Annotated in this window: 205 protein-coding genes, 1 tRNA gene and 1 riboswitch (2 of these 207 only partly in view); of the genes, 118 read left to right on the top strand and 88 right to left on the bottom strand. The window is 72.2% G+C overall.

Features of this window, described 5'->3' with window-relative positions; genetic code table 11:
* A protein-coding gene (locus OG570_RS33895; protein WP_326953068.1) for an MMPL family transporter crosses the window boundary here: on the top strand, positions 1-1,171 show its 3' portion. Its footprint begins 896 nt before the window's first position; only the last 1,171 of its 2,067 coding nucleotides appear in the window; its start codon lies off the left edge, out of view; its stop codon occupies positions 1,169-1,171.
* A 3-nt stretch (positions 1,172-1,174) separates the two neighbouring features.
* Here the strand turns inward: OG570_RS33895 and OG570_RS33900 are convergent, their stop codons facing one another.
* The 7 genes from OG570_RS33900 to OG570_RS33930 form a co-directional block, all read right to left on the bottom strand.
* Positions 1,175-1,528: an STAS domain-containing protein gene (locus OG570_RS33900; RefSeq protein ID WP_326953069.1), complete on the bottom strand. Its 354-nt coding sequence runs from the start codon at positions 1,526-1,528 to the stop codon at positions 1,175-1,177.
* The gene (locus OG570_RS33905; RefSeq protein WP_326953070.1) at positions 1,525-2,601 is read right to left on the bottom strand and encodes a cobalamin B12-binding domain-containing protein; all 1,077 of its coding nucleotides are present in this window, start codon (positions 2,599-2,601) and stop codon (positions 1,525-1,527) included. The genes OG570_RS33900 and OG570_RS33905 overlap by 4 nt, the downstream gene beginning before the upstream one ends.
* A complete protein-coding gene (locus OG570_RS33910) occupies positions 2,598-4,220 on the bottom strand; it encodes a PP2C family protein-serine/threonine phosphatase (RefSeq protein ID WP_326953071.1) in 1,623 nt (540 codons plus the stop codon). The genes OG570_RS33905 and OG570_RS33910 overlap by 4 nt, the downstream gene beginning before the upstream one ends.
* On the bottom strand, positions 4,213-4,602 hold the full coding sequence (locus tag OG570_RS33915; protein ID WP_326949898.1) for an ATP-binding protein: 390 nt from the start codon (positions 4,600-4,602) through the stop codon (positions 4,213-4,215). The genes OG570_RS33910 and OG570_RS33915 overlap by 8 nt, the downstream gene beginning before the upstream one ends.
* 92 nt (positions 4,603-4,694) lie before the next feature.
* Complete coding sequence (locus OG570_RS33920; protein WP_326953072.1) at positions 4,695-5,081, bottom strand: STAS domain-containing protein; 387 nt, start codon at positions 5,079-5,081, stop codon at positions 4,695-4,697.
* A gap of 115 nt (positions 5,082-5,196) precedes the next feature.
* A complete protein-coding gene (locus OG570_RS33925) occupies positions 5,197-6,363 on the bottom strand; it encodes a VanZ family protein (protein WP_326953073.1) in 1,167 nt (388 codons plus the stop codon).
* A gap of 75 nt (positions 6,364-6,438) precedes the next feature.
* The gene (locus OG570_RS33930) at positions 6,439-6,633 is read right to left on the bottom strand and encodes an antitoxin (RefSeq protein ID WP_326949895.1); all 195 of its coding nucleotides are present in this window, start codon (positions 6,631-6,633) and stop codon (positions 6,439-6,441) included.
* Positions 6,634-7,075: 442 nt separating this feature from the next.
* Here OG570_RS33930 and OG570_RS33935 point away from each other — a divergent pair, with 442 nt between their 5' ends.
* Both OG570_RS33935 and OG570_RS33940 read left to right on the top strand, forming a co-directional pair.
* Complete coding sequence (locus tag OG570_RS33935) at positions 7,076-8,803, top strand: sulfatase (protein WP_326953074.1); 1,728 nt, start codon at positions 7,076-7,078, stop codon at positions 8,801-8,803.
* 353 nt (positions 8,804-9,156) lie between these two features.
* Entirely contained in the window at positions 9,157-9,486 is a 330-nt protein-coding gene (locus OG570_RS33940; RefSeq protein WP_326953075.1) for a hypothetical protein, read from the top strand.
* Positions 9,487-9,541: 55 nt separating this feature from the next.
* Here the strand turns inward: OG570_RS33940 and OG570_RS33945 are convergent, their stop codons facing one another.
* Positions 9,542-10,630, bottom strand: a complete 1,089-nt coding sequence (locus OG570_RS33945) for a mandelate racemase/muconate lactonizing enzyme family protein (RefSeq protein ID WP_326953076.1) — start codon at positions 10,628-10,630, stop codon at positions 9,542-9,544.
* A 449-nt stretch (positions 10,631-11,079) separates the two neighbouring features.
* Between OG570_RS33945 and OG570_RS33950 the strand changes: the two genes are divergently transcribed.
* Both OG570_RS33950 and tsaA read left to right on the top strand, forming a co-directional pair.
* Entirely contained in the window at positions 11,080-12,207 is a 1,128-nt protein-coding gene (locus OG570_RS33950) for a S1 family peptidase (protein WP_326953077.1), read from the top strand.
* Between the two features lie 42 nt (positions 12,208-12,249).
* Positions 12,250-12,753, top strand: coding sequence for a tRNA (N6-threonylcarbamoyladenosine(37)-N6)-methyltransferase TrmO (tsaA, locus tag OG570_RS33955; RefSeq protein WP_326953078.1), 504 nt, complete (start codon positions 12,250-12,252; stop codon positions 12,751-12,753).
* Here tsaA and OG570_RS33960 read toward each other — a convergent pair.
* Both OG570_RS33960 and OG570_RS33965 read right to left on the bottom strand, forming a co-directional pair.
* On the bottom strand, positions 12,750-13,340 hold the full coding sequence (locus OG570_RS33960; protein ID WP_326953079.1) for a TetR/AcrR family transcriptional regulator: 591 nt from the start codon (positions 13,338-13,340) through the stop codon (positions 12,750-12,752). The genes tsaA and OG570_RS33960 overlap by 4 nt on opposite strands.
* Before the next feature lie 4 nt (positions 13,341-13,344).
* A complete protein-coding gene (locus OG570_RS33965; protein WP_326953080.1) occupies positions 13,345-14,211 on the bottom strand; it encodes an alpha/beta fold hydrolase in 867 nt (288 codons plus the stop codon).
* A 208-nt stretch (positions 14,212-14,419) separates the two neighbouring features.
* Here OG570_RS33965 and OG570_RS33970 point away from each other — a divergent pair, with 208 nt between their 5' ends.
* Together OG570_RS33970 and OG570_RS33975 are read left to right on the top strand one after the other, a co-directional pair.
* Complete coding sequence (locus OG570_RS33970) at positions 14,420-15,202, top strand: D-Ala-D-Ala carboxypeptidase family metallohydrolase (RefSeq protein ID WP_326953081.1); 783 nt, start codon at positions 14,420-14,422, stop codon at positions 15,200-15,202.
* Between the two features lie 323 nt (positions 15,203-15,525).
* Positions 15,526-16,041 carry a VOC family protein gene (locus tag OG570_RS33975; RefSeq protein WP_247052102.1) on the top strand — a complete coding sequence of 172 codons (516 nt, stop codon included), beginning with the start codon at positions 15,526-15,528 and terminating at the stop codon, positions 16,039-16,041.
* On the opposite strand, the gene OG570_RS33980 is transcribed toward OG570_RS33975, so the two are convergent.
* A complete protein-coding gene (locus OG570_RS33980; protein WP_326949886.1) occupies positions 16,038-16,472 on the bottom strand; it encodes a DoxX family protein in 435 nt (144 codons plus the stop codon). The genes OG570_RS33975 and OG570_RS33980 overlap by 4 nt on opposite strands.
* 249 nt (positions 16,473-16,721) lie before the next feature.
* Positions 16,722-17,318, bottom strand: a complete 597-nt coding sequence (locus OG570_RS33985) for a hypothetical protein (protein WP_326953082.1) — start codon at positions 17,316-17,318, stop codon at positions 16,722-16,724.
* Between the two features lie 117 nt (positions 17,319-17,435).
* Between OG570_RS33985 and OG570_RS33990 the strand changes: the two genes are divergently transcribed.
* The 17 genes from OG570_RS33990 to OG570_RS34070 all read left to right on the top strand — a co-directional run bounded on the left by OG570_RS33990 (position 17,436) and on the right by OG570_RS34070 (position 49,460).
* Positions 17,436-18,200 carry an ATP-binding protein gene (locus OG570_RS33990; protein WP_326949884.1) on the top strand — a complete coding sequence of 255 codons (765 nt, stop codon included), beginning with the start codon at positions 17,436-17,438 and terminating at the stop codon, positions 18,198-18,200.
* 95 nt (positions 18,201-18,295) lie between these two features.
* Positions 18,296-18,991: a TetR/AcrR family transcriptional regulator gene (locus tag OG570_RS33995; protein WP_326953083.1), complete on the top strand. Its 696-nt coding sequence runs from the start codon at positions 18,296-18,298 to the stop codon at positions 18,989-18,991.
* Positions 18,988-20,103 (top strand): FAD-dependent oxidoreductase, encoded by a 1,116-nt coding sequence (locus tag OG570_RS34000; protein ID WP_326953084.1) that lies wholly within the window; start codon positions 18,988-18,990, stop codon positions 20,101-20,103. Before OG570_RS33995 ends, OG570_RS34000 begins: the two co-directional genes overlap by 4 nt.
* Positions 20,104-20,128: 25 nt before the next feature.
* A complete protein-coding gene (locus OG570_RS34005) occupies positions 20,129-20,842 on the top strand; it encodes an alpha/beta fold hydrolase (RefSeq protein ID WP_326949880.1) in 714 nt (237 codons plus the stop codon).
* Between the two features lie 23 nt (positions 20,843-20,865).
* Positions 20,866-22,131: a PucR family transcriptional regulator gene (locus tag OG570_RS34010; RefSeq protein ID WP_326953085.1), complete on the top strand. Its 1,266-nt coding sequence runs from the start codon at positions 20,866-20,868 to the stop codon at positions 22,129-22,131.
* An 86-nt stretch (positions 22,132-22,217) separates the two neighbouring features.
* Positions 22,218-22,469: a hypothetical protein gene (locus OG570_RS34015; protein WP_326953086.1), complete on the top strand. Its 252-nt coding sequence runs from the start codon at positions 22,218-22,220 to the stop codon at positions 22,467-22,469.
* 394 nt (positions 22,470-22,863) lie between these two features.
* Positions 22,864-26,295, top strand: a complete 3,432-nt coding sequence (locus tag OG570_RS34020; RefSeq protein WP_326953087.1) for a beta-ketoacyl synthase N-terminal-like domain-containing protein — start codon at positions 22,864-22,866, stop codon at positions 26,293-26,295.
* A gap of 60 nt (positions 26,296-26,355) precedes the next feature.
* A complete protein-coding gene (locus tag OG570_RS34025) occupies positions 26,356-29,910 on the top strand; it encodes an amino acid adenylation domain-containing protein (RefSeq protein WP_326953088.1) in 3,555 nt (1,184 codons plus the stop codon).
* Positions 29,907-35,204 (top strand): type I polyketide synthase, encoded by a 5,298-nt coding sequence (locus OG570_RS34030; RefSeq protein ID WP_326953089.1) that lies wholly within the window; start codon positions 29,907-29,909, stop codon positions 35,202-35,204. Before OG570_RS34025 ends, OG570_RS34030 begins: the two co-directional genes overlap by 4 nt.
* Before the next feature lie 10 nt (positions 35,205-35,214).
* Complete coding sequence (locus OG570_RS34035; protein ID WP_326953090.1) at positions 35,215-38,193, top strand: non-ribosomal peptide synthetase; 2,979 nt, start codon at positions 35,215-35,217, stop codon at positions 38,191-38,193.
* Positions 38,190-43,589, top strand: coding sequence for a non-ribosomal peptide synthetase/MFS transporter (locus tag OG570_RS34040; protein WP_326953091.1), 5,400 nt, complete (start codon positions 38,190-38,192; stop codon positions 43,587-43,589). The genes OG570_RS34035 and OG570_RS34040 overlap by 4 nt, the downstream gene beginning before the upstream one ends.
* Positions 43,586-44,848: an ATP-grasp domain-containing protein gene (locus tag OG570_RS34045; protein WP_326953092.1), complete on the top strand. Its 1,263-nt coding sequence runs from the start codon at positions 43,586-43,588 to the stop codon at positions 44,846-44,848. The genes OG570_RS34040 and OG570_RS34045 overlap by 4 nt, the downstream gene beginning before the upstream one ends.
* Positions 44,845-46,113 carry an ATP-grasp domain-containing protein gene (locus tag OG570_RS34050; RefSeq protein ID WP_326953093.1) on the top strand — a complete coding sequence of 423 codons (1,269 nt, stop codon included), beginning with the start codon at positions 44,845-44,847 and terminating at the stop codon, positions 46,111-46,113. The genes OG570_RS34045 and OG570_RS34050 overlap by 4 nt, the downstream gene beginning before the upstream one ends.
* A complete protein-coding gene (locus OG570_RS34055) occupies positions 46,110-47,048 on the top strand; it encodes a TauD/TfdA family dioxygenase (RefSeq protein ID WP_326953094.1) in 939 nt (312 codons plus the stop codon). The genes OG570_RS34050 and OG570_RS34055 overlap by 4 nt, the downstream gene beginning before the upstream one ends.
* Positions 47,045-47,677, top strand: a complete 633-nt coding sequence (locus tag OG570_RS34060; RefSeq protein ID WP_326953095.1) for an NAD(P)H-dependent oxidoreductase — start codon at positions 47,045-47,047, stop codon at positions 47,675-47,677. The genes OG570_RS34055 and OG570_RS34060 overlap by 4 nt, the downstream gene beginning before the upstream one ends.
* Positions 47,678-47,790: 113 nt before the next feature.
* A complete protein-coding gene (locus OG570_RS34065; RefSeq protein WP_326949868.1) occupies positions 47,791-48,087 on the top strand; it encodes a hypothetical protein in 297 nt (98 codons plus the stop codon).
* 26 nt (positions 48,088-48,113) lie between these two features.
* Positions 48,114-49,460 carry a MiaB/RimO family radical SAM methylthiotransferase gene (locus tag OG570_RS34070; RefSeq protein WP_326960236.1) on the top strand — a complete coding sequence of 449 codons (1,347 nt, stop codon included), beginning with the start codon at positions 48,114-48,116 and terminating at the stop codon, positions 49,458-49,460.
* A gap of 5 nt (positions 49,461-49,465) precedes the next feature.
* On the opposite strand, the gene OG570_RS34075 is transcribed toward OG570_RS34070, so the two are convergent.
* The 3 genes from OG570_RS34075 to bla all read right to left on the bottom strand — a co-directional run bounded on the left by OG570_RS34075 (position 49,466) and on the right by bla (position 52,007).
* Entirely contained in the window at positions 49,466-50,224 is a 759-nt protein-coding gene (locus OG570_RS34075; RefSeq protein WP_326953096.1) for an ATP-binding protein, read from the bottom strand.
* A 203-nt stretch (positions 50,225-50,427) separates the two neighbouring features.
* Entirely contained in the window at positions 50,428-51,012 is a 585-nt protein-coding gene (locus OG570_RS34080) for a sigma-70 family RNA polymerase sigma factor (protein ID WP_326953097.1), read from the bottom strand.
* A gap of 125 nt (positions 51,013-51,137) precedes the next feature.
* Entirely contained in the window at positions 51,138-52,007 is an 870-nt protein-coding gene (gene bla / locus OG570_RS34085) for a class A beta-lactamase (protein ID WP_442788341.1), read from the bottom strand.
* A gap of 140 nt (positions 52,008-52,147) precedes the next feature.
* On the opposite strand from bla, the gene OG570_RS34090 reads away from it, so the two are divergent.
* The 3 genes from OG570_RS34090 to OG570_RS34100 are packed head-to-tail and all read left to right on the top strand — an operon-like array spanning position 52,148 to position 54,314.
* Positions 52,148-53,026, top strand: a complete 879-nt coding sequence (locus OG570_RS34090) for a LysR family transcriptional regulator (protein WP_326953099.1) — start codon at positions 52,148-52,150, stop codon at positions 53,024-53,026.
* A gap of 10 nt (positions 53,027-53,036) precedes the next feature.
* Positions 53,037-53,972, top strand: coding sequence for a serine hydrolase (locus OG570_RS34095; protein ID WP_326953100.1), 936 nt, complete (start codon positions 53,037-53,039; stop codon positions 53,970-53,972).
* A gap of 9 nt (positions 53,973-53,981) precedes the next feature.
* Positions 53,982-54,314 carry an antibiotic biosynthesis monooxygenase family protein gene (locus OG570_RS34100; RefSeq protein ID WP_326949862.1) on the top strand — a complete coding sequence of 111 codons (333 nt, stop codon included), beginning with the start codon at positions 53,982-53,984 and terminating at the stop codon, positions 54,312-54,314.
* A 19-nt stretch (positions 54,315-54,333) separates the two neighbouring features.
* Here the strand turns inward: OG570_RS34100 and OG570_RS34105 are convergent, their stop codons facing one another.
* Positions 54,334-54,900 carry a cysteine hydrolase family protein gene (locus OG570_RS34105; RefSeq protein ID WP_326953101.1) on the bottom strand — a complete coding sequence of 189 codons (567 nt, stop codon included), beginning with the start codon at positions 54,898-54,900 and terminating at the stop codon, positions 54,334-54,336.
* Between the two features lie 30 nt (positions 54,901-54,930).
* Complete coding sequence (locus OG570_RS34110; RefSeq protein WP_326953102.1) at positions 54,931-55,602, bottom strand: TetR/AcrR family transcriptional regulator; 672 nt, start codon at positions 55,600-55,602, stop codon at positions 54,931-54,933.
* Between the two features lie 79 nt (positions 55,603-55,681).
* Between OG570_RS34110 and OG570_RS34115 the strand changes: the two genes are divergently transcribed.
* Both OG570_RS34115 and OG570_RS34120 read left to right on the top strand, forming a co-directional pair.
* Positions 55,682-56,578: an MBL fold metallo-hydrolase gene (locus OG570_RS34115; RefSeq protein WP_326953103.1), complete on the top strand. Its 897-nt coding sequence runs from the start codon at positions 55,682-55,684 to the stop codon at positions 56,576-56,578.
* 41 nt (positions 56,579-56,619) lie between these two features.
* Positions 56,620-56,922 (top strand): ribosomal protein L7/L12, encoded by a 303-nt coding sequence (locus tag OG570_RS34120; RefSeq protein ID WP_326953104.1) that lies wholly within the window; start codon positions 56,620-56,622, stop codon positions 56,920-56,922.
* A 160-nt stretch (positions 56,923-57,082) separates the two neighbouring features.
* On the opposite strand, the gene OG570_RS34125 is transcribed toward OG570_RS34120, so the two are convergent.
* Positions 57,083-58,912 carry an FUSC family protein gene (locus tag OG570_RS34125; RefSeq protein WP_326953105.1) on the bottom strand — a complete coding sequence of 610 codons (1,830 nt, stop codon included), beginning with the start codon at positions 58,910-58,912 and terminating at the stop codon, positions 57,083-57,085.
* A 123-nt stretch (positions 58,913-59,035) separates the two neighbouring features.
* Positions 59,036-59,212 (bottom strand): CsbD family protein, encoded by a 177-nt coding sequence (locus OG570_RS34130; protein WP_247052075.1) that lies wholly within the window; start codon positions 59,210-59,212, stop codon positions 59,036-59,038.
* Between the two features lie 214 nt (positions 59,213-59,426).
* Between OG570_RS34130 and OG570_RS34135 the strand changes: the two genes are divergently transcribed.
* Positions 59,427-59,786, top strand: coding sequence for a hypothetical protein (locus tag OG570_RS34135; RefSeq protein ID WP_247052074.1), 360 nt, complete (start codon positions 59,427-59,429; stop codon positions 59,784-59,786).
* A 5-nt stretch (positions 59,787-59,791) separates the two neighbouring features.
* On the opposite strand, the gene OG570_RS34140 is transcribed toward OG570_RS34135, so the two are convergent.
* From OG570_RS34140 to OG570_RS34165, 6 genes are all read right to left on the bottom strand, one after another.
* Positions 59,792-60,451 carry a hypothetical protein gene (locus OG570_RS34140; RefSeq protein WP_326953106.1) on the bottom strand — a complete coding sequence of 220 codons (660 nt, stop codon included), beginning with the start codon at positions 60,449-60,451 and terminating at the stop codon, positions 59,792-59,794.
* 58 nt (positions 60,452-60,509) lie between these two features.
* The gene (locus OG570_RS34145) at positions 60,510-64,169 is read right to left on the bottom strand and encodes a family 78 glycoside hydrolase catalytic domain (protein ID WP_326953107.1); all 3,660 of its coding nucleotides are present in this window, start codon (positions 64,167-64,169) and stop codon (positions 60,510-60,512) included.
* 162 nt (positions 64,170-64,331) lie between these two features.
* Complete coding sequence (locus OG570_RS34150; protein ID WP_326953108.1) at positions 64,332-65,639, bottom strand: DJ-1/PfpI family protein; 1,308 nt, start codon at positions 65,637-65,639, stop codon at positions 64,332-64,334.
* 1 nt (position 65,640) lies between these two features.
* A complete protein-coding gene (locus OG570_RS34155) occupies positions 65,641-66,030 on the bottom strand; it encodes a hypothetical protein (RefSeq protein ID WP_326953109.1) in 390 nt (129 codons plus the stop codon).
* Positions 66,031-66,120: 90 nt separating this feature from the next.
* Complete coding sequence (locus OG570_RS34160) at positions 66,121-66,774, bottom strand: response regulator transcription factor (RefSeq protein WP_326953110.1); 654 nt, start codon at positions 66,772-66,774, stop codon at positions 66,121-66,123.
* A complete protein-coding gene (locus OG570_RS34165; RefSeq protein ID WP_326953111.1) occupies positions 66,771-67,865 on the bottom strand; it encodes a sensor histidine kinase in 1,095 nt (364 codons plus the stop codon). Before OG570_RS34165 ends, OG570_RS34160 begins: the two co-directional genes overlap by 4 nt.
* Before the next feature lie 139 nt (positions 67,866-68,004).
* On the opposite strand from OG570_RS34165, the gene OG570_RS34170 reads away from it, so the two are divergent.
* From OG570_RS34170 to OG570_RS34180, 3 genes are all read left to right on the top strand, one after another.
* Positions 68,005-70,581 (top strand): glycosyltransferase, encoded by a 2,577-nt coding sequence (locus OG570_RS34170; RefSeq protein WP_326953112.1) that lies wholly within the window; start codon positions 68,005-68,007, stop codon positions 70,579-70,581.
* The gene (locus OG570_RS34175) at positions 70,581-72,032 is read left to right on the top strand and encodes a radical SAM protein (protein WP_326949851.1); all 1,452 of its coding nucleotides are present in this window, start codon (positions 70,581-70,583) and stop codon (positions 72,030-72,032) included. Before OG570_RS34170 ends, OG570_RS34175 begins: the two co-directional genes overlap by 1 nt.
* Positions 72,033-72,134: 102 nt before the next feature.
* Entirely contained in the window at positions 72,135-72,968 is an 834-nt protein-coding gene (locus OG570_RS34180) for a GH25 family lysozyme (protein ID WP_326953113.1), read from the top strand.
* On the opposite strand, the gene OG570_RS34185 is transcribed toward OG570_RS34180, so the two are convergent.
* The gene (locus OG570_RS34185; RefSeq protein ID WP_326953114.1) at positions 72,965-73,249 is read right to left on the bottom strand and encodes a hypothetical protein; all 285 of its coding nucleotides are present in this window, start codon (positions 73,247-73,249) and stop codon (positions 72,965-72,967) included. The genes OG570_RS34180 and OG570_RS34185 overlap by 4 nt on opposite strands.
* A complete protein-coding gene (locus tag OG570_RS34190) occupies positions 73,246-74,139 on the bottom strand; it encodes an AraC family transcriptional regulator (protein ID WP_326953115.1) in 894 nt (297 codons plus the stop codon). The genes OG570_RS34185 and OG570_RS34190 overlap by 4 nt, the downstream gene beginning before the upstream one ends.
* 99 nt (positions 74,140-74,238) lie before the next feature.
* On the opposite strand from OG570_RS34190, the gene OG570_RS34195 reads away from it, so the two are divergent.
* The 3 genes from OG570_RS34195 (at position 74,239) to OG570_RS34205 (ending at position 76,712) form a co-directional block, all read left to right on the top strand.
* Entirely contained in the window at positions 74,239-74,922 is a 684-nt protein-coding gene (locus tag OG570_RS34195) for an alpha/beta hydrolase (RefSeq protein ID WP_326953116.1), read from the top strand.
* 108 nt (positions 74,923-75,030) lie between these two features.
* Positions 75,031-76,266, top strand: a complete 1,236-nt coding sequence (locus OG570_RS34200) for a GDSL-type esterase/lipase family protein (protein ID WP_326953117.1) — start codon at positions 75,031-75,033, stop codon at positions 76,264-76,266.
* 56 nt (positions 76,267-76,322) lie between these two features.
* Positions 76,323-76,712 (top strand): hypothetical protein, encoded by a 390-nt coding sequence (locus OG570_RS34205; RefSeq protein ID WP_326951548.1) that lies wholly within the window; start codon positions 76,323-76,325, stop codon positions 76,710-76,712.
* Positions 76,713-76,857: 145 nt separating this feature from the next.
* Here OG570_RS34205 and OG570_RS34210 read toward each other — a convergent pair whose 3' ends face one another.
* The 4 genes from OG570_RS34210 to OG570_RS34225 form a co-directional block, all read right to left on the bottom strand.
* The gene (locus OG570_RS34210) at positions 76,858-77,457 is read right to left on the bottom strand and encodes a hypothetical protein (RefSeq protein ID WP_326953118.1); all 600 of its coding nucleotides are present in this window, start codon (positions 77,455-77,457) and stop codon (positions 76,858-76,860) included.
* Positions 77,458-77,618: 161 nt separating this feature from the next.
* A complete protein-coding gene (locus tag OG570_RS34215) occupies positions 77,619-78,305 on the bottom strand; it encodes a hypothetical protein (protein ID WP_326953119.1) in 687 nt (228 codons plus the stop codon).
* A 324-nt stretch (positions 78,306-78,629) separates the two neighbouring features.
* Positions 78,630-79,613, bottom strand: a complete 984-nt coding sequence (locus OG570_RS34220) for a hypothetical protein (RefSeq protein WP_326953120.1) — start codon at positions 79,611-79,613, stop codon at positions 78,630-78,632.
* 433 nt (positions 79,614-80,046) lie between these two features.
* Complete coding sequence (locus tag OG570_RS34225) at positions 80,047-80,223, bottom strand: sigma factor-like helix-turn-helix DNA-binding protein (protein WP_326953121.1); 177 nt, start codon at positions 80,221-80,223, stop codon at positions 80,047-80,049.
* Here OG570_RS34225 and OG570_RS34230 point away from each other — a divergent pair.
* From OG570_RS34230 to OG570_RS34240, 3 genes are read left to right on the top strand one after another with little or no spacing between them, the layout of a single operon-like run.
* The gene (locus OG570_RS34230; RefSeq protein ID WP_326953122.1) at positions 80,216-80,347 is read left to right on the top strand and encodes a hypothetical protein; all 132 of its coding nucleotides are present in this window, start codon (positions 80,216-80,218) and stop codon (positions 80,345-80,347) included. The genes OG570_RS34225 and OG570_RS34230 overlap by 8 nt on opposite strands.
* 13 nt (positions 80,348-80,360) lie before the next feature.
* Entirely contained in the window at positions 80,361-80,516 is a 156-nt protein-coding gene (locus tag OG570_RS34235) for a helix-turn-helix transcriptional regulator (RefSeq protein WP_326960238.1), read from the top strand.
* The gene (locus OG570_RS34240; RefSeq protein WP_326953123.1) at positions 80,516-81,721 is read left to right on the top strand and encodes a tyrosine-type recombinase/integrase; all 1,206 of its coding nucleotides are present in this window, start codon (positions 80,516-80,518) and stop codon (positions 81,719-81,721) included. Before OG570_RS34235 ends, OG570_RS34240 begins: the two co-directional genes overlap by 1 nt.
* 116 nt (positions 81,722-81,837) lie before the next feature.
* On the opposite strand, the gene OG570_RS34245 is transcribed toward OG570_RS34240, so the two are convergent.
* The 5 genes from OG570_RS34245 to OG570_RS34265 all read right to left on the bottom strand — a co-directional run bounded on the left by OG570_RS34245 (position 81,838) and on the right by OG570_RS34265 (position 87,483).
* Positions 81,838-81,911, bottom strand: a tRNA-Pro gene (locus tag OG570_RS34245).
* Positions 81,912-82,046: 135 nt separating this feature from the next.
* The gene (locus tag OG570_RS34250; protein WP_326953124.1) at positions 82,047-83,225 is read right to left on the bottom strand and encodes an alginate lyase family protein; all 1,179 of its coding nucleotides are present in this window, start codon (positions 83,223-83,225) and stop codon (positions 82,047-82,049) included.
* A gap of 187 nt (positions 83,226-83,412) precedes the next feature.
* A complete protein-coding gene (locus OG570_RS34255; protein WP_326953125.1) occupies positions 83,413-85,668 on the bottom strand; it encodes a glycosyl hydrolase family 18 protein in 2,256 nt (751 codons plus the stop codon).
* Between the two features lie 121 nt (positions 85,669-85,789).
* Positions 85,790-86,569 (bottom strand): enoyl-CoA hydratase/isomerase family protein, encoded by a 780-nt coding sequence (locus OG570_RS34260; RefSeq protein WP_326953126.1) that lies wholly within the window; start codon positions 86,567-86,569, stop codon positions 85,790-85,792.
* Between the two features lie 2 nt (positions 86,570-86,571).
* On the bottom strand, positions 86,572-87,483 hold the full coding sequence (locus tag OG570_RS34265; protein ID WP_256474818.1) for a PaaX family transcriptional regulator: 912 nt from the start codon (positions 87,481-87,483) through the stop codon (positions 86,572-86,574).
* A gap of 148 nt (positions 87,484-87,631) precedes the next feature.
* Between OG570_RS34265 and OG570_RS34270 the strand changes: the two genes are divergently transcribed.
* The 4 genes from OG570_RS34270 to OG570_RS34285 all read left to right on the top strand — a co-directional run bounded on the left by OG570_RS34270 (position 87,632) and on the right by OG570_RS34285 (position 92,275).
* Complete coding sequence (locus tag OG570_RS34270; RefSeq protein ID WP_326953127.1) at positions 87,632-89,269, top strand: ABC-F family ATP-binding cassette domain-containing protein; 1,638 nt, start codon at positions 87,632-87,634, stop codon at positions 89,267-89,269.
* The gene (locus OG570_RS34275; protein WP_326953128.1) at positions 89,266-89,751 is read left to right on the top strand and encodes a GNAT family N-acetyltransferase; all 486 of its coding nucleotides are present in this window, start codon (positions 89,266-89,268) and stop codon (positions 89,749-89,751) included. Before OG570_RS34270 ends, OG570_RS34275 begins: the two co-directional genes overlap by 4 nt.
* 164 nt (positions 89,752-89,915) lie before the next feature.
* Positions 89,916-90,899: a hypothetical protein gene (locus OG570_RS34280; RefSeq protein ID WP_326953129.1), complete on the top strand. Its 984-nt coding sequence runs from the start codon at positions 89,916-89,918 to the stop codon at positions 90,897-90,899.
* On the top strand, positions 90,896-92,275 hold the full coding sequence (locus OG570_RS34285; protein ID WP_326953130.1) for a GNAT family N-acetyltransferase: 1,380 nt from the start codon (positions 90,896-90,898) through the stop codon (positions 92,273-92,275). Before OG570_RS34280 ends, OG570_RS34285 begins: the two co-directional genes overlap by 4 nt.
* Before the next feature lie 88 nt (positions 92,276-92,363).
* On the opposite strand, the gene OG570_RS34290 is transcribed toward OG570_RS34285, so the two are convergent.
* Positions 92,364-93,308 (bottom strand): methionyl-tRNA formyltransferase, encoded by a 945-nt coding sequence (locus tag OG570_RS34290; RefSeq protein ID WP_326953131.1) that lies wholly within the window; start codon positions 93,306-93,308, stop codon positions 92,364-92,366.
* A gap of 115 nt (positions 93,309-93,423) precedes the next feature.
* On the opposite strand from OG570_RS34290, the gene OG570_RS34295 reads away from it, so the two are divergent.
* Complete coding sequence (locus tag OG570_RS34295; RefSeq protein ID WP_326953132.1) at positions 93,424-94,743, top strand: lysine N(6)-hydroxylase/L-ornithine N(5)-oxygenase family protein; 1,320 nt, start codon at positions 93,424-93,426, stop codon at positions 94,741-94,743.
* Here OG570_RS34295 and OG570_RS34300 read toward each other — a convergent pair.
* The 4 genes from OG570_RS34300 to OG570_RS34315 all read right to left on the bottom strand — a co-directional run bounded on the left by OG570_RS34300 (position 94,730) and on the right by OG570_RS34315 (position 98,301).
* Entirely contained in the window at positions 94,730-95,215 is a 486-nt protein-coding gene (locus OG570_RS34300; protein WP_326953133.1) for a DinB family protein, read from the bottom strand. The genes OG570_RS34295 and OG570_RS34300 overlap by 14 nt on opposite strands.
* Before the next feature lie 181 nt (positions 95,216-95,396).
* Positions 95,397-96,209 (bottom strand): ABC transporter ATP-binding protein, encoded by an 813-nt coding sequence (locus tag OG570_RS34305; protein ID WP_326953134.1) that lies wholly within the window; start codon positions 96,207-96,209, stop codon positions 95,397-95,399.
* A gap of 3 nt (positions 96,210-96,212) precedes the next feature.
* The gene (locus OG570_RS34310; protein ID WP_326953135.1) at positions 96,213-97,262 is read right to left on the bottom strand and encodes a FecCD family ABC transporter permease; all 1,050 of its coding nucleotides are present in this window, start codon (positions 97,260-97,262) and stop codon (positions 96,213-96,215) included.
* A 1-nt stretch (position 97,263) separates the two neighbouring features.
* Positions 97,264-98,301, bottom strand: a complete 1,038-nt coding sequence (locus tag OG570_RS34315; protein WP_326953136.1) for a FecCD family ABC transporter permease — start codon at positions 98,299-98,301, stop codon at positions 97,264-97,266.
* Between the two features lie 136 nt (positions 98,302-98,437).
* Between OG570_RS34315 and OG570_RS34320 the strand changes: the two genes are divergently transcribed.
* The 4 genes from OG570_RS34320 to OG570_RS34335 all read left to right on the top strand — a co-directional run bounded on the left by OG570_RS34320 (position 98,438) and on the right by OG570_RS34335 (position 118,336).
* Positions 98,438-116,581 carry an amino acid adenylation domain-containing protein gene (locus OG570_RS34320; protein WP_442788209.1) on the top strand — a complete coding sequence of 6,048 codons (18,144 nt, stop codon included), beginning with the start codon at positions 98,438-98,440 and terminating at the stop codon, positions 116,579-116,581.
* On the top strand, positions 116,581-116,991 hold the full coding sequence (gene panD, locus OG570_RS34325) for an aspartate 1-decarboxylase (RefSeq protein ID WP_326949814.1): 411 nt from the start codon (positions 116,581-116,583) through the stop codon (positions 116,989-116,991). The genes OG570_RS34320 and panD overlap by 1 nt, the downstream gene beginning before the upstream one ends.
* A 98-nt stretch (positions 116,992-117,089) precedes the next feature.
* Positions 117,090-118,115: an ABC transporter substrate-binding protein gene (locus OG570_RS34330; protein ID WP_326953138.1), complete on the top strand. Its 1,026-nt coding sequence runs from the start codon at positions 117,090-117,092 to the stop codon at positions 118,113-118,115.
* Between the two features lie 11 nt (positions 118,116-118,126).
* Complete coding sequence (locus OG570_RS34335; RefSeq protein WP_326949812.1) at positions 118,127-118,336, top strand: MbtH family protein; 210 nt, start codon at positions 118,127-118,129, stop codon at positions 118,334-118,336.
* Positions 118,337-118,693: 357 nt separating this feature from the next.
* Here the strand turns inward: OG570_RS34335 and OG570_RS34340 are convergent, their stop codons facing one another.
* From OG570_RS34340 to OG570_RS34350, 3 genes are all read right to left on the bottom strand, one after another.
* On the bottom strand, positions 118,694-120,445 hold the full coding sequence (locus OG570_RS34340; RefSeq protein WP_326953139.1) for an ABC transporter ATP-binding protein: 1,752 nt from the start codon (positions 120,443-120,445) through the stop codon (positions 118,694-118,696).
* On the bottom strand, positions 120,442-122,112 hold the full coding sequence (locus OG570_RS34345) for an ABC transporter ATP-binding protein (protein WP_326953140.1): 1,671 nt from the start codon (positions 122,110-122,112) through the stop codon (positions 120,442-120,444). Before OG570_RS34345 ends, OG570_RS34340 begins: the two co-directional genes overlap by 4 nt.
* Positions 122,113-122,195: 83 nt before the next feature.
* On the bottom strand, positions 122,196-123,041 hold the full coding sequence (locus OG570_RS34350; RefSeq protein WP_326953141.1) for a hypothetical protein: 846 nt from the start codon (positions 123,039-123,041) through the stop codon (positions 122,196-122,198).
* A gap of 119 nt (positions 123,042-123,160) precedes the next feature.
* Here OG570_RS34350 and OG570_RS34355 point away from each other — a divergent pair, with 119 nt between their 5' ends.
* The 7 genes from OG570_RS34355 to OG570_RS34380 all read left to right on the top strand — a co-directional run bounded on the left by OG570_RS34355 (position 123,161) and on the right by OG570_RS34380 (position 128,464).
* Positions 123,161-123,673 (top strand): DinB family protein, encoded by a 513-nt coding sequence (locus tag OG570_RS34355; protein ID WP_326953142.1) that lies wholly within the window; start codon positions 123,161-123,163, stop codon positions 123,671-123,673.
* 167 nt (positions 123,674-123,840) lie between these two features.
* The gene (locus tag OG570_RS34360) at positions 123,841-124,551 is read left to right on the top strand and encodes an MBL fold metallo-hydrolase (RefSeq protein ID WP_326949806.1); all 711 of its coding nucleotides are present in this window, start codon (positions 123,841-123,843) and stop codon (positions 124,549-124,551) included.
* Positions 124,552-124,648: 97 nt separating this feature from the next.
* Positions 124,649-124,729 (top strand): putative leader peptide, encoded by an 81-nt coding sequence (locus tag OG570_RS48435; RefSeq protein ID WP_410625167.1) that lies wholly within the window; start codon positions 124,649-124,651, stop codon positions 124,727-124,729.
* A gap of 43 nt (positions 124,730-124,772) precedes the next feature.
* Positions 124,773-125,597, top strand: coding sequence for an ABC transporter permease (locus OG570_RS34365; protein ID WP_247052010.1), 825 nt, complete (start codon positions 124,773-124,775; stop codon positions 125,595-125,597).
* The gene (locus OG570_RS34370; protein WP_326953143.1) at positions 125,582-126,301 is read left to right on the top strand and encodes an ABC transporter ATP-binding protein; all 720 of its coding nucleotides are present in this window, start codon (positions 125,582-125,584) and stop codon (positions 126,299-126,301) included. Before OG570_RS34365 ends, OG570_RS34370 begins: the two co-directional genes overlap by 16 nt.
* Positions 126,288-127,316 carry an ABC transporter substrate-binding protein gene (locus tag OG570_RS34375; protein WP_326953144.1) on the top strand — a complete coding sequence of 343 codons (1,029 nt, stop codon included), beginning with the start codon at positions 126,288-126,290 and terminating at the stop codon, positions 127,314-127,316. Before OG570_RS34370 ends, OG570_RS34375 begins: the two co-directional genes overlap by 14 nt.
* Positions 127,313-128,464: an LLM class flavin-dependent oxidoreductase gene (locus OG570_RS34380; protein WP_326953145.1), complete on the top strand. Its 1,152-nt coding sequence runs from the start codon at positions 127,313-127,315 to the stop codon at positions 128,462-128,464. The genes OG570_RS34375 and OG570_RS34380 overlap by 4 nt, the downstream gene beginning before the upstream one ends.
* A 161-nt stretch (positions 128,465-128,625) precedes the next feature.
* Here the strand turns inward: OG570_RS34380 and OG570_RS34385 are convergent, their stop codons facing one another.
* From OG570_RS34385 to OG570_RS34405, 5 genes are all read right to left on the bottom strand, one after another.
* Positions 128,626-129,222: a class F sortase gene (locus OG570_RS34385; protein WP_247052006.1), complete on the bottom strand. Its 597-nt coding sequence runs from the start codon at positions 129,220-129,222 to the stop codon at positions 128,626-128,628.
* Positions 129,212-130,075 carry a DUF4397 domain-containing protein gene (locus OG570_RS34390; protein ID WP_326949801.1) on the bottom strand — a complete coding sequence of 288 codons (864 nt, stop codon included), beginning with the start codon at positions 130,073-130,075 and terminating at the stop codon, positions 129,212-129,214. The genes OG570_RS34385 and OG570_RS34390 overlap by 11 nt, the downstream gene beginning before the upstream one ends.
* Positions 130,076-130,096: 21 nt before the next feature.
* Positions 130,097-131,920: a glycosyl transferase gene (locus tag OG570_RS34395; protein ID WP_326953146.1), complete on the bottom strand. Its 1,824-nt coding sequence runs from the start codon at positions 131,918-131,920 to the stop codon at positions 130,097-130,099.
* 106 nt (positions 131,921-132,026) lie between these two features.
* A complete protein-coding gene (locus tag OG570_RS34400) occupies positions 132,027-132,812 on the bottom strand; it encodes an IclR family transcriptional regulator (protein WP_326953147.1) in 786 nt (261 codons plus the stop codon).
* A 59-nt stretch (positions 132,813-132,871) separates the two neighbouring features.
* Positions 132,872-133,468, bottom strand: coding sequence for a TetR/AcrR family transcriptional regulator (locus OG570_RS34405; RefSeq protein ID WP_326953148.1), 597 nt, complete (start codon positions 133,466-133,468; stop codon positions 132,872-132,874).
* Between the two features lie 85 nt (positions 133,469-133,553).
* Between OG570_RS34405 and OG570_RS34410 the strand changes: the two genes are divergently transcribed.
* The 6 genes from OG570_RS34410 (at position 133,554) to OG570_RS34435 (ending at position 141,420) form a co-directional block, all read left to right on the top strand.
* Positions 133,554-134,471, top strand: coding sequence for an oxygenase MpaB family protein (locus OG570_RS34410; RefSeq protein WP_326953149.1), 918 nt, complete (start codon positions 133,554-133,556; stop codon positions 134,469-134,471).
* Between the two features lie 9 nt (positions 134,472-134,480).
* Entirely contained in the window at positions 134,481-135,506 is a 1,026-nt protein-coding gene (locus tag OG570_RS34415) for an LLM class F420-dependent oxidoreductase (protein WP_247052000.1), read from the top strand.
* Positions 135,507-135,658: 152 nt separating this feature from the next.
* Entirely contained in the window at positions 135,659-137,674 is a 2,016-nt protein-coding gene (locus OG570_RS34420) for a neutral/alkaline ceramidase (RefSeq protein WP_326953150.1), read from the top strand.
* A 27-nt stretch (positions 137,675-137,701) separates the two neighbouring features.
* Complete coding sequence (locus tag OG570_RS34425) at positions 137,702-138,652, top strand: sphingomyelin phosphodiesterase (RefSeq protein ID WP_326953151.1); 951 nt, start codon at positions 137,702-137,704, stop codon at positions 138,650-138,652.
* 34 nt (positions 138,653-138,686) lie between these two features.
* The gene (locus tag OG570_RS34430) at positions 138,687-140,018 is read left to right on the top strand and encodes an MFS transporter (RefSeq protein ID WP_326949795.1); all 1,332 of its coding nucleotides are present in this window, start codon (positions 138,687-138,689) and stop codon (positions 140,016-140,018) included.
* Positions 140,005-141,420, top strand: coding sequence for a pyridoxal phosphate-dependent decarboxylase family protein (locus OG570_RS34435; protein WP_326953152.1), 1,416 nt, complete (start codon positions 140,005-140,007; stop codon positions 141,418-141,420). The genes OG570_RS34430 and OG570_RS34435 overlap by 14 nt, the downstream gene beginning before the upstream one ends.
* 62 nt (positions 141,421-141,482) lie before the next feature.
* Here the strand turns inward: OG570_RS34435 and OG570_RS34440 are convergent, their stop codons facing one another.
* Genes OG570_RS34440 through OG570_RS34455 form a run of 4 tightly spaced genes read right to left on the bottom strand, consistent with a single transcriptional unit; the run spans position 141,483 to position 144,647 of the window.
* Positions 141,483-141,755, bottom strand: a complete 273-nt coding sequence (locus tag OG570_RS34440; protein WP_326949793.1) for a DUF6295 family protein — start codon at positions 141,753-141,755, stop codon at positions 141,483-141,485.
* Positions 141,756-141,766: 11 nt separating this feature from the next.
* Positions 141,767-142,507: a dienelactone hydrolase family protein gene (locus tag OG570_RS34445; RefSeq protein WP_247051994.1), complete on the bottom strand. Its 741-nt coding sequence runs from the start codon at positions 142,505-142,507 to the stop codon at positions 141,767-141,769.
* Positions 142,504-144,216, bottom strand: a complete 1,713-nt coding sequence (locus OG570_RS34450; protein ID WP_326953153.1) for an MFS transporter — start codon at positions 144,214-144,216, stop codon at positions 142,504-142,506. The genes OG570_RS34445 and OG570_RS34450 overlap by 4 nt, the downstream gene beginning before the upstream one ends.
* Complete coding sequence (locus tag OG570_RS34455) at positions 144,213-144,647, bottom strand: MarR family winged helix-turn-helix transcriptional regulator (protein ID WP_326949791.1); 435 nt, start codon at positions 144,645-144,647, stop codon at positions 144,213-144,215. Before OG570_RS34455 ends, OG570_RS34450 begins: the two co-directional genes overlap by 4 nt.
* 147 nt (positions 144,648-144,794) lie before the next feature.
* On the opposite strand from OG570_RS34455, the gene OG570_RS34460 reads away from it, so the two are divergent.
* Positions 144,795-145,091, top strand: a complete 297-nt coding sequence (locus OG570_RS34460) for a hypothetical protein (protein ID WP_247051992.1) — start codon at positions 144,795-144,797, stop codon at positions 145,089-145,091.
* 78 nt (positions 145,092-145,169) lie between these two features.
* Here OG570_RS34460 and OG570_RS34465 read toward each other — a convergent pair whose 3' ends face one another.
* The 4 genes from OG570_RS34465 to mrf are packed head-to-tail and all read right to left on the bottom strand — an operon-like array spanning position 145,170 to position 147,875.
* Positions 145,170-146,228 (bottom strand): GTP-binding protein, encoded by a 1,059-nt coding sequence (locus tag OG570_RS34465; protein ID WP_326953154.1) that lies wholly within the window; start codon positions 146,226-146,228, stop codon positions 145,170-145,172.
* Positions 146,225-146,374: a 50S ribosomal protein L32 gene (gene rpmF / locus OG570_RS34470; RefSeq protein WP_326949788.1), complete on the bottom strand. Its 150-nt coding sequence runs from the start codon at positions 146,372-146,374 to the stop codon at positions 146,225-146,227. The genes OG570_RS34465 and rpmF overlap by 4 nt, the downstream gene beginning before the upstream one ends.
* Positions 146,374-146,628, bottom strand: a complete 255-nt coding sequence (locus OG570_RS34475; RefSeq protein WP_326953155.1) for a type B 50S ribosomal protein L31 — start codon at positions 146,626-146,628, stop codon at positions 146,374-146,376. Before OG570_RS34475 ends, rpmF begins: the two co-directional genes overlap by 1 nt.
* Positions 146,625-147,875 carry a ribosome hibernation factor-recruiting GTPase MRF gene (gene mrf / locus OG570_RS34480; protein WP_326953156.1) on the bottom strand — a complete coding sequence of 417 codons (1,251 nt, stop codon included), beginning with the start codon at positions 147,873-147,875 and terminating at the stop codon, positions 146,625-146,627. Before mrf ends, OG570_RS34475 begins: the two co-directional genes overlap by 4 nt.
* 78 nt (positions 147,876-147,953) lie before the next feature.
* On the opposite strand from mrf, the gene rpmB reads away from it, so the two are divergent.
* From rpmB to cobA, 8 genes are all read left to right on the top strand, one after another.
* A complete protein-coding gene (rpmB, locus tag OG570_RS34485; protein ID WP_326949786.1) occupies positions 147,954-148,190 on the top strand; it encodes a 50S ribosomal protein L28 in 237 nt (78 codons plus the stop codon).
* Positions 148,190-148,357 carry a 50S ribosomal protein L33 gene (rpmG, locus tag OG570_RS34490; protein WP_326949785.1) on the top strand — a complete coding sequence of 56 codons (168 nt, stop codon included), beginning with the start codon at positions 148,190-148,192 and terminating at the stop codon, positions 148,355-148,357. Before rpmB ends, rpmG begins: the two co-directional genes overlap by 1 nt.
* Positions 148,357-148,662, top strand: coding sequence for a 30S ribosomal protein S14 (gene rpsN / locus OG570_RS34495; RefSeq protein WP_326953157.1), 306 nt, complete (start codon positions 148,357-148,359; stop codon positions 148,660-148,662). The genes rpmG and rpsN overlap by 1 nt, the downstream gene beginning before the upstream one ends.
* Positions 148,659-148,913 carry a 30S ribosomal protein S18 gene (rpsR, locus tag OG570_RS34500; protein ID WP_326953158.1) on the top strand — a complete coding sequence of 85 codons (255 nt, stop codon included), beginning with the start codon at positions 148,659-148,661 and terminating at the stop codon, positions 148,911-148,913. Before rpsN ends, rpsR begins: the two co-directional genes overlap by 4 nt.
* A gap of 92 nt (positions 148,914-149,005) precedes the next feature.
* Positions 149,006-150,067 (top strand): ATP-binding protein, encoded by a 1,062-nt coding sequence (locus OG570_RS34505; RefSeq protein ID WP_326953159.1) that lies wholly within the window; start codon positions 149,006-149,008, stop codon positions 150,065-150,067.
* The gene (locus tag OG570_RS34510; protein ID WP_326953160.1) at positions 150,064-151,950 is read left to right on the top strand and encodes a vWA domain-containing protein; all 1,887 of its coding nucleotides are present in this window, start codon (positions 150,064-150,066) and stop codon (positions 151,948-151,950) included. Before OG570_RS34505 ends, OG570_RS34510 begins: the two co-directional genes overlap by 4 nt.
* A gap of 12 nt (positions 151,951-151,962) precedes the next feature.
* A complete protein-coding gene (locus OG570_RS34515) occupies positions 151,963-152,355 on the top strand; it encodes an ankyrin repeat domain-containing protein (protein WP_326953161.1) in 393 nt (130 codons plus the stop codon).
* Positions 152,356-152,407: 52 nt separating this feature from the next.
* A complete protein-coding gene (gene cobA, locus OG570_RS34520; RefSeq protein ID WP_326953162.1) occupies positions 152,408-153,628 on the top strand; it encodes a uroporphyrinogen-III C-methyltransferase in 1,221 nt (406 codons plus the stop codon).
* A 46-nt stretch (positions 153,629-153,674) separates the two neighbouring features.
* On the opposite strand, the gene OG570_RS34525 is transcribed toward cobA, so the two are convergent.
* Positions 153,675-154,553: an alpha/beta fold hydrolase gene (locus tag OG570_RS34525; protein WP_326949778.1), complete on the bottom strand. Its 879-nt coding sequence runs from the start codon at positions 154,551-154,553 to the stop codon at positions 153,675-153,677.
* 148 nt (positions 154,554-154,701) lie between these two features.
* Here OG570_RS34525 and OG570_RS34530 point away from each other — a divergent pair, with 148 nt between their 5' ends.
* Both OG570_RS34530 and OG570_RS34535 read left to right on the top strand, forming a co-directional pair.
* Positions 154,702-155,544, top strand: a complete 843-nt coding sequence (locus tag OG570_RS34530) for a crotonase/enoyl-CoA hydratase family protein (protein ID WP_326953163.1) — start codon at positions 154,702-154,704, stop codon at positions 155,542-155,544.
* An 18-nt stretch (positions 155,545-155,562) separates the two neighbouring features.
* Positions 155,563-157,272 (top strand): AMP-binding protein, encoded by a 1,710-nt coding sequence (locus tag OG570_RS34535; protein WP_326953164.1) that lies wholly within the window; start codon positions 155,563-155,565, stop codon positions 157,270-157,272.
* An 18-nt stretch (positions 157,273-157,290) separates the two neighbouring features.
* On the opposite strand, the gene OG570_RS34540 is transcribed toward OG570_RS34535, so the two are convergent.
* Positions 157,291-157,689, bottom strand: a complete 399-nt coding sequence (locus OG570_RS34540) for a hypothetical protein (protein ID WP_326949775.1) — start codon at positions 157,687-157,689, stop codon at positions 157,291-157,293.
* Between the two features lie 30 nt (positions 157,690-157,719).
* Positions 157,720-158,229, bottom strand: a complete 510-nt coding sequence (locus OG570_RS34545) for a hypothetical protein (protein ID WP_326953165.1) — start codon at positions 158,227-158,229, stop codon at positions 157,720-157,722.
* A gap of 317 nt (positions 158,230-158,546) precedes the next feature.
* Between OG570_RS34545 and OG570_RS34550 the strand changes: the two genes are divergently transcribed.
* The 8 genes from OG570_RS34550 to trxA all read left to right on the top strand — a co-directional run bounded on the left by OG570_RS34550 (position 158,547) and on the right by trxA (position 162,795).
* Entirely contained in the window at positions 158,547-158,750 is a 204-nt protein-coding gene (locus OG570_RS34550) for a hypothetical protein (RefSeq protein ID WP_247051975.1), read from the top strand.
* 23 nt (positions 158,751-158,773) lie between these two features.
* On the top strand, positions 158,774-159,397 hold the full coding sequence (locus OG570_RS34555) for a CDP-alcohol phosphatidyltransferase family protein (RefSeq protein ID WP_247051974.1): 624 nt from the start codon (positions 158,774-158,776) through the stop codon (positions 159,395-159,397).
* Positions 159,398-159,497: 100 nt separating this feature from the next.
* Positions 159,498-159,884, top strand: coding sequence for a glycine cleavage system protein GcvH (gcvH, locus tag OG570_RS34560; RefSeq protein WP_247051973.1), 387 nt, complete (start codon positions 159,498-159,500; stop codon positions 159,882-159,884).
* 150 nt (positions 159,885-160,034) lie between these two features.
* On the top strand, positions 160,035-160,505 hold the full coding sequence (gene garA, locus OG570_RS34565) for a glycogen accumulation regulator GarA (RefSeq protein ID WP_247051972.1): 471 nt from the start codon (positions 160,035-160,037) through the stop codon (positions 160,503-160,505).
* Positions 160,502-161,248 (top strand): transcriptional regulator FtsR, encoded by a 747-nt coding sequence (gene ftsR, locus OG570_RS34570; protein ID WP_326949773.1) that lies wholly within the window; start codon positions 160,502-160,504, stop codon positions 161,246-161,248. The genes garA and ftsR overlap by 4 nt, the downstream gene beginning before the upstream one ends.
* A gap of 216 nt (positions 161,249-161,464) precedes the next feature.
* Positions 161,465-161,938, top strand: coding sequence for a bifunctional nuclease family protein (locus OG570_RS34575; protein WP_009078856.1), 474 nt, complete (start codon positions 161,465-161,467; stop codon positions 161,936-161,938).
* 50 nt (positions 161,939-161,988) lie between these two features.
* Positions 161,989-162,390, top strand: a complete 402-nt coding sequence (locus OG570_RS34580; RefSeq protein ID WP_247051970.1) for a MerR family transcriptional regulator — start codon at positions 161,989-161,991, stop codon at positions 162,388-162,390.
* Positions 162,391-162,402: 12 nt separating this feature from the next.
* Complete coding sequence (trxA, locus tag OG570_RS34585; protein ID WP_326953166.1) at positions 162,403-162,795, top strand: thioredoxin; 393 nt, start codon at positions 162,403-162,405, stop codon at positions 162,793-162,795.
* On the opposite strand, the gene OG570_RS34590 is transcribed toward trxA, so the two are convergent.
* Positions 162,747-163,379, bottom strand: coding sequence for a TetR/AcrR family transcriptional regulator (locus tag OG570_RS34590; RefSeq protein ID WP_326953167.1), 633 nt, complete (start codon positions 163,377-163,379; stop codon positions 162,747-162,749). The two genes, trxA and OG570_RS34590, sit on opposite strands and share 49 nt — an antisense overlap.
* A 278-nt stretch (positions 163,380-163,657) precedes the next feature.
* Here OG570_RS34590 and OG570_RS34595 point away from each other — a divergent pair, with 278 nt between their 5' ends.
* The 4 genes from OG570_RS34595 to OG570_RS34610 all read left to right on the top strand — a co-directional run bounded on the left by OG570_RS34595 (position 163,658) and on the right by OG570_RS34610 (position 170,698).
* Positions 163,658-164,236 carry a MerR family transcriptional regulator gene (locus tag OG570_RS34595; RefSeq protein ID WP_305879333.1) on the top strand — a complete coding sequence of 193 codons (579 nt, stop codon included), beginning with the start codon at positions 163,658-163,660 and terminating at the stop codon, positions 164,234-164,236.
* A 42-nt stretch (positions 164,237-164,278) separates the two neighbouring features.
* Positions 164,279-164,378, top strand: a riboswitch (glycine riboswitch).
* A 250-nt stretch (positions 164,379-164,628) separates the two neighbouring features.
* The gene (gene gcvP, locus OG570_RS34600; RefSeq protein WP_326953168.1) at positions 164,629-167,505 is read left to right on the top strand and encodes an aminomethyl-transferring glycine dehydrogenase; all 2,877 of its coding nucleotides are present in this window, start codon (positions 164,629-164,631) and stop codon (positions 167,503-167,505) included.
* Between the two features lie 47 nt (positions 167,506-167,552).
* Positions 167,553-168,500 carry an NAD-dependent epimerase/dehydratase family protein gene (locus OG570_RS34605; RefSeq protein ID WP_326953169.1) on the top strand — a complete coding sequence of 316 codons (948 nt, stop codon included), beginning with the start codon at positions 167,553-167,555 and terminating at the stop codon, positions 168,498-168,500.
* A gap of 8 nt (positions 168,501-168,508) precedes the next feature.
* The gene (locus OG570_RS34610) at positions 168,509-170,698 is read left to right on the top strand and encodes a glycosyltransferase family 2 protein (RefSeq protein ID WP_326953170.1); all 2,190 of its coding nucleotides are present in this window, start codon (positions 168,509-168,511) and stop codon (positions 170,696-170,698) included.
* Positions 170,699-170,914: 216 nt separating this feature from the next.
* Here the strand turns inward: OG570_RS34610 and OG570_RS34615 are convergent, their stop codons facing one another.
* The gene (locus OG570_RS34615) at positions 170,915-171,415 is read right to left on the bottom strand and encodes a GtrA family protein (protein ID WP_326953171.1); all 501 of its coding nucleotides are present in this window, start codon (positions 171,413-171,415) and stop codon (positions 170,915-170,917) included.
* A gap of 179 nt (positions 171,416-171,594) precedes the next feature.
* On the opposite strand from OG570_RS34615, the gene OG570_RS34620 reads away from it, so the two are divergent.
* A complete protein-coding gene (locus OG570_RS34620) occupies positions 171,595-172,749 on the top strand; it encodes an NAD-dependent epimerase/dehydratase family protein (RefSeq protein ID WP_326949767.1) in 1,155 nt (384 codons plus the stop codon).
* 51 nt (positions 172,750-172,800) lie between these two features.
* Here the strand turns inward: OG570_RS34620 and OG570_RS34625 are convergent, their stop codons facing one another.
* Positions 172,801-173,160 carry a nuclear transport factor 2 family protein gene (locus OG570_RS34625; RefSeq protein ID WP_326953172.1) on the bottom strand — a complete coding sequence of 120 codons (360 nt, stop codon included), beginning with the start codon at positions 173,158-173,160 and terminating at the stop codon, positions 172,801-172,803.
* Between the two features lie 160 nt (positions 173,161-173,320).
* Here OG570_RS34625 and OG570_RS34630 point away from each other — a divergent pair, with 160 nt between their 5' ends.
* The 3 genes from OG570_RS34630 to OG570_RS34640 are packed head-to-tail and all read left to right on the top strand — an operon-like array spanning position 173,321 to position 175,279.
* The gene (locus OG570_RS34630) at positions 173,321-173,602 is read left to right on the top strand and encodes a hypothetical protein (RefSeq protein WP_326953173.1); all 282 of its coding nucleotides are present in this window, start codon (positions 173,321-173,323) and stop codon (positions 173,600-173,602) included.
* Between the two features lie 36 nt (positions 173,603-173,638).
* Positions 173,639-174,448 carry a helix-turn-helix domain-containing protein gene (locus OG570_RS34635; RefSeq protein WP_326949764.1) on the top strand — a complete coding sequence of 270 codons (810 nt, stop codon included), beginning with the start codon at positions 173,639-173,641 and terminating at the stop codon, positions 174,446-174,448.
* A gap of 42 nt (positions 174,449-174,490) precedes the next feature.
* Positions 174,491-175,279, top strand: a complete 789-nt coding sequence (locus tag OG570_RS34640) for an aldo/keto reductase (RefSeq protein ID WP_326949763.1) — start codon at positions 174,491-174,493, stop codon at positions 175,277-175,279.
* Positions 175,280-175,282: 3 nt separating this feature from the next.
* Here OG570_RS34640 and OG570_RS34645 read toward each other — a convergent pair whose 3' ends face one another.
* From OG570_RS34645 to OG570_RS34670, 6 genes are all read right to left on the bottom strand, one after another.
* Positions 175,283-176,296, bottom strand: coding sequence for a hypothetical protein (locus OG570_RS34645; protein ID WP_326953174.1), 1,014 nt, complete (start codon positions 176,294-176,296; stop codon positions 175,283-175,285).
* 660 nt (positions 176,297-176,956) lie between these two features.
* A complete protein-coding gene (locus OG570_RS34650; RefSeq protein WP_326953175.1) occupies positions 176,957-177,853 on the bottom strand; it encodes a 3-methyladenine DNA glycosylase in 897 nt (298 codons plus the stop codon).
* Complete coding sequence (locus OG570_RS34655) at positions 177,850-178,893, bottom strand: hemolysin family protein (protein ID WP_247051958.1); 1,044 nt, start codon at positions 178,891-178,893, stop codon at positions 177,850-177,852. The genes OG570_RS34650 and OG570_RS34655 overlap by 4 nt, the downstream gene beginning before the upstream one ends.
* The gene (locus OG570_RS34660) at positions 178,890-180,245 is read right to left on the bottom strand and encodes a hemolysin family protein (RefSeq protein ID WP_326953176.1); all 1,356 of its coding nucleotides are present in this window, start codon (positions 180,243-180,245) and stop codon (positions 178,890-178,892) included. Before OG570_RS34660 ends, OG570_RS34655 begins: the two co-directional genes overlap by 4 nt.
* Positions 180,246-180,443: 198 nt before the next feature.
* On the bottom strand, positions 180,444-181,019 hold the full coding sequence (locus OG570_RS34665; protein ID WP_442788210.1) for a TIGR03086 family metal-binding protein: 576 nt from the start codon (positions 181,017-181,019) through the stop codon (positions 180,444-180,446).
* 14 nt (positions 181,020-181,033) lie between these two features.
* Entirely contained in the window at positions 181,034-181,618 is a 585-nt protein-coding gene (locus OG570_RS34670) for a TetR/AcrR family transcriptional regulator (protein ID WP_247051955.1), read from the bottom strand.
* 186 nt (positions 181,619-181,804) lie between these two features.
* Between OG570_RS34670 and OG570_RS34675 the strand changes: the two genes are divergently transcribed.
* The 5 genes from OG570_RS34675 (at position 181,805) to pip (ending at position 186,143) form a co-directional block, all read left to right on the top strand.
* Positions 181,805-182,209: a hypothetical protein gene (locus OG570_RS34675; RefSeq protein ID WP_326953178.1), complete on the top strand. Its 405-nt coding sequence runs from the start codon at positions 181,805-181,807 to the stop codon at positions 182,207-182,209.
* Positions 182,206-182,862, top strand: coding sequence for a DUF3558 domain-containing protein (locus tag OG570_RS34680; RefSeq protein ID WP_326953179.1), 657 nt, complete (start codon positions 182,206-182,208; stop codon positions 182,860-182,862). The genes OG570_RS34675 and OG570_RS34680 overlap by 4 nt, the downstream gene beginning before the upstream one ends.
* Positions 182,863-182,865: 3 nt before the next feature.
* Positions 182,866-184,260, top strand: coding sequence for a WXG100 family type VII secretion target (locus OG570_RS34685; RefSeq protein ID WP_442788211.1), 1,395 nt, complete (start codon positions 182,866-182,868; stop codon positions 184,258-184,260).
* Between the two features lie 115 nt (positions 184,261-184,375).
* Positions 184,376-185,104 carry an ESX secretion-associated protein EspG gene (locus OG570_RS34690; protein ID WP_247064315.1) on the top strand — a complete coding sequence of 243 codons (729 nt, stop codon included), beginning with the start codon at positions 184,376-184,378 and terminating at the stop codon, positions 185,102-185,104.
* A gap of 91 nt (positions 185,105-185,195) precedes the next feature.
* Positions 185,196-186,143, top strand: coding sequence for a prolyl aminopeptidase (pip, locus tag OG570_RS34695; RefSeq protein ID WP_326953181.1), 948 nt, complete (start codon positions 185,196-185,198; stop codon positions 186,141-186,143).
* Between the two features lie 45 nt (positions 186,144-186,188).
* Here pip and OG570_RS34700 read toward each other — a convergent pair whose 3' ends face one another.
* Positions 186,189-187,388 carry a Glu/Leu/Phe/Val dehydrogenase dimerization domain-containing protein gene (locus tag OG570_RS34700; RefSeq protein WP_326953182.1) on the bottom strand — a complete coding sequence of 400 codons (1,200 nt, stop codon included), beginning with the start codon at positions 187,386-187,388 and terminating at the stop codon, positions 186,189-186,191.
* Positions 187,389-187,506: 118 nt separating this feature from the next.
* Between OG570_RS34700 and OG570_RS34705 the strand changes: the two genes are divergently transcribed.
* From OG570_RS34705 to OG570_RS34750, 10 genes are all read left to right on the top strand, one after another.
* On the top strand, positions 187,507-188,433 hold the full coding sequence (locus OG570_RS34705; RefSeq protein WP_247051949.1) for a LysR family transcriptional regulator: 927 nt from the start codon (positions 187,507-187,509) through the stop codon (positions 188,431-188,433).
* 120 nt (positions 188,434-188,553) lie between these two features.
* Positions 188,554-189,822: a glutamate-cysteine ligase family protein gene (locus OG570_RS34710; RefSeq protein ID WP_326953183.1), complete on the top strand. Its 1,269-nt coding sequence runs from the start codon at positions 188,554-188,556 to the stop codon at positions 189,820-189,822.
* A complete protein-coding gene (egtB, locus tag OG570_RS34715) occupies positions 189,819-191,153 on the top strand; it encodes an ergothioneine biosynthesis protein EgtB (protein ID WP_326953184.1) in 1,335 nt (444 codons plus the stop codon). Before OG570_RS34710 ends, egtB begins: the two co-directional genes overlap by 4 nt.
* A 5-nt stretch (positions 191,154-191,158) precedes the next feature.
* Positions 191,159-191,935 (top strand): ergothioneine biosynthesis protein EgtC, encoded by a 777-nt coding sequence (gene egtC, locus OG570_RS34720; RefSeq protein ID WP_326953185.1) that lies wholly within the window; start codon positions 191,159-191,161, stop codon positions 191,933-191,935.
* The gene (egtD, locus tag OG570_RS34725; protein ID WP_326953186.1) at positions 191,932-192,909 is read left to right on the top strand and encodes an L-histidine N(alpha)-methyltransferase; all 978 of its coding nucleotides are present in this window, start codon (positions 191,932-191,934) and stop codon (positions 192,907-192,909) included. Before egtC ends, egtD begins: the two co-directional genes overlap by 4 nt.
* Before the next feature lie 46 nt (positions 192,910-192,955).
* Entirely contained in the window at positions 192,956-193,378 is a 423-nt protein-coding gene (locus OG570_RS34730; protein ID WP_326951546.1) for a nitroreductase family deazaflavin-dependent oxidoreductase, read from the top strand.
* A 141-nt stretch (positions 193,379-193,519) separates the two neighbouring features.
* Positions 193,520-195,115, top strand: coding sequence for an alpha/beta hydrolase (locus tag OG570_RS34735; protein ID WP_326960240.1), 1,596 nt, complete (start codon positions 193,520-193,522; stop codon positions 195,113-195,115).
* 212 nt (positions 195,116-195,327) lie between these two features.
* Entirely contained in the window at positions 195,328-196,035 is a 708-nt protein-coding gene (locus OG570_RS34740) for an MgtC/SapB family protein (protein WP_326953187.1), read from the top strand.
* A 56-nt stretch (positions 196,036-196,091) separates the two neighbouring features.
* Positions 196,092-196,307, top strand: a complete 216-nt coding sequence (locus tag OG570_RS34745) for a hypothetical protein (RefSeq protein WP_326953188.1) — start codon at positions 196,092-196,094, stop codon at positions 196,305-196,307.
* Between the two features lie 89 nt (positions 196,308-196,396).
* Positions 196,397-196,579: a hypothetical protein gene (locus OG570_RS34750; RefSeq protein ID WP_442788212.1), complete on the top strand. Its 183-nt coding sequence runs from the start codon at positions 196,397-196,399 to the stop codon at positions 196,577-196,579.
* On the opposite strand, the gene OG570_RS34755 is transcribed toward OG570_RS34750, so the two are convergent.
* Complete coding sequence (locus OG570_RS34755; protein WP_326953190.1) at positions 196,576-197,367, bottom strand: alpha/beta fold hydrolase; 792 nt, start codon at positions 197,365-197,367, stop codon at positions 196,576-196,578. The genes OG570_RS34750 and OG570_RS34755 overlap by 4 nt on opposite strands.
* A gap of 71 nt (positions 197,368-197,438) precedes the next feature.
* Entirely contained in the window at positions 197,439-200,252 is a 2,814-nt protein-coding gene (locus OG570_RS34760; protein ID WP_326953191.1) for an aconitate hydratase, read from the bottom strand.
* Positions 200,253-200,635: 383 nt separating this feature from the next.
* On the opposite strand from OG570_RS34760, the gene OG570_RS34765 reads away from it, so the two are divergent.
* Complete coding sequence (locus OG570_RS34765; RefSeq protein WP_326960242.1) at positions 200,636-201,955, top strand: NlpC/P60 family protein; 1,320 nt, start codon at positions 200,636-200,638, stop codon at positions 201,953-201,955.
* Between the two features lies 1 nt (position 201,956).
* Here OG570_RS34765 and OG570_RS34770 read toward each other — a convergent pair whose 3' ends face one another.
* Entirely contained in the window at positions 201,957-202,352 is a 396-nt protein-coding gene (locus OG570_RS34770) for a DUF1801 domain-containing protein (RefSeq protein WP_247051941.1), read from the bottom strand.
* A gap of 59 nt (positions 202,353-202,411) precedes the next feature.
* Here OG570_RS34770 and OG570_RS34775 point away from each other — a divergent pair, with 59 nt between their 5' ends.
* The 5 genes from OG570_RS34775 (at position 202,412) to OG570_RS34795 (ending at position 206,845) form a co-directional block, all read left to right on the top strand.
* Positions 202,412-203,116, top strand: coding sequence for an SAM-dependent methyltransferase (locus OG570_RS34775; protein WP_326953192.1), 705 nt, complete (start codon positions 202,412-202,414; stop codon positions 203,114-203,116).
* 9 nt (positions 203,117-203,125) lie between these two features.
* Positions 203,126-203,680 (top strand): molybdenum cofactor guanylyltransferase, encoded by a 555-nt coding sequence (mobA, locus tag OG570_RS34780; RefSeq protein WP_326953193.1) that lies wholly within the window; start codon positions 203,126-203,128, stop codon positions 203,678-203,680.
* 162 nt (positions 203,681-203,842) lie between these two features.
* On the top strand, positions 203,843-204,916 hold the full coding sequence (locus tag OG570_RS34785; RefSeq protein ID WP_247051938.1) for an AAA family ATPase: 1,074 nt from the start codon (positions 203,843-203,845) through the stop codon (positions 204,914-204,916).
* A gap of 7 nt (positions 204,917-204,923) precedes the next feature.
* On the top strand, positions 204,924-205,868 hold the full coding sequence (locus OG570_RS34790; protein WP_326949744.1) for a DUF58 domain-containing protein: 945 nt from the start codon (positions 204,924-204,926) through the stop codon (positions 205,866-205,868).
* The gene (locus tag OG570_RS34795) at positions 205,865-206,845 is read left to right on the top strand and encodes a VWA domain-containing protein (RefSeq protein ID WP_247051936.1); all 981 of its coding nucleotides are present in this window, start codon (positions 205,865-205,867) and stop codon (positions 206,843-206,845) included. The genes OG570_RS34790 and OG570_RS34795 overlap by 4 nt, the downstream gene beginning before the upstream one ends.
* A gap of 36 nt (positions 206,846-206,881) precedes the next feature.
* On the opposite strand, the gene OG570_RS34800 is transcribed toward OG570_RS34795, so the two are convergent.
* The 8 genes from OG570_RS34800 to OG570_RS34835 form a co-directional block, all read right to left on the bottom strand.
* Positions 206,882-207,394 (bottom strand): hypothetical protein, encoded by a 513-nt coding sequence (locus tag OG570_RS34800; RefSeq protein WP_326953194.1) that lies wholly within the window; start codon positions 207,392-207,394, stop codon positions 206,882-206,884.
* A 23-nt stretch (positions 207,395-207,417) separates the two neighbouring features.
* Positions 207,418-207,885, bottom strand: a complete 468-nt coding sequence (locus OG570_RS34805) for a tRNA (cytidine(34)-2'-O)-methyltransferase (protein ID WP_326949742.1) — start codon at positions 207,883-207,885, stop codon at positions 207,418-207,420.
* A gap of 4 nt (positions 207,886-207,889) precedes the next feature.
* On the bottom strand, positions 207,890-208,315 hold the full coding sequence (locus OG570_RS34810) for an acyl-CoA thioesterase (RefSeq protein ID WP_326953195.1): 426 nt from the start codon (positions 208,313-208,315) through the stop codon (positions 207,890-207,892).
* 22 nt (positions 208,316-208,337) lie between these two features.
* The gene (locus tag OG570_RS34815; protein WP_326953196.1) at positions 208,338-209,282 is read right to left on the bottom strand and encodes a TAXI family TRAP transporter solute-binding subunit; all 945 of its coding nucleotides are present in this window, start codon (positions 209,280-209,282) and stop codon (positions 208,338-208,340) included.
* On the bottom strand, positions 209,279-210,667 hold the full coding sequence (locus OG570_RS34820; RefSeq protein ID WP_326953197.1) for a sensor histidine kinase: 1,389 nt from the start codon (positions 210,665-210,667) through the stop codon (positions 209,279-209,281). Before OG570_RS34820 ends, OG570_RS34815 begins: the two co-directional genes overlap by 4 nt.
* 3 nt (positions 210,668-210,670) lie before the next feature.
* Complete coding sequence (locus OG570_RS34825) at positions 210,671-211,339, bottom strand: response regulator transcription factor (protein WP_247051930.1); 669 nt, start codon at positions 211,337-211,339, stop codon at positions 210,671-210,673.
* 7 nt (positions 211,340-211,346) lie between these two features.
* Positions 211,347-212,684: an MFS transporter gene (locus OG570_RS34830; RefSeq protein WP_326949737.1), complete on the bottom strand. Its 1,338-nt coding sequence runs from the start codon at positions 212,682-212,684 to the stop codon at positions 211,347-211,349.
* Positions 212,685-212,796: 112 nt separating this feature from the next.
* Entirely contained in the window at positions 212,797-213,498 is a 702-nt protein-coding gene (locus OG570_RS34835) for a helix-turn-helix domain-containing protein (protein WP_326953198.1), read from the bottom strand.
* A gap of 78 nt (positions 213,499-213,576) precedes the next feature.
* Here OG570_RS34835 and OG570_RS34840 point away from each other — a divergent pair, with 78 nt between their 5' ends.
* The 3 genes from OG570_RS34840 (at position 213,577) to fabI (ending at position 215,616) form a co-directional block, all read left to right on the top strand.
* Positions 213,577-213,831 (top strand): hypothetical protein, encoded by a 255-nt coding sequence (locus OG570_RS34840; RefSeq protein ID WP_326953199.1) that lies wholly within the window; start codon positions 213,577-213,579, stop codon positions 213,829-213,831.
* A gap of 277 nt (positions 213,832-214,108) precedes the next feature.
* Positions 214,109-214,813, top strand: coding sequence for a beta-ketoacyl-ACP reductase (locus OG570_RS34845; protein ID WP_326953200.1), 705 nt, complete (start codon positions 214,109-214,111; stop codon positions 214,811-214,813).
* Positions 214,814-214,848: 35 nt separating this feature from the next.
* Positions 214,849-215,616: an enoyl-ACP reductase FabI gene (gene fabI, locus OG570_RS34850; RefSeq protein WP_247051927.1), complete on the top strand. Its 768-nt coding sequence runs from the start codon at positions 214,849-214,851 to the stop codon at positions 215,614-215,616.
* 62 nt (positions 215,617-215,678) lie between these two features.
* Here fabI and OG570_RS34855 read toward each other — a convergent pair whose 3' ends face one another.
* Together OG570_RS34855 and OG570_RS34860 are read right to left on the bottom strand one after the other, a co-directional pair.
* Positions 215,679-216,845 carry a Cmx/CmrA family chloramphenicol efflux MFS transporter gene (locus OG570_RS34855; RefSeq protein WP_326953201.1) on the bottom strand — a complete coding sequence of 389 codons (1,167 nt, stop codon included), beginning with the start codon at positions 216,843-216,845 and terminating at the stop codon, positions 215,679-215,681.
* Positions 216,846-216,913: 68 nt separating this feature from the next.
* Positions 216,914-217,495 carry a TetR/AcrR family transcriptional regulator gene (locus tag OG570_RS34860; RefSeq protein WP_326953202.1) on the bottom strand — a complete coding sequence of 194 codons (582 nt, stop codon included), beginning with the start codon at positions 217,493-217,495 and terminating at the stop codon, positions 216,914-216,916.
* Positions 217,496-217,582: 87 nt separating this feature from the next.
* On the opposite strand from OG570_RS34860, the gene OG570_RS34865 reads away from it, so the two are divergent.
* Complete coding sequence (locus OG570_RS34865; protein ID WP_326951543.1) at positions 217,583-218,626, top strand: ferrochelatase; 1,044 nt, start codon at positions 217,583-217,585, stop codon at positions 218,624-218,626.
* Here OG570_RS34865 and OG570_RS34870 read toward each other — a convergent pair.
* Entirely contained in the window at positions 218,623-219,381 is a 759-nt protein-coding gene (locus tag OG570_RS34870) for a class I SAM-dependent methyltransferase (RefSeq protein WP_326953203.1), read from the bottom strand. The two genes, OG570_RS34865 and OG570_RS34870, sit on opposite strands and share 4 nt — an antisense overlap.
* Before the next feature lie 48 nt (positions 219,382-219,429).
* Between OG570_RS34870 and OG570_RS34875 the strand changes: the two genes are divergently transcribed.
* Positions 219,430-220,002, top strand: a complete 573-nt coding sequence (locus OG570_RS34875; protein WP_326953204.1) for a TetR/AcrR family transcriptional regulator — start codon at positions 219,430-219,432, stop codon at positions 220,000-220,002.
* A gap of 4 nt (positions 220,003-220,006) precedes the next feature.
* On the opposite strand, the gene OG570_RS34880 is transcribed toward OG570_RS34875, so the two are convergent.
* Positions 220,007-220,807: a hypothetical protein gene (locus tag OG570_RS34880; protein WP_326953205.1), complete on the bottom strand. Its 801-nt coding sequence runs from the start codon at positions 220,805-220,807 to the stop codon at positions 220,007-220,009.
* Positions 220,808-220,907: 100 nt separating this feature from the next.
* On the opposite strand from OG570_RS34880, the gene OG570_RS34885 reads away from it, so the two are divergent.
* Together OG570_RS34885 and OG570_RS34890 are read left to right on the top strand one after the other, a co-directional pair.
* Positions 220,908-222,305, top strand: coding sequence for an ATP-binding protein (locus tag OG570_RS34885; RefSeq protein WP_326953206.1), 1,398 nt, complete (start codon positions 220,908-220,910; stop codon positions 222,303-222,305).
* Positions 222,302-224,266: a VWA domain-containing protein gene (locus OG570_RS34890; protein WP_326949728.1), complete on the top strand. Its 1,965-nt coding sequence runs from the start codon at positions 222,302-222,304 to the stop codon at positions 224,264-224,266. Before OG570_RS34885 ends, OG570_RS34890 begins: the two co-directional genes overlap by 4 nt.
* A gap of 3 nt (positions 224,267-224,269) precedes the next feature.
* Here OG570_RS34890 and OG570_RS34895 read toward each other — a convergent pair whose 3' ends face one another.
* The gene (locus tag OG570_RS34895) at positions 224,270-226,567 is read right to left on the bottom strand and encodes a tetratricopeptide repeat protein (RefSeq protein WP_326953207.1); all 2,298 of its coding nucleotides are present in this window, start codon (positions 226,565-226,567) and stop codon (positions 224,270-224,272) included.
* A gap of 127 nt (positions 226,568-226,694) precedes the next feature.
* On the opposite strand from OG570_RS34895, the gene OG570_RS34900 reads away from it, so the two are divergent.
* Both OG570_RS34900 and mshC read left to right on the top strand, forming a co-directional pair.
* On the top strand, positions 226,695-227,453 hold the full coding sequence (locus tag OG570_RS34900) for a MerR family transcriptional regulator (protein ID WP_326953208.1): 759 nt from the start codon (positions 226,695-226,697) through the stop codon (positions 227,451-227,453).
* Positions 227,454-227,523: 70 nt separating this feature from the next.
* Positions 227,524-228,762, top strand: a complete 1,239-nt coding sequence (mshC, locus tag OG570_RS34905) for a cysteine--1-D-myo-inosityl 2-amino-2-deoxy-alpha-D-glucopyranoside ligase (RefSeq protein WP_326953209.1) — start codon at positions 227,524-227,526, stop codon at positions 228,760-228,762.
* A gap of 69 nt (positions 228,763-228,831) precedes the next feature.
* Here the strand turns inward: mshC and OG570_RS34910 are convergent, their stop codons facing one another.
* Both OG570_RS34910 and OG570_RS34915 read right to left on the bottom strand, forming a co-directional pair.
* Positions 228,832-230,466 (bottom strand): ABC-F family ATP-binding cassette domain-containing protein, encoded by a 1,635-nt coding sequence (locus OG570_RS34910; protein WP_326953210.1) that lies wholly within the window; start codon positions 230,464-230,466, stop codon positions 228,832-228,834.
* A gap of 156 nt (positions 230,467-230,622) precedes the next feature.
* Positions 230,623-230,686, bottom strand: the 3' end of a protein-coding gene (locus OG570_RS34915) for a MarR family winged helix-turn-helix transcriptional regulator (protein ID WP_326960245.1). Its footprint extends 413 nt past the window's final position; 64 of the gene's 477 nt are visible here — the last part of the coding sequence; its start codon lies off the right edge, out of view; the stop codon is at positions 230,623-230,625.

The raw sequence follows: 230,686 nt of genomic DNA on the forward strand, positions 1-230,686 counted from the left end.
CAAGGGCCTCGGCCCGGTCGCCGCGATCGGCATCGGCGCCGCGCTGCTGGCGTCGACGACGTTCCTGCCCGCCGTGCTCGCGCTGTGCGGCCGCGGCGCGTTCTGGCCGTTCAAGCCCGCGCTCGGCTCGCCGCACCCGGAGACCGCCGGGATCTGGGGCCGGGTGGCCGGCCTGGTCGGCAAGCGGCCGCGCACGGTCTGGGTGGTGACGGCGCTCGTGCTCGGCATCGGCGTCGCGTTCCTGCCGCAGCTCAAGGCGTCCGGCACCGCGCAGTCGGACGTCTTCCTCACCCAGGTCGAGTCCGGGACCGGCCAGGACATCCTCGGCCGGCACTTCCCGGGCGGCCTCGGCGCGCCCGCGATCACGATCGCCGACGCCGGCGCACTGCCCGCCGTGCTCGCGGCGTCCAAAGTGGACGGTGTGGCCCAGTCGCTCCCGCTGCCCGGCCCCGACGGGCAGCCGAAGGTGGTCGGCGGCCGGGTGCAGATCCTGTCCGTGCTGAACGACGCGGCGGACTCCGAAGCCGCCGTCGCGACCGTCGGCCGGCTGCGCGACGCCGTGCACGCGGTGCCTGGCGCAGCGGCCAAGGTCGGTGGCCCGACGGCGATCCAGCTCGACACGCAGCAGACGTCCGTGCACGACCGGGAGCTGATCATCCCGATCGTGCTGCTGGTGATCTTCCTCGTGCTGGCCCTGCTGCTGCGGTCCCTGCTCGCGCCGCTGCTGCTGATCGCGACGGTGGTGCTGTCGTTCGCCGCGACGATGGGCGTGTCGGCGCTGGTGTTCAACCACATCTTCGGTTTCCCGGGCGCGGACCCGGTGGTGCCGTTGTTCGGGTTCGTGTTCCTGGTGGCGCTGGGGATCGACTACAACATCTTCCTGATGACGCGCGTCCGCGAGGAAGCACTGACCAGGGGCACCCGCGCCGGCACGCTACGCGGGTTGTCGCTGACCGGCGGCGTGATCACGTCGGCCGGCGTCGTGCTGGCCGCGACGTTCTCCGCGCTGTCGGTGATCCCGATCCTGTTCCTGGCCCAGATCGCGTTCATCGTCGCGTTCGGCGTCCTGCTGGACACGTTCCTGGTGCGGTCGCTGCTGGTCCCGGCGCTGACCGTGGACGTCGGCCGCCGCATCTGGTGGCCGTCGAAACTGGCCCGGGCGGACGACTAGGGGTCAGGAGTCGGCGCGGGCGCGGGAGATCGGGGCCTCGCCGGTCAGGTGGGCGAAGGTGCCGGTCAGTGCGAGCAGCCGGTCGAGGGCCGGCCGGCGGTTGTCCAGGTGCAGCCGGCGGCCCGCGTCGGTGACGACGGTGTGGACGCGCAGCAGCGCCGAGAGCCCGGAGGAGTCGCAGAAGCCGATGCCCTCGCAGTCGAGCCGCACGTCCCGGACGCCGGACGCGGCCGCCAGCCGGTCGCCGATCAGCTTCGGCAGCAGCGCGGCCGTCGTGTACTCCAGGTCGCCGGTGACGACGACGCGGGCCGTGTCCGGCCGCGGCGAGGTCCAGGTGCAGGTCAGCGCGCTGCTCATGCGGACGGCCCCGATCCGGCGGCTCGGGCCGCCAAGTGCGTGTGCGCGGTGCCGAGCAGCTCGGTGGCCCGGGGGAAGTCGCGGAGCTGCGCCTCGAGCAGGTCGAGGGCGGGCACCAGCGAGACGGCCGGGACGCCGCGCGCGGTGAGGATGTCCGCCGTCCAGGTCAGGAACCCGGTGAGCAGCTCGCTGTCGCCGACGTAGAGGGCGGTCGCGAGGAAGTCGACGATGTGCGCGATGTCCTCGGCGGTGTGCTGGCGCTGCAGGTCCGTGTAGGACCGCATGGCCGGGATCCGCTCCTCCAGCCCGGCGAGCACCGCCTTCACCAGGTTGCCCGAGCTGCGCGTGACCAGCGTGTACTCCTGGTCGGCCAGGTGCGGCAGGTCGTCGAGCGGCTGGTGGCCGATCTGCGGCCGGGGGAGCGGCTCGGCCAGCTTGTCGGCGGCCGTGCGCGCGTCCGGGGCCCACGCTTCGGCGCCGAGCAGCCGCGCGTACCGGCCGTCCGGCCCGAACGCGGCGCCCCCGGCGATGACCGGGGTCGCCGCCGCCTGGCACGCCGTGATCGTCGCGTGCGCCGTCGGCAGCCGGGTGGCGATGGAGCTGGACAGGGCGACCGCGTCCGGCCCGGTGCGGTGCAGGTGGGCGACCAGGTGCGGCGCCGGGACCTGCGCGCCCAGGTAGTCGACGTGGAACCCGCGCAGCCGCAGGACCTCGGCGAGCAGCCGGGCGGGCATCGCGTGCCACTCGCCGTCCACGCAGGCGACGGTGACGCGGCCGAGGTGCGGCTCGGGGCGTTGCAGGACGTAGCCGAAGGTCGCGATGACGCGGTCGTTGATCGCCGTCGCCGCGTGCTCCTGGGCGACGGTCAGCCGGTTGGCCGCCCACTCCCGGCCGACCTTGCGCTGCACCGCGCCGATCACGTCGAGCAGCACGCTCTCCGGGTCCAGGCCCTGGCCCAGCGCCTGGACGACGACGTCGCCCGCGGTGTACTCGTCGCCGGTGGTGACGGCGGCCCAGAGCAGCTCGGCGTGCTCGGCGATCCCGGCCGGGCCGGTCCGGGTCGAGGCGCTCACGCGGTGTACCTCCCGCGGCCGTGCCCGCCGACCGCGGCGAGGTGCTGCCCGCGCGGGGCGGTGATCGCGAGGACCGCCATGTCGTCGTGGTTGCCGCGGCCGATCCACTGCGCCGCGAGCATGTGCACCCGCTCGACGACCGCGTCGGCCGGCATGTTCGCGCACTCGGTCAGCGCCTGCCGGAGCCGGTCCTCGCCGAACATCGCGTCCCCGAGCGGGCCGCCCTTGGCCTCGACGATGCCGTCGGTGAACATCAGGCAGGTCTCGCCGGGGTCGAGCGTGATGTCCGCGCTCGTCGACTCGATCTCGGGCAGGACGCCGATCAGGCTGCCGTGGGTCTCGGCCTCCTCGACCCGCCCGTCCGCCCGGACGATCAGGGGCGGCGGGTGGCCGGCGCAGGTGACGCGCAGCCGGACCGTGTTGCCTTCGCGCCGCGCGGACGCCAGCACCAGCGTGACGAAGCGGGCGTCGCGGCGGTCGGCGAGCGTGGCGTTCAGCTGCCCGAGCAGCCGCTGGTGGTCGCCCGCCATCGGCAGCAGTGCCCGCAGCGTCGTACGGATCTTGCCGGTCAGCACGGCGGCGTCGAGGCCCTTGCCGCAGACGTCGCCGAGCACGGCCAGCGACTCGTCGCCGTCGATCGCGGAGTGCACGTCGTAGAAGTCGCCGCCGATCCGCTCGCCGTCGAGCGCCGGGCGGTACCGGCCGGCGAACTCGACCCCGCCGGCCTGCTCGAGGGTCGGCGGGAGCAGCTCCCGCATCAGCGTGTCGGTGATGGACGCCTGCAGCGCGAACACCCGCGCCGCCGACATCGCCGCCCCCGCGCGCGCCGCGAAGAGGCGGGCGAAGAGCTCTTCCTGCTCGCTGAACGACGCCCGGTCGCCGCTGCGCAGCAGGACCAGCGCGCCGGCGGGCACGCCGTGGCCGGGCAGCGGCGTCACGACGATCGAGCCGACCGGCCCGAAGCCGGCCGGCAGCAGCCAGCGGGGCGCGGCGTCCGGGTCGAGCCAGCGCGAAGGCACCGGCGGGAAGCCTTGGAGGGCCTCGCCGAGCCCGGGCAGCTCGTCCGGGTCGACCTCCAGCCGGCCACGCGACGGCTCGCCGCCGCGCACGCAGGTGACAGCGGGGAACGCGCCGGTCGTCGCGGGCGCCAGCACGAGCGCGGCGTCGGCCAGGTGCTCCGCGGCGAGCCGGGCGGCGACCTCCATGCAGCGTTCGAGGTTCAGCGAGCCCAGCAGCGCGGCGGAGGCCTCGCTGAGGAACGCCGTGCGCTCCTGCTCGTGGGCCAGCGCGTCCTGGGCGGTGCGGATGTCGGTCTCGTCGACCAGCCACCACGTCACGGCGTCGCCGTGCGGGACCGGGTGCGCGGCCAGGAACCGGGCACCGGCTTCGCCGCGGGTGATCTCACTCGTGCGCAGGTCGTGGGCCTCGGCCAGCCAGCCGGCGACCGTGCCGGTCAGGGGACGGCCGGGGGCGACGCCGGGGAAGAACAGGCGGGCGGCCTCGTTCAGCGCCCGGACCACGCCGGCGCCGTCCGCGACGATGGCCGCGGCGGGAGCGGCGTCCCAGCCCCGGTCGCCGGTGATCAGGGTGACGGGGGCCGTGTCGACGCGTTCAGCCATGGGTCCCCGGGTCCGTCGCCAGCTCGGCCCACAGGGTCTTGCCGGTGGGCCGGCCGAGCTGGCCCCACGCGGCCGCGCAGCGTTCGACCAGCAGCAGCCCGCGGCCGCCCTGGTCGGACGGCGTCCGGCGCCGGGCGCTCTCGCCGCTGCCGTCGTCGACCTCGATGCGGACCTTGGCCGCGCTGGGCAGCAGACGCACGTGGTAGGGCGCGTGGCCGTGGCGCAGGGCGTTGGAGGTCAGCTCGTCCACCACCATGACCGCGGTGGTGACCACGCTCGCCGGGAAGCCGCCGAGCACGGTCCGGACCCAGCTGCGGACCTTCGCCAGCTCGGAGAGGTCGGCCGTGATGCCGATTTCGTGCCTGTCGAAGCGCAGGTTCACGTCCGCCTCCTTCACCGTGCCGGGCCCCGAAGGGATGTCGTCCCCTTCTTCATGCCCCGAACCGGGCTCGCCCACACGGGTGCCGGACGTCGTCATGCGCCCTCACCCCAGGAAGCGCGCGCCGCGTCGACGGTCGGGTGCAGCGGCATGACCGCGGCGAGGCCCAGCAGCTCGACCGGCCGGACGACGGCGGGGACGGTGGTCGCGATGGCGAAGCGGCCGCCCGCGTCGTGCAGCCGGTTGCCCAGCCGCAGCAGCACCTGCAGGCAGCTGGAGTCGCAGTAGGTGACCTCGGTCATGTCCAGCACGATCCGGCCGGTGCCGGGGTCGGCGGGCAGGAGGTTCTCGAGTTTCACCGAGACGGCCAGGTCGAACTCGCCGCGCAGGACGTAGACGGTCGCGTCTCCGGCTTCGTGCTTGGCCAGCGACCAGCCCTCACCGGAGGAGCGCTGCCGAGGCCGCGTTGCGTCGGTGCTCATGGGTTGTCGCTCCTGGAGGGGACGGACTTCGTCTGACAGCGGGCTGGCGGTTCAACCCGTGCACGCAAATTTACCAGCGGCGCCTGACACGGGCAGCGCAGTGGTTGTGCCGTCCTCAAAGGACTTCCTTGGCGCGGGCGGGCGCGGGTGCCGGTTCGACGGGGGTGATCGCAGGTGGGGGCACGATCGCGACGTTCACGGTCCGGGTCAGCCGTTCGTAGGGTGCGCGGTGCTCGTCGTCGAGCAGGACGGCCAGCGGTGTCCACACCAGCACGACGAAGGCCGACGCCGCCAGGGCGAGGGGCAGCAGCAGCTGTTCGGGGTGTTCGCCGAGGTCCCAGTGGTCCAGGTCCAGCAGCAGCCAGGTCAGCCAGAGCGGGGACAGCAGGACGCCGTTGCGGACCAGCAGCGAGATCGGTCCGGCCCGGCGGCCGCTGCGCCGCGCGACCTTCAGCAGCATCGCCCGCTTGCCCGGCGTCGACCCGGTGACCGCCGGCAGCACCACGAACCACACGAGCGCGAGGATGACGACCGGCGTGTCGCGGTGGCGCATGTCCTCGCCGAACAGGGTCAGCAGGCCGAACAGGAACCCGAGCAGCACGGCGAACCCGAGCAGGTCGGTGGCCAGCGCGAACAGCCGCCGGGTGAAGGTGACCTTCGTGGCGTAGCGGCGGCGGTCGTGGTCCGGCTGCAGCGCGGGCAGCACCCGGCCGAGCGGGCCGGCGATCAGCCAGCCGAGCGCGGCGCCGGCGGTGTTGAGGATGAGGTCGTCGACGCTGAACAGGCGGTACGGGCACGGGTAGACGAACCACAGCCCGGTGAGCTGCGTCAGCTCGAACAGGAGGGAGAGGCCGAACCCGGCCAGGATCGTCGGCACCGCGCGCATCCGCTGGGCGTAGCGCAGGAAGAGGCCGAACGGGACCAGCATCGCGACGTTGAGCGCGGTGGTCCAGACAGCGGGGTTGTGCAGGATCGCGCTCGGGCTCCAGTGGCCGCGGGCGCGTTGCGACACGACGTCGACGAAGTAGAACGGCCGCAACTGGGGTGAGCTGGCGTAGCTGCTGCCGGCGCAGAAGTTCGCGTTGTCGGGCAGCGGCAGGATCGTCTGCGTCGCGATCGCCAGGAGGTAGAAGACGAAGGTGTAGAACACGACCGTCGTCCACCCGCCCGCGCGGCCTCGGCGGCGGTAGCTGACGAACGCCGCCGGCAGCATGACGACCAGCGCGATGAGCGGGAACAGGTAGAGGGCGGTCCGGACGGGGACGAGGTAGGTGGCGACCACGGAGCCGGTGGTACCCAGCCGGGGCCCGGTCGAAGCGTGCTTCGCCCGGACGGCTGGGCAGTCACCGGCGTCGCGTCACTGCGGGGGCGCGTCCTGCTGGCCGCCGCCCTGCTTGTGCAGGAAGTCCTTCACCTTGTCCGAGCCCTGGTCGATCTTGTCGGAGTGCTCGCCGAACCGGCCCTTGGCGGCTTCGGCGGCCTTGTCGACACCCTGGTCGGCCTTGTCGGGGTTGTTGCCCAGGGCCTCTTTCGCCTTGTCGAAAAGACTCATCGGTAGGGCTCCATTCGGAATAGCGGGGCTTCGGTCTTCCCGAGCAAAACACCCGGCCGACCGGGCCGCAACCGAACGGCCGCATTCCTTCCCCGGTAGGGGGTATCGCGGCTCTTTCGTGGGTGAAAGACGGAGTACGGGGGTTTGAGACCCCGGGCATCGGGTAACGGCGATTTCCTTTCGGATCCGCCCGATCGCCGGGAATCCGGAAAGGTGCCGCTGTGCGAAATGTACGACCGGGACCCCGGGTGGGCGGACGCCGCCCCGGAACCGGGCGCCGGGCGGCCGATCGTCCGGATCGTCCCGGGACGGGGGACCTCCGGGCGCCGGCGTCGCGGTGCGTGAACCGCGCGCCGTCGTTATCCGTATATGCGGTGAGGATCGCCGTCCCCGCCGCACGGGCCCGGCGATCGCCCCGTGAACTGTGATGTGAGGCCGCGCCATGATGGGAACCACCGGTCTGCCGCTGTCGCGGCGAGCCCGCCGCCGCACTCCGGACGGAGGGACGGCAGGGACGGCAGGGGCGGCGCTGCCCGACTTCGGGCTGCCCCGGGCCGCCCGGCGGCACGCCGTCGCGGGCGTGGTGCTCACCGTCCTGGCCGCGCTGCTGGTGCTGTTCGCGCTGCTCGCGCCGGACGACCTCAACTCGTTCGCACCGGAAGCGCTGGTCCGGGTGCCGGTGGAAGGCCTGATCGTGGCCGCGTTCGTGCTGGTCCTGCCGCCGCGGGCGCGCCGGGTCGTGGCGGTGCTGGTCGGGTTGGTGCTGGGCCTGCTCGTCGTGATGAAGGCGCTCGACACCGGCTTCTACGCGACGCTCGAGAAGCCGTTCGACCCGGTTTACGACTGGAGCTTCTTCAACGCCGGTCTCGAGTTTCTCGCCGGGGAGATCGGTGACGCCGCCGCGTACGCCGTGCTGGCCGGCGCCGTGGTGCTCGCGATCGCCGTCGTCGTGTTCATGGTGCTCGCGATGCTGCGGCTCACCCGGATCGCGGCCGGCAGGCGGACCGGCGCGACACGCGTGGTGGCCGTGCTCGGCGTGATCTGGATCGTCTGCTCGGTGTTCGGCGTCGAGATCGCGCCGGGCCAGCCGGTCGCGGCCCAGAACGCCGCCGCCCTGGCCTACGACGACCTGCGCCAGGTCGGCACGGACCTGCGGGAACAGCAGCCGTTCAGCGAGCTGGCCGCCGACGACGCGTACCGGAACACCCCCGGTGACCAGCTGCTGGCCGGGCTGCGCGGCAAGAACGTGGTGCTCACGTTCGTGGAGAGCTACGGCCGCGTCGCGCTCGACGACCCGGAGTTCGCGCCGAAGATCGGCGCGACGCTCGACGCCGGCACGGCGCAGCTGCGGGCGGCCGGCATCGGCGCGAAGAGCGCGTTCCTGTCGTCCTCGACGTTCGGCGGCGGCAGCTGGCTCGCGCACTCGACCGTCGAGTCCGGCATGTGGATCGACAACCAGCAGCGTTACAACAACCTCCTCGACAGCGACCGGCTGACCCTCGGCGGCGCGTTCCAGAAGGCGGGCTGGAAGACCGTCTGGGACGTGCCCGCGCACACGAAGGACTGGCCGGAGGGCCAGCGGTTCTACCACCCGGACGCCTACTACGACTTCCGCAACATCGGCTACCAGGGGCCGGGGTTCGCCTACGCCACGATGCCGGACCAGTACACGTTCTCGATGCTGCAGCGCAACGAGCTGGCGAAGTCGGCCCAGAAGCCGGTGATGGCGGAGGTGGACCTCGTCTCCAGCCACGCGCCCTGGTCGCCGCGGCCCTGGCTGGTCGACTGGAACCAGGTCGGCGACGGCTCGGTCTTCGCGCCGCAGCCGGGCGCGGGGGAGGCGCCGGAGTCGGTCTGGAAGGACCCGGCGAAGATCCGCGACGCCTACCGCGACGCCACCGACTACTCGCTGAAGACGCTGATCTCGTTCGTGCAGCACTACGGCGACGACAACCTGGTGCTGGTGTTCCTCGGTGACCACCAGCCGCCCGTCGTCACCCCGCAGGGCGCGGTCCACGACGTGCCGATCACGATCGTGGCCAAGGACCCGAAGGTGCTGGACCGGATCTCCGGCTGGGGCTGGACCGACGGCCTGCACCCGGCCGCGCAGGCACCGGTGTGGAAGATGGACTCCTTCCGCGACCGCTTCCTGACCGCGTTCGCCCACTGACCCGGCCCCTCAACGTCCACTGAGGACGCTCTCGTCGCACCGGGTTCCGGCCATCTCGGAGTGGCACGCGCGGGCGACGGGCGAGCTGAGCCGGGCGGACCGCGTCGATCGGGGTCGCGGACAAGGCCGTCTCCGCGGTGAAGAGGGCAGATAGCGACCGGGTTTGTCTCGGTGGTCGGAGAAACGCCCGCGGGCGTCACCCCTCCGCGAGCCGCCCGGGGGCCCGCGCTCGCCCGGATGGAGCAGTGTCGTGACTTTCCGCTGCGCGGAATTCACTTGCCCGATGAATTGCCGGTAATTCTCCCGCACTTCTACGCTTCGTCAGGTCGGGTTCTCCGCGCTGAGGAGTGGTCATGCGAAGGAAATTGGCGGTTCTCGCCGTCGCGCTTTTTTCCCTGTTCGGTCTGACGGTCGGTACCGCGGCCGCGGCCGGCAGTGATTTCGCGCCACCCGGTTGCTTCGGGGAGCGGTACGGCGTGTTTTTCGGCCAAGGTGTCTCGGTCACCTGTTTCCCTGGTGAGGGTTACGGTTACCGGGTGATCGCGCACTGCGCGAGCGGCAACGCCTTCTGGTACGTGGTCGGCGACTTCGTGCCGTACGGCTTCGGCCCGGCCGTCGCGGAATGCACCGGCGCGTTGCTGGTGCCGGCCAGGGTGGTCACCTACCAGGTCGACGAAATCTGATTCCGGCGCCTTTCCGCCCGGCCGCCCTTTCGGGTGGCCGGGCGGAAGTGCGCGCTCAGGAAACGCGGCGGTCGTCCATCGCGTCGCGGTCCCAGTCGATTCCGATGCCGGCGGTTTCCGGTGGCACCGCGCGGCCGTTTTCCACGGTCATTTCCGTGCGTGTGATCGCCCGCAGCTGCGGGATGTGCTCGACGTACCGGCCGTTCGGGACGGCCGCCACGAGACTCACGTGCAGTTCCATCAGGAAGTGCGGGCAGACGTCGACGTTGTAGGCCTCGGCCAGGTGGGCGACCTTGAGCCAGGGCGTGATGCCGCCGATCCGGGCGACGTCGGGCTGCACGATCGAGGCCGCGCCGCGGTGCAGGTAGTCGCGGAACTGCGCGATCGAGTACAGCGACTCGCCGACGGCGATCGGCACCGGCGTCGAGGCGGCGAGCCGGGCGTGCCCGGACACGTCGTCGGCGGGCAGCGGCTCTTCCAGCCAGCACAGGTCCAGTGCGGCGAACGCGGCCGCGCGCCGGATCGCCTCCGCGGCCGTCATCGACTGGTTGGCGTCCACCATCAGGTCGAACCGCGGGCCGACGGCCGCGCGGACCGCGGCGAGCCGCTCGACGTCTTCGGCGGCGGTGGGCTTGCCGATCTTGACCTTGACGCCGCCCCAGCCGGCGGCCTCGGCGGCCTTCGCCCCCGCGACGAGCTCCTCGGTGCCGAGGTGCAGCCAGCCGCCTTCGGTGTCGTAGAGCGGAACCCGCACGCCGAACCCGCCGGCGACGCGCCACAGCGGCTCGCCGGCCCGGCGGCACTTGAGGTCCCACAGTGCGGTGTCGACGGCGGCGAGCGCGAGCGAGGTGATCGCGCCGACGCTCGTCGCCCGGGTGGCGGCGAACAGGTCCCGCCAGATCGCCTCGACCAGCCGGGAGTCCTGCCCGACGAGCCGGGGGAGCAGGTGGTCCCGCAGCAGGGCGACGACGGAGCTGCCGCCGGTGCCGATCGTGTAGGAGTAGCCGAGCCCGCTCCCGCCGTCGTCGGTGGTCAGCTCGACGAAGACGGTCTCCTGGGACAGGAACGCCTGCACGGCGTCGGTGCGGGCCTGCTCGACCGCGACGTCGACGAGAAAAGCGCCGGCCCGTGTGACGACAGCCATCGATCCCCCTGACGCAGAATCCTATAGGAAATAGGATTCTGTCGCGGTGGTGGCCGGTCTGTCAACGAGCCGGGGTGAGGGCCCGCCAGGGCGGCCGGGTTCCGGATTCGCGCCGGGCCAGGGGGACGGTCATGCACGTCTGGTGCCCTGCCGTCCCTGGTTCCTGGTCCTGGATGCGGGGGCGTGTTGTACTTGGTTCAGACCTTTTACAACGTTGTAATGGAGGTTGGCGAGCGCGCGCCGCGAACGGCCGGGAGCCGGGTCGCGCTTCTTTGGTGCGTGCGGAATATGTTGCGGCACAACATATCGAAGCGTTTAGTCTGTTGTGGACAGTCGTTCGCTCTCGCTAATTCCAGACAGAAAACCGGACAATTCTGGACCTGCCGCGGACTCGCCCGCACACTCGGCCCACAGTGTGTTTCTTTCCCCCGGCCTCGGAGGAGTTCCTCATGCGTCGAAGAATCGCCCTGGCTCTCGGCGGCGCCGCCGTCCTCACCGCCAGTCTCGCCGGCAGTGCCCTCGCCCCCGCCGTCGCGCAGGCCTCACCCGGCCTGATCGCCGCCATGCAACGGGATTTCGGGCTGACCGCCGCCCAGGCCGAAACCCGGCTCGGGCAGGAGATGACCGCCTCGCGGGTGCTGCCGGACGCGCAGCGCGCCGCCGGCGCCGCGTTCGGCGGGGCCTGGTTCGACCCCGCGCTCGGCAAGCTCGTCGTCGGCGTGACCGACCCCGCCGCGGCCGCCGCCGTCCGCCAAGCGGGGGCCGAGCCGACGACCGCCGCCGTCAGCGCGGCGAAGCTGGACGCCGCGAAGGCCGCCATCGACACGGCGGCCAAAGCGCACCCCGCCCCGGCCGGCGTCAGCGGCTGGCGGACCGACGCGCGCTCCGGCAGCGTCGTGGTCACCCTCCGGCCCGGCGCGCAGGGCGCCGACGTCGAAGCTTTCGTCGCGCAGGCCCGGAAAGCCGGCCCCGTCACCGTGACGTCGACGCCGAAGGCCGAGACGCTCTCGGCCGGCACCGTCGGCGGCGACCCGTACTACATCAACGGCAACACCCGCTGCTCGATCGGCTTCTCCGTGAACGGCGGGTTCGTCAGCGCCGGGCACTGCGGCGGCGCCGGCAGCTCGGTCGTCGGCTGGGACGGCTCGGCGATGGGCACGTTCGCCGGGTCTTCCTTCCCCGGTAACGACTATTCGTTCATCCGCATCGGCAACGGCTGGTGGACCGCGCCGGTCGTGCTCGGCTGGGGCACGGTCAGCGACGCGATCGTGCGCGGCTCCTGGGTTGCGCCGGTCGGCACCTCGGTGTGCCGCTCGGGCTCGACGACGCACTGGCACTGCGGTGTCGTGGAAGGGCTGAACGAAACCGTCAACTACTCCCAGGGCGCCGTCTACCAGGTGACCCGCACCAACGTCTGCGCCGAACCCGGCGACTCCGGCGGCTCCTTCATCACCGGTGACCAGGCGCAGGGCGTCACCTCCGGTGGCTGGGGCAACTGCAGCTCCGGCGGCGAGACGTGGTTCCAGCCGGTGAACGAGATCCTGCAGACCTTCGGCGTCGGGCTCGTCACGGGCTGACGACCGGACGCGACGCCGGTCGCGGGCACCTAGGCTGGGCCGATGACCCCGCCACCGCTGCCCGCGATCGGCGTCGTGCGCACCGCCCGGACGGAGCTCGAGCACACCCCCGTCCAGGCGGCCGCGAACCGCGCCGAAGAAGGCACCATCGAACTCGACGACCGCTTCGCCGAAGGGCTGGCCGGGCTCGCCGGGTTCGACTACGCGTGGCTGCTGAGCTGGCTGGACCGGCCCGACCGGCCGGGTGGGCTCACGCAGGTGCCGTACCTGCTGCGCCGCGAAGGCCGCCGGATGGGCATCTTCGCCACCCGCGGCCCGCGCCGGCCGAACCCGATCGGGCTGAGTCTCATCCGGCTGCTCGACGTCTCCGGCACCACGATCCGGTTCGCCGGCGTCGACCTGCTGGACGGCACGCCGGTGCTCGACGTGAAGCCGTACGTCACCCGGTTCGACCGGCCGCCCGGCGACCCCGCCTGCGGGTGGTTCGACGCCGTGGACGTGCCCGAAGGCGTCACCCCGGCCCGGCTCGCGGAGGACCCCGGCTAGGTCTTCAGGAGGCTGGCCAGCCACGCGCCGAGCACCTGCTGGACGTCGGCGCGGGTGCGCGCGGGATCGTCCGCCGCGGCGATCATCCGGGCCGCCTCCATCACCGCGCTCAGCACGAGCTGCGCCAGTGCGGGCACCGGCAGTTCGACGATCAGGCCGTCCACTTTGGCCTGCTCCAGCACGCTGACGATCAGCCCGAGCCCGTACTCCGCCTCGATCTCGCGCCAGACCTCCCAGCCGAGCACGGCGGGTGCGTCGGTGAGGGAGATCCGGCGGACGTCCTCGCGCAGGCACGCGTCGAGGAACACGCCGAGGCCGAGCGTCATGCCGGTCAGCGGGTCCGCGCCCTGGGTGAACGCGGCCGCGACCTCTTCGGTCAGCTCGCGTTCCAGTTCCTCGACGACCGCCCGGAACAGGCCCTGCTTGTCGGCGTAGTGGTGGTACAGCGCGCCGCGGGTGACGCCCGCCGCGCGGGTGATCTCGTCCGCCGGCACGGCCTGGTAGCCGCGGGTGGCGAACAGCTCGCGCGCGGCGGCGACCAGGGCGGCCTTCGTGCCGGCGGAACGGTCCTGCTGGGTACGTCGCACCCGCCTAATCTGCCATGACGCCCGCGAACTCGACGACGTGGCGGGCCAGCACGGCGGGCTGGTCCTCGGAGACGAACGTGTAGGAGTCCGCGATCTCGACGAGCTTCGCGTCCGGCAGCAGCGCGGCGAGCCGGTGGGCGAGGGCGATCGGGAACAGCTTGTCCTCGCTCGCCCAGGCGAGCAGCACCGGCCGGTCGAAGGTCCGCAGCGCCGCCGCGGCGGCCAGGGTGTGCCGCGGGTGCACGTCCCGCAGCAGCTTGCGCAGGTCGCGCCGCACCCCGGCGGACTTGCGCAGCGGCGCGAGGTAGGCCTGCGCGACGGCATCGGGCAGCGGCCGCTTGACCACCCAGCCGAACAGCACCGGCAGCGGGTAGAGCGCGCGGATGCGCAGGAGCTGGCCGAGCACGGCCATCGACCCCGGGATCCGCGCGATCGCCGGCAGCGGCTTGAAGATCGGCGGGAAGAAGTACTCGAAGCAGTCGGACGGCGTGAGCACGACCCGCCCGACCCGCTCCGGACGGCGGCTGAGCAGGATCTGCGTCAGGGCACCGCCGGTGTCGTTCGCGACCAGCGTGACGTCGCGCAGGTCCAGCGCGTCCAGGAAGTCCGCGAGCACATCGGCGGCGCCCGTGGGGGAGAGGTCGGCGTCGGCCCGCATCGGGAGGTCGTGCGAGCCCAGCGGCAGATCCGGCGCCACACAACGGAATCCGGCCGCCGCGACGTCCGGCACCACCTTCCGCCACAGCTCGGCGTTCGTCAGCACGCCGTGGACGAACACCACCGGCGCGCCGCTGCCCCGCTCGAAGTACCGCACCTCGCCGGCCGGCAACCGGACCCGGCGTTCCCGGCCCAGGGATTCGCTTCTCGTCATGCGGCTCATGGTTACATACATACGCCATGTATGTAAATGGATCGGCTCAGTACATCGTGACCGAGCGTGAGACCGGGTGATCGTCAAGGATTCACGGGCTACGTGCCGGTCGAGGCGGATTCCGGCGCCGGGTCGTCGGGGTGTTGGCCGATGTTTGGCCACCCGGTGTCTCCTGCGGGCCCGTTCGCCGAGCACTCCGGAGGCCTCGATGAGCCCGTTCCGCCCGTCCGCCGGTTTCGACCGCCGCACCCTGCTCAAGGCCGCGGCCGGGACCGGGGTCGCCCTGGCCGGCGGCCTCGCCGCGATGACGGCGTTCCCCGGGGTCGCGGCGGCCTACACGTGGCCGTCGTCGCTGCGGTCCGGCTCGACCGGTGCCGCGGTGACGGAGCTGCAGATCCGCGTCGCGGGCTGGGCCGCCGACGGCCCGAAGCAGACCTACGTCGCCGTCGACGGCGACTTCGGTCCCGGCACCGAGGCGGCGCTGAAGCGGTTCCAGGCCGCGAACCACCTGGCGGCCGACGGCGTTGCCGACGCGGACGACTTCGCGGCCCTCAACGCACTGGAATCCGCCGACGGCTCGACCGCGCACTTCGAATTCAGCGAGTTCACGTCCAACGACGGTACGGGTTTCGGGGGCGGCAAGGTCGGCTCGGCGACGGTCAAGGAGAACGTCCGGCGGCTGATGTACAAGCTCGAAGCCCTGCGGACGAAGGCGGGCAACCGGGCGATCACGATCTCGTCGGGCTTCCGCAGTGTCGCGCACAACCAGGCCATCGGCGGCGCGTCGAACAGCATGCACGTGTACGGCACGGCGGCCGACTGCTACGTCAGCGGCCTGAGCACGCGCCAGGTCTACGTCCTCGCCGAGGCCTGCGGGTTCTCCGGGCTGGAGCGCTACACGCTCTCGGACGCCCACCAGCACGTCGACAGCCGCGTCGAGTACGCCTACGGCTCGCAGAGCTGGTGGTGGGAGAGCGGCACGGTCAGCTGAGCTCGAGGGTGATCGAGTGTGAGGGTGATGCCCCCGGGCGAGGCTTCGGGGAAAGGTCGGATCCAGGGGCATCACCGCCCGCGGGACAGCTGACACGATGTCCCGCGGTGCAACCACCCTACGAACTCCCGGGCCGTCCGACCAGGGCCTCGATACGGTGTCGAAGGTTTGTCGCCCGGTCGGTCTTAAGACCCACGGAGAGTGGGTCTTCCGGGGTGATCGAGGGGTGCTTGTGCTCGCTTGACCGTTTGCTCGTTCGCGCCTAGCCTCAAGTTGAAACTTCAACCTATTCGCGCGCGCAGCAGCACGGGCCAGGAGAGCCGATGTCGATCTTTCGCCTGAACCACGCCGTGCTGTACGTCCGGAACGTGGCCGAGAGCGTCGCGTTCTACCGGGACCTGCTGGGCTTCGACTACATCGAGGGCGGCGACGCGCACCGCGGCGCGGCCTTCCTGCGGGCGCCCGGCTCGACCAACGACCACGACCTCGGCCTGTTCGAGCTCGGCGCGCACGCCGAGGACTCGGGCGCCGGGAAGACGTCGGTCGGTCTCTACCACCTCGCGTGGGAGGTCGACACCCTCGGCGACCTGGACCGCCTCGCCGGCCGCCTCGAAGCGGCCGGCGCGCTCGTCGGCTCGTCCGACCACGGCACCACGAAGTCGTTGTACGCCAAGGATCCCAGCGGGATCGAGTTCGAGGTCGTCTGGATCATCCCGCGCGAGCTGCTAACCGACGCCGACCGTGACCCGAGCAAGGCCACGGGCCGGCTGGACCTGGCGCGCGAGCTGGCGAAGTACGGCGCCGACGCCCGTAGCGGCGTCGGCATCTCGCGCCCCTAGGACGCGAGCTCGGTCGCCCGGAGGTGATCCGGCGCCGAAACCGCTTGCCGGGCAAGGAGGTTGCTCAGCGCGAAGCGGCCGGGGCCGATGAACGCGACGGCCAGCAACGTCCAGCAGAACAGGGCCGCGTCCTCGCCGCCGTTCTGGATCGGGAGCAGCGCGACCGGCAGGTGCACGGTGAAGTAGGCGAACGCCATCGAGCCGGAGCCGAGCACGGCGGCGACCCGGGTGCCGATCCCGACGCAGACCAGTGCGCCGCAGCCGAGCTGGATGATCGCGGCCCACCACTGCGGCCAGACGCCGACGGCGACGGCGGACTTCGCGCCGAAGAGGCCGAACAGCGCCTTGACGCCGTGGCAGGCGAAGAGGAAGCCGATGACGATGCGGAAGAGCCCGATGACGTGTTCGCGGGCCGGGGCCAGGCGGTGCATGGTTCCTCCGGGAGGCGGGGTGCGGGCGGCATCCGGCCGGCCGGCGCGCGGGGCCCGGCCATTGCGGATTCGGTAGCACCAGATATACCGGCCTGCCGGGATGTGGCACACCGCCGAAAGTCGCATGCGGAAATCTTCCAGGGAAAACACCGAACCTGGTTCGGTTGAGTCCGCGTTACCGCAGGTCGCTTTGTCAGGCAAGAGAAAGCCCGGAAGTCTGGGGTATTTCTCCCGTCTGGTCCAGACCAGTTAGCGCACTGGTCCGCGCTGGGTTTCGGGAATGTTTCCGGTTCTTTTCGGAAACGGCGCGGACTGGGCCCGCCGGATCAACGCGGCGACCCGTTCGGCGTCCGGGATCGCCCACAGCTCCGGCACGAACGGCGCCCAGGCGCCCTCGTGGTTCTGATTGGCCACGCGCCGGCGGGCCGCGAAGCTCGTCCCGAAGGTGACCGTGTCGGCGCCGGTCTTCGCCTGCGCCGGGCCCAGCCGGTTCAGCCACGCCCAGTGGAACTCCGCGCCGGTCGGCCACTGCGCGACGAAAACGACGCGCCGGTCGGTGACGAAGTAGGTCTCGACGTCGAGGCGGGCCCGGCGGTTGGCCAGCCGCCGGGCCCAGAAATGCCGACCCCGAACAGGAGGGTGGTGAACAGTCCGAGGTACTGCGCGTTCCGCCGGTCGACGACGATGGCGGTGGCGACGGCCGCGACCAGCAGCAAGGCGCCGAACAACAGCACGTGGTGCTCGCGAAGCCAACGTCGGCGTCGCGTCGGTGCTCCCGACCAGAGCACTCGCTCGCCGTCCTGCGGTGGGTACGGTGACATGGCGTCCTCCCCGGGCGTCGAGCACTACACGCCCGAGGGTCGCGTCCGGTTGCACCGCCGCGCGATGGGCCCTTTGCGCGGTCCCGGCCGAGGACTAGCGTGATGGCCATGAATCCGAGGGCGCGGTCGCGCCGTCCAGCCGGTGCCCGTGCCTGAGGGCATCGGGCTCGAGCTGCGGAACCGGGAGGCGAGCGCCCTGGTCCGCGTGACCGGGCGGCTCGACATCACCGGCTACCCCTTCCTGCGCGACGGTCTCCTCAAGATCGCCGCGGACAGCCCGCCGGGGGTGATCGCCGACATCGACGGGCTCGTCCTCGAGCGGCACTCGCCCAGTCTGTTCCCGTTCGTCGCCACCCGGCTCGAGCGCTGGCCGGGCATCCCGTTCTCGCTGGTGACGCGGCAGTCCACGCACATCGAAGCGTTCGACGCGTTCGGTCTGGACCGGTTCGTGCCGGTGCACGCCGACGTCGAAGCCGCCGAGAAAGCGCTACCCCACCCGATCCGCCGCCGTGCCGAGCGGACGCTCGCGCGCGGGGACGACGGCATCGCCCAGGCTCGCGCGTTCGTTCGTGCGCGGACCGGTGAATGGGGGGTGCCCGCCCTGGAGTACGACGGCACGCTCATCGCGGCGGAGCTGGCCGACAACGCGTCCCGGCACACGACGTCGCTCCCGCGGCTGCGGCTGGAGCTGCGGCGGGAGCTGCTGACGATCGCCGTGAGCGACGACGATCCGCGGCCCGCGGTGCTGCTGGAGCGGCCCGACCTGCTCGAGCCCGGCCTGGGCCTGCGGATCGTGGCGCAGACCGCCCGGGCCTGGGGGAGCAGCAAGCGCTGGACGGGTGGCAAGGTGGTCTGGGCCGTCCTGGCCACGCCGGAACGCCGCCGGCCGCGGACCCTCGGCCCCTGATTCCCGTATCGCCGCCTCCGTGGCTGTGACCGGCGCCATACGAACATGTTCGTTCCGAACGTGCTCGTAACGAACATGTTCGCTACAGTGGACGCATGGACCGGAACAGCACCCCCAGCCGCCGCGAACGCCCGGCGAAGCCGGCGCTGACCCGCGCGGGCATCGTGGCGACGGCCGTCGACGTCATGCGCGCCGAAGGCGTCGAGCGCGTCACCATGCGCCGGCTGGCCAAGGAGCTCGACACCGGCCCCGCTTCGCTCTACGTGTACGTCAAGGACACCGAGGAACTGCACGCCGCGATGCTCGACGAGCTGCTCGCCGAGGTCGACCTCGGCGACGGCGGCACGGGGGAGTGGCGCGACCGGCTCTGGGCGGTGCTGGGCTCCTACCGCTCGGTGCTGTTCGCCCAGCCGAGCCTGGCCCGGGTCGCGCTGGTGACCCGGCTGAGCGGGCCGCACTACCTGGCCGTCGTCGAAGCGGTGCTCGCGCTGCTCGACGAGGGCGGGATGCCGCCGGGCCAGGCCGCGTGGGCCGTCGACGTCCTGCTGCTGATCGCCACCGCGACCGCCGTCGAAACCGGCGGCCGCCAGGAGAAACCCGGCGCCGAGCGCGAGCACGACGTGCTGGTGGAGTCGCTCGCCGGCCTCTCCGCCGAAACCCACCCGTACATCGCCGCGCTGGGGCCGGACCTCGTGTCCGGCCCGGGCCCCTCCCGCGTGCGGTGGGCGTTCGACGTCCTGCTGAACGGCGCGCTGAGCACCGCGCGCCCCCCGACCGAGGAGCAACGATGACCACTACCCCCGTCACGATCGTCGGCGGCGGCCTGGGCGGCCTCACGCTGGCCCGCGTCCTGCACACCCGCGGGATCGCCGCGACCGTCTACGAACTCGACGCGTCCGCCGCCGCCCGCGACCAGGGCGGCACCCTGGACCTGCACGAGGAGTCCGGTCAGCACGCGCTGGCCGAAGCCGGCTTGACCGGCGAATTCCGCGCGATCGCCCGTGAAGAGGGTGAGGCGCTGCGCATCCTGGACCAGTACGGCGTCGTCCGGTTCGAAGAGACCGCCGACGCGAGCGGCGGCACCCGGCCGGAGGTCGACCGCGGCGCGCTCAAGCGGATCCTCGTCGGCTCCCTGCCGGACGGCGTCGTCCGCTGGGGGACGAAGGTGACCGCCGTGGCGCCCGGCCGGATCACCCTGGACACCGGTGAGGTCGTCGAGTCCGGCCTGGTCGTCGGCGCGGACGGCGCCTGGTCGAAGGTCCGGCCGCTGTTGTCGGATGCCGTCCCGGTCTACTCGGGACTGTCCTTCGTGGAGGCTCACCTGTCCGATGTGGACACCGCGCACCCGGCGGTGGCCGCGCTGGTCGGCACCGGCTCGATGTTCGCGCTGGCCGACGGGAAAGGCCTGATCGCCCAGCGCAACGGCGGCGGCCGGGTCCGCGTCTACGCCGCGGTGCAGGCACCGGCCGAGACGGTGACCGGTCTCGTCGACCCGGCCGACCCGGCCGGGACCCGCGCGCGGCTGCTCGACGTGTTCGCCGGCTTCGACGCCGGGCTGCGCGCGCTCATCGCCGAGAGCGACGACACCCTGATCGCGCGGCCGATCCACGCCCTGCCGGTCGGGCACCGGTGGGCGCGGGTCCCCGGCGTGACGCTGCTCGGCGACGCCGCGCACGTGATGTCGCCCTTCGCCGGCGAGGGCGCCAACCTCGCGATGCTCGACGCCGCCGAGCTGGCCGTCGCGCTGGCGGAGCACGACGACGTCGAAAGCGCTCTCTCAGCCTACGAAACCGCGTTGTTCCCGCGTGCGGAAGAAGCCGCGCGCGGGTCGGCGGACAACCTCGTCGAGAGCTTCCGGCCGGACGCGCCCGCCGCGATGGTCGACCTGATGCTCTCGCACTGAAACCCTTCACCCGAAAGGCACTGCCATGACCGAAAAGATCCTCCGGCCCGACCCGGAACTGGAACTGCACCTCACCGACACCGGCGGCGCGGGCCGGCCCGTGCTCGCCCTGCACGGCGGCGCCGGACCCCGGGGCGTCGCGCCGGTCGTCGAGCACTTCGCGCCGGAGAACCGCGTGCTCGCGCCGACCCACCCGGGCTGGGGCGGCACGCCGCGCCCGGAGTGGTTCACCGGCGTCGACAGCCTCGCCGTCACCTACCTCGACCTGCTGGAGGACGAAGACCTCTCCGACGTCGTCGTCGTGGCCAGCTCCTTCGGCGGGTGGGTCGCGGCCGAGATGGCCGTGCGCGACCGCGGCCACCGGATCGGCGCGCTGGTCGTGCTCGACGGCATCGGCCCGCAGATCGCGGGGCTGCCGGTGTCGCTGCCGCAGCCGCCGCCCGGCGCGCCCGGGCCCGGGCGTGGGCCCGCGCCCGCCGACCTGGCGGCGATGCAGGTCTACACCGGCACGACGATGGGCGACCCGAAGCTGCTGCGCCGGCTGGCCCGGGTCCGGATCCCGGCCCTGCTGATCTGGGGCGAGGACGACACGGTCGTCACGCCGGCGTTCGGCGCGGCCTACGCGGCGGGGTTCGCGGACGCCCGGTTCGAGGTCGTCGCCGGCGCGGGACACATGCCCGCGGTGCAGAACCCGGCCGCGACGTTCGAACTCATCGACGAGTTCCTGGTGAAAGCATGATCGTTTCCCTCTAGAGTGGCTCCATGGTGGACGAAGAAGTCGTCTCGGAGCGGATCCGGCAGGTCGCCGCCTCGCTGGCCGACCGGGCCGGTGATCTCACCGGTGAGCTGGTGCAGCTCTACGCCGCCGAACTGCCGCAGCTGGTCCACGACGACGAGCGCATGGTCAGCCTGCTGACCGCGAGCGTCTACCAGAACATCGAGACCGGCCTGCAGATCCTCCAGCACAGCATCGACCCGGCCCACGTCGAGGCGCCGGCCGCCGCGCTGGAGTACGCGCGGCGGCTGGCCCAGCGCGGCACTCCGGTGTTCGACCTGATCCGGGCCTACGACGTCGGGCAGGCCGCGATGCTCGACTTCGGGTTCCAGGAGTGCACCCGCCAGGTCGGCGACGCCGAGCTGCTGGGGGAGATGATGCGGCGGCTGCTGAAGGTCGTGTTCGGGTTCGTCACCCGGGTGACCCGGCAGCTGATCGCCGTCTACCAGGACGAACGCGACCGCTGGCTGCTCAACCGGAGCGCCGCGCGGGCGGCCAAGGTGCAGGACCTGCTGGCGGAGACCCGCGGCCCGCTCGACGCCGCGTCCGTCGACGCGGCCGAGGCCGTGATCGGCTACCGGCTGCGCGGCACGCACGCCGGGATGATCCTCTGGCACACGGCCGAGGCCTCCGTGGGCGACGTGCTGTCGGTGCTGGAGTCGGTCGCGGCCGCGGTGCTCGGCCGCGTCCAGAACCACGGCCGGCCGCTGTTCGTGCCGCGCGACGAGGCCAGCGCGTGGGTGTGGCTGCCGCTCGGCCCGGACGTCACGATCGCCCGCGCCCTGCTCGACGACGTCCTCGCGACGGCCGGACCCGGCGTCCGGGTGACCGTCGGCGACCCCGCGACCGGCGTCGACGGCTTCCGCGACACCCACCACCAGGCCCTGCGGGTGCACGCGCTGGCCCTCGCGGCCGGCGAGCACTGCGACCGCGTCCTGACCTTCCGCGAGGTCGGCACGATGGCGCTGATGACGTCCGACCTCAACGCGGCCCGCCTGTGGGTCACGAGCACCCTCGGGCCGCTGGCCGCCGACGAGGAGAACTGCGGGCGCCTGCGCGAGACCCTGCACGTCTTCCTCGCCTCCGGCGGCAGCTACACCGCTGCGGCGGCCGAGCTGACGATGCACAAGAACTCCGTGCAGTACCGCGTCCGCAAGGCCCAGGAGCTGCTGCCGCGCGAGCTCGGGACGAACCGGCTGGACGTCGAGCTCGCGCTGAGCCTCTGCCACCGGCTCGGCCGGGCGGTCCTCTGAGCTTTGGTGTCGTGGACCACACCCGGCGAAGATCGTTGGGTCCCCGACACGAAGTCTTCCTGCGGTTTCGGGCCTACCTTTCGATCATGGGTGAAAACGGTGGGATGCTCGCACTGGTGCGGCTACGCCGAGGCGTCGTCGGCGAGAGCAGACGCGTCTGTCACCTGATCCCCGTCCCCGAAGCCGGCGCGGTCCCCGAGTACCTGACGGCCCTGTGCGGCGAGTCGATCTTCCCCGGCGAGGCCGAGGTGCTGGACGGCCTGCGCGGGATGCCGTGCCACGCGTGCCTGATGGCGAACACGCCCGCGGGCGGCGGGCTCCTGGCGAACGCGGGTTAGCGGGTTCTGGATCGATTTCGTGAAATTGCCACTCCGCGCCGTGCGGGAACTCGTTTTCCGCGGCCGGAGTCGGTGAATATCCGACCGCGTGAATGACTTTCCGGCATTGTTGCAGTGAGTAGTCGATCAGATGTCCACTGTGGTCGGCAGCGCGACATAAGCCGACGTTCCGGACGCGCCGCGCTGACGATCACGTGGGAAAACCCCATGTCGGAACCCGGATCGATAGTCCATTCGGACCAACTCTGCGGATTACGTATCCCCAGGCGACGTCCTGAGCTTTAACCTTGCGTGATTCTTCGCCATGAATCGCACTGGGGAGTGAGATGAAGTCGACGTCACCGCTGTGGTTGCCGCGCGCCCATTCACGGCCGGAACGAGCCCACCTACAGCGATGACGCAAGCCGGCTGCATCAGACGCTTCGAAGGAGTCGTCCGGCGCTCGCCCGAGCGGATCGCCGTCGTCGAGCACGACGCGGTGGTGAGCTACGCCCGGCTGGCCGGGCTCGCCGGCGGCCACGCCGCGCGGCTGCTCGACGCGGGCGTCCGGCCGGGTGAGCGGGTCGGCCTCGTCACCGGGCACGGCACCCGGGCGATCGCCGCGATCCTGGGCACGCTCGCCGCCGGGTGCGCCTACGTCCCGCTGGACCCGACGTTCCCGCGCGAGCGGCTCGCGCACCAGGTCGACGCCGCGCGCGTGTCGGCCGTGCTGGCCGACGCCGAGCACGTCGACCTCGCGGAAGCCTTGTGCCACAACGGGTCCGCCCGGGTCGTCCCGGTCGGGTCGGAGACCGCGCCGCTGCCGGTGCCCGATCCGGACCCGGACAGCCCGGCCTACGTGCTGTTCACGTCGGGCTCCACCGGCACGCCCAAGGCGTTCGCGCAGACCCACCGCAACCTGCTGCACGTGGTGGACAACCAGATCGCGAGCCTCGGCATCACCGCGGCCGACCGGCTGAGCCTGCTGGCCTCCTTCGGCTTCGACGCCGCGATCCCGGACCTGTACCCGGCGCTGCTCACCGGCGCCGCCGTGGTGCCGGTCGACCTGCGCGTCCACGGCGTCGCGCACGCCGCGCGGGAGCTGGCGCGGCACGAGGCGACCGTCTACCACTCGACGCCGACGGTCTACCGCTACCTGCTGGACAGCTTCGACGGCGACCTGCCGTCGGTGCGGACCGTGCTCCTGGGCGGCGAGCCGGCGACCTACGCCGACGTCCGCCGCGGCCGGTTCGCGCCGGACACCGTGTTCGTCAACGGCTACGGCGCGACCGAGGTGACGTTCGCCGCGCACCACCGGCTGACCAGCGCCGACGTCGACCCCGGCGCCACCGGCCCGCTGCCGATCGGCACCGCGCTCCCGGGTTACGAGCTGACCGTGCTGGACGGCGGCGAGCTGCAGGTCCGGAGCGAGTTCCTGGCCGCGGGCTACCTCGACCGGCCGAGCCCGGCCTTCGGCACCACCGAGGAGGGGCTCCGCACCTACCGCACCGGCGACCTCGGCGAGGTGCTGCCGGACGGCACGCTCGTCTGCCTCGGCCGGCTGGACCGCCAGGTCAAGGTGCGCGGTTTCCGCGTCGAGCTGACCGAGATCGAGGCGAAGCTCGCGAAGCACGCCGAGGTGGCGGAAGCGCGAGCCGTCGTCCGGGACGGCGAGCTGCTGGCCTACGTGGTCCCGGCGCTCGACCCCGGGCCGGACCCGGCCGCGCTGCGGGCCGTCTTGGCCAACGTCTTGCCCGATTACGCGGTGCCGTCGGCGGTGCTCGTCGTGGCGGCGTTCCCGCTGACCGTTACCGGCAAGCTCGACGAGGCAGCGCTTCCAGGCCCGCGGCCCGTCGCACCGGCCGAGATCCCGCCGATGACCGAGGCCGAACAGCGGGTTCACACGATCTGGTGCGACGTCCTGGGTCACGCGAGCTTCGGCGTCACCGACGCGTTCTTCGACGTCGGCGGGCACTCCCTGCTGCTGGGGCGCGTCCAGCAGCGGCTCGCCGCTGAGTTCGACACGGACGTTCCGCTGCTCGGCCTGCTGGAACACCCCACCGTCGCGGCCCAGGCGGCGTACCTCGGCGAGTCCGTTTCGGACCGTCCGCGGACCGTCGAGCCGCTGCCGGACGAGGGTGGCAGTGACCTGATCGCCGTCGTCGGGCTCGCCTGCCGCTTCCCGGGCGCGCCCGACGCGCCGGCGTTCTGGTGGAACTTGTGCGCCGGCGTCGACTCGATCCACGACCACACCGACGACGAGCTGGCCGCGCTCGGCATCGGCCCCGGCCTGCGCGGCGACCCGGCGCACGTCCGCGCCGGCGGGCGCCTCGACGGCGTCGAGGACTTCGACGCGGAGTTCTTCGGCTTCACCGCCGACGAGGCCGCCCGCACCGACCCGCAGCACCGGCTCTTCCTGGAGACGGCGTGGCGGGCCCTGGAGGACGCGGGCCGCGACCCGGCGCGGGAGACCGGCCCGGTCGGTGTCTTCACCTCCGCCGGGGTGAACCGCTACTTCCTGTTCCACCTGTTCGGGAACCCGGCCGTGACCGGCGACGTCGACCCGGACGACTGGGAGGGCCGGCTGCTCGGCCGCCAGCTCACCGACCACCTGCCCGGCCAGGTCGCCTACCGGCTCGGCCTGACCGGGCCCGCGATCGCCGTCCAGAGCGCCTGTTCCAGCTCCCTCGCCGCAGTGGGACTCGCGGCGCAGAGCCTCGCCGAATACCGCTGTGACCTGGCGCTCGCCGGGGGCGTGAGCGTCACGTGGCCGCGGTACCGCAGCGACGGTCTCGCCTCGCCGGACGGCCGCTGCCGCGCGTTCGACGTCGCGGCCGAGGGCGCCGGGTTCGGCTCCGGCGCCGGGGTCGTCGTGCTGCGGCGGCTGGCCGACGCGCTCGCCGACCACGACCACATCCACGCCGTGCTGCCCGGCTGGGCGATGACCAACGACGGCCCCGACCGCGCCGGCTACGCGGTGCCGGGGCCGGCCGGACAGGCCGCCGCCGTCGCCGAGGCGCTGGCCGTCGCCGAGGTCCACCCGGCCGAGGTCCGGCTGGTCGAGGCGCACGGCAGCGGCACGCCCCTGGGCGACGCGATCGAGGTGGCGGCGCTCAACCGGGTGTACGGCGACCTGCCGCCGGGGACCTGCGCGCTCGGTTCGGTCAAGACGAACATCGGGCACCTCGACGCCGCCGCCGGGGTGGCCGGGCTGATCAAGACGGTGCTTTCGGTGCGCCACGGCGTCATCCCGCCCAACCTGCACTTCACCGCGCCGCACCCGGAGGCCGATCTGGCCGGCGGCCCCTGGTACGTCCCGGTGAAAGCCGCCGACTGGCCGGACCCGGAACGCCGGGTGGCCGGGGTCAGCTCGTTCGGCATGGGCGGCACCAACGTCCACGTCGTCGTCGAGGAGGCACCGGCCGCCGGGCCGCGGGTCACCGCCGACGGTCCGTACGTGCTCCCGGTCTCCGCGCGGGACGCGAAAGCGTTGCGCGAAGCGCTTTGCCGGCTGCGTGACCGGCTCGCCGACGACCCGCCGCCGCTGGCCGACGTCGCCTACACCCTCGCCGTCGGACGCCGGGAGTTCGCGGCCCGCGCCGCCGTGGTCGCGTCGACCGCGGCGGAGGCCGTCGAAGCCCTCGACGTCCTGCTCGCCGACGGCGCCGACGTCGCCGGGCCACCCGGCGCGGCCCACGAACTGGCCGCCCGCTGGGTCAGCGGCGGCGACGTCGACTGGGCCGCCCGGCACGACGGCGCGGACCCGGGCCGGGTGCCGTTGCCCGGGTATCCCTTCCAGCGCAGCAGGTACTGGATCGACCCGCCGGTCACGGGTGACCACCCGTGACCCGCACCAGCCCGGCCGCCACCGCGGCCCCGGGCAGCAAACCGAACTGGGGAGTTCACCGTGACCGACACGCTGCCCGTCGCGGGCACGCACGGCCCGCCACTGTCCTATCCGGACACCACGGTCGCCGGACTGGTCCTGGAGCAAGCACGGCGGACGCCGGACGCGCTCGCCGTGCGGCAGGGCGGCACCCGGCTCACCTACGCTGAGCTGGTCGCCGCCGCCTGGGGCGTCGCGGCGCTGCTGCGCGAACGCGGCGCGGGCGTCGAAACCCGGGTCGGCGTGTGCGCCCACCGGCGTCCCGCGCTGGTGGCGACGGTCCTCGGCGTCCTGCTGTCGGGTGGCTGTTACGTGCCGCTGGAGCCGGGCGGGCCGCGAGCGCGGCTGACCGGGATCGCCGCCGACGCCGGTGTCACGCTCGTCATCGGCGACGCCGCCGTCGCGGAATTCGGCGCGGTGGCAGGGATCGAGGCTCTCGACGTCCCGCCGCCCGGCGAACCCGGCGGCTGCCCGGCCACCCCGGACAGCACCGCCCACGTGCTCTACACGTCCGGCTCGACCGGCCGGCCGAAAGGCGTGCTCACCAGCCACCGCAACGTCGTCGCGTTCGTCACCGGCTTCGCCGCCCGCCTCGGCGTCGGCCCGAGTACACGCGCGCTCGGCATCTCCTCGCCCGGCTTCGACGCGTTCACCATGGACGTCTTCGTGCCGCTGGCCCACGGCGGCTCGGTGCAGCTGGCCGGCTCGGCCGACCGGGCCGACCCCGAACGGCTGCGCCGGTTCGTGGTCGAGCACGACGTCGACTGGGGTTTCATCACGCCGACGCTGCTCGCCACGCTGGACCCGGCGGACGTACCGGGCTGGCGGACCGTGGCCTGCGGCGGGGAGCCGGTGCCCGCCGGACTGGCCGCCCGCTGGCTGCCCGGCCGCCGGTTCTTCACCGTCTACGGCCCGACCGAGACGACCGTCGTCGTGGTCACCGACGAGGTGACCGGCCGGCCCGCCGACCCGCTGCCGCTGGGCACGCCGACGCCGAACCACCGCGCGTACGTCGTGGACGCCGACCTCCGCCCGGTCCCGCCGGGCGAGGTCGGCGAGCTGCTGATCGGCGGCCCGGGGGTGGCCGCCGGGTACCTCGGCCGCCCGGAGCTGACCGAGCGGACGTTCGTCGCCGACCCGTTCACGCCGGGGGAGCGCGCCTACCGCACCGGCGACCTGGCGCGCGTGCGGCCCGACGGCAGGCTGGAGTTCGCCGGCCGCGCCGACCGGCAGGTCAAGGTCCGCGGCCAGCGCATCGAGCTGGGCGAGGTCGAGGCCGCACTGGCCACGCACCCGCAGGTGGGCGCGGTCGCGGTGGAAGCAGTCCCGGGCCCGGGTGGCACCCGGCTGGTCGCGTTCCTCACCCCGGCTTCGGTGCCGCCGGATGGAGTGGTCGCCGGTTCGAGCGGCGCCTGGGCGCCGTCCGGCGAGGTCGCGACCGGTCCTGCGGCCTCGCTGCCGTCCGACGAGGATGTTCAGGCCTACGCGGGCGACCGGCTCACCGAGGCGATGCGGCCGGCCGCCATCCGGCGGCTCGACGCGCTGCCGGTGAACCCGGTGACCGGCAAGATCGACCGGCCCGCCTTGCGTGCGCTGGCCGAAAGCGTGGCGCCGGCCGACCTCGGGGAGCCGGACACGCCCGTGGCCCGGGCGGTCGCGCAGGTGTGGCGGAAGGTGCTCGGCGCCGGCGCGGGCTCCGACTTCTTCGCCGCCGGCGGTGACTCGATCACGGCGATGCGGCTGGTCGCGGCCCTGCGTGCGGACCTGGCCGCCGACGTCGCCACCGAGGACGTCCTGGCCGGGCGGACCCTCGACGGCGTCGCCCGGCGGGTGGCCGCTGCCGCCCCGCTGACCGGGCCGGGCCTGACCACCGGGCACGCACCCACGCTGTCGCCGCCGCAGCGGCGGCTGTGGTTCCTGGACCAGCTCGCCCCGGCCGCGGCGCCGTACAACATCGCGATGGCCTTCCGGCTGTCCGGCCCGCTGGACGTGGAAAAGCTGCGTGCCGCCCTGCGCGCGGTGGCCGAACGGCACGACATCCTGCGTTGGCGGATCCGCCCGGTCGACGGCGTCCCGCAGGCCGAATGCCTTGCGGTGGACGACATTCCGGTGCCGATGACCAGCCTGACCGAGCCGTTCCTCGCCGACCGGCTCGCCGTCGACGCGGCGACCCCGGTGCACCTGGACCGCGAGCCGCCGTGGCGGGTCCGGCTCTACGAACTCGGTCCGGACGAGCACGTGCTCGGCTTCACCCTGCACCACGCCGTGTTCGACGGCTGGTCCCAGGACCTGCTGTGCGCCGACCTCTCCGCGGCCTACGCCGGGGCGTCGCTGCTGCCGCTCGCCGCGTCCTACGCGGACTACGCGGCGTGGCGCGCGGATCGCGACCGCCGTCGCGAAGCCGTCGACCTCGCCTGGTGGACCGAGCACCTGGCCGGGGCTCCGTCCACAGTGGACTTACCCCGCGATCGACCACGCCCCGCCGTGCAGACCTACCACGGCGCGAGCGTGCACCAGGTGTTCCCGGACGGCGCCCCCGACGCCGTCCGGGAGCTGGCCGCGCGGACCGGCACCACCCAGGCCGGGGTGCTGCTGGCCGCGTTCGGGCAGCTGCTGCACCGGCTCACCGGCGCGGACGACCACCTGGTCGCCACCGTCGTCGCCGACCGGCAGCTGCCCGAGACCCAGGACGTCGCCGGGTTCTTCGTGGACATCGTGCCGGTGCGGCTGCGCGCCGGCGACGACGCGGACTTCGCGACGCACGCCCGCCGCGGCGGGGCCGAGCTGCTGGCCGCGACCGCGCACCCGGCGGCGTCGATCGAGCAGCTCGTGACCGCCCTCGGCGTCGACCGCGATCCCGCGCGGGCGCCGCTGGTGCAGGTGATGGTGAACGTCCTGAACTTCACCGAGCCGCGCCTCGAGCTGCCCGGGGTGCGGGCCGGCTGGCTGCCGGTCGCCAAGCCGGGGTCGCCGTTCGACCTGACCGTCTACGTCCTCGGCCACGGCGTCGAGCTGCTCTACAACCCGGACCTGTTCGACGCCGCCCGGATGACCGCGCTCGCCGCGGACTACGCGGACCTGCTCGCCGGGCTGGCCGCCACACCCGACCGGCCGGTCGGGACGTGCCTGCCCGAGACCCCGCGGCCTTCGGTGCGCACCGCCGCGCCGGGCGCGATGACCCGCGCCCGGCCGGCACCCGCTCCGGTCGTCACCGACGTCGCCGCGCTCGCCGCGACCGAGGCGGTGATCGCGCAGGCCTGGCGGGACGTGCTCGGCGTCGAAAGCGTGGGCGTCACCGACAACTTCTTCGACGTCGGCGGCCACTCGCTCGCCCTGATGCAGGTGCACGCCCAGGTCACCGCCCGGCTCGGCCGCCGCATCCCGGTCGTCGAGCTGTTCAGCCACCCCACCGTCCGCGCCCTCGCCGCCCACCTGCACGCGGCCGCCGGTGCCAAGCCCGACACCGCGCTGGCCCGCGCCGCCGAGCGGGTCGCCGCCCGCCGCGGGCGCACCCCGTCCGGAAGACCCCGCCGCCCGGCCGCCACGACCGGCCACGAACAGGAGCGCCACCAGTGACCCACTTCGAGACCGGCGAACCCGGCACCGAACCGATCGCGATCGTCGGGATGGCCGCCCGCGTCCCCGGCGCCGGCGACCTCCGGCAGTTCTGGCGCAACCTCGTCGACGGCGTCGAGTCGATCAAACCCGCCACTCCCGAAGAACTGCTGGCCCGCGGCGCCGACCCGGAAACCCTCGAAGATCCCAGCTGGGTCAACGCCACCACGGTCGTCGACGGCTTCGACGAGTTCGACGCCGAGCTGTTCGGCATGACCAGCCGCGAAGCGGAGATCACCGACCCGCAGCACCGCGTGTTCCTCGAGGCCTGCCACTCCGCGCTGACCGACGGCGGCTACGACCCGGCCCGCTACCGCGGCGCGATCGGCGTCTACGGCGGGTCCGGCCGGACCGGCTACCTCATCGAGAACCTGCTGCGCAACGAGCGGATCATGGCCTCGCAGCACGGCGGCATCGGGATGTCGACCGGCAACCAGCCGAGCTACCTGACGACGTCGGTGTCCTACAAGCTGAACCTGCGCGGTCCGAGCCTGGCGCTGCACACGGCGTGCTCGACCTCCCTGGTCGCCGTGCACCTCGCCTGCGAGGCGCTGCGCAACGGCGAGTGCGAGATGGCGCTGGCCGGCGGCGCGAACCTGGAGATGCCGCACGGCATCGGCTACATGGGCGTCGAGGGCTTCACCTCGCCCGACGGGCACGTCCGCGCGTTCGACGCCGAGGCCAACGGCACGGTGTGGAGCAGCGGCGTCGGCGTGGTCCTGGTCAAGCGGCTGGCCCAGGCCATCGAAGACGGCGACCACATCCGCGCGGTGGTGCTCGGCAACGCGATCAACAACGACGGCGCCACCAAGGTCGGCTTCTCGGCGCCCAGCGTCGCCGGCCAGACCGAGGCGATCGCTCAGGCCGTCGGCATGGCCGGGGTCGACCCGCGCACGATCGGCTACGTCGAGGCGCACGGCACCGGCACCGCGCTGGGCGACCCGATCGAGGTCACCTCACTGTCCACTGTGTACGGCCACGGCGTGCCGGACACCGCCTGGTGCGCCATCGGCTCGGTCAAGTCGAACATCGGTCACCTGTCCCAGGCCGCCGGGGTGGTGGCGCTGATCAAGACCGTCCTGGCCATGGAACACGGCCTCATCCCGCCGACCATCAACTACGACGAGCCCAACCCGGGCATCGACTTCCCGGCGAGCCCGTTTTACCCGGCTCGCACGGTGACGAAGTGGGAGGCGGGTGACGCCCCGCGCCGGGCGGGCGTCAGCTCGTTCGGCGTCGGCGGCACCAACGCCCACGTCGTGCTGGAGGAGGCGCCGGTACCGCAGCGCCGCCGTCTGCCGCACCCGGCGCACCTGCTGCGGGTCTCGGCGAACACGCCGGACGCGCTCGCCGTCGCCGTCGACCGGCTGGCCGACCGGCTGGCGGGGGACATCGACCTCGACCTCGCCGACGTCGCGCACACCCTCGCGGCCGGGCGCACCGAGTACGCCCACCGCGCGGCCGTCGTCGCCCGGGACAGCGAGGACGCCGTCGACGGCCTCCGTGACCCGCGTCGCCTGGTCACGGCGAAGGCCGACGAGCTGAAGGTCGCGTTCCTGTTCTCCGGCCAGGGTTCCCAGTACGCGGGGATGGGCGCCGAGCTGTACCGCAGTGAGCCGGTGTTCGCCGCGGCCGTCGACGAGTGCTGCGAGCTGGCCGGTATCGCGGGCCTGAAGGAGCTGATCCTCGACCGCGGCGGCGACGCGAAACTGCGCGAGACGCGGTACACGCAGCCCGCGCTGTTCGTCGTCGAGTACGCGCTGACCACGCTGTGGCGCAGCTGGGGCGTCCGGCCCGGCGCGATGATCGGCCACTCGATCGGCGAGTACGTCGCCGCGACCGTGGCCGGGGTCTTCACCCTCGCCGACGCGCTGAAGCTGGTCGTCCGGCGCGGTGAGCTGATGCAGTCGATGCCGTCCGGCGCGATGCTCGCGATCCAGCTCGACGAAGACGCGGTGACGCAGCGGCTGCCCGAAGGCGTCGCGATCGCCGGGGTCAACGGGCCGGGGACGTGCGTCGTCGCGGGCCCGGCCGACGTCGTGGCCGACTTCGCCGCGCGGCTCAAGTCCAGCGACGTGCAGTGCCGCGAGCTGGTGACGTCGCACGCGTTCCACTCGCCGATGATGGACCCGATCCTGGCGGAGTTCACCGAAGCCGTCGCCGCGGTGCCGCGCTCGGCGCCGTCGCTGCCGTTCCTGTCGAACCTGACCGGTGGCTGGATCACCGACGCCCAGGCCACCGATCCCGGCTACTGGGCCGCGCACCTGCGCCAAGCCGTGCGCTTCGGCGACTGCGTGCGGACGCTGTTCGCCGGCGGCGAGCGGTGGGCCCTGGTCGAGTGCGGCCCCGGCCACCAGCTCGCCGGGCTCGCCCGCGGCCAGGTGCCGAAGGGCCTGCCCGCGCCGCAGCCGAGCCTGCCGGGCCGCACCGACCGCGAGGGCGACGTCGAAACGCTCTACGCGGCCGCCGGTCTCCTGTGGACACACGGCCTGACGCTGGAAGCGGTGACGTCCGGACTCCGCGTGCCGCTGCCCGGCTATCCCTACGCGCGCAAGCGGTACTGGGTCGACCCCGACCCGGCGGGCACAGTAGCCGAGCCGGTGAAGCCGAGCGGGCCGTTGCCGCTCGAAGAGTGGTTCGCCGTGCCGTCGTGGCGGCAGGCCGGGCCGGAGGTGCGGCGCGAGCCGTTCGCCTCCTGCCTGGCGTTCGTCGACGACGACGTCCTGCCCGGGCTGCTGCGCGACGCCGGTGTCGCGGTCACCGAGGTCCGGCCGGGTGCGCGGTTCACCGCCGTCGACGGCGGGTTCACCGTCCGGCCGGGGGAGCGCGCCGACTACGACGACCTGGTCGCCACGCTCGGCACCCGGCCCGAGCGGGTCGTGCACGCGTGGGCGCTGAGCGGCACCGAGACCGGGATGGCGGCCCAGGACCGCGGGTTCTTCAGCGTGCTCAGCCTCGTCCAGGCGTGGGCCGAGCCGCTGCGGATCGACGTCCTGAGCACCGGCACCGCCGACGTCACCGGCACCGACCTGACCCGCCCCGAGCACGCGACGCTCGCCGGGATCGCCAGGGTCCTGCCCCTGGAACAGCCCGGCACGGTCGTGCGCCGGATCGACGTCGAGACGCTCTCCGCCGACGTCGTCGCCGAGCTGTCCGCGCCGGCGGACGCCCACGCGGAGGTCGCGCTGCGCCGCGGCCGCCGCTGGGTGCTCGACCACACGCAGCTCACGCTGCCCGAAGCCGCGACGCCGGTCCTGCGCGACGGCGGCCGCTACCTGATCACCGGCGGCACGGGCGGGATCGGCATCACCCTCGCCGAGGACTTCGCCCTGCGCGTCCGCGCGAAGCTCATCCTGCTGTCCCGCAACGGCTTGCCGCCCCGAGAGGAGTGGGACGCGCACCTGGCCACCCAGGGCGGCACCGACCGGCTGGGGCGCGCGATGCTCGCCGTGCGGCGGATGGAAGCGGCCGGCGCGGTGGTGCACGTGCTCGCCGCCGACGTCACCGACCCGGCGCGGCTGCGGGAGGTCCGGGAGCTGGCCGAGCGCGAGTTCGGCGGCCTCGACGGCATCGTCCACGCGGCCGGACTGCCTGGCGGCGGCGTCGCCGAGGTGAAGGAGCGTTCGGCCGCCGAAGCCGTGCTCGCCCCGAAGATCGGCGGCGTCGTCGCGCTGGCCGAGGCGTTCTCGGACCTGCCGATGGACTTCGTCGCCCTGTGCTCGTCGGTCACCTCGGTGTCGGGGGACTTCGGGCAGGTCGACTACTGCGCGGCCAACAACTTCCTCGACGCCTACGCCCGCGGCGACCACGGCTGGCAAGCCCGGGTCGTCGCGCACGACTGGGGTGGCTGGGACGAGGTCGGCATGGCCGCCGAAGTAGAAGCACCGTCCTTGATCCGGTCGACGCGCGAGCGTGCGGACGGCCCGGTCGCGCACCCGGTCCTGACCACGCGCTCCGCGGGCGGCGTCCACGGGCTCGTCTCGGCGGCCGGGCACTGGCTGCTCGACGAGCACCGGATCGCCGGTGTGCCGGTGGTGCCCGGGACCGGGCACCTGGAGACCGTCCGGGCGGCCGTCGAAGCGGCCCTGCCGAAGCCCGGCGACGGCCACGTCGTCGAACTGCGCGACGTCGCGTTCCTGGAACCGTTCTCGGTGCCGGAAGGGTCGGTCGCCGAGTACCGCGTCGGCTTCGACGGTGACGGGTTCACCGTGACCAGTCGCCTGGCCGGCGTGACCAAGACGCACGTCCGCGGCTCCGCGGGCTGGGTCCCGGCGCCGACCGTGTCCACTGTGGACCTGGGCGCGATCCGCGGCCGGACCGCGGTGCTCGACGACGGCAAGGGCTTCGGCGCCGGCCGGACCAGCATGGTCACCTTCGGCCCGCGCTGGGCCGCGCTGCGGACCCACCACCTCGGCGAGCACGAGGAACTGGCGTCGATCGTCGCGCCGGACGCGGCGGCGGGCGACACCGGCTGGGGCCTGCACCCGGCGCTGCTCGACATCGCGACGGCGTTCGGCCGTGGCCGGGGCAGCGGCACCTACCTGCCGATGAGCTACGGCCGCGTGGTCGTGCACGACGTCCTCCCGGCGAGCTTCCACAGCCACCTGCGCTACCGCGACGCCGGTGGTGACCAGGTGATCGCCGCCGACCTGACGCTGTGCGCCGACGACGGCCGCGTGGTGGCCGAGATCGAGGACTTCGTGCTGCGCCAAGTCGACGAGAACGCCGTCAGCGGCGGGCTCGCCAAGAAACCGCCCGCGGCAGCGGGGACGTCAGCCGGGATCCGGCCGGTCGACGGCGCCGAGGCGTTCTTGCGGGCCCTGACGCCGGGTCTCGGCGGCCAGGTCGTCATCAGCACCCGCCCGGTGCGGGACCTGTTCGACCGCCGGGTGACGGCCGAGGCGTTGGTGGAGACCGAAGAAGTCGCCGAACCTGCGGCCACCCCGCTGGCCCAGGACGACTACGTCGCCCCGCGCACCGACCTCGAAGCGGAGATCGCCCGGCAGTGGGCCGAAGTCCTCGGCGTCGAACGCATCGGCGTCCACGACGACTTCTTCGCCCTCGGCGGCAACTCCCTGGTCGCCATCCAGCTCATCGCCCAGGTCCGCAAGACCACCGGCGCCCGGCTGGCCATGAAGACGTTGTTCGAATCCTCCACGGTGGCCACCCTCGTCGAGCGGATCGAGGAACTGCGTGCCGACGCGGCTCCCGCCGAAGAACCCGCCGCCACCACCATCCCCAAGCTCGAGCGCTGAAGCAGGAGACATGACCGACACGAAGGAATGGACGTTCCCGGCCTCGTTCGGGCAGGAGCGGATCTGGCTGTCGAACCAGCTCGACCCCGCCTCGCCGGTATACAACCTGCCGTGCCAGGTGCGGCAGGACCTGCCGCTCACCGAGTCGCAGTGGCGGGCCGCGATCGGCGTGATCGTCGGCCGGCACGAGGCACTGCGCACCGCGTTCCGGATGGCAGATGGCGCGCTCGTCCAGGTCGTGCACGAGCACGTCCCGATCGAGCCGGAGGTGCACGACCTGCGTGACCTCCCGGCCGACGAGCGTGAACCGCGCGCCGCCGAGCTGGCCCAGGCGATCGCCCGCCGCCCGATCCCCCTCGACACCGCGCCGCCGTGGCGGGCCCAGCTGTGCCGCCTGGCCGACACCGACTGGCTGCTCACCTTCGTCGTGCACCACACGGTGTTCGACGCCGGGTCCGTGCCGGTGCTGTCGAGCGAGCTGAACGAGGCCTGTGACGCCGTCGCCGAAGGGCGGCTGCCGAAGCTGCCCGACCTCGCCATCCAGTACCCGGACTACTCGGCCTGGCAGCGCGGCCAGCTGCCGCTGGTGCGCGCCCAGCTGGCGTACTGGCGCGAGCGGCTGGCCGGGCTCCCGCCCGTGCACAGCCTGCCCACCGACCGGCCGCGGCCCGCCGAGTTCGGGTTCGTCGGCGACCAGGTCGACTTCGACCTGCCCGCCGGCCTGCTCGCGCAGGCCGGCGCGGTCGGCCGGGAGCTGTCGGCGTCGCCGTTCATGGTGCTGCTGGCCGGGTACACCGCGCTGCTGTCGCGGCTGTCCGGGCAGGACGACGTCGTGGTCGGGGTGCCGGTCGCCGGGCGCGACCTGCCGGAGCTGGCGCCGCTGATCGGGATGTTCGTCAACCAGCTGGCCATCCGCGTCGACTGCGGTGGCGACCCGTCGTTCGCCGACCTGGTCGGCCGGGTCCGCACGGCGGTGCTGGACGCGATCGAGCACGGCCGGGTGCCGTTCCAGTTGGTCGCCGACGCGGTCCGCCCGGAGCGTGACCCGGCGGTGCAGGCGCTCTACCAGATCGGCTTCAACTTCATCCCCGACTCGGGCCTCGAGCCGGTCCGCTACGCCACCGCCAAGGACGACGTCGCGATCGACCTCACCGCGGTCGACGGCCGCCTGCTCTACCGCACCGACCTGTTCGACCGGGCCACGGCCGAGTCCATGGTGGCCCGGTTCCTGGGCCTGCTCTCGGCGGCGGTCGCTGATCCCGCGACACCGGTGGCGGACCTGCCGCTGCTCTCGGACGCCGAGCGCGTCCAGGTGCTGGAGTGGAGCGGAACGTCCACTTCGGACGCTCCGCCGGTCGTCGCGCGCTTCGAGGAGCAGGTGACGCAGACCCCGGACGCGGTGGCGGTCGACCTGGGCGGCGTGCGCCTGACGTACGCCGAGCTGAACGCGCGGGCCAACCGCGTCGCGCACCGCCTCGGCACCGGTGGTGTGGTCGGCGTGTGCGCGCCGAACTCGGCCGACCTGGTCGTGGGCATCCTGGGCGCGCTGAAGAGCGGCGCCGCCTACGTTCCGTTCGACCCGGCCAACCCGGCGCAGCGGCAGGCCCTGGTCCTGGCCGACGCCGGGGCTCGCGTCGTGCTCACCAGCGGCGTCACCCTCGACGCCGAGACCCTGGACCTGAGCGACCCGGCGGTGTGGGCGGACTCGTCCGCGGAGAACCCGCCCGCGCCGGACGGCATCGCCTACGTCATCTACACGTCCGGCTCGACCGGGCGCCCCAAGGGCGTCCAGGTCGGGCACCGCGCCCTCGCCACTTACCTGGCCTGGGCGCGCGAGGCGTACCCGAGCCTGAGCGGCCGGGCGCTGCTGCACACGTCGGCGTCGTTCGACCTGACCGTGACGACGCTGCTCGGCCCGCTCACCGCCGGCGGGTCCATTGTGGACTCCGGTCGGCCGGACTTCGTCAAGGCGACGCCGACGCACCTCGCCGTGCTGCCGGAGGAGTCCTATCCCACCGGTGACCTGGTGCTCGGCGGCGAGGCACTGATGGGCGAGGTCGTGCACCAGTTCGCCGCGACCGTCACCAACGAGTACGGGCCGACCGAGGCCACTGTCGGCTGCGTCGCCCACCGGCTCGACGGTCCGGTCGACGGCCCGGTGCCGATCGGCCGCCCGGTCCCCGGCACCCGCGTCTACGTGCTCGACGACCGGCTGCGGCCGGTCCCGCCGGGCGTCGCGGGCCGGCTCCACCTGGCCGGCGCGCAGCTCGCCGACGGCTACCTCGGCCTGCCCGAGCTGACCGCGGAACGCTTCCCGGACGGCCCGTTCGGCCGGATGTACAACACCGGCGACCTCGCCCGCTGGCGCCGTGACGGCACCCTCGAGTACCTCGGCCGCACCGACGACCAGGTCAAGCTGCGCGGTTACCGCATCGAGCCCGGCGAGGTCGAAGCCGCGCTCCGGCAACTGCCGGACGTTCGGGACGCGGCCGTCGCCGTCCGCGAAGGCACCCTGGTCGGGTACGTCGTCGGCACGGCCGAAGGTGCGGCGGAGGCGTTGCGGGCGAGCCTGCCGGAGTACCTGGTGCCCACGCTGTTCGTCACCCTGGACGCCCTGCCGGTCGCGGCCAGCGGCAAGCTCGACCGCGCCGCGCTGCCGGATCCGCAGCTCGGCGCGGAGACGGAGTACGTCGCCCCGAGCACCGCGGCCGAAGAGCTGGTCGCCGAGGTGCTCGGCGAACTCCTGGGCGTCGAGAAGCTCGGGGTGCACGACGACTTCTTCGCCCACGGTGGCAACTCGCTGCTGGCCATCCGCGCGATGGCCCGGATCCGCAAGCAGGTCGGCGTCGAACTGCCGGTGCGCGGGCTCTTCTCGTTCACCACGGTGGCGGGCCTCGCCGCCGAGGTCGAACGGCGCCTGGAAGAAGACCTCGACCAGCTCAGCGACGAAGAGGTCCGGGCCCAGCTGGCCGAAAGCGAGCAGGCGTGACGACGATCGACGAGACCAGCAGCGCCGCCGCCCGCCGGGCCCTGCTGGAACGACGGCTGCGCCGGCGCGCCGGACCGGCCGCGACCATCACCCCGCGTCCGGACGGCGACCCGGTCCCGCTGTCCTACCAGCAGGAACGCGTCTGGTTCATGGAGCAGTTCGCGCCCGGGACCACGTCGTACAACATCCCGATCCCGATCCGCCTCACCGGCCGCGTCGATCAGCGGCAGCTGCAGGCCGCCCTCGACGCCCTCCCGGTCCGGCACGAGGCGTTGCGGATGCGGTTCCCGGCGGGGGAGGACGGGCAGCCGTCCGTGCGCCTCGAACCGGTCGCCACCGTGCCGCTGTCCCTTGTGGACGCCGGTGACGAGGAAGTCGCGCGGGCCGCGGTCGACGCCGCCGCGGCCGAGCCGTTCGACCTGGTCGACGGCCCGCTGCTGCGCGCCACCTTGGTCCGGATCAGCGACGACGAGCACCTCCTCGCGGTCTGCACGTACCACATCGTCGGCGACGGCTGGTCGGTCGACCTGCTGCTGCGCGACCTCGCCGCGCACTACCACGGCACCGCCGCCGGCCTGCCCGCGCTGACCATCGGCTACGGCGACTTCGCGCACTGGCAACGCCGGACGCTCACCGGCACCGAACTCGACCGGCAGCTGGACCACTGGCAGGAGACCCTCCGCGGCGTCGAGCCCCTGGAGCTGCCGACGGACCGGCCGCGCCCGGCGACCCAGACGTTCGACGGCGCCATCCACGAGTTCTTCGTCGAGAAGGACCTGGCCCGGGCACTCGGCGAGCTGAGCCGCGAACACGGCGTCACGCTCTTCATGACGCTCCTCGCGGCTTACCAGCTGCTGCTCTCGCGGTACTCCGGGCAGGAAGACTTCGCGGTCGGGTCGTCGTCGGCCGGGCGCGGGCTGCCCGAGCTGGAAGGCGTCATCGGCATGTTTATCAACATGCTGCCGCTGCGCGCCCAGCTGGCCGGCGACCCGAGCTTCGCCGAGCTGCTGGACCGGACCCGGCGGCACGTGCTCGACGCGTTCGACCACGCCGACGTCCCCTTCGAACGCCTGGTCAACGCCCTGGGCGTGCCGCGGGACGTCAGCCGCTCGCCGGTGTTCCAGGCGATGTTCGCGCTGCAGAACTACGAGATGGGCCGGATGGCCGCGGCGGGTGAGTCCGCAGTGGACTTCCGCTGGCTGCCGATGGACCTGCCCGCCACCCGGTTCGACTTCGAGTTCCACGCGATCGAGATCGAGTCCGGCCTGATCGGCAAGTTCGTCCACAACACCGCGCTGTTCGCCGCGGAGACCGTCGCCGGGATGGCCGACCGCCTGGTGACGCTGCTGCGCTCGATCGTCGCCGACCCGACGCGGGCGGTGTCCGAACTGGATCTCCTGGGTGACCAGCGGGACCTGGTGCTGAACCGGTGGAACGACACGGCGGGGGAGATCCCGACGGGCACGCTCCACGGCCTGGTCGAGGCGCAGGTCGCCCGGACGCCGGACGCGCCCGCGCTGACCTTCCGCGACGAGTCCCTGTCCTACCGGGAACTGGACGCGCGCGCCAACCGCGTCGCGCACCGCCTGCGTGAGCTGGGCGTCGGCCCGGGCGCGCTGGTCGGCGTCTTCGCGAACCGGTCGTTCGAGCTGGTCGCGGGCCTGCTGGGGGTGCTGAAGGCGGGCGGTGCGTACGTTCCCCTCGACCCGGAGTACCCGGCCGACCGGCTCGCGTTCATGCTCGACGACGCGGCCGCGCCGGTGGTCCTGACCCAGGCCGCGCTGCGCGACACCCTGCCGCCCGGCGACGCGACCGTCGTCGTCCTCGACGATCTGACCGGCCCCGAGTCCACACTGGACGCGCTAGCCGGGCCGGATGATCCGGCGTACGTCATCTACACCTCGGGCTCCACCGGACGGCCGAAGGGCGTGCCGAACGGCCACCGCGGCATCGTCAACCGCCTCGACTGGATGCAACGCGCCTACGGCCTCGACGGCACGGACGCGGTCCTGCAGAAGACCCCGGCGAGCTTCGACGTCTCGGTCTGGGAGTTCTTCTGGCCGCTCACCGCCGGCGCCCGGCTGGTGCTGGCCGAGCCGGGCGGCCACAAGGACGCGGCGTACCTGCGTGACCTGCTGGTTTCCGAGCGCATCACGACCGCCCACTTCGTGCCGTCGATGCTGACGCTGTTCCTCGCGGAGCCGGAGATCGACGCGGTGACGTCGTTGCGTCGCGTGGTCTGCAGCGGTGAGGAACTGCCCTTGGTCACGGCCCGGGAGTTCACCACCCGGCTGCCGCACTGCGAACTCCACAACCTCTACGGTCCGACCGAAGCCGCGATCGACGTCACGGCGTGGCACTGCACGCCCGAGGCGCTGGCCGACGTCGCGTCGGTGCCCATCGGCGCGCCGATCCGGAACCTGCGGATCTACGTCCTCGACCAGCGCGGAAACCCGTGCCCGGTCGGCGTCCCCGGCGAACTGCACATCGCCGGTGTCGGCCTGGCGCTCGGTTACCACAACCGGCCCGAGCTGACGGCCGAGAAGTTCGTCCCGGATCCGTTCCACAGTGGACGGATGTACCGCACCGGCGACCTCGCCTGCTGGCGCCCGGACGGCACGGTCGCCTTCCTCGGCCGCATCGACCACCAGGTCAAGCTCCGCGGCCTGCGCATCGAACTGGGCGAGATCGAGACGGCCCTGCGCGAGCAGGACGGCGTCCGCGACGCGGTGGTGCTCGTCCGCGAGGACACGCCGGGGGACAAGCGCCTGGTCGGGTACGTCGTCGGTGACGTGGACGCCGGGGCGCTGCGGACGGCGTTGAAACTCACCCTGCCGGACTACATGGTCCCGCCGTCGTTCGTCACCCTCGACGAGCTTCCGTTGACGCCCAACGGAAAACTCGACCGCAAGGCCCTGCCCGCGCCGGTCACGAGCTGCGACGCGAGCACGGAACTCGTCGCCCCTTCGACACCCCTGGAGATCCTCCTCGCGGACATCTGGCGGGACGTCCTCAAGGTCGACGAACTGGGCGTCGACGACGACTTCTTCGACCTCGGCGGCCACTCGATGCTGGCCACCCAGGTCGTCGCGCGGATCGCGAAGGCCGGGCACCAAGCAGGCGTGATGGACCTGTTCCAGCACCGGACCATCCGGGAGCTGGCGGCGTTCCTCGACGGGGACCGCGACGACTCCGGGCACCTGCTGTACGAGCTGACCAAGCCCGTCAAACAGCGGACGCTCACCTACGTCTGCTTCCCCTACGGCGGCGGCAGCGCGATCGTCTACCAGCCCCTCGCCGACGCGCTGCCCGACGGGTATTCGCTGTACTCGGTGGCGATCCCGGGCCACGACGTCGGCCTGACCGAGGAGGCCGTGCCGTTCGACGACCTGGTCGAGCGGCTGGCCGACGAGGTCCTCGAGCGGATCGACGGTCCGCTGGCCATCTACGGCCATTGCGGCGTCGGCAACGCGCTCGCCGTCGGCGTCGCCCGCCGGCTGGAGGAACGCGGCCGCGAGCTGGAGGTCGTCCACATCGGCGCGATCTTCCCGTTCGCGCGGATCAAGGGCGCGGTCGGCACCCTGCGCACGAAGCTGGAGAAGCTGCGCAGCAACCGGTACTACGCGGACTGGCTCAAGGGCATGGGCGTCGACACCGAGGAGCTCGACCCCGACCAGGCCGACCGGATCATCAGCAACATGCGCGCCGACAGCCGCGCGGCCGAGGAGTACTTCAGCGGCCTGCTCGACGCCCGCGTCGCCAAGCTGCGCGCGCCGATCATCTCGGTCGTCGGCTCGGAGGACCCGGTCACCGACTACTACGCCGAGCGCTACCGCGAGTGGGAGTTCCTCACCGACCGCACCGCCCTGGTCGTGCTGGACCAGGCCGGGCACTTCTTCCTCCGCTACCGCGCGGACGAGCTGGCCGAGATCATCACCCGCGTCCACCCCGCGCTGGACGACCCCGGCGACCTGCACGTCGCGAAGCGGGGCGAGGACGCGGGCTGGGCGGTGCACGACACGCATACGGCCGACGTGGACGAGAAGCCCCTGGTGCCGCCGAGCATGGCCCGGTTCGTCACGGTCACCATCGGCCAGCTCGTCTCCTCGACGGGTTCGGCGCTGACGTCGTTCGCGGTGCCGATCTGGCTCTACACCCGCACCGGCTCGGTCACCGACCTCGGCCTCCTCTGGGCCCTCGCGCTGATGTGCGGAGTCCTGATCCTGCCGGTGGCCGGCGCCCTGGTCGACCGGGGCGACCGCCGGAAGATCATGATCGCGGCCAGCGCGATCGCCGGGCTCATCCAGCTCGCGCTCGCGTTGCTGCTCGTCGCGGACAACCTGCAGCTCTGGTTCATCTACGTGCTGATCCCGCTCGGGTCGGTCGCGGGGTCGCTGCAGCGCATCGCCTACCAGTCGTCGGTCGCCCAGCTCGTGCCCAAGCAGTACCTCGGCCACGCGATGGGCCTCGCCCAGCTGTCCAACGGCTTCGCGCAGCTGCTCATGCCGGTGATCGCCGCCGGCCTGCTGGCCGCGATCCAGCTGTCCGGGATCTTGGTCCTCGACATGGTGAGCTACGCCTTCGCCGTCGTCAGCCTGCTGTTCGTCCGGTTCCCCGACCTGCTCGGCTGGCGCCCGCGCGAACCGCTGCTGACGGCGATCGCGGGCGGGCTGAAGTACTCGTGGAACCACCGCGGCTTCCGCACCATGCTGCTGTACTTCGCGCTGGCCAACGTCTTCCTGGCGCCCGCGCTGGTCCTCGTCTCGCCGCTGGTGCTCTCGTTCGGCACGGTCACCGATGTCGCGCAGGTCGCGCTGGCCGAGGCCGTCGGAGCCGTGGTCGGCGGCATCGGGATGGCGTTGTGGGGCGGGCCGCGCAAGCGGCGGATGGTCGGGGTGCTCGCGGGCAACGTCGGCATCGCGCTCGGCTGCCTGGTGATGGGCCTGCGTCCGTCGCTGATCGTGGTCGCCGCCGGGGTGTTCCTGCTGGCCGCCGCGATGGCCGTGTCCCAGGGCATCTACGCGACGCTCGTGCAGGTCAAGGTGCCGCAGCGCTACCACGGCCGGGTGTTCGCGATCAACCAGACGATCACCTGGTCCACCCTGCCGATCGGCTTCGCGGTGCTGGCGCCGCTGGCCGTCGGCTGGTTCTCGCCGCTGCTGGCTCCCGGCGGTGCGCTCGCCGGGTCGGTCGGCTCGGTGCTCGGCACCGGCGAAGGCCGTGGGGTCGGGCTCGTGTACGTCGTCTACGCGCTGATCCTGCTGCTGATCAACATCGGCGGGTTCGCCGTCAAGCTGCTGCGCCGGTTCGACACCGAGGTGCCGGACTCGCTGCCGGACGACCTGGTCGGCGCGCAGGTGCGGGAGCGGAAGCTCGCGGGGAAGGAGGCGGCGTGAGTGTCGTGGTGCTGATCAGGGAGGCGCGCGGGCACTGGGTCGGCGAGGTCGCCGCCGCGGTGCACGCGGCCGGCCACCGCGCGGTCCTGCTCGCCCCGCCGGTGGACGCGGCGGAGCGGACGTCGCTCGCCGCGCTGGTGGACGACGTGGTGGCTGTCGACGACGTCTACGACGCCGAAGCCGTCGCCGCGAAGATCCGGGAGATCACGTCCGCGCCCGCGGCGGTGCTCACCGGCTCCGACGGAGCGATCGAGAGCACCGCCCGGGTCGCCGAGCTGCTCGGCGTGGCGCGTGGCCCGGCGTCGGCGTTCACCCGGTGCGCCAGCAAGTACGCCGTCCGGGAAGCCCTCGCGGCGGCCGGGCTGCCCGGACCGGGGTTCGCGCTGATCTCGTCGGCCACGGAGGCCGCTGACGTGGCCTCGCAGGTGGGCCTTCCGGCGATCGTCAAGCCGGTCAACGGCGCGGGCAGCAACCTCGTGCGCACGGTGTCCACAGTGGACGATCTGGCCGCGGCGTACGAGCTGCTGGCGTTACGGCTGCCCGAGTCCGCCGACCCGCGCTACCACCGCGCGCTGGGCGCGCTGGACCCGGCGAAGACGTTCCTCGTGGAAGGGTTCCTGCGCGGCCCGGAGTACGCCGTCGACGTGCTGATCCGCGACGGCGTCCCCGAGCCGGTCGAGATCCTCGACAAGCCGTTGATCGACGAGCGCAAGTTCGAGCTGGTCCTGTCCTGCCCGCCCGCCGGGCTCACCGACGAGCGGGCCGCGCTGGTCAGCGAGGCGGCGTCCGCCGCCGTGACAGCGCTGGGCCTGGACAACACGGTCGCGCACGTCGAGATCATCGACGACGAGCGGCGCGGCCCGACGATCGTCGAGGTCAACGCGGGCCGCCCGGCGGGCTCGATCATGCCGCTGCTGGCCAAGCTGCGGACCGGCGTCGACGTCTTCGCGGAGCTGACGGCCTTGGCCCTCGGCGCGCCGCCGCCCGCGCGGGAACCGGCGAAACTGCCGATCCCGCTGGGCATGCTGATCCTCTACGCCACCGGCTCCGGCACGCTGACCGGCATCGGCGGGCTCGACGAGGTCGCCGCGCTGCCCGAGGTCGTCGACGTCGTCACCACGGTCTCGCCCGGCCAGGTGCTGACCGACGAGCAGGAGACGTACGCGGTGAACCTGGTCGTCGCCGGGTTCGCCGGCCACGACGACCTCGTGGCGCTGCACGCCGAGGCGAGCAAGCTGATCCGGCTGGAGGTCTCGTGAAGACCGCGTTCGTCGTCCGCGAGACCCGCGGGCACTGGATCCAGGACGTCGTCGCGGCCGTGCGCCGGGAGGGCTTCCGGGCCGAACTGGTCACCGAGGCCCTGGACGACGCCGAGCGCGCCGAGCTGACGTCGATCGTCGACGGTTTTGTCATCGTCGACGACGTCCGGGACGCGCCGGCGGTCGCCGAGGCTATCCGGGCACTCGACCCGGAACCCGGGGGCGTGCTCACCGCAGCCGAAGGGATCATCGCGAGCACCGCCCGGGTGGCCGAGCTACTTAGCGTCGCTCGCTGCCCGGCCGACGTCTTCGTCGTGGCGCACAACAAGTTCGCCGTCCGGAAGGCCCTGGCCGAGGCGGGGTTGCCCGGCCCGCCGTGCGCGCTGTTCGCCGACCCGGCCGACACCGCGAAGATCGCCGAAACGGTCGGGCTCCCGGCGATCGTCAAGCCGGTCAACGGCGCGGCCAGCACCCTGGTCCGCACGGTGTCCACAGTGGACGAACTGGCCGCGGCCCACGACCTGCTCGCGACCCGGCTGCCGCGGTCGCCGGACGCGCGTTACCACCGGACCCTGCCCGGAGCGATCGATCCGCTGCGGGTCTTCCTGGTCGAGGGCCTGCTGGAAGGTCCCGAATACGCGGTGGACGTGCTGATCCGCGACGGCGTCGCGGAGGCCGTCGGGATCGTGGACAAAACGCTGATCGACGAGCGCAAGTTCGAGCTGGGCATGGTCTGCCCGCCGCTCGACCTGCCCGAGGACCGTGCGGCGGCGATCAAGGCAGCCGTGCTCGACGCCGTCCGCGCGCTGGGCCTCGACAACACCTGCGCGCACGTCGAGATCATCGACGACGCGCTGCGCGGCCCGACCGTCGTCGAGGTGAACGCCGGCCGCCCGGCCGGCGGCGCGCAGCCCGCCCTGCTGAAGCTGGCCACCGGCATCGACGTCACCGCCGAGGCCGTCTCGCTCGCCCTCGGCACCCCGCCGCCCGCGCGCGGCCGCGGCCTGCCGGTGCCGGTGGGCTACCTGGTCGTCTACGCCGACGGCGCCGGCCGGCTGGTGCGCGTCACCGGCACCGACGATGTCGCCGACCTGCCCGAAGTCCTCGAAGTCGTCACCATCGTCACGCCCGGCCAGGTGCTCAGCGGCGATCAGGAGGTCTACGCCGTCAACATCTTCGCCGCCGGGTTCGCCGACGCCGACGACCTGGCCGCACTGCACGCCGAGGCCACCAAGCTGATCCGCATCGAACTGGAGGAGTCATGACCGCCGATCTCGCGGCGCCGCTGGGGCAGCTCGAAGGCAACGAGCACACCCGCATCGCCGTCCACCAGGTGCCCGACCTCGCCTGGGTCGAGGCGCACCTGCCGCAGCTGCAGACGCACCTGCGGGACCACGGCGCGATCCTGCTGCGCGGCCTGCCCGTCGACCTCGACCTGTTCAACCAGGTCACCGAGACGATCGGCGGCGCGCTGCTCACCTACACCGAGCGCTCGACGCCGCGCTCGGCGGTGGCCGGGAACATCTACACCTCGACGGAGTACCCGCCCGCCGAGTCGATCCCGATGCACAACGAGAACTCCTACTCGGCACACTGGCCGGCGCGGCTGTTCTTCCTGTGCGACACCCCGGCCGCGACCGGCGGGGCCACGCCGATCGCGGACAGCCGGGCGATGTTCCGGTTGCTGCCCCAGGACCTCCGCGACCGGTTCTCCGGCGGCGTCGTCTACACCCGGGCGTTCCGCGAGGGCCTCGGGCTCACCTGGCAGGAGGCGTTCCAGACCGACGATCGCGCGGTCGTCGAGGAGTACTGCGCCCGCAACGGCCAGACCCTGGAGTGGACCGACGAAGGCCTGCGCACCCGGCACGTCCGGCCGTCCTTTGTGGACGAGCCGCACACGGGCGAGACCGTGTGGTTCAACCAGGCCAATCTCTTCCACGTCTCCAGCCTCGGCGAGGAGGTCAGCGAGGCGCTGCTGGAGCTGTACCCGGAGGCCGACCTGCCGCGCAACGCCTACTTCGCCGACGGCAGCCCGATCCCGGTCGCCGACCTGGAAAAGATCCGTGAAATCTACGACGAGGTGAGCTACGCCTTCCCGTGGCAAGCCGGCGACGTGATGGTGGTCAACAACATGCTGGCGGCCCACGGCCGCGAGCCGTTCACCGGCAAGCGCCGCATCCTCGTCGCGATGACCGGATGACCGCGGCTTCCGCCCGGCCGGTGGTGGTCCTGCTGGCCCACCCCCGGCCGGGCAGCTTCAACCACGCGCTCGCCGACCGGGTGCGGGCCGCGCTGGCCGCGGCCGGACGGCCGGTGCGGTTCCACGACCTGTACGCCGAAGGCTTCAACCCCGTGCTCACCGCGGAAGAGGCCTACACCAGCGGGACCCGCGCCGAAGACTTCCTCGCCGCCGAACCGGATCCGCTGGTCCGCCGCCACCGCGAGGAACTGCGCGACGCCGCCGGGCTCATCGCGATCCACCCGAACTGGTGGGGCAAACCGCCGGCGATCCTGAGCGGCTGGCTCGACCGGATCCTGGTCCCCGGCGTGGCCTACCGGCTCGACGACGCGGGCGGCGCCCCCGAGTCGTTGCTCGCCTTGGAGCACCTGTTCGTCGTCAACACCTCCGACACCCCCGAGGACCGCGAGCGGACCCTGTTCGGCGACCCGCTCGACGCGATCTGGCGCCGCTGCCTCGCGCCCTACCTCGGCGAGCCGGCGGTCACCCGGCTGGTGCTGCGGGTGGTCGCGGACGCCGGCGCGGACCGTCGCGCGGGGTGGCTGGACGACGTCGAAGGCGAGGTCACGCGGCTGTTCGGTGGTCGCTGACCGGTTCCGGCCAATTCCGGTGAAGACCTTGAGCGGCTTTCGCGCGGCGTGCGACTCTCGGGCCGTCCGGCAACCGGATTCACCGAGGGGGAACCGTGGGCAAACTCGAGCGTATGGCCGAAGAACGTCGTCGTCGGCAGGGGAGCACGCCGGAAGCGCCGGCCGGCCGGCAGTGGGGCACTTGCGTCAGCGTCCGGGAAACCGGTGACCGGCGCCGCCGGGTCGCCCGCGTGCTGCTGGCGAGCGGGCTGGTGATCACCGCCTACCTGCCGCTGAGCGTGGTCACGCCCGCGGTCGACGCACCGGTGCTGGTCCAGACCAACGCGATCGGTGACGGGCCCAAGGGCGACTCGGTCGTCGTGTCGGCCGGCGGCGACCAGTCGGGCCACGGCACCATCGTCGTGTCCTGACGGTGGCCGACGTGCGCACCGTTTCGATGGTCACCTTGGGCTGCGCGCGCAACGAGGTCGACTCCGACGAGCTGGCCGCGCGCCTGGACGCGTCGGGGTGGCGCCTCGCCGAACCGGGCGCCGAAGCCGACGTCGTCGTCGTGAACACCTGCGGCTTCATCGAAGCCGCGAAGAAGGAGTCCATCGACACGGTCCTGGCCGCCTCCGGCAAGGGCGCGAAGGTGGTCGCCGTCGGGTGCATGGCCGAGCGCTACGGCCGTGAACTCGCCGACGCGCTGCCCGAGGCCGACGCCGTGCTCTCCTTCGACGACTACCCGGAGATCGGCGCCCGCCTCGAGGACGTCGTCAACGGGCGCGCGCACCCCGCGCACACCCCGCAGGACCGCCGGCTGCTGCTGCCGATCACGCCGGTGCAGCGGCCCGCCGCGGTGACCGCGGCGGTTCCCGGCCACGGTCCGGCCAGCGGGCCGAGGCCGTTGCGGTACCGGCTCGGCGGTGGTCCGGTCGCCCCGCTCAAGCTGGCGTCGGGCTGCGACCGGCGCTGCACGTTCTGCGCGATCCCGAGCTTCCGCGGCGCGTTCGTGTCCCGGCCGCCGGCCGAGATCCTCGCCGAGGCCGAATGGCTCGCCGGCCACGGCGTCCGCGAACTGGTGCTGGTCAGCGAGAACTCGACGTCGTACGGGAAGGACCTCGGCGACCTGCAGGCCCTGGAGAAGCTGCTGCCGCGGCTCACCGCCGTCGTCGACCGGGTGCGGGTGAACTACCTGCAGCCCGCCGAACTGCGCCCGAGCCTGCTCGAAACGATCGCCGGGACACCCGGCGTCGCGCCGTACTTCGACCTGTCGTTCCAGCACGCCAGCGGGTCGGTGCTGCGCCGGATGCGCCGCTTCGGTGACCGGGAACGGTTCCTGCAGCTGCTGGAGAAGATCCGCGCGGTGGCGCCGGAGGCCGGCGTGCGGTCCAACTTCATCGCGGGCTTCCCCGGCGAGACCGACGCCGAGTTCGCCGAGGCCAAGCGCTTCCTCGAGGAGGCCAGGCTGGACGTCGCCGGCGTGTTCGGCTACTCGGACGAGGACGGCACCGAAGCCGTCGACCTGCCGGGCAAGGTGCCCGCCGACGTGCTCGCGGCGCGCGTCGAGGAACTGTCGCTCCTGGCGGAGGAAACCGGGAGCCGGCGCGCGGCAGAGCGGGTCGGCTCGGTCGTCGAGGTGCTGGTCGGGCCCGCCGGGCACGGCTGGGCCGCGCACCAGGGACCCGAGGTCGACGGGACCGTCACGTTCGCCGGGACGGCACCGGCGGCGGGCGAGCTGGTCCGGGCCGAGGTCGTCGGCGCCGACGGCCCCGACCTCGAAGCGCGGCTCCTGTCGGCGTAGGGGCCTCAGACGGGCTCGCCGCGCTCGCGGTGCCGGGCCGAGGTCAGGACCGCCCAGACGACCTTGCCGCCGGACCACCGGCGGCTGCTGCCCCAGACCGTCGCCGCGTGCGCGACGATGGCGAGGCCGACACCCGGGCTGCGCACGTCCGGCCGCTCCAGCAGCACCGCGGGCCGCGGGTCGTCGTCGGCGACCGCCACGGTCAGCAGCCCCCGGCGCAGGTCCAGCCGCACCTCCGGGATCGACGACGTGTGCCGCACGGCGTTGTCGGCCAGCTCGCCGGCGATCAGGGTGCCGTCGTAGACCAGTTCGGGCACGTTCCACCGCCCGGCCAGCTCGCGGACGAACGAGCGGGCGAGCGGGGCGGCACCTGCTGTGCGGGGCAGGGTCCGGGCCACCCGGCGCCGGATCGGCGTGCTCTGGTGGTGCTCGGCGGTCTCCACGTCCGGGTGCACCGCGACGAACCGGTCGATCCCCGAGGCGCGCAACAACCGCGCGTGCGCCCGCCGGTTCGTGACCAGGGACAGCGGGATGCCCGGCCAGCCGTCGATGCGCCGGGCGACCAGCGGGAAGACGCTGGCCGGCGCGAGCTCGTCCATGGTCAGCGCGCTGACGTCGGCGACGATGCCCGGCGGCGTGTCGGCCGCGACCTTGAGCAGGCCGTCCCGCAGGGACGCGTAGCCGGGCAGGTCCAGCTCCCCGCTGACGGTCACCAGGGCACTGCCGGGCCGCGACGTCAGGCGCAGCGTCAGTCCGGAGGGCACGAAGTCCGTCAGGCCCGCCCGGCGTGTCGTCGCACTGCGCTCGCCCCAGGGGACCTCACGGATGACTCCATGAAGCCACGCTAGTCGTGATCGCGGTGCCCGGTTTACTCCGTAACGACGAACTCGGGTTGCCCCTCACCGCGATCGGCTGCTGCACAAGGGAACTATCCCCGCCGGATTGGGTGTCCTCACCGCGGATTTCGTCAGACCGCGGCGTACCGGATCACCCGGCGCAGCCGGCGGATCGCGCGGAACTGGGTCACCCGCACCGCTTCGGGGCTCGGCATGCCGAGCAGCTCCGCCGTTTCCCCGGCGGAATAACCCAGCAGCACCCGCAACGTCACCACTTGGCGGTAGTGCCGCGGCAGCCGGTTCAGTACGCGCCGCACCTGGAGGTGCTCTTCGATCGCCGCGAAGTCGTCGGCCGCGGCCGGGAGGCGCCAGGCCGGGTCGGTCGCCGCTTCGGGGTCGGGGAGCGGGGTGAAGCGTTCGTGGCTGCGGTTGCGGTCGCGGTGCACGTCGGCGGTCTTGTGCGCCGCGATGCCGAACACCCACGACAGGAACTTGTCGGACCGGTAGGAGTAGCGCGGCAGGGCCACGAGCACGGCGAAGAGCACCTCCTGGGTGCAGTCCTCGGCCGTCGTCGTGGCGTTCTCGCGGCCGAGCCGCTTGCGGCAGTAGGCGAGCACGATCGGCCGCAGCAGCCGGAAGAGCTGCTGCACCGCCTCGTGGTCGCCGCCGAGCGCGTCCCGGACCAGCACGATGTCCGGCGGCGGAGCTGGTCCCACGGTGGTCTCCCGGGTCGGCGCCGGGACGGGAAACCCCGGCGCGCTCGGCCATCGGGGTCCGGGACGGCTCGCGTGGTCCCGTTCAGCGTAACGGAAGATCGACCTTCAAGTCCTTTGTGGACCATTCAGCGCAGGCTGTCGAGGGCGAGCTTGGCGGCGGCCGCGATCAGCCGGTCGTCGGCCTTCGCGTCCGGCGTCTTCCGGTCCGACAGGACCACGAGCACGATCGGCGCCCGCCCGGGCGGCCAGACGACGGCGATGTCGTTGCGCGTCGCGTAGGAGCCGGTGCCGGTCTTGTCGGCGACGGCCCAGCCCGCCGGCGCGCCCGCCCGGATCAGCGCCCCACCGGTGGTGTTGGCCCGCATCATGCCGGTCAGCACGGTCCGCTTCTCCGGCGGTAGCGCCGAGCCGAGGGTGAACGCGCGCAGGCTGGCGGCCATGGCACGCGGGGTGCTGGTGTCGCGGATGTCGCCGGGCGCGAGGTCGTTGAGCCCGGGCTCGGTCCGGTCGACGTGGGTGGTCGTGTCGCCGATCCCGCGCAGCGCGGCGCCGAGCCCGGCGGGCCCGCCGAGCTCGCGGAACAGCAGGTTGGCGGCGGTGTTGTCGCTGTAGCGCAGGGCGGCGTCCATCGCGTCGCGCAGGGAGATGCCGGTGTCGACGTGCTTCTCGGTGACCGGCGAGTTCTCCTGCAGGTCGGCCCGGGTGTACTTGAGCACCTTTTCGAGCCCCGGCAGGCTGGTGCGCTGCAGGACCGCGCCCGCGGAGAACGCCTTGTGCGTCGAGGCGTACCCGAAGCGGTCGTCGGCGTGGCGCGTGACTTCGCGGCCGGTGCCGGTGTCCACCGCGTAGACGCCGAGCCGGGCGTCGAACTGGGCTTCGAGCGGCGCGAAGTCCGGTTGCGGCACGACCTGCGGTGAAGCCGGCCGGGACGACGGCGTGGGCGCCGCGGGTGCGGCTTCCGGAGCGGCGCAGGCGGTCAGCGCGACGAGCGCCATCGCGGCGAGCGCGGCCCTCCTGACGTGGGGGAACGACACGGCACATCCTTTCGGTCTTGATCGGCTACCGCAGTCTCGCCGCGTCCGTCCATGCTGTCCAAGACGGAAATGAAGGGTTCGATGCCACAATCGCATAGAGTGTGGTCGTGGACCTGGTCGGCGGCTGCAGAGCGTTCGTGAGCGTGAGCGAAGCGGGGAGCTTCACCGCGGGCGCGGCGCTCGCGCGCATCCCGCAGCCGGTCGCCAGCCGCCGCATCGCCGCGCTCGAACGCCACCTCGGCGAGCGGCTCTTCGACCGGTCGACCCGCCGGGCCACGCTCACCCCGTTCGGCCGCGACATGCTGCCCCCGGCGAAACGCCTGGTCCGGCTGGCCGAGGCGATGGAACACGACGCACGGCGCGCCCGGCTGCGGCCGATGCGGGTGGCCGTCCCGGACACGTGCGGTGTCCGGGACCTCGCCGAACTCGCCGCCGAAGCCCGCGCGCTGGAGGTCCACCTGGAGTTCCGCGCGGCGGCGCCGGGGGAGCGGGCCGAGCTCGTCCGCACCCAGGAGGTGCGCGCCGCGCTCGTCGCGGTCCCCGCCGAGGAGGGCGCGTGGGCCGTCCCGCTGGGCCTGGCCGGCGTGGCGACGCCGCCGGCGACGGTTGTGCACCTGGAGACCCTGCGTGCCGGCCGCTCGGGCGGCGCGCGGCGGCGCGTCTGGCTGCAGCCCGAGGACGACGTCCCGCACGTGCGGGATCGCGTGCTGCGGACCCGCGACGCCGTGGGCCTGCAACCCGCCCAGGTCGCCGTGGCCGCGTCGCTGACCTCGGCGGCGGCCGACGTCTTCGGCTCGGCGGACCTGCTGCTGTGCTCGGCCGCGCAGGCCGCCGACCTCGGGCTACAGTGGCGGCCGATCGGGGAGATCGACCTCGCGCGCGGCTTCGACGTCACCGCCGCGCTGGGGGAGGACGCCGACCGGCTGCGCACCGGGCTGTGGGCGGCGGTCGGGCGATGTCTCGGCGCCGCCGGGACCTGAGGGGGCGGGGTTGAGCACCGAAACGCTGGTCCGGGAGCTGCGGGCCGACCTGGCCGACGGTGGGCTCCGCGGCTCGTTCCTGGTCCGCGACCTGGCGTCCGGGCAGGAGCTGGGGATCGACCCGGACCGGGTGTTCCCGATCGCGTCGCTGGTCAAGGTCCCGCTCGCGGCGGTGACCCTGGAGCGGATCCGCCGGGGCGAGCTCGACGGCTCGACCCAGGTGGAGGTCGAGCCCGGCGGCGTCACCACCCCCGGCCCGATCGGCCTGACGCGGTTCCGCCACCCGGCCCGCGTCGCCGTCGACGACCTGGTCTACCTGAGCACCTCCCTGAGCGACGGCTCCGCGGCCGACGTCCTGTTCGAGCTGACCCCGCCGGCCGAGGTCACCCGGGTGCTGGACGACTGGGGTGTGCCCGGCATCGCCGTGCGCCACCTGATGCGCGACCTCATCGACACCCCGGCCGAGCGCTTCGAGTCGGGCGACGTCGACCTGGCCCACGCACTGGCCATCGGCGCGGCCACGGCGGGCCAGGGCCACCGGCTCGCGCAGCTCGACGTCACCCGCGCGAACTCCGCGTCCGCGCGGGCGCTGCTCGACCTGCTGCAGGCCCTGTGGACGCCGTCGAAGATCGACCCCGCGGTGGCGGCCGGCGTCCGGGAGCTGATGGGCCTCAACGTCCTGCGGCACCGCCTGACCCCCGACTTCGCCACGGACGCGTCGAAGTGGTCGTCGAAGACCGGCACCCTGCTGAACCTGCGGCACGAAGCGGGCGTCGTCGAGCACGCCGACGGCCGCGCGTTCGGCGTCGTCGCCCTCACCGAGTCCCTGGTCCCGGCCGTGCTCCAGCCCGAGGCGGAGGTCCTGATGTCCCGGGTGGCGCGGGCGCTGCGGGACCACCTGCGCGCGGCCGGAAAACCGGTTGGGCGCGGGATTTCCGGCGCCTAGGCTCCGCGGGTGTCCTCCTTCACCAGACCCGAACCGCCGTACTACGCCGTGATCGTCAGCAGCAAGCTGGACGCCGACCACCTCGACGGTTACGCGGCGATGGACGACCGCATGACCGAGCTGGGCCGCGCCCAGCCGGGCTACCTGGGCCGCGAGTCCACGACCGACGCCGACGGCCGCGAGCTGACGGTGCTGTACTACCGCGACGCGGAGTCGATCGCGGCGTGGAAACAGCACCCGGAGCACCTCGAAGCCCAGCGGCGGGGCCGGGAGCAGTGGTACGCGGACTACCGCATCGAGGTCGCCAAGGTGGAGCGCGCCTACGGCTTCGAGCGCGAGTGAGGGCAAGCCGCCGCGCGCGTCAGACCGTGGCCTTCACCCCGAAGTCCACCTCCTCGGTCTTCAGCGTGCCCGCGGTCCGGCCCGGCGCTGTCTGGTACTGCCAGTACAGGTTCGTGTGCGCGATGACCTGCCCGGGCACCGGCGCGCCGTAGGCCGACAGGTCTTCGGTGGTGTGCGCGTCGGCGACCAACGTCGCGTCGTAGCCGCGGACGATCGCGCCGTGCAGCGTCGAGCGGATGCACGCGTCGGTCTGCGCGCCCGCGACCACCAGCCTGCCGACACCGCGTGAGGCCAGCACGGCCTCGAGGTCGGTGGCCTCGAACGAATCGCCGTACGTCTTGTGCACCAGCGGTTCCGCGTCGCGGCGGACGAGTTCCGGGATGTACTGCCACGTCTCGCTGTCGCGTGGCAGCTCGTCGCTGGTGTGCTGCACCCATACGACGTCGACGCCGGCCGAGCGCGCTTTGTCCACCAGCGCCGCGATGTTGGCGACGACGGCCTCCCGGTCGTGGGCCTCCCGCAGCACGCCGTTCTGCACGTCGACGACGAGCAGCGCGGTGTTCGGACGGTCGGTGAGTGTGGTCATGATCCCTCCCGGAGCTTGGTCGCGACCACTCTAAGCGGGACCACCGACATTTTCGCGCGCTTTCCGCTCGGTGTGCGAAGTCCGGGGGAGCGGCCACGGAGACGACGGTTCGGGCTCCTGCTCCAGTCCGGTCAGCACGGCCCCGATCAGCCGCTCGGCCTGGCGGTCGATCGCCCGCGGGCCGTCGGACCGGACGAGGCCGTCGACCAGGAGCGTGGCCAGGCCGTGCATCGCCGACCAGACGACGATCTCCGCCCCGGGCCGCGCCGACGCGGGCAAACCGCCTTCTTCGGCCAGCCGGTCGAGTTCGGCCGCGAAGACGTCGTGCGGATGCGGTGAAACCGGCTCTCCGGGTTCGGCGCGATGCGCCGCGAAGATCAGCCCGGCGACCGCGGGATCCTCGATCGCCCAGCGAACGTAGTCGCGCGCGGCCGCGACGAGCCGGTGCCGCGGGCCGCCCCGCGCGCGGGCGGCGGCCCGGCCCATGCGTTCACCCAGCCGGGCGACCAGCCGGTCCGACAACGCGCGGACCAGCGCGTCCCGCGACGCGAAGTGGTGGTAGGCGGCGCTCGGGCTGACCCCGATCCGCACCGTCGCCTCCCGCAGGCTCCAGCCGTCGGCCCCGCGCTCGCGGACCAGCGCCTCGGCGCCGTCGAGCAGCGCGCCGCGCAGGTCTCCGTGGTGGTACCGCTCCCGGATCATGACGCCGATCTTAACACCGCTCAGAATCTGTACTATGTTCAGATCAGGAACTGAACACCGATCAGATGGGAGCCCGGACATGACCGCAAACCTGCCCGACGTGACGGAGGCGGCGCCGCCGATCGTGGGCGGTGAGCCGGTCGAGGTGGCCGACGGCGTCTTCGTCCTGCGCGACAACCGGGTGCCGCTCGTGCCCAACATCGGCTTCGTCGTCGGCGACCGGGCGACGCTGGTCGTCGACACCGGCCTCGGCCGGCGCAACGGCGAATACGTGCTGGCGCAAGCGAAGCGGCTCGCCGGCGGACGGCCGCTGTACCTGACGACCACGCACTTCCACCCGGAGCACGGCTTCGGCGCGGAGGTGTTCGCGGGCGCGGCGACGATCGTCGCCAACCGCGCCCAGCGTGACGAGCTGGCCCGCAAGGGCGCCGGGTACGTCCGGATGTTCAGCGGCCTCGGCCCCGCCATCGCCGCCGAGCTGGACGGCGTCACCTTCGTCGACCCGGACGTCGTCTACGAGGGCCGGGCGGAGCTCGACCTCGGCGGGCACCGGGTGGTGCTGCGGGAGTGGGGCCCGGCGCACAGCGCGGGCGACCAGACGGTCCTCGTCGACGGCCGCGTGCTGTTCACCGGCGACCTCGCGGAGACGCGGATGTTCCCGATCGCGCCGTACTTCCCGCCGCACGACACCGATTTCGACGGCGCCCGCTGGATCGCCGCGTTGAGCGGCATGGCGGACCTGGCCCCGGAAGTGGTGGTGCCCGGGCACGGTGAAATCGCCGACGTCACGCTGCTGCACGAGATCCGCGGTTACCTGGCGCACGTCCAAGCCGAGGTGACGCGGCTGAAGACCGCCGGCGCGTCCGCGGCGGAGACGGCGGCGAAGGTCGACGCGGACGCACGGGCCCGCTGGCCGGAGTGGGACAATCCCGAGTGGATCGCCCTGGCGGCCACGGCGTTCCACTCGGCGGGCTGAAAGTCCCACGCGGCCCGGCGCGGCTCCGTACGATGTCCACCATGGACTACACGCTGCTGGCCGTCGTCGTGCTCGTCGCGGCCGTCGCCCTGGGCGCCTCGGCCAACGACCGCCGGATCAACCGCCTCGAGCGCCGCCTCGCCCGGATGGAACTGAAGCTGGACGCCATCGCCGGGCACCTCGGCGTCGCCGTCGCGGAGCCGGCTCAGCCGCAGCTGGCCGACCTGCCCGACGTGCGGCAGTTCCTGCTGGAGGGCAAGAAGATCCAGGCGATCAAGGCCTACCGCGAGCACACGGGCGTGAGGCTCAAGGACGCGAAGGACGCCGTGGAACGGATGGCCTAGGCGGTGTCCTGCGAGTCTGCTCGATGGGCTTCGTGATCCAGGTGGTTCCTGGCGGCGCGGGCGGGTCACCCTCGTACTGGGCCGTACTCGGGTGATCCCGCCCGTGCCGTCAGGGGCCGTCTGGGCGCGAAGACCGCGAGCTTGACTTGTAGGACACCGCCTAGCCGCCGAGGGCCGGGGCGGCGTGGCGGACGCGCAGGACGTCCGCGATCACGGTGTCGGCCACCAGGCGCTGCTCCTCGTCGAGCGGCGCGTCGGGGGCCGTGATCGGCGAGCCGCCCAGCGCGAGCGCGGCCGTCGAGGTGAACTCGGCCATCGGCGTCGGGCCACCGCGCAGCAGCAACGCGCCCGCCGACGCCGCGAGCCCGCGCAGTCCTTCGGCGGCCGCGTCCAGCGCGGCCTGCTGACCGGGCTCGGGCGGCTTGCTCCCCGGTTCCGGCGCCCGCAGGTCCTGCTGGGCGCGGGCCGCGGCCCGGAACCTCGGAGCAAGCCGCGCTCGCGGTGCGCCGTCCAGCGCCCCCGCGACCTCGGCGAGCAACGCCCGGGTCGTGTCCACGGCCTCGGCGAACCGCTCGGCCAGGGACGGCTTCCGCACCCCCGGCACGGCCGCGAAGCCGAACAGCAGCGCGATCACGACGGCCAGCACCATCAGCAGCACGTACTCCACCAGCAACGTCCGCGCGTCGAGGTGCTTCGTCGCCGAGTTCATCCCGACGCTCATGAGCACCATGCACCCGTTGAACACCGTCGGCCGGCTCCGCATCAGCGGGAACCCGGCCAGCAGCGCCACCAGCGCGAGCGGCAGCAACGCGCCGGGCGGCAGCAGCCACAGCACCAGCGCCAGCACGACCGCGCCGCCCAGGGCGCCACCGACGCGCTGCCACGCCTTGCTCAGCGTGTCCCGCCACTCCGGCTGCAGCACGGCGAACGTCGTCATCAGGAACGACACCGTGAGCGGGTCGCCCGGCCGGAACCGCGCGACGACCAGGGCGAGCAGCATCCCGATCGCGCAGCGGACGGCGTGCCGCAGCTGCGCGGAACGCCAGGAGAGCGCGCCTTCGGCCTCGTGGCGCAGCGCCGCCCGCACGGCCGCGCGCGGGATGTCCACAACGGACTCGTCGCGGGTGAGCACGGCGTCGCGGACCGCGTCGACGCCGGACCACAGCTCGTCGACGAGCCGCCGCGTTTCGCCGGGCAGCCCGGCACCGGGGTCCGGCCGCTCGGCCGCGGGCAGGTCGTCCGGGGCATCCTTGGCGCGGACGGCGTCGGCGAGGACGGCCAGCTCCGCGTCCGCCGCGTCGAGAATCGTGCGCAGCGCGTCCGCCTGGTCTTCGCCGAGGGCCCGTCGCCGGTCGTCGAGGATCGCTGCCGTGGCGCGGGCCCGCACACCGGCGCCCAGCACGCGGGTCTGCCACTTCCGCGGCCGGTCGGCCAGCCACAGCCGCACGGCACGTTCGGCGGTGTCCTGACCACCGCCCGCGAGCGCGTCGGCGAGTGCCTCCCGGGTGGGCTTGCCGGGGTCGCCGACGCCGAGCAGGAGCCGCAGCACGATCGCCACGCCGACGGCGAGCGCGGGCGCGCCGATGATCTGCCCGGCGCTCGCGGTGCCGGTCAGCTGGAAGCCGTAGCCGAACACCGACGCCATCCCCAGGCCGAGCCCGACCGTGACGAACCGCGACCCGAGCGCCGGCAGCAGGGCGGCGACGAACACGACGACGGTGAGCAGCGCGATCGCGGCGACGTCCGACACCGCGCCCAGCAACCGCGGACCGGCCACGCCGGCGACCACGAGGGGCGCGTAGCAGGCGAGCAGCACGAGGTCGGACCGCAGCGGTCCGCCCGTGGCGGCGATGAAGCAGAACAACGCCGTGAGCCCGGCCAGGACCACGGTGTTGCCGAGGCCGACCGCCACTCCGATGCCCGCCGTCGCGCCGACGACGACCACGACGAACCCGAGCATCCCGACGCTCTTGATCAGGCCTTTCACCACACCAACCCCTCGCCGCGCGCACTGCCCTGATCATCCTGGCGCACGGCGGACAGCACTGTGGGTCCGGACAGCAAAACCGCCGCACCCCGGAAGCCGGGGTGCGGCGGTCGCGAAAACCTCAGGTCAGTCCTTGACGCCCTTGATGGCGTCCTTGATCTTCTCGCCGGCCTGCTTGAGGGAGCCCTTGGCCTGGTCGGCCTTGCCTTCGGCCTGCCACTGCTCGTTGCCGGTGGCGTCGCCGACGGCCTCCTTGGCCCGGCCCTTCAGCTCTTCACCCTTGTTCTCGATCTTGTCGTTCACGGGCTGCACCTTTCGTCAGGCGACATTTCCGGATCGGCCTGTCGCCACGAGGGCCTTGCTATATGGCTACCCGCTCAGCGCCGACGTACACCTTTTCTGAGCCATCCGGGTGACGTGAGGGCCGTCACGCCACCCGGACGTGTGCCGGGTCCGAACAGGACGGCCGGCTCCGGAAGCCGGGTAGCGTGGGCCGGGCAACCGCCGAGGAGGCTGTGTGACGACGAACGGGGCCGGACGGCTGACCGCACCCTGCCGGTTCTGCGGGCGACCCCCGCGACCGCGGGACACCCGCGTGCCCGGCCCGTCGGGCCCGATCTGCGTGGATTGTGTGCAGGCCGGCTTGTGGGTGATCCGCGACCGCGAGGAACGCCCGAACGAGGCCGGTGAGACCTTCGAAGCGGTCAGTTCACCGCAGGCGCCGGTCTGCGAGTTCTGCAGCCGCCGTGAGCGCCGCACGTTCCTCGGCTTCCGCCGACCGCTGGTCCGCGTGCGCTGCGTGCCCCGTGACGCGGTGATCTGCGGGGACTGCCTCGACCACGCCGGCGACGCCCTGAACCTGGCGCTGCGGCAGTAGCCCGGTCACGACGCCGGGACGTGCCACGGGAAGCCGTCCGGATCGGCCTTCGCCCGCGCGGTCAGTTCCGCGTCGTCGTGGCCGTGGACGTCGTCCCGGAACGGGAAGTCGGCCGGCTCGACCGTGAGCTTGGCGAGCGGCCGCACGGGCACCGGGCTGGCGGCCTGCATCGAGCGGGCTTCGCCGGTCGGCGGCTCCAGATCGAAGGTGGCGGCCGGCAAGAGGTACACCGTGCCGCTCCGCCACGGCTGCCGCGCCAGCGCGGGCGCGCTGATCGAGAAGTGGTACCGCGCTTCGCCGCCCACGCGCGCACAGCCGTTGCACATCGACACCGGCCCGCTGTCGCGGTCGAGGACGGCGTAGAACATCGGCCAGATACCGTCCGCGGCCGCGAAGACCGCGAGCCGGCTGCCGAACTCGGTCATGTCGGGCGGCCGGCGTGGGGTGAACTCCGTGATGCCGGGCCGGCCCGAGCCGTGCAGCACGTGGTCGCCGCGGTCGGCGGCGTGGCACAGGAACTGCCACTTCGGCGCGTCGAGCCGGTAGTCGATCGGGTGTTCCGGGCCGGCCGCGAGCGCTTCGTCCAGCAGGGCGTCGAACCGGGCGCGCAGCGAGTCCGACGTCGGCGCGGCCGGTCGGCGTAGCCAGTAGCCGGGCAGGTCCACGCGCCCGACCCTAACGGGCCGGTGCCGCCGCGGACAGCGACGGCACCGGCCCGCGGGCTCACGCGGGCGCGGTGAACACGTACGACCCGGCGGGCACGAAGTACGTCCCTGCCGCCGAGGGCACCGCCTCGGCCGGCGCGTTCACGGCGCCGGTCTGCGACGTCGGGACCCGGACGGTCGCCGAAGCGCCCGCCGGGACCGTCACCCGCAGGGTGAGCGTGCCGCCGCTGATCGACCAGTCGCTGACCGCGCCGCCGAACGGCGTCTCGTACGTGGCCTTCGCCGACGTCAGGCCACCGCCCGGGCGAGGCGCGATGTCCAGCGCCGCGTACCCCGGCGCCGACGGCGACAGGCCGCCGACCGAGCGGTACAGGAAGTCGCCGACCGAGCCGAGACCGTAGTGGTTGAACGAGTTCATCCCGGGATCGTTGAACGAACCGTCGGTCTTGATGCCGTCCCAGCGTTCCCAGATCGTCGTCGCCCCGCGGCCGATCATGTAGCCCCAGCCGGGGAACCCGGGCTGCAGCAGCACCTGGTACGCGACGTCGGCGTGCCCGTGGGCGGCCAGCACCGGCAGCAGGTTCTCGACGCCGAGGAAGCCGACGCTGAGGTGGCCACCACTGGCGGCGACCTTCGCGGCCAGCTTGTCCGCCGCGGGCTGCACCCGTGCCGCCGGCAGCAGCCCGAACGCCAGCGCCAGGACGTACCCGGTCTGCGTGTTCGCGCCGACCGTGCCGTCCGCCGCCGAGAACTTGTTCGCGAACGCCGCGGCGATCTGGTCGGCGAGCGTCCCGTACTTCGTCGCCTCCGCGGTGTGCCCGGTGGCCGCCGCCATCCGCGAGACCAGCCGCGACGAGTACGCGAAGAACGCCGTCGAGATCAGGTCCTGCGCGGTGTTGTCGTTGACGTTGAGCCAGTCCCCGAACGTCTGGTGGTCGCGGATCAGGTCCGCGCCGGACGTCGAGCGCAGGTACTCGACCCACTTGACCATGGCGGCGAAGTGCTCGTTGATCACGCCGGTGTCGCCGTAGCGCTGCCACAGGGTGTAGGGCACGATGACGCCCGCGTCGCCCCAGCCCGCCGTGCCCGAACCGTCCAGCACGCCCGGCGCGACGTCGGTGAACGAGCCGTCGGCGTGCTGGGCGTCGGTCAGGTCGTCGCTGAACTTGCCGAGGAAGTTCGCGACGTCCAGGTTGAACGTCGACGTCCCGGCGAAGATCCCGATGTCGCCGGTCCAGCCCAGCCGCTCGTCGCGCTGCGGGCAGTCGCTCGGCACCGACAGCATGTTGGAGCGCTCACCCCAGAGGATGTTGTGCTGCAACTGGTTCACCATCGTGTTCGACGAGGTGAAGGTGCCGGTCTGCGCGCCGGTCGTCCACATCGCCCGGCCGGTGACCGTGGTCGCGGTCGGTGCGGACGGCAGCCCGGTCAGCTCGACGTACCGGTAGCCGTGCACGGTGAAGCGCGGTTCGTACGTCTCGACACCGCCCGTGCCCGCGAGGGTGAACCGGTCGGTCGCCTGCGCGGCCCGGAGGTTGTCGGTGTAGATCGTGCCGTCGGGGTTGAGCACCTCGGCGTGCCGCAGCGTCACCGTGGTCCCCGCCGGTCCGGTCACCGAAAGCCGGTCCACGCCGCCGAAGTTCTGGCCCATGTCGGCGACCCACACGCCCGGCTTGGGCTGCGTGATGGCGACCGGGTGGAACTCCTGCTGCACGGTGACGCCGTTGTCCACCTGGGCCACCAGGTTCGGCTTGGCGTCGGTGCGCACGCCGGGCGCCTGCCACGCGCTGTCGTTGAAGCCGGGCTGGTCCCAGGCGGTGACGGCGAGCCGCGCGTCGTAGTTTTCGCCCTGGTAGAGGTCGTCGGCGCGGATCGGGCCGTCGCCGGTCTTCCAGGTGCCGTCGGTGGCGACGGTCGAGCTGGTGCCGTCGGTGTAGGTCAGCCGCAGCTGCGCCGAGTACCACGGCTTGGTGCCGTAGCGCTGGCTGCCGGCGATGCCGATGCTGCCGGAGTACCAGCCGTTGCCCAGCAGCGCGCCGATCGCGTTGTCACCCTGGCGGATCTGGCCGGTGACGTCGGAAACCCGGTACTGCAGCCGTTTCGTGTAGTCGGTCCAGCCGGGTTCGAGGACCTCGCCGCCGACCTTGGTCCCGTTGAGCCGGGTCTCCTGCAGGCCGAGCGCGGTGGTGAGCAGCCGGGCGCTGGCGACCGGCTTGCTGACGGTGAAGCTCTTGCGCAGCAGGGGAGCGGGCGACGCGACGACGACGTTCGACGCCCACGGCCCGGTGCCGTACGCGGTCAGCGCCCGCGCCGCGGTCCAGGCGCTGTCGTCGAACGTGCGCTGCTGCCAGCCGGACGGCCCGGTCTGGTTCGCCTTCCAGGACGCGTCGGTGACGACCGTCGGCCCACCGGTGACGGTCAGCTTGGCGATCATCCCGGCCGGGCTCTGCGTGGTGTTCTCGCTGCTGATCGCGATGACGTTCGCGCCGGTCGTGAGCAGCGGACCGACGTCGACGACGGCGGCCTGCTTCCACGAGTCGGTGGAGCGCGGCGACGAACTGACCTGGGTGCCGTTGACCCACACGGTCGCGGTGTCGTCACCGGTCACGACGAGCGTGGCCTTCGACGGCGCCGCGCTCAGCTGCACGGTCTTGCGGAAGTACCGGGTCGCCGGCGGGATCCCGCCGGCCGGGTCGCCCTCCGGGTACCAGACCCAGCTCGCGCCGGCGAGGTCCGGACCGGCCGCCGAACGGCCGATGAACGCGCCGGTCCACTCGGTCGCCGGGGCGCGCAACGCCGTTTCGAACCGCTGCACCGGGCTCCAGCCACTCGCGCGGCCCTGGGCGTCCCAGACCCGGACGCGCCAGGTGTAGGCCGTCAGCGAGCCGAACGCGGGCCCGCCGTACGCGACGTCGGCCTGCTGCCCGGACGCGACCTGCCCGCTGTCCCAGACGTCGGATCCGTTGGCGGACACCACGATCTGGTAGGCCGACTGCCGCTGCTGCGACGTCGACGACGTCAGCTTCCAGCCGAACCGCGCCTGCGCCGGGTCGACGCCGATCGGGTTCACCCGGGTGCCGACCGTCGCGCTCGCCACGGAAAGGGGGGCCGCGGCGGTGGAGTCCGGTGTGGTGACGCCGGCGCCCCAGGGTGCGGCGCCGTAAGCGCCGAGATCCGCGGCCGCGGGCCAGGACCCGTCGGCGAAGCCGGGCTGCTCCCAGCCTTCCGGCGCGGTCTGCGCGCTCTTCCAGCCCGCTCCGGTGGTCAGGTCGGTGGTGCCCGACGCGGTCGCGACGTGCAGCCGGCCGAGCAGCCCGGCCGGGCCGCCGGCGTTGCGGACGGCGACGGCGAGGGTGTTGACGCCGGGGACGAGCGCGGGCCGCAGGTCGACCGGCAGCCCCGTCTTCCAGGAGTCGGTGACGCGGGCCGAGGACGCGAGGGGCTTGCCGTTGAGCCAGACGTCGGCGGTGTCGTCGCCGGTCACGGTGAACCGGGCGTCGCTGACCGCGCCGGTGGCGACGGTGAACGTGGTGCGGAAGTACCGGGTCGCGGCCGGGGCGGACACCCGCGCGTCACCCTCGGGGTACCAGATCCAGTGCGCCCCGGAGATGTCCGGTGGGGGCGCGGCGCCCGCCGGGGGAGCGGCGGCGCCGGAGAGCACCAGGGTCGCGGCGAGGGCGGTGGTGGTGGTCGCGCGCCAGAGCTGGGATCGCGGCATTGCGGCTCCTGGATGACGGGGACGGGGCTGCGGAACGTTAAAACGTTTCAATCCAGTGTGATATGTGACTGTAATCAGAGGATCACGCAACCGCAATACTCCACCGGGTGCAGCGACGATCGTCCGTGCTTGTCCGGTGGCCAATGTGTAAATCGTTTTAGGTCACTCCACCCGACGCCTTCGCCGCACCACGAGCACGACCCCGGCCACCCCGAGGAGAACGAGCCCGGCGGGGACGGCCGTGGGCCACCACGGCCACGCCGGGCCGTCGAAGACGACGTCGTCGACGGGCAGCTCCAAGGCTTTCGCCGTCCACCGCGCGGTCGCGACGTCGGTGTCGCGCGCGAGCCCGCTCACGGCGACGTCGTAGGCGAAGCCGGGCCGGTCGTGCACGTACTCAGGAGCCGGCCCGCCCGGCGGCGTCGGCACTCCACGCGTCGCGCCGGGCACGAGCAGGCGGTCGAGATCGGCGTCGGCGAGTTTCGCCCGGGGCAGGAAGGTCAGCCCGTGCCGGGACCGGACGGCGCCGCCGTCGGCGCTCACCGCGAGGGTCCGCGACGACAGCGACTGGCCCTGGGTGTCGAACACCGACGCCAGCTCGATCTCGCCGACGCCGTCGGGTACCAGCACCCCGATCTCGGCCGGGTTCCAGCGGAAGCCCGCGTTGACGATCGCGACCGCGTCCGGCATCGCGGCCGGGGTCGTCACCGGCACGGGTGTGCCGTAGTGCCGCCAGCCGATCGCCTTCGCGGCGTCGGCGGCCACTCCCGCGCCTGCCATGCGCTCGACGAGGTGCAGCGTGCCGTCGATGCCGGAGAGGATCCCGGCGGTGGTGACGACGTTCCCGTCGTCGACGTAGCGCTTCCCGCGTTGCCACTGCACCGCTGGGTAGTCATCGGCGTAGGACTCGAGCTTCAGCCAGTGCGCGGTGGCGGGCCGGCCGTCGAGCAGGCCGGCCGAAGCGAGCACACCCGCGCCGTTGCAGACGCTCAGCAGCCGCGTGCCGCGGGCGGCCTGCGCACGCAGCCACGTGGTCACCGGTTCGTTCGTGGCCTCACCGGTGTCCGGCATCGCCGGGACGACGACGAGGTCCGGCGCGGCCCCGCCCAGCCGGGCGCCAAGATCGGCGAAACTCAGATCGGGCACCAGGTCGAGGCCGCCGGTCAACGGCTTCGGCGCCCGGTCCGGGGCGACGGTGTAGACGTTGAACCGGCCGGTCGCGGCGAGGATCTCATACGGCGCGAGCGTGTCCGAGACGACGGCGCCGGCGTTCCCGACGACGACCACCGCGGTCGGCTTGGCCGGGTCGTGGGGGAGCGGCGGGGCGGCGGGCCCGGCCCGCTGCGGGCCGGGCGCGTTGAGGGCGCGGAAGGTCGCCAGCGCGGAGACGGTCGCGCCGACGCCGGGGACCAGCAGCACGGCGAGCACGGCGGCGAGGACGAAAGCGCTGCGGCGCAAGAAGGTTCGCATGTCAGTGCCAGTACTCGGCGCGGCGCCACACCATGACGGCCAGCATCAGCGGGAACATGATCACGTGCCCGGCGATCATCAGCCCGTCGGCGGACAGCGCGCCCAGCCAGTACGGCGCGAGCAGGACGACGAACGGCAGGTACATCGCCGCGGTCATCTCGGCGATCCGCGGCCAGGAGTGCCGCCGCAGCAGCATCGCGGCGGCCATCGCGACGCTCATGTTCGTCGCCATCACGAACGCGCCGGCGTCCGGGCGGGCCGTCCAGGCGTCCGGCCAGAGCGGGCCGAGCGCGACCATGCCGATGATCATCGCGGCGACCATCTCGACGTAGTGCCCGGTGAACCGGGCGAGTTTGCGGCCGGTGGCCCGGCCGGTTTCGGTGGTGGTCATGGGGTTCCCTCCAGGTTTCTCCTGGACGAGAATCCCGGCCGGCGCGCGTGCTGCCAGGTGCCGGAAGTCATGACCGGGGGTCATGACCCCTCAGAGCAGGCCGAGGTCCCGCGCGCGCAGCGCGGCCTGGGTGCGGTCGCGGGCGCCGAGCTTGCCCAGCACGTTCGTGACGTGGTTCTTCACGGTGCCTTCGGCGAGGAACACCGCGGCGGCGATCTCGCGGTTGCTGCGGCCGTCGGCGACGAGCCGCAGCACTTCCAGCTCCCGCTCCGACAGCGGCACGACCAGCGGCTGCGGCCGGGGAGCGGTCGTCTCGGGCAGCTGCGCGAACCGCGCGACGACCTTCGCCGCGACGGACGGCTGGAGCACCGACTCGCCCCGCGCGGCGGCCAGCACGGCTTCGACCAGCCGCGCCGACGAGACGTCCTTGAGCAGATACCCGACCGCGCCCGCACGCAAGGCCGCGAAGACGTCTTCGTCGTCGTCGAACGTCGTCAGCGCGATGACCTGGACGCCGGGCCGGCCGGCACGCAGCCGCCGGGTGGCGGCGACCCCGTCGAGGACCGGCATCCGCAGGTCCATCAGGACGACGTCGGGGGCCAGCTCGGCGGCCCGCGTCAGCGCTTCGTCGCCGTTGCCCGCTTCGCCGACGACGTCGATGTCGTCGTGGGTGGCCAGCAGCGTCGCCAGGGCTTCGCGGAAGAGCGCCTGGTCGTCGACCAGCAGGACCCGGACGCGGCTCACGCCGGTACCTCCATGCTCAGCGTGCACCCCTGTCCCGGTGCCGATTCGAGCGCCAGCTTCCCACCCAGGTGCGCGGCCCGTTCCCGCAGCCCCAGCAGGCCGAAGCCGGTCGCGGGCGCGCTGCCAGCGCCGGTGCCGTCGTCGCGGACCTCGACGCGGACGCCCGCGTCGCCGTAGTCCAGGAGCACCTCGACGCGGCTCGCCCGGGCGTGCTTGCGGACGTTGGTCAGGCCTTCCTGCGCGGCCCGGTAGAGCGCTTCGCCGGCCTCGTCCGGCAACGGCCGTTCGACGCCGGAGACGGTCAGCGTCGCCGGGACACCCGTCGCCGACGTCTCCTCGGCGAGCGCCTTCAGGGCTTCCGGCAACGGCGGCACCGCGCGGGGCTCCCGCAGGGTCCGCACGGACCGGCGGACGTCCGCCAGCGCCGTCTCGGCCTGGTCCTGCGCCTTCGCGAGGACGTCGTCGGCCTTGCCCGGATCGGTCGGCAGGACCGCCCGCGCGGCCTTGACCTGCATCTGGACGACGGTGAGCGCGTGCCCGAGCCCGTCGTGGATGTCCCGGGCGACCCGGTTGCGCTCCTGTGCCGTCGCGAGCCGTTCCGCCTGCGCGGCGTAGTCCTGCAGCTTCGCGTGCGCTTCGGCGAGTTCACCGCGGGACCGCTTCTCCCGCTGGAGCAGCTCCGTGACGACGGCCGCGAAGACCACGGACACGAGCGTGCCGAGACCTTCCTGCAGGCCGGCGCCCAGCGACATCCCGAGGTGCACGAGCGGCACCACGGCGATGACGACGGCGAGAGCGGGCAGCGGCAGCTTCAGCAGCACGCACTGGCTGACCAGCACCACGAGGAAGAGCGTCGCGCCGACCCCGGCGTTGATCGTGAAGATCACGAAGGCCAGCGGCAGCTGGACGACGACGTACGCGGCGGCCCAGCCGAGGTGCTCGCGCCGGCGCACCCAGCCGAAGCCGGCGGTGCCGAGCGCGGCGAAGACCGCACCCAGCACGAGCGAGGCCACGGGCTCCCCGGACGCGAGGACCCCGAGCACCACGGAGAGGAAGGCGCCGCCGGTCAGCACCGCCAGAGCCCGGTTCACGGTGCCACTCTGCGGGGTCCGGCGGGCCCGGTCAACCGCCTCGCCGCCGGGAAAGCGCTGTCTGTTCGCGCGGCGTTTCGGTGACCGGGCCACGTAGGGTGGAGCGGACACCGCAGTCGAGAACGGGAGCCCGTCATCGATGTCAGTGCTCTGGGGCGTGTCCTTCGACGGAACTCCGCTGTCCGGGGTGGTGGTCGAGTTCCTCAAGACGGCGGCCCGGCTCTCCGCCCGGGGCCACCGCGTCCACCTCGATCTCGGCTACGACATCAAGGCCGACAAGGGCGCGTTCTTCCGGCCCTACCGTGACGAGGCCGGGCTGCTGCCGGAGTGGGTCGTCCTCGACCGGATCGACGGCGTCGAGCAGGTCCGCGGCTACGACCGGCCGTTCGTCGAACGGGTGCTCACCGAGGTCGTCCAGCGGGAGGCCGGCGCGGCGCTGCGGCCGGCGATCGACCGGATCGCCGGCGAGCTGGCCGACCGGATCACCGCCACCTGGGAACACCTCGGCGTCACGATGGTGATGGTCGAGAACGGCACACTGCCGGAGAACCCGACCTACACCGAGGCCCTCTACCGCGCGATCGACCGCTACGGCGCGCGGCACCGGCTCGGCCGGTTCGTGTTCTGGCGCGACCACGACCTGATGTGGCAGAGCGAACCGGGGATCGCCAAGTACGGCCGGTTCCCGTACCGCGAGACCCCGGCGCCGCGGAACTCGCCGTACATCCACTACTTCGCGCTGCACGAACAAGCACGGGCGCGGACCCTCGAGTGGGTGCCGGGCCTGCGTAACCTCGACGTCCTGCCCAACACGTTCCCCATCGCCACGGCGGAGATCGACGCGCGCAACGCGGGCTTCAAGCGCGACCACGGGATCCCCGAGGACGCTCCGCTATTGGCCCGGATCACGCGGATCATCCCGCAGAAGCGCGTCGACCGGGACCTGCACCTGCTCGCGCTGCTGCCGGACGCGTGGCTGTTCGTGGCCGGCGACGTCGAAGAAGCACCCGCGGAGTACGTCCACCTCACCCGGCTGGCCGACCGGCTCGGGGTGCGCGACCGCGTCGTCTTCGGCGGCTGGCTGACGCCGTACGACACCACCGCGCCCGGCCGCTACTCCGTGCGGGACCTCCTGGCGCACGCGAGCGTCGTGTCCTTCCTGACCTCCTACGACTACGAGAGCTACGGCAACCCGGTCAGCGAGGCGATCGCCTCCGGGACGCCGTACGTGACCAGCGGCTACGAGCTGTATAACGCCGTTTACGGCAGCGCCGGGTTCCGGGCGCCGGTGCTGGACATCCAGGCCAACGACCTGCCGGACGCGGCGTTCGCGCGCGAAGTGGCCGAACTGATCACCGACGAGAGGAAACGAGCGGAAGTGGTGCGGGTGAACCAGGATCTCGGGCGGGCGCGCTTCGGCACCCAGGTCGTCGACGACCTGGTCGATCGGCTGTACCCGCCGCCGATGGGCGCCGGGACGCGGCTGAGCGTCGTGCTGCCGGTGTACAACGAGGCCGCGAACCTGCGGTCGGTCCTGCGGACGCTGTACGACCAGCAGGCGCTGGACAAGGACAGCTACGAAGTCGTCCTGGTCGACAACAACTCGACCGACGACACCGTCGCGCTGGCCCGCGAGTTCGCGGCCGCGCATCCGGACCTGGCGGTCCACGTGATCCACGAGCCCGAGCAGGGCGTCTCGTGCGCGCGCCGCGCGGGTATGGACTTCGCCGCCGCGCGCAGCCGGAACCGGCCCGACACCGATCCGGCGCAGCGGTTCTACCTGGTCTCCGCCGACGCCGACTGCCAGGTCGACGCCCACTGGCTGAGCGAGCTCCTGGACGCGATGGAGACGACCAAGGCCTCGATCGGCGTCTGCGACTACTACTACAACGCGGACCACTTCACCGGCCGGCCGCGGCTCTGGGACGCGATCCAGCGGACGCTGCGCTGCCGCGCCGTCACGTTCTCGCTGTTCGGCGGGTTCCCCGACGGCAAGGGCTTCGCCGTCGAACGCGACGCCTACGAGCGCGCCGGCGGCATCGAGATCTTCTACCAGCTGCAGGACGGCAAGTTCGTCAGCCACCTCTCCGACGACTGGGACTTCGGGATCAAGGTCGCCGGCGGGGGCGACGCGATCACGTACGCGCCGCGTTCGCGCGTCGAGATCAACCCGCGGCGCGTCGACCACGCCATCGACGAGGTCATCGCCGGCCGCGCCTACGGCTCCGGCGGCACCATCGTCATGCGTGACATCCGCCCCTCCGCGCCGGCCGTGGAGACCGACCTGACCGAGGCGGAAGCCTTGCAAGCGTGGGAGTTCTCCATCAAGGACTTCACGCCGAAGAACACCATCCTGCCGGTGCTGCTGACCCCGGCCCTGCTGGAGGACGACGCCGTCATCGGGTTCTTCGGCGCGGACCTGGCCGCGCGGCTGGGCGAGCGGATCGCCGAGATCCGCGCCGGGATGCGCGTCGTCGACTTCACGCCGATCCACGCGTACAAGACGCCGTCGTACCGGCTGTACCTCGAGTTCGCCGACGAGCTGTTCGCGTGCCTGCGCAAGCACGTCGGCGAGGACATCGGCGTCCCGCCGCCGCTGCCACCGTGTTTCGCGGACGTTCCGCCGGAGCGGTTCGCGGAGTTCGTCCACTACTACTGCGAAGACCGAGAATCCGGAGAGGCCCACAACTACTTCGGCAACGGAGGGGTGTTCTGATGACACTCGCCTACGAAGAGGCGATCGGCTCACTGCACGGTCTCGACCCCGCGTGGCCGCGCCCCGCGGTGCTCGACGTCCTGGAGGCGCCCGAAAACCGGCACCTGCTCGACTACGTGCAGGAGGATCCGTTCGGGGCGCACGTGTTCCCGGGCAACGTCCCCGGCTACGCGCCCGCGGACTTCCTGCGTGACCTCGACGCGCAACTGGCGTCCAGTGCCCCGATCCACCTGTGGTCCTACATCCCGACCTGCGCCTACCGCTGCCGGTTCTGCCAGTACCCGGTGGTGCTGGTGAAGGGCAAACCCGAGGTCACGTACGAGAAAGCGAAGCACTGGGTCGACCTCAACATCCGCGAAGCGCGCATGTGGCTGGACGCCGTCCCGAACCTGGCGGGCGCGGAGGTCGGCGAGTTCAACGTCTTCGGCGGGACGCCGTCGCTGCTGCCCGAGCCGGAGATCCGGCGGCTGCTGGACTTCTACCGGGAAGAGTTCGGGTTCACCGCGGACACGACCATCCGCTTCGAGGGCGACCCCAGTACGTTCACGCCGGCGAAGCTCGAGCTGCTGCGGGACCTGGGCTGCACCAAGCTGTCCAGCGGCGTCCAGTCGTTCGACGACCACGTCCTCGAGCTGTGCGGGCGCGAGCACTCGGCGCGGATGTGCGTCGACTTCGTCCGCAACGCGCAGCGCCTCGGCTTCGAATGGGTCAGCATCGACCTGATGTACGGCCTGCTCGACCAGACCCTCGACAGCGTCCGCCGGGACCTGGACGTCGTGCTGGAGAACGAGATCACCGCCGTCGTGTGCACGAAGCTGCACCTGGCCTCCTACAGCGACACCCGCACCGGCGTCACGGGGGAGAAGCCCGCCGCGTGGCAGCTGCCGTCCTACCGGGACAAGCTGGTGCGCGACGGCCACCGCTGGCCGACGCTCGGTGAGCAGTACCAGATGCGCGAACTGCTCACCGACGGCCTGCGTGCCGCGAACTACACCGAGCACCCGACGATGTACTTCGCGCGCGACGGCCTCGGGCCGGAGAAGTGGAAGTCCATCATGGTCGACCAGGAGAAGCAGGAGGCCGAGGTCGCGATCGGGCTCGGCGGCAGTTCGAGCTGCCGCGCGTCGGAGGCGATCACCGACGTGAACTCCAAGCGCTACATCGAAACCGTCGAGGCCGGCCGGATCCCGCTGGGCTCGGCGACGCGGTTCACGCCCGACGGGCAGGAGGCGCGGGCGGTGAAGATGGCGCTGACGACGTTGCAGCCGTTGCGCGATTCCGTGCACGCTTCGCGGTTCCCCGGGCGGTCGCTCTTCGCGGAACCGTGGCTCGGCAAGTTCCGCTCCCTGGCCGATCGCGGCCTCGTCCGGCTGGATTCCGGGGCGGGGAAAGTGGAATTGACCCGGACCGGAGAAGTCCTGGTGGAGGCCATCATCACGACCGAGCTCTGAGGACCGAGATCACTCCGACGGGTGACAGAAGTCTCGCGGGGACCGGTACGGGCGTGCAGCATGGGTCCAGCACCGTACGGCCGTACCGAGATCGGAGCCCAGATGAGCCGAACCGTTCCCGGACCCCTGGCGAAGCTGGCCGGGGCGGGCGCGCTCGCGGCGTTCGCGTCGGTGGTCGTCGTGCCACCGGCGCACGCCGCTCCCGACTACTCGCACGCGGACACGAACTTCGCGGGTACGCAGATCGAAGCGCACGAAGGCGTCCACGGGAGCCCGCTCACCTCCCGCGCCGACGTCGCCGACCAGACGCTCGGGCACGACGTGAGCGGGCACACGGGTCCGGTCGACTGGGGCGCCGCGGCCGCCGGCGGGGCGAAGTTCACCTACGTCAAGGCGACCGAGGGCACCGGGTTCGTCAACCCGCAGTACACCCAGCAGTACGACGGCGCGCACGCGGCGGGCCTGATCCGCGGCGCGTACCACTTCGCCCGCCCCGACGTCTCCAGCGGCGCCCAGCAGGCGGAGTACTTCATCGCGAACGGCGGCGGCTGGCGCGGCGACGGCACGACGCTGCCGGGCGCGCTCGACATCGAGTACAACCCGTACGGCGACGTCTGTTACGGCAAGAACCCGGCCGACATGACGGCCTGGATCGCCGACTTCACCCGCACCTACCTCGCGAAAGCGCACCGCAGCGCGCTGATCTACACCAGCACGGCGTGGTGGAAGACCTGCACCGGCAACGCGAACGGGTTCGGGAACACGAACCCGCTCTGGCTGGCCCGGTACGGCGCGGACGTCGGCGAGCTGCCGGCCGGCTGGGACAAGCAGAGCATCTGGCAGTTCGCCCGCGGCGGCGGCCTGCCGGGCGACCAGAACTACTACAACGGCCCGATCGGCCGCGTCGAAGCGCTGGCGAAGGGCCAGGCGGCCTAGCGCGTCCTCCGGATGACGACGTCCGGCCACGGCGGCTTGCGCAGCACGGCGAGGGTGCCGAGCGTCGCGGCCATCAGGCCGGTCATGGCCCCGATCAGGAGGACGCGGGTGGTGTCGACCGCGGCTTCCCACTTGACGTGGCCGTCGTGGATCACGAACACGCCGACCGGGTTGCTCACCGGGATGACCGTCGTCCCGTCGGGCGTCTCGTAGGGTTCGCCGAAGAGGGCGCCGTCCGGCTTCACGGTGTCACGCACGGCCCGCAGTTTCACCTTGCTCATCGGTCCATCGAACCGGAACCGGCGGCGACGCGCCAGGCCCGGGGCGAACTCCCGTACGCGCGGGAGAAGGCCCGGCTGAACGCGGCCTCCGAGGCGTAGCCGACGCGGGCCGCGATCCGCCCTGCCGGCTCGCCCGTCGAGCGCAGCAGGCGGGCCGCGTGGTCCAGCCGTCGCCGCTGGACGTACGCCCCGGGCGGTTCCCCGACCGACTCGGCGAACCGGGCCGCGAAGGCCGAGCGCGACAGCGACGTCAGCCGGGCCAGCTCGTCGACCGGCCAGTCACGCCCGGGGTCGCGGTGGATCGCCGTGAGCGCGGGCCCGAGCGCCGGGTCCATCGCCGCGGTCAGCCAGCCGGGGTGCGCCGCGTCGCCGGAGGCCGCCCACGTCCGCAGCGAGCGGATGAAGAGCAGGTCGAGCAGCCGCGACACCATCACGCGGGCGCCGGGCTCGGGCCGGGTGACCTCGGACAGGAGCAGGTCCCGGCTCAGCGGGAGCCACGCCGCCGTCCCGGCGTCGCCGCGGATCACGATCGCCGCGGGGAGAACACCGAGCAGCGGCGCGGCGACCACGGTTTCGACGAGGAACTCGCCGGTCACCCAGTCCGCGGCCGGCGCCGGGCGGACGACGTGCGCGTCACCGCGGGCGAGCAGCGCCATATCGCCGTGGTTCAGCTCGACAGGCGCCTCGCCCTCGACATCGAGGCGGACCCGCCCCGCCCCCACGAGGTGCAGTGACCGCGTCCCGGCGGGATAGCGCTCGACGACGTCGGTGTGCCGGCGCACGTCGCCGCCCTGCAGGTGGATGGCCTGCAGGACGTCGGAGAGCGCATCCTGCTCGCCGTACGCGGGCAGCGGCGGTGAATCGGCAAAGTTTTCCGGTCTCTGGGCCATGGTTCTTGCTCGAACCTCCTCATAGGCTGCGAAGGCAGTATGCGCGAGCGAGTCCGCACGAGCGGACCCGGCGCGCCTGATCGAGGAGGAAACCCCATCATGTCTGCCAAGCCGACGGTGGTGCTGGTCCACGGCTTCTGGGGTGGCGCCGCGCACTGGGCGAAGGTCATCGGAGAGCTGGACAAGCGCGGTTTCGGGGCGCTCCACGCGGTCGAGAACCCGCTGACGTCGCTGGCCGCCGACGCGGCCCGCACCCGGCAGATGGTCGCGCAGGTCGACGGGCCGGTGCTGCTGGTCGGCCACTCGTACGGCGGCGCCGTCATCACCGAGGCCGGGACGCTGCCGAACGTGACGGGCCTGGTGTACGTCGCGGCGTTCGCGCCCGACGCGGGGGAGAGCCTGGCGACGGTCAGCGAGGGCCACGACGCCCCGGGCGGCGCGAACATCGCGCCGGACTCCGACGGCTACCTGTGGATCGCGCAGGACAAGTTCCACGAGAGCTTCTGCCAGGACCTGCCCGAGGACGAGGCCCGGGTCATGGCCGTCACGCAGAAGGCGCCGGTCGGCTCGACGTTCGGCGACCCGGTGACCGATCCGGCGTGGAAGCGGAAGCCGTCCTGGTACCAGGTTTCGGCCCAGGACCGGATGATCGCCCCGGACAACCAGCGCCGCATGGCCGCCCGCATCGGCGCCCGCGAAACGATCGAGCTCGAGTCCGGGCACGCGTCGCTGGCGTCCCAGCCCGTCGCGATCGCCGACCTGATCGAGCGCGCCGCCGGCTGACAAGATCGGACAGGACCGCCCCCGCGCTGTTGTCCGCGCGGGGGCGGCTCCCTATTCTCGGTACTGTCACGGTTTTCGTTTCGTCCTTTGTGGACTACGGAGGTGCCTGTGCGCGGCAAGGTGGCGGTTCTGGCGGCGGTTTCGGCCCTGGCGTTCGCGGCGGCGCCGGTCGCCGCGGGAGCCGGACAGGCGTGGTTCACCTCGTGGGCCCAGTCGCAGGACGGCCGCGCGGACACCCCGTTGAACGCGCAGTCCCTGCGGATGATCACCCACCTGAGCCAGGGCGGAGACGCGATCCGGGTCCGCCTGCAGAACACGTTCGGCACGGGCCCGCTGTCGGTGGGCCACGCCACGGCGGGCGTGAGCGCGGGTGGAGCGGCGGTGACCGCGCCCCGCGACCTCACCTTCGCGGGCGCCCGCGCGGTCACCATCCCGGCCGGGGGAGAGGCGTGGAGCGACGAGCTGCGCCTGACCACCAAGCCGGACACGAACCTGGCCGTGAGCATGTCGGTGCCGGGCACGGCGGTGGTCGGCCGCCACGGCGCGGCCCTGCGCGACAACTACCTGACGGCTGCCGGCGCGGGGGACCACACTGGTGACGCCGGCGGTTCGGCATTCGCGCAGACGGTGGGCTCCACTTACGTCGTCAGCGCGGTGGACGTGCACAACACGGCGCTGAAGGGCACGGTGGTCCCGTTCGGCAGCTCGGTGGTCGACGGAATAGGCAGCACGAACTGCGGCCCCGGCTGCACCCAGCTGGGCGCGGACCGCCGCTGGACGGACGACCTGGCGCGTCGAGCCGCCAGTTCGGGCCTGGCCGTCGCCAACGCGGGAGTCTCGGGCACGACGAGCGCTGTTTTTTGTCCGGCGATGCCGCCAGGTGTCGTCGGCCTGGACGCCGCGAGCCGCCTGGACCGAGACGTCCTGGCCCTGCACGGCGTCAAGTCGGTGATCTACTACTACGGGACGAACGACCTGGCGTACGGCTGCGACGCGACGGCGGTCCTGGACAGCTACCGAGCGGTCTTCGCCCGCCTCCGCGCGGCAGGCATCGCCATTTACGTCACCCCGAGCACCCCACGACCGGGCTACAGCGACAAGAACAACCTGGATCGCCACGAGATAGCGCTGTTCGTAGAGCGCTGGAACAATTGTGGCGGCCTGTGCACGGGCATCGTCGACTTCGACGAGGTCCTGAAGGACCCCCTGAAGCCGAACAGCATCAACCCGGCGTACGACAACGGCGACGGAATCCACGCGAACGCGGCAGGCCAGCAAGCACTGGCGGACTTCATCTCGATCCCGATGCTCACGGCCGGGTCAACTTCCCACACGATGGGGTGAAAGCGCGAGTCGCAACGCCTTGCGTGTGCGGGTCGCTGAGCAAAGTACGTCGCGTGATGAACAACTCGATGGACGACGCGGGGTGCTGCCTGCTGTCGGTGGCCTGGAACATAGCCCCGCTGCTGGAACCATCGCCGACATCCCGCCGCTCCACCCTGCGCGCGACGATCGAGGAGACCTGCCGCCTCACCGGCCACGCCGCCCGCTCGTGGGCGTCCTGCCACGGCACGGGGACAGAGCCGGAATACCGCCCGTTCCTGCAGCTGGCGGACGTAGCGTACGAGATAGCCACGCTACTGCTGTTGGTAGGCGACTCCCTGGTCCCGGACCTGGAGCGCGAACACCGCCGCTGGGCGGAAATCGAGGGCTTGATGTCCCGCCTGGAGGAACTGTCGGGCTGGACGTCATCGTTCCTGGGTTCACTGACTTTGTCAGGCCACGCCTGACGCGTTTCGCAATGCGCGGCGGCAAGCACCCTGGACGCAAAGAGATTCTGCTCTGGGAATGACCCCGTCAGTCGGCATGGGAACGTTTCTCGGCGAGTGAGCCGCAAGCCGCCCGACGGCGGCCTGCGGCACACAACGAGCCGGATCAGCCGGCGGCCACCGTGAAGTGCAGCGTGCCGATGATCGGCGTGCCGGCGCACTGCAGGGTCGCGGTGTAGGTCCCGGGAGTAGCGCCGGCGGTGGTCTTCCCGCTGAATCGCCCGAAGTTCCCACCCGTGGTGAATTGCAGCGGAGCGGCGAAGCCGGGCGAAGTAACGGGCCCGACCGGCCCGCCGGGGCACCCGCTGATGATGTCCGACCCACCCCAGATCTCCCCGCCGGGCTGCACGTCGATCGGGGAGAGCCACCAGGACGGCGGCTGGTGGGGAAGGACCGTGAAGGTGGTGGTCAAGACCTCGGAATCACAGGTCGCGGTCACGGTGTAGGTCCCCGGCGTGCGAACGGCGTCGCCGGTCGCCCACAACTCGTCGGAATCCCCGACCAGCTGAACGGGCGCGGCGAACCCATCCGAGGTGACGTCCGAGTAGGTCTCGCACACGCCACGGATACCGGTCCCGAAGACGGCCCCGGGTCGCACCTCGGTCGGATAGACCTCGAGACTCGCGCCTTCCTGAGCGGTAGCAGCAGGAGCAAGTCCCAGCCCCAGAGCGATGACGGCCAGCAACGTCGCGGCGATCTTGGTCATTTCGTGTCCTCCCCATCCACCGCGCGTCTTCAGCCGCGCGGTTCCCTGCACCCCACACGCCCGACCCCCGCTCCCGGTTGAGTCGTCGCGACAGTTGGACGCGGTCGCACGGATCCCGCGTGCTGTTTTGACGCCCGGCAGCGTCGATGGCGCGCCAGGCGTCAGTATTTCGCCCAGGGATGGGTTGTCTTCCAAGCCTCGTCACCGACGGCGAATCCGTCGAAGACGGCCATGACCTCGTCGAGGGTGCCGACGAGGACGCGGTAGTGCAGATCGGGTTCGCCCTCCCGGTACTCCACCGCGAACTTCCCCGGGGGCACGTTCCCGGCGTACTGGCCGATGCCGACCTGCACGAACCAGCCAGGCCGGCGTTCCAGAGTGGCGTGCCAGTTCTCCGCGGAGAGCCGGCGAAGGTGCAGGTGGAGATCGTCCCGGCTGGGATCGTCGATCCGGCTGCCGTCACAGCACTGCAGCCGCAGACCGCCGGCTGCGGCGGTCCTGGGGTTGTGGACCCGCTTGCTCTGCGGGTCGAAGCAGACCAGACCGTGCCGGCCGGCGAGCTCGAGGACGAACGACACGGCCCCATCGAGACTGGACCAGCTCATGCAGAGAACCACCCGACGCGGCGTCGCATCCGGGCTCATGGCCCAGGGCGAGGACTCGAGCTCGTCGACACTGAGGCTTTCCAGGTCGGGAAAGTGGCCGGCCAAATCGTCGCGGAAAGCCAAGACCCGTGCGTCGGGATCGACCACGTCATCGCGGCCGTCCCCAAGCTGCCGACAAACCTCGGCGGCGCGCTCATCGGTGATCGGGTGCGGTTCCCGCCGGATGTAGAGATCGAAACTCATGGGGCGGCGGCCTCCCTCGGGCCGGTCGCGCGGAGCACGGCGACGACGGCTGAAACGAGCGTGGACATGAAAAAGGCCACCTCTACCTGCGTAAAGGTGGCCGATCCGGTCGGGCTGACAGGATTCTAACCTGCGACCCCTTGCACTTACTCGACGGACCAACGACCTGCGCGCTCGCCAGGTAGTGCCCGTTGTGCAGGGAAGATCTGAGTCCTTGATCATGGTCATTCACCATCGTTCGCGGGTGCCATGTGGGCAGAATGTGGGCTGGCGACGGCGGTGCTTGACGTGAGCTGCGACATGGCACGGTCGCGGGAGCGACGTCTAATCCTCGGGCTGCTCTTCTTCGACTGGCGGGTAGGTTGCAACGGTCTGAGCCTCGTTCCACCACTTGTCGACATGGGTTCGCATCACGTCTGCCGCCACGACGGGAAGAGGCGTAAGGATTGTGGGATGCTGTTTACCAATGGTGTTGATTGAGGTCCCGATGGTGAACGCAGAATTTGTCCCAATGACCATGCGATCGTGAAGTACCCCGTGATCCGCCATGCGTAATTCGATGGGTCGACCGGTGCCAGATTCAATTAGTACGGCCATTGCTGCGCGATCTTCTCGTCGAAGCTGGGACGATACGAGTACGCGTGATATCGAAGTGTAGGCGCGGATTGCAAGTAGCTGTTCGATCCGTAAATAGGGGTCAATCAGGATGGCTTCACCGGCTTCCGCAAGGCGTTGAATAAAAACAGGGTAAGACAGTTCATTCTGGGCATCAAGTATGACCACGTCATACGCGTCGGACTCGCCTTCCGAGGCGTCTTCGCTGCGCAGAAGGGCGCGACCAAGTGGCGTAAGGCCGAGTCCGCCTTGGTCGTCCTGGTCTATCCATCCCAGCCTGATCAAGTGTTGAACGAACGATTCGGCTGGCACGTCGGGCCCGTACTCGTCCGGAATCTCCGGCTCGATCAACCGGCGGGTTCCGAGTATGCTGTACACGTTCGCGGAAAGGATACCGGCGGACGCTCTTTGCCAGTCTTCGCCGATTTTACGAATTCCTGCCAGTGTGGAATTATCGATAATATTCGAGGCCGCTCTGGCTAGGTTTCGAAAAGACTCGGTGTCGTAGATACCGCCGACCGTTTCGTACTTCGCGGGTCGACCTCGCTTTACTAGTCGACCTCTTCTTCCGGGCTTCGGACCCGGGTTCAGTATCCACTCTCGAAGTTCGATCTCTTTCGGGCGATTACCGCCGCGATTCGCGAATGATACAAAGCTCAGAGCCTTGTATTGGTTGTCGTCGATGATCTGCATCATCACTCCCCTCGGTCGTCGCCAGCGTGGGTTTGATCTTACCCCCACGAGTGGGTGGCCTTTCGGCATCTCGTCGACCTGGCGCAGCCCGATCACGCTGTGTCAAGGGGGTACTTCCTGCATGACCGCTGCTTGCCTGCTCGGCTGCCCCCTTGACGCGGCGTGATAGCCCTTCGGGAGGTCGACGAGATGCCGTTTGGCCGCACACGGACGCAACCGCAGTGCCCGACCCGGCCATCTCGGAGACCTGCCCGTCCGGCGAGGACATTCTCTTCTTCTTGAGCTGTGGCCTCCGGTGCAGCCGCCGGCCGGTCGCGTGGGTGCCGGAGGCGGGCCCCGCGCGTGTCGGCCGATAGCGGCGCGGCCCCGGAGGGGCCGCCTTGAACAAGAAAAGAAACTCTGAACACACCGATGTTGGAGGCCTGGGGAGTGGTCACGAAGACGGCGGTGGCTGAGAACGGATCTGAGTGACACGTCCCTTGGTGATCCCCAGAGCGGCAGCGATCTCGGTGTAGCTCATCCCGGTGTCGTGAGCCTGCTCGATCGCGTCCTTGCGGAGGTGCGAGAGCTCGGCCATGCGACCCATGTAGACCTCGATCGCGGTGGTCAACGACTGGGCCTTCGACGGCTCCGGCTACCGCGACGACGCGGAACGCGAACTCGCCGCGGGCATCGCCGAACGCATCCGAGACGACCGAAAACTCAAGTACAGCAAGGAAAACGACCACGAATGACCGGCTGCTCAGCATTGAAGACCTGTCCTCTTACCTCCAGGTTCCGGTGAACACGCTCTACCAGTGGCGCAAGACCGGCAAAGGCCCGGCCGGGTTCCGCGTCGGCAAGTACGTCCGCTACCGGCCGTCCGACGTCGACACCTGGATCGACGGACAGGCGGCCTGCTGATGGCTCGTGCGTGGGTCTACGACCGGCTGAAGAAGACAGCGCATCGCGAGGCCGTCACGAAGGCGAAGGCGGCTGGGCGGCGACCACCGGCCCGCTGGGAAGTTCGCTACTACGACGTGACCGGCAAGCTCAGGTCGGAGACGGCGCCGAACAAGGATAAGGCAGAGGCGCGCCGGACGGAGCTCGAAGACAGCCTTCGTGGCGGGTCCTATGTGGATCCCAAGTCGTCGAAGGTGACTTTCGCCGAGATGGGGGAGAAGTGGCTCGACAGCCGCCACGACCTGCGCCAGTCGACGTGGTGGAAGTACCGAGGTCTCCTCGACAACCACGTCAACGTCAAGTGGGGTGGCCGGCCGCTCAACGCGATCCACCGCGAAGACGTGGCGCTGTGGGTAGCGGACCTGCTGAAGTCGAAAGACAAGGGCGGAAGTGGGCTCGGGCCCTCGCAGGCCCGGCATGCGTACCGGGTGTTCTCGATGGTGCTCGACTGGTGCGTGCCGCGTCGCATCCTGGTGAACCCGGCGCGCGGGGTCAAGCTGCCGGTGCGTCCGGACGCGGAGCACATCTACCTCGGCTACGAACAGGTGGAGACGCTCGCTGACGCTGCGGCCGTCCTCCGGACGAAGTATGACCGACCAACGGCGGGCTCCGAGATCAACCGCGCACTTATCCTGCTGCTGGCCTACACCGGCCTTCGGTGGGGTGAAGCAGCCTCGCTACGGGTCGGGCGCGTGGACCTCGCCAAGCGGCGCATCCGGGTCGCCGTGACGTTCTTCGAGGTCGGTGGGGTGCAGCACGAGGGACCGCCGAAGACCGGGAAGAAGAGGACTGTCACTTTCCCGGCGTCGCTTGTGTCGGTGCTGCGTCCGCTGGTGACCGGCCGGCAGTCCGACGACCTGCTTTTCACGACAGGACGGGGCCAGTCGCTGCGGGCGAACAACTGGCGTGTCCGGGAGTTCAACGCGGCGCTCAAGACCGCCGACCTGGGCGTCGCCGGGCTCACTCCGCACAAGCTGCGGCACACGGCTGCCTCCCTCGCCATCGCGGCCGGCGCGGACGTGAAGGTCGTTCAGCAGATGCTCGGGCACGCCGACGCGGCCATGACCCTCAACGTGTACGGGCACCTGTTCCCGGATCGCCTCGATGAGGTGGCGGACGTGCTCGACGCCCGACGTACTCAGGCGCTGGCGAGTATGGCGGCGTGATGATCAGCCCCGGGGCATGTGGGCGAAATGTGGGCAGCCCCGGGGCTGAGTCGCGTCCGGAGCTATCTCGAGCATGAAAAAGGCCACCTCTACCTGCGTAAAGGTGGCCGATCCGGTCGGGCTGACAGGATTCGAACCTGCGACCCCTTGACCCCCAGTCAAGTGCGCTACCAAACTGCGCCACAGCCCGGACCCGCACTTCTCAGTGCGTGTGAGTACTCTAGCGCGCCCTCGAAACGGCTCTGTAACCAGGGTGCCTTGCCCGCCTGACCTGCGGAAACCCAAAGATCCAGGGCAAAGCAGAGGCAGGCGGGCAAGGGTCAGGTCACGCTGGGTTGTTCGCGTGGGTCAGGGTCTGCCACGCGACGAACAACGCGTTCGTGCCCGCCGGGCGCTTGCTCTCCGTCAGCGTCTGCGTGTTGGCCATTGCGATGCCCAGGCGGCCGTGGAGTGCGTTGAAGCCCACCTCCGTCACCGGGCCCAGGCCTCGCTTCACGCTGCCGCCGCAGAGCCAGGATGGGACCGCCGTGCCCAGTTCGTACTTCGACTGGAAGCCCAACGCCTGGCGCAGGCGCTCGCCGACGTCCGTTCCGTAGACGTCCTGGCCCTGGATGCGCAGCGTCTCCGCCACGTCCGCGATCGCCGCTATGCCGTAGCCCGTGTGGACGAAGTCGCGGCATGTCTCCTGTGTCAGGCCGTCCACGAACGTGCCCTGGCCCTGCCAGTAGCCGACGATCTGGTCGCGTGTGGACAGACCGCTGCCCGGGACCGTCTTCGGGAGCGAGCCGTCCGAAGTGAGGTAGACGTACGCCGCGACGCGGTTGCGGTAGCGGGTTACCGCCTTGTCGTAGTTCGTCTTGTCCTCCAGGAAGACCGAGATGCCCACCGCGGCCTCCATCATGGACAGTTCCCAGTTGCCGTTGCTGTTGCTGCCGTTGATGATTTTGTTCAGGTAGACGTTGCGCAGCATCGTGCCGAAACGACCCGAGTTCGGCCAGCTCGTGTACGTGTACTTGATGATCTCCGCCGCGCGGGGCCACGACGAGCCCGCCCAGCCCGTCTGCAGGGGCGCGTTGCTGTTGGTGTGGTTGGTGATCGTCGCCGACCACGCGTCCATCAGGGCGATCGCCTTCTGCGCGTAGCGGGCGTCGCCCGAGATGTACCAGATCAGCGCGTCCGTGTACGCCGCGATCGCGTCTTCCCGCTCATCGGTGCAGCCGAGGTTCGGGTCCGAGTACGGGCCGCATTCGACGACCGAACGCGGTTTCGGCGTGCGCGAAAGCGATGCGTACGTGCTCGCTTTGGCTTGGTCGTAAGCGGCTTTCCACGGCTGGGCGCCGGCGTTCACCTGCGCCTTCACGAAGTCCAGCTGCGGACGGCTGACCAGCACACCCGGGTGGGTGAACGTGGCCGGCGCCGCGGGTGCCGGGGTGGCGACCAGGCCCAGTGCGAGCGGGACGGCGGCGGCGAGCGTGACGACTTTCCTCCAGCGGGATGCGGACATGGCTCTCCTCGGGACGACGATGTGAGGTGGATCACCAGCGCGCTGTCCCGACAGTTTTATGGTCCAGACCACCGTCAGTCAAGAGCGGGCAATGCCTTTCTTCGTGTCGTGAAGGAAAGAAAGAGCGAAATGTTCAGCCCGCTGAACGGAAGACGATTTCCGTTCAGCGGGCTGAATAGCCGTTCCGTTAACCGAGACCCGCGCTGACCGCGTTCATCAGCGCCCCGGTGTCACCCGACATCTCCCACGCCATCACGCCGAGCAGGCCGCGCGACTTGAGCCAGGTGGTCTTCAGCCCGATCGACCACGCGTCGTCGAACGTCCACCACTGGCCGCCGTTGCCCGTGTAGCAGGACGTCGCGACGGCCGCTGTGTCGTGGTAGACCGTGCACCCGGGGACACTCGCGAGGAGGTTCGAGTACCCGCGCGTGCCGGCCTCCTCGGGGAACTGCCCCGGCGCCGCGCCGGTCGCCGACTGCCACTCGCCGTTCTTCCCGCCCGCGGCGACGCCCTGCCAGCCGCGGCCGTAGAAGGCCAGGCCGAGCGTCAGCCGCCGTGGATCGACGCCCGCGTTGGTGTACGCGTTGATCGCCGCCTCGGCGCTGAAGTGGAAGTTGTACGGGTCGTCCGCGTCGGCGTACAGGTTGCCCTGGTGGCCGGTTCGGTTCGGCTCCCACGAGTTGTCGCTGCCCGACCCGTGGAAGTCGTACCCCTGCACGTTCGCGACGTCGAGGTAGCCGAAGATCTTCGACAGGTCCCACCCGGCCGCGACCTTGGCCGGGTCCGCCGGGGTGAAGGCCTGCAGCTGGTACCGCTTGCCGGTGGTCGCGCCGTACGCGTCGAGCTGCGTGCGGAACTCGGCCATCAGCGCGGTCAGGTTGTTCTTGTCGTTCGGGCTCCAGTGGTTGCCGGGGTGGCCGTCGGCGCTGGCGGGCCACTCCCAGTCGATGTCGATGCCGTCGAAGAGCCCGGCCGCGGTGCCCGGGCCGCCGGCGCCGCCGTAGGACGCCAGGTTGCCCTTGATCCAGGTGTCGACGCACGACGAGACGAACTTCTTGCGCGACGCGTCGGTGGCCGCGACGTCGGAGAAGTACTTCGAGTACGTCCAGCCGCCCAGGGAGACCAGCACCTTCAGGTTCGGGTGCTTCGCCTTGAGCTTCTTGAGCTGGTTGAAGTTGCCGCGCAACGCTTCCCAGCCCGTGTCGGCCACGCCGTCGACCGACTGGGCCGCCGCGAACGGCCGTGAGTAGTCGGCCTCGGCGTCACCGGCGCCGTCGCCCTGGCTCGGGTCCTGCGGGTTCGCCGTGGTGCCCTTCGTGACGCCGGAGAGGCAGGTCAGGTTCACCGGGTCGATGTTCTCGAACGCGTACAGCAGGTGCGTCAGCTTCGCGGCCGCGCCGGTCGTCTCGAGGTTCTTGACGAAGTACTGGCGGCCGTAGATGCCCCACTGCACGAAGTAGCCGACCTTCGCGTAGCCCGAGACGATGTCGCCGGTCTTCGCGGTGACGGCGGCACTCGGCGCCGACACGTTGTCGTAGCCGTCCCGGGCGCGCACGGTGAACGTGTACGAAGTGGACGGTGACAGGCCGGTGACGACGGCGGCGGTCGTGGTGACCGTCGTCGCCAGGGTGCTCCCGCGGTAGACGTCGTAGCTGACGACGCCGGTGTTGTCGGTGGACGCGGTCCACGCGAGCGACACCGAAGCCGCGTCGGCCGACGTCGACCGCAGACCGCCGGGCACCGTCGGTGCCTGCGTGTCGTTGGCCGGGTTGTTGGTCGTGACGGCCAGCGCCGCACTCGCCGGCGACGCCGTGCCCTTGGCGTCCTTGGCCTTCACGGTGAACGAGTACGCCGTGTTCGGCGTCAGTCCGCTGATCGTGGCGCTGGTGCCCGTGACGGACGTGGCGAGCGTCCCGTCCCGGTAGACGTCGTAGCCGGTGACCGGCAGCGAGCCGGCCGTCGACGCGTTCCAGGCCAGCGCGGCCGTGGTCGTCGTCTTCGCGACCAGCCGCAGGTTCGCGGGCGCGCCGGGTGGCGTGTCCGGTGACCCGTCGCAGTTGGCGTTGTCGACGCGGCACTGCGCCGGCGTCGCGGCCGCGCTGAGCCGGAACGTCGGGTTGTACGGGTAGGTGCTGCGGCCCGGCGCCAGCGTCGCGATGTAGTACGCCGGGGTCAGCGTGACCTGGGTGCCGTTCTGCGTCACCGTCGCGTTGTCGCCGGTGCTGGCGGTGACGCCGGCGGGCAGCGTGAAGGTGATCGCCCAGTTGCTGACCGAGGCGGTTCCGGCGTTGGTGACGGTGTAGGTACCGGTCGCGCCGCTCAGGGCGAGTGAGGCGGTCAGCGAACCGGCCGCGGCGGCGGGCGGGGCCAGCGCCGCGACGCCGCCTGCTGCTATCAGCAGTGCGGCGAGCGCGGAGCGTAGTCGTGCGGGCGTGCGTCTCATGGCGGTTCTCCAAGCGACACGAAGCAGACGAATGTGGTGGTCTAGACCAAATTCGAATGTAGCCCGGAGCGGGACGATCCGCGCACGCCCGAACGGCGGAAACCGTTGTCCGAACGGACTGTTAACGTCCGGAGAACGTCGCCTTGCCCGGGCCGTCCGCGAGGAACGACTTCACGGCGCCCCGGAGGTCCTCGGTCTCGAACAGCGCCGCCGCGATCGTCGTGATGTGCGCGTTGGCCTCCGGGACGCCGCCCGCGGCGAAGTGGTCCAGCACGCGCTTGGTCGCCGCGTGGGCGCGGGTCGGGCCGTCGGCCAGCCGCTGGGCGAACGCGCGGGCCGCGGCGTCGAAGCCCTCGTCCGGCAGGACGCGGTTGACGACGTTCCAGCGCTCCATCGTCGCCGCGTCGTAGGTGTCGCCGGTCATCACGAACTCCTTGGCACGCCCGACGCCCGCCCGCGCGGCGAGCCGCTGGGTGCCGCCCATGGTCGGGGTCAGCCCGACGACCTTCTCGACCAGGCCGAATTTCGCGCGTGGGGCGGCCAGGATGAGGTCGCAGGCCACCGCGACCTCGAACGCCCAGGTCAGGCACAGGCCGTGGGCGGCGAACACGGTGGGGAACGGCAGCGCGGCGATCCGGTCCGGCACCGCGAGCATCTCGTCGAACAGCACCTTCGCCTCGGCGGGCGAGCCCTGGGCGTCGAACAGCGAGACGTCCACGCCGCCGCTGACGATCTTGCCCTCGGCGCGGATCAGCAGCGCCCGGGCGGGGGTGTCCTCCAGCGAGCCGATGGCGGCGGCGAGGTCGGCCTGCAGGGAAGCCGTGTAGAGGTTCAACGGCGGCGCGTCGACGGTCAGGACGGCGAGCCCGCCGTCACGGTCGAGGCGGACCTGGTCAGTCATGCTCACCCTGCTTCTTCGGCTTCGACGATGTCGTCCCAATACTGCTGGGCGTCGGGGCGCCAGTCGACGTGTATGTGATGGAACAGCTCCCCGGCTTTCGTCCCGCTCCACTTCGCCGGCAGGAGCTCGGCGGGCAGCTGCGGGTCGAGGAACGGGAACCGCCGCCACTCGTGCACGAGCTCGGTCTGCGCCCGCAGCACCGCGCGCCCACCGGTCGGGTTCAGGCCGGTGAAGCGGTCGATGAAGTCCTCGTAGCGGTCCTTCAGCTCGGTGAGGTCCCACGATCGGGCGACCATCGTCTCCTGCTCGCCGACCTCGCCGTAGGTCGACGTGAACGACATGGCCTGCGCTTCGAGACCCAGGTCGGTGACGATCTGCTGGGCCTCGCGCTGGCGGCTCAGGTCCGGGCTGACCCAGACGCCGGCGACCGGCGAGCCGAAGCCCGCCCAGGTCAGGCGCGTGCGCAGCCGGTGGCGCAGGTCGCGCTTGGCCTCCGGCACGGACACGATCAGCATCAGCCACTGCCCGTTCCACGGGCGGGCCTCGCGGCCGAACGCGTAGATCCGGTCGGCGCCCTCGGTCAGCAGCCGGCGCCCCGGTGGCGTCAGCGACCACCGCACCCGGCGGCCGACGCGCTCGGAGACGACCCAGCCCTCGGCGGCGGAGCGGGCCAGCGCCTGCCGCGCCGACTTCTCCTCGATGTCGAGGATCCCGAGGACCTCGACCAGCATCGACGTCCAGACCGGCTTGTCGCGGGGGAGCGCGTACTCGCCGAGCACGGTCATCAGGAGCGAACGCGCGCTCGCGTGGCTCACCTCGCGACGGCGGCTGACCGTCGGCCGTGGCGCCGACGCGCGGCCTTCCCTCGCCTTCGGCCTTCGGCCGAGGGTGACCGGGGAAGCGGGCTCGCCCATTCTGTGTTCACCGACCTCACTGCTGCGGGGTATCGACAACCGAACAGGTTACCCACACTGAGTGATCAAAGCGCCACCGGACACACACAGGCGGTGTCATTGACCTTGATCTGACAGTTCACCACGTGCCCGTAGACTCGGCTACCTCATGAGCGCAACTCTCGTCGCGAAGGACCTGGCCGCGGGCCACGGCGATCGCCTCCTCTTCTCCGGTCTGGACCTGGTCGTCGCGCCCGGCGACGTCGTCGGCCTGGTCGGCGTCAACGGCGCCGGCAAGTCGACGCTGCTGCGGACCCTGGCCGGCCTGGCCCGCCCGGACGACGGCGAGGTGCGGCTGAACCCGCCGACCGCCACCGTCGGGCACCTGCCGCAGGAGCCCGAACGCCGCGAAGGCGAGTCGGTGCGGGCGTTCCTGGCGCGCCGCACCGGCGTCTCGGCGGCACAGGCGGACCTCGACGTGGCCACCGAGGCGCTCACCGCGGGCGAGGACGGCTCGGACGACCTGTACGCGACCGCGCTCGACCGGTGGCTCGCCCTCGGCGGCGCCGACCTCGACGACCGTGCCGCGGAGGTGGCCGCCGACCTCGGGCTGGCCATCGACCTGGACCAGCTGATGACGTCGCTCTCGGGCGGCCAGGCCGCGCGCGCCGGGCTGGCGTCGCTGCTGCTGAGCCGCTACGACGTCTTCCTGCTCGACGAGCCGACCAACGACCTCGACCTGGACGGCCTCGCCCGGCTGGAGCGGTTCGTCACCGGCCTGCGCTCGGCCACGGTGCTGGTCAGCCACGACCGCGAGTTCCTGGCCCGCACGGTCGACCGCGTCGTCGAGCTGGACCTGGCGCAGCAGCAGGTCAACACCTACGGCGGCGGGTACGACGCCTACCTGGAGGAGCGCGAGGTCGCGCGGCGGCACGCCCGCGAGGACTACGACGAGTTCGCCGGGACGAAGGCGGCGCTCGAGGCCCGCGGGCGGATGCAGCGGGGCTGGATGGAGAAGGGCGTCAAGAACGCCCGCCGGAAGGCGCCCGACAACGACAAGATCGGCCGCAAGTTCCGCAGCGAGGCCACCGAGAAGCAGGCGTCGAAGGCGCGGCAGACCGAGCGGATGATCGAGCGCTTGGACGTCGTCGACGAGCCGCGCAAGGAGTGGGAGCTGCGGATGGAGATCGCCGCGGCCCCGCGGGCGGGCGCGGTGGTCGCGACCCTGCGCGGCGCGGTCGTCCGCCGGGGCGGGTTCACGCTCGGACCGGTCGACCTGCAGGTGGACTGGGCGGACAAGGTCGCCATCACCGGCGCGAACGGCGCCGGGAAGTCGACGCTGCTGGCTGTGATGCTCGGCCGGCTGTCCCCGGACGAAGGCGATGCGGCGCTCGGTTCGGGCGTCGTGGTCGGCGAGGTCGACCAGGCGCGCAAGCTGTTCCTCGGCGACGGCCCGCTCGCGGACGCCTTCGCGCGTGAAGTGCCGGAGCTGCCCGACGCCGACGTCCGGACGTTGCTGGCGAAGTTCGGGCTCAAGGCCGCGCACGTGCTGCGGTCCGCCGCGACGCTGTCGCCGGGGGAGCGCACCCGCGCGGCGCTCGCGCTGCTGCAGGCGCGCGGCGTCAACCTGCTGGTGCTCGACGAGCCGACCAACCACCTCGACCTGCCCGCGATCGAGCAGCTCGAGGCGGCGCTGGACCGCTACCCGGGCACGCTGCTGCTGGTGACGCACGACCGCCGGATGCTCGACGCCGTGCACGTCACCCGCCGCTTCGAGGTGACCGGCGGCAAGGTCCGCGAGCTGTGAACCTCCGCGAGGCGACTCGCGACGACGGCGACTTCCTGGCCGACATGCTCGTGGCGGCGGTCAACTGGTCGCCGGAGGGGAAGAAGAAGAGCCGCCGCCGGGTGTTGCTGGCCCCCGACACCGCGCACTACGTCGCCGGGTGGCCGCGGCCGGACGACCTGGGCGTGGTCGCCGAGGCGGACGGCGAGCGCGTCGGCGCGGCGTGGCTGCGGTTCTTCACGGCCGACGACCCGGGGTACGGGTTCGTCGCCGCCGACGTCCCGGAGTTGTCGATCGGCGTGGTGGCCGCCTGGCGCGGCCGGGGTGTCGGCCGTGCGCTCCTGCGGGCCGCCGAGGACCGGGCCCGCGCGGCGGGTGTCGAGCGGATCAGCCTCAGCGTCGAGCGGAAGAACTTCGCCCGGCGGCTGTACCTCGCGGAGGGCTACGAGGTCGTGGGAACGGGTTCCGCGGACGCCGACACCATGGTCAAGATCCTCGGCTGATCCAGTACTGACAGCCGATGTAACGGTGCCCAGTACGACGCCGACCTACCACCCGTTCGGCGAGCGAGCGGATGGGCGGAGACATGGCGGTCAATCGGGGCGGCGTTTCGGACACCGAGTCCCTGTGGCATATATCGGGCAAGCTCGGCCCCCTTTCGATCGGCGTGGGGATCCCTTACCGGCCAGGGCTGATCGCCGACATCATCCGGGCCGAGATCGCGGACCCGCTGACCTTGCTGCTGCAGAAGGTGCTCCACACGACCGACTTCGTCGGCGGTACACCGTCGTCGGTGCCTCGCCGGGACCGGCTGCCCAAAGTGCTGGACGTCGACCAGCTCCGGGCCCGGCTCGGTCCGTCGTCCCGGCCGCCGCGGCACCCCGAACCGGTGCGCGTCACCGGCGTGTTCTCGCCCGCCGTGCTGCTCAACGCCGGCTGGTGGGAACGCGCCAGGGGCGGCTCGGATCCGGTGCACGGCAACGGTATCCAGCAGTGGACCTACGCGGGGTTCGAGGAGTGGGCGCCGTCGTGGGACTTCACGAGCGAGGACGGGCCGGACCGGTCCCGGTTCTTCCTGGGCCAGCTCGGCCGGGGCGACGAGGCGAACTCGATCCTCGTGGCCGCGGTCGGCGAGAAGGGCCGGGCCATCCGCAGCGGGATCATGCCGATGTTCCGGGAACGCGGGGTCGGCGCGCTCAAGGCCGAGGTCACCGCGCTGCTCTGCCACCGGTCCCACCTGATGACGCGCAACCCGGCGCTGGGCGCCGCGGCCGAGCGGTGGCAGGGCGAGTTCGACTACTGCCTGCTGCTGGATTCCGAGCAGCACCGGCTCGACCCGCTGCTCGAGATCCCGGACTACTACTCCGCCTACGTCTGGCAGTGCTGGTGGGCCACCGACGACGCCCCGGCGGACCAGCCGCCACGGCTGGGCGACTGCTACCTGCTGTGGGAGCACACGGACCTGACCAACGTCGACGCGATCGGGTACAACCTCGACAGCCTGGCGCACAAGGCCGCATACGTCAGCGAGCGCCACGGCAAGCTCGAACTGCTGCAGAAGTCCGGCTTCCTCGTTCCCGGGGAACCGGCGCTCGGCTCGCGGGACTTCCAGCGGCTGCTCGGCACGATCAGCGGAGACAGCCGGCAGTGATCACCTTCCGCGAGCTCACCGGCGCCCCGGACGACCTCTCCGTGCTGGGCGGGTTCCACGGGACCCTTTACGTCAGCCTGTTCCCCGATCCGGACGAACGCGAGTCGCTGGAGAACATGGCCGGCTACCTGCGGCTGAAGGGACACGGCTGGTACGGCGAGAACAACTACCACATCGTCCTCGCCTTCGACGGCGAGCTGCTGGCCGGCGCGGTGATCGCGGACTACCTGGCCGAACCCGCCACGGGGGTGATCGAGTACCTGCTCGTTTCGGCCGACGTGCGCGGCCGGGGCGTCGGCCGGGCCCTGATGGACCACATCGAAGCGGTCCTGGCCGCCGACGCCGCCGCCGGCGGGCGCGAACTCGCCGGTGTGGTGGCCGAAATGAACGATCCCCGGGCGGTGTCGGCACTCGCCGACAACCTCGACCCGGTCGCGCGGGCGCTGATCTGGCACCGGTACGGCTACGCCGGCCTCGACTTCCCTTACCGGCAGCCCGCTCTGTCGCCGGGGCAAGCTCCGGTGACCGGGCTGATCCTGATCTGCAAACCGCTGTCGGCGGCCTGGCGGGATCGCGTCCCGGCCGCCGCGATCACCCTCGTCGTCCGGGAATACCTGCGGCTGGCCATGCGGATCGACCGTCCCGAGGACTCGCCCGAGTACCGGCGCATGGCCGCGCACCTGAGCGCGCGGGACGACGTCGGCCGGCTGCCCCTGGACCGCTACACCGGTCGCGAGGCCGCCCGGCCGCTCGACGTCCACGCGGTGACCGGCCCGGACGACCGGGACTTCGCCGGCACCCTGGCGGTCTACCGGGGTGCGTTCCCGCCCGGCCCCACCGCCGTCGGCGAGGACGAGTTCCGGCACGCGGTCGCCGAGCCGGGCTACCACCTGTGGGCGTTGCGCGCGGCCCCGGCCGACCCGGAGCCGTCGGGGATGGCGTCGTTCCACACGCTGACCGCGGTCGCGCTGCTGGGCTACGTCACGTTCGCGGCCCCCCTCCGCGGTTCGGGCCGGTTCCCGGCGCTCGTCGCCCGGCTCGAACAGCGGCTGCTCGCCGACCGGCCCGAGATCCGCGGCTGGTACGCCGAACTCGGCCCCGGCACCGACTGCGCCCCGTTCCTCCGCGTCGGCTGCCGCGAACTGGCCGTCGACTACCGGCAGCCCGCCCTCGGCCCGGGCGAGGACGTGCCGTGCCGCCTGTTCTTCAAGCCCCCCGGCCGGATCTACGGGCCACCGGAGCTGTCCGGGCCCGACCTGCTGACCGACCTCGCCGAGGTGCTGTCGACCGTGTACGGCGTGGCCGCGCCGCGGGAACACCCTGTTCACCGCCGGATCGCCGGGACGCTGACCGACGGCGTTGTGCCGCTGCGCTAGTCCTTTGCCGCGCCGCCGGTCGCTGTCGGCGAATCCAGCCGCTCACCGGCGCCTCGCCACGAATTCGCCAACAGCACCACTCGGCGTCTCAGGGGCGGTCGGTCAGGTAGCCGCCCATGGTCGTGAAGTAGTCGGCCGCCGGGAGTTCCGTGCCGTCCGCCGTGCGGACTCGTTCCACCAGCAGGCCGGGGGACCGGCCGCGGCGGGCTTCCGGGCCCGCCACGATCACCACGCCGTCGGCCTCCTTGATGAAGATGCGGCCCGGCGTGCCGCCGTAGTGGCCCTGCGAGATCGACGCCTTCGTGATGCGCACCTCCTGGCCGCGGTGGTAGGCGAACGCGTTCGGGTACGGGTCGGACTGCGCGCGCACCAGGCGTTCGATGTCCTCGACCGGCCACGTCCAGTCGATGAGGCTGTCGCGCGCGGCGCGCTTGTGGAAGAAGCTCGCCTTCGACCGGTCCTGCGGCACCGGCGTGTAGCCGGTCTCGATGAGCTGGATCGCCTCGGCCGTGATCGGCGCGATGAGGTCGACCGTGCGGTGGAACAGGTCCGTCGTCGTGTCGGCCGGGCCGACCGGGATCGCGCGCTGCAGGACGATGTCGCCCGCGTCCAGCTCGCCGTCCATCATGTGGGCGGTGACGCCGACCTCGGGCTCGCCGTTGACCAGCGCCCAGATCAGCGGGGAGAACCCGGCGTAGGACGGCAGCAGCGAGTCGTGGATGTTGAGGGTCCCGTGGCGCGGCAGGTCGAAGATCTCCGGCGGCAGCCACGTGCGCCAGTTGTTCGCCACGATCAGGTCGAGCTCGGCCGTCTTCAGCTCGGCCAGCAGCTCGTCGTCGTCCGGGCGGTTGCGCAGCAGGACGCGGATGCCGTTGGCCTCGGCGAGATCGGCGACGGAGTCGGCCCAGATCCGCTCGTACGCGTGGTCGCTCTTCGGGTGGGTGACCACCAGCGCGACCTCGTGGCCCGCGTCGATGAGCGCTTGGAGGGTCCGGTGCCCCCAGGTCTGGTAGCCGAACATCGCCACGCGCATTCGAGAATGCCTTTCCGTAGTCGGGGGACGAACATCACCACGAACGTACTAGGCGAGGCTCGCCTAAGTTAGGTTAGGGTTCCCTGAACGTTACCGGAGTGTGCGAGGGAGCGACATGACTGCAGAGGCCGGCGAACAGGTCCCGATCTACGACGTCGTCGGGGTGGGTTTCGGACCTTCGAACCTGGCCCTCGCGATCGCGCTGGCCGAGCACAACGCCGGCGCGGGGAAGCCGGTGACCGCGCACTTCCTGGAGCGGCAACCCCGCTTCGGCTGGCACCGCGGGATGCTGATCGACACCGCGACGATGCAGGTCTCCTTCCTCAAGGACCTGGTCACCATGCGGAACCCGACCAGCGAGTTCACCTTCCTCAACTACCTGCACGCCGCCGGGCGGCTGGTGGACTTCATCAACCACAAGAACCTCTTCCCGCTGCGGGTCGAGTTCCACGACTACTTCGAGTGGGCGGCCGCGAAGGTCGACGACGTCGTCTCGTACGGCACCGAAGTCGTGTCCGTGAAGCCGGTCTACGACGGTGAAGAGGTCGAGTTCTTCGACGTCCAGATCTCCGACGGCACCTCGCTGCGGGCCCGGAACCTGGTCATGGGCACCGGGTTGCGGGCGCAGCTGCCCGACGGCGTCACCGCAGGCGAGCGGATCTGGCACAACAGCGAGCTGCTCTTCCGCGTCGAACGCCTGCGCGGCACCGAGCCGAAGCGGTTCGTCGTGGTCGGCGCCGGGCAGAGCGCCGCCGAAGTCGCGGCCCTGCTGCACGACGAGTTCCCGCACACCGAGATCTGCGCGGTGTTCGCGCGCTACGGCTACAGCCCGGCCGACGACAGCTCGTTCGCCAACCGGATCTTCGACCCGGAGGCCGTCGACCAGTTCTACGGCGCGGGTGAGCCGGTCAAGGACCGCCTGATGCGCTACCACGGCGCGACGAACTACTCCGCCGTCGACGTCGAGCTGATCGACGAGCTCTACCGCCGCGTCTACCGCGAGAAGGTGCTGGGCGTGGAGCGGCTGCGGCTGTTCAACGTCTCCCGTCCGGTCGAGGTGACCGACACCGGCGCGGCCGTCTCGACGACGGTCGAGTCGCTCACGACGGGCGAGCGCACGGTGCTGGCGGCCGACGCCGTCGTCTACGCGACCGGCTACCGCCCCGCCGACCCGACGCCGCTGCTCGGCGAGCTGGGTCCGCAGTGCGCGCGGGACGACGAGGGCCGGCTGCGCGTCGAGCGCGACTACCGGATCACCACGGAACCCGCCCTGCGCGGCGGCATCTACCTGCAGGGCGGGACCGAGCACACGCACGGCATCACGTCGTCGCTGCTGTCCAACACCGCGGTGCGGGTGGGCGAGATCCTGCAGTCCATTGTGGACCGCCGGGTGGTCGCGGCGCCGGAGGGGGAGTACGCGGTCAGCGCGCGGTGAGCTGCTCCCGGAGGATGTCGCCGTGCCCGGCGTGGCGGGCGAAGTCCTCGATCAGCAGCAGGTAGACGAACCGGAGGTTGACCTCGCCGAGGACGTCGTGGGTCCAGGTGTCGTCGAGGTCGAAGCGGGCCGCGATCTCGCGTGAGCGTGCGGCGGCCCGCTCGAACTCGGCGATCACGTCGTCGAGGGTTTCGCTGTCGGCGACGACGAAACTGGCGTCGCCCGGGGTCGTGGGCCCGTCGCAGCCGGCCTCGTCGAGGCCCAGCAGCAGGAGCTGGAACCAGCGGCGTTCGGCCATCGCGGCGTGCTTGACGAGGCCGATCGGCGTGGTCGACGACGCGACGAGCCGCGTCCGGACGTCGGTGTCGGACAGGCCGCGCGCGGTGTCGGCGACCGCGCGACGGTTGCGGTCCATCGTCGCCTCCAGCAGGAGACGCTCGGATCCGGTGGTGATTTCGGGCAGCACGAACATGGCTCTGCTTCCTGGAGGGGAGTGGCCGGACGTTCCTCGGGGACCGAGTCCAGAACCGAGGAGGGGCCAGAACACGCCGAGGCTAGCGCGCCGGCCGCCGTCCTGTCACCCGGGAATCCCCGAAAGCCGTGAAGGCCTCCTTACCGGCCATAAGAGCCGGGAAGGAGGCCTTCACGGCTTTTCAGGAGAGCGGTGCCGGGTGGTGGCGGCTGATCGGGATCACCATCGGCGTGCCGCTGATCGGGTCCGGGGTCACCTGGCAGCGGACGTCGAAGACCTCCTCGACCAGCTCCTCGGTGATCACCTCGACGGGCTTGCCCGCCGCCACGATCCGGCCGGCCTTCATCGCGATGACGTGGTCGGCGTAGCGGCACGCCTGGGGGAGGTCGTGCAGCACCATCACCACCGTGCGGCCCTCGTCGCGGTTGAGGTCGACGACCAGGTCGAGCACGTCGATCTGGTGCGCCAGGTCGAGGTAGGTCGTCGGCTCGTCCAGCAGCAGCACCGGCGTGCCCTGCGCGACGGCCATCGCGATCCACGCGCGCTGGCGCTGCCCGCCGGACAGCTCGTCGACCGGCCGGTCGGCCAGGTCGGTCAGCTCGGTGGCCGCCAGAGCGGCCCGCACCGCGCCTTCGTCCGAAGTGGACCACTGGCGCCACCAGCTCTGGTGCGGGGCGCGGCCGCGGCCGACGAGGTCGGCCACCGTCATGCCCTCCGGCGCCACCGGCGACTGCGGGAGGATGCCGAGGCGCTGGGCGACCTCGCGGGTCGGCAGGTCGTGGATCGACCGGCCGTCGAGGTAGACCCCGCCCGCTTTCGGCGTCAGCAGCCGGGCCAGGGTGCGCAGCAGCGTCGACTTCCCGCAGGCGTTGGCGCCGATGATCGCCGTGATCTCACCCGGCGGGATGTCGAGGTCGAGGCCGTCGATGACCACCCGGTCGTCGTAGGCGACCCGGAGCTGCTCCACCCGCAGCGAGGGGGCGTCGGATGTCATGTGTCAGCCTCCGGAACCGGATCGGTTGGCCCTGGCCAGCAGCCAGAGCAGGAGCGGGGCGCCGAGGATGCCGGTGACGATGCCGACCGGCAGCGCGGACGCGGTGATCTCGCGCGCGATGATGTCGCTGCCCAGCACCACGACCGCGCCGGTGAGCGCGGACGCCGTGATCGGTGGCGACGAGAGCCGCGCGAGCCGTTGCGCGATCTGCGGTGCCGTCAGGGCGACGAACGAGATCGGGCCCGCGGACGCCGTCGCGAACGCGACCAGGCCGGCGCCGGACAGCAGCAGGCCCAGCCGCACCGGCTGCACCGGTGTGCCGAGCCCGGCCGCGACCTCGTCGCCGAGCAGCAGCGTGCTCATCCACCGCGACAGCGCCAGCACCACCGGCAGCAGCACGCACAGCGCGCCCAGCAACGGGATGACGTGCTCCCAGCCGCGGTTGGCGAGGTTGCCGACCATCCAGCCGATCGCGGCCTGCGCCTCGGTGATCTGCGCGCGGCTGAGCAGGTAGTCGGTCAGGCTGGTGCACATCGCGAAGATCCCGATGCCCACCAGCAGGATCCGGTAGCCGGTGGTGCCGCGCCGCCAGGCGAGCGCGTACACCAGCACCGCCGTGAACAGCCCGCCGAACAGGCCCAGCGTCGTCGTGCCGAGGCCGCCGCCGAAGCCGAACGCGATCCCGGCGACGACGGCGGTGGCCGCGCCCGCGTTGATGCCGATCATGTCCGGGCTGGCCAGCGGGTTGCGCGTGATGGTCTGGAACACGGCGCCGGACGCGCCGAACGCGATCCCGGCCAGCAGCCCGGTGAGTGCCCGGGGCAGGCGCAGTTCCTGGACGATGTAGCCGTTTCCGCTGTCGCTGCCGCCGAAGAGGCCGGACAGGACGTCGGACACGCTCATCGGGACGTCGCCGATCGTCATGCCGACGCAGAACAGCACGAACGTCAGCACGGCGAGCACGAGGCAGACGATCAGCAGCCGCGGCCGGAACCGGCCCGACACCGGCGGTGTCGTGAGCCGGAAGGTGCGTCGCGCTTGGAGCAAGGCCATGTCAGGTCTCCACGAGCTTGCGCCGGCGAACCAGGTAGATGAAGAACGGCGCGCCGAGGAACGCGACGATCACGCCGGCCCGGATCTCGCTGGGCCGCGCCAGGATCCGGCCGAGGATGTCGGCGGCCAGCAGCAGGCACGGCGCGAGCACCGCGGTGTAGGGCAGCAGCCAGCGGTGGTCCGGGCCGATGACGAACCGCACCGCGTGCGGGACGATCAGGCCGAGGAAGACGATCGGCCCGGCGACGGCGACGGCCGCACCGGTCAGCAGGGTGATCGCGAGCGCGCCACGCAGCCGCAGCGGGCCGAGCTTGCGGCCCAGCGCGATCGCGACGTCGTCCCCGAGGGCGAGGCTGTTCAGCGCCGGGCCGCTCGCGATCGCCAGCACCACGCCGATCACGAGGAACGGCAGGACCTGCAGCAGCGCGCTGCTGTCGACGCCGGCGAGCGAGCCCGCCGACCAGAAGCGGTAGCGGTTGAGCGCCACCGGGTCCGACAGCACCATCGCGCTGGTGAACGAGGCGAGCAACGCCGTGACGGCGGCGCCGGCGAGCGCGAGCTTGACCGGGCTCGACCCGGCGCGGCCGCGGGTGCCGAGGAAGTAGACGACGGTCGTCGCGGCCAGCGCACCGGCGAAGGCGAACCAGATGTAGCCGTAGGCCGAGCTGACGCCGAGCACGGTGATCGAGAACACGATGGCGAACGCGGCCCCGGCGCTGACGCCGAGCAGGCCCGGGTCGGCCAGCGGGTTGCGGGTCAGCGCCTGCATCACGCAGCCCGCGAGCCCGAGACCGGCGCCCACCAGCACCGCGAGGAGCGTCCGCGGCATCCGGACACTGTGGATGATCACGGCGTCGGCGGAGCCGTCGTTGTGCCACAGCACCTGCCAGACGGCGCCGAATGAGATCTCCTTCGACCCCAGCCAGATGCTCAGCAGGCACAGCAGAACGAGGACCGCGAGGGCGGCGAGGAACCCGATCGCGCGGCCCGTGTGTGGCGGGCGTCGCGTGAGAGCGATACCTCCGGGGTCTGTTCGCACCGCACCTCCGACTGGTACCAATTTTAGGTAAGGCTAACCGATGGTACAGGAGTGCATCCTCACCCTCGGTTTGTTAGGTTCACCTAAGTTCGCGCCCCGTTCGGGGCGCCGCAAGCAGCGGGAGGCTGGTCTACCGGTGAGCAACGGTGACGCTGTGCAGCAGGTCGCGGACCTCGGGTTCTGGCGTGATCGCCTCGCGTCGGCGCCGAAGGAACTGCCGCTGCCGGTCGACCGGCCCTACCCCGCGGAGCCGGCGGCGCCGCGCGATCGGCTGACCCGGGAGCTGCCGCTGTCACTGGGTGAGGACGCGGACCTGCTCGTGCTGTCGGCCTTCGTCGTCCTGCTGCACCGGTACACCGGCACGGCCGACGTCGTGCTCGGCGTCGGCTCGCTGGTTCCGCTGCGCGTCGACCTGGCCGGCTCGCCCGGCTTCGACGACGTCGTCGCGCGCGTGCGGGCGGCTCGCGAGGAGGCCGTGGCGCACGAGGTGCCGTTCGACGACCTGGTCGGCGAGCTGCAGCCAGAACGCGGTCGTGGCGGCTCGGTGCTGGTCAACGTCGGCTTCGCCGCCGAGACGACCTTGCCGCTCGACCTGGTGGTCGACCTCGGTGACGGCGTCCTCGAGGCGCGCTACCGCGGCGACGTCCTCGAAGAGTCCACTGTGGACCGCATGCTCGGCCACCTCGAACACCTCCTCGTCGCCGCGCTGGAACGTCCACAGTGGCCGGTCGCGCGGCTCGACCTGGTGCCGGAGCCGGAACTGCGCCGGATGCTCGACGACTGGAACGCCACCGACCTCGACACGCCGCTGTCGACGCTGCCGGAGCTGTTCGCCGCCCGCGTACGTGAGGCGCCAGGCTCCGTCGCGCTGGTCTTCGAGGACGTCGAGATCACCTACGCCGAGCTGGACGCGCGGGCGAACCGGCTCGCGCACGTCCTCATCGGCCGCGGCGCCGGGCCCGAGCGCGTGGTCGCGCTGGCCGTGCCGCGGTCGGTCGAGATGATCGTGGCGGAGCTGGCCGTCCTCAAGGCCGGCGCCGCCTACCTGCCGCTCGACCAGGACTACCCGGCCGACCGGATCACGTTCATGGTCGCCGACGCCGGTCCGGTGTGCGTGGTGACCACGAGCGAACTGGCCGACCGCTTCGACGGCGACGTCCTCCTGCTCGACGAGACGTCCCTGGCCGACGCGCCGGCGACGGACCCGGGCGCGGCGATCGTCCCGGCCAACGCGGCCTACGTCATCTACACCTCGGGCTCGACCGGTCGTCCCAAGGGTGTTGTCGTGTCCCACGCGGGTGTCGCGAAGCTGGTCGCGACCCAGACCCAGCGGTTCGGGATCGGTCCGCGGAGCCGGGTGCTGCAGTTCGCGTCGCCGAGTTTCGACGTCGCATTCTGGGACCTCTGCCTCGGGCTGCTGTCGGGCGGACGGCTCGTGGTCGTCCCGGCCGAGCGGCGCGTCCCCGGCCCGGAGCTGGCCGACTACGCGAACGCGCACGGCGTCGACTTCATGATCCTGCCGCCCGCGCTGCTCGCCGAGTTCCCCGAAGACTGCGACCTGCCCCGCGACAGCGTCCTGCTCGCCGGCACCGAGCGCGTCTCACCCGAACTGGTCCGGCGGTGGGCGCCGGGCCGGCGGATGTTCAACGCCTACGGCCCGACCGAGGCCACGACCAACTCGACGCTCGGGCTCTGCGACCCGGAGATCACGCCGGGCTCGGCCGTCCCGATCGGCGTCCCGGACCCCGGCACCCGCGCGTACGTGCTCGATGCGTTCCTCGCGCCGGTCCCGGTCGGCGTGGTGGGGGAGCTGTACCTCGCCGGCTCCGGCTTGGCGCGTGGCTACCTCGGGCGCGCCGGGCTGACGTCGGAGCGGTTCGTGGCCGACCCGTTCGGCTCTGGTGGACGGCTCTACCGGACCGGAGACCTGGTGAAATGGCTGCCGGACGGCCGTCTCGTGTTCCTGGGCCGCGCCGACGACCAGGTCAAGATCCGCGGCTACCGCATCGAACTCGGCGAGATCGAGTCCGTGCTGGCCGAGCACCCGCGCGTCGGCCAGTCCGTCGTCGTCGCGCAGGACGGGCAGCTCGTCGCCTACGCCGTGCCGGTCCCGGACCGCGCGGCCGAGCAGGGCCACGTCGCCGAGTGGCACGACGTCCACGAGGAGATGCTCGCCGGCTCCACCGGCATCGAGGAGAACTTCGCCGGCTGGAACTCCAGCTACGACGGCTCCGACATCCCCCTCGACGAAATGCGCGAGTGGCACGCGGCGACCGTCGAGCGCATCCGCGCGCTGCGGCCGAAGCGGGTCCTCGAGATCGGCGTCGGCAGCGGGCTCATCCTCTCCCGGATCGCGCCGGACGCCGAAACCTACTGGGGTGTCGACCTTTCCGAGAGCGCCGTCGAGAACGTGCGGCGCGAGGTCGCCGCGATGCCGGAGCTGGCGGGCAAGGTCCACCTCGCCGCGCGGCCCGCGCACGACCTCGGCGAGCTGCCGGACGAGCCGTTCGACACCGTGATCGTCAACTCGGTCGCCCAGTACTTCCCGAGCGCGGACTACCTCGCCGAAGTCGTCCGGACCGCCGCCGGGCTCCTCGCCCCGGGCGGCACGATCTTCCTCGGCGACATCCGCAACCTCCGCTCGCTGCGCGCGTTCCGCACCGCCGTCGAGCTGCGGCACGACCGCGCTGACGTCGCCGCCGTGGACCAGGCGATCGCCCGCGAAGGCGAACTCGTCCTCGATCCCGACTTCTTCCCGGCCCTCGCCCGGAGCCTCGACGGCTTCGACGTCGACCTGTGGGTCAAGCGGGGCGACGCGCACAACGAGCTGACGCGGCACCGCTACGACGTCGTCCTGCGCAAGGCGCCACGACCGTCGCCGGCCGAAGAGCAGGTCATCGCGTTCGGCGATCTCGCCGCGGTGGCCGGGTTCCTGACCGCCGAGACGCCGGAGCGGCTGCGCGTCACCGGCGTGCCGGACGCACGGCTTTCCGGCGAACTCGCTGCGGTTCGCGCGCTCGACGAAGGTGACCCGGCGGCGGTGCGGGCCTTGAACGTGCGTGACGGCGTCGACCCGGAGGACCTGCACCGGCTGGCCGAGCGGGCCGGCTACCGCGTCGCGGTCACGCCCGCGTCGGCCGGCGAGCTGGAGGCCGTCTTCAGCCGGTCGGCACCGGACGCGGCCTACCGGCCGGTGCGGAGCACGGGCGCCCCGGCGTCGTACGCCAACAACCCGGCCGCCCGGCGCGAGACCGGCGCACTGGTCGCGTCGCTGCGGTCGCACGTGCGGGACCGGCTGCCGCAGTACATGGTGCCCACGGCGTTCGTCGTGCTCGACAAGCTGCCGGTCTTGGCCTCCGGCAAGCTCGACCGCAAGGCCCTCCCGGCGCCGGAGCGGTTCACCGCCGGGCCGGGCCGCGCGCCCCGCAACCCCGTCGAGCAGCTGCTGTGCGAGCTGTTCGCCGACGTCCTCGGCGTGCCGCGAGTCGGGCCGGACGACGACTTCTTCGCCCTCGGCGGGCATTCCCTGATGGCGACGCGGTTGATCCAGCGGATCCGCGCGGCCGTCGGCGCCGACATCCCGGTGCGCGCGGTCTTCGACGCGTCGACCGTGGCCGCCCTCGCGAACCTCCTGGCCGGTGCCGCGTCGGGCACCGAACGACGTCCGCTCGAACGCTTCGAGGAACGGCCGGAGCGGTTCCCGCTGTCGTTCGCGCAGCAGCGGCTGTGGTTCCTGCACGGTCTCGAAGGCGGGTCGGCGACCTACAACGTCCCGCTCGTCATGCGGCTGTCCGGCGAACTGGACGTCGAGGCGCTGCGGACCGCGTTGCACGACGTCCTCGGCCGCCACGAAGCACTGCGGACGGTGTTCCCCGTCGCGGACGGCGTGGCCTACCAGCACGTTCTGCCCGACGGCGAGGTCGACCTGACGGTGCGGACGGTCGCCGAGTCCGCGGTGGACTCCACTGTGGACGCCCTCGTGCGCGAGGTCTTCGACCTCGGCGCCGGGGTGCCCGTCCGTGCCGAGCTGCTGACGATCGACCCGCGCCGCCACGTCCTCGTGCTGGTCGTGCACCACATCGCCGCCGACGGCTGGTCCCTGTCGCCGCTCTGGCGGGACATCGCCACGGCGTACGGCGCCCGCCGGCAGGGCGAAGATCCACAGTGGCCGCCGTTGCCGGTGCAGTACGCCGACTACACCCTCTGGCAACGCGAACTCCTCGCCACCGAAGAGACCGCCCAGCTCGACTACTGGCGCGCGACCCTGCGCGACCTGCCCGAGCGGATCAGCCTCCCGCTCGACCGGCCGCACCCGGCGGTGTCCGCCTACCGCGGCGGGTTCTTCACCTTCGCTTGGGACGCCGGCCTCCAGGCCGGGCTCGGCGACCTCGCGCGGGCGTGCGGCGCCAGCCCGTTCATGGTCGTCCACGCGGGCCTGACCGCGCTGCTGTCGCGGCTCGGCGGCGGCACCGACATCCCGATCGGCACACCCATCGCCGGCCGGTCCGACCAGGCCCTCGACGACCTCGTCGGCTTCTTCGTCAACACGCTGGTCCTGCGCGTCGACACCGGCGGCGACCCGACGTTCCGCGACCTCGTCGCGCGCGTCCGGGAGCGCAGCCTCGACGCCTACGCCCACCAGGACGTCCCGTTCGAGCGGCTCGTCGAGGCCCTGAACCCGGCGCGGTCGCTGGCGCACCACCCGCTGTTCCAGACCATGCTGGCCTGGCAGAACACCCCCGGCTCCGGCGTCGAGCTGCCCGGCCTGACGGTGACCGAGCAGCCCGTCGGCACCGGCACCGCGAAGTTCGACCTCTGGTTCTCACTCACGGAGCACGCCGACGGCATCACCGGCCAGGCCGAGTTCAACGCCGAGGTCTTCGACCGCTCCACTGTGGACGCGCTCCTGGCGCGTCTGGAAGTCCTGCTGCGCCAGGTGGTCTCAGCCCCGGACCGCCGTCTCGGGTCCCTGGACGTGCTCACCGAGGCCGAGCGCGACGGACTGGACGCCGTCTGGTCCGGCGCCGTCGAGGACGTCCCCGCGGTCACCGTGCCCGAGCTGTTCGCCGCGCAGGTCGCGCGGACGCCGGACCACCCGGCCCTGGTCTTTGAGAACGACCGGCTCACCTACGCCGAGCTGGACGCCGCGTCGAACCGCCTGGCCCAGGCCCTCGTCGCGCGCGGCGCGGGACCCGAGAAGGTGGTCGCGCTCGCACTGCCGCGCTCGACACACCTGGTCACGGCCATCCTCGCCGTGCTCAAGGCGGGCGCCGCCTACCTGCCGCTCGACCCCGGCTACCCGGCCGAGCGGATCGCCTTCATGCTCGAAGACGCCCAGCCGACCCTGGTGCTGGCCACGACGGAGACCGCCGTCCCCGGCGCGCTGCTGCTGGACGAGCCCGTGACGGCGGCCGGGTTCCCGGCCAAGGCGCCGGACGTCGTGCTCCGGCCGGAAAACCCGGCCTACGTCATCTACACCTCCGGCTCGACGGGCCGGCCCAAGGGCGTCGTCGTGCCGCACGCGGGCATCGTCAACCGCCTGCTGTGGATGCAGCACGAATACGGCCTGACCGGCGACGACCGGGTGCTGCAGAAGACGCCGTCCAGCTTCGACGTATCGGTCTGGGAATTCCTCTGGCCGCTGCTCACCGGCGCCACCGAGGTCGTGGCCCGGCCCGACGGCCACAAGGACCCGGCCTACCTCGCGCGGCTGATCCGCGAGCACGACGTCACGACCGTCCACTTCGTCCCGTCGATGCTCCAGGTCTTCCTGCAGGAGCCCGCCGCGGGGGAGTGCACGAGCCTGCGCCGGGTCCTGTGCAGTGGTGAGGCGCTGCCGCCCGAGGCCGTCGCGCGGTTCGGGCAGGTCCTGGCCGCCGAGCTGCACAACCTCTACGGCCCCACCGAAGCCTCGGTCGACGTCACGTCCTGGCGCACCTCGCCCGACGAGACGACCGTCCCGATCGGACGTCCGGTGTGGAACACCCGAACGTACGTCCTCGACGCGGCACTGCGACCGGTCCCGCCGGGCACACCCGGTGAGCTGTACCTCGCCGGGGTCCAGCTCGCCCGCGGCTACCTGGGACGTCCCGGGTTGAGCGCCGAGCGGTTCATCGCCTCGCCGTTCGAGCCGGGGGAGCGGATGTACCGCACCGGCGACGTCGCCCGGTTCCGCGCCGACGGCGTGTGCGAGTTCCTCGGCCGCGGCGACGAGCAGATCAAGATCCGCGGCTTCCGCGTCGAGCCCGGTGAGATCGCCGCGACGCTCGCCGCGCACGACGACGTCGCCCACGCCGTCGTCGTCGCCCGCGAGGACCGGCCGGGCGACGTCCGGCTGGTCGGCTACGTCGTGCCCGCCGAAACCCCCGCGTCGGCCACGGACGAGACCGAGCAGGTCGGCGAGTGGCGCGAGCTGTACGACTCGATGTACTCCGGCGCCACCGACGACTTCGAAGGCTGGAACTCCAGCTACACCGGCGAGCCGATTCCCCGCGACGAGATGCGCGAGTGGCGCGACGCCATCGTCACGCGGATCCGCGAGACGCGGCCGCGGCGTGTGCTGGAACTCGGCGTCGGCACCGGCCTGCTGCTGACCGAGCTGGCCCCGCACTGCGAGTCGTACTGGGGCACGGACTTCTCCGTCGAGGTCATCGCGTCCCTCGGTGACCGGGTCGCGGCCGACCCCGCGCTCGCGGACTACGTCGAGCTGCGCACCGGCGACGCCGCCGACGTCTCCGGCCTGCCTTCCGGATACTTCGACACGATCGTGCTCAACTCGGTCGTCCAGTACTTCCCCAGCGGGACGTACCTCCTGGACGTCCTGAAGAAGGCCGTCAGCCTCCTCGCTCCGGGCGGGACCGTGTTCGTCGGCGACATCCGCGACCTGCGTCAGGTCCGCGCGTTCCACACCGAGGTCGCCCGGCAGCGCGGGGGAGACGTCGAGCAGGCCCTGTTGCGGGAGAAGGAACTCCTGGTCGCTCCGGAGTTCTTCGCCGGGCTTGAGGGCGTCACCGCGGACATCCGCGTCAAGCGCGGGCGTGGCGTCAACGAACTCACCCAGTTCCGCTACGACGTCGTCCTCCACACTTCGCCCATCGAAGCGCCGACGGTTGAGGTCCTGACCTGGGGCAACGAAGTGTCCTCAGTGGACGACGTCGTGCTCGACGGTGGTGTCCGGATCAACGGCGTGCCGAACGGCCGCACCACCGACGGCGTCAATCCGCAGGACTGGTACGACCTGGGCGACGCCCACGGCTACACCACGGCCGTCACCTGGTCGGCCGAAGATGACGGCTCGGTCGACGTCGTGTTCACGACCGGCTCGGTCGCCGGTGCCTTCCGGCCCGGAAGCGAGCCGCTGCTGTCCTACACCGGCAACCCCGGCCGCTTCCGCCGGATCAGCACCCTGTCCGCCGACCTGCGCGCGCTGGCCGCCGAGAGCTTGCCGGAGCACATGGTCCCGTCGGCGATCGTCGTGCTCGACGCGCTCCCGGTGACGGCCAACGGCAAGCTCGACCGCCGCGCCCTGCCCTCGCCGGACCCCGTGGCGCCGACGTCCGACCGCGAGCCGCGCACGCCCGTCGAGCGGCAGTTGTGTGAGCTGTTCGCCGACGTCCTCGGCCTGCCGCGGGTCGGCCCGGACGACAGCTTCTTCACCCTCGGCGGCCACTCCCTGCTGGCCACCCGGCTGATCGCCCGCATCCGCACGACCCTGAACGCCGAACTGGAAGTCCGGTCGGTGTTCGAAACGCCGACCGCCGCGGGCTTGGCCGAGCTGATCTCCGCCGGCAGCGGACCCGCCCGGCCACCGCTGGTCCCGGTGCAGCGACCGGCCCTGGTCCCGCTGTCGGGCGCCCAGCAGCGGCTGTGGTTCCTGCACCACCTCGAAGGCCCGTCGGCCACCTACAACGTGCCGCTGATCATGCGCCTCGACGGCGACCTGGACGTCGACGCTCTGCGGGCCGCGCTATCCGACGTGGTCGAGCGCCACGAGGCGCTGCGGACCCGGTTCCCGCAGCACGACGGCGTGCCCTACCAGGACATCCTCCCGCCGTCCGCTGTCGACCTGCCGGTCCGTGAGGTCACCGACCTCGACAGCGCCCTGACCGGTCTCGTCCGGGGCTCGTTCGACCTCGAACAGCACGCGCCGATGCGCGCGGAACTGCTGCGACTCGACGACGGCGAGCACGTGCTGGCCCTCGTGTTCCACCACATCGCCTCCGACGGCTGGTCGATGGCGCCCCTGTGGCGTGACATCGCGACGGCCTACACCGCCCGCCGCGCCGGCGAGCGTCCCCAGTGGACGCCGTTGCCGGTGCAGTACGCGGACTACACGCTGTGGCAGCAGAACCTGCTCGGCCGCGAGGACGACCCGGACAGCGTCCTGTCCGCCCAGCTCGACTACTGGCGCGACACCCTCGACGGCTTGCCCGACCGCATCGAGCTGCCCCTCGACCGGCCGCACCCGTCCACCGCGACCTTCCGCGGCGAACTGCACACCTTCACCTGGGACGCCGACCTCCACAGCGGACTGTCCACTGTGGCCCGCGAGTGCGGTGCCAGTGTGTTCATGGTCGTGCACGCGGCCCTCGCCGCGCTGCTGACGCGGCTGGGCGCGGGCCCGGACGTCCCGATCGGCTCACCCATCGCCGGGCGCACCGACCAGGCCCTCGACGACCTCGTCGGGTTCTTCGTCAACACCCTGGTGCTGCGCGTCGACACCGCGGGCGAGCCGACGTTCCGCGACCTGGTCGGCCGCGTCCGCGAGCGCAACCTCGACGCGTACGCCCACCAGGACGTCCCGTTCGAGCGCCTGGTCGAGATCCTCAACCCGGCGCGGTCGCTGTCGTACCACCCGCTGTTCCAGGTGATGATCGCCGGGCAGAACAACACGCGCGCCGAGGTCACCCTGCCCGGTCTGACCGTCACCGAGATCCCGGTGACCACCGGGACGTCGAAGTTCGACCTCTCGATTTCGCTCACCGAGCGGGACGCCGGAATCGACGGCGTCCTGGAGTTCAACGCGGACGTCTTCGACCACCCGGGTGCCGACGCCATCCTGCGCCGTCTCGAGGTCCTGCTGCGCGCGGCCCTGGCCGAGCCCGACCGCGCGGTCGGCGCCCTGGACCTCCTCGAAGGCGACGAACGTGATCTGGTGCTGACCCAGTGGGCGGGCCGCCTCGAACCCGCGGGCACGGAGACGTTCCCCGGGATGTTCGCCCAGCGGGTCCGGGAGGCCCCGGACGCGGTGGCGCTGGTATTCGAGGACGTCGAGCTGACCTACGCCGACCTCGACGTGCGGGCCAACCAGCTCGCGCACCTGCTGGTCGAGCGCGGGGCCGGGCTCGAGAAGGTCGTCGCGCTGGCCGTGCCGCGGTCGGTCGAGATGATCGTCGCGGAGCTGGCCGTGCTCAAGGCGGGTGCCGCCTACCTGCCGGTCGACGTCGACTACCCGGGCGACCGGATCGCGTTCATGGTCTCCGACGCCAAGCCGGTGTGCGTGGTGACCACGCGGGAGATCGACGGCAAGCTGCCCGCCGACGTGCCGCGCGTCTTCCAGGACGACCCCGCGCTCACTTCGATGTCCACTGTGGACCCGGCCGTGGCGGTGATACCCGAGAACGCGGCGTACGTGATCTACACGTCCGGCTCGTCCGGCCGCCCCAAGGGCGTCGTGCTGCAGCACTCCGGCGTCGCGAAGCTCGTCGCGACGCAGGTCGAGCGGTTCGGGATCGGCCCGCACAGCCGGGTGCTGCAGTTCGCGTCGCCGAGCTTCGACGTCGCGTTCTGGGACCTCTGTCTCGGCCTGCTCTCCGGCGGCCGCCTGATCGTCGTCCCGGCCGAGCGCCGGGTCGCCGGGCCCGCGCTGACCGAGTACGCGCACGAGCACGGCGCGGACTTCATGATCCTCCCGCCCGCGCTGCTCGACGCGATGCCGGCGGACTGCGACCTGCCGCGCGACAGCGTCCTGCTCGCGGGCACCGAGCGCGTGTCGCCGGAGCTGATCCGACGCTGGGCGCCGGGCCGGCGGATGTTCAACGCTTACGGCCCGACCGAGGCGACCACGAACTCGACGCTCGGCGAGAGCGACCCGGTCGAGCTCGCCGACGCGACCGTCGTGCCCATCGGCATCCCTGACCCGGGGACGCGGGCGTACGTCCTCGACGCCGGACTGCGGCCGGTCCCGCCGGGCGTGGTGGGGGAGCTGTACCTCGCCGGATCCGGCCTGGCCCGCGGGTACCTGGGCCGTGCCGGGCTGACGTCGGAGCGGTTCGTCGCGGACCCGTTCGGTTCGGGCGGACGGCTCTACCGCACCGGTGACCTGGTGAAATGGCTACCGGACGGTCGTCTCGTCTTCCTGGGCCGCGCCGACGACCAGGTCAAGATCCGCGGTTATCGCATCGAACCGGGCGAGATCGAGGCCGTCATCACCGAGCACCCGGCCATCGCGCAGTCCGTCGTGCTGGCCCAGGACGGGCGGCTCATCGCCTACGCCGTCCCGGCCGCGAGCCGCGACGAAGAAGCCGAGCTGGACCACGTCGGCGAGTGGCGCGAACTGCACGAGAACGTCTTCGACGACGCCGCGTCCGGTGGCCTGGAGGAGAACTTCACCGGGTGGAACTCCAGTTACGACGGCTCGGAGATCCCCCTCGGCGAGATGCGCGAGTGGCACGCGGCGACGATCGAGCGCATCCAGGCACTGCGGCCCAAGCGCGTGCTCGAAATCGGCGTCGGCTCTGGGCTCATTCTCTCCCGGATCGCGCCGGACGCCGAGGCGTACTGGGGCGTCGACCTGTCCGAGAAGGCGATCGCCAACCTGCGCCGCGAGCTGGCCGGACGCCCCGACCTGGCGGGCAAGGTGCACGTCGCGGCCCGGCCGGCGCACGACCTCGGCGAGCTGCCGGACGAGCCGTTCGACACCGTGATCGTCAACTCCGTCGCGCAGTACTTCCCGAGCGTCGACTACCTCGCCGAGGTCATCCGAACCGCCGCCGCGCGCGTCCGGCCCGGTGGCGTGCTCTTCCTCGGCGACATCCGGAACCTGCGCTCGCTGCGGGCGTTCCGCACGGCGACCGAGCTGCGGCACGGCCGCCGGACCGTCGCCGCGGTCGACCAGGCCGTCGCCCGTGACGGCGAGCTCGTCCTCGACCCGGACTTCTTCACCGCGGTGGCCCGCGAGCTGGACGGCTTCGACGACGTCGACCTGTGGTTCAAGCGCGGCCACGCGCACAACGAGCTGACCCGGCACCGCTACGACGTCGTCCTGCGGAAGGCGCCCAAGCCGGCCCCGGTCGACGAGCAGGTCGTCACGTTCGAGTCCGTCGCCGAGCTGGAGCGGCTGCTGGCCGAGGGGCCGGCCCGGCTGCGCGTCACCGGCGTGCCGAACGCACGCCTGTCCGGTGAGCTGGCCGCCGTCGCCGCGCTGGCCGCGGGCGACGCGGACGCGGCGTTGTCCGCTTTGGACGGTGAGCCGTCCGGTGTGGACCCCGAGACGCTGCAGGAACTGGGCTCGCGTCTGGGTTATCGGGTGTACCCGACCGTCACGGCGCAGGAGGGCGCGCTGGAGGTCGTGTTCACCACCGGTGACCCGGTGGGGATCCACCGCGCCCGCCCAGTGCGAGCCGTGCTGGGCACCCTGGGCAATCACCCGGCGGGCCGGCGCGACACGAGCGCGCTGGTGGCGGCGCTGCGGGCGCACGTCCGCGACCGGCTGCCGCAGTACATGGTGCCCTCGGCGTTCGTCGTGCTGGACCGGCTGCCGCTGCTCGCCTCCGGCAAGCTCGACCGCCGCGCCCTGCCGAGCCCGGACAAGCAGGAAGCCACCGCCGGACGCGCCCCGCGCACCCCGGTCGAGGAAGTCCTGTGCGGCCTGTTCGCCGAGGTAGTCAACACTGTCGCCATCGGCGTCGACGACGACTTCTTCGCCCTCGGCGGCCACTCGCTGATGGCGACGCGGCTGGTCGCGCGGCTGCGCGCGGTGTTCGGCGTCGAGCTGCAGGTGCGGTCGGTGTTCGAGACGCCGACCGTCGCCGGGCTCGCCGCCCTGCTGTCCACACTGGACTCGTCGGTCGCCCGGCCCGCCCTCGTGCGCGCCGACCCGCGGCCCGACCTCTTGCCGCTGTCGTTCGCCCAGCAGCGGCTGTGGTTCCTGCACCGGCTGGAAGGTCCGTCGGCGACGTACAACATGCCAACCGCGGTCCGCCTCACCGGCGACCTTGACGTCACCGCCCTGCAGGCCGCACTGTCCGACGTCGTCGAGCGGCACGAAGCCCTGCGGACCGTGTTCCCGGAGATCGACGGCGAAGCCCGCCAGCTGATCCTCGACGACGTCGAGATCCCGCTGCACACCCGCGACGTCACCGAGGCGACGCTCGCCGACGCGGTGTCCGACGTGGCCCGCACGGTGTTCGAGCTGGAGTCGGAAGTCCCGTTGCGCGCGGAGCTGCTGCGGCTGGGCGCCCGTGAACACGTCCTGGCGCTGGTCTTCCACCACATCGCCTCGGACGGCTGGTCGACCGCGCCGCTGTGGCGCGACCTCGCCACCGCCTACACCGCCCTGCGCGCCGGTGAGCGTCCCGAGTGGACGCCGTTGCCGGTGCAGTACGCGGACTACACGCTGTGGCAACGCGACGTCCTCGGCGAGCAGGTCATCGAACCGCAGCTGGCCTACTGGCGCGAGACCCTCGCGGACCTGCCGGAACGCATCGAGCTGCCGACCGACCGGCCGCACCCGGCGGAGACGTCCTACCAGGGCGAACAGTTCTCCTTCGGCTGGGACGCCGACCTCCACAGTGGACTCGTCGACCTGGCCCGCGCGTGTGGCGCCAGCGTGTTCATGGTCGTGCACGCCGGCCTCACCGCCGCGCTGACGCGGCTCGGCGCGGGCACCGACGTCCCGATCGGCACGTCCATCGCCGGCCGCACCGACCAGGCCCTCGACGACCTCGTCGGGTTCTTCGTCAACACCCTGGTCCTGCGCGTCGGCACCGACGGCGACCCGTCGTTCCGCGACCTCGTCGCCCGGGTGCGCGACCGGAGTCTCGACGCCTACGCGCACCAGGACGTCCCCTTCGAACGCCTGGTGGAGGCGCTCAATCCGGTCCGCTCGCTGGCGTACGCGCCGCTGTTCCAGACGATGCTGGCCTGGCAGAACAACGCCGTCGCCGACCTCGGCCTGCCGGGTCTGACCGTGGAGGAGGAGCCGGTCCGCACCGGCACCGCCCGCGCCGACCTGACGCTCTTCGTCGGCGAGCGGCCCGGCAACCAGACCGGGATCCGCGGCACCGCCGAGTACAACAGCGACGTCTTCGACCGCTCCGGCGTCGAGGCGATCCTGGGGCGGCTCCGCGCGTTGCTGCGCGCGGCCGTCGCCGACCCGGACACCCGGATCGGCGCGATCGACCTGCTCACCGACGCCGAGCACGAGCAGCTCGGCCACGCCGAGATCGCCACGCCACTCCCGGCCGAGACGACGGCCGGGCTGTTCGCCGCCCAGGTGGCCCGCACCCCGGACGCCACGGCGCTGATCTTCGGCACGCAGCACCTGACCTACGCCGACCTGGACACCCGGGCGACGGCGTTTGCCCGTGCGCTGCTCTCGCGGGGCGCCGGGCCGGAGCGGGTCGTGGCCGTCGCGCTCCCGCGGTCGGTCGAGCTGGTGACCGCGCTCCTGGCGGTCCTGAAGACCGGCGCCGCCTACCTCCCGCTGGACCTGAATCACCCGGCCGAGCGCGTCGAGCTGATGCTCACCGACGCGGCACCGCACCTGGTCGTCGCGCACGACGGGTTCGGCGACCGGCTGGTGCGGCCCGACGAGACCGCGGCGGAACCGGCCGAGTGGCCGGAGATCAGGCCGGAGAACCCGGCGTACGTGATCTTCACGTCGGGCTCGACCGGACGGCCGAAGGCGGTCGCGGGCACCCAGCTGGCGCTGGCCAACCGGCTGCACTGGGGCCGGGACCTCGCCCCGGGCGTGCGCGTGGCGAAGAGCGCATTGACGTTCATCGACGGCTCGACCGAGCTGCTCGGCGGGCTCGTCGCGGGCGAGCCGGTGGTCCTCGCCGACGACGTGACGGCCACCGACCCGCACGCCCTCGCCGGACTGGTGCGCCGCAGCGGCGCCCAGGTGCTGACCGTGGTGCCCAGCCTGCTCGACACCTTCGTGGAAGACGTGGAAGACACCGCCGTCGATTCGGTCACGACCTGGATCACCAGTGGTGAGCCGCTTTCCGCGGCGCTGGCCGAGAAGGTGGCCCGGCGCTGGCCGTCGGCGAAGCTGGTGAACCTGTACGGCTGCTCGGAAGTCGCGGGCGACAGCCTGGCGCAGGTCTGCGGGCCCGTGGCCATCGGGCGGCCCGTCGCGAACACCCGCGCGTACGTCCTCGACACTGCGTTGCGGCCGGTGCCGCCGGGCGTGCGCGGTGAGCTGTACCTGGCCGGGGCCGGGCTCGCCCGGGGCTACCTCGGCCGTCCCGCGTTGAGCGCGGAACGGTTCGTGGCCTCGCCATTCGCGCCGGGGGAGCGGATGTACCGCACCGGCGACCTGGTCCGGCGACGTCCGGACGGTGCGCTGGAGTTCCTCGGCCGCGCCGACCAGCAGATCAAGATCCGCGGCTTCCGCGTCGAGCCGGGTGAGGTCGAGGCCGTGCTGACGGCCGACCCGTCGGTGGCCCGCGCGGTCGTGATCGCCCGCGAGAACCGCCTCGTGGCCTACGTCGTGGGCGATCGCCCCGACCCGGTGGCGCTGCGAACGCTGGCCGCCGCGCGGCTGCCGGAGTACCTCGTGCCGTCGGCGATCGTCGTGCTGCCGGAACTGCCGGTGAACGCCAACGGCAAGCTCGACCGCCGCGCCCTTCCGGCCCCGGAGGCCCGCACCACCGGACGCGCAGCGCGGACCCCGGCCGAGCAGGCGCTGTGCGCACTCTTCGCCGACGTCCTCGGCGTCGGATCGGTCGGTCCCGACGACGGCTTCTTCACCCTCGGCGGCCACTCGCTGCTGGCGACGCGCCTGGTCAGCCGTATCCGCGCGCTGCTCGGCGTCGAGGTGCCGATCCGCGCGGTGTTCGACGCGCCGACCCCGGCCCGCCTCGCCGAGCTGCTCGATCCCGGCCGCAGCAGCCGTCCGGCGCTGGTGCCGGTGCCGCGGCCGGAGGTCCTGCCGCTGTCGTTCGCCCAGCAGCGCCTGTGGTTCCTCGATCGCCTGGACGGGCTGTCCGCGACCTACAACATCCCGTGGGCGTGGGAGCTGACCGGCCCGGTCGACGCCGACGCGCTGCGGGCGGCCCTCGGGGACGTCGTGGTCCGCCACGAGATCCTCCGGACGGTCCTCGCCGAGGACCACGGCACGCCGCGGCAGATCGTGCTGGACGCCGGCGACGAACGCGCCCGCCCGGTGCTGGTCACCGAGACGGTGGCCGAAGCGGACCTCGCGGACAGCGTCGTCGCGGCGGCGTCGTACTGCTTCACCCTCGACGCCGAGATCCCGGTACGGGCCACGCTCGTCTCCGCCGGGCCGGAGCGGCACGTGTTCGTGCTGCTGGTGCACCACATCGCGGGCGACGGCTGGTCGCTCCCGCCGCTGAAGCGCGACCTGGACACCGCGTACGCCGCCCGCCGGCGCGGTGAGCGTCCACAGTGGACGCCGTTGCCGGTGCAGTACGCCGACTACACGCTGTGGCAGCGGGAGATGTTCGGCCGTGCCGACGACCCGGACAGCCTGCTCGGCCGGCAAGCGGCGTTCTGGCGCGACACCCTCGCCGGCATCCCGGACGAGCTGGCCCTCCCGGCGGACCGGCCCCGCCCGGCGCGCTCGACCAACCGCGGCGCGGCGGTGCCGTTCACCGTGTCCGGCGAGGTGCACCGCGGCCTGCGCGACCTCGCCCACGGCAGCGACACCAGCACGTTCATGGTCCTGCAGGCGGCGCTGGCCGCGTTGCTGACCCGGCTCGGCGCGGGCACCGACATCCCGCTCGGCACCCCGGTGGCCGGCCGGATGGACCACGCCCTGGAGGACCTGGCCGGGTTCTTCGTCAACACGCTCGTGCTGCGCACGGACACCGAGGGCGACCCGACGTTCCGCGAACTGCTCGCCCGGATCCGCGAGGCCGACCTGGCCGCGTACGCCCACCAGGACCTGCCGTTCGAGCACCTCGTCGAGCTGCTCAACCCGGCCCGGTCCCTGGCTCGGCACCCGCTGTTCCAGGTCATGCTCGCGGTCTACCACTCGGGTTCCGAGCCGGAAGAGCTGCTCGGGCTCGACGCGGCCTACCGCGACACCGGGCTGCGGCAGGCGAAGTTCGACCTGTCGTTCGACCTGGTCGAAACGCCCGACGGCATCGAGGGCGACCTCGAGTTCAGCCTCGACCTGTTCGACGAGCCGACCGCCCGGACGCTCACCGAGCGCCTGGTCCGGCTGATGAGCGCCGTCGTCGCCGACCCGGACCGGCCGCTGAGCCGCATCGACGTCCTGGAACCCCTTGAGCGGCAACGGATCCTCGGCGAGTGGGGCACCGGCGCGCCGGTGACCACGGCGGCGCCGACGGTCGTCGACCGGCTGGCCGCGCAGGTGGCGGCGACCCCGGACGCGACGGCGCTGAGCGACACGCACGAGAGCGTCACCTTCCGGGAGTTCGCCGCGCGGACCGACCGGCTGGCTCGCCGGCTGACGGCGCACGGCGCCGGGCCCGAGCAGGTGGTGGCCCTGGTGCTGCCGCGCTCGGCGGCGGTCGTCGAGGCGATCTTCGGCGTGTTCAAGTCGGGTGCGGCGTACCTGCCGGTGGACCCGGACCAGCCGGAAGACCGGATCGCGGCGGTCCTCGCCGACTCCGGTGCGGCGCTGGTCCTGACCAGCCGGGCGCTGGCCGCGCCGGTGCCGGGGGCGTTGTTCGTCGAGGACTTGCTTGAGGACACTGTGGACAGTGCGGCTCAGCTGATCCCGCCGGCACCGGCGAACCCGGCTTACGTGCTCTACACGTCCGGTTCGACGGGCAAGCCCAAGGGCGTCGTCATCCCGCACTCCGGGCTGGTGAACCTGTTCCACAGCCACCGCGAGACGCTCTACCGCCCGGCCGTCGCCGCGGCGGGCGGACGGGCGCTGCGGATCGGGCACGCGTGGGCGTTCTTCTTCGACGCGTCATGGCAGCCCCAGCTGTGGATGCTGGACGGCCACGAGGTGCACGTCGTCGACGACGACACCCGCCGCGACCCGGACCGCCTCGCCGCGGTGGTGCGCGAGCGCGGCCTCGACTTCCTCGAGCTGACGCCGTCACACTTCGCGCAGCTGGCGGCGGCCGGGGTGGTCGAGGACGGTTCGTGCGCCCTGGGCGTGGTCGGTGTGGGTGGTGAGGCGGTTTCCCAGTCGCTGTGGGAAGAGCTGCGGTCGTTTCCGGGCACCGAGGCGTACAACCTGTACGGCCCGACGGAGGCCACCGTGGACGCACTGGTCGGCCGGGTCGCGGACAGCGAGCGGCCGGTGGTCGGCCGTCCGGTGCACAACGCCCGGGCCTACGTCCTCGACGGCGGGCTCACCCCGGTCCCGGCCGGCGTGCCCGGCGAGCTGTACCTGGCCGGCGCCGGGCTCGCCCGCGGCTACCACGACCGGCCCGCGCTCACCGCGGACCGGTTCGTCGCGGACCCGTTCGGGCCGCCGGGGGAGCGGATGTACCGCACCGGCGACCTGGTGCGCTGGCGCCCGGACGGGCAGCTCGAGTACCTCGGCCGCACCGACGACCAGGTGAAGGTCCGCGGCTTCCGGATCGAGCCGGGTGAGATCGAGACGGCGCTGACCCGGCACGACGACGTCGGCCAGGCGCTCGTGATCGTCCGCGAGGACCGGCCGGGGGACAAGCGGCTGGTCGCGTACACGACACCGGCGTCAGCGGATCCCCGGCGGCTGCGGGAGTTCGTGGCCCGCACGCTGCCGGAGTACATGGTGCCCGCGGCGATCGTCCCGCTGGACGCGTTCCCCGTGACGCGCAACGGGAAGCTCGACAAAGCGGCCCTGCCGGTGCCGGAGCTGGAGGCCCGCGGCCGGGCCCCGGAAACGCCACTGGAGAAGACCCTCTGCGAGGTGTTCGCGGAGGTCCTGGACGTCGGCACGGTCGGTGCCGACGACGACCTGTTCACCCTCGGCGGCCATTCGATGCTGCTGGTGGTCCTGCGCAACCGGATCACCGAACGGACCGGGACCGAGCTCCCGATCGCCGAGTTCTTCCGCACCCCCACCGCGGCCGGGCTGGCCGCCCTGCTGACCGACACCCGTACCGACACCCGAGGAAACTGATGCACCGCACCCTGATGAACGCCAAGATCCACCGCGCCACGGTGACCCAGGCCGACCTGCACTACGTCGGCTCCCTGACCATCGACGCGGACCTGATGGCCGCCGCGGACATCGTCGAAGGCGAGCAGGTCCAGATCGTCGACATCACCAACGGCGCCCGTCTGGAGACCTACGCGATCACCGGCGAACCCGGCACCGGCGTGATCGGGATCAACGGCGCGGCCGCGCACCTGGTGCACCCCGGCGACCTGGTCATCATCATCACCTACGCCCAGGTCCACGAGACCGAGCGCGCCGGGCACCGGCCGCGGGTGGTGCACGTCGACGCCGACAACCGCCAGGTCCACCTGGGACACGACCCCGCCGAGCCGGTTCCTGGCGCGGAAGCCCAGTTGTCCGGTCGGAAGTGACGCAGGTGGGCGTGGACACAGGTAGGCCACGGCGGTTGCGTTAGACAGGCTCGCCTAAATAAGGTGTGCCTACCCTAAAGGTTTGGCGAGAGGTTCTCATGTCGGTGTTTCAAGGCGGTGCCGGTCTCACCCGGCGTGGATTCCTGATCGGGACCGGCGGTCTCGCCGCGGCCGCGGCGCTCACCGCCTGCGGCAGCGGTGACGACAAGCCGGCGGCCGCCGCCTCCGGGCCGTGGGAGTTCACCGACGACCGCAACCAGAAGGCGGCGCGCGACCAGCGTCCGTCGCGCGTCGTGGCCTACGCCAGCTCGGCCGCCGCGCTCTGGGACTACGGCGTCCGCCCGATCGGCGTCTTCGGCCCGCAGAAGACGGCCGACGGCGCCAAGGAGATCCAGGCCGGCAACATCGACCTGAACGCCGTCACCTCGATCGGCAACGCGTGGGACGACTTCAGCATGGAGAAGTTCGCCGCGCTGAAGCCGGACCTGGTCGTCACCGGCCTCACCGGCACCAAGCCGACCGACCTGTGGGTGCTGAAGGACGACCTCGGCCCCAAGGTCCAGGCGATCGCGCCGATCGTCGCGCTGTCGGAGTACAAGGTCACGCTGCCGAAGGTGATCGAACGCTACGAGCAGCTTGCCGTGGCCCTCGGTGGCGACGCGAACTCCGACGCGATCAAGAAGGGCAAGGACGACTTCCAGAAGGCGTCCGACGACCTGAAGGCCGCGATCAAGTCGAAGCCCGGCCTGAAGGTGCTCGTGGTGTCCAGCGACAAGGACAACCTCTACGTCTGCAAGCCGGAGTTCTTCGCCGACCTCGCGTACTACCGCGACCTGGGCCTGGACATCATCAACGGCGCCGGCACGGACGACTACTTCGAGACGCTCAGCTGGGAGCAGGCCGGCAAGTACCCGGCCGACCTGATCCTCAGCGACAGCCGCACCTTCGCCCTGTCCCGCCAGCAGCTGGCGGCCATCCCGACGTGGGCGCAGCTGCCCGCGGTCAAGGCGAGCCAGCTCGCCGACTGGTCGACCGAGCCGCGGTTCAACCCGGTGCTCGCGGCCCCGGTCATCCAGAAGCTGGCCGACGTCGTGAAGGGCGCCCGCACCGACATCACCGCCTGAGGAGGCGCACCGTGACCAACCCGTTCGAAGACCCCGAAGGCACGTACCTGGTCCTGGTCAACGCCGAGAACCAGCACAGCCTGTGGCCCGAGTCCGTCGACGTCCCGGCCGGCTGGAGCGTCACTTTCGGTCCTGCTGCTCGCCAGGAATGCCTGGACCACGTGGAAGCGAACTGGACGGACATGCGCCCCAAGTCCCTGGCCGACGCCATGGACAACTGACCCTTCCCCGCAACGACACGCCGGGAGCCGCCATGGCTCCCGGCGTGTCGTCTTCCCGGCCCGTGTCGACCCCGCAATCACCCGAGTCGACCCTCCAGTCACGCGAGTTGACCCTCCAGTCACGCGAGTCGACCCTCCAATCACGCGAACCGACTCCCTGGGTACGTGAACCGACCCTCGGGGTACGCGAGCCGACCGTCCAGGTACGTGGGCGGGCGGGCCGGGTGCCGTGACCAGAGTCGCCGGCGCTCGTGATTCGGAGGTCGACTCGCGTGATTGAGAGGTCGACACACGTGATTGGAGAGACGACACGCCGGGAGCCCGCGTGGCTCTCGGCGTGTCGTCGTTCGGGGCGGGTCAGGCGCGCTGGCCGGACCAGGCCGCCCAGAGCTTGGCGTACTGGCCGTCCGCGGCCACCAGTTCGTCGTGGGTGCCCGACTCGACGACCGCGCCCGCGTCCAGGACCACGATGCGGTCGGACGCCGCCGCCTGGGTGAGGCGGTGCGCGACCACCAGCGCCGTGCGGCCTTCCAGGGCCGCCGCGGCTGCCGACTCCAGGACGCGGGAGCCCGCGCTGCCCGCTTCCGCCGTGGCCTCGTCGAGGATCGCGATCGGCGGGTCCGCCAGCACCAGCCGGACCAGGGCCAGCTGCTGCGCCTGCGTCACCGTCAGCTGGTGGCCGCCTTCGCCGACGACCGTCGCGAGGCCCTCCGGCAGCGCCTCCGCCCAGGTCAGCGCCCCCACCTTCGCCAGTGCCGTCCGCAGGCCGTCGTCGGACGCCGACGGCCGCGCCAGGCGCAGGTCCTCGGCCAGCGGGCCGGCGAAGACGTGGACCTCCTGGCTGATCAAGGCCACCGTGCGGCGCGTGGCCTCCGGGCCCAATTCGTCCAGGGGGACGCCGCCGAGCGTGACCGAACCCGAGCCCGGCCGGTGGATCCCGGCGATCAGCTTGGCCAGCGTCGTCTTCCCGGCGCCGCTCGCGCCGACCAGCGCCACCCGCTCGCCGGGGGCGACGCCGAGGTCGATCTCGCGCAGGACCGGGTGACCGTCCACATAGGAGTAACCCGCGCCCGCGGTCTTCACCGACGCGTCGAGCGGCCGCCCCGGCTGCGCGGGCTGGGCCTCGGCGGGCAGGTCGGCGACGCCGATCAGGCGCGCGAGGCTGGCCGCGGCCGCCTGGGCGTCGTCGACCAGCGCCAGCGCCGTCGTGATCGGGCCGAACAGGCTGTGGAAGTACAGGGCCGCCGCCGTCGCCACGCCGACCGTGACCGCGTCCGCGCCGACCAGCAGGAAGCCCATCGCCAGGATCGCGGACAGCCCGACGAACTCGGCGAGGTTGAGCCGCGCGTAGAACCGCGTCACCAGGCGGATCCCGCGCAGCGCCAGCTCGACGGCGCTGTCGGAGCGCTTGCGCACCCGCTCGATGTGCGCGTCGCCCATGCTGAACGCGCGGACGGTCTTCGCGCCGCCGATGGTGTCCAGCAGCTGCTGCTGTTGCGCGCCGACGGCCTCGCGTTGGCTGGCGTACAACGGCTTCGCGCGCGGGACGTACCAGCGCACCGTCCAGAGCTGGATCGGCACGGCGATCAGCGCGGCCAGGAAGAACCGCCAGTCGAGCACGGCCAGCGCGCCGAGAGTGAGGACCACCGTCAGCGCCGAGCGGCCCAGCTCGGGCAGCGCCTCCCGGACGCCTTCCGCGACCACGGAGACGTCGTTCGTCACGCGCGCGGTGAGATCGCCGGAGCCGGCGCGTTCCAGCTGTTCGAGCGGCAGGCCGAGGGCCCGCTCGACGAAGCGTTCGCGCAGCTCGGCCAGGATGGTCTCGCCGAGACGCGACACCATCGACACACCGAGCGCGGTGGCGACCGCCTGCGCCAGCGCGACGAGCACCAGCGCGACCACCGGCGTGACGAGCTCGGTCGCCGGCTGCTTCGACGCGACCAGGTCGACGACCCGGCCGAGCAGGGGAGCGGTGAGCAGGCCGATCGCGGTGGCCGCGACCAGCATGGTGAACGCGGCCGCGGCGCGGCCCTTGGAACGGCCGATCAGCTCGCCGACGACGGCGCGGATGCGCCTGCCGTCGGCCACGGGGAGGAGTTCTCGGGTCATGACAGCACCGCCGCCCGGTAGTCGGCCCGGCCGGCCAGCTCGGCATGACTGCCCTGGCAGGCGATGCGCCCGTCGTCGAGCAGCACGACCCGGTCGGTCGCGGCGAGCAGGGCCGGGCTGGTGGTCACGAGGATGGTCGTGCGGCCGCGTCGCAGCTGCGCCAGGCCCGCGGCGATGCGGGCCTCGGTGACGGTGTCGACGGCGGTCGTCGGGTCGTGCAGCACGAGCACCGGCGCGTCGACGGCCAGCGCCCGCGCGAGGGCGACGCGCTGGCGTTGCCCGCCGGAAAGCGATCTCCCGCGTTCGCTGACGGCGGTCGCGACGCCGTCGGGCAGCGCGCTGGCCACCTCGTCGACGGCGGCCGCGGTCATCGCTTCGGCGACGCGGGGGCCGGGCTCGACGTTCTCGGCCACGGTGCCCGCGAACAGGTCCGCGTCGTGCGCGGCGACCAGCACGACCTCCCGGATCCGCCGCGGGTCCACAGTGGACAGGTCGACGGAGTCGACCGACACCGACCCGGTGGCCGGGTCCGCGGCGCGGCCGAGGCAGTCGAGCAGGTCGGTGGCGGCGGCCGGGTCGGTGGCGACCACGCCGAGCAGTTCCCCCGGCCGGGCTTCGAAATCGACGTCGCGCAGGGCGCCGCGGCTGAGCGCGGACAGCCGCACGTGCCCGGCCGCCGGCTCCGGCAGTGTCGCGGTGCCTTCGCCGACCGCGGGCGGCGCGTTGAGCACGTCGGCGATCCGCCCGGCCGACGCCCGGCCCTGGGCGAGCTCGCCGTTGACCCACGCGAAGATCGAGAACGGCGTGATCAGGTACTGGGCGAGCCCGACCGCGGCGACCAGGTCGCCGATGGTGATGTCGCCCGCCGCGGCGAGGTTGCCGCCGACGAGCGCGACCAGCGCGATGAAGATGCCGGCGAGCGCGAGCAGCGCGCCGTTGTGCCAGGCCTGGGCGCGGGCCGCGCGAAGCGTCGCCTTCAGCGAGTCCTGGCTGGTCCGGCGGTAGCGGTCGACGGCCGCGCGCTCGGCGCCGACGCCCTTGAGCACGCGCAGGCCGGCGACGAGGTCCGTCGCGATCCCGGAGGCGAAGGCGGAGCGTTCCTGCTCGGCCTCGCTGCGGCGTTCGAGCGGCTTTCCGATGAGGTGCGCGAGGTACAGCATCGGCGGCGTGCCGAGCAGCACCAGCAGCCCGAGCGGGATCGACATGGTGAGCAGCACGACGGCGCTGACCAGCAGCCCGGCCAGCCCGGCGACACCGAAGGGCAGCACGCCGTTGAGCTGGCCGACGCGCTTCGCGTCCGACGTCCCGATGCTCACCAGCTCGCCCGCGAGGTTGCCGGCTTCGGCACCGCCGCCGGGGTGCAGCACGCGGCGGCCGAGGTCGAGGCGCAGGTCGTGGGCGGCGCGTTCCGCGGCGCGCTCGCCGGAGCGGGCGCCGAGCCGGTAGCTGGTCGACAGGCCGGCGAAGAGCACGCCCAGCACCGCCAGCCACAGCAGCAGGGTCCAGACCGAGCCGCCCGCCACGGCCTGGTCGATCACGACGCCGATCACCACCGGGACCAGCGCCTCACCGCCCTGGTGGCACGCGGTCAGCGCCGACGCGAGCGCCACCGACCTGCGTTGCCCGGCGATCGAACGGCGGAGGACTTCCCGTCCGGTCGTGCTCACCCGCGCCTCCCTGTCCTGTCGTGGGATAGGTAAGGCTAGTCTAAGTAAAGAACGTGCGGGGAAACGGTCGGCTTCGTCTCAGTTCAGTTCGAGGCTGCTACGGGATCGGTCGCCGGTTCCCCGAACCGGGCCAGCGCGAGCGCGGCGGCGACGGCCAGGACGAACCCGGCGAGCGCGACCACCACGAACCCGGGCCGAGTGCGGTCGCCGAGCACCAGCACGCCGACCAGCGACGGGAACACCGTCTCGCCCAGCACCATCATCGCGGTCGACGTCGTGACGCTGCCGCGCTGCAACGCCGTCGCGTAGAACAGCATCGCCATCCCGCCCGCGACCGCGACCGTGTAGGTCGCCGGGTCCTTGAGCAGGTCGAGCGGCGCGAGGCTCGGGATGATCCGCCCGGCGATCGCGACGACGCCGAAGCACAGCCCGGCGACCAGCCCGAGCGCCGGCGTCCGCACCCGGCGGTTCGCCTTCCCGGCGACGATCCCGGCGCCGGCCAGCACGACGACCGCGCCGATCAGCACCAGCCGGAACCCGAGCCCGACCGGGTCAGAGCCCTCGCTTTCGGCGGCGGCGCCGAGCAGGCCCAGGCCGGCGCACACGACGACGATCGCGCCCCACTCCCGCTTGCCCAGCCGGACGCCGAGGAACCGCGCGGCGACGGCGGTCACGGCGAGGCTGGCCGCGAGCGCGGCCTGCACGACGAACAGCGGCAGGACGTGCAGGGCGACGATCTGCGCGACGAACCCCAGTACGTCCAGCGAGAGGCCGAGCACGAACTTCCACTGGCCGAGCACGCGCACGAGCAGTTTCGGGTCGAGGCCGTCGGCCCCGGTGTCGGTCGCGCGCGCGGCGACCGACTGCATCACCGAAGCGACGCCGTACGCGCACGCCGCGCCCAAGGCGCACAGGAGTCCCCACCACATGTCGCCCACCCTATGACCGCCGCGGGCGGGAGCGCTGTGCGTGCGGTGCGTCGGGGCTCATGATCACGAGTCTGGCACGGTCCCCGGAAAATGTCGGACCCTCGCGCTAGGTTGCGTTCATGTCGAACACGAGTTCGAAGACCCGCCGGTCCTGGCCCGCTCGCCTGGCGTGGGAGGAGCTGCGCCTGCAGCTGGACTTCCTGCAGTTCCTGCGCGCCACGGCGGTGAACAAGGTCGCCGGGCTGAGCCGCGCGACCGCCGCGGCGACCCCGCTGCCGACGTCACCCCGGCTGAGCGTGCTGGGGGTGGTGAAGCACCTGACCGCGGTCGAACGCTGGTGGCTGGCCATCGAGGCGGGCGGCGCGGACCTGCCGTCGTTGTGGGCGGGCTCCCCGGACCCGAGCTGGGACCTGACCGAGGACGACACCCCGGCGACGGTGGTCGCGGCGTACAAGGCGGAGTGGGCACGGGTGGAGAAGGCGTTGAGCGGCCTCGGCCCGGACGACCGCACCCGGCGGCGGTCGGAGTTCACGGTGCGGTGGGTGGTGGCGCACGTGGTCCAGGAGACGGCGCGGCACGTCGGGCACCTGGACGTCCTGCGCGAGTTGGCCGACGGGGAGGTGGGCGAGTGAGAGCAGGGTGACACGCGGGTAGGCGTCGGCGTGTTGCCGTTTGTCGCGGAATGCCGTGGCCTTTCGCTGGTGCCAGTGGGTTCCGGCGCCTCGGTCGGTTGAGCTGCGCTTGATGTTCGCTTGATCGGCTTCGGAAGGGCCGCGGACCGACCCCGTAGGGTGGGCCCATGACGGATCGGCTCTACTTCCGGCAGCTCCTGGCCGGCCGCGACTTCGCGGTCGGGGACCCGGTGGCCACGCAGATGGTGAACTTCGCCTACCTGATCGGCGACCGCGAGACCGGTGACGCGGTGATCGTCGACCCGGCCTACGCCGTGCGGGATCTGCTGGACGTGCTCGCCGCCGACGGGATGCGGCTCACCGGCGTGCTCGCGACGCACCACCATCCGGACCACGTCGGTGGCGAGATGATGGGGTTCTCACTGCCCGGGATCGCCGAGCTGCTCGCCGTCGAGCAGGTGCCGATCCACGTCAACGGCGCCGAGACCGAGTGGGTGCGGCGGGTCACCGGCGTGTCGGCGACCGACCTGCGCGCGCACGACCACGACGACGTCCTCGAGGTCGGGTCCATCCCGATCCGGTTGCTGCACACCCCCGGGCACACACCGGGCAGCCAGTGCTTCCTCGTCGAGGACAAGCTGGTCTCCGGGGACACGCTGTTCCTCGAAGGCTGCGGCCGCACCGACTTCCCCGGCGGGGACGCCGAGGAGATCTACCGCAGCCTGCAGGCCCTCGCCGGGCTGGCGGGCGACCCCGTCGTCTACCCGGGCCACCAGTATTCGGCCGAAGCGTCGGCCGCGCTGTCGGAAGTGAAGCGCACCAACTTCGTCTACCGGCCGCGCTCGCTCGACGAGTGGAAGGTCATGTTCGGCGGCTGACGTCGTCGTTCCACGCACTGGAACGCCCGGATTTCACTCACTGAGACCGGGCGTCCACGGATTGACTTCACCCGTTCGTGGCTCGAAGCTCGGGACCATGCAACAGGACGCGCTTCTCGTGCGCCGCCGGCACGTCGATCTCCGGCGGCAGGCGAGCGCGGTGTGTCCGTTCGCCTAGCCCTGCGCGAAAGCCCGAATACCGAAGTTCCCGGGAGAAATCCGTGTCGATTTCCACCACGGGCGTGCTGGCGCGCGCCGAACCGGCCGCCGAAGGGCCGCCCCGCAAGACGCCCACCCGGCGCCGCCCCGACCTGCGGCGCTGGATCAGCCCGGTGGTGCTGGTCGCCGTCTGGCAGATCGCCAGCGGCACCGGCCTGCTGCCGCCCGACAAGCTCAGTTCACCGTGGACGGTCCTGCAGGCCGGTGTGGAAGTGGCGCGCAGCGGCGAACTCGGCGACGCGTTCGTCGTGTCGCTCGGCCGCGTCGGCGCCGGGTTCGCGATCGGCGCGATCGTCGGGGTCGTCCTCGGCATCGTCTCCGGGCTGTCGCGCTGGGGCGAAGCGCTCGTCGACCCGCCGGTGCAGATGCTGCGCACGCTGCCGTTCCTCGGCCTGATCCCGCTGTTCATCCTGTGGTTCGGGATCGGCGAGGAGACGAAGATCGTGCTGGTCGCGCTCGGCGTGGCCTTCCCGCTCTACCTGAACGTCCACTCGGGAATCCGCGGCGCCGACCCGAACCTCGTCGAAGCCTCCCGCGCGCTCGGGTTCAGCCGCGCGGAACGGCTCTGGCACGTCGTGCTGCCCGGCGCGCTGCCGCAGGCGCTCGTCGGGCTGCGGCAGTCGCTCGGCCTGGCGTGGCTCGCGCTGATCGTCGGCGAGACGGTCAACGCCGACGCCGGCGTCGGCTACCTCATCAACAACGCGCGGGAGTTCCTGCGCACCGACGTCGTGGTCGTCGGCCTGATCCTCTACGCCCTGCTCGGCCTGGTCACCGACGCGCTGGTCCGGCTGCTGGAACGGAAGGTGCTGCGGTGGCGAACCCGGTAGCGGACGTCGCGAACCTGACCAAGCGGTTCGGCGACCGGACCGTCCTCAGCGGACTCGACCTGACCATCGGCCGCGGCGAGTTCGTCGCCCTGCTGGGCCGCAGCGGCTCCGGCAAGTCGACGCTCCTGCGGGTGCTGGCCGGCCTCGACGGCGCCGTCGAAGGGCAGGCCGACGTCCACGGCACCGTCTCGGTCGCCTTCCAGCAACCGCGGCTGCTGCCGTGGCGGAAGGTCTGGCGCAACGTCGTCCTCGGCCTGCGCCAGGACGGCGTCTCGAAGTCCCGCAACCGGGCGCTGGCCGACAAAGCGCTGGCCGAGGTCCACCTCGCCGAGCACGCCGACGACTGGCCGCTGACGCTCTCCGGCGGCGAGGCCCAGCGCGTGTCGCTGGCCCGCGCGCTGGTGCGCGAGCCGGACCTGCTGCTGCTCGACGAGCCGTTCGGCGCCCTCGACGCGCTCACCCGGATCGCCATGCACCGGCTGGTCGAAGACCTCTGGCGCCGGCACCTGCCGGGTGTGCTGCTGGTGACCCACGACGTCGACGAGGCACTGCTGCTCGCCGACCGCGTGCTCGTCCTCGACGGCGGCCGCATCATCGCCGAACACCGGCCGGGCGGCTCCCGGCCGCGTAACCCCGCCGACCACATCGACATCCGCCGCCGCGTGCTGGCGGACCTGGGAGTGACCGAAGATGCGCCTGTATAAGGGAATTGCCGTCGTCGCGGCGGCACTGGTCCTGGCCGGGTGCGGCTCGGCCACCGGCGCTAACCCCGGGCCGGCCGCGGTGCCGCAGGCGGTGAGCGCGGCCGACCTGGCGAAGGTGACGCTCAAGGTGGGCGACCAGAAGGGCGGCGTGAAGTCGCTACTCACCGCGGCGAAGGGGCTCGACAACCTGCCGTACAAGATCGAGTGGTCGACGTTCACCTCCGGGCCGCCGCTGCTCGAGGCGGCGTCGGCGGGCGCGATCGACATCGGCCGCGTCGGCAACACGCCGCCGATCTTCGCCGCCGCCGCGAAGGCGAAGATCGCCGTCGTGAGCGTCTCGAAGAGCAACGTCGAACGCGAGGCGATCCTCGTCCCGGACGACTCGCCGCTGAAGGACGTCGCATCGCTGAAGGGCAAGACGGTCGGCGTCGCCAAGGGCAGTTCCGCCCACGGCCAGCTGCTGAACACGCTGCACAACGCCGGACTGTCGACCAAGGACATCAAGGTGACGTTCCTACAGCCGGCCGAGGCCTACGCCGCGTTCACCCAGCACACGATCGACGCGTGGGCGATCTGGGACCCCTACACCGCGCAGGCCCAGATCGAGGCCAAGGCGCGGGTGCTCGCCGACGGCCGGGGTGCGTCCAACGGCCTGAGCTTCCAGACCGCGAGCACCGCGGCGCTGGCCGACCCCGGCAAGAACTCGGCCATCCGCGACTTCGTGGTCCGCGTGGTCAAGGCGCAGAAGTGGGCCGACGCGCACCGTCCGGAATGGGCGGCGGCGTGGGCGAAAGAGACCGGGCTGAAGCTCGAGGTGGCGCAGAAGGCCGTCGACGCCGGCCGGGACCTGCCGGCTCCGCTGGACGACTCGATCGTGAAATCGGAGCAACAGCTCGCGGACGCGTTCACCGACGACAAGACTCTGCCGGGGAAGGTGGACTTCGCCGCGTACGCCGATCGGCGGTTCGGCCCTGACCTGGAGACGGCCCAGAAGACGCCGAGGAGCAACGGATGAGCATCAGGCTGCACTGGTTCCTGCCCACCAGCGGCGACGGTCGCACGATCGTGGAACGCTTCCACGCCAACCGGTCCGCCGGTCCGGCGGCGCAGCGCGACCCCGATCTCGACTACCTCGCCCAGGTGGCCCGCGCGGCCGAGCGGCAGGGTTTCGAGGGAGTGCTGACGCCGACCGGCACGTGGTGCGAGGACGCCTGGCTGACCACGGCCGCGCTGATCCGCGAGACGACCAAGCTGAAGTTCCTGGTCGCCTTCCGGCCCGGCGTCATCTCGCCGACGCTGGCCGCGCAGATGGCCGGGACGTTCCAGCGGCTGTCGGAAGGCCGCGTGCTGCTGAACATCGTCACCGGCGGCGACGCGGTCGAGCAGCGCCGGTTCGGCGACTGGCACGACCACGACGCCCGGTACGCGCGCACCGACGAGTTCCTGACGATCGTCCGCGGCGTGTGGTCGGGGAAGCCGTTCACCTTCGAAGGCGAGCACCTGAAGGTCGAAGGCGCGACGACGCTGGCCGCGCCGGACCCGGCACCGCCGATCTACTTCGGCGGCTCGTCCCCGGCCGCGCTGCCGGTCGCCGCGAAGCACGCCGACGTCTACCTGACCTGGGGCGAGCCGCCCGCGCAGGTGGCCGAGAAGATCGCCAAGGTCAAGGCGCTGGCGGGGGACCGGGACATCCGGTTCGGCGTCCGGCTGCACACGATCTCGCGCGACACGTCGGCCGAGGCGTGGGCGGAGGCGCAGAAGCTGCTGGACGCGCTGAGCCCGGAGCAGGTCGCGAAGGCGCAGGCGCAGCTGGCCGCCAGCGAGTCCGTCGGGCAGCAGCGGATGGTCGCGCTGCACGGCGGCCGCACCGACGGCGGCGTCCGCGGCCTGGAGATCCACCCGAACCTGTGGGCCGGCGTCGGCCTGGTCCGCGGCGGCGCGGGTACGGCGCTGGTGGGCAGCCACAGCGAGGTCGCCGACCTGATCGAGGAGTACCACTCGGTCGGCGTCAGCGAGTTCGTGCTGTCGGGCTACCCGCACCTGGAGGAGGCGTACTGGTTCGGCGACGGCGTCCGGCCGGAGCTGGCCCGCCGCGGCCTGCTGGCCGGCGTCCCGGCGTTGCACCGCCCGTCCCACCCCGAGCGCAACGTCGCCGCGCTTTAGGCGCTACCGGAGCAAGCCTGCCCGCGGTCTTCGCGCCCAGGCGGCCCCTGACGGCACGGGCGGCCCGCCCGAGTACAACCCCGGTACGAGGGCGACCCGCCCGCACCGCCAGGAACCACCTGGATCACGAAGCCCATCGAGCGGGCTTGCTCCGGCAGCGCCTAGCTCCAGCTGGTCGAGGCGTAGACGACGATGTTGTCGCGGTAGGAGCGTTTGGCCGCGTCGAAGCTGCCGCCGCAGGTGATGAGCCGCAGGGCGCTGCCCGGTGCGGGGCCGTAGACCGCGTCGGTGGGGAAGGCGTTCTTCGGGTAGCGCTGGACGCGGTCCACGACGAACCGCGTCTCCTGGCCGTCGGAGCGGGTGACGAACACTTCGTCGCCGCCCTTGAGGTCGCGCAGCCGGAAGAACGGTGCCGGGCCGGCTCGCGAGTCGACGTGCGCGGCGATCACCGCGGGGCCGGGGTCACCCGGCACCGGGCCGGCGGCGTACCAGCCGACGTCCTCGAACTTCGCGGGCGCCTCGAGCTGGTGGTCGGGGCCGAGCCCGAGCGGGACGAGCGCGGGCGCGTCGACGGCGATCGCCGGGATCCGCAGGTGCACCGGGCGGACTTCCGGGGCCGTCGGCAGCGGCTGCGGGCCGGCCGCGGCCGCCGGGGTGGCGGACGAGGTCACCGTCGGCGGTGGGGTGGCCGGGGCCGCCGTGGAGCAGCCCGCGACCACCAGCGCCGCGACGAGCAGCGCGCCGAGCTCAGCGCGCACGAGCCGCCCGGCGCCGTCGCAGCACCGGCCACGCCGCGAGCGCGGCCAGGAGCGCGACGACCGACGCCGCCGGCCAGATAGGCGAGCCGGTGGACATCGGCGCCGTGCCGCCACCGCCGGTCTCGACGCCGAACTTCGGCGGGTCGGGCAGCGACGCGCCGTCGGAGATCGGGTTCGCCTTGAGCGCTCCGGCGTCCTCGGTGACCAGCAGCGTCGTGGACGTCCCGGCCTTGACGTCGACGTCGGCGGTCGACTTCACCGAGCCGCCGCTCAGCTGCAGCGGCCAGCGCCCCTGCGGGACGTCGACGTAGTTGGACGTCATGCCGTACGCCGCGTCCTTGGCGATCGCCATGCCCTGCGGGCCGTCGACGGTGACCGGCGCGATGGCCGCCGACCCCTCGACGACGCGGACCCGGCCCTGGCCCGGCCCGGGCGGGGTCAGGTCGTCGGTGACGAGCTGGCCGTGCAGCGTGCCGTCCGGGCCGTTCGCGAAGACCAGCAGGGAGTAGGCGTTGCGCTCGGCGACGTCGATGGTGGCCGTCAGCGCGGGCGGGGTGGTCGAGGCGGCGTCGGCCGCGCGCATCGAGAGGGTGTACTTGCCGGGGGCGAGCGAGGAGTACGGGGTGACCGCGCCGTAGCCGGCCTTGCGGATGACGACCTTCTCGGCCTGCCCGAACGGCGCGAAGTAGATGTCGACGGGCGGCACCTTCGGGGACAGGTGCCCGACCCGGATCCAGCCGACGCCCGGACCGGGTGTGGTGGCGGCGGCCGACGCGGGCAGGGGCGTCAGCGCGCCGATCAGCAGGGCCGCGGCGATCAGCCCGGCGGGTCTGAGCAGGAGCCTGGTGCGCATGACAGGACCTTTCGAGGGGATTCAGGGAGAGGAGAACGGGACGAGCAGTCCCGAGGGTGCGAACAACGGGTAGGTGACGAGCACGCCGTCGCGGGTCCGGGCGACGGACGAGGGGCGGAACAGGTCGCGCTGGCCGGTGTAGAAGGCGGCCACGCCGTCCTCGCCGCCGGCGAACTGCACGCGGCGGCGGGGCTGTCCGGCGGATTCTTCGCCGGGGACTTCGGGGAACGCCGTGATCCGCACCGGCTGCAGGGCGGCCAGCGCGGCGATCGTGGCGATGAGCCGGGGGTCGACGCGGCCCGCGCGCAGCTCGGCGGCGGCGTCCGGGCTGACGGCGAGCCGGGTGGACGCGGCCAGCGCGGCCCCGGCGTGGGCCCGGGCCGAGTCCTCCGACGACGCGCCGGGGTCGGCCGGGGGCAGGTCGAGGCGGGACACCGTGACGCGCTGGTCGCCGGAGCCGAACACGGCCACCGTCCCGGCGTCGGTCAGGGCGCCGTCGAGGGCGGGGTAGCGCTGCCGGAGCTCGGCGCCGTCCCCGGCGAAGACCGCCCACTCGGCGGTCGGGCAGACGGCCGCGCACGCGGCGGGCGCGGCCATCATCCCGGTGGGCCAGCCCGCGTTCGCGAGCTCGGCCCAGGCCGCGTCGTCGACGAGCAGCCGGGCGCCGGAAGCGTTGTCCCGCAACCATCCCTGCGCGTCGGTCAGTGGTCCGCTGCGGTCGGGGGCCGGCTTCAGCTCGGTGAACCCGTACGCCCAGCCGACGCCCACGACCAGGACGAAGGCGGTCGCGGCCACCACGAGCCCGGTCCGGCTGCCGCCCGACGCGTGGTGCGCGGCCCGGCGCTGCCGGGTGACGGCCTGGGCGATCCCGGCCACCAGCAGCGGGGTCACCGGCAGCAGCAACGCGAGCACCGCCGTGTCGGGCACGCCCGGGACGAGCAGCATCGCGACGAGCAGCAGGCCCGACACAGCGAACGGCCGCAGCGCGGCGACGGCCAGCGCGGCGACGAGCGCGAAGGCCGACAGCACCGCCCACGCCGGGTCCAGGGCGACCCAGTCGGCGACGGACGGGCGGCTCGCGGCGGCGAGGTGGGGCCGCAGCACGGCGGCGGCCGGGCCGAACGCGACACCCAGCCCGAGGTTGAGCAGCACGCCCACCAGCGCCGCCCGGACCGGCGACCGGCGGATGAGCAGCCAGCCGGCGGCGGGCAGCAGGAACAGGGCCAGCGGTGAGGTGAGCACGGCCGCGAGCAGGCACACCGCGGCCATGACGTCGTGGCGGACCTTGGCCTCGGGGGTGGTGATCAGCACCAGCGCGCCCAGCGCCCACACCGCCGCCAGGTGCTCGACGACGACCAGCCGTTGCAGGCCCAGGGCCAGTGGTGACACGGCGACCAGCAGCACCGCGGCCGTGGCCGCCCAGCGCGTCAGGCCGAGGCGGCGGGCCAGGAACCAGAGCAGGACCGTGCCGATGACGGCCGCCACGAGCATCGTCTCGCGGACCGCCGCCAGCGCCGTGGCCGAGCGGCCGAACGCGTCGGAGACCATCGTGTAGGCGGACAGCTGCAGCCAGCCGAACCGGCTGAGCCCGGCGCCGCCCGCGTCGGTGAACGGCGTGAGGTGGCCGAGCGCGTACGCGTGGGCGACGGTCGCCGCCTCGGACGGCAGGGCCGGTGCGGTGGCGGCCAGGTAGAGCACGCGGAGGCCGCCGGCCAGGGCCAGCAGCGCCAGCACGATGTCGAGGGACAGCAGGCGGTGCGCGGCCGAGGCACGCGTGCCGGGCTGCTCGGAAAGGGTCGCGGGGGAGCGGCCCGAGAACGTCGTCCCCCAGCTGTGCTGGGCCATTGGACGGATCGTAGTCGCCGCGGATGGCCCGTACAGCTCGGGGAGGTCACGTCATCCGGACGGCCTAGAGATCTTCGCGGAGATCAAAAAGCCTTGTCCTGCAAGATTATTTCCGACTGTCCGCTGTGGAGGCCGACAGCGTCCGGGTCAACGCCAGTGCGACCGTGCGGACGGCGGGAGCAACCCGTTCGGTCCGCATCCGGTTGGCCCAGCCCGAAATCGACACGGCCGCCACCGCGACGCCGCGCGCGTCGAGCAGCGGGCTGGCCGCGCACACCACGCCGACGCCCGATTCCTCACGTTCCAACGCGATCCCGTCTTCGCGGATCCGGGTGAGCTGACGGCGCAGCAGCCCGGGCGCGGTGATCGTCTTCGGGCTCATCCGGGGCAATCCGGCGTCGATGACCTTGTTCACGACGGATTCCGCGGAAAACGCGAGGATCGCCTTGCCGACGCCGGTGGCGTGCGCGGGGAACCGGCCGCCGATGCGCGAGGGCAGCGTCGGCGCGTCCGGCCCGCGCAGGACGTCGAGGTAGACGACTTCGGTGCCCTCCAGGATCGCGAGGTGGACGGTGTTGCGCGTCGCCTCCCGGAGATCGGCGAGGTACGGCCGGGCCGCTTCGACCAGTCCTCTCCGGGGCGAGGCCAGTTGGCCGATTTCGAACAGCCGCAGCCCGAGCCGCACGGCGCCGTCCTCGCGCGTCAGCAGGCCGGTGTCGGCGAGGTGGCCGACGAGGCGGTGGACGGTCGTCTTCGCCAGCCCGGTCCGCCGGGCCAGTTCGGACACGCCGAGTGACTCGTCGCCCGGCCGGAAAGCTTCGAGGAGCGCGGCGAGCCGGGCGGCGACGAGGCCGTCGCCGCTCGCGCCGTCGTTCCGCCCAGCGGTACGCATGGGTTGAGTGTGCCCGATCTTCGCGGGACTGTCAGCGGGCGGAGGTGAGGCCGGTGGCGTCAGCGGGCCAGGTCGTCGGCGCCGAGCACGAGTTTCACGCAGTGCGCGACGAGCCGCTCGCGCGAGACCTTCAGCGAGCCGTCGAGGTAGGCGATGAAAACGTTGCTGAGCGCGCCGACCAGCCCGACGGCGACCAGCTGCCGTTCGGTCTCGTCGCCGCGGGAGAGCTGCTCGCCGACGACGGCGGTGAACACCGGCAGCAGGTGCAGGCCGCGCCGGGTGAGCGCGGGGTCGGTCAGCGGAGCCAGCAGCAGGACCCGGCCCTTGCGGGGGTCGTCGACGATCAGCTCGACGAACGCGCGCACGGCGTTCTCGGCGCGCGAGGTAGCGCTCGGCGCGTCCCGCACCGCGTCGACCAGGGCCTGGCGCGCCTGCTCACCGACGTGCTCGTAGACCGCCGCGACGAGCTCCTCGCGGTCGGCGAAGCTCTCGTAGAAGTAACGCTCGGTGAGCTTCGCGTGCCGGCAGACCGCGCGCACGCTGGTGGCGGCCGAGCCCTCGGTGCCCAGCAGCGCGAGGCCCGCGGCGACGAGCTGCTCGCGCCGGAGCGCCTTCCGGTCGTCCAGCGTCGTGCCCGCCCAGGTCCGGCCCGGCATACCCGCTCCTCGGTTGACTACGTGTGTTGTCAGATCCTAGCCTGACAACAGCCGTAGTCAGTTGAGACTCGACGAGGAGCCGCCGATGAACCCCCAACCGCTGGGTCCCGAGTCGCTGACCTGGAAGTACTTCGGCGACTGGCGTGGCCTGCTGATCGCGTTGTGGGCCGGGTCGATGCAGAACATGCACCCGGGCCTCGGTGCCGGCGTCGAGCAGCACTCGCGGTTCTTCGAGGAGCGCTGGCAGCGACTCTTCCGCTCGCTCTACCCGATCGGCGGGGTCGTCTACGACGGCCCGCGCGCGCACCGGACCGCGCTGGAAGTCCGTGGTTACCACGACCGGATCAAGGGGATCGACGCGCTGGGCCGTCGTTATCACGCGCTCGACCCCGACACCTACTACTGGGCGCACTCGACGTTCTTCGTCAGCACGATCCTCATCGCCGACCACTTCATGGGCGGCATCGGCGAGGCCGAGAAGCGGCGGCTGTTCGACGAGCACGTCACGTGGTGGCGGATGTACGACATGACGATGCGGCCGGTGCCGGAGAGCTGGGAGGACTTCCAGCGCTACTGGAAGCACATGTGCGCCGACGTCCTGGAGGACAACAAGGCCACCCGGGACGTCCTCGACCTCGCCGGGATCGCGAAGCCGCCGTTCCTGCCCTGGCTGCCGGACGCGCTCTGGCGGCCGGTGAGCGTGCTGGTCGCGCGCAACTTCGTCTGGCTGACGACCGGGCTGTACGACCGCGAGATCCGCGACCGGCTCGGCCTGCGCTGGTCCGAGCGCGACGCGCGCCGCCACCGCCGGGTGGGGAAGCTGATCAACGCCGTGTTCAAGCTCGTGCCGCACGACCGGCGTTACCACCCGCGGGCCCGGGCCGGCTGGCGCCGCGTCCGCGGCGAGGTGGCTCCGGACGCCGCCGTGGTCGAGACTCCACCCAGGAACCTGCCGCCGCTGTCCGAGCGCGGCAAACCCGAGCACTACGCGCCGAACGTCTAGGAGGTCTTCGTGAAGCTGGGATTCCACGTCGGGTACTGGGGCAGCGGGCCCACCCCGGGTGCGCTGGAGGCGGTCCTCAAGGCCGAGGAGCTCGGCTTCGACTCGGTGTGGACGGCGGAGGCCTACGGCTCGGACGCGTTCACGCCGCTGGCCTGGTGGGGCTCCTCGACCAGCCGGATCCGGCTCGGCACGAACATCGTGCAGATGGCCGCGCGCACCCCGACGGCGACGGCGATGAGCGCGCTGACCCTGGACCACCTGTCGGGCGGCCGGTTCGTGCTCGGGCTCGGCGCGTCCGGCCCGCAGGTCGTCGAGGGCTGGTACGGCCAGCCGTACCCGAAGCCGTTGGCGCGCACCCGCGAGTACATCGACATCGTGCGGCAGGTGCTGGCCCGCGAGGCGCCGGTGACGCTGGACGGGCAGCACTTCCAGCTCCCCTTGAAGGGCGGTGCCGGGCTGGGCAAGGCGCTCAAGCCGACCGTGCACCCGCTGCGCGCCGACGTCCCGATCCACCTGGCCGCGGAGGGCCCGAAGAACGTCGCCCTCTCCGCCGAGATCTGCGACGGCTGGCTCCCGCTGTTCTTTTCGCCCAAGAGCAACGACTTCTACAAGGCCGCACTCGAAGAGGGCTTCGCGCGCCCGGGCGCCCGGCACACCCTGGAGACGTTCGAAGTGCCGGCGTCGGTCCCGGTGATCGTCCACGACGACGTCGAGGAAGCGGCGAGCTGGATCAAGCCGTCGCTGGCGCTCTACATCGGCGGCATGGGCGCGAAGAGCGTGAACTTCCACCACGACGTCTTCGCGCGGCTGGGCTACGAGGACGTCGCGGACAAGGTCCAGGAGCTGTACCTGGCCGGGCGCAAGGAGGAAGCCGTCGCGGCGATCCCGACTTCGCTCGTCGAGGACACCTCGCTGATCGGGCCGGCGGCGAAGATCCGCGAAGAGCTGAAGGCGTGGGAAGACACGGTGGTCACGCAGCTGCTGCTGCGCGGCGACGCGGCGACCCTGGAGAAGATCGCCGACGCCCTGGGCTGAAAGCCGTGAAGGCCTCCTTCCCGGCCATAAGAGCCGGGAAGGAGGCCTTCACGGCTTTCCGTGGCGGCACTTCTGCCGGGTTGCCGAGGTGGCAGGGGTCACGTACGGTCCCAAACTAACGCGAATCACGTTCACGTTAGTCGGGAGATCGTATGCGGGTGAGTCGTCGTCACGTCCTGGCCGGAGCCGCCGCGCTGCCCTTCGCCGCTCTGCCCTTCGCCACCGCGGTCGCCAGACCGGCCGCGGCCGCCGAGCCCACGCTCAGGGTCGGCGTCGGGCTCGGCGACGTCACCGGGCCCGCCGCCGAGAACGGCATGATGGGCTACTCGCTGCCACAGCAGCAGACCGCCGGTATCCACCTGCGGACCCGAGCGCGCGCGTACGTCGTGGACGACGGGACCAACCGGATCGTCTTCGTCACCGCCGAGCTGGGCGCGCTCTTCCAGTCCGTCCACCAGGGCGTCCTGCGTGAGCTGGCGCGGAAGTACGGGAACACCTACACCGAGCAGAACGTGCTGCTCAACGCCACGCACACGCACTCGGCGTGCGGTGGCGACTCGCACTACGCGGCCTACGACCTGTCGATCCTCGGGTTCCAGCAGCAGACCTACGACGCCGTCGTCGCCGGGATCGTCGAGGCCATCGGCCACGCGCACGACACCCTCGCGCCCGGCGAGCTCACCCTCGGCCGCACCGAGCTGACCGAGGCGAGTGCCAACCGATCGAGGGTCGCCTTCGAGCTGAACCCGGACAAGGGCCACTTCCCGCTCTCGATCGACCCGGCCGTCACCGTGCTGCGGTTCCGGCAGGGCGGCAAGGACGTCGGCGCGATCACCTGGTTCGCCACGCACGGCACGTCGATGAGCAACGGCAACCACCTGATCAGCAGCGACAACAAGGGCTACGCCGCCTACGCGTGGGAGCACGACCACGCCGGCGTCCGCTACCTCGACGGCCCGCCGGGGTTCGTCGCCGCGTTCGCCCAGACCAACTCCGGCGACATGACGCCGAACCTCAACCTCCAGCCGGGCACGCCCGAGACGGAGTTCCAGAACACCCAGCGCATCGGCGAACTCCAGTTCCAGGCGGCGAAACGCGCGTTCGACGCCGCGAGCGAGTCCGTCACCGGCGGCGTCGACCACCGCATGACCTACGTGGACATGTCCGCCGTCGACGTCGACCCGAGGTTCACCCCGGACGGCCGTCCGCACCGGACGTGCACCGCGGCCATCGGCGTCTCGATGCTGGCCGGTAGTACTGAAGACGGGCCGGGACTGCCGCTGCCCGAGGGCGTCAAGAACCCGTTCATCGACTGGCTCGGCGGCATCGACGCGCCGATCCCGCAGGCCCTCGCCGACGCGCAGGCGCCGAAGGTCGTCGCCGTGCCGTTCGGCGCGATGAAGCCCTACCCGTGGGCGCCCGAGGTGCTGCCGCTGCAGATCGTCCGGATCGGGCAGCTGCACCTGGTCGCCGGGCCCGCCGAGTACACGATCGTGGCCGGCTTGCGGATCCGGCAGACGGTCGCCGCGGAACTCGGCGTCCCGCTGGAGAACGTCCTGATGCAGGGCTATTCCAACGCCTACAGCCAGTACGTGACGACGCCGGAGGAGTACGACTCGCAGCAGTACGAGGGCGCGTCGACGCTCTTCGGCCGCTACACGCTGCCCGCGTACCAGCAGGAGTTCGGGAAGCTCGCCGCGGCGATGAAGGCGGGCGCTGCGGTCCCGCACGGGCCGGTCCCGCGCGACCTGCGCGGCAAGCTCATCAACTTCCAGCCCGGCGTCGTTTTCGACAGCGCGCCGCTGCTGAAGAGCTTCGGTGACGTCGTCACCGACGCCAAGAGCAGCTACCGGCGGGGCGACCAGGTCTCGGTCGCCTTCGTGACCGGCCACCCGAAGAACGACCTGCGTCGCGACGGCACGTTCCTGGAGATCCAGCGGTACGTCGACGGCCGCTGGGTCCGCTACGCCGACGACGGCGACTGGGCCACGAAGTTCCGCTGGACCCGGACGTTCGTGTCCGAGTCGCGCGCCGAGGTCACCTGGGACATCCCGGCGAACACGCCGGTCGGCAAGTTCCGCGTCGTCCACTTCGGAGCCTGGAAGCACGGCCTGACCGGCGCCATCGCCCAGCTCAGCGGGACCTCCCGAGCCTTCGTCGTCTCCTGAACCCGCCATCTCGAAAGGACCGCTGTCGTGCGAAGAACCGCCATTCTCGCCGTCGTCGTCTGCGCTTTCCTCGCTCTCGTGACCGCGCCCGCTCAGGCCGCGCCCGCGAGCGTGTCCGTCCTGAGCTTCAACCTGTGGCAGCTGCCGTGGATCGCCAACCCGAACACGTCGGACAAAGAAGCCAGGGCCCAGGCCGCCGAACGCGTCATCCGGGCCAAGGCCGCCGACGTCGTCGTGCTCGAAGAAGCCTTCAGCTCCCAGGCCGAGGGGCTGCGCGACCGGCTCGTCGACGCCTACCCGTTCCAGACGCCGCTGGTCGGGCAGTCCTGCTCGACGTCGCCGGGCTGGACGTCCGTGAGCGGCAACTGCTCGAACTCGCCGATCGTCGTCAACGGCGGCGTCACGGTGCTGAGCAAGTACCCGATCACCGAGAAGCACCAGCTCGTCTACCGCAACTCCTACTCCGGCACCGCGGACTACCTGTCCAACAAGGGCGCGGCGCTGGTCCGGATCTTCGCCCACGGCAAGGCGCTCTGGCTGGCCGGCACACACCTGCAGGCCGACGAAGCCCCCGACACCCTGCCGAAGGCGCACCAGATCCGCATGGCGCAGCTCGGCGAGCTGCGCGACCTCGCCGCCGCGCACGTCCCGGCGGCGGACCCGGTCGCGATCGCCGGCGACCTCAACATCGAGTACTGGGCCGGGCAGGGTCGCCGTGACGCCCTGGGCCGCTCCCAGTCCGAGCAGGGTGAGGCGGTGCTCGGCGGGACACTGCGCACCGCGGGAGCGGGGGAGTACAGCTTCGACGCCGTCACCAACCCGGACGCGGCGAAGTCCGTCCCGGCCACCTACCGCGATTCGCTGGACTACGTCGGCTCGCTGCGACGCGCCGAGGTCGGGCCGGTACAGCTGGTGCATTACGACGGTGGCACGATTCCCTCCGACCACTACCCGGTGCTGGCCGAGATCCACTACTGATCGCCTCATCGGAATCCGCTTTTCGAGGAGGACCATGACGACGCTGTCCGGCCGGACGCGGTTCAGGTATTCGCTCGGCTCGTTCGTCACCGGGTCCTTCGGCACGGTCCCCGGCCTGATCCTGGTCAAGTACCTCACCGACACGATGGCCGTGCCCGCCGCCGCGGCGGGTGTCATCGTGTTCGTCCCGAAGGCCTGGGACGTGCTGTTCAACCCGATCGCCGGGCGGATGTCCGACGCGAACCTGCTGAAGACCGGCAGCCGGCGCCGGTTCCTGCTGATCGGCGGCATCGGCGTCTCGATCCTCTTCGCGCTGATGTTCGCCCACCCGGGCTTCGGGTCGCCGTTGCCGGACGCGCTGTACGTGGCGATCCTGTTCACCGCCTGCGCGACCGCGTACGCGGTGTTCCAGGTGCCGTTCAACGCGCTGCCGGCGGAGCTGACCGAGTCCGCCGACGAGCGGACGAAGCTCACCAGCGTGCGCATCGGCGTCCTGGCCGTGACGATCCTGATCTGCGGCGGCGGCGCCCCGGCGATCACCTCCGGCATCGGCGGGGTCGCCGGCTACCGCGTGATGGCCATCGTGATCGGGCTGATCGTGCTGGCCGCGACGCTGCTGGTGTACTTCGGGCTCAAGGGCGCGCCGGTCGGGTCGCTGCGGCCGAACACGGTGAGCTTCAAGGACCTCTCGCGGACCATCGCGCGGTGGCGGCCGTTCCGCTGGCTGCTCGGCACGTACTTCATCCAGGCGCTCGGCATCGGCACGGTGCTGGCGGCCATCCCGTTCTTCGCCCAGCGCATCCTCGGCAGCGAGGGCTACGGCACGGTGATCTTCGTGATCTTCGTCGGCCCGGCGCTGCTGACGATGCCGCTGTGGCCGCGCCTCGGCGCCCGCGTCGGCAAGCTCAACGGCTTCCGCATCGCGACGGCGGCGTTCGCGATCGGCCTGCTGGGCCTGATCCTCGCCCAGTCGCTGCCGCTCGTGATCATCCTCGTGTTCGTCGCGCTCTGCGGCGTCGGCTACGCGGGGATCTCGGTGTTCCCGCTGGCCATCCTCCCGGACCTGATCACGGCCGAGGAGGAGCGCACCGGCGAGACCCGCGCGGGGATCGCGGCCGGCGTGTGGACCGCGGGGGAGACGCTCGGCCTCGCGCTGGGCGCCGGGCTGTGGAGCGCGATCCTGGCGTTCGGCGGGTACGTCTCGAGCACCGACGCGACGACCGACCAGCCGCACAGCGCGATCGTCGCGATCCTGCTCGGCTCGTCGATCATCCCCGGCGTGCTGATCGCGCTGGCCCTGCCGCTGCTGCGGCGTTCGGTGCTGGAGCCCCGGGAACCGCTGGAGCCGCGCCATGAACCCGCCTGAGGACGTCCTCGCGGCGCTGCGGGAACTGCGCGCCGGTGACCTGCCGACGCATGGCGGCCGCACGCTGGCCTACGTCTACGACAGCGGACTGTCCGAAGTGGACTCCCTGGGGGCCGCCGCGCACGCGCTGGCGTCGTCGGCCAACGGCCTCGACCCGACGGCGTTCCCCAGCCTGCTGCGCATGGAGAACGACCTCGTCGCGGCGGCGTCCCGGCTGCTCGGCGACGTCCCGGGCGTCGTCGGCTCGGTGACGTCGGGCGGCACGGAGTCGTGCCTGCTCTCGGTCCTGGCCGCGCGTGACGCGCACCCGGAGATCGCCGCGCCGTCGATCGTGCTGCCGACCACCGCGCACGCGGCGTTCCACAAGGCCGCGCACCTGTTCGGGCTGCGCCGGATCGACGTCCCGGTCGACCCGGTGACGTTCCGCGCGGACCCGGCCGCGATGGCTGCCGCGATCGACGACTCGACGGTGCTGGTGGTGGCGAGCGCGCCGTCGTACGCGCACGGCGTCCTCGACCCGATCCCCGAGATCGCGGCCGCGGCGGCTGCCCGGGGCGTCCGGATGCACGTCGACGCCTGCATCGGCGGCTGGGTCCTGCCGTACTTCGCGCGCCTCGGCGCCGACGTCGCGCCGTTCGACTTCCGCGTCCCGGGCGTCACGAGCATTTCGGTGGACCTGCACAAGTACGCGTACTGCCCGAAGGGGACGTCGGTGCTGCTGCACGCGTCGGCGGAGCTGCGGCGGACGCACTACTTCGCGAGCGCGGGCTGGCCGGGCTACACGATGCTGAACACGACGATCCAGAGCACCCGCTCGGGCGGCCCCCTGGCCGCGGCGTGGGCGGTGGTCCGCCACCTGGGCGACGACGGCTACCTTCAGCTGGCCGCTTCGACGCGTGAAGCGGTGTCGCGAATCCGGGCCGGGGTTGCCGAAATCGCGGGCTTGCGGATCCTCGGCGATCCGGTGTCGACGCTGATCGCGTTCACCGGCGACGACGGCTTCGACCTGTTCACGGTGGCCGACGAGATGAAGACGCGCGGCTGGTACGTCCAGCCGCAGTTCGCTCATCTGACGTCCCCGGCGAACCTGCACCTCACGGTCACGGCGGCGAACAACGGCAGCGAGAAGGAATTCCTCACGGACCTGGCCGCGTCGGTGGACGCGGCCCGCGCGTCAGGCCCGGTGCTGATCGACCCGGCGGTGGCGGAGTTCGTCGCCGCCCTGGACCCGGCAACCTTGACGTCGGAACAGTTCGCAGGCCTGCTGGCGGCAGCGGGCCTAGGCGGCGCCTCAGGCCTCCCGGAGCGGATGGCGCCGATCAACGTGCTCCTCGCCACGGCGCCCGCCCCGCTACGCGAGCGCCTCCTCCTGGAGTTCCTGGGCGCCCTCTACACGCCGTGAAAAGCCGTGAAGGCCTCCTTACCGGCTCTTATGGCCGGTAAGGAGGCCTTCACGGCTTTTGGCTACTGGTTGCGGGAGGCGAGGCCCGCGGGGGCGGACTTGACCGCGGCGACGATCGCGTCCGCCAGGGCCAGGGCGTCTTCTTCCGTCAGCTCCAGGGCGACGCGGGCCGACGCGCCCAGGTCCGGGTTGCGGAAGTCGATGTTGACCGTGTGCGCGTACGGCGCGTGGACCGGGTGGTCGACGTAGACCGTGCCCTCGTTCAGGCGGAACCAGCCGCGGGCGCCCTTGCCGCTGCCTTCGAGGGCGAACTTCTCGGTGAGGTAGGTGCACATGGCGGGTCCTCTCAGGCGCTGAGCGTGCGGGCGTAGAAGTCGAGGATGCGTTCCCAGCCGTCCTTCGCGGCTTCCGGCCGGTAGCTCGGCCGGTCGACGGCGAAGAACGCGTGGCCCGCGTCCGCGTACGTGTGGAACTCGTGCTCCTTGCCGAGCTTCTCCAGCTCCGCCGCGAGCACGGCGACCTCGTCCGGGCTCGGGAACTTGTCGTCGGCGCCGAAGATGCCCAGCAGCGGGCAGGACAGCTCCGAAGCCTTGCCCAGCAACGGCTTCATGAACTTCATGGCCTCCGGCGGGTCGTTGACGACGAACGCGCCGTAGCAGTCCACCGCCGCGTCGACGTCGATCGAGCAGCCGACGAGGAACGCCTGCCGCCCGCCCGAGCAGTGCCCGATGACCCCGACGCGGCCGTTCGCGTTCTCCAGGGCCTTCAGGTAGTCGGCCGCGCCGGAGACGTCGCCTACCAGGCGGTCGTCCGGGACGCCGCCGGCCGCGCGGACGGTGGCGGCCGCGTCGTCCGGGTCCGCGCCCGGTGCCTCGCGGGTGTAGAGGTTGGGGCAGATCGCGTTGTAGCCCTCGGCGGCGAAGCGGCGCACCATCTCCTTCGTCGACGCGTCGTAGCCGGGCATGTGGTGGATCACCACGACCCCGCCGCGCGTCGCGGCGTCGGTGGGCCTGGCCGCGTAGGCCTCGATCTCGTCGCCGCCGTTCCCGGTGATGGTGACGGTTCCGGCGATGAGTTCGTCGGTCATCGGTTCTCCTTCGGTGCTTCGAGGGTCTGGGGTTCGGGGGTCTGGTGGAAATAACGGGCGCCGCGCGAGGCCGACGCCACCGCGGCGACGACGGCCATCACCGCGGCGGCGGTGAACACGATCACGAGGCCGTGGTGGAACGGCCCGGAGATCAGCTGGGGGAAGAAGTCCCCGCCGGTCAGCGTCGCCCGGTCGGCCGGCGCCAGTCCGGCGAGGACGTCCGGGCCGAGCAGGTGCCCCACCGGGTTGCTGCCGAGGAACGCCGCGAAGAGCGTGCTCACCGGCGGCAGCTGGGCGACGCCGTCGGCGACGTTCGCCGCGACGCCGTGGGCCTGCAGGCCGCTGGTGAGCGTCTGCGGCAGCGACCCGGCGAGCCCGGCGATCATCAGCGAGAAGAACACGCCGATCGACAGCGACGTCCCGGAGTTCTGGAACGTCGCGCGCATGCCGGAGGCGACGCCGCGTTGCTCGGTCGGGACGCTGCTCATGATCGCCGAGGTGTTCGGCGCGGAGAACATGCCCTGGCCGATCCCGCTGACCACGAGCAGCGCGGCGAACGCCGGGTACGGGAAGTTCACCGGCAGCACCAGCAGGCCCAGGAACGCCGCCGCGACCAGCAGCAGCCCGCCGGTGGAGAACAGCCGGGCGCCGAACCGGTCGGACAGGTACCCGGACACCGGGCCGGCGAGGAGGAACCCGACCGTCAGCGGCAGCATGTAGATGCCCGCCCACAACGGCGTCCGCTCGTAGTCGTAGCCGTGCAGCGGCAACCAGATGCCCTGCAGCCAGATGATGAGCATGAACTGCATGCCACCCCGCGCCACCGACGTCAGCAACGCGGCGATGTTGCCCGCGGCGAACGCGCGGATCCGGAACAGCCCGAGGTGGAACATCGGCGCGGCGACGCGGGTCTCGATGAGGCCGAACGCCACGAGCAGCAGCACCCCGGCGCCGATGCCGCCCAGCACCAGCGGGTTGCCCCAGCCGGTCGCGGCGCCGCCGTAGGGCTGGATGCCGTAGGTGATCGCGGCGAGCAGGATCGCGGTGCCGGCGGCGAAGGTGATGTTGCCGCCCCAGTCGACCTTCGCGCGCTTCGGCGTGCCGACCTCGCGGAGGCTGCGGATCGACCAGATCGTGCCGAGCAGCCCGAACGGCACGCTCACCCAGAACACCGCGCGCCAGTCGATCTCGGCGAGCAGCCCGCCGACGACCAGGCCGAGGAACTGCCCGGCCAGCGCGGTGATCTGGTTGACGCCCAGCGCCATGCCGCGTTGCTCGGTGGGGAAGGCGTCGGTGAGGATGGCCGCGGAGTTGGCCGTCAGCATCGACCCGCCGACGGCCTGCACCACCCGCCAGCCGATCAGCCACAGCGCACCGCCGCCGGCGTGGAACGGGTCGAACGACAACGCCACCGAGGCGACGCTGAAGACGACGAAGCCGAGGTTGTACATCTTGACCCGGCCGAACATGTCGCCGAGCCGGCCGAGCGTCACCACCAGCACGGCCTGCACCAGCAGGTAGCCGAGGATCATCCAGAGCAGGTAGCCGATGTTGCCCGGGGCGAGGGGATCGAGGCCGATGCCGCGGAAGATCGCGGGCAGCGAGATGATCACGATCGAGCCGTCGAGCGCCGACATCAGCACGCCGAGCGTGGTGTTCGACAGTGCGACCCACTTGTAGCGGTTCGCCTGGGTTCCGGTGCCGGTCACAGGGCGTCCGCCAGCCGCTCGACCAGCGGGATCGCGGCGATCAGCTTGCGCTGCTCGGCCGCGGTGAACCGCTCGGCCAGCGCGGTGGCCATCCGCTCGGTGGTCACCGACCGCCGGTCGGTGAGCAGCCGGACGCCGGCGTCGGTCACCGACATGAGGACCTTGCGGCCGTCGCTGTCGTCCTTGCGGCGCTCGACGAGGCCGCGTTCGACCAGCCCGGCGAGCGTGACGCCCATGGCCTGCGGCTTGACCCGTTCGAGGTCGGCGAGGCACCCCGGCGTGGCCGGGCCTTCCCGGTCGAGCCGCGAGAGCACCGAGCGTTCGGGCAGGGTCAGTTCGCCGACGACGTAGCCCTGACGCAGCCGCCGGACCAGCCGGCCCAGGGCGACGCGCAGGTCGGTGCTCGCCTGGAGCAGCTCCTCGTCCGTCACGTTCGTCAACCTAGACTGATAAACCTGGGTTGATCAACTCGGACCTATCGGGTGAGCCGGGAGCTTTCGCCCGGTCGTCGCGGTCACCCGGTGTTAGCGTCCGAAGTGGACATATGCAGCCGAACGCATTCCCCGGAGGAACCGCCGATGACGATCCCGCACGTCGAGCACGCAGGCCACGACCACGTCCACGCCGAAGGCTGCGGGCACGCCGCGGTCCCGCACGGCGACCACGTCGACTACGCGCACGAGGGGCACCTGCACCGCGCGCACGACGGGCACTTCGACGAGTGCGAGATCGCCGGCCACGTGCCGCACACCGGCCACGACCACACCCACGGCGAAGGCTGCGGCCACGTAGCGGTCCCGCACGGCGAGCACGTCGACTACCTCCACGACGGCCACCGCCACGCCCCGCACGAAGACCACTACGACGACCACTGAACGCCCGGCCGCCTCGTCGTGAGTGTTCAGGAGGGTTAGAACGCTACTTACCACTCACGACAAGCCGCGGCAGAAGGCTCAGTGGACGTGGACGGGTTTCCACTCGGGGAACGGGTCCGGGCCGCTCGCGACGTCGCCCAGGCACTCCCGCAGCGCGCCCAGCAGTGCGTCGCCCGCCAGGTCGACGCCGATGAACACCAGCTCCTGTCTCGGCTCCGCCGTGACGCCCTGGGGTTCGAACCGCGCCACCGTCCCGGCCTGGGACCACAGGCCGGTCACCCCGGGCCGGGACGCCAGGGCGAAGAACCCCTTGGAGCGCAACACCGTCCCGAACTCGCCCGAGTCGAGCCGACGGGCGACGAAGTCCCACAGGCGCGGCGGGTCGAACGCCCGGGACGCGCGGAACACCACGCTCGAGATGCCGTACTCCTCGGTCTCCGGCACGTGGTCGCCGTTCAGCTCGGCGACCCAGCCCGGTGCCTCCTGCGCGCGCTCGACGTCGTAGCGGCCGGTGCCGAAGACGCGGCCGAGGGGCACCTTCCCGAAGCTGCTCGTCACGACGTCGGCCGCCGGGTTGAGCCGGCGGAGCACCGCCACCAGCAGCGCGGCCTCGTCCGGTGACACGAGGTCGGTCTTGTTCAGCAGCAGCACATCCGCGAACTCGATCTGGTCCACCAGCAGGTCGCTCATCGTCCGCTCGTCGCCGGCGTACTGGTCCAGCCGGCGCTCCACGAGGGAGTCGCCGGCGGCCAGTTCCCGGGCGAAGTTGGCCGCGTCGACGACCGTCACCATGGTGTCGAGGCGAGCCACCTCGTCCAGGAACGTGAACGTCGTGGCCACCGGCATCGGCTCGGAGATCCCGCTCGACTCGATGAGCACGTGGTCGAACCGGTCGTCCGCGCAGAGCGCCGCCACCTCGTCGAGGAGGTCCTCCCGCAGGGTGCAGCAGATGCACCCGTTGGTCAGCTCGACGAGGCGCTCCTGGGAGCGGACGAGCGCGGCGTCGATGTTGACCTCGCTCATGTCGTTGACGATCACCGCCACCCGCAGGCCGTCGCGGTTGGCGAGGATGTGGTTGAGCAGTGTCGTCTTGCCCGCGCCGAGGAAGCCCGACAGCACAGTGACCGGGACGCTCACGCGTGGAAGTGGCGGATCAGCCGGCGGGGGACGAGCTTCGTCTCGCCGTCGACCTTGATCGGGACCAGGTCCACCGCGGCGGCCTTCCACTGGGACCGCCGGGCGCGCGTGTTGCTGCGGGACTTCTTGCGCTTGGGGACGGCCATCAGCGCGTACCCCGCTTCCCGTAGCGGCGGTGGAACTTCTCGACCTGGCCGGCGCTGTCCATGATCCGCTGGGTGCCGGTCCAGAACGGGTGCGACCACGCGCTGATGTCGACCGTCACCAGGGGGTAGGTCTGCCCGTCGGACCACTCGATCGTCTTGTCCGACGTGGCGGTGGAGCGGGTCAGGAACGCGTCGCCGGTGGACGAGTCCTTGAAGACCACGGGGTGGTAATCGGGGTGGATGCCTTGTTTCACTGGTCTTCCTTTCGGTTCGCCGCGGTCGCGTCGTGCCGCGCCGGGTCGGGTTCGGTGTCTTCGCAGGGTTCCTCGTGCCAGTCGCCGAACGGATCGGGATAGCGCTCCCAGGCCTCCGGGCCGGCTCTCAGTTCCTCGTCGGTCAGTAGAGCGCCGCGCAGGGCCGCGTCGATCTCGTCGGGCGTTGTCTGGTCCGTCACCACGACGAGCTCCTGCGCGCGGTCGCCGTGCACCGGGTGCCAGCGCAGCGACGCCAGGGTGCGGCGCTCGGGGGAGACGTCCGTCCACTCCGGACCGTCCGGCGAGGCGAGCCACGGCCCGGCGTGCCCGATGCCCAGCCCGCCGCCGGCCGACTCGATCCAGAACGCGACGTCCGGCCGGCTGGCCACCCAGGCCCGGCCGCGGGTGCGGACGACGCCGTCGAGCAGGACGTCGAGCGCGTCGTGCAGCCGCTGCGGGTGGAACGGCCGCTCGGCGGTGAAGGTGACCAGGCCGATGCCGCAGTCGGCGTGCAGCGGCGGCTGGCCGCGCAGCAGGGCGCCGTGCATGTCGGTGACCTCGCCGCGCCGGGCATCGGCCGGAACGGCGTCGAGCACGCCGTGCCCGTCCACCCGGCTCAGCTCGACCCGCGGGGTCGACGGCGCGACGCGGTCGAGGACGGCGGACGCCTTGGCCGCGCCCCACGCGTCGGTCGCCGCGCCGGCCAGCACGAGGACGTCGGCGAACTCGACCTGGGACAGCGCCACCTGCGCGACGGTCCGGTCGTCCTCCGGGCTGGCCTGCAGGTTCCGCTCGGCCAGGGCGTCGTCGCCGGTCGCGTCGGCGAGCCAGGTCGCGCAGCCGACGACCGTGAGCACCGCGCGCAGGTCGACGTCGTCGTGCACCGGGTGGTCGCCGACCAGGACGTTGCGGATCGCCCAGCTCACCGGCTCGGGCTCCATGGCCTCGTCGAGCCGGACGACGATCCGGCGTACCTGCGGCATCCGGGCCAGCCGCCGCAGCAGCGGGAGCAGGTCCTCGCGCAGGGTGCAGGACACGCAGCCGTGCGCAAGTTCGAGGACGGTCAGCTGGTCGCGCTGCTCGAGGCGCAGGCGGCGGCGGACGACGCCGGAGTGGATGTCGCGCAGGTCGTGGTGGACGACGGCGGTGCCGGGCTCGGCGACGCGCAGCAGCTCGGCGAGTTCGGCGTTCGGTCCCGGGGCGAGACCGCCGACGAGGACGAGCGGGACGCGGGGTGGGTGGGTCACATGGGCTCCAGGAATACGGGCGGGGTACGGTGCGTAGAGTAGATGAAAACGACAACCACTATCAACTCGGGAGGGTCCGTGTCCGCCGTGTGCCAGGTCACCGGCCGCAAGCCGGGGTACGGCAAGCAGGTCTCGCACTCGCACCGCCGTACGTCCCGGCGGTGGGAGCCGAACCTGCAGAACCGCCGCTACTTCGTGCCCGGCGAGCGCCGCTGGGTGCGGCTGCGCGTCTCCGTCAAGGGGATGAAGACGATCGACAAGCGCGGGATCGAGGCCGTCGTGGCCGAATTGAAGGCGAAGGGGATGAAGTTCTGATGGCGAAGAGCACCGACATCCGGCCGGTCGTCAAGCTGCGGTCGACCGCGGGGACCGGCTTCACGTACGTCACGAAGAAGAACCGCCGCAACAACCCGGACCGGATGGTCCTGCGCAAGTACGACCCGGTCGCGCGCAAGCACGTCGAGTTCAAGGAAGAGCGCTGATGGCGAAGAAGTCGAAGATCGCGAAGAACGAGCAGCGGAAGGTGATCGCGGCCCGGTACGTCGAACGCCGTCGCGCGCTCAAGGCCGTCGTCGCGTCGCCGTCGTCGTCCGCCGAGGACAAGGGAGCGGCGGTCGTCGCGCTGCAGAAGCTGCCGCGCGACGCGAGCCCGACGCGGATCCGCAACCGGGACGCGGCCGACGGCCGGCCTCGCGGGTACCTGCGCAAGTTCGGGCTGTCCCGGGTGAAGATGCGCCAGGCCGCCCACCACGGCGAGCTGCCCGGCGTCACGAAGTCGAGCTGGTGAGCCGGATGCCGAAGCCGACCCGGGACCGCCCGGGCAAGCGCAAGGTGAACCTGCTGCACGCCCACCGGATCACCCACGTCGACTGGAAGGACGTCGACCTGCTGCGGAAGTTCGTCTCCGACCGCAGCAAGATCCGGGCCCGCCGGGTGACGGGGTTGACGCCGCAGCAACAGAAACAGGTCGCCACGGCGATCAAGAACGCGCGGGAGATGGCTTTGCTGCCTTATCCCGCTTCGGGACGCGCCGGCTGAAAACCAGGTGCGCTCGGCTGGGCGGGCGCGCGATCATGAGCCTGCGAAAGGGGGCGTCACACGGGATGTCCTGACATCAGGAGGTCCGCGTAGTGCACGCCCAGCTCACGGTCACGCCCGCCCAGCTGCCCGAAGTCCTGCTCGCCGCCGCCGTCGTGCGGCCGGTGTTCCTGTGGGGCGCGCCGGGCATCGGGAAGTCTTCCCTGGTGCGGGAATTCGCGGCGTCGCTCGGTCTCGACTGCGTCTCGCTGCTCGGTACCCAGCTCGCGCCGGAGGACCTGATCGGCGTCCCGCAGATCGTCGACGGCCGCAGCCGCTTCTGCCCGCCGGAGCAGATCGCCCGCGACGAGCCGTACTGCCTGTTCCTCGACGAGCTGAACGCCGCCGCGCCCGACGTCCAGAAGGCGTTCTACTCGCTCATCCTCGACCGCCGCATCGGCTCGTACGAGCTGCCGGCGGGCTCGGTCGTGATCGGCGCCGGCAACCGCGCCACCGACCAGGCCCTCGCGCGCCCGATGGCGTCCGCGCTGGTCAACCGGCTCGTCCACGTGCACCTGCGCGCCTCGCCCGCCGACTGGCTGACCTGGGCGACGGGCCACGACATCCACCCGTCGGTCGTCGACTACCTGATCCAGCGCCCGGACCACCTGTGGAGCCCGCCGCCGAAGACCGAAGAGCCGTTTTCGACGCCGCGGTCCTGGCACATGCTCTCGGACCTGCTGCACTCCTACGGCGACGCCGCCGGAGACGAGACGATCGCGCTGCTGGCCTACGCGACGCTCACCCCGCAGCACGCCGGCTCGTTCCGCGCGTACCTCAAGGTCGCCCGGCACGCCTTCGACCTCGAAGCGATCCTCAAGGGTGACGCCCGCTGGCCCGCCGAGCCGGGCGATCGTGACCTGCTGTACTTCCTGGCCGAGACGTTCCGCGCGCGGCTGGTCAAGGACCTGCCCGCGGACAAGCGGCACGCGTCGGCCGCGGTGCGCCAGTTCGCGTTCCGCGCGAAGAGCCTGCTCGTCGAGCTGGCCGAGATCTCCCTGGAGATGGCCCAGCTGGTCATCGCCGACGACGAGGCGGGCCACCCGCGGCTGCCGTCGTGGTTCCTGGTCGAGGCCGCCCGCGACCTGCCGCGGCTCGTGGACGCGCGCGCGTGAGCACCGCGCGGGCCGAGGACAAGCGCCGCGAACGCCGGACCAAGGCGATCGACGCCGGCTGGGCACTGGCCCGCGAGCACACCGTGCTCGACCACCTGACGCGCGGCGCGAGCCTCGGCACGCAGAGCCTGACCGGCGTCGGCAGCTGGGCCGTCGTCAGCGAGCGCGGGGTGATCACGGCCAACCGCGCCCGCGACGCCGAGCCCGCGGAGTGGGCGTGGGTCTTCGCGCACCTGCTGCTGCACCTCGGCCTCGGCCACCTCGACGAGGAGACGCTGACCGACGCCGAGGCCGTGACGCCCGGCCGGGAGATCGACGCGTCCTACGGCGCCGCCTGCTGCGTGGCCGTCCACTGGTTCGCCGAGGCGGTCCACGTCGGCGAACCCACCGTGCTGCTCCCGGAACTCCCGGGCGGCGACGAACTCTCGTTGACCCGCGCGTGGCGCGAAACCGGCGTCCCCGGCGCGTTCACGGGACTCGGCACCGGCGGCGCGCGGCCGTGCCTGCGGCTCGGACCACCCCAGAGCCGCTGGCACCTCCAGTACAACGGGAAGCCGGAGCCGTGGACCGAGCGGTTCGCCCGCGGGCTGATCGCGGCGGCCACCGGCGCCATGGAACGCGCCGCGGACGCGCGTGGCCAGACCCGGCACCGGCGGGCGCCGGGGGAGTGGGACCGCGCGCTCGCGTGGTTCACCTCGTCGTTCCCGCTGCTCGGCGCGATGGCCGCGGGCTTCACCCTGATCGCCGACGCCGAGGTCGTCCGGGCCTGGGACATCGCCGTGGCCGCGGTGGACGCCGAGCACGGCGAGATCTACGTCAACCCGCACGCGCCGCTGACCGCCGGGGAGTGGCGGTTCGTGCTGGCGCACGAGATGCTGCACGCCGCGCTGCGCCACGACCGCCGCGCGCTCGGCCGCGACCCGTACCTGTGGAACGTCGCCTGCGACTACGTGATCAACGGCTGGCTGGTCGCGATGGCCGTCGGCGTGCTGCCCGAGGACGCCCTGCACGACCCGCAGCTGACGGGCTTGTCCGCCGAGTCGGTCTACGACACGCTCACCACGGACCTCCGGCGCGCCCGCAAGCTGCAGACCCTGGGCGGCCGGGAAGCCGGTGACGTCCTGGGCGACTGGCTCACACAGCCCGAAGCGACGCAGCGCCGGTCGTCCCGGCGCGCCGACCCGCGGCCGATGCCGTGGACGGATCGTGTGCAGGGCGTCGACCTCGACGAGTTCTACCGCCGCGCGCTCACCCAGGGCCTGACCTACCACCACAACCAGGGCCGCGGGTTGCTGCCGGCCGGGCTGGAGCAGGAGATCCGGGCCCTGGAGCACCCACCGCTGCCGTGGGACGCGCAGCTGGCCCGCTGGTTCGACGAGCACGTCCGCGTCGAGCTGCCGGTGCGCAGCTACGCGCGGGCGTCGCGCCGGCAGTCGTCGACGCCGGACATCCCGCGTCCCGGCAAGGTGCGGCCCGAGCAGCTCGACCGGCGCGTCACCTTCGGCGTCGTCCTCGACACGTCCGGCTCGATGGACGTCGAACTGCTCGGCAAGGCGCTGGGTGCGATCGCGTCGTACGCCGCCGCGCGCGACGTCCCGGCGGCGCGGGTGGTGTTCTGCGACGCCGTCGCCCACGACGCCGGGTACCTCGCCGTCGAGGACATCGCGGGCCGCGTCAAGGTGCGCGGGCGCGGCGGCACGATCCTGCAGTCCGGCGTCGACCTGCTGCAGCGCGCGCCGGACTTCCCGCCGGACGGGCCGATCCTGATCATCACCGACGCGCTGTGCGACCACGTCCGGCCGCGGCGCGAGCACGCGTACCTGGTGCCCAGGGGCGCCCGGCTGCCGTTCGTCGCGCGCGGGCCGGTGTTCCGGGTTTCGTGAGAGCCTCAAAGCATGAGTGACGACGAGATCACCCCGGAGATGCTGGCGCTGTGGGCCAAGATCTTCAGGTTCGCGCGCGAAGGCCGGACCGCGGAGCTGGCCGCGTACGTCGACCGGGGAATCCCGGCCAACCTCAGCAACGACAGCGGCGACTCGCTGGTCATGCTGGCCGCCTACCACGGCCACGCCGAGACGGTCGCCGCGCTGATCGAGCGCGGCGCCGACCCGAACCGCGAGAACGACCGCGGCCAGAGCCCGCTGGCGGGCGCCGTCTTCAAGAACGAGCCGGCCGTCGTGCGCGCCCTGCTCGACGGCGGCGCCGACCCGCGCGCGGGGCAGCCGTCCGCGATCGACACGGCGAAGATGTTCGGCAACACCGACCTGCTCACACTGCTCGAACGGTGACTCTTCGCACGCCCGGCTGGTGCGCGCCGCGCGCGTAAATAAACTCCCGCCCATGGACGACCCGCACTACCTCTCCGGCCTCCAGCTGACGGGCCGCCGCGTCGTGATGTTCGGCGGCGGTTCCGTGGCCCAGCGCCGGCTGCCCCGGCTCATCCGCGCGGGCGCGCGCGTGGAACTGGTGTCCCCGCACACGACGCCGTCGGTGCAGGGCATGGTGGACGCGGGCGAGCTGGTCTGGCACGAACGCCGCTACTCCGAAGGCGACCTGAAGGACGCCTGGTACGCGCTGGCCTGCACCGACGACGCCGAGGTCAACGCGGCGATCTGCGCCGAGGCCGAGCGCGAGCGCGTGTTCTGCGTCCGCGCGGACGAGGGCGAGTCCGGCAGCGCCGTGACCCCGGCGTCCGGCCGCCACGGCGGGCTGCTGGTCGGCGTCCTCTCCGGCGGTGAGCCCCTGCGCTCGGCCGCGGTCCGCGACTCGATCCTGGACGGCCTGCACGCGGGCACGGTCGAAGACGGCCGCCGCCCGCACCCGGACGGCACCCTGCCCGGCGTCGCGCTGGTCGGCGGTGGCCCGGGCGACCCGGAGCTGATCACCGTCCGCGGCCGCCGGCTGCTCGCGCGCGCCGACGTCGTCGTCGTCGACCGGCTGGCGCCCCGCGAGCTGCTCGACGAACTCGCGCCCGAGGTGGAGATCGTCGACGCGGCGAAGATCCCGTACGGCCGCGCGGCCAGCCAGGACGTCATCAACAGCACGCTCATCGACCGCGCGAAGGAGGGCAAGTTCGTCGTCCGCCTCAAGGGCGGCGACCCGTACCTGTTCGGCCGCGGCTTCGAGGAGGTGCTGGCCTGCGCCGAAGCCGGTGTCCCGGTGACGATGGTCCCGGGCATCACCAGCGCGTTCGCGGTCCCGGCGGTCGCCGACGTCCCGGTGACCCACCGCGGCGTCGCCCACGAGGTGGTGGTCGTCTCGGGCCACGTCGCCCCGGGCGACGACCGCTCGCTGGTCGACTGGGACCTGCTGGCCCGCATGCGCGGCACGATCGTCCTGATGATGGGCGTCGAGCGGCTCCCGCAGTTCGCCAAGGCCCTGCTCGACGGCGGCCGCCCGGCCGGCACCCCGGTGGCGATCGTCGAGGACGGCACGATGCGCACCCAGCGCGCCCTGCGGTCCACATTGGACACGGTGGTCACCGACGCGGCGGCGTCGGGAGTCCGCCCGCCCGCGGTGATCGTGATCGGCCCGGTGGCGGGTCTGCCGCGGCCCTCGTGAGTGGTAATGCGGGTTCTAACCCTCATTACCACTCACGACCCGAGCCTCAGTCCTCGTAGCAGCTCGCGGCGAAGTCGCGGATCGCGTCCGACAGGCGGGTCGGGTCGAACCTCAGCTCGACCGGGCTGCGGGCTTGGACGAACTCCGCGTCCGGCATGTCGACGGCCAGGGTGTCGGCGTCGCCGAACGGGTGGATCGGGTCGCCCTGGTGGCCGATCACCAGGGCGCGGGTCGTGATCTTGCGGCGCACCGACTTCGGCGGCGCGATCCGGCCGAACAGGACCCCGTGCAGCAGGGCCGCCATCGGGGCCGGGCGCTGCGAGAGCGTGTCGGTGATGACGTCGACCCACTGGTTGCCGTGCGGGACCAGCGAGGCCCCGAAGGCCACCGCCTGCACCGTGACCGGCAGGAACCGGGCCGCCATCAGCAGCGGCGCGAACGTGAACAGGCCCGCGACGATCGCGTTGTCCAGCACCGGCATCTCGACGATCAGCCCACGCGCCCGCTCGGGGGCCGACACCGCGACCTCGAGCGAGACGTTCGCGCCCAGCGACGTCCCGCCGATCACGGCGGCGGAGACCTCGAGGTGGTCCAGCAGCGCCAGGGTCTGCTCGGCGAACGACGGCATCGAGTACAGCCACGACTCGGTCGGCCGGTCCGAGTCGCCGTGGCCGAGCAGATCCAGTGTGACCACCCGGAACCCGGCGCGGGCCAGCCGCCGCGCGAGGGGCGCGTGCATCCGGCGGGTGAGCATGATGCCGTGGGTCAGCACGACGACCTTGTCGCCGCTGCCGAACTCGGTGTACCAGAGCCGGTGCCCCTCGTGGTCGAACGAGCCGGTGAGCTCGATCGGGCGGGACGAACGCCGTGCGGGCGGGGCCGGGGGCTCCGGCTCGATCAGGGTCGCGCTGCTGGCCGGGCTCATGTCCCACCGTCCTCCCCGTGTCGTGGTCACCTTCCTCCAGGAAAGCATCCCCTGACCACGTTGGCACAGTGGCGGACCGCACGGGATCACAGTTCCATTGACACCGTGCCAATGGCGGGTGGTCGCGGGGATGGGTCAAGATGACCTCATGACCGCTACTGCTGACAGTCTGCCCGACCTCGTCTCCCTCAAGGTCGACATCGAAGGCCACGTCGCCGAAGTGACGCTCCTCGGCCCTTCGAAGGGCAACGCGATGGGCCCGGACTTCTGGCGCGAGCTGCCGCTGGTGATGGGGGCCCTCGACGCGGACCCGCAGGTCAGGGCCGTGGTGCTGACCGGCAGCGGCGCGCACTTCTCCTACGGCCTCGACCTGCCCGCGATGATGGGCGGCTGGGCGCCGCTGCTGGCGGGCGACGCGCTGGCCGGCCCGCGCAGCGAGTTCCATACCGAGGTCCGGCGGCTGCAGGCCGCCGTCAGCTCCATCGCCGAATGCCGCAAACCGGTCATCGCGGCCGTCTCCGGCTGGTGCATCGGCGGCGGCGTCGACGTCGTCACGGCGGCCGACATCCGGCTGGCCAGCACGGACGCGAAGTTCAGCGTCCGCGAGGTGCGCGTCGCGATCGTCGCCGACATCGGCAGCCTCCAGCGGCTCGCCCCGATCATCGGCGAGGGCCACGTTCGCGAGCTGGCGCTGACCGGCAAGGACATCGACGCCGCCCGCGCCGAGAAGATCGGCCTCGTCAACGACGTCTACCCGGACCAGGACGCGCTGCTGAAGGCCGCGCGGGAACTGGCCGGTGAGATAGCTGCGAACCCGCCGCTCGTGGTGCAGGGTACGAAGCAGGTACTGGCGGCGAACACCGAGCGCCAGGTCGCCGACGGCCTCCGGTACGTCGCGGCGTGGAACTCGGCGTTCCTGCCCAGCAAGGACCTCGGCGAGGCGGTGCAGGCCTTCATGGAGCGTCGCAAGCCGGAGTTCACGGGCGAGTAGCAAGAAGGAGGCAGCAGGGTGAGCAACGGCGCTTCGGAAGTCCACCACGCGTTCCGCGTGGCGCGGGACTACCTGCAGCAGCACCGCGAGGACTACGACACGGCGTACCGCGACTTCGCCTGGCCGGAGTTCGACCACTTCAACTGGGCGATCGACTGGTTTGACGTCGTGGCCCACGATCCGGACAACGCCGAGCGGCTGGCGTTGTGGATCGTCGAGGAGGACGGCACCGAGAACCGCTGGACCTACCCGGAGATGTCGGGCCGGTCCAACCAGGTGGCGAACTGGCTGCGCGGCCTCGGCGTGCGCCGCGGCGACCGGCTGATCCTCATGCTGGGCAACCAGGGCGAGCTGTGGGAGACGATCCTCGCCGCGATCAAGCTCGGCGTGGTGATCATCCCGGCGTCCACCCTGCTCGGCCCGGCCGACCTGACCGACCGCGTCGAGCGCGGCGCGGCCAAGCACGTCGTGATCCGCTCGGCGGACACGGAGAAGTTCACCGGCGTCGCCGGCGACTACACCCGGATCGCGGTGGGGGAGTCGGTCGAGGGCTGGCACCCGTACGCGACCGCGTTCGCCGAGTCGCCCGAGTTCGCCCCGGACGATCCGACGAAGGCCGCCGACCCGCTGCTGCTGTACTTCACCTCCGGCACCACGGCGAAGCCGAAACTGGTGCAGCACACGCAGGTGTCGTACCCGGTGGGGCACCTGTCCACGATGTACTGGATCGGCCTGGAGCCGGGCGACGTCCACCTCAACATCTCCTCGCCGGGCTGGGCGAAACACGCGTGGAGCAACGTCTTCGCGCCGTGGAACGCCGAGGCGACGGTGTTCCTCTACAACTACACCCGGTTCGACGCGGGCGCGCTGATGGCCCAGATGGACCGCTGCGGCATCACGAGCTTCTGCGCGCCGCCGACGGTCTGGCGGATGCTCATCCAGGCCGACCTGACGGCGCTGAAGACGCCGCCGAAGAAGGTCGTCGGCGCGGGCGAGCCGCTGAACCCCGAGGTGATCGACCAGGTCGAGAAGGCCTGGGGCATCACGATCCGGGACGGCTTCGGCCAGACCGAGAGCAGCGTCCAGATCGCCAACACGCCGGGCCAGGACGTCGTGCCGGGCTCGATGGGCCGCCCGCTGCCCGGGTTCGTCGTGGCGCTGGTCGACCCGGTCAGCGGCGAACGCGCGCAGGAGGGCGAGATCTGCCTCGACCTCGACCACCGGCCGGTGGGCCTCATGACGGGCTACGCCGGCGACGACGAGCGCACCTCGACGGCGTTCTCGAACGGCTTTTACCACACCGGTGACGTCGGTTCGATCGACGAACGCGGCTACATCACCTACGTCGGGCGCACCGACGACGTCTTCAAGGCGTCGGACTACCGGATCTCGCCGTTCGAGCTGGAGAGCGTGCTCATCGAGCACGAGGCGGTCGCCGAAGCGGCGGTCGTCCCGGCCCCCGACCCGATCCGGCTCGCGGTGCCGAAGGCCTACGTCGTGCTGGCCGCCGGCCACGAGCCGACGGCGGACACGGCGAAGGCGATCCTGGCGTACTGCCGCGAGCACCTGGCGCCGTACAAGCGGATCCGGCGGCTCGAGTTCGCGGACCTGCCGAAGACGATCTCGGGCAAGATCCGCCGCGTCGAGCTGCGCGGCCGCGAGAGCGACCCGGCGCGCGGCGCGGGCACGGAGTTCCGCGAGGAGGACTTCCCGGACCTCAAGGGCTGAGCGGGGCTCTGGGGGTGCTCAGCTGCGCGTGCCCTCGATCTGGCGGCCGTCTTCGGTCGAGCACACCGTCACCGGGTCGTTCGCGCCGCTGCCGCACGTCCACTCGTCCAGCACGACCGGGCCCGGGCCGTCGGCCGAGGCCGCCTCGGCCGGGGTCAGCTTCGTGAAGTAGTCCTTCAGCAGCGTCGTCGCCGCGGCGCAGTCGACCTTGCCGTGCGCGACGACCGCCGTCTTGGCGCCGCCCGATCCGGTGACGTCGCCGCACGGCACGCCCGGCGCCGTGGACGCCGCCGCGGCCGCCTCGGCCGGGACCGCGCTCGAGGCGGACGGCGCCGCGGGCGCCGGGTCGGCGCCGCCGCACCCCGCCAGAGCGGCGGTCGCGGCGACGAGCAGCAGGGGGTAGGCGAGTGTCTTCATGGGCCCTTCAGAAGCGGACGGGACGGGAACTCATTCGGACGGGACGACGGCGGCGAACACCGTCTGCTCGCCCTTGGTGCAGGTGGTGCCGCCTTGCGCGGCGGGCGGCCCGGAGGTGCACAGCCAGCCGTTCACCGTCTCGTTGACCGCGTCGTTCGAGCCGGCGCCCTGGCGCCCGGCGATCTTGCGGTGGAAGTCGGTGACCAGCTGGGTCGCCGCGACGCAGCTGACGCCGGACGAACCGCTGTCGAAGACGTAGAGGGTCAGCCCGCTGGCCGCGGTGATGGTGCCGCACGCGCCGGGGACGGTCGGCGGCACGGCGGCCGGCTTCGACGCCGGGCCGGGCGCGGACGAGCCGCTCGTGGCGGGCGGCGGTGGCGGCGTCCCGGCCGTCGTGGACGCCGGTGCGGCGGACGTCGAAGCCGGTGGCGGGGGAGCGGCGGACGGGGCCGGGTCGCCGGAACAGGCGGCGAGCGCGGGCACGGCGAGGCAGGCCGCGAGCAACGGCCGCCACATCCTCGTGGTGGTCGGGTGGGGCACCGCGATCCTTCCTCCCCGGTCGGGCCGGCCAGGTCGTTCTGGCCCATCCGGGCCGGGGCCCCGTGGATCGACGCGCCCAGGGGTGTGCCGGAGATTACTCCAGCCGGGTGGCGGGCGTGTCCGGTGGCTCCCGTTTGTGTGTCCACAATGGACGGTTAACCTCCTGTTCACGCTCCGATACACAAGGCTGCCATCAAGAATCGATCGGTCTAATTCCCGCCGCGGCCGTTAACAACCCGGCCCGGACTGCCGACGATCGAGGTGGAAGCCGGCGAGCTTCCCGTCCCCGACAACCGCGCCCCGACCCCGTGAGAGCGATGAACGCCGTCACCAGCACCGAAGAACCGTCCCGCCCGCCGACCGTCCCCAACACCGTCATCTGGTGCTGCGGCCGCCCCTACGTCCTCGAGTCCCGGCCCGGCCGGGCCCGCTGGGTGGGCACCGACGGCCGCGGCCGTCCCGAGGCGCTGAGCAGCGCCGAACTGCAGCGACGCGGCTGGAGCCACCGCCGCGCGTGCTGAGCCGTGAGCTCTAGGGTGGGCGAGTGAGCACAGCCGCACCCGAACCAGCTCAAGCGAACACCCCGAGCGCCGAGCCGTCGCTGCTGCGACAGGCCTTCAACGTCCCCAACATGCTGTCGCTGCTGCGGCTGGCCGGCGTGCCGGTCTTCCTCTGGCTGCTGCTCGGCCCGAAGGAGGACGGCTGGGCGCTCGCGGTGCTGATGTTCGGCGCGCTGACCGACTGGCTCGACGGCAAGCTGGCCCGCTGGCTCAACCAGATGTCGCGGCTCGGCTCGCTGCTCGACCCGGCCGCCGACCGGCTCTACATCCTGGCGACGCTCGTGGCGTTCCTGCTCCGCGAGATCATCCCGTGGTGGGTCGTGGTGCCGCTGCTGGTCCGCGAGGCCGTGCTCGGCGTGTGCGTCCTGACGCTGCGCCGCCGCGGCTTCGCCCCGCCCGAGGTCACCTACATCGGCAAGGGCGCGACCTTCGTCCTGATGTACGCCTTCCCGTTCCTGCTGCTCACCCAGGGTGGCTCGGACATCGCCGCGATCGCCCGGCCGATCGGCTACGCCTTCACGATCTGGGGCGGCGTCCTCTACGTCTGGTCCGGCGTCCTCTACGTCGTGCAGGCGCGCACCGCGCTGCGCGGGGCCGGCGACGACTGAGCGCGACCGTTCCACCGGGTCGTTCCGGGCGGCTGCGCCGTGTGGGTGTAAGACTTCGCCCAGCACATTTCGCCAGTGAGGGCATGAAAGGGGACCGGCGGTGTCCGTTCCTGAAGAGCTTCGCTACACCGAGGAACACGAGTGGGTCGCGACCCGCGGCGAGGACACCCTCGTCCGGATCGGCATCACCGAGTACGCGCAGGACCAGCTCGGCGACGTCGTGTTCGTCGACCTGCCCGAGGCCGGCCGCCACGTCGGCGCGGGCGACGTCTTCGGCGAGGTCGAGTCGACCAAGAGCGTCTCGGAGCTGTTCGCGCCGGTCGACGGCGAGATCGTCGCCGTCAACAACGCCGTCGCCGACTCGCCCGAGCTGATCAACAGCGACCCCTACGGCGAGGGCTGGCTGATCGAGATCCGGCTCGAGGACCCGTCGGCGCTCGAAGCGCTGCTCGAAGCCGAGGCGTACGGCGCGTTGATCAAGGGCTGAAACCCCGTCCGACCTCGGAATCCGGCCGATGGGAGCGATCTGCTCACGGTTCGCCGGTACCGGGGCCCGGAGAAGCGATCAGGCACGGTACGTTGGCAGCTACACGTTCTTGAAGTACTGGTAACACAGCATGTGTGGAGGAGAGCTCAGGTGAGCACGAACGACGGGCCGGGCGGCGTTCCCCCGGAGCAGTCTCCGGAGCGGACCTCTGTCTTCCGGGCCGACTTCCTGGCCGAAGCCGAAGGCCACGAGCCCGCCCCGGCCGCCGAAGCCCCGGTCCAGGGCGTCGACGCCCTGCCCGCGGGTTCGGCGCTACTGGTTGTGAAGCGGGGTCCGAACGCGGGCTCGCGCTTCCTGCTCGACCGCGACACCACCAGCGCCGGGCGTCACCCGGACAGCGACATCTTCCTGGACGACGTCACGGTCTCGCGGCGGCACGCCGAGTTCCGCCGTGAGGGCGGGGAGTTCGTCGTCATCGACGTCGGCAGCCTCAACGGCACCTACGTCAACCGCGAGCCGGTCGACCAGGCCGTTCTCGCCGGCGGCGACGAGGTCCAGATCGGGAAGTTCCGCCTGGTCTTCCTGACCGGCCCGGGGCACGGGGGCCAGGGGGCGCAGTGACGGCGGCCGGGCGGCCACAACGGGACGGGTTGAGCATCGGGGCGGTTCTGGCGCAGCTGCGCCACGACTTCCCCGACGTCACCATCTCCAAGATCCGGTTCCTCGAGGCGGAAGGCCTGGTCCAACCGGGCCGGACGCCCTCGGGTTACCGGCAGTTCGCCGCGGCGGACGTGGAGCGGCTCAAGTTCGTCCTGGCCGCCCAGCGGGATCACTACCTCCCGTTGAAGGTCATCAAGGAGCAGCTGGACGCGGCGGACTCGGGTGCCGAGCCCGCCGCGGCCATGCCGCGCCCACCACGCCGTCTGGTGCCGATCGACGGGGTCGCCGACAACGTCGGCCTGCCGGTGGCGGACGACTTCGCCGCTGGCCGGGAGCTGCGCCTGACCCAGGAGGAGCTCCTGGAACAGGCCGGCATCGACGCGGCGGAGCTGGCCGAGCTGCAGCAGTACGGCCTGGTCCGGTCCGGTCCCGCGGGGTTCTTCGACCCCGACGCGGTGCTGGTCGCGCGCACGGTGAAGGCGATGACCGAATTCGGTATCGAGCCGAGACACCTGCGTGCCTTCCGCGCCGCGGCCGACCGCGAGGTCGGCCTGCTGGAGCAGATCGTGACCCCGGTGTACCGGCATCGTGACCCGGAGGCCAAAGCACGGGCCGACGAGGTGGTGCGAGAGCTCGCGGCACTGTCGGTGACCCTGCACACGCTCCTCGTGAAGGCCGGAATCCGTGGCGCCACGGGTTGTTGAGGCGTAACGGGACGGTGAGATCCTCTTTGCGGTCCCATGTCAATGACTGAATGTTCGGCACCTCATGCCGTACCGTGAGAACAACGGTTTGCGGTAGGCGAGCCGAGAGTGTCCGACAGCGAGCACAGCGCACGGATGACGGGTAGCGTCGGTGGTGAACGGCGCGAGGCGGTTCCAGCGCTGAAGCCCGTGTGCACGAGAGGGAGGCGAAGCCCGATGAGCGAAATGCGCGTCGTCGGTGTGCGGGTCGAGCTGCCCGCGAATCAGCCGATCTTGTTGCTGCGGGAGACCGAGGGCGAACGGTACCTGCCGATCTGGATCGGCTCGGTCGAAGCGACCGCCATCGCGTTGGAGCAGCAAGGGGTCCGCCCCGCCCGCCCGCTCACCCATGACCTGCTCAAAGAGGTCATCGGGGCGTTGGGCCGCGAGCTGGAGCAGGTCGTGATCACCGACCTCAAGGAAGGCACGTTCTTCGCCGAGCTCGTGTTCGACGGAGACATCCGGGTGTCCGCCCGGCCGAGCGACTCGGTCGCGCTGGCCCTGCGGATCGGCGTCCCCATCCACGCCGTGGACGCGGTGCTGGAAGAGGCCGGCCTGATCATCCCGGACGAGCAGGAGGACGAGGTCGAGAAGTTCCGCGAGTTCCTCGACTCGGTCTCCCCGGAAGACTTCCGCGGCGCCGATACATAACGGGTGCCGCGGCTTGCCTTGACGCCGACGTCAACGTCTACCGTCGGGGCATGCGGATCGGAGAGCTGGCCAAGCGCACGGGTACCACTACCCGTGCGCTTCGCTTTTACGAGGACCAGGGCCTCCTCGCGGCCCGTCGCGCGGCCAACGGCTACCGCGAGTACGACGAGGACGACCTCCAGCTGGTCACGGAGATCCTGAAGCTGCAGACCGTCGGGCTGTCCCTCGACGAGACCCGGCCGTTCGTCGACTGCCTGCGCAGCGGCCACGAGACCGGCGACGCCTGCCCGAGCTCGATCGAGATGTACCGGCGCAAGCTCGCGGAGGCCGACGCCGTCCTCGCCCGCCTCGGCGCGATCCGCGCCGACCTCGCCGGGAAGCTCGCCGACGCGCTGGCCAGGCAGGACCCCGCCTGCGCCCCCGATCCGTGCGTCGTCCCCGAACGTCTCTGAAGGAGCTCAGTCATGTCCGGAATCCCCGAAGTCGCCGAAGTCGCCGAAGTCACGGATGCGACGTTCACCGCCGAGGTGCTCGGCGGCGACGTCCCGGTGCTGGTCGAGTTCTGGGCCACCTGGTGCCCGCCGTGCCGGATGATCGCGCCGGTGCTGGCCGAGCTGGCCCGCGAGCGCGCCGGCACGCTGTCGGTGCGCAAGATCAACTCCGACGAGAACCCGGAGACGACCCGGGCGTACCAGGTCATGTCGCTGCCGACGATGATCCTGTTCCGCGCCGGTGAGCCCGTCCTGACCGTCGTGGGCGCGCAGCCGAAGGCCCGGCTCGAAGAACGCCTCGACCGGGCCCTCGCCGATCAGGGAGCGGTGGCCCTGACGAACGTGTCCGCGACCTCGCGGCCGTAGAGCTCCAGGTCCAGCGCGGGGTCGGCCGCGTAGGCCGCCGCCACGCCGTCGATCGCCTGGGCGATCGACATCGCCATCACCTCGGGCGTGAACGCGCCGAACGTGCCCTCGGCCTGGCCCTGCTTGAGCTGCCGGGCCAGGCCGTGCACCCGCAGGTCGTCGACCAGGACCTGCGTCATCACCCAGCCCTCGGCGTCGTCGGTGTTGGCGGCCATCTCCGTCAGCACCCGCACGCAGTCCGGGTACGCCCGCAGGAACGCGATCGACGTCTCGATGTGCGCCCGCAGGTAGCCGGCGCGGTCGGCCGGGTCCAGGTCGCCGCCGGTGCGCTCCTTGAGGAACTCGTTCTTCGTCTCGACGACCGTGCTGAGCACCGCCTGCATCAGCCCGGCCTTGTTGGTGAAGTGGTAGGAGATCATCCGGGTACTGCTCAGCCCGGCGCGCTCGCGGATCTTGGCGAACGTGGCCTTGCGGTAGCCGAGGTCGTTGATGACGCCGATCGTCGCGCCGAGGATCTGCGCGCGGCGGGCGGCCTCGGTCACGCTGAGGCCCATCTCGGCCATGAGTTCGGTCTTTACTTGCATGAGTAAAAATTAACACGACTGAGTAAAAGTGTCCAGGAGGTTTGAACCACTGCCTCCCGGGTACGGCGAACGGCTCAAACGCTCATCCGACCGTTGAGGCTTGCCGCGCGTCGCGTTGACCGGCCTTGCCTGGGCGCTTACCGTCGGAGGAGGTAAATCGCCACGATGTGATTCACGGTCTGGGGCCGGATCGTGGCGGTTGATCTCCGGTGGGTCCCGCTCTGGGTCCTGTCCGGCTGTCATTCGCCGGCCGCCTGGTCGGGCGAGGGGAGGCTTGCGTGGTCGAGGCTGGTTCCGAGAAGCAGCCTGTTCGGTTCGCGGCTGGCGAGCAGGGTGAACTGTTCCCCGATGACTCGCTGCCCGACGAGCTCGTCGGCTACCGGGGTCCGGCCGCGTGCCAGATCGCCGGGATCACCTACCGTCAGCTCGACTACTGGGCTCGCACGAAACTGATCGCGCCCAGCATCCGCACCGCGCACGGCTCCGGCTCCCAGCGGCTGTACTCGTTCAAGGACATCCTGGTCCTGAAGGTGGTCAAGCGGCTGCTGGACACCGGGGTCTCGCTGCAGAACATCCGGGTCGCGGTCGACCACCTGTCCGTCCGCGGGGTCCGTGACCTCGCCAAGGTCACGCTGTTCTCCGACGGCACCACGGTCTACGAATGCACCTCGCCGGAGGAGATCGTCGATCTGCTCCAAGGCGGCCAGGGCGTGTTCGGCATCGCGGTCAGCGGTGCGATGCAGGAAATCAGCGGCACCATCCACGAGTTCCCGGCCGAACGCGCCGACGGCGGCATCGTCGAAGCGCACGAGCCGGACGAGCTGACCCAGCGCCGCAACGCCCGCCGTACCGGGTGATCATCTCCGCGGCGGCGGGAGTAAAGTGATCCACGCAGTCGACGAAACCGCGCGGGAGAGTCCGGACCACAACCTCGAGTCCGGCGCCGAAGGAGCAAGTCCTCCCCGGAACCTCTCAGGCACCCTGGACCGCGCGGTCTAGACGCCTCTGGAAAGCGGGTCGTCAGGACACAACCTGATGGCCCCGCCGAAGGTGCAAGCCCGGCTCAACCTCGGGCGAAACTCTCAGGCGCCCCTTCGGGGGTACGGACAGAGTGGGGAGGGTACGGCTTCGGGCTCGCAGGCTCGCCCGTCGCCTACCTGGTGTTTTGTGGGGGTGCAACCCCCACGCCCCGCCCGGCGGGCTCTGCCCCCGGACCCCCCGGCCGTGGTCATGTTCGCAGGAGGCCATCGTGCAGCCGTCACTCGCCTCCCTGGAACAGGGCTTTCCCTTCGCCGACCGGCACATCGGGCCCGGGCCGGCGGAACTCCGCACGATCCTCGACGTCATCGGCGTCGCCTCGCTCGACGAGCTCGCCGAGCGGGCCGTGCCCGGGTCGCTGCGCGCGTCCGCCGCGCCCCTCGACCTGCCGCCGCCCGCCACCGAAGCCCAGGCGCTCGCCGAACTGCGGGCGCTGGCCGCGCGGAACCGGCCGATGGCCCAGATGATCGGCCTCGGCTACCACGACACCGTGACCCCGCCGGTGATCCGCCGCAACGTCCTCGAGAACCCGGCCTGGTACACCGCGTACACGCCCTACCAGCCGGAAATCTCGCAGGGACGGCTCGAAGCGCTCCTCAACTTCCAGACCATGGTCGCCGACCTGACCGGCCTGCCCGTCGCGAACGCGTCCCTGCTCGACGAGGCCACCGCGGCCGCCGAGGCGATGACGCTCGTGCGCCGCGCCGGCAAGTCGGCGTCCAACCGGTTCGTCGTCGACGAAGACACCCTGCCCCAGACCCTCGCCGTGCTCCGGACCCGCGCCGAGCCGCTGGGCATCGAGCTGGTCGTCGAAGACCTGTCCCAGGGGCTGACCGGGCTCGGCCTCGGCGGCGACTTCTTCGGCGTCCTGCTGTCCTGCCCGGGCGCGTCCGGCGCGGTCCGCGAGTTCGACTTCACCATCGCCGACGCGAAGAAGCACGGCGCGGCGGTGATCGTCGCCGCGGACCCGCTGTCCCTGACGCTGCTGCGGCCGCCCGGTGAGCTCGGCGCCGACGTCGCGATCGGCTCGACCCAGCGGTTCGGCGTCCCGATGGGCTTCGGCGGCCCACACGCGGCTTACCTGGCGGTGCGTCAAGGCTTGGAGCGGCAGTTGCCCGGCCGGCTGGTCGGCGTCTCGAAGGACGAAGACGGCGCCCCGGCGTACCGGTTGGCACTGCAGACCCGGGAACAGCACATCCGCCGCGAGAAGGCGACGTCGAACATCTGCACCGCGCAGGTCCTGCTCGCCGTGATGGCCTCGATGTACGCGGTCCACCACGGCCCCGACGGCCTGCGCGCGATCGCGCTGCGCGCCCACCGGATGGCGACCGTGCTCGCGGCCGGCCTCTGCGAGGGCGGCGTCGAGGTCGTGCACGGCGAGTTCTTCGACACCGTCACCGCGGCGGTACCGGGTCGCGCGGCGGCGGTCGTCGCGGCGGCCCGCGACCTCGGCGTGAACCTGCGGCGGATCGACGACGACCACGTCGGCGTCGCCTGCGACGAGACGACCACCCGCGAACGGCTTTCGCTGGTGTGGAAGGCCTTCGGTGTCTCGGTGTCCGATGTGGACGGCCTGGACGAGGACACGGCGGACGCGCTCCCGGCGCCGCTGCGGCGCACGAGCGGCTTCCTCACCCACCCGGTGTTCCACGCCCACCGCTCCGAAACCGCGTTGCTGCGCTACCTGCGGGAGCTGTCGGACAAGGACGTCGCGCTCGACCGCAGCATGATCCCGCTCGGCTCCTGCACGATGAAGCTCAACGCCGCGGCGGAGATGGAGCCCGTCACCTGGCCGGAGTTCGCCGGGCTGCACCCGTTCGCCCCGGCCGAGGACGCGGCCGGCCTGCTGACGGTCATCGCGGACCTCGAAGCCTGGCTGGCCCGGATCACCGGCTACGACGCGGTTTCCCTGCAGCCCAACGCCGGCAGCCAGGGCGAGTTCGCCGGGCTGCTGGCCATCCGCGCCCACCACCGCTCGCGCGGCGAGGGCGAGCGCGACGTCTGCCTGATCCCGGCCAGCGCGCACGGCACCAACGCCGCCAGTGCCGTGATGGCGGGCATGCGCGTGGTCGTCATCCGGTGCGACGACAGCGGCGACATCGACCTCGCGCACTTGAAGTCCACAGTGGACGAGCACCGCGCCGATCTCGCGGCGATCATGATCACTTACCCGTCGACGCACGGGGTCTACGAGGACACTGTCGGCGAGGTCTGCGCGCTCGTGCACGACGCGGGCGGCCAGGTGTACGTCGACGGCGCCAACCTCAACGCGCTCATCGGCGTGGCGCAGTACGGCCGGTTCGGCGCCGACGTCTCGCACCTCAACCTGCACAAGACGTTCTGCGTCCCGCACGGCGGTGGCGGGCCGGGGGTCGGCCCGATCGGCGTCCGCGCGCACCTCGCGCCGTTCCTGCCGAACCACCCGCTGCAGCCCGCGGCCGGCCCGGCGACCGGCGTCGGCCCGGTCAGCGCGGCGCCGTGGGGCAGCGCGTCGATCCTGCCGATCTCGTGGGCCTACGTCCGGATGATGGGCGCCGACGGACTGCGCCGGGCGACGCTGGTGGCCGTGGCGAACGCGAACTACGTCGCGCGGCGGCTCGGTGAGCACTACCCGGTGCTCTATGCCGGCCACGAAGGCCTTGTCGCCCACGAGTGCGTCCTCGACCTGCGGCCGCTGACGAAGGCCACCGGCGTCACGGTCGACGACGTCGCCAAGCGGCTGGCGGACTACGGGCTGCACGCGCCGACGATGTCGTTCCCCGTCCCGGGCACGCTCATGGTGGAGCCGACCGAGAGCGAGAACCTGGCCGAGCTGGACCGCTTCTGCGCGGCGATGATCGCGATCCGCGGCGAGATCGACCGCGTCGCGGCGGGGGAGTGGGCCCTGGCGGACTCGCCGCTGCGGCACGCGCCGCACACCGCGCGCTGCGTCACGGGCGAGTGGGATCGCCCCTACAGCCGTGAGACGGCGGTGTTCCCGGCCGGGCCGGGCGGCGCGAAGATCTGGCCGCCGGTCCGCCGCATCGACGGCGCGGCAGGCGACCGGAACCTGGTCTGCTCGTGCCCGCCGCCGGAGGCGTTCGCCTAGGTCCGGGCTTGCGCCGGCCTCACAGGGGCGGGAGGTAGGTTGGCGCCATGGCGAGTGGCAGTGGTCCGGATCGGACGTCCGTGGTCGTGACCGGGGGCAGCGGGTTCATCGGCCGCGCCGTCGTGCGCGCCTTCCGCGAGCGGGGCGTTCCGGTGACCGTCGTCGACCGGGTCCCGTTCCCGGACGAGCCGGCCGGCGTCCGCGTGGTGACCGGCGAGCTGCTCGACGCCGCCGTCCGCGAAGAGGCCGTGACGTCGGAAACGGCGGCCATCGTGCACCTCGCCGCGCTGACTTCCGTGCTGCGCTCGGTCGAACTGCCGGAGCAGACCTTCGCCGACAACGTCCTCGTGACGCAGGAACTGCTGGAACTGGCCCGGCGCCTCGAAGTGCCGGGCTTCGTGCTCGCGTCGACGAACGCGGTGATCGGCAACGTCGGTGGCGCGACCATCACGCCGGACCTGCCGCCGCGGCCGCTGACGCCCTACGGCGCCACCAAGGCGGCGTGCGAAATGCTGCTGTCCGGCTACGCGGGCGCGTACGGGATGAAGACGTGTGCCTTGCGGTTCACCAACGTCTACGGCCCGGGAATGTCCCACAAGGACAGTTTCGTGCCGCGGATGATGCGCGCGGCGCTGACCGGCACCGGCGTCCGCGTCTACGGCGACGGGCAGCAGCGGCGCGACCTCGTGCACGTCGACGACGTCGTCAATGCCATCACCCTCGCCGTCGACAGCGGCTACTCCGGCACCGCGATCGTCGGTGCCGGGAAGTCGGTTTCGGTGCTGGAGATGGTCGAAGCCGTGCGCGAGGTGACCGGCGCCGAGCTGCCGGTGGAGCACGTCGAGGCGCCGGCGGGGGAGATGCCCGCGGTGGTCGTCGACGTCTCGGGGAGCGCGGAGACGATCGGCTACCGGCCGTCGACGTCGCTGACCGACGGGCTCGCCACGGCGTGGAAGTACTTCTCCGGTCTCGAGCGTCCGAACGCGACGGAGTGACCGCGGGCGTGTCCGGTTTCCTCCGCCGTCACTGGCTCCTGCTCCTGCTGCTGCTCCCCGCGATCGCCCTGCGGGTGCTCACCTGGCTCGCCTACCGGCCGGCCCTGCTCTACATCGACTCGTTCCGCTACATCGACAACCTGCACGCGCTGCGCGCCGACCAGCTCGACCCGATCGGCTACGACCTGGTGCTGCGCCCGTTGCTGGCGGTCGGCGGCCTGGCGTGGGTCGCGGCGGCGCAGCACATCGGCGGCCTGCTGATCGCGATCGGCGTCTACGCGCTCGTGCTGCGCCTCGGCGGCCGCCCGTGGGTCGCCGCGCTCGCCGCGGCTCCCGTACTGCTCGACGCGTACCAGCTGCAGATCGAGCAGAACATCATGTCCGAGGTCGTCTTCGAGGCGGTGCTGCTCGGGCTGCTGTGGGTGCTGCTCGGCCGCGGCGCGCCCGGCTGGAAGCGCGCCGGGATCGCGGGCCTGCTCGTCGGGTTCGCCGTGCTGGTGCGGCTGATCGGGATCTCGCTGGCCCTGCCGCTGCTGGTCTACCTGGTCGCCGCCGGGGGCGCGTGGCGGCACTGGGCGGGCTGGCGCCGCGCGGGCGTGGGCCTGCTGGGCATCCTCGTCGTCATCCTGCCGTACTCCGCGCGGGTGCACGCCGAGACCGGCAAGTGGGGCCTGACCGGGCCGTCGGGGAACATGCTCTACGGCCGCGCCGCCGCCGTCGCCGACTGCGCGAACCTGCACCTGGCGCTCGAACTGCAGGTGTTCTGCCCGGCCGAACCGCGCGAGACGCGGCTCGTGGACAACTACACGCACGCCGACCTCGACCCGAACTGGCCCGGCCCGCTGCCGCCTGGCGCGGACAAGGCGGCGCTCGCGCACCAGTTCGCGATCGAGGTGCTCAAGGCCCAGCCCGGCGACGTCGCGGGCGCGGTGCTGGACGACTTCGCCAAGAGCTTCGCCTGGGCCCGCGAGCAGGACCCGACCGACGTCCCGCTGGACCGCTGGCAGTTCCAGCTCACGTATCCCCAGTGGGCCGACCAGTCCCTGATCGACCTGGTCACGCAGCAGAACGACGGCGTCGTCGCGAGCGTCGACGAGCCACTGGCCGCCTTCCTGCGGGACTACCAGCTCAACGGCGGCTACGTCCCGGGCGCGGTGCTCGGCATCGGCGCGCTCCTCGGGCTGCTGACGGTCGTCCGGCGGAAACGGCCGGTGGACGCGGCGCGGGCGGGCGCGCTGCTGGCGTCGACGAGCGGGCTGGTCCTGCTGTTCGCCTCGGCCGTGTTCCAGTTCTCCTGGCGCTACCAGATCCCGGCGCTCGTGCTGCTGCCCGTCGCGGGCGCGCTTGGCTTCACGACGTTGACCTCGGCGAGCCGCAAGCGCCTGGCCGCCTTCCCCGACGACGTCGACACGGGCGCGCTCGCCGACTTCCGCGGCCGCCACCCCGACCTGCGGCTGTCGTCGCTGGTCGTGGTCATCGCCGCCTACAACGAGGCCGGCGGCATCGGCGGGGTGCTGGAGAAGATGCCGGACGAGTGCCTGGGCCGGCCGGTGGACGTGCTCGTCGTCGTCGACGGCGGCACAGACGACACGGCCGCCATCGCGGAGGACCACGGCGCGTACGTCTGCGTCGCGCCGCGCAACCGCGGTCAGGGCGCCGCGCTGCGCCTCGGCTACCACCTCGCGGCGGCGTCCGGCGCCGAGTACATCGTGACCACCGACGCGGACGGCCAGTACGACAACAGCGAGCTCGAAGCTCTGGTCGGCCCGGTCGTCGACGGCACGGCGGACTTCGTCACCGGCTCCCGCCGCCTGGGCCACGAGGAGGCGGACAGTCGCGTCCGCTGGCTCGGCGTCCGGGTGTTCGCGGTGCTGGCGTCGGTGCTGACCCGGCGGCGGATCACGGACACCTCGTTCGGCTTCCGGGCGATGCGCGCCGACCTGGCCTGTTCGGTCCCGCTGAACGAGCCGCAGTACCAGTCGTCGGAACTCCTGCTGGGCGTGACCGCGCGCGGCTCACGGGTCGTGGAGCTGCCGATGAGCATGCGGCTGCGCAAGGCGGGCAAGAGCAAGAAGGGCGGCAGCGTCGTCTACGGCGCCAACTACGCGAGGGTCATGACGGGGACGTGGTGGCGGGGCTACGTCCTGCGCCGCGGCCGGAAGACGGGCCGGTCGAGCAGGGTGAACACGAGCGCGTAGCCACTGGTCACGGCACGGTCGAACGGTGTTCAGCCCAGCGTGTCGTCCCACTGATCACGCGTGTCGACTCTCTGATCACGAGTGTCGGTGTTCTGATCACGGTGCCGGCCGGACGGCACGCTTACTCCGATGAACGACGCGCGTGATCGCAGGGTCGACACGCGTGATCAGTGGGACGACACGGGGTTGGTGCCGGGGACCGGACCGACCCGCCAGTTACGACGAGGACGTGGTGGCGGCCGTTCGGGCTGCGCCGCGGCCGAACACGAGGCGGTCGAGCAGCGTGAACTTCACGACGAACACCAGCGCGTAGCTGGCGACGTACGCGCCGTCGACCAGCACGACCCACCACACGTGCGGCAGGTCCAGCGGGGTGAGCAGCGAGCCGGCCAGGGTCGTCAGGCCGACCGAGGCGAGACCGCCCAGGCCGATCACGCCGAGGTAGGGCAGCAGCTCGCGGCGCACGCGGGGGCGGCCGGTGCGGCCCCACACCCAGCGGCGGGTGACGACGAAGTTCAGCACCGCGCCGGCGGCCCAGGCGAGCGTGCTGGCCAGCACCGGGACGCCGCCGCCGGCGAGCACGGCGAGCAGGACGACCTGGCTGAGGACCGTGGCGGCGACCGACGTCACCGCGGCGCGGCCCAGCCGGGCCCAGCCCCGGCGTCGCGTCGGTGTCTCCGCTGTGCGCTGGCGCACATCGCCGGTTACGGTCGTCATGCCCCCATCCTCCCCGCGGGTCGCGCGCGCCGCCGTCCGACCCCCCTATGCATAGGAGATTCACAGCTCATTGCCAGGTGCTCATCAGCACGTGATCGATAGCGTCGGGTTCTTGCAAGCCTCTGCTACTGAGTGGAATCAGCATGCTTGCCGCGTAAACGAGCAGGAAAGGCGGCACAATGCGAGTGCTGGTTCTCGGCGGTGACGGTTATCTGGGCTGGCCCACCGCGTTGCACTTATCGGACAAAGGCCACGAGGTGGCCGTTCTCGACAATATGGCCCGCCGTGGCTACGACGTCGAGCTCGGTGTCGAAAGCCTGGTCCCGATCGAGACGCTCCCGGACCGGATCGCCGCGTGGGAGGAGGTGTCCGGACGGCGCATCACCAGCTACGAAGGTGACCTGCTCGACGCGGACTTCCTCTTCGACGCCGTCCGCGACTTCGCGCCCGACGCCGTCGTCCACTACGCCGAGCAGCGGTCCGCGCCCTATTCGATGATCGACCGCGAACACGCGGTGTACACGCAGCACAACAATGTGGTCGGCAACCTGAACCTGCTGTACGCGATCGCCGAAATCAACCCGTCGATCCACTTGGTCAAACTGGGCACGATGGGTGAATACGGCACGCCGAACGTCGACATCGAAGAAGGCTGGCTCGACCTCGAGCACAACGGCCGCAAGGACCGCGTGCTGTTCCCGAAACGGCCCGGTTCGTTCTACCACCTGACGAAGGTCCACGACTCGCACAACATCGAGTTCACGTGCCGCGCCTGGGGGCTGCGGGCCACGGACCTCAACCAGGGCGTCGTGTACGGCCAGCGGACCCCGCAGACCGCGCTGGACCCGCGCCTGGCCACCCGCTTCGACTACGACGCCGTGTTCGGCACGGTGCTCAACCGGTTCGTCATCCAGGCGGTGCTGGGGCAGCCGCTGACGGTGTACGGCAAGGGCGCCCAGACCCGCGGCCTGATCGACATCCGCGACACCGTGGAGTGCATCCGCCTCGCCGTGGAGAACCCGGCCGAGGCGGGCGAGTTCCGCGTCTTCAACCAGATGACCGAGAGCATGTCGGTCGCCGCCATCGCCGACCTCGTCGCCGAGCGCTTCCCCGGCCCGGTGCAGATCGAGCAGCTGGAGAACCCGCGGACCGAGGCCCCGGAGCACTACTACAACGTGAAGCACACCGGCTTGGTCGGCCTCGGCCTGGAGCCGCACCTGCTGTCGGACACGCTCATCGAGTCGATGTTCGACATCGTCGGGGCGAACAAGCACCGCGTGAACATGGACAAGCTGCGCCCGACCGTCCGCTGGCGGGGCGCGCTCAAGAGCTGAGCCGAGCCGGGGCGGGCTCCTCCTCGCGGGGGAGCCCGCCCTTTTGCGCGTTCAGCCGGGCATCTTGTCGAGGAAGCCGTGGACGGCGGCGATCTTGCCGTCTTCGAGTTCCACGACGTCGAACCCGATCGCGACCGGCTCGGCGCCGGGGGTGCCGAGGTACCACTGGAACCGCGCGAGGTCGTGGTGGGCGTCGGGCTCGGCGGGCAGGCTGAAGGTGAGCCCGCCGAACTGCGCCTGCGCCCCGGCCACGAACCGGTCGATCCCGTCGTGCCCCCGGACGGCCCCGAGCGGGTCGGTGTAGCCGGCACCCTCGGTGAAGACGTCGGCGATGAGCGCCCTGCGCTTGTTCTCGTCGGTTTCGTTCCACACGGCGATGTACTGCTCCACAATGGTCCGCACGTCGGTCATGGGATGCTCCCTTTCGTTGGGGGACAACGGGTTGTCGTCGTCCGTCGCTGAGATCCACTGTGGCGCCCGGGCGGCGGCGCGTCGATTACGCGCGAGGTAATGCCGCGACGGCCCCGAAATCCGCTGGCGCATCCACGTGGGCGCTCGGCACACTCGGCACGTGCTGAACGAAGAAAGGCCGGAGCTGGTCGCGGACATCGTCGCCGCGGCCCGCGCCGACGAGCCGTCGGCCGCGCTCGAAGAGGCGGCCGTCGCCGGTTACGCGGCCGGTCTCACGCAGGCAGCGCTGCTGGCGGCCTGCGGCTGCGCCCTGGACACCGTCCTCGCCGGCGTGCCGGAAGGAACCGATGTCCCGGCCGACGACGCCATCCGTGACCTCATGGACCGGCTCGAAGGGTGGTGTCCGCCCGGAGCGCACATCGAGCCATTACCCCCGAAGTAATGGCCGCGCCCCGGTGATCGTCGTAGCGTCGGTCCCGTGACGACTTCGGTGCAGGCGGCCGCGCGGCAGCGGCCGGTGGGTGAGCTTCTGCGGGAATGGCGCGACCGGCGGCGGATCAGCCAGCTCGACCTGGCGATCTCCGCCGACATCTCCACCCGCCACCTCAGCTTCGTGGAGACCGGGCGGTCGCGGCCGAGCCGGGACATGGTGCTGCGGCTCGGGGAGCACCTCGACGTGCCGCTGCGGGACCGCAACCGGCTGCTGCTCGCCGCCGGGTTCGCGCCCGCCTACACCGAGAGCGCGCTGGGGGATCCCGAGATGACCGCCGTCCGCCAGGCCGTGCGGCAGCTGCTCGCCGGGCACGAGCCGTACCCGGCCGCCGTCGTGGACCGGAACTGGAACCTCGTCGACGCCAACGCCGCCACCGGCCTGTTCGTCGCCGGGCTGGCACCCGAGCTGACGGCCAACGTGCTGCGCGCGACCCTGCACCCGCGGGGCATGGCGCCGCACATCCGGAACCTGGGGGAGTGGCGCGCCCACCTGCTCGGCCGGCTGCGGCGCCAGGTCGGCCAGACCGCGGACACCGGCCTCGCCGATCTGCTGGCCGAGCTGCGCGGCTACCCCTGCGACCAGCCGGTGCCCGAGGTGGAGGTCCCCGGACCGGGTGACATCTTCGTGCCGCTGATCTTCCGCCACGAGGGCACCGACCTGACGTTCTTCAGCACGGTCGCCACGTTCGGCACCCCGCTGGACGTCACCGTGGCGGAATTGGTGATCGAGTCGTTCTTCCCGGCCGACCCGGCGACGGCCGCGTACCTGCGCGAGCGGTCGGCCCGGGTGGAATGATGGGGATCCCCGCGCAGCACCCGAAGTGAGGATCACCGGTTGATGGCCGTTCCGCCTTCGCTAGCCCTGTCCGACGGAGTCCGCATCCCCCAGCTGCTGTTCGGCGTCACCGGCCTGAGCGCCTCCGAGACCGGCCGCGCCGTCCGCATCGCCCTCGACACCGGCCACCGCGGCATCGACACCGCACCGGGCACCGAGGAGGCCGTGGGCGCGGTCCTCGCCGCGTCGGACGTGCCGCGCGAGGACGTGTTCGTCAGCGTCAAGGTGCCCGTGCAGGGGTACGACGCCGCCCGCCGCGCGGCCGACCAGGTGCTCGCCGGTCTGCAGGCCGACCGCGTCGACCTGATCCTGGTGGCCGGCACGAACGGCGCGTTCACCGACACCTGGCGTGCGCTGTCCCGGTTGCGCGCCGACGGCCGGGCCCGCGCGATCGGCGTGGCGGGGTTCAGCGCGGCCGAGCTGCGCCGGCTGATCGACGCCACCGGCACCGTCCCGGCGGTCAACCTGGTCGAGCTGCACCCGTGGCTGCAGCAGCTGCCGCTGCGGGAGTTCCACGACGCGCACGGCATCCTGACCGGCGCGTCGAGCCCGGCCGCGAACAGCGCGCTGCTGTCCGACGAGACGGTCACCGCGCTGGCGGCGAAGTACGGCAAGACCCCGGCGCAGATCGTCCTGCGGTGGCACCTGCAGGGCGGCACGGTCGCGGTGGCGGCTTCGGCCACCACGACCCGGACCCGGGAGCACTTCGAGGTGTTCGACTTCGAGCTGGCCGACGACGACCTGGCCGTGCTGGCCGAGCTCGACAACGGCACGCGCGTCGGCCCGGCCTGAGGATCAGGCGGTCTTGATCCCGGCGGCGGTGAAGTCGGCCTGCTGGGCGGGCTGCTCGAGGTACTCGCGGAACGTCTGGGCCGCGCGCAGCAGGGTGTCGTCGATGCCCGGCCCGGTCAGCCCGACGAACGGGTAGTCCGCCGACCGCGCGGTGGCGACCGACTGGGCGGGCGAGCCGATCATCTCGGGCTTCTTGGTGGTCAGCTCGCTGATCCAGTACGTCGACTCGGGCAGCCACGCGGTGGGCAGCCCGCCGATCGAGTCCAGGTTGGCCCGCCCGACCAGCGCGTCGAGCACCTGCGCCGAGGGCTTGGCCTCGATCGTCACGTTCACGCACTGGCCGTGGACGACGGTGGCGGCCTGGTTCCAGCGGTCGGCCGCGGCGGCCAGGGGCTTTTGCACGCTCGGGGTGACGATCACGCGCATGTGCGACGTGCCGCTGGAGCAGCTGGCGGCCTGGGCCTCGGCGCGGCTGTTGAGCTCGCTGTCGGCCCAGTTCCAGCCGACGATGCCGAGCCCGATGAGGGCGGCGAGCACGAGACAGGCGATCGGCCAGCCCGCGATCTTGCGACGCGGGGCCTTCTTGCCGACGATGCGGTGCGAGCCGGTCGCCTCGGCGACCTTGCCGAGGGTCCGCTGGGTGCCGGTGTCCTCGCTCCGGGCGGCGGTCCGGTGCGAGCCGGTGTCGTCACTCCGGTGCGGCCCGGTGCTCTCGCTCCGGCCGGGGAAGCGGGAGGTGCCGGTGGTCTCGGATCGGCCGGCGGCGCGGAAGGAACCGGTGTTCTCCCCACGACGGGCCGCGCGAAAGGTCCCGGATTCCTCGCCGCGGCGGCTGCCGTCGGCCGGCTCGGGTGCTGCGGTTTCGGGGGCCGTGTTCTGGCCGCGGCGGGTGGCGGCGCGGAACATGCCGGAGTCCTCGCCGCGGCGGGTGCCGCCGTGGGTCTCGGGCGTTTCCGTTCCGTCGGGGGCCGGGAAGGTGCCGCTGTTCTTGCCACCGCGAGTGGCGGCGCGGAACATGCCGGAGTCTTCGCCTCGGCGCGTGGCACCGGGAGTCTCGGGTGCTCCCGTTCCATCGGGAGCGGGGGTGCTGTTCTTGCCGCGGCGGCCGGCGGTGCGGAACCGGCCCGAATCCTCGCCGCGGCCGGGGGGACGCGGCGGCTCGGGGGTCTCACTGCGGAAGGTGCCGGTGTTCTCGCCGCGGCGGGGGGCGCGCGGGGCTCCGGGGGCCTCGGTCCGCCCGGCGGTCCGGAACGCTCCGGAATCCTCGGTCGGCTTGCGGAACCACCCGGAATCTTCGCTCTGGCCGGAGGCCGGGGAAGGGGCTGGGGTGGCGCCGGTGGCCGGGATGACGGTGGTGGTCTCGGTGGGGCCGGCGGCACGGGGAGCGCGCCGGCCCGTCCGGCCGGCACCGGCGGACTCGCCGCGGCCGGTCCGTCGGGACGTGGGGGGCTCGGCCTGGTTCGGACGCTGCGGGACGGCACCCGGACCCTCGGCGGGGGGACGCTTCGCCCCGGCGCGGTCCAGCGGGTGTGGCACCGGCTCGTCGGGCCGGGCGTGTCGCCCCATCGTCATCCTTTCGGCCTAAAGAGCACGTCAAGCACGCGCTGCTATGCAATCAAACCGTTATCACCCTAACAGGTGAGCAACGGGCCGGGAATAATCTAACTCACAGTTGTGTCACGCTCGCGGAGGCCGCCCGGCTGGGCTGACCAGGCTATTGCAGTGCGCGATCAGGCGAGCACGCAAGGGTGCCGAGCGGCGGGCGAACCCGGCCTGCGCGCGAGCGTACTCGGCCCGTCCCTCGGCGGTCTCGATCCGCACGGGCGGGTAGCCGAGAGCCGCGAGGTCGTACGGGCTCGCCCGCATGTCCAGCTCCCGGATCTCGGCCGCGAGCTCGAAACAGTCGGCGACGAGCTCCGCGGGCACGAACGGGTCGAGCTTGTACGCCCATTTGAACAAGTCCATGTTCGCGTGCAGGCAGCCCGGCTGCTCGAGGGTGACCTGCGTCGCCCGCGTCGGCTCCAGCTCGTTGCGGGGCCGCGCCGGCGGGGTGAAGAACCGGAACGCGTCGAAGTGCCCGCAGCGGATGTCCAGCGACTCGACGACCGCGTCGGTGCCCGTCGACCCGAGCCGCAGCGGGACCTGGTCGTGGCGCACGGAATCCGCCGGCTCGCGGTAGACCATCGCCCACTCGTGCAGCCCGAAGCAGCTCAGCCGGGGCGCGCGGGACGCCGTCGCGCTGAGCAGGCCGAGCACGAACTCCGCCGTCTTCGCCTTGCGCTCGGTGAACCCGGCCGGGTCGAGGACGACGCCGTCGCTCGTCTCGACGTAGCCCTTCCGGTCGAGGAAGCGCCGCGCCGCGGGCCCGGCGAGCGCGACGCCGGGGCCCGGCTGCCAGCGTTCGAGGTGGCCCGGCCGGTGCGAGTAGTAGGTGAACAGGAAGTCCAGCACCGGGTGCTTCTCGCCCCGGGACTTGCGGTCCTGGTGCGGGACCGTCCACCGGCGCACCCGGTCGGCGTGCGCCGCCTCCCGGGCCAGCCAGTCCGGTTCGGCGAGCACGTCGACCGCGGTCATGCGCCCACGTGGGTGCCGTCGCGCACGGTGCCCACGTACTCCTCGACGAGGTCTTCGAGCGCGACGACGCCCACCGCGTTGCCGGTGGTGTCGAGCGCCCGCGCCAGGTGGCTGCCCTCCTTGCGCATCGCCGAGAGCGCGACGTCCAGCCGGGCGTCGGCCCGCAGCTCGGTCAGCGGCCGCGTCTTCGACGCCGGCACCATCGTCGCCGGATCCTCACCGGCCAGGTCCAGGACGTCCTTGACGTGGATGTAGCCCGTCAGGCGCCCGTCGTCGGTGCACACCGGGAAGCGCGAGAAGCCGGTCGAGGACACCACCCGCTCGACGTCTCCGAGGGTCGGCGCGCACGGCAGGGTCGTCAGGTCGGCCGTCGGCACGAGCACGTCGGACACCGTCTTCTGCACCGAGGACAGCGTCTGGGTGAGCCGCCGGTGCTCGGACTGGTCGATCAGGCCCTCCCGGCGCGACTCGCTGAGCAGCTCGGCCAGCTCGTCGGAGGTGTAGGCCGTCTCCAGCTCGTCCTTCGGCTCGACCTTCACCGCGCGCAGCAGCGAGTTCGCGACGAAGTTCAGCAGCCAGATGAACGGGTTCGCGATCTTGACCCAGCCGACGTGCACCGGCACCAGCCAGAGCGCGAGCTTCTCCGGTTCGGCGATGGCGAGGTTCTTCGGCACCATCTCGCCGATCAGCACGTGCAGCACCGTGATGAAGGCCAGCGCGATCGCGAACGAGATCGGGTGCAGCAGGCCTTCGGGCAGGCCCAGCAGGTCGAAGAACGCCGAGAGCCGGTGCGCGACAGCGGGTTCGCCGAGGCGGCCGAGCAGCAGCGAGCAGATGGTGATGCCCAGCTGCGCGCCGGCCAGCATCAGCGACACGTGCTTGCTCGCGTTGATCACGATCTTCGCGCGGGTCTTGCCCTGCTCCAGCAGCGCTTCGAGCCGGTCGCGCCGCGAGGAGATGAGCGTGAACTCCGCGCCCACGAAGAAGGCGTTGAGCAGCAGCAGGAACACCACGAGGGCAATGTTCAGCCAGTCGCTCACGAGACCACCTCGCTTTCGGCGGCCTCTTCGGCCGGCTCGGCTTCGCGGACCGGGGCCACTTCGACCTCGGCGACGCGGTGGCGGTCCATCGTGGTCACGGTGAGCCGCCAGCCGTCGACCTCGGCGGCGTCGCCCTCGGCGGGGATCTTGCCCAGCCGTTCGAGGATCAGCCCGGCGATGGTCTCGTAGTCGCCGTCCGGCATCCGGAACCCGGTGACGTCGGTGACCTCGTCGGGCCGCAGCTGCCCGGACACCAGCCAGCTGTCGGTGCCGACCTGCTGCGACGCGGGGGCTTCGCGGTCGTCGTGCTCGTCGCGGACGTCGCCGATGATCTCCTCGACCACGTCCTCCAGCGTCACGAGCCCGGCCGTGCCGCCGTACTCGTCGACGACGATCGCCAGCTGGAACCGCGAGTCGCGCAGGCGGTCGAGCAGGTCGTCACCCGGCAGGGACTCCGGCACGGTCGGCACCGGTCGCATGACCGAGCCGATCGGCACCTTCTTGCGCTCGGCGGCGGGCACGGCGAAGGCCTGCTTCACGTGCACCGCGCCGCGGACGTCGTCGAGGTCCTCGGCGTGCACCGGGAACCGCGAGAACCCGGTGCGGCTGGAGATGGCGATGAGGTCCTCGATCGTGTCGTCCACGGTGAGCGCTTCCAGCTGCACGCGCGGGGTCATCAGCTCCTCCGCGGTGCGCTCGCCGAACCGCAGCGACCGGTCCAGCAGCTCCGCGGTCGACGTGTCGAGCGTGCCGCTCTCGGCGCTCGACCGCACGATCGAGCCCAGCTCCTGGGGCGACCGCGCGGACCGCAGTTCCTCCTGCGGTTCGACGCCGAACTTGCGCACCAGGAAGTTCGCGCTGTTGTTCATCAGCGTGATGAGCCAGCGGAACAAGGCGGAGAAGCGCGAGTGATAGCCGGTGACCGCGCGGGCGGTCGGCAGCGGCCGGGCGATCGCCAGGTTCTTCGGCACCATCTCGCCGAGGATCATCGACAGCGAGGTGGCGATGACCAGGGCGAGCACGATCGACGCACCCGCGGCGAACGCCGTGGGCAGCCCGACGCCGGTCAGCAGCGGCCGGACGAGCTCGCCGATCAGCGGCTCGGCCAGGTAACCGGTGATGAGCGTGGTCAGCGTGATCGCGACCTGGGCGCCGGAGAGCTGGAACGACAGCGTCCGGTGGGCCTTCTGCACGGTCAGCGCGCGGCGGTCGCCGACCTGGCGGACGTTGGCGTCGACCGTGCTGCGTTCCAGCGCGGTCAGCGAGAACTCGGCCGCGACGGCGAGTCCGGTGCCGACCGTCAGCAGGACGAAGACGAGGACGCCGAGGACGGCGAAGAGGATCTGCATCATTCCGCACCCGCCGAGGTGGCGGTGGGCGAACCTATCGGACAGCCGGGTCGGTCACCCGGCCCGGTACTGTCACCGGGTGACTGCGCTGCGCGCACGAAACGGTCACTCCTAGCGGGAAATCGGCGTGTACTGCGATTATCTGGACAATCTTAACGTGTCCTTGCCGCGCCGCGCGGGCATATCGGTGTGTCGGCGCGCTCACCTCGGCCGGCGCCCCAGCAGACCGACGAGCCGGGCGGTGGAGCCGGCCCCGCGGCGGACCGCGACGGGCGGGTCGAACAGGCCGAGCCCCTGCCACTCGTCCACCCACGGGCGCACGACGTCGATCAGGCGCTCGGCCAGCGGCTCGGTGACCGGGCTGGGCAGGCCGAGCGCGGTCGCGAGGTCCCAGCTGTGCACGGCGGCGTCGATCGTCATCTGCCAGCCGTACTCCCGGGCCGGGACCAGGCCGTAGGACAGGTGGACGGTGCGTTCGAGGACGCCGTCGTCGAGGAAGGCCTCCCGCGCGCCGTCGGCGGCCGCGTCCCAGGCACCGGCCGGGTCTTCGCCGAGGACGTCGCCGTCGAAGCGGTCCCCGACGTCGTCGAGCGTGGCGCCCGCGAGCAGCGACGGCGCCCAGAGCTGCTCGGCGACGAGGTGGTTCACGAGGTCGCGGACCGTCCACGCGGTGCACGGCGTCCGGCGGCCCCAGGCGCTGTCGCCGACGGCGTGCACGGCCTCGCCGAACGCCCGGATGGCCTGGCCGTGTGCCTCGAGGAGATCCACGCGGGCCATTGGAACACGGCCGTTCAGGTGGTGCCGGGCCGGTGCCGCCGCACCGTCTCCTCGACGAGGTCGAGCACCGGACCGAGGCCAGCGCCCGGCAGGCCCATCGCCAGGTGCGAGACGAGTCCTTCGAGGACGAGCTCGAGGAAGGCGGTGAGGACGTCGACGTCGACGTCGTCACGCAGGTTCCCGGCCTCGCGCTGGCGCAGCAGCCGCAGCCGGGTCGCGGTGGTGAGCTGTTCGGAGCGCTCGGCCCAGCGGGCGCGGAACTCCGGATCGGTGCGCAGCCGGCGGGATACTTCCAGCCGGGTGCCGAGCCAGTCGGCGGGGTGCTCGCCGTCGCCGGCCAGGAGGTCACGCATGACCTGGACGAGCCCCTGCTCGGCGACGACGTCGGCCATCCGGATGGCGTCGTCCTCGGCGAGGGCGAGGAAGAGCGACTCCTTGTCGCGGAAGTGGTGGAAGATGGCGCCGCGGGAGAGTCCGGTGGCTTCCTCGAGGCGCCGGACTGTGGCACCTTCGTAGCCGTAGCGCGCGAAGCACACCCGCGAGCCGTCGAGGATCTGGCGCCGTCTTGCGTCGAGGTGATCCTGGCTTACGCGTGGCATCCTCGAATCCTGGCACCGCGGACCGGCATCTCGCAATCCGTACGTACGTCTTGTGACCCGGAGTGCCCGGGAACCACCCGAAGGCTCCCGACGTCGGAAGGTTGCGGCGATTCGCTGACACGGAATGAGACGGTTGGCTAGTCTTTGCACCATCACGGTGGGTGAGCTGAGGGGAAGGTGCGGGGCGTGATCATCGGCGAAGCCGGACAGGCGGCGCAGGCGGTCTGGGGTGGCGACATCCTGGGCGAGGGCGGTCGCGTCTACGGCGGTGGGGGCGGCGGTGGCGGCCAGTTCAAGATGGAACCGGAAGAGCTCGCCTCGGTGATCAGCCTCTGGGAAGACGAGCTGGACAAGATCATCGACGACGGTCACACGATCGACACGCTGGTGAACGCCTCGGTGGCGCCCGGCCAGGACCCCGCCAGCGGCAGCTACGAGACGACCACCTTCGAGTCGGTCACCTCGCTGCAGACGCAGAACGATTCCATGCGCAAGTACGTGCAGGGGTACATCAAGAAGCTGAAGGAAGCGCAGACGAAGACCGTCGCGACGGACCAGGGCATGTCCGGAACGTTCGGGCAGGCGACGTGAGGCTGCCGAAGTTCGCCGAAGCGAGTGTCCTCGGCGTGGTCGCCCTGTGCTTGTGCGCGTTCGCTTCGGCTTGCACGTCGACAACCGGTGGCACCGCCAACCCCGCGGACACGTCGTCCTCTCCGGCGTCGTCCGGGGAGCCGAGCCCGACCGCGGACGCCCCGAAAGTCACCACTCCGCTGGACGCGACCAAGTACGTGGGCGACCCGTGCGGCCTCGTCCCGGCCGACGTTCTGACCCAGCTGCGGTACACCGAACCGGGCGAGCCGCGGCCAGGCGATGCCACTCCCGAAGGGCAGTCAGGCCCCAGTTGCGGGTGGAAGATCAGGGGCGACGGACTCAGCGTGCTGGTCATCCTCGGGACGGGCAACCGCGACCAGGGGGCCGGCGGATTGGCCGGCATCCAGGCGGCCCACGACCGTTCCGGAGCTCTGATCAAGTTCCTCGAACCGGCCGCGGAAGTCGACGGTTACCCCGCGCTGTACTTCGACACCCGCGACCGCAGGGCGGCCGGAAACTGCACCATGGCGGTCGGAATCGCCGACGACCTGGCGGTCTCCGTTTTCGCGGAAGGCTACGAGGGACAACAGGATTCTTGCGACGCAGCGCAACGCGTCGCGGCCGGAACGGTCAAAACACTCAAGGGGGCTTGACGAGTGGACGGCAAGCAGATCTACGAAAACTTCAAACAGGGGGACACCGAAGGACTCCGGCAGATGTCCGAGTCGGTGGAGAAGCTCTCTTCGGCCTACATGGACCGCGCGCAGGGCATCAAGTCGCTGCAGGAGCGGATGAAGCAGGCGTGGGCCGGGAGCGCCGCCGACGCCGCCAACGCCGGAGCCGGACCGCTCGAGCAGGCCTTCGCCGAGACCGCGATGCCGCTCGACATGACCAAGGCCTCGGTCGACACGCAGGCGGACGTGTTCGAAAACTCGAACAACGCCGTCGTCGAGATTCCGCCCAAGCCGGACAAGCCCAGTCCGTGGTCCGTGGGGCTCAAGGCCGCCATTCCGATCGCCGGGCCGTTCATGGCCCAGGACGAAGTCAACGACTACCAAACCGGCATCGCGAAGTACAACGCGGCCAACGAGACCAACGTCCGCGTGATGGACCAGTACAGCAGCGCCACCAGCGGCACCAAAGCCGTCCTTCCGACGGACTACGGCGTGCTCGAGTCCGACGGTGCCACGATCGCCGTGAACACGCCGCAGACGCCCGGCCGGATCAAGCCGCCGATCATCGATGGGCACAACTGGACGCCGGATCATCCCGGTGGGAGTGACGACCACACCTCGACCACCAGCGTCGACACCACGCACTCCGGTGGCCCCGACAAGCCCGGCGGTACCGGGGGAACGGGTGGTACGGGCGGCACCGGCGGCACCGGCGGCACTGGGGGAACCGGTGGCACGGGCGGTACCGGAGGAACCGGTGGCACCGACACCACCCACACGACCGGCACCGGCACGACGGGCACCCCCGGCACCAACCTGCCCGGCCGGCTGCCCACCGGACAGCAGACGGGCGACCGGCCCGGCAAGACGCCGCCCGGGACGGGTGGGGTCGACTTCTACCCGACCGGCACCGGTGGGGGCGGCGGTGGTCAGAACTACTCCAACACCTTCGGCGAACCCGGCGGCTCCGGCACGGGAACCGGTCCTGGCGGGCGCGGTCCCAGCAGCGGTTCCGCGGGCGGACGGCTTCTCGACTCCAGCGGCCGCCCGATCAGCGGCTCCGGATCCGGCAGCGGCGGGACCGGTAGCGGCAGCGGTAGCACCGGCAGTGGTTCCGGTGCGGCGGGGGAGCGTGGGCTCGGCAGTGGGCGCGGCTCCGGCATGGGCAGTCTCGGCAACGCGGCCGCCGCGGAGGCGGCCGCGGCTCGGTCGGCCGGCGGGCGGTCCGGGCAGATGGGCCCGATGGGTGCCGGTGGGCGACGTGGCGAGGGTGAGGAAGATGATGAGCACCAGCGCCCGGACTTCCTGATCGAAGCGGACCCGGACGCGATCTTCGGCACCGACCAGCGGACCAGCCCGCCGGTCATCGGCGAGTGAACGGCACCGGCCGGCGGATCAGTCCGCGGGTCATCGGCGGGTGAACGAGACCAACCGGCGAACCAGTCCGCCGGTCATCGGCGAGTAAAACGAGGTGGACGTGGCAACAGGCCGGGTGGACGTTCCGGTCGAGGCGCTGGCCGCACTGGCCGAGCGTGAGCAGGTCGGTCAGTTGCACATCACCCTGCGTCCGGAGCCCCTGTGGCTCTCGGACGAGGAGCGTGACGAGGCCGACCACCGGATCGACGCCGCGCTCGCGGAGGCCGGGCTGGTCGACGCGCGCGGGCGGGCTTCGTTCGACTTCCTCGACTGGCTTCCGTTGCTGGTGACGCCGGCGCGGGAGTGCTACGGCTGGGTCGGCGCCGGCGGCCAGACCTACGGCGTGCTCGCCGCCGCGAAGGGGCTGCAAGCGATTCTCGCGGTCTCCGACGGCGCGCACGTCGGCGTCCAGGAGATCGACCGGAACCGGCTCGCCGAGTCGCTCGTCGAGCAGCTGCCGCCGGTCGGGCCCGGTGGCGGCAACCCGCGCACCGTCCGGGTGGCGGACCTGGCCGACGCCGCCCGCCGTGGTCAGGACGCCTACCCGCTGTCCCCGGCGATCGCCGACGTCGTCAGTCTGGTCCAGCGGCCGGTCACCGGCAGTGGCGAGCTCTACGTCGGACGCCGTGACGACGTCGGCCGCCACACCTGCCTCCGGCAGCCGCTGCACTACGCCGACACGGACTGGGGCCGCTACCTCAGCTACACCTCCGGCGCCGGTGACGACGAGGTCATCCACATCGGCCCGGCCGGCCCGCGCGAGCTGGCCGACACCCTCACCGAGCTGGCCGGCTCCCTGAACTGAGCCCCGCTGAGCTGATCCAAAAGGGAGCGCGTCGGCCACGGCCCGGCGCTAATGTGACAGCGCTGTTGTATTCCGGTGGAAGGACGCGCTGATGGCTGGGCTGTACCCCGAGATCGAACCGTACGAGCACGGCCTGCTCGACGTCGGCGACGGGCACGAGATCTACTGGGAGACCTGTGGGAACCCCGACGGCAAGCCGGCGCTGGTCGTGCACGGCGGGCCGGGCTCGGGCTGCTCGACGAACGTACGCCGGTACTTCGACCCCGCGAAGTACCGGGTCGTGCTCGTCGACCAGCGCGGCTGCGGCCGCAGCACCCCGCACGCCGGGGCCGCGGTCGCCGATCTCTCCGCCAACACCACCGACCACCTGGTCGCGGACTTCGAACTGCTCCGCACCCGGCTCGGCATCGGGAAGTGGCTGCTGTTCGGCGGTTCCTGGGGCTCGGTCCTGAGCCTGACCTACGCGCTGCGCCACACCGACCGGGTGAGCGAGCTGGTCCTGATGGGCCTCGCGACCGACCGCTTCCTCGAGATCGAGATGCTCATCCGCGGCCTGGGCGCGTACTTCCCGGAGGGCTTCGCGAGGTTCCGCGACGGCGTCCCGGAAGCCGAGCGCGACGGCGACCTTTCGGCCGCCTACAACCGCCTGCTGCTGGATCCGGACCCCGAGATTCACCACCAGGCGGCCGCCGACTGGTGCGCCTGGGAGGACGCGATGCTGCCCGGCGTCCCGCCGCACGACGCCTTCGAGGATCCGGCCTACCGGCTCTGCTTCGCCCGGATCGTCACGCACTACTTCAGCAACCGGGCCTTCCTGCCCGACGGTGAGATCCTGGCCAACCTGGGCAAGCTCGCGGACGTCCCGGCCGTGCTCGCCCAGGGTGTGCTCGACACGAGCAACATGGTCGGCACGCCCTGGCTGCTGCACCACGGCTGGCCGGCCAGCGAGCTGGTCATGCTCGACAACGTCGGGCACAGCACGCAGGACGTCTCGATGCAGGACGTCCTGGTCGGCGCGACCGACCGCTTCGCGGGCTGAGGTGCCCGCGCGGCGCCCCGGTCGAGGCGCCGCGCGGACCCCGGCTCACGGGATGAGCAGCGCCGGCTCGCCCTCGGGGGTGAGCGCCACTTCGGCGCGCGCGGCCCGGTTCGCCTCCACCAGCTTCAGCCCGGTGACGCGCAGCGGCAGCCGGTCCATGTTCCACTCCGCCAGCAGGAGCGCCACCTTGGACTGCATCTCGGTGCGCAGCCGAAGGAACGAGTCGGCCGGGTCCGCGCCGACCTCGCCCAGCAGCAGCCACCACGCCCACGCCGCGGCACCGGCGTTGGCCACGAAGTCCGGCACGACGGCCACCCCGCGCGCCGAGAGCGCCGCTTCGGCCTCCGGCGTCGTCGCCGCGTTGGCCGCCTCGATGACGACCTTGGCCTTGACCAGGTTCTCGTTGTCCGGCCGCAGCGCGTAGGAGATCGCCGCCGGCACGAAGATGTCCGCGTCGGTCGAGACGACGGCGTCGCGGGGGAGCAGCTTGATCCCGGCGGGCAGCCGCTTGCGGTCGACCTCGCCGAAGCGGTCGCGCAGGTCGAGCAGCGCCGGGATGTCGAGGCCGTCGGGTGCGTAGAGCGTGCCCGCGGCGTCGGCGACCGCGACGACCTTCATGCCCGCTTCGTGCAGGTACCAGGCCGCGCCGCCGCCCATGGTGCCGATGCCCTGGATCGCCACGGTCGTCTCGCGCACGTCCCAGTCCCACGCCGACGCGACGCCGAGGCACGCCTGCGCCACGCCGTAGCCGCCGACGACGTCGCCGAGCAGCAGCCCGCCGGGCACCGGGGCGTTGAGGCCCGCCTGCACCCGGCGCAGGGTGCGCTCCGGATCGGCCGACCGGCCGATCGCGGCGTGGAACGACTGCTCCAGCCCGAGGTCGGCGAACACCGCGTCGATCAGGTGCTGCGGGACGCCGAGGTCTTCCGCGGTCACCCAGTGGGCGTCCAGCCAGGGCCGGAGGAACGAGCAGAAGCGCGTCAGGACGCCGAAGGCGCGCGGGTCCTTCGGGTCGAAGTCGATGCCGCCCTTCGCGCCGCCGACCGGCAGGTTGAAGGTCGCGGTCTTGTTGGCCATGCCCCGGGCGAGGTCCTCGACCTCGCCCATGGTGCAGCCGGCCCGCATCCGGGTGCCGCCGGTGGCGACGCCGGAGACCAGGCTGTGCACGACCAGGTAGCCGTTCGCGCCGGTGAGGGGGTCGGTCCACGACAGTCGCATCAGCGGCTCGGCGTTGCGGGGGATCATCAGGCCACTCACCTCCGGGGAAGTCGGGGCGGCCTCGTGACCGCCACCACGAGCCTGCGCCCCGGGTGGCCTTCGCGTCCATTTAACGCTACTGCACGATCTCGTTTAGGTTTGGTGCATGGAGCTTTCGTTGCATCGGCTGAAGATGCTCCGCGAGCTGCACCGCCGGGGCACCGTGACGGCTGCCGCGGCGGCCCTGCACTACACCGCTTCGGCGGTGTCGCAGCAGCTCGCGCAGCTGGAACGGGACGTCGGGGCCAAGCTGTTCGAACGGCTGGGCCGGCGGGTCCAGCTCACCGAACTGGGCAAACTGCTCACCGAACACGCCGAGGAGATCCTCGGCTCGGTCGAGCGGGCCACGCTTGCCCTGGAGGAGGCGCAGGACGCCCGGACCGTCCGGCTGACGGCCGGGGTGTGGGCCTCGGTGGCCTCCGGTCTGCTCCCGACGGCGCTGACGACGCTGGCCGGTTCGCACCCGGGCATCGAGGTCCGGACCCGGGAGCTGGCGCCGGAGGACACCGCCGAGGCGGTCCGCGACGGCGTGCTCGACCTGTCCTTCGTCATCGACTACTCCGACGCGCCGATGCCCTGGGACGCGGGCCTGGAACGGGCCGTCGTGGCCGTCGAACGCCTCCACGCGGCGGTGCCGCGCGGCGCGGTGCCCGCGGGCTCGGCGTCGCTGGACGACCTCGCCGAGCACCCCTGGATCCTGGCCAGCCCGAAGTCGCACTTCGGCCGGGCGATGCGCACGGCGTGCCGGCGCCACGGGTTCGCCCCGAAGATCAACCACGAGGTCGAGGAGCAGTCCACGGCGATGGCCATGGTGGGCGCCGGGCTGGGCATCACCCTCGTCTCCGACCTCGGCCTGCGGCTGCTGCGCCCGCCCGGGATCGACGTCGTGACGCTCACGACGCCGTTGCTCCGAACGGTGTCGATCGCCTACCGGCGCACCGCGTTCCGCCGTCCGGCGTTGCACCTGGTGATCGACGCCGTCCGGGCCTCGGCCGCCGAACTGGGGCTGGGCACGGAATCCGCTTTGCCCTGATCCGGGACTTCTTACGGAGTGGTGACCCTGTCCTGAAGGGCAGGATCAACCCTGTTTTTGTCGTACCCCGCGTGTAGCGTCCGATGTCGAGAAAGTTCCACCACACGGGACAGGATTGACATGACAGAAGCGTCTACGGTGCACGAATTCCCCGAGAAGTCGGGTAGTGCGTCGAACCGCACCGCGCGGGTCCTGGCGGACCGCGCGGCCGGGGAGGCGTACGTGGCATCGGTGTGCTTCAAGCACGGCCCGCCGCGCCTGACCGGCGTCGAGCTGGAGTTCACCGTGCACCACGCCGACGACCCGGCCAGACCGCTCGATCCCGGCCTCCTCGCCACGGCACTGGGCCCGCACACCCCGCGGACACTGCGCCCCGACAGCCCCGCTTCGCCGCTCCCGGCAGGTTCACCAGTGAGCCTCGAGCCCGGGGGCCAGGTCGAAATCTCCGCTCATCCCCAGGCCACGCTGCGCGACCTCGACGCAGTCGTCTCGGCCGATCTCCGCCACCTGGGTGAACTTCTCGCCTCCCACGGCCTCCGGTTCGGTGAATCCGGCATCGACGCGCACCGCGCGCCGCGCCGGCTGCTGGACACGCCGCGCTACGCGGCGATGGAACGCCGGTTCGCGCCCATCGGGCCCGGTGGCCTCACGATGATGTGCAGCACCGCAGGCCTGCAGGTCTGCGTCGACGCCGGGGAGGCCGAGCACCACGCGGCCCGCTGGGCGGCCGCGCACGCCATGGGCCCGCCGCTGCTCGCCCTGTTCGCCAACTCCCGCGTCCACGCCGGGCGTGACACGGGGTTCGCGTCCGCCCGCTGGCTCGCGGTGCACGACACCGAGGCCGTCCGCACGCGAACGGCGCGCGTCGCGGGGGACCCGGGGGCGTCGTGGGGCGCGCGCATGATGGACACCCCGCTGATGGCACTGCCCCGGGAAGACCGCCCGTGGGACGCGCCGGAGGGGCTGACCTTCGCCGGCTGGATCGAGGGCCGGGGCCCGGCGGCGCTGCTGCCGAAACCCACCGAGGCGGACCTCGACTACCACCTCACGACGATGTTCACCCCCGTCCGCCCGCAGGGGTACCTGGAGATCCGGTACCTCGACGCGCAACCGCCGGACGAGTGGCTGGCGCCGGCCGCGCTGGTCACCGCGCTGCTCGCCCGGCCGTCCACAGTGGACAGGGTCCGCGACCTGTGCGAGCGGGTGGCGGACCGGTGGGCCACGGCCGCGTGCCGCGGCCTGGCCGACCCGGACCTGGCGGCCGTCGCGGCCGCGCTGGCCGACCTCGGCTGCGCCGAGCTGGGCCACACCGGGCTGACGGCGGAATCCGTAACCGAGATCTGCGAGAGCGTGCAGGGGCGCGCGTACCGATCGAGGAGCGAAGCATGACCACCACGGAGTCGAAGGACCTCGGCGCGGAGGAGCTGCGTGCCCGCGCGGCCGAGGCACTGACCCGCGCCCGGGCGCGCAGCGACGCGCTGACCGACGCGGTCGACGACGAGGACCTGATCCGCCAGCACTCCAAGCTGATGTCGCCGCTGGTCTGGGACCTGGCGCACATCGGCAGCCAGGAGGAGCTGTGGCTGGTCCGCGACGTCGGCGGCCGGGAGCCGCTGCGCCCGGACATCGACGACATCTACGACGCCTTCCAGCACGCCCGCGCCGACCGGCCGGCGCTGCCGCTGCTCAGCCCGGCCGAGGCCCGCAGCTACGTCCGCGAAGTGCGCGAGAAGGCGTTCGACGTGCTGGAGCGAGTGCCGCTGGGCGGCCGCCGGCTCACCGAGCAGGCCTTCGCGTTCGGCATGGTGACCCAGCACGAGCAGCAGCACGACGAGACCATGCTGGCCACCCACCAGCTGCGCCAGGGCGACCCGGTGCTGCACGCGCCCGAGCCGCCGCCCGCGCGGCCGGGCACCCTGCCCGCCGAGGTCCTGGTGCCCGGCGGCGCGTTCACGATGGGCACGTCGGCCGAGCCGTGGGCGCTGGACAACGAGCGCCCGGCGCACGAGATCGCCGTCGACGCGTACTGGATGGACACCACGCCGGTGACTTCCGGGGCCTACGCGGGGTTCCTGGACAGCGGCGGCTACGACGACGAGCGCTGGTGGAGCCCGGCGGGCTGGGCCTACCGCACCGGAAACGGCATCACCGCACCGCGGTTCTGGAAGCGGGAGCAGGACGGCTGGTGGCGCACCCGGTTCGGGGTCTACGAGCGGATCACGGCCACCGAACCGGTCGTGCACGTCTCGTTCTTCGAGGCCGAGGCGTACGCGGCGTGGGCCGGGCGGCGGCTGCCGACCGAGGCCGAGTGGGAGAAGGCCGCGCGGTTCGACCCGGCGAGCGGCCGGTCGCGCCGTTTCCCGTGGGGTGACGAGGAACCGGGCGCCGAGCACGCCAACCTGGGCCAGCGGCACCTGCGCCCGGCACCCGCGGGCGCGTACCCGGCCGGCGCGTCGCCCACCGGCGTGCACCAGCTGATCGGTGACGTCTGGGAGTGGACGAGCACCGATCTCCACGGCTACCCGGGCTTCGCCGCGTTCCCGTACCAGGAGTACTCGGAGGTGTTCTTCGGGCCGGAGTACAAGGTGCTGCGCGGCGGCTCGTTCGGCACGGACGCCGCGGCGATCCGGGGCACGTTCCGCAACTGGGACTACCCGATCCGGCGGCAGATCTTCGCCGGCTTCCGCACCGCCCGCGACGCGGGCCCGGGCGAGGGCTAGGCGCCATGTGCAGGCATCTCGCCTACCTCGGCGCGCCCGTTTCGCCCGCCGAGGCGGTTTTTCGCGCGCCGCATTCACTGCTGGTGCAGGCCTACGCACCGGCGGACATGCGGGGCGGCGGCACCGTGAACGCCGACGGCTTCGGGCTGGGCTGGTACCTCGGCCCGGGCCACGGCGCCGACGGCGCACTGCCCCTGCGGCACCGCCGCTCGACTCCACTGTGGACGGACGAGGCGCTGCCGCCACTGGCCGCGGCGGTCACCACCCACGCGTTCGTCGCCGCGGCCCGCAACGGCACCACCGGCATGCCGGTGACCGAGGCGGCCGCGGCGCCGTTCACCACGGGCCGGTGGCTGTTCAGCCACAACGGCGTCGTCCGCGGCTTCCCCGACTCGCTGGCCGAACTGGCCAAGACCCTGCCGGTCACCGAGCTGCTGACGCTGGAGGCACCGACGGACTCGGTCGTGCTCTGGGTCCTGCTGCGGGCCCGGCTCGCGGCCGGGGAAGACCCGCTGTCGGCGGTGGCCTGGCTGACCGGCGCCGTCGAGGCGGCCGCGCCCGGCTCCCGGCTCAACTTCCTGCTCACCGACGGCGAAACACTGATCGGCACCGCCTGGACGCACTCGCTGTCCCTGCTGGAAACCCCGGCGGGCGTGCTGCTGGCGTCCGAACCCGTCGACGGCGACCCGCGCTGGAAAGCCGTCCCGGACCACCACGCCGTGCGCGCCACCGCCGCCGGCGTCGACCTGCTTCCCCTGACCCTGGAAGGCACTCTCCGATGACCGAACCCGATCTCGACCACCACCGCTCCGGCGACGCCGTCACCGAGGAGCTGCGCGCCGACGTCGTCGCCGGGCTCACCGCCGAGCAGAAGTGGCTGCCGCCCAAGTGGTTCTACGACGCCGAGGGCAGCGAGCTGTTCGAGAAGATCACCCAGCTGCCGGAGTACTACCCGACGCGCAGCGAGCGTGAGGTGCTGGCCGCGCACGCCGGCGACGTCGCGGAGCTGACCGGCGCGCACACCCTCGTCGAGCTCGGGTCCGGGTCGAGCGAGAAGACCCGGCTGCTGCTCGACGCGCTCACCAAGCACGGCACGCTGGCAGCGTTCGTCCCGCTCGACGTCTCCGAATCGGCGCTCGCCGACGCCGCCCGGTCGATCTCCGCGGACTACCCGGGCCTGGAGGTCCGGGGGGTCGTCGGCGACTTCACCCAGCACCTCGATCTGCTGCCCGGTGACGGGCCGCGGGTGGTCGCCTTCCTCGGCGGCACGATCGGCAACTTCCTGCCCGCCGAGCGCGCGACGTTCCTCCGGTCGGTGCGGGAGGTCCTCGACGAGGGGGAGTGGCTGCTGCTCGGCACGGACCTGGTGAAGGACGCCGAGACGCTGGAGCGGGCCTACGACGACGCCGCGGGCGTCACCGCCGAGTTCGACATGAACGTGCTGCGGGTGCTCAACGCCCGGCTGGGCGCGAACTTCGACCTCGACGAGTTCGAGCACGTCTCGCACTGGGACGCCGAGCACGAGTGGGTCGAGATGCGGCTGCGCGCCCGCCGCGAGCTGACCGTCGGGATCCCGGGCGCGGACCTCACCGTCCGGTTCGTCGCCGGGGAGCACATCCGCACGGAGATCTCGGCCAAGTTCCGCCCCGGCGGCGTCGAGGCCGAGCTGGCCGCCGCCGGGTTCGCCCTCGACCAGTGGTGGACCGACTCCCAGCAGCGGTTCGGGGTGAGCCTGGCAAGATCTGTGCGTGGCTAATCCTCTCCGGGCGCTGGCCCGGGCCCTGGGCACGAAGCCGTGGCTGATGCGCTCGGCCGGCTTCGTCGTCTGGGCGGACAAGAAACTGCACCGGGTGTTCGGCGGCCGGGTGAGCCTCGTGGCGCTCGCCGGGCTGCCGTCCCTGCGCCTGACGACGACCGGCCGCAAGAGCGGGCTGCCCCGCAGCACGAACCTGCTCTACTTCCCGCACGGCGACGACCTCGTGCTCACCGGGTCCAACTGGGGCCGCCCGCACGACCCGGCCTGGACGCTCAACCTGCGGGCCGACCCGAAGGCCGAGGTCGCGCTCGCCGGGCGGCCGGTCGCCGTCGTCGCGCGCGAGCTGACCGGCGCGGAGTACGCGGAAATGTGGCGTGAGCTGCTCGAGTTCTGGCCGGGGTACGCGATGGAGCAGGAGGAGGCCGCGCGGCCGTTGCCGGTTTTCGTCCTCAATCGGGTGGCTCGATAGATTCGCACCATCCTTTTGGACGGTGACGGCTTTCACCGGTTTGTGCCAGTCTCTCCCGGGTAACGCGCCGTGACGTCTCGACCGCGCGGCGAGTGCGTGACCTAGGGAGGAAACGTCGTGCGGAGATCCACAAGGGGCCGGGTGCGCTCGTTCGCGCTGGTGGGGGCACTGGTGGCCGGGATGGGACTGGCCGGCACCGCGGGCACCGCCGCCGCCGCGCCGGAAGCGGCCGTCAAGCCGGCGGTCGTCGGCGCCACGGCGCCGGTCGCCTGGGGGACCTGCTCGGCCGCCACCCTCGCCGGGGTGCCCGCGGACCAGGTGAAGTTCTACAGCTGCGCGCGCTACCGCGTGCCGATCGACCACGACAACGCGTCGCTGGGCACGATCGACATCGCCCTGCTCAAGCGCGCCGCCCGCACCCCGGACGCGCGGGTCGGCTCGCTGTTCCTCAACCCCGGTGGTCCCGGCGGCTCGGGCCTGCGGATGCCGATCAGCGGCCAGTACTACTTCCAGCCGCCGGTGCTCGACCGCTTCGACCTGATCGGCTTCGACCCGCGCGGGGTCGGCCAGAGCAACCCGCTGCGCTGCTTCACCACGCAGGAGGACGCGGACGAGATCTTCGGCGCCCAGGTCCCGGTGCCGCTGAGCCGCGCCGAGATCTCCGGCACGCTCGCCAGCTACCGCGACTACGGCCAGTTCTGCAAGAACAACGCCGGCTCGCTGCTCAACCACATGTCCACGAAGGACGTCGTGCGGGACGTCGACACGCTGCGCGCGGCGGTCGGTGACCGGAAGCTGACCTACGTCGGCTTCTCCTACGGCACGCTCATCGGCTCGACCTACGCCGCGATGTTCCCGAAGCAGTCCCGCGCGATCGTCATCGACGGCAACGTCGACCCGCAGCTGCGCACCAAGGACGGCGTCGAGTACGACCGCCAGCGGGCCCAGGGCTTCGAGGTCTCGCTCGACGGCTTCCTGAAGAAGTGCGCCGAGGCCGCCGCGAAGTGCGCGTTCAGCTCGGGCACCCCGCGGGCGAAGTTCGACGAGCTGCGCGAGTACCTGCGCAAGCAGCCGATCACCGTCCCCGGCGGCGGCTCGGTCGACATCAACGCGTTCACCGGCTCGGTGTCGAGCATCCTGTACTCGCCCTCGGCGTTCCCCGGCCTGGCCGAGGACCTGCAGGCGCTCTACGACACGATCCACCCGGCGGGCGCGCAGGCCCAGACCCTGCAGGCCCGGCAGCTCAAGCTGATCGTGAAGGGCAAGCAGGGGCTCGCTGACCAGAACCCGGACAGCCCCTACACCAGCGACGACTCGTACTTCGCCGTCAACTGCTCCGACAAGCCGTTCAAGATCAAGCAGGACCAGGTGCCGGACATCGCCGCCAAGTGGGAGCGCGAGTCGCGCACCTTCGGCCGCTACCAGGCCTTCGCCGACACGGCGGGCTGCCCGGTGTGGCCGGCGAAGAAGCCGGACGTCTACCGCGGTCCGTGGCAGGCGAAGACCGACGTCCCGGTCGTCGTGGTCAGCAACTACTACGACCCCGCGACGCGGTACAAGTTCGGCCAGCAGATGGCGGCCGAGCTGGGCAACTCCCGGCTGCTGTCGGTCGACGCGTTCGGCCACTGCATCCTCGGTGACGCCCTCGGCGTCGACCAGGCCGTGGCGGCGTACCTGACCGACCTGACGGTGCCGGCGAACGGCCAGGTGTTCCAGCCGAACGTCCAGCCCTTCTGAGTGTGAGCCCGGTCCCGCGGCCCGCACCCGGGCCGCGGGACCGGCTACCCTGGCTCAGGTTGATCATCACTAGTACGGAAGCGAGGTGAGCGGCACATGCCAGCGGACAGTCATCGGACGGCCGGGCGCGCGCTCACCGGGAGTTTCCGGCTGGGCTGACGTCCGGCCGCCTCCTGTCCGGCAGTGCGCGCACGCCGGAAAAGAGCCGGATCATGACCATCTTCGAAATGCTGCTGCGCGTGGGCACCGGCGTCGGCCTCGGCGCCGTCATCGGGTTCGAGCGCCAGTTTCGCGCCCGGATGGCCGGGCTGCGCACCAACGCCCTCGTCGCGGTCGGCGCGACCTTGTTCGTCCTGCTGTCCGCCCACGGTTTCGGCGGCCTGTCCGGCAGCGGTGACGCCGACCCGACGCGGGTGGCCGCGCAGATCGTCTCCGGCATCGGGTTCCTCGGTGCCGGCGTGATCATGCGCGACGGCCTCAACGTCCGCGGCCTCAACACCGCCGCGACGCTGTGGTGCTCGGCCGCCGTGGGATCCCTTGCTGGGTCGGGGTTGTACGCGGTCGCCCTGGCCGGGACGGCGGTCGTGGTCGGGGTGAACGTGGTGCTGCGCCCGCTCGGCCGCGTCGTCGACCGCCGCCCGGACTCGGGCGACGAAACCCCGGCCCGTTACGAGTTCCAGGCCGTCACCCGCGACGACTCCGAGGCGCACGTGCGGGCGTTGCTGGTACAAGCGTTGGCGCGCACGGACTTCCGGCTGCTGTCGGTGCTGAGCACGGACCGTCCGGAGGATCGCACGGTCGAGGTGCGTGCCGAGCTGGCCGCCGATCAGCGGGACGACGCGCAGATGGAGTCCGCGGTGTCCCGGCTGTCGTTGGAGCCCGCGGTGTCCAGTGTGCGCTGGGAAGCCGTGCCCGCTTAGGCGAGGAAATCCTCGAGCAGTGCGCCGAACCGGTCGGGTTGGTCGAGGTTCACCATGTGCGCGGCGCCGGGTACCCGGACCCGGCGCGCGTGCGGGGCTTGCTGGTACAAGCGTTGGCGCGCACGGACTTCCGCCTGCTGTCGGTGCTGAGCACGGACCGTCCGGAGGATCGCACGGTCGAGGTCCGCGCCGAGCTGGCCGCCGACCGGCGCGACGACGCTCAGATGGAGCCCGCGGTGTCCAGTGTGCGCTGGGACGCTGTGCCGGCCTAGACGAGGAACTCTTCGAGCAGCTCGCCGAACCGGTCGGGTTGGTCGAGGTTCACCATGTGCGCGGCGCCGGGCATCCGAACCCGGCGCGCGTGCGGGCCTTGGTGGTACAAGCGTTGGCGCGCACGGACTTCCGCCTGCTGTCGGTGCTGAGCACGGACCGTCCGGAGGATCGCACGGTCGAGGTCCGCGCCGAGCTGGCCGTCGACCGGCGCGACGACGCCCAAATGGAGCCCGCGGTGTCCAGCGTGCGCTGGGAAGCCGTGCCCGCTTAGGCCAGGAACTCCTCGAGCAGTGCGCCGAACCGGTCGGGTTGGTCGAGGTTCACCATGTGCGCGGCGCCGGGTACCCGGACCCGGCGCGCGTGCGGGGCTTCGCGCTCCAGCAGGTCGGCTACCGCGAAGATGTCCGTGGCGTCCAGGTCTCCCGTGACCACCAGCGTGCGGGTGCCGATCTCCGCGACCCGGCCGATCGCGCCCAGTTCGGTGCCCGGATCGGGGGCGCCGTGGCCCTGGCCGAAGTTGTCGACCAGCATGTCCCGGCACAGCCGCCGGACCGCCGGGTCCACCTCGGCGGGCGTGCGGTGCGGGCCGTCGACCCACAACCGCAGGACGCACTCCAGGACCGCGGCGCCGTCGCCCGACCGGGCCGCCTCGCCCGCCTCGGCCAGCAGGCGCAGCACGAACGGGTCCTGGAACTCCATTCCGCTGATCCCCGGCGAGCTGAGGAACAGCCCCGCCGCCCGGTCGGGGTGGGCCAGCGCGAAGTCGAGGAACACCCGGCTGCCGAGTGAGCAGCCGACCAGCACCGGGCGTTCCACGGCCAAGGCGTCGAGCAGCTGCTTCAGGTCCTCGCGGTGGGAGAAGGGACCCGACGGGTCCGACGAGCCGCCGCTGCCGCGGGCGTCGTAGCGGATCACGCGGTGCGCACCGGCGAAGCGGGTGAACTGCCGCTCCCACATCGCGCGGGTCATCCCGCCCGCGTGCAGGAACACCACCGGCGGGCCTTCGCCGCGTTCCTCGTAGGACAGGTGGCCGTCGGCGAGCTCGATGCGTTCCCCCATGCCCGCCACCGTAGCGAAAAGGCCTCCCCGCCGGGACCGGCGAGGAGGCCTTTCGTCAAGCAGAGGAACCCTTACGCGTTCGTCATCTTCCGCAGCACGTACTGCAGGATGCCGCCGTTGCGGTAGTAGTCCGCCTCACCCGGGGTGTCGATGCGGACGTCCGCCTCGAACTCCACCTTCGTGCCGTCGGTGCGGGTCGCCGTGACGTGCACGGTGCGCGGGGTCTCGCCGTCGTTCAGCTTGGTGATGCCCGAGATGTCGAACGTCTCGGTGCCGTCCAGCTTCAGCGACGCCGCCGACTCGCCCTGCGGGAACTGCAGCGGGATGACGCCCATGCCGATCAGGTTCGACCGGTGGATGCGCTCGAACGACTCGGTGATCACCGCGCGCACGCCCAGCAGCGAGGTGCCCTTGGCCGCCCAGTCGCGCGACGAGCCCGAGCCGTACTCCTTGCCGCCCAGCACGACCAGCGGCGTGCCGGCCGCCGCGTAGTTCTGCGCCGCGTCGTAGATGAACGCCTGCGGGGCGTCGTCCTGGGTGAAGTCGCGGGTGTAGCCACCCTGCACGTCGTCCAGGAGCTGGTTGCGCAGCCGGATGTTCGCGAAGGTGCCGCGGATCATCACCTCGTGGTTGCCGCGCCGCGAGCCGTAGGAGTTGAAGTCCTTCTTCTCCACGCCGTGCTCGGTCAGGTACTGCGCGGCCGGGGTGCCCGGCTTGATCGCGCCGGCGGGGGAGATGTGGTCGGTGGTGACCGAGTCGCCCAGCTTCGCCAGCACGCGCGCGCCGGAGATGTCGGTGACCGGCGCCGGCTCGGCCTGCATGCCCTCGAAGTACGGGGGCTTCCGGACGTAGGTGGACTCGGCGTCCCACTCGAAGGTCTTGCCTTCGGGGGTGGGCAGCGCCTTCCAGCGGTCGCCGCCGTCGAAGACGTCGGCGTAGTCCTTGGTGAACATCTCCTGCGTGATCGAGGAGTCGATGGTCTCCTGGATCTCCTGCGGCGTCGGCCAGATGTCCTTGAGGAACACGTCGGTGCCGTCGGTGGCCTGGCCCAGCGGCTGGTTCGCGAAGTCGAAGTCCATCGTCCCGGCCAGCGCGTAGGCGATGACCAGCGGCGGCGACGCCAGGTAGTTCATCTTGACGTCGGGGTTGATCCGGCCTTCGAAGTTCCGGTTGCCCGAGAGCACCGAGACCGCGGTGAGGTCGTTCTCCTGGATCGCCGCGGAGATCTCGTCCGAGAGCGGGCCGGAGTTGCCGATGCACGTGGTGCAGCCGTAGCCGACCAGGTGGTAGCCCAGCTTCTCCAGGTACGGCCAGAGCCCGGCCTTGTTGTAGTAGTCGGTGACGACCTGCGAGCCCGGCGCCATCGACGTCTTGACCCACGGCTTCACCGCGAGGCCCTTGTCCACGGCGTTGCGCGCGAGCAGCGCGGCGCCGAGCATGACCGACGGGTTCGAGGTGTTGGTGCACGAGGTGATCGAGGCGATCACGACGGCGCCGTGGTCGAGCACGAACTCGCCGCGGTCGGACGTCGAGACCTTGACCGGCTTGGTCGGGCGGCCCGAGGCACCGTTGGCGGCGGAGACGATCACCGGCGCGGCGTCGTCCTCGGCGAACGACAGCGACGGCGCGTCGCTGGCCGGGAAGGACTCTTCCGAGGCTTCGTCGACCTTGGTGTGCGGGGTGGTGTCTTCGCCGTCGACGTAGTCGTGCACCGACTTGCGGAACGACGACTTCGCGTCGGTCAGCTCGATGCGGTCCTGCGGGCGCTTCGGGCCGGCGATCGACGGGACGACCGTCGAGAGGTCCAGCTCGATGTACTCGGAGAACTGCGGCTCGTGCGAGGCGTCGTGCCAGAGGCCCTGTTCCTTGGCGTAGGCCTCGACCAGGGCGACCTGCTCGGCGGAGCGGCCGGTCAGCTTGAGGTAGCGGACGGTCTCCTCGTCGATCGGGAAGATCGCCGCGGTGGAGCCGAACTCCGGGCTCATGTTGCCGATGGTGGCGCGGTTGGCCAGCGGCACCGCGCTCACGCCGTCGCCGTAGAACTCGACGAACTTGGAGACCACGCCGTGGCGGCGCAGCATCTCGGTGATGGTCAGCACGACGTCGGTCGCGGTGACGCCGGTGGGGATCTCGCCGGTCAGCTTGAAGCCGACGACGCGCGGGATCAGCATCGAGACCGGCTGGCCCAGCATGGCGGCCTCGGCCTCGATGCCGCCGACGCCCCAGCCCAGCACGCCCAGGCCGTTGACCATGGTGGTGTGCGAGTCGGTGCCGACGCAGGAGTCGGGGTAGGCCTGCCCGTTGCGGGACATCACCGTGCGCGCGAGGTGCTCGATGTTGACCTGGTGCACGATGCCGGTGCCCGGCGGGACGACCTTGAACTCGTCGAAGGCGCCCTGGCCCCAGCGCAGGAACTGGTAGCGCTCGCGGTTGCGCTCGTACTCGATCTCGACGTTGCGCTCGAAGGCGTCGGGGGTGCCGAAGACGTCGATGATCACCGAGTGGTCGATGACCAGCTCGGCCGGGGCGAGCGGGTTCACCTTGTCGGGGTCGCCGCCGAGGTCCGTGACCGCTTCGCGCATGGTGGCGAGGTCGACGACGCAGGGGACGCCGGTGAAGTCCTGCATGATCACGCGGGCGGGCGTGAACTGGATCTCGATGGAGGGGTCGGCGTTCGGGTCCCACGAGCCCAGCGCGCGGATGTGGTCGGCGGTGATGTTCGCGCCGTCCTCGGTGCGCAGCAGGTTCTCGAGCAGGATCTTCAGGCTGTACGGCAGGCGCTCGGCGCCCTCGACCTTGTTCAGGCGGAACACCTCGTACGAGGCGTCGCCGACCTTCAGCGTGTCTTTGGCGCCGAAGCTGTCCTTGCTGGCAGGTGCGGTCACGTCTAACTCCAGTGGCATGGACTTCCGCGCCGGTGCGGCGGTCGAGTCCCGGGTCAGGTTCGGTCAGTTCGGGTGTCGTGCTCGGGGTCGTGCAGGGTCCGCACGAGGCGGACGCGAGTCTTGCGCACCCCCACCGTAGGACCGGCTGCGGGATGGCACACCTCGCGGTGCCTCAAACAGTACGCGTGTCCTGTTTGGGGTTCAAGACGACACGCGGTGTGGGCTGCGCCATCCGCACGAGGGGTCCCTCAATAAGGGGAATTGGTGCCTACGGTGTGTAAGTTTCCGCTGAGGCTTGTGATAGTGGTGTGACTGCAGTGACGCGCGATGTGCGCAGGTGAGCGGAGGTGGCGGTCGTGCCGGAACGGCGCAGGGGCTGGTGTGTGCCGAGCGGGCGCCGTGGACTGACCGTGAGCACCCTGGCCTTGGTGATCTTGTTCGGCGCGGGGGGCACGGGGCTCGCGGCGCCCCCGCCGCCGCCCAACCCCAGCGACTCGGACCTCAACTCCAGCAAGGCCCAGGCGAACGCGAAGGCCGGCGAGGTCGGCCGGCTGACCAACCAGCTGGCCCAGGCCGAGCAGAAGCTGTCGCAGCTGCAGGACGACGTCGAGCTGAAGCAGGAAGAGGCCAACAAGGCGCTGGTCGACCTGCAGACCGCCCAGGACGCGGCGGCGCAGGCCGAGAACGACGCCAAGGCCGCCCGGACCGAGGCGGACGCCGCGGCCGGAGCGATCGAGAAGGCGCGCACCGACCTGAAGTCGTTCGCCGCCGCCAGCTTCCAGCAGGGCAGCACGGTCGGCTCGCTCTCGGCGTACCTGAGCGCCGACAGCCCGAAGGACATGCTGGCCCGCGCGCAGCTGCTCGACGCCGTCGGCGGCGACCGGCTCAACGCCCTCGACCGGCTCCAGCAGGCGCAGACCGAGAAGTCGAACAAGGATTCCGCGGCCCGCAAGGCCGCCGAGATCGCCCAGCAGAAGCAGGACGCCGCGCGCCAGGCGAAGAACGGCGCCGACGCCGCGCAGAACGCCGCCGTCAGCGCGCAGGACAACCAGCAGACGCAGAACTCGGCCCTCGAAGCCAACAAGTCGAGCGTCGAGCAGCAGCTCTACACCGCGCAGGCCAAGGTCAACGGCCTGCAGGGGCAGCGCCAGCGCTACCAGGACTGGCTCGCGCAGAAGCAGCGCGAGGACGACGAGCGCGCCCGGCAGGCCGCGCTCGCGTCGTCCGGCGGTGGCGGCGGTGGCCGCCCGTCCGCCGGGTCCCGCCCGTCGGCCCCGGCCGGCGCGTCGATCGAGGCCGTGATCGCCCGGGCGCTGTCCAAGCTCGGCATGCCCTACGCCTGGGGCGGCGGCAACGCGAGCGGCCCGACCCGCGGCATCCGCGACGGCGGCGTCGCCGACCGCTACGGCGACTACAACAAGATCGGCTTCGACTGCTCCGGCCTGATGATCTACGCCTTCGCCGGGGTCCGGTCGCTGTCGCACTACAGCGGCTACCAGTACACGTCCGGCCGCCGGGTCCCGCTGTCGCAGATGCGCCGCGGCGACATGCTGTTCTACGGCGGCGCGGGCGGCATCCACCACGTCGCGCTCTACCTCGGCGGCGGCCAGATGGTCGAGGCCCCGCAGTCCGGGCTCCGCGTCCGGATCGCCCCGGTGCGCTACGGCGGGATCATGCCGTACGCGACGCGCCTGGTCGGCTGAGTCAGGCGTCGCGCTTCAGCTTGCGCCAGCCGCCGGCCCGGTTGTTCGCGATGATCTGCCGGAACATCGCGGTGAGGGCGGGTGCGTTGATCGGCTCGCCGCGGCGGAAGGCGACCGTCCGCGCGGTCTTGTTGCCGTGCCCGGCGGTGATGATGCCGTCCGGGTCGGGCACGATGCCGCCGTCGTAGACGAAGACGTTGACGTGGTCCTTCGCCGCGAGCAGCGCGCAGATGTTGCCGTCCAGCACGAAGTACGGTTGCCGGGTGCGCTTGATCGTCTCGGTCACCTCGGGATCGGCCGCGTGGACGAGCTCGCGGACCTCGCGGCAGATCGCCTGCTGCCACTCGGGCAGGGCGTCGATGTAGGCGTCGACGCGCGGTTCGACGGTGTAGGTCACGCGTCGAGTATCGCCGAAACTCGCTCGACGGCGGCACCGTCGCGGCCCAGGATCGCCCGGTGGACGACGAACTGAACGCGCTGCGGCGCACCCGGATGCGCTGGAACACGCCGCTGTCCGAAGCGCACGCCGAGCTGCTGCTCGACCGCATGACGCTCACCGGAACGGTGACCGACCTCGGCTGCGGCTGGGGCGAGCTGCTGCTGCGGGCCGTCGCCCGGACGCCCGGCCTGCGCGGGGTCGGCGTCGACACCGACGTCACCGGCCTCGACCGCGGGCGTGCGGCGGCCGCGGGCCGCGACGTCGAGTTCGTCGAGGCGGACGCGGCGACCTGGGAAACTCCGGCCGAGCGGGTGTTCTGCGTCGGCGCTTCGCACGCCTTCGGCTCGTCCCGGGTCGCGCTGGAGCGCCTCGCGACGGTGGTCCCGCCCGGCGGACGGCTGCTCTACGGCGACGGCTTCTGGGCCGCGCGGCCGGGCCCGGCGGCGGTCGGGATCTTCGGCGAGGACGTCCTGACCTTGCCGGACCTGCTCGGCGCCGCCGGTGCCGCGGGTTGGCAGGTGCTCCACCTGAGCGTCGCGGACCAGCTCGAATGGGACGACTTCGAGTCGACGTCGCGGGCCGCGTGGCAGGAGTGGGCGCTGGCCCATCCGGCCGACCCGCGGGCGGCCGAGGTGCGCGCCTGGCTCGGCGAACGGCTGCGGCAGTACGTCGGGGACTACCGCGGTGTGCTGGGCTTCTCCTACCTCGTGCTGGGCCGCTAGGGTCCCGGGGTGCGGTACGCGGGGATCGTGGTGGCCGGCGGGTCGGCCCGCAGACTGTCCGGTGTGGACAAGCCGGCCCTGAACGTGGGCGGAAAACCGTTGCTGACCCGCGCCATCCACGCCCTCGAGGGCGCCGAACGGGTGATCGCGGTCGGCCCGCGACGGCCCGGTTTCGACGTCGTGTGGACCCGCGAGCCCGTGCCGGGCACCGGGCCGGTGGCCGCGGTCGCCGCCGGGCTCCTCTTCGTGCCCGAGGACGTTGAAGCGGTCGCCGTGCTCGCCGCCGACCTGCCCGGCGTCCGCCGGTCCACAGTGGACCGCCTGGTAGCCGCGGTCGGCGGCGCCGACGGTGCCGATGGTGCGGTCCTGGTCGACGCGGCGGGGGCCCGCCAGTGGCTGCTCGGCGTCTGGCGGGTGCCGGCGCTGCGGGCCGCGCTGCCCGAGCACCCGGAGAACGCGGCCCTGCGCCGGACGCTCGGCGCGCTGGACATCGTGGACGTCCCGGCCGAGCCGGGGGAGGCCGACGACATCGACACCCCCGAGGACCTGGACCGGTTGTCCTGAGCCGGTGCTTCACAGATGTCACACCGGGCACCGTGTTGGCTACCCTCACGGGCCTGCCCGTGCGTCCGCGTGCCGGACGGACGGACGACCGGGGGACGCAGTACGGTCGCACCGCGTGATCAACGTCGCGGGGGCGGCGCACGGACTCAACAAGGAGGCAGAGTGACCGAGCCCGGCTACGCCGAGGGCGGGAACGGGCAGCAGCCCGCCACGCCGGCGCGGGACGCCCAGTTGCTGGAGCGGACCGTGTTCGAGGTCAAGCGGATCATCGTCGGCCAGGACCGCCTGGTCGAGCGGATGCTGGTCGGCCTGCTGGCCAAAGGCCACCTGCTGCTCGAAGGCGTGCCCGGTGTCGCGAAGACGCTGGCCGTCGAGACGTTCGCGCGGGTCGTCGGGGGCTCGTTCTCGCGCGTGCAGTTCACCCCGGACCTGGTGCCGGCCGACATCCTCGGCACCCGGATCTACCGCCAGGGCGCCGAGCGGTTCGACGTCGAGCTCGGCCCGGTCGTGGCCAACTTCGTGCTCGCCGACGAGATCAACCGCGCGCCGGCGAAGGTGCAGTCGGCGATGCTCGAGGTGATGGCCGAGCGGCACGTGTCGATCGGCGGCCAGACGTTCCCGATGCCGGACCCGTTCCTCGTGCTCGCCACGCAGAACCCGATCGAGAACGAGGGCGTGTACCCGCTGCCGGAAGCGCAGCGTGACCGGTTCCTGTTCAAGATCCTCGTCGAGTACCCCTCCGCCGAGGAGGAGCGCGAGATCATCTACCGGATGGGCGTCACGCCGCCCACCCCGCACGAGGTGCTCAGCCCGGGCGAGCTCGTCCGCCTCCAGGGCGTCGCCGCGCAGGTCTTCGTGCACCACGCGCTGGTCGACTACGTCGTGCGGCTCGTGCTGACCACCCGCACGCCGAACGACCACGGCCTCGCCGACGTCGCCGGTTGGGTGTCCTACGGCGCCTCGCCGCGCGCCAGCCTCGGCATCATCGCCGCCTCGCGGGCGCTGGCCCTGGTCCGCGGCCGCGACTACGTGCTGCCGCAGGACGTCGTCGACGTCGTGCCGGACGTGCTGCGCCACCGGCTCGTGCTGTCCTACGACGCCCTCGCCGACGGCGTCCCCATCGACCACATCATCACCCGCGTGCTGCAGACCGTGCCGTTGCCGCAGGTCTCGGCCCGGCCGCAGGGCGGGGCCGGGCAGGGCGGCCCGGTCCCGGCGGGCGCGCCGGTCAGGTAACCCGGCGATGGCGAAGAACGAGAAGGGCGAGCGCCCTTCGTGGGCCCCGCCGGTCCTGCGCGGCGACCGGCTGGAGGCCGGGCTCCGCACGCTGGAGCTCGACGTCCGCCGCCGGCTCGACGGCCTGCTGCAGGGCAACCACCTCGGCCTGGTGCCGGGGCCGGGGTCCGAGCCCGGCGAGGCGCGGCCGTACCAGCCCGGCGACGACGTGCGCCGGATGGACTGGGCCGTCACCGCCCGCACCACCACCCCGCACATCCGCGAGACGGTGGCCGACCGCGAGCTGGAGACCTGGGTGGTCGCCGACCTGTCGGCGAGCCTCGACTTCGGCACGGCGCTGTGCGAGAAGCGGGACCTGGTGGTCTGCGCGGTCGCGGCGGTCGCGCACCTGACCGGGGGCGGCGGCAACCGGATCGGCGCGCTGCTGTCCAACGGCGCCGAGACCACCCGCGTCCCCGCGCGCGGCGGCCTCGCGCACGCTCGCGGCCTGGTCCGCAAGATCGCCGCGACGCCGCGCGCGCCCGAAGGCACCCGGGGTGACTTCGCCGACGCGTTGGAGGCGTTGCGCCGGCCGCCGCGCCGGCGGGGCCTGGCCGTGGTGATCTCCGACTTCCTGGGCGAGCCGACCTGGGAGCGGCCGCTGCGGGCGCTCGGCGGGCGCCACGAACTGATCGCGATCGAAGTCCTCGACCCGCGCGACATCGACCTGCCCGAGGTGGGCACCGTCGTGCTGGCCGACCCGGAGACAGGGAAACAGCGCGAAGTGCACGCTTCGGCCTTGCTGCGCAAGGAGTTCGGGGCCGCGGCCCACGCCCACCGGCAGACGGTGGCGGCCGGCCTGCGGCGCGCGGGTGCGGCGCACCTGACGCTGCGCACCGACGCCGACTGGATCGCCGACATGGTCCGGTTCGTCGTCGCCCGCAAGCGGCGCTGGTCCGGGGGGGTCGCGTGAGCTTGACGGGGTTCACCGCGCCCTGGTGGTTCCTGCTGCTGATCGCCGTGGCCGCGGTCGCCGTCGGGTACGTCCTGGCCCAGCGGGCGCGCCGGAAGCGGACCATGCGGTTCGCGAACCTGGAGCTGCTGGAGAAGGTCGCGCCGAAGAGCCAGGGCTGGGTCCGGCACGTGCCGGCGGTGCTGATCGTGCTGTCGCTGCTGCTGCTGACCGTGGCGCTGGCCGGGCCGACCGCCGAGCAGAAGGTGCCGCGCAACCGGGCGACCGTGATGCTGGTGATCGACGTGTCGCTGTCGATGGAGGCCACCGACGTCGCGCCGACGCGGCTGAAGGCGGCCCAGGACGCGGCGACGCAGTTCGCGCAGAACATGACCCCGGGGATCAACCTGGGGCTGATCTCCTTCGCGGGCACGGCGACGGTGCTGGTCAACCCGACCACCGACCGCAACGGCGTCATCAAGGCGATCGACAACCTGAAGCTGGCGCAGTCCACGGCCACCGGTGAGGGCATCTTCGCGGCCCTGCAGTCGGTGGAGAGCTTCTCCAGCGTCGTGGGTGGCGCCGACGGACCGCCGCCGGCGCGCATAGTGCTGATGTCCGACGGCAAGCAGACCGTCCCGGAGGACCTGTACGCGGCCCGCGGCGGCTATACCGCGGCGCAGGCGGCGAAGCAGGCCGGCGTGCCGATCTCGTCGATCTCCTTCGGCACCACGCACGGCTCGGTCGACATCGAGGGCAAGGCCCAGCCGGTGAGCGTGGACGACGAGTCGCTGCGCGAGATCGCGCGCCTGTCCGGCGGAGAGTTCTACAAGGCGGCCAGCGCGGAAGAGCTGAAGAAGGTCTATGGCGACCTCGGCGAGCAGATCGGCTACGAGATCAAGGACGCCGACGCGAGCAAGCCGTGGCTGGTCGTCGGGACGCTGATCCTGATGCTGGGCGCCGCGGCGAGCCTGTTCTACGGCCAGCGGCTCCCCTGAGCGGAGGCGGCACTTTCACGTGAAAGTGCCGCCTTGTCAGGCGCGGCGGACGCCGTACAGGCTCCCCGCCAGGAGGGTGACGCCGGAGAGCGTGCCGCTGACGAACGGGACCCACGGCAGCGCCGCCGTCCCGAGCAGGACCAGACCCACGACGCCGAGCACCGTCAGGACCGCGCCGACGACGAGGATCGAGCGTGTCTTCCACGCCGAGGCCAGTGCCACGAAGTGCAGCCCGACGATCGTGGCGATCCACGCGACGTTGGCCTGCACCGGCGCGTCGAGCAGGCTCAGCACGAAGAACCCGGCGATCAGCAGCACCACTTCGCCGATGACGATCACCCGGTAGCTCGGCCCGAACATCGGCCGGTCCGCCAGCGTGGGGCGCTCGCCCGCGCGGAACCCGACGACCACCACGGCGGCCAGCGCGACGACGGCGAGGCCGCGCAGGACCCAGCCGGCCACGGCCGGCAGCGGGTCACCGGAGTTGACCAGGACGAACACGGCACCGAACGCGGCGCCGATGAGCGCCCCCAGGAATTGCTGTCGCACCGGGCGAACCTACCGGACGCCGGTCAGGCCTCCGGAACGGCGAACCCGTTCTGCCGCCAGGCCTCGTAGATCGCGATCGCCGCGGTGTTGGCGAGGTTGAGCGAGCGGCTGGTCGGCAGCATCGGCAGCCGCACCCGGTCGGTCACCTCGGGCGCCTGCTGGACGTCGGCGGGCAGCCCGACCGACTCCGGCCCGAACAGCAGGACGTCGCCGGGGGTGTAGGCGACGTCGGTGTGCAGCCGGGTGGCGGACGCGCTGAACGCGTAGACGTTCGCCGGCAGCAGCGCCTGCCACGCCGCGTCGAGGTCCGCGTGCACCCGGACCCGCGCGAGGTCGTGGTAGTCGAGCCCGGCGCGGCGCAGCTGCTTGTCCTCCAGGGTGAACCCGAGCGGCTCGACCAGGTGCAGCTCGCAGCCGGTGTTGGCCGCGAGGCGGATCGCGTTGCCGGTGTTGGGCGGGATTTCGGGGTGGTAGAACAGAACGCGGAACACCGGCTCAGCCCTCGGCCAGGAACGCGGCGTACTGCTTGCGGACGGCGTCCGGCGGCGCGGCCGGGCGGATCGTCGCCGGGTCGATGAACACGTACCGCAGGGTCGCTTCGCTGATCAGCGCGCCGCCGCGGCGGATCTCGAAGTCGTGGACCATCGACGTCGTCCCGAGGCGGACGATGAACTGCGACACGACCAGTTCCTCGTCGTAGCGGGCCGGTGCGCGGAACTTCAGGTTCGCCTCCGCGACCACGACGTCCGTGCGGTGCGCGAGGAACTCGTCGTGGGAGCCGAAGAGGGCCTTCTCCGCCTCGAACGCGCACATGTCCACATAGGCCATGTAGTGGGCGTTGAACACGATGCCCTGGCCGTCGCATTCGTGGTAGCGCACGCGCAGCGGCATTTCGACGATCGGCCGGCGGGGTTCGGTCACCGCGCCAATCTAGCGAGCGGGTTCAGCCGTGCAGCACGCGGTACGCCGTGGCCGCGCCGGGCTGCAGCGGCACCGGCTGGGTGCCGATCAGCGTCCGGACGTCCAGGAACTGCGTGCCGACGGCTTCCGCGGGCACCAGGTCCGTGGCCCGTTCGACCAGGAGCCGGACCACCGCCGCGGCGACGTCGTCGGGGAGGGCGGGGGAGCAGACCAGCAGGTTCGCGACGCCGATCGTGCCGAGCGCGCCGACGCCGCGGTAGGCGCCTTCGGGGACCTGGACCTGGTCGTACACCGGCCCGTAGGTCGTGCGCAGCGCGGGGACCAGCGCGTCGAGGGGGAGCAGCGCGATCGGCGTCGAGCGGGTGAGGTCCGCGAGCTTCGGGGTCGGCACGCCGCCGGACCACAGCATCGCGTCGATCCGCCGGTCGGCGAGCGCGTGGACGGCGTCGTCGAACAGCAGGTGCCGGGCGTCGACGACGACTCCGGCCCGGGCGAACAGGCGCTCGCCCAGCTGCGCCGCGCCGGAGCCGCCCGCGCCCAGCGACACCGGGCGGCCGGCCAGGTCGGCGAGCCGGTGCGCGGGCCCGTCCGCGCGCACCACGAGCTGCAGGTAGTTCTCGTAGACGCGGCCGAGCGCGAGCAGTGGCACCTTCGCGGTGAACGGCGCGCCGCCGCCGAGCGCTGTCTGCGCGACGTCGGCCAGCACCAGCCCGAGATCGGCCCGGCCGCCGCGCACGAGGTCGACGTTGGCGACGCTCGCCTCGGTCGGCACGGCGGTGGCGTGCAGCCGCGGTTCCGCGCTGCTCAGCTCCGCCGCCAGCAGCTCGGCGAAGGCGAGGTAGAAGCCGCCGCGCTCGCCGGCGGCGATGGTGAGCGTCCGTTCGGGACCGGTGTAACCGGACGACGAACACCCGGCCAGTGCGAGGCCGATGCCGCCGAGCAGGGCGGTGCGCCGGGTGATCGTCATGGCCCCTCCTGCGCGAGCGGCAGCGTGACGCGGGCTTCGAGGCCGTGCGGTTCCGCCTGGCGCAGTTCGAGGACGCCGCCGCGGGTGCGCACCTGCTGGTGCGCGATGGCGAGACCGAGCCCGGTTCCGCGCGGGGCGCCTTCGCCGCCGGCGCGCCAGAACCGTTCCGTCGCCCGGGCCCGGTCCTCAGTGGACAGTCCGGGGCCGTCGTCGCGGACCACCAGCGTCGCGGTTTCGGCGCCGGCTTCCCAGTCCGTGGTGATCTTCGCGCCGCGGCCCGCGTAGTGGACGGCGTTGTCCAGCAACACATCCAGGATCTGCGCGAGCTCACCCTCCGGGCAGCGGACGGTCACCGGCTCGTCGTGCCCCGGCGGCGGGAAGAGCGCCGCCCCGGCGTCGTCGGCGGCCGGGCGCCAGGCGTCGACGCGCTCGGCGAGCACGGACGCGAGGTCGCACGGCTCGTCCGCGGCCCCGGCCGCCACGCGGGTCGCGGTGCTTTCGGCGAGAGCGAGCGCGAGCAGGCCGTCCAGCAGCTTCTCGAGGCGTTCGACCTCGGCCACGGTCGCCCGGTAGGTGGCGCCTTCCGCTTGGCCCGCCAGGGAATCGACGCGCAGGCGCAGCGCGGCCATCGGGTTGCGCAGCTGGTGCGACGCGTCGGCGACCAGTCGGTGCTGCTGGTCGGCGGCCTCCAGCACGGCCTCGGACATCCGGTTGACCTCACCGGCCAGTGACCGCAGCTCCCGCGGCCCGGCGCGTTCCGGGACGTGCGCGCGGTGCCCGGCGGCGACGGCCAGCACGCCGGTCTCCAGTTCGTGCAGCGGCCGCACCATCCACCGGGCCAGGAGCACGGCGAGCAGCACGAACACGACGGCGACCAGCAGCGCGCCGGCGGCGATGGTGCCCCAGCGGGCGGCGACGTCCGCGGCGGCCGCCGTCACCGATGCCCGCAGCACGACGACGCCGGCCACCCGGGTCCCGGTGCCGACCGGGCGCGCGAAGTACGCCGGTTCGGTCGAGAGCGGCCCGAGCCGGTCGACGCGCGGGCCGGGCTCGTTGCGCATGGTCGCCTCGACCAGCGCGTGGACGGCGGGGTCGGTCGCGGTCAGCCCGCCCGCCTGCACCAGCGGCAGGCGCCGCGCGTCGACGATGACCACGCCTTCGCCGTACAGGTCGGCGTAACGCGTCGCGTCGGCGGCCAGCGCGGCCGGATCGCGGGTGTCGACCGCCTGCTGGGCCAGCACGACGAAGCGGTCGACGTCGGCGGTGCGGGAGATGACCAGCTCCTGGGTGCGCTGCTCGGCCGTGGAGAGCAGCAGCGGCACGGCGAACGCGGCCACCACCGCCAGCGCCAGCGCGACCAGGACCACCAGCAGGCGCGTGCGCACGGCTCAGTCCCGGCCGAGCCGGTAGCCGAAGCCGCGGATCGTGGTGAGCAGACCCGGCCGGTCCAGCTTCGCGCGCAGGCCCGTGAGGTGGACGTCGAGCGAGCGCGACACCGCGAGGTAGGCGTCGCCCCAGACCTCGTCCATCAGCTGCTGGCGGCTGACCGCCGTACCGAGGCGGGTGGCGAGGACCGCCAGGATCTCGAACTCCTTGGTCGTCAGCGCGACGTCGGCGCCGGCCACCCGCACCCGGCGGGCGGCCAGGTCGATCTCGACGTCCTCGACGTGCACGACGTCGCCGGCCGGGGCGTCCCGGGCGACCGCGCGCCGCACGACGGCGTCCATCCGGGCCAGCAGTTCCGCGAGCCGCACGGGTTTCGTCAGGTAGTCGTCCGCGCCGAGGCGCAGGCCGCGCACGACCGAGCGTTCGTCACCGCGGGCCGTCAGGACGATGACCGGCACCGGCGAGACCGCGCGGATCTTGCGCAGCACGTCGAGGCCGTCGATGTCGGGCAGGCCCAGGTCGAGCAGGACGAGGTCGGCGTCGCGGTGGCGGTGCAGGGCGTCGGCGCCGCGGCCGACGCTGGTGACCGGATGGCCGCGCGCGTGCAGCGACTCGGCGAGCGCGCCGGCGACCCCGGCGTCGTCTTCGACGAGGAGCACGCGCACGGCCATCCCTTTCTCAGCGTTCGCCCGCGGCCACCGGATCCGGCCGTTCCTCCAGCTCCGAGCTCTTCGAGGTCTCCCGCATTGTGCCGTAGACGACGAGGGAAACCAGGACGCAGCCCGCGACGTAGAAGAAGAACACCGACTCGTGCCCGGCGCTCTTCAGCGCCTGCGCGATCAGCTCGGCGGTGCCGCCGAAGATCGCGACGGTCAGCGCGTACGGCAGGCCGACGCCGATGGCCCGGATCTTCGTCGGGAACAGCTCGGCCTTCACGATCGCGTTGATCGACGTGTACCCGGCGACGACCACCAGCCCCGCCAGCACGAGGAAGAACGCGCCGACCGGGTTCCGCGTCGAGCCCATGATCGTCATGATCGGGACGGTCAGCAGGGTGCCCGCGATGCCGAAGAACAGCAGCAGCGGCCGGCGGCCGATCCGGTCGGAGAGTTTTCCGGCGAGCGGCTGCAGGATCGCCGCCAGCAGGATCGCCGAGAACAGGATGATCGTGACCGTGCGCCGTGGGATGTGGGCGGTGTTCTCGAGGAACTTCTGGCTGTAGGTGGCGAAGGTGTAGAAGGCCACCGTGCCGCCCAGGGTGAGGCCGACGACGAGCGCGATCTCCTTGGGGTACTTGGCGAGCGCGCGCAACGTGCCGCGTTCCCCGGAGGCCTGGCCGGCCTCCTTGGTGAAGCTCTCGGACTCGTCCATGCCGCGACGCAGCCACATCACGCTGAGCGCGGCGACGGTGCCGACGCCGAACGCGATCCGCCAGCCCCACGCCGTCAGCTGCTGCTCGGTCAGCAGCGCCTGCAGGATGAGTTGGAGCCCGAGGGCCAGCAGCTGGCCGCCGTAGAGCGTCACGTACTGGAAGCTGGAGTAGAAGCCGCGCTTGCCGGGAGTGGCCACTTCGGACAGGTAGGTCGCCGAGGTGGAGTACTCGCCGCCGACCGAGAGGCCCTGGATCAGCCGCGCGACGAGCAGCAGGATCGGCGCGGCGATCCCGATCGTCTGGTAGCCGGGGGTGACGGCGATCAGCAGCGACCCTCCCGCCATGAGCGTCACCGACAGCACCAGCGCCCGGCGCCGGCCGAACCGGTCGGCGAACCGCCCGAGCATCCAGCCGCCGAGCGGCCGCATGAGGAACCCGACGGCGAACACCGCGGCGGTCCCGAGGAACGCCGCCGTCGTGTCGCTGGTGGGGAAGAAGGACTTGGCGAAGTAGGTGGTGAACGCCGCGTAGGCGTACCAGTCGTACCACTCGACCAGATTGCCGATGGAGCCGCGCAGCACGTTGCCGATCACGCGCTTCTCGCTCACGCCCGCGGCGCCGGTGCCGTTGATCCGGGTAGTCATCGTCGACCTCCTGTGTTGCGACTCACGGTGACCAACCGCGAGACGACCAGCAAGGCCGGAGGAGGGTTCCTTACACCCGCTTAGGACACATCCGCGCATCGCCCGGGCCGGGCTACCGGCCCAGGACGGGCACCATCCGCGACAACAGGTAGGTGCACGCCCAGCGCGCCTCGGTGCCCTTCGGGTCGATCGCACCCTTGGCCAGCTTCGGCGCGAGCTTCCGCGGATCGGGGATCGTCGTCGGGTCGTCGGCGCCCTGGAGCGCGACCGTCCAGTCGAGCTGGGTCAGCCGCGAGATCTCGCTCGCGACGATCAAGCGTCGCACCTTCGGATCGTTCTCCAGCACGTGCACGACCAGGTCGGCGTTCTCCTGGCCCGGCAGCTTCGCGATCACGCTCACCGAGTTGGTCCGCAGCGTCGCGGTATCGCCCTCGACAGCCCACTTCCGGAACCATTCGGCGGCTTTCCCGGAAACGACGCTGCCCAAGCTGACGTCGGTCCGGTGCGCCGTCGGCGTGTTCCGCAGGGGACCGGGGTCGCCTCGTTCGACCCCGGCGAGCAGCGCCGCCCGGCTTGCCTTGTCGACGATCAGCAGGTTCGAGTGCGTGATGTCCTTGCGCCACATGTCGACCCCCAGGACGTGCTCGTACGCCTCGATCAGGTCGACCGAAGCCGTGCGCCGACCGGTCTCGACCATGCCGAGCAGCGACTTGGAGAATCGGATCTTCTTCGCCATCTCGGTGAGGGAAAGGCCCGCGGCCTCACGTTCGTCCCGGAGCCGGGAGCCCGGCACGGTCGTCGGGGGTGTGGACACTCTGTGGACCCTTCGCGACTTCATCTCACTCGCTGTGCTGGCGATGTTACAGACATGCCGCACCGCCAGGGAGAAGTCGTGTCCGCAGTGATTCACATCGATCTTGATGCGATCCATCCCGTGATCGACGGGCTGTGGCACCGGACGTGGGTGCGCGGCATCCCGGTGCCTGGCGAGCCTTTGTCGATGATGTGCGGTGCCGAGGGCGTGGTGACGTTCGCGGTGCTGTCGGAACGCCGGGCGCGCGGCGCCCCACACCAGTGCCCGCGCTGCGAGGTCGTCTACCGGCGCGAGCGCGGCATCGCGCCGAGCCCGGTCGCGCGGCGGTGCTGAAGGCTCGCGCTGTGGTCTGCGTCGCACCGTTGCGGAAAGTGTAAGCAACAACGCACCGGCGGCCGCGACGTCACGCTCCGTCGACCTACCGGCCGGTACCCGCCCGCCGCACTCACGTTCCGCTGGCCGGAGCGCGCGCTTGTCGTGTGGTGTTGCCGACACCCGGCTCCGATGACGGCGGTTACCTGCAGGTATGGCGGGCGTGGCTGCGCGCCCGGAGCGGCCTGCCGATAGCCTCTTGCCGTCACTCACGCACGGTCGAAAGAGGGAGAACGCTGTGGGACGGTCGGTCTTGGTCACCGGGGGCAACCGGGGCATCGGTCTGGCGATCGCCCGGGATCTCGCCGAACAGGGCCACCAGGTCGCCGTCACGCACCGCGGGTCCGGGGCTCCCGAAGGGCTCTTCGGGGTGCAGGCGGACGTCACCGACACCGAGCAGATCGACGCGGCGTTCAAGCTCGTCGAGGAACACCAGGGCCCGGTCGAGGTGCTCGTGTCGAACGCCGGCCTGACCGACGACACCCTGCTCATGCGGATGAGCGACGACCAGTTCGAGCGGGTCATCAACGCGAACCTGACCGGCGCCTACCGGGTCGCCAAGCGCGCGTCGCGCGGCATGCTGCGCGGCAAGTGGGGCCGGTTCGTCTTCATCTCCTCGGTGGTCGGCCTCTCCGGTTCCGCGGGCCAGGCGAACTACGCGGCGAGCAAGGCGGGCCTGGTCGGCTTCGCGCGCTCGCTGGCCCGTGAGCTCGGCTCCCGCAACATCACCTCGAACGTCATCGCGCCCGGGTTCGTGCGCACCGACATGACCGACGAGCTGCCCGAGGACCGCAAGAAGCAGATCCTCGCGCAGGTGCCCTCTGGCCGGTACGCCGAGCCGTCGGAGATCGCCGCCGCCGTGCGGTACCTGGCCTCGGACGACGCCGGTTACGTCAACGGCGCGGTGCTGCCCGTCGACGGCGGCCTCGGCCTCGGCCACTGACCTCGCTTCACACCCGAACAAGACTTGGAGGACCTGTGCCCGGACTGCTCGAAGGCAAGCGCCTGCTGATCACCGGCATCATCACCGACGCCTCGCTCGCCTTCCACGCGGCCAAGATCGCGCAGCAGGAGGGTGCGAAGGTGGTCCTGACCGGCTTCGGCCGCATGTCGCTGGTCAAGACCATCGCGAAGCGGCTGCCCGAGCCGGCCCCGGTGATCGAGCTCGACGTCACCAACCAGGAGCACCTGGCCGGTCTCGCGGACAACGTCCGGGAGCACGTCGACGGCCTCGACGGCGTGCTGCACTCCATCGGCTTCGCCCCGCAGAGCTGCCTCGGCGCGCCGTTCATGGACGCGCCCGCCGAGGACGTCAAGGTCGCCGTGGACGTCTCGGCGTACTCGTTCATGTCGCTGTCGAAGGCGTGCCTGCCGCTGCTGGGCCGCGGTTCGTCGATCGTCGGCATGGACTTCGACGCCCGCGTCGCGTGGCCGGTCTACAACTGGATGGGCGTCGCGAAGGCCGCGCTGGAGTCGGTCAACCGCTACCTGGCCAAGGAGCTGGGCCCGCAGGGCATCCGCGTCAACCTGGTCAGCGCCGGCCCGATGAAGACGATGGCCGCGAAGTCGATCCCGGGCTTCTCGGACCTCGAAGACGGCTGGGGCGACCGCGCGCCGCTCGGCTGGGACAGCTCGGACCCGGACCCGACGGCGAAGAGCGTCTGCGCGCTGCTGTCGGACTGGCTGCCGGCCACGACCGGCTCGATGATCATGGTCGACGGCGGAGTCCACGCCCTCGGCATCTGATCGTTGTCCGTGAAGGCCTCCTTACCGGCTCTTATGGCCGGTAAGGAGGCCTTCACGGCTTTTCAGGCCGCGACCGGGACCGGGCGGCGGTCGTCGGCGCGCTGGACGGCGGCCGCGATCGTGAGGGCGACGACCGTCGCCGCGCCGAGGGCGATGCCCGTCCACGCGACGCTCGGGAAGCCCAGCCCGGCGCCGATCGCGACGCCGCCCAGCCACGGCCCGGCGGTGTTGCCGACGTTGAACGCCGCCGTCGTGCTGGCGCCCACGAGCGTCGGGGCGTTCCCGGCCACGGCGTAGGTGCGCACGTTCAGCGCCGGGTTGGCGCCGAACCCGGCGGCGCCGAAGACGAGCACGGCCGCGACGGCGACCACCGCGTCGGTCGTCAGGGCCAGCACGAGCAGGGCCGCCAGCGCGAGCGCGACGCAGCTGTAGAGCGTGGCGAACGGGTGCCGGTCGGCCAGCCGCCCGCCGGCCGTGATGCCGATGAGCGCGCCGACGCCGAACAGCGCGAGGACGCCCGGGACCCACGATTCCGGCAGGCCGTCCGTCTCGGTCAGCAGGGGCGCGAGGTAGCTGAACGCGGCGAAGATCATGGCCTGGCACAAGGCGATCACGCCGAGCGCGAGCCAGACCCGGCCGCGCCGGTAGAGCCGCAGCTCGGACCGGACGCTCATCCCGCCGCCGGTCGTTTCGGGCACCAGCGCGGCCACGCCGGCCGCCGCCAGCAGCGTCACCGCCGCGACCGCCCAGAACGCCGTCCGCCAGCCCGCGTGCTGCCCGATGAACGTCCCCGCGGGCACCCCGGCGACGTTCGCCACGGTCAGCCCGCCGACCAGCACCGCCATCGCGCGGCCGCGCCGCTCGACCGGCACCAGCGCGATCGTCGTGGCGACGCCGACGGCCCAGAAGCCCGCGCAGGCGAGCGCGGCGACGACCCGCGTCGCGAACAGCAGCGCGTACCCGGTGGCGAGCGCGCCCACGACGTGCGCCCCGAGGAAGACCGCGAGCAGCACCAGCAGCGTCCGGCGGCGGGGGAGCCGCAGCGTGGTGATCGCCAGCAGGGGTGCCCCGATCACCATGCCGATGGCGAACGCGGAGATCAGCAGCCCGGCGTCGGGGATGCTCACGCCGAGGTCGGCGGCCATGCCGGGGAGCAGGCCGGTGATCATGAACTCGGACGTGCCCAGCGCGAACACGCTGAGCCCGAGGACGAAGACGGCCAGGGGCACGGGTCCTCCTTGGTTGTGTATTGGTCAGTACAAAACGTGGGCATGCTGTTGTCGAAAGGAGTCCGGGTTCAGGCGACGAGCGCGGACAGGGCGAGATCGGCGACGGCGTACATCGCCTCGCGGCTGGTGCCGCGCCGGGACATCACCTTCAGGCCGGTGACGGTGTTGAGGACGAACTGCGCGACGTCGGCCGGATCCCGGCCGGGGAGCAGGCTGCCGTCGAGCACGCCTTCCCGGGCGCACTGGCCGAGCATCGCCAGGTTCCGCTCGGTGTCGCTGCGCAGGGCGGCGCCGATGCCGTCGTCCGGCATGCCGAGCTCGGCGAGGGTGTTCACGACCAGGCAGCCGCGGCGGTCGCGCTCGAGTTCGGCGTCGATGGTCGTGGTGAAGAGCGCGGTGAGCCGTTCGGCGGCCGTGCCCGGTCCATCGAGGAGTGCTTGCCGGGCCGTGAGCTGGCTGTCGGTGTAGTGCGTCAGCGACCGCTCGAACAGGGCTTTCTTGCTGGTGAAGGTGTTGTAGACGCTGCTGCGGCCCAGCCCGGTGGCGTCGCACAGGTCCTGCGTCGACGTCGCCTCGTAGCCGTGCTCCCAGAACGCGTGCATCGCGCTGTCGACGGCGGCGGACTCGTCGAACTCCCGTGGCCTGGCCATGGGATCACCGTACCAGGGTTTTGGACTGGTCGATTCACAACCGGCCCGCGTCAGCGTGCGGGGCGCCACAGCGGCAAGATGACCGAGGTGGGATACGACGCGTTGCTGTGGCTTTCGTTCGGCGGTCCGGAAGGGCCTGACGACGTCATGCCGTTCCTCGAGAACGTCACCCGGGGCCGGGGGGTGCCGCGTGAGCGGCTCCTGGAGGTCGCCGAGCACTACCAGCACTTCGGCGGGGTCTCGCCGATCAACAAGCTGAACCGCGACGCCATCGCCGCGGTCGAGAAGCAGCTCGCGGCCGCCGGTGTCGACCTGCCGGTGCACTTCGGCAACCGCAACTGGCACCCGATGGTCGAAGCGACCCTGAGCGAGCTGACGGCGGCCGGCGCGCAGCGGATCCTGGTCTTCCCCACGAGCGCGTACGGCGGCTACTCGGCGTGCCGCCAGTACGACGAGGACATCGAACGCGCTCGCGCCGCGGTCGGCGAAAATGCCCCCGAAATGGTGAAACTGCGCCAGTTCTTCGACCACCCGCTGTTCGTCTCGGCGATCGCCGACGGCGTCCGCGCCGCCCACGCGTCGCTGGGGAACGTGCCGGGCATCCGCACCGTCTTCACCGCGCACTCGGTGCCGGACAGCGCGGACAAGGCGTCCGGCCCGCCGGCCGAGGGCGGTCGCCGCTACTCGCGCCAGATCGCCGAAGCGGCCCGGCTCGTCGCGGCCGAAGCCGGCGTCGAGACCTACGACGTCGTCTGGCAGTCGCGGTCCGGGCCGCCGCAGGTGCCGTGGCTGGAGCCGGACATCGTCGACCACATCGACGCACTGCACGCTTCGGGGGTCCCCGGAGTGGTCGTCTCGCCGCTCGGGTTTGTCTCGGACCACCTCGAGGTGATCTGGGACCTGGACAACGAAGCGGCCGAACGCGCGGCGGAGCACGGCATGGCGTTCGCCCGCGCGGCGACGGCGGGCAGCGACCCGCGGTTCGCCGAGCTGGTGGTGGAGCTGATCCGCGAGCACACGCACGACGTGGCGCCGCGCAAGCTGTCGCCGTTCCCGGCGGGCGGCTGCACGGTCAACGGCGCGCCGTGCGCGATCGGCTGCTGCGAGCCCGCGAAGCGTCCCGGCCGTTAGGTTTTGCGCCCCACCAGGTGGAAGACGCGGCTGAGCCGGCGGTAGGGGTCCCGCCGGCCGGCTTCGAGTTCGACCGCGGCCACGCGTTCGGTGTCGGCCGGATCGAGGTCGGCGCCGCTGAGGTCGAGCCAGTCGACGAACAGCCAGACTCCGTACCACTGCAGGGGTTCCACACCGCGGCGGCGCAGTGATTCGCTGAGTTCGTCGACGGTGTCGGCGCGGGTCGGCAGGCCCAGCACGCCGATCTCGGCGCGGGTGTCGAACGCCGCCAGCGCGTCCTCCCACCGTCGTTCCATGGCCGGGCGCACCGCGGCGGCGTCGGCGTTGCCCGCCATGATCGAGACGAGCCCACCGGGAGCGGCGCACCGGCACAGCTGGTCGAGCACGGGTTCCGGGTCCGCCAGGTAGCCGAGCACGCCGTGGCACAACACGGCGTCGAACTGCCGGCCGCTGACCGCCTCGACGGCGTCCGCGCCGTCGGCCTCCACGAACGTCACGTCCTCCGGCAGCCGCTGCCGGGCCTTGTCCAGCATCGCGGGTGACGGGTCGAGCAGCGTGACGTCGTAGCCGGCACGGGCCAGCGGGAGCGACTGGTGTCCCGCGCCGCCGCCGACGTCGAGCACCCGGGCCGGCGGGGCCGGGAGGTGCTCCAGCAGCTGCCGGTGGATGACGTAGGTGCGCACGCGCCCCTTCGCGGTGGCGTAAGCGCCATCGGCGAACTGGTCGGCCAGTGCGGCCCAGCTGTCCTCGACCATGGCGGCCACGGTATCAGTTAGTAGTTAGTAACTGGTAACTTAAGCGCCGTGGCTACACGCATGAGCGGAACGGAACGACGGACCCAGGTACTGAGGATCGCGGCGGGGGAGTTCGCGAACCACGGGCTCCACGGCGCCTCGGTCGACGCGATAGCGCACGAAGCGGGCATCACGCAGGCCTACGTGTTCCGGATGTTCGGGACCAAGAAGGCGCTGTTCCTGGAGCTGGTCGGCGCGGCCTTCGACCGGTTCAGCGACGGCATGGCCGCCGCGGCCGAGGGCGCCGAGGGCTTGGCCGCGCTGACGCGGATGGGCGCGCGCTACTACGAGTCCCTTACCGACCGGACGACGCTCTTGCTGCAGCTTCAGGGCTTCGCCGCGTGCGGCGACAGCGAAGTCCGCGACCTGGTCCGGACGCGGTTCGCCCGCATGTGGGACACCGTCGCCGACCCGACGGGCCTCGACCCGGTGACGGTGAAGTCGTTCCTGGCCTTCGGCATGCTGCTCAACACCGCGGCCGCCCTCGACGTCGAGGAGCTGGCCGAGCCGTGGGCCGAAGGCGTGCGCACCCGCATCCGGCCGGGTCTGTTCGAGCACATCACGGCCGACACGAACCGCTGAGACGTCAGCCTTCGCGAGCGGTCTGCTCCGCGAAGACCCGCACGGCCTCGTTGACGGCGGCGCAGCGAGCGATCCGCACGGCGTCCGACAGCGGCCGCAGGGCCTGGGCCCGCAGGTTCGACGCCGACGCCGACAGGGCGCCGCCCGGGTCGTCCGTCTGGGCGATCACCAGGATCGCCGCGATCTCCTCGGCGCGTTGCAGCACCCGCAGCGCGCGGCCGGGGGTGCCCGCCGGCCAGTCGACGTCCGGGCGGGAACGCAGGTGGGCGGACAGTTCCGCGCGCACTCCCGGCCGGTCGCTGGCGACGTTCAACGTCTGGAGCGCGCCGGCGCTCGCGCGGATCGCGTCGGTCAGGCCGTGCTCGGCCTCGCCCAGCGCGACGTACTCCGGCGGGGCGGCCAGGGGGACGAGCGAGAACACCGTCCAGCGCATCAGGCCCTCGGCGACCGGCTCCGGCACGATCCCGAAGCCGAGTTCGGGCAGCACCACCGCGTCACCGGCGCGCAACGCCGCCTCGGTGAACGGGCCGCCGCCCCCGAGGCCCCGGACATCACCCGGGACGGGGAGGACCAGCCGCATGCTTTTCGCTCCCTGCGAACGCAGGGCCATCAGCAACTGGACCGGGGTGGCCGCGCGGTTGAAGGCCAGCGGGAGCTCGAACGCCTCCGCGGCGGCCGCGTCGGCGGCGACGACGTCGTGCGCCTCACCCCACGCGAGCAGGGCGTCGAGCACATCGTCGGACGCGGCGGCTCCGTTCAGCCACGCGCTGGACCAGACGGCGAAGGTCGCACTGGGTCGGCACACGACGCCCTATTTTACCGGGCCGCTCCGCAACCCGGCAGTGCGCCCACGCTGGAGTCGCTCCACATCGACGGGCCGCCGATCCGGCAGTAGCGTCGAACGGGTGAACGTAGTTCCAGACGATCTTCCCCGCACCGCCGGGGCCCTGCGCGCGGCCGGGTACGAGCCGCGGCCCATCGCGCAAGAGATCCACGACAACCTGCTGACCGCCCTCCGCACGGGGGTCGACGCCTGGCCCGGCATCGTCGGGTTCTCCCGCACGGTGCTGCCGCAGCTCGAACGCGCGCTGCTGGCCGGCCACGACGTCGTCCTGCTCGGCGAGCGCGGCCAGGGCAAGACCCGCCTGCTCCGCACCCTCTCCGGGCTCCTCGACGAGTGGACGCCCGTCATCGAGGGCTCCGAGCTGGGCGAGCACCCCCTGCAGCCGATCACGCCCGCGTCGCTGCGGCGCGCGGCCGGGCTCGGCGACGACCTGCCCGTGGCCTGGCGCCACCGCTCCGAGCGCTACACCGAGAAGCTGGCCACGCCGGACACCTCGGTCGGCGACCTGATCGGCGACGTCGACCCGGTGAAGGTCGCCGAAGGCCGCAGCCTGGGCGACCCCGAGACCATCCACTTCGGCCTGGTCCCGCGCGCCCACCGCGGCATCGTCGCCATCAACGAGCTGCCCGACCTCGCCGAGCGCATCCAGGTCGCGCTGCTCAACGTGATGGAGGAGCGCGACATCCAGGTCCGCGGCTACACGCTGCGGCTGCCCTTGGACGTCCTGCTCGTCGCCACCGCGAACCCCGAGGACTACACCAACCGCGGCCGGATCATCACCCCGCTGAAGGACCGCTTCGGCGCCGAGATCCGCACGCACTACCCGCTGGACGTGGAGTCCGAGGTCGCCGTCGTCCGGCAGGAGGCCCACCTCGTCGCGGAAGTGGGCGAGCCGCTGCTGGAGGTCATCGCCCGGTTCGTGCGGAACCTCCGCGAGTCGCCGGTCATCGACCAGCGCTCGGGTGTGTCCGCGCGGTTCGCCGTCGCGGCGGCCGAGACCGTGGCGGCCGCGGCCCTGCGCCGTTCGGCGCTGACCGGTGAGGAACCCGCGGTGGCCCGGCCGGTCGACCTCGACGCGGTGCCGTCGGTGCTGCGCGGCAAGATCGAGTTCGAGCCGGGCGAGGAGGGCCGCGAGGTCGAGCACCTCGTGCACCTGCTGCGCCGGGCGATCGCCGAGACCGCCCGCGAGCGCTTCGCCGGCCTCGACCTGCGCCCGCTGGCCGACGCGGTCGCCGACGGCCACCTCGTCGCCACCGGCGAGCGGGTACCGGGCGAGGACGTCCTCAAGGCGCTGCCGGAACTGCCGGTGCTGCACGAGGTCGCCGCGCGCGCCGGCGTCTCGCCCGACGAACCCGCCGGCCGGATCGCGGCCGCCGTCGAACTCGCCCTCGAATCGCTGTTCCTGGCCCGGCGGCTCGCCAAGGACTCCGACGACACGACCACCGTCTACGGCCGATGACCGCGGTCCCGCTCCCCGACGGCTACTCCTACGGCCCGTTCCACGACGGGCCGGACCCGCTCGCGCCGCCGGCCGACCTGCACGACGCGCTCGACGAGATCGGCCGCGACGTGATGGCCGGCTCGTCGCCGCGGGCCGCGCTGGAGGAGCTGCTGCGCCGGGGCACCGACCGCACCTCGGGGCTCGACGAGCTGACCCGGCGCCTGTGGCAGCGCCGCTCGCAGATCCAGCGGCGCAACAACCTCGACGGCACCCTGCAGGAGGTCCAGCGCCTCCTGCAGGACGCCCTCGAGGCCGAACGCCGCGAGCTGTTCCCCGACCCGGACGACGACGCCCGCTTCCGCGAGGCCCAGCTGGACGCCCTGCCGCCCGGCACGGCCGCGGCCGTCAACGAGCTGTCCGAGTACGACTGGCGCTCCGAACAGGGCCGGGAGAACTACCAGAAGATCCGCGACCTGCTCGGCCAGGAGCTGATGGAGTCGCGGTTCCAGGGCATGAAGCAGGCGCTGCAGAACGCCGGGCCCGAGGACGTCGAGCGGATCAACGAGATGCTCTCGGACCTCAACGACCTCCTCTCCGCGCACGCCCAGGGCGCCGAGGACATCCAGGAGCGCTTCGACGACTTCATGGGCAAGCACGGCGAGTACTTCCCGGAGAACCCGCAGAACGTCGAGGAGCTGATCGACGCCCTCGCGGCCCGGTCCGCCGCGGCCCAGCGGATGCTCAACTCGATGTCCGCCGAGCAGCGCGCGGAGCTGGCCGAACTGACCCAGCAGGCCTTCGGCGACCCGCGTCTCGCGCAGCAACTGTCCAACTTGGACGCCCAGCTGCGCGCGGCGCGGCCGGGTGAGGACTGGACGTCGTCGGAACGCTTCCGCGGCAAGAACCCGCTCGGCATGGGCGAAGGAGCCCAGGCGATGGCCGACCTCGCCGAGCTGGACGCGCTGGCCGAGCAGCTGGGCCAGTCCTACCCCGGCGCGAGCCTGGACGACATCGACCTGGAAGCGCTCGAGAGCCAGCTCGGGAAGGACGCCGGCGTCGACGCGCGGCGACTGTCCGAACTGGAGCGTGAGCTGCGCCGCCAGGGCCTGTTCGAACGCGCCGCCGACGGGTCGCTCCGGTTGTCGCCCAAGGCGTTGCGGCGCCTGGGCGAGACGGCGCTGTCGGACATCGTGAACGCGCTGCGCGGCAAGTCCGGCGACCGCGAGACCGAGTCGGCGGGCGCCGCGGGCGAGCCGACCGGCGCGTCACGGCCGTGGCGGTTCGGGGACATGCAGCCCTGGGACGTGCCGCGGACGATCCGCAACGCCGTGCTGCGCTCGGTGTCGGTGGGGGAGTCCGCGGTCCGGCTGGACGTCGAGGACGTCGAAGTGGTCGAGACCGAGCACCGGTCCCGCGCCGCGGTGGCGCTGCTGGTCGACACGTCGTGGTCGATGGTCTCGGAAGGCCGCTGGCTGCCGATGAAGCGCACCGCACTGGCACTGCACCAGCTGATCACCACCCGGTTCCGCAACGACGCGCTGCAGCTGATCACCTTCGGCCGCTACGCGACGTCGATGGAGCTGCCGGAGCTGGTCGGGCTGGAGGGCGCGTGGGAGCAGGGCACCAACGCGCACCACGCGCTGCTGCTGGCCGGGCGCCACCTGCGCCGTCATCCCGACGCCCAGCCGGTGGTCCTGATGGTCACCGATGGCGAGCCGACCGCGCACCTGGAACCGGACGGCGAGGCCGTCTTCGACTACCCGCCGCAGCCGCAGACCCTCCACAAGACACTGTCCGAAGTGGACCGCCTGGCCAAGCTGGGCGCGTCGGTGACGGTGTTCCGGCTGGGCGACGACCCGCGGCTGACGGCGTTCGTGGACGTCATCGCCCGCCGCTCGGGCGGCCGGGTGGTGGCACCGGACCTGGACGGCCTGGGCGCGGCGGTGGTGGGCGACTACCTGCGCACCCGGCGTCGCTGACCGTTAGCGGCGCACCCGGCGGTGCCGGACCGGCGCCGTCAGCCCGGCGAGATCGCTCCCGGCCTGCCGGCTGTACGGGTGCGCCGGTCCGAGCACCCGCTGGTAGTCGGCGGTGACGGCGGTGAGCGTCTCGCGTGCCGGGCCCGGCTTGCCGGCCCTCGCCAACGCCAGGCCGAGGTTGCGCCGGGCGTTGAGCGTGCCCGTGTGGTCCGGGCCGAGCAGCCGGGTCCGGTCGCCGGCCGTGCGCTCGAACAGCTCCAGCGCCTCCTTGGCCTTCCCGGCGTCCAGCAGCGCCCGGGCCAGGAAGAGCCGCACCCGCACCGTTTCGAGGCTGTCCGCCGGCTGCTCGCGCTCGGCGGTGTCGCGCAGCCGCCGCAGCAGCCCGATCGCGTCGCCGTGGCGCCCGGCGGCCTGGTAGGCGGCCGCGCGGTACTGCCCCCACCACGGCGTGTCGGTCCGGGTCGCGTTCTCCTCGTGCAGCGCGATCCCCTCGGTGACCCGCCCGCACCGGACGTAGGTGCGGGCCAGCTCGCCCCGGGCGTTGACCGTCGACGGGTGATCCGGCCCGTGCACCCGGACGTTCTCCCGCAGGTTCTCCTCGAACACCGGCACCGCCGCCGCGAGCTCACCGGCCGACCGGAGCGCGCTGCCGAGGTTGGCCCGGGCGTGGAGCGCCGTCTGGTGGTCGGGCCCGGCCACCCGGACCACGGCGGCGAGGTTGCCGCGGTGCACGGCGATCGCCCGGTCGAGCTGCCCGTGGCACTCGTGGTCGTAGCCGAGTGAATTGCGGGCGCCGAGCGTGCGCACGTCGTCCTCGCCGTACCACCGGGTCCGGCGCTCGACGAGCCGCTCGGAAAGGGCCACCGCTTCGCCGGTCCGCTCGCCGCGGACGCAGACCAGCCGCAGCGATCGCACCGCGCGGTCGACGTCGGCGTGCCCGGCCAGCAGGTAGGCGTCGTGGTCGGCCAGCACCTCCCGCCCCAGCGCCCGCGCTTCGGCGAGGGCGCCCGCCGCCGCGAGGTGGCCCACCGACCAGCGCCGCAGCCGCAGGATCCGCTCGAGCCGCGGCGTCAGCTCGACCGACGGCAGCGCGCGGAAGGTCCGCCACACCGCGCCGACGTGCTCGGCCAGGTCGTCGGGTGCGGAGCCGTCGCTCTCGTCCGAGCCTCCGGTTTCCTGCTCGAGCGCGTCGAAGGCCCGATCCAGGGTGGCCGCCAGGCGTTCCTCGGCGTGCAGCCGGCTCAGGACGGCCCGCTGGGTGAGCCGGTGCATGGTGACGATCTCGCCGCTGACGTCGAAGCCGGCGATGGAGGCGCCGGTCAGGGCCCCGAGCGCGGCGTCGACGGCGACCGGATCGGGGCCGAGCCGGTGCGCCAGCTCGCGCCGGACGCCCCGGGGCGCGAGGAGGGCGACGAACTCGGCGATCGCCCGCGCCCGCCCGTCCCGGGCCGTCACCGCCCGCAGCGACTCCAGCGCCGTGTCCTCGACGCGAGCGGGGTACCCCTCGCCGGGCACCCGCTCCAGCAGCGCGTTGAGCGGCGCGTGCGACAGCCGCTCCAGGTAGGTCGCGAAGGTGAGGCGCTGGCGCCGGATGACGCCACCGGCCTGGGCGAGCGCCAGCGGCAGGCCGCCCAGCTCGCGCACGACGCCGGCCGCGGCCTCATCGGGTTCCCGGCCCGACCTCGCGCACAGGAAGCCGACGGCCTCGTCCTCGTCGAACCCGCCGACCGCGACCGTGCCGCCGAGGATCTCGAAGGCCTGCACGGTGCTCGTGACGAGGACGCGGGCGCGGGCGGGCAGCCACCGGTTGAGCGCGTCGGGATCGGTCGCGTTGTCGAACACGACGACCGGCCGCTCGACGGTGTCGAGCCACGCCATCCCGGTGCGCGCGGCGGCTTCGGCGTCGACGACGGCGTCGGCCTGCCCGGCCCGGCGGGCCAGTTCGGCGTACGCCCGGACGATGTTCGCGGGATCCTCGGCGCTGACCCAGACCACCGTGGACCGTCCGTCGGTGGCGGCCGCGCGGGCGTACGCGGCGGCGAGGTGGGTTTTGCCTGCCCCGCGCCCGCCGAGCAGGACGCAGAACCCGCCGCCGTCGAAGGCGTCGTCGATCCGGGCCAGCAGCGGGCCGCGGCGCACCGCCGAGAGCGGTGCACGGGGGAGGTCGCCGAGGACGAGCCGGGTGACCGCGGGCGAAGGCCGGTCCCGGGCCGGGGTCCGGCGCAGCCGCAGGTACGCGATGAGCGCCGCGACCAAGGCGATCACCGCACCCGCGACACCCAGCGTCACCTCGGCCTTCACCCGAGTCAGGTTAACCGCGCGGGCGGGGCGGGGCGGGCTACGGAAGGGTGACGCTTGACCCTGACGTCGCGTGAGGCACCACCGTGGTCCGGGCAAGGGCCACACCGGCCGCAGAGGAGGGGAAACGATGGGGCATCCCGTGGGCAAGGTCGCCGCACTCGCCGGGGTCACCGTCCGGACGCTGCACCACTACGACGAGATCGGCCTGCTCCGCCCGAGCGGGCGGACGGCGTCGGGGTACCGCAGCTACGGCGACGACGACCTCGACCGGCTGCAGCGCATCCTGTTCTACCGGGAGCTCGGGTTTCCCCTCGAGACGATCGCGACCCTCGTCGACGACCCCGGCATCGACGCCGACGCGCACCTCGAACGGCAGCGGGAGCTGCTGGTGGCGCGGATGGGCGAGCTGGGGCGGATGGTCGCGGCCGTCGATCGTGTGATGGAGGCGAGAGCCATGGGCAACGCGTTGACGCCCGAGGAGAAGTTCGAAGTGTTCGGTGGCTTCCAGGAGCCGGACGGTTACGCGGAGGAAGCGGCGCAGCGCTGGGGGAGCACGCCCGAGTGGCGGGGTGCGCCGGCACTGTCCAAGGAGGACTTGGCCGCGGGCGAGGCGGCGCGGCAGGAGTGGGTGGGCCGGCTGAACGCCGTCCTCGACGCCGGTGCCGCGCCGGACAGCGCCGAGGCCATGGACCTGGCCGAGGAGCACCGGGTGATGCTCGGCCGGGCGATGGGGGAGTGCTCGTACGAGACCCAGCAACGGATCGGTGAGCTGTACGTCACCGAACCGGTGCAGCTGGGCTTCCTGGTCCGCGAGGACGAGCAGCGCTCAGGCGTCGGCGCGTTCGTCCGCGACGCCATCAGGGCGAACGCGGTGCGCCGGGGCTAGCACTGCCCCGGGTGGGGGACGTGTCCCACCGGGCGGGAGGGTGGCGGGAGGAACGCTTACAGTCGAGGGTATGCAGACTTGGTCATCGGTCGACGTGCCCCGCATCCCCGGCACCCCCCGCCCGCTGCGGCTCCACGACACGGCCACCGGGCAGATCCGCCCGACCGCACCCGGCGCCACCGCCCGGATGTACGTCTGCGGCATCACGCCCTACGACGCCACGCACCTCGGGCACGCCGCGACGTACCTCGCCTTCGACCTGGTGAACCGGATCTGGCGGGACAACGGGCACGACGTCCACTACGTGCAGAACGTCACGGACATCGACGAGCCGCTGCTGGAGCGGGCCGCGCGCGACCAGGACGACTGGGTCGTGCTGGGCATGCGCGAGACGGCGCTGTTCCGCGAGGACATGACCGCGCTGCGGGTGATCCCGCCGAAGCAGTTCGTCGGCGCGGTGGAGAGCATCCCGGAGATCGTCGAGGTGATCGCGAAGCTGCTGGCCAACGGCAGCGCGTACCGGGCCGACGACGCCGACCACCCGGACGTGTACTTCGACCACACGGCGACCGGGAAGTTCGGCTACGAGTCCAACTACGACGCCGAGACCATGGCGAAGCTCTTCGCCGAGCGCGGCGGCGACCCCGACCGGGTGGGCAAGCGCCACCCGCTGGACGCGCTGCTGTGGCGGGTCGCCCGCGAGGGTGAGCCGTCGTGGGAGTCCGAGCTCGGCGCGGGCCGCCCGGGCTGGCACATCGAGTGCAGCGCGATCGCCGTCAACCGCCTCGGCCTCGGCTTCGACCTCCAGGGCGGCGGCTCCGACCTGATCTTCCCGCACCACGAGTACAGCGCGGCGCACGCCGAGGCGGTGGCGAAGGACGGCCAGTTCGCCCGCCACTACGTGCACGCCGGCATGATCGGGCTCGACGGCGAGAAGATGTCCAAGTCGCGCGGGAACCTGGTGTTCGTCTCGCGGCTGCGCGCCGACAAGGTCGACCCGGGCGCGATCCGGCTGGCCCTGTTCGCCGGCCACTACCGCGGCGACCGCCCGTGGTCGGACTCCCTGCTCGCCGAGGCCCAGACGCGGCTGGCACGCTGGCGCGAGGCCGTCTCTCTCGCGACCGGCCCGGCCGCCGAGGACACGATCACGCGGCTGCGCGACCACCTCTCCGACGACCTCGACACGCCGAAGGCCCTCGCGGCGATCGACGCCTGGGCCAACGAGGCGCTGCGCCGCGACGGCACCGACCCCACGGCCCCCGGCCTGATCCGCATCGCGGTCGACGCCCTGCTCGGCATCACCCTCTAAAGCCGTGAAGGACTCCTTACCGGCCATAAGAGCCGGTAAGGAGTCCTTCACGGACCGTTGTATAACGGCCTATACCGCGGCGGGGTGGCCGGCGGCCAGCTCCAGGTGGTCGCCCGCCCAGTCCCGGCGCAGCCAGCGGTCGTGGGACGCGATGACGACGGCGCCCGGCGCCGTGTCCAGCGCGGCGAACAGCTCTTCCGCCAGGGTCAGCGAAACGTGGTTCGTCGGCTCGTCCAGCAGCAGCACGTCCGGCGGTTCGGCGAGCAGGACCGCCAGCGCCAGCCGGCGCCGCTGACCGACCGAAAGCGCGCCGACCGGCAGTCCCAGGTCGCGGGACGCCAGCAGGCCCAGCCGGCTCAGCGGGGGAGCGTCCTCGCCGAGCGCGTCGCGGTACATCTGGTTCGCGGTCCGCGCCGGGTCCGGGAACACGACATCCTGCTCCAGCAGGCCGACGCGCACCCCGTGTCCGAAGTGGACCGTGCCACTCGCCGGCGTCAGCTGTCCCGCGAGGACGGACAGCAGCGTCGACTTCCCGGCGCCGTTCCCGCCGGTGACGAGCAGCCGGGCCGAGCCGTCGACGTCGAGGCGCGGCAGGTGCAGCCGGCCCGGGACGTCCAGCTCCCGCACCGCGATCGCCGGGCCGTCGCCCGTCGAACGGCCGGTGAGCGCGGCCCGGAACCGCAGTGGCGCCGGGGGTTTGCGCACCTGGTCGCGTTCGAGGTGCTCGAGCCGCTGCTCGGCGTCGCGCACCCGCCGTGAGATCGTCTTCTGGACGCGGGCGCCCTTGAAGTGGTGGATGAACTTGTCGTTGTCCCGCGGCGCCCGGCCGTAGGCGACGTTCCGCGCGGTGACGGCGACCGTCTCGCGCAGCTCCTTCAGTTCCTCCTGCTCGTCGGCGAAGCGCTGCTCCCAGCGCGCCCGCTCGGCCTTCTTGTGCCCGAGGTAATCGGTGTAGCTGCCGCCGTAGCGGACGGCGCCACCGGCCTGGCTGTCGGCCGCGGCCGGGTCGAGGTCGACGATGTCCGTGCACACCGCGTCGAGGAAGACGCGGTCGTGCGAGGACAGCACCACGACCCCGGTCAGCTCCGCGAGGTGGCGTTCCAGGAACTCCATCGCGGCGTCGTCGAGGTGGTTGGTCGGCTCGTCCAGCAGCAGCGTCTCCGGCCGCCGGATCAGCAGCGCGGCCAGCCCGAGCCGCGAGCGCTGCCCGCCGGACATGGTGCCGAGGCGCCGGTCCGGCTCGATGCCGCCGAGGCCGAGCCCGTCGCAGACGAGCTTCGCGCGGCGGTCGGCGTCCCAGAGGTCGTGGGCCTGCGCCCATTCCAGGACCCGGCCGTACTCGTCGAGCACGGCCGCGTCGTCGGGCCGCGCGGTCATCGCCGTGGTCAGCTCGTCGAGCCGGACCGTGGCGGCGCGGATCTCGGCGAGGGCGTCGTCGACGACGTCGGCGAACGTCGCGTCCATGGCGAAGGGCAGTTCCTGCAGCAGGAACCCGACGTCCGGACCGCGCAGGACCTCGCCGGAGCGGGGTTCTTCGAGCCCGGCGAGCAGCCGCAGCAGCGTGGACTTGCCGGTGCCGTTCTCACCGACCAGGCCGAGGCGCTGGCCGGCGGACGCGGTCAGCGAGACGCCGTCGAGCACCACGCGGGTGCCGTAGCCGAAGACGACATCTTTGGCCAGCAACGGAAAAATGGGGGTGGACATGCGCGATCACCGAGCCCGGAGGAGAAGATGCGAATATCCCGCCGGGCGTCGTGGCACGCGGGAGCGTCGGCTCGACCGGGTGCCGCCTCGGAAGCGGGATGGGCGCGATCAGTTCTTCATAGTGGAGCCAGGTTAACGCAACGACTGTAGAGTTAGTCAACTCGATATGGCCTGGGTCACATTCGGCAGCTGTGTGGTCGAGCGTTCGGCCGCGGCGGTG

Origin of the sequence: Amycolatopsis sp. NBC_01286 (assembly GCF_035982555.1) — a bacterium.
Lineage (GTDB): Bacteria > Actinomycetota > Actinomycetes > Mycobacteriales > Pseudonocardiaceae > Amycolatopsis.

What these genes read in the sequence shown, in the direction of transcription:
- OG570_RS34440 (WP_326949793.1), bottom strand. Translation starts at nt 141,755, where the DNA reads ATGTGCACCTACCTCACCGAGAAGTTCGCCCTCGAAGGCAGCGGCAAG.
- OG570_RS34360 (WP_326949806.1), top strand. Translation starts at nt 123,841, where the DNA reads ATGACGGATCGGCTCTACTTCCGGCAGCTCCTGGCCGGCCGCGACTTC.
- OG570_RS34270 (WP_326953127.1), top strand. Translation starts at nt 87,632, where the DNA reads ATGAGCGCAACTCTCGTCGCGAAGGACCTGGCCGCGGGCCACGGCGAT.
- OG570_RS34035 (WP_326953090.1), top strand. Translation starts at nt 35,215, where the DNA reads ATGACCGACACGAAGGAATGGACGTTCCCGGCCTCGTTCGGGCAGGAG.
- OG570_RS34150 (WP_326953108.1), bottom strand. Translation starts at nt 65,639, where the DNA reads ATGCGAACCTTCTTGCGCCGCAGCGCTTTCGTCCTCGCCGCCGTGCTC.
- OG570_RS34155 (WP_326953109.1), bottom strand. Translation starts at nt 66,030, where the DNA reads ATGACCACCACCGAAACCGGCCGGGCCACCGGCCGCAAACTCGCCCGG.
- OG570_RS34645 (WP_326953174.1), bottom strand. Translation starts at nt 176,296, where the DNA reads ATGTTCCGCGCCGCCACTCGCGGTGGCAAGAACAGCGGCACCTTCCCG.
- OG570_RS34620 (WP_326949767.1), top strand. Translation starts at nt 171,595, where the DNA reads ATGCGAGTGCTGGTTCTCGGCGGTGACGGTTATCTGGGCTGGCCCACC.
- OG570_RS34705 (WP_247051949.1), top strand. Translation starts at nt 187,507, where the DNA reads ATGGAGCTTTCGTTGCATCGGCTGAAGATGCTCCGCGAGCTGCACCGC.
- OG570_RS33900 (WP_326953069.1), bottom strand. Translation starts at nt 1,528, where the DNA reads ATGAGCAGCGCGCTGACCTGCACCTGGACCTCGCCGCGGCCGGACACG.
- OG570_RS34830 (WP_326949737.1), bottom strand. Translation starts at nt 212,684, where the DNA reads ATGACTACCCGGATCAACGGCACCGGCGCCGCGGGCGTGAGCGAGAAG.
- OG570_RS34000 (WP_326953084.1), top strand. Translation starts at nt 18,988, where the DNA reads ATGACCACTACCCCCGTCACGATCGTCGGCGGCGGCCTGGGCGGCCTC.
- OG570_RS34295 (WP_326953132.1), top strand. Translation starts at nt 93,424, where the DNA reads ATGACTGCAGAGGCCGGCGAACAGGTCCCGATCTACGACGTCGTCGGG.
- OG570_RS33965 (WP_326953080.1), bottom strand. Translation starts at nt 14,211, where the DNA reads ATGACGAGAAGCGAATCCCTGGGCCGGGAACGCCGGGTCCGGTTGCCG.
- OG570_RS34660 (WP_326953176.1), bottom strand. Translation starts at nt 180,245, where the DNA reads ATGATGCAGATCCTCTTCGCCGTCCTCGGCGTCCTCGTCTTCGTCCTG.
- OG570_RS34625 (WP_326953172.1), bottom strand. Translation starts at nt 173,160, where the DNA reads ATGACCGACGTGCGGACCATTGTGGAGCAGTACATCGCCGTGTGGAAC.
- OG570_RS34195 (WP_326953116.1), top strand. Translation starts at nt 74,239, where the DNA reads ATGTCTGCCAAGCCGACGGTGGTGCTGGTCCACGGCTTCTGGGGTGGC.
- OG570_RS34180 (WP_326953113.1), top strand. Translation starts at nt 72,135, where the DNA reads ATGAGCCGAACCGTTCCCGGACCCCTGGCGAAGCTGGCCGGGGCGGGC.
- OG570_RS34640 (WP_326949763.1), top strand. Translation starts at nt 174,491, where the DNA reads ATGGCCGTTCCGCCTTCGCTAGCCCTGTCCGACGGAGTCCGCATCCCC.
- OG570_RS34395 (WP_326953146.1), bottom strand. Translation starts at nt 131,920, where the DNA reads ATGGCCCAGCACAGCTGGGGGACGACGTTCTCGGGCCGCTCCCCCGCG.
- OG570_RS48435 (WP_410625167.1), top strand. Translation starts at nt 124,649, where the DNA reads ATGCAACAGGACGCGCTTCTCGTGCGCCGCCGGCACGTCGATCTCCGG.
- OG570_RS34460 (WP_247051992.1), top strand. Translation starts at nt 144,795, where the DNA reads ATGACGATCCCGCACGTCGAGCACGCAGGCCACGACCACGTCCACGCC.
- OG570_RS34910 (WP_326953210.1), bottom strand. Translation starts at nt 230,466, where the DNA reads ATGTCCACCCCCATTTTTCCGTTGCTGGCCAAAGATGTCGTCTTCGGC.
- OG570_RS34435 (WP_326953152.1), top strand. Translation starts at nt 140,005, where the DNA reads ATGAACCCGCCTGAGGACGTCCTCGCGGCGCTGCGGGAACTGCGCGCC.
- OG570_RS34350 (WP_326953141.1), bottom strand. Translation starts at nt 123,041, where the DNA reads ATGTGGTGGGGACTCCTGTGCGCCTTGGGCGCGGCGTGCGCGTACGGC.
- OG570_RS34410 (WP_326953149.1), top strand. Translation starts at nt 133,554, where the DNA reads ATGAACCCCCAACCGCTGGGTCCCGAGTCGCTGACCTGGAAGTACTTC.
- OG570_RS33945 (WP_326953076.1), bottom strand. Translation starts at nt 10,630, where the DNA reads ATGGCTGTCGTCACACGGGCCGGCGCTTTTCTCGTCGACGTCGCGGTC.
- OG570_RS34790 (WP_326949744.1), top strand. Translation starts at nt 204,924, where the DNA reads ATGGCGAAGAACGAGAAGGGCGAGCGCCCTTCGTGGGCCCCGCCGGTC.
- OG570_RS34310 (WP_326953135.1), bottom strand. Translation starts at nt 97,262, where the DNA reads ATGGCCTTGCTCCAAGCGCGACGCACCTTCCGGCTCACGACACCGCCG.
- OG570_RS34755 (WP_326953190.1), bottom strand. Translation starts at nt 197,367, where the DNA reads ATGGGGGAACGCATCGAGCTCGCCGACGGCCACCTGTCCTACGAGGAA.
- OG570_RS33970 (WP_326953081.1), top strand. Translation starts at nt 14,420, where the DNA reads ATGAGCCCGTTCCGCCCGTCCGCCGGTTTCGACCGCCGCACCCTGCTC.
- OG570_RS34615 (WP_326953171.1), bottom strand. Translation starts at nt 171,415, where the DNA reads ATGACGACCGTAACCGGCGATGTGCGCCAGCGCACAGCGGAGACACCG.
- OG570_RS34430 (WP_326949795.1), top strand. Translation starts at nt 138,687, where the DNA reads ATGACGACGCTGTCCGGCCGGACGCGGTTCAGGTATTCGCTCGGCTCG.
- panD (WP_326949814.1), top strand. Translation starts at nt 116,581, where the DNA reads ATGCACCGCACCCTGATGAACGCCAAGATCCACCGCGCCACGGTGACC.
- OG570_RS34265 (WP_256474818.1), bottom strand. Translation starts at nt 87,483, where the DNA reads ATGGGCGAGCCCGCTTCCCCGGTCACCCTCGGCCGAAGGCCGAAGGCG.
- OG570_RS34260 (WP_326953126.1), bottom strand. Translation starts at nt 86,569, where the DNA reads ATGACTGACCAGGTCCGCCTCGACCGTGACGGCGGGCTCGCCGTCCTG.
- mshC (WP_326953209.1), top strand. Translation starts at nt 227,524, where the DNA reads ATGCAGACTTGGTCATCGGTCGACGTGCCCCGCATCCCCGGCACCCCC.
- OG570_RS34445 (WP_247051994.1), bottom strand. Translation starts at nt 142,507, where the DNA reads ATGACCGACGAACTCATCGCCGGAACCGTCACCATCACCGGGAACGGC.
- OG570_RS33920 (WP_326953072.1), bottom strand. Translation starts at nt 5,081, where the DNA reads ATGAGCACCGACGCAACGCGGCCTCGGCAGCGCTCCTCCGGTGAGGGC.
- rpmG (WP_326949785.1), top strand. Translation starts at nt 148,190, where the DNA reads ATGGCGAAGAGCACCGACATCCGGCCGGTCGTCAAGCTGCGGTCGACC.
- OG570_RS34540 (WP_326949775.1), bottom strand. Translation starts at nt 157,689, where the DNA reads ATGAAGACACTCGCCTACCCCCTGCTGCTCGTCGCCGCGACCGCCGCT.
- OG570_RS34060 (WP_326953095.1), top strand. Translation starts at nt 47,045, where the DNA reads ATGACCGCGGCTTCCGCCCGGCCGGTGGTGGTCCTGCTGGCCCACCCC.
- OG570_RS34730 (WP_326951546.1), top strand. Translation starts at nt 192,956, where the DNA reads ATGCGCTCGGCCGGCTTCGTCGTCTGGGCGGACAAGAAACTGCACCGG.
- OG570_RS34005 (WP_326949880.1), top strand. Translation starts at nt 20,129, where the DNA reads ATGACCGAAAAGATCCTCCGGCCCGACCCGGAACTGGAACTGCACCTC.
- rpsN (WP_326953157.1), top strand. Translation starts at nt 148,357, where the DNA reads ATGGCGAAGAAGTCGAAGATCGCGAAGAACGAGCAGCGGAAGGTGATC.
- OG570_RS34065 (WP_326949868.1), top strand. Translation starts at nt 47,791, where the DNA reads ATGGCCGAAGAACGTCGTCGTCGGCAGGGGAGCACGCCGGAAGCGCCG.
- cobA (WP_326953162.1), top strand. Translation starts at nt 152,408, where the DNA reads ATGGACGACCCGCACTACCTCTCCGGCCTCCAGCTGACGGGCCGCCGC.
- OG570_RS34740 (WP_326953187.1), top strand. Translation starts at nt 195,328, where the DNA reads ATGACCATCTTCGAAATGCTGCTGCGCGTGGGCACCGGCGTCGGCCTC.
- OG570_RS34420 (WP_326953150.1), top strand. Translation starts at nt 135,659, where the DNA reads ATGCGGGTGAGTCGTCGTCACGTCCTGGCCGGAGCCGCCGCGCTGCCC.
- OG570_RS34405 (WP_326953148.1), bottom strand. Translation starts at nt 133,468, where the DNA reads ATGCCGGGCCGGACCTGGGCGGGCACGACGCTGGACGACCGGAAGGCG.
- OG570_RS34010 (WP_326953085.1), top strand. Translation starts at nt 20,866, where the DNA reads ATGGTGGACGAAGAAGTCGTCTCGGAGCGGATCCGGCAGGTCGCCGCC.
- OG570_RS34185 (WP_326953114.1), bottom strand. Translation starts at nt 73,249, where the DNA reads ATGAGCAAGGTGAAACTGCGGGCCGTGCGTGACACCGTGAAGCCGGAC.
- OG570_RS34650 (WP_326953175.1), bottom strand. Translation starts at nt 177,853, where the DNA reads ATGACCGCGGTCGACGTGCTCGCCGAACCGGACTGGCTGGCCCGGGAG.
- OG570_RS33995 (WP_326953083.1), top strand. Translation starts at nt 18,296, where the DNA reads ATGGACCGGAACAGCACCCCCAGCCGCCGCGAACGCCCGGCGAAGCCG.
- OG570_RS34175 (WP_326949851.1), top strand. Translation starts at nt 70,581, where the DNA reads ATGACACTCGCCTACGAAGAGGCGATCGGCTCACTGCACGGTCTCGAC.
- rpmF (WP_326949788.1), bottom strand. Translation starts at nt 146,374, where the DNA reads ATGGCCGTCCCCAAGCGCAAGAAGTCCCGCAGCAACACGCGCGCCCGG.
- OG570_RS33980 (WP_326949886.1), bottom strand. Translation starts at nt 16,472, where the DNA reads ATGCACCGCCTGGCCCCGGCCCGCGAACACGTCATCGGGCTCTTCCGC.
- OG570_RS34290 (WP_326953131.1), bottom strand. Translation starts at nt 93,308, where the DNA reads ATGCGCGTGGCGATGTTCGGCTACCAGACCTGGGGGCACCGGACCCTC.
- OG570_RS34815 (WP_326953196.1), bottom strand. Translation starts at nt 209,282, where the DNA reads ATGACGATCACCCGGCGCACCGCCCTGCTCGGCGGCATCGGCCTCGCA.
- OG570_RS34860 (WP_326953202.1), bottom strand. Translation starts at nt 217,495, where the DNA reads ATGGCCAGGCCACGGGAGTTCGACGAGTCCGCCGCCGTCGACAGCGCG.
- trxA (WP_326953166.1), top strand. Translation starts at nt 162,403, where the DNA reads ATGTCCGGAATCCCCGAAGTCGCCGAAGTCGCCGAAGTCACGGATGCG.
- OG570_RS34580 (WP_247051970.1), top strand. Translation starts at nt 161,989, where the DNA reads ATGCGGATCGGAGAGCTGGCCAAGCGCACGGGTACCACTACCCGTGCG.
- OG570_RS34575 (WP_009078856.1), top strand. Translation starts at nt 161,465, where the DNA reads ATGAGCGAAATGCGCGTCGTCGGTGTGCGGGTCGAGCTGCCCGCGAAT.
- OG570_RS34380 (WP_326953145.1), top strand. Translation starts at nt 127,313, where the DNA reads ATGAGCATCAGGCTGCACTGGTTCCTGCCCACCAGCGGCGACGGTCGC.
- egtC (WP_326953185.1), top strand. Translation starts at nt 191,159, where the DNA reads ATGTGCAGGCATCTCGCCTACCTCGGCGCGCCCGTTTCGCCCGCCGAG.
- OG570_RS34825 (WP_247051930.1), bottom strand. Translation starts at nt 211,339, where the DNA reads ATGGCCGTGCGCGTGCTCCTCGTCGAAGACGACGCCGGGGTCGCCGGC.
- OG570_RS34400 (WP_326953147.1), bottom strand. Translation starts at nt 132,812, where the DNA reads ATGCGTACCGCTGGGCGGAACGACGGCGCGAGCGGCGACGGCCTCGTC.
- OG570_RS34190 (WP_326953115.1), bottom strand. Translation starts at nt 74,139, where the DNA reads ATGGCCCAGAGACCGGAAAACTTTGCCGATTCACCGCCGCTGCCCGCG.
- OG570_RS34105 (WP_326953101.1), bottom strand. Translation starts at nt 54,900, where the DNA reads ATGACCACACTCACCGACCGTCCGAACACCGCGCTGCTCGTCGTCGAC.
- tsaA (WP_326953078.1), top strand. Translation starts at nt 12,250, where the DNA reads ATGACCCCGCCACCGCTGCCCGCGATCGGCGTCGTGCGCACCGCCCGG.
- OG570_RS34375 (WP_326953144.1), top strand. Translation starts at nt 126,288, where the DNA reads ATGCGCCTGTATAAGGGAATTGCCGTCGTCGCGGCGGCACTGGTCCTG.
- egtB (WP_326953184.1), top strand. Translation starts at nt 189,819, where the DNA reads ATGACCACCACGGAGTCGAAGGACCTCGGCGCGGAGGAGCTGCGTGCC.
- OG570_RS34590 (WP_326953167.1), bottom strand. Translation starts at nt 163,379, where the DNA reads ATGCAAGTAAAGACCGAACTCATGGCCGAGATGGGCCTCAGCGTGACC.
- OG570_RS34355 (WP_326953142.1), top strand. Translation starts at nt 123,161, where the DNA reads ATGTCGAACACGAGTTCGAAGACCCGCCGGTCCTGGCCCGCTCGCCTG.
- OG570_RS34665 (WP_442788210.1), bottom strand. Translation starts at nt 181,019, where the DNA reads ATGGCCCGCGTGGATCTCCTCGAGGCACACGGCCAGGCCATCCGGGCG.
- OG570_RS34710 (WP_326953183.1), top strand. Translation starts at nt 188,554, where the DNA reads ATGACAGAAGCGTCTACGGTGCACGAATTCCCCGAGAAGTCGGGTAGT.
- OG570_RS34305 (WP_326953134.1), bottom strand. Translation starts at nt 96,209, where the DNA reads ATGACATCCGACGCCCCCTCGCTGCGGGTGGAGCAGCTCCGGGTCGCC.
- OG570_RS34170 (WP_326953112.1), top strand. Translation starts at nt 68,005, where the DNA reads ATGTCAGTGCTCTGGGGCGTGTCCTTCGACGGAACTCCGCTGTCCGGG.
- OG570_RS34530 (WP_326953163.1), top strand. Translation starts at nt 154,702, where the DNA reads ATGACCGCTACTGCTGACAGTCTGCCCGACCTCGTCTCCCTCAAGGTC.
- OG570_RS34070 (WP_326960236.1), top strand. Translation starts at nt 48,114, where the DNA reads ATGGTCACCTTGGGCTGCGCGCGCAACGAGGTCGACTCCGACGAGCTG.
- OG570_RS33930 (WP_326949895.1), bottom strand. Translation starts at nt 6,633, where the DNA reads ATGAGTCTTTTCGACAAGGCGAAAGAGGCCCTGGGCAACAACCCCGAC.
- OG570_RS34115 (WP_326953103.1), top strand. Translation starts at nt 55,682, where the DNA reads ATGACCGCAAACCTGCCCGACGTGACGGAGGCGGCGCCGCCGATCGTG.
- OG570_RS34210 (WP_326953118.1), bottom strand. Translation starts at nt 77,457, where the DNA reads ATGACCAAGATCGCCGCGACGTTGCTGGCCGTCATCGCTCTGGGGCTG.
- OG570_RS34220 (WP_326953120.1), bottom strand. Translation starts at nt 79,613, where the DNA reads ATGCAGATCATCGACGACAACCAATACAAGGCTCTGAGCTTTGTATCA.
- OG570_RS34145 (WP_326953107.1), bottom strand. Translation starts at nt 64,169, where the DNA reads ATGCCGCGATCCCAGCTCTGGCGCGCGACCACCACCACCGCCCTCGCC.
- OG570_RS34330 (WP_326953138.1), top strand. Translation starts at nt 117,090, where the DNA reads ATGTCGGTGTTTCAAGGCGGTGCCGGTCTCACCCGGCGTGGATTCCTG.
- OG570_RS34250 (WP_326953124.1), bottom strand. Translation starts at nt 83,225, where the DNA reads ATGTCCGCATCCCGCTGGAGGAAAGTCGTCACGCTCGCCGCCGCCGTC.
- egtD (WP_326953186.1), top strand. Translation starts at nt 191,932, where the DNA reads ATGACCGAACCCGATCTCGACCACCACCGCTCCGGCGACGCCGTCACC.
- OG570_RS34515 (WP_326953161.1), top strand. Translation starts at nt 151,963, where the DNA reads ATGAGTGACGACGAGATCACCCCGGAGATGCTGGCGCTGTGGGCCAAG.
- OG570_RS33910 (WP_326953071.1), bottom strand. Translation starts at nt 4,220, where the DNA reads ATGGCTGAACGCGTCGACACGGCCCCCGTCACCCTGATCACCGGCGAC.
- OG570_RS34870 (WP_326953203.1), bottom strand. Translation starts at nt 219,381, where the DNA reads ATGGTCGAGGACAGCTGGGCCGCACTGGCCGACCAGTTCGCCGATGGC.
- OG570_RS34390 (WP_326949801.1), bottom strand. Translation starts at nt 130,075, where the DNA reads ATGCGCACCAGGCTCCTGCTCAGACCCGCCGGGCTGATCGCCGCGGCC.
- OG570_RS34215 (WP_326953119.1), bottom strand. Translation starts at nt 78,305, where the DNA reads ATGAGTTTCGATCTCTACATCCGGCGGGAACCGCACCCGATCACCGAT.
- OG570_RS34240 (WP_326953123.1), top strand. Translation starts at nt 80,516, where the DNA reads ATGGCTCGTGCGTGGGTCTACGACCGGCTGAAGAAGACAGCGCATCGC.
- OG570_RS34110 (WP_326953102.1), bottom strand. Translation starts at nt 55,602, where the DNA reads ATGATCCGGGAGCGGTACCACCACGGAGACCTGCGCGGCGCGCTGCTC.
- OG570_RS33950 (WP_326953077.1), top strand. Translation starts at nt 11,080, where the DNA reads ATGCGTCGAAGAATCGCCCTGGCTCTCGGCGGCGCCGCCGTCCTCACC.
- bla (WP_442788341.1), bottom strand. Translation starts at nt 52,007, where the DNA reads ATGGCGCTCGTCGCGCTGACCGCCTGCGCCGCTCCGGAAGCCGCACCC.
- OG570_RS34550 (WP_247051975.1), top strand. Translation starts at nt 158,547, where the DNA reads ATGAACGCCGTCACCAGCACCGAAGAACCGTCCCGCCCGCCGACCGTC.
- OG570_RS34890 (WP_326949728.1), top strand. Translation starts at nt 222,302, where the DNA reads ATGACCGCGGTCCCGCTCCCCGACGGCTACTCCTACGGCCCGTTCCAC.
- OG570_RS34300 (WP_326953133.1), bottom strand. Translation starts at nt 95,215, where the DNA reads ATGTTCGTGCTGCCCGAAATCACCACCGGATCCGAGCGTCTCCTGCTG.
- OG570_RS34900 (WP_326953208.1), top strand. Translation starts at nt 226,695, where the DNA reads ATGGGGCATCCCGTGGGCAAGGTCGCCGCACTCGCCGGGGTCACCGTC.
- OG570_RS34020 (WP_326953087.1), top strand. Translation starts at nt 22,864, where the DNA reads ATGACGCAAGCCGGCTGCATCAGACGCTTCGAAGGAGTCGTCCGGCGC.
- OG570_RS34525 (WP_326949778.1), bottom strand. Translation starts at nt 154,553, where the DNA reads ATGAGCCCGGCCAGCAGCGCGACCCTGATCGAGCCGGAGCCCCCGGCC.
- OG570_RS34205 (WP_326951548.1), top strand. Translation starts at nt 76,323, where the DNA reads ATGAACAACTCGATGGACGACGCGGGGTGCTGCCTGCTGTCGGTGGCC.
- OG570_RS34605 (WP_326953169.1), top strand. Translation starts at nt 167,553, where the DNA reads ATGGCGAGTGGCAGTGGTCCGGATCGGACGTCCGTGGTCGTGACCGGG.
- OG570_RS34670 (WP_247051955.1), bottom strand. Translation starts at nt 181,618, where the DNA reads ATGCCACGCGTAAGCCAGGATCACCTCGACGCAAGACGGCGCCAGATC.
- OG570_RS34255 (WP_326953125.1), bottom strand. Translation starts at nt 85,668, where the DNA reads ATGAGACGCACGCCCGCACGACTACGCTCCGCGCTCGCCGCACTGCTG.
- pip (WP_326953181.1), top strand. Translation starts at nt 185,196, where the DNA reads ATGGCTGGGCTGTACCCCGAGATCGAACCGTACGAGCACGGCCTGCTC.
- OG570_RS34015 (WP_326953086.1), top strand. Translation starts at nt 22,218, where the DNA reads ATGGGTGAAAACGGTGGGATGCTCGCACTGGTGCGGCTACGCCGAGGC.
- OG570_RS34340 (WP_326953139.1), bottom strand. Translation starts at nt 120,445, where the DNA reads ATGACCCGAGAACTCCTCCCCGTGGCCGACGGCAGGCGCATCCGCGCC.
- OG570_RS34055 (WP_326953094.1), top strand. Translation starts at nt 46,110, where the DNA reads ATGACCGCCGATCTCGCGGCGCCGCTGGGGCAGCTCGAAGGCAACGAG.
- OG570_RS33975 (WP_247052102.1), top strand. Translation starts at nt 15,526, where the DNA reads ATGTCGATCTTTCGCCTGAACCACGCCGTGCTGTACGTCCGGAACGTG.
- OG570_RS34700 (WP_326953182.1), bottom strand. Translation starts at nt 187,388, where the DNA reads ATGATCCCCCGCAACGCCGAGCCGCTGATGCGACTGTCGTGGACCGAC.
- OG570_RS34120 (WP_326953104.1), top strand. Translation starts at nt 56,620, where the DNA reads ATGGACTACACGCTGCTGGCCGTCGTCGTGCTCGTCGCGGCCGTCGCC.
- OG570_RS33935 (WP_326953074.1), top strand. Translation starts at nt 7,076, where the DNA reads ATGATGGGAACCACCGGTCTGCCGCTGTCGCGGCGAGCCCGCCGCCGC.
- OG570_RS33940 (WP_326953075.1), top strand. Translation starts at nt 9,157, where the DNA reads ATGCGAAGGAAATTGGCGGTTCTCGCCGTCGCGCTTTTTTCCCTGTTC.